The following is a 230,686-nucleotide window of genomic DNA, read 5'->3' as shown; positions in this document are numbered from 1 at the left end:
CATATCCATAGAGCTTACGCCCGGTAATGCCGCCCGGTTACCCGCACCGGCTCCGTCCTTCTGAGTCACTTTCTCCGAGGCTGATTTGAAATCATTCCATGTCCAGTGACCGTCATCAATTTTTATTGCTTCCTGGTCAAGTATCTCCTGGTTTGCCATCATAACATTGAAGGTAAAGCTCGTGGGTAGAACATACAGGCTGCCGTTGGTTTTCATTGCATCGAAGACATTGGTGTAATATTTACTCATATCAAAGCTGCTGTCTTTAGCTATCAGCTCACCTATATCAGCCAGTATATTCCTATCAATATAGTTCTCAAAGGGCAACCCGGCAACGGATATGATGTCGGGCCCATTGCCTGACAGTATCTGCGTATTCAGGTTTTTCACATAGGTTTCATAATCACTGTTTGGATATGTCTGAATATCTAATTTATACTCAGGGTGCTCCTTCTGGAACTTGCTTGCTGCCATTTCAAGCTGTCTATTGGCCGCAGGAACTGATACAGTAATTACTTTTTGATCTTGAACTGTATCGTCTCCGTTCTCCTGAGAAACCTTTTCAGTTGCCCTCCCACAAGCAGATAAGCCCATTGCAAAAATTATTACCAATAACAAACTTATAATTTTTTTATACATTTTTAACACCACTTTCCTTTCTTGTTATTATAAAATTTACATATATAAATGCCCATGCTACTAAGACACCCTTTACATCCGTTCCATACGGCAAGCCTGACAAGAAAGCTGCCGCAGTCAGAATTCCCATTGAAAGAATGAACAACAAACCTAATACAGGTATAAGCTTGCTGGAATTCATATTCAATTCCTTAAGCTCCCGGAGCCCTTCATAAAAAAGCAGGAATCCCAGAATGAAGGAAATGCAGAAAAACAGGTTCAGGAGCATATCGGAGGCATTAACAATCAGCTCGGCCTGGGGTGCTACATAGCCCCTGTTTTGTATGCCTTCTTGAATAGCAGCTTTGATCAGATCCGAATAGTAAGAAATATTTATCAACTCATCCGGAATATTCTGCGGTGGAATATAAAGTGTGAATCTGATCCCTATCCAGATGAGCACAATTCCCGTTAGTGAAAGTGCCATTTCAAGGATGCGGAACCCTATTCCCTTCAGATTGTGTTTAATTACATTTGAAAAATAATCCGTCTTACACCTATCTCTGATTAGAAAATATATCTCTTTGATTAAGTTTTTTACATGTGACAGCAATATGAGCATCGATGCAATTCCCAGAATAAATACCAGCAAAAGCGGTTTCTGCTTCATTAATGCAAGCTTAAGGTTATAGTCACTGATATTGTAGCTTGAAGGATCCTTGCCTATTTGCCTGATTGCAGCCGAAACATCGGTGGTATTCTGATCCAGGGTATTGGCATCGGCTGTTTTTATTTGAAGATCGGTAATACGTGCCGTAGTATCAAGCTCCAACATTACCGAAGCAGGTATGTATACCTCTGGCAGGCCGTCATCCGTCAATTTTCCTATGATTGAATCCTCCTTCTCCATAACTCCTATGATTCTGAAGGCTGCACCGAATATATCAATAATCTTGCCAGTAGCATTCTTTGTTCTAAAAACATCCCAGGCCAGCTCCTCATCGATTATAGCAACCATTGCCCCCTCTTCTTCCTGTTTTTGTGTAATAAAGCTTCCTTCTTCCAAAGACAGACCACTAAACATCGGATACATATAATCAGTACCGATCAGCCTGAAAGGAAAAACCATACTGCCACTGGATACCGAAGGGTCAACAAGACTGGATCGTGCAGTATAACTGATATACTTTGTTGAAAGCTCTTTCTTAAGTCTTTTTATATCATCAATGGAAAAAGAATTCTTTCCCTGTAGGTCTGCCTGGTTTTTACCAGATACCAGCACCTTTTGCATGGAATAAATGCCGTTTAACCGAGCACACTGCTCAACCAATGCTCCACCCAATATAATAAATGAAAGCATCAGCAAAATTCCGAAAAATGTCAGAACCCATACAGCTTTTCGTCTTTTCATCATACCAGCTCCTAATTGGCAATCATAACGGGCGAGCCGTCATCTAATGGCTTATCACTGTCTGAGACCACCTTGTCCATAGTATTTATACCGCTCAGAATTGCAGTCTTTGCATTGTCTGAGTCACCGATGCTGACAGACACCTTTTCTACATAAAACTCTTTTCCAAGGGGACCTTCCCTTTCCTTAAGTACATATACGAAGTATCCTTTATTGTCCTGCCCCACTGCGGAATTAGGTACAAGGACATTATAGGAACCGATGCTCTTTTTGATATCAGCGGTACCGACCTCTCCTCCTATTAACCCATCCGATGGAATATCTATTACTATATCCTTTTTTACTCCAATCTGCTGCTGATTATCGGTGATCTGACTCACTCTTCCTTGCATGGTTGTATCATTTAAAGAATTTATCGATATTTTGGCTTCATCACCCGGTTCAAGGTATTCTGCAGCGCTTATATTTACAGTGGCTACAAATTGGAATCCCCCACCGGTGTCCGCAATTCTGTATAGCGGTTGGGAAGCATTTGCCGTCATACCCGCTGAATAATGCAGCTCGGTGACCACCCCATCGCAGGGGGCCGTTACTGTGCTCATGTTCATTTCTTTGGTAAACTCGGTTATTTTCCGCTCCGCCATACTTATATCAAGCTTCGTGCTTTCTATATCTCTTTTATTACTGCTTATTGCTTTATCCTTATTATTTTTTGCTATCTCATAGTCCAGCTTGGCATTATCAAGGTTCGCTTCTGCATCAGTCAGATTCATTGCAGTTATAGCACCTGCTTCATAAAGAACTATGCTGCTGTCGTAGTTTTTCTGGGCCTTTTCTACATTCTGCCGTGCAATTTGAACCGCTTTATCCAGACTCATCATGCTTTCCGGCGAACCGGCTTCCATGAGTTCTTCAAGATGCAGCTTTTTCTGAGCATACTTATCCAGCTCATCCTCCAATTGATTTTCTATATCGCTTGTATCAAGGGTCAGAAGCGTCTGCCCCTGTTTTACAGAGTCTCCTACATCGACCATAACTCCTGTCACCTTCATGCTGTTGCTTACATACAGGTCCTGGGTAGTATTTGCCTTTACATTGCCGGTACCTGTAACCTCCTTGATCAGTGCCCCGCTTGCAGGTGTTTCATATGTTATCTTCGGCAGTGTGAAGTTGTTTATGGTTCTTGAGAAAAAGGTTAAGGTAAGCATTACTGCAATAAATATAACCGTTGCCCTTCCTGTTATCTTTCTTCTCTTGATATTCGCATCATCTACTGCGCTCATACTCAATGCCTACCTCCAATTCCAATTTCAATAATCTTTACTTTTATGCCATAAGTAGCTGCGTTATCAGCCTTTAAGTCCTGAAAGCTGGATCCCTTGAACCAGATAATTCTCCCCATATAGGAAAATCAACAGCATCGGCAGCATATATATGGCAGATGCAGCAAAGGCTATCCCCATTTCGCCGCTATTGATGCTTGACAAATAAGTTGACAGTGGATGCATATTCACATTCTGCAGGAAAATAAGCGGCTGCTCCACCATATTCCAGTTGTCTATGAAAACCAGTATTGCAAGTGCCGCGAGTCCCGTTTTCGACATTGGCAGAATTATACTGAAGAATATCCTTAATTGGCTGGCTCCATCTACTTTCGCCGATTCTACATATGCATCCGGAATGTACATCATAAACTGTCTCATTAAAAATACACCGAAGGTGCCGAATATTCCGGGAAGTATAATTGACCAATAACTTCCCAAAAGTCCGAGTTTATCAGCAACGATATAATTGGGGACCAAGGTCACCTGGAAGGGCATCATCAAAATAATGATATATGTAAAAAACAACTTGTCGCGAAAAATGAACTCCAGCTTCGCAAATGCATATGCAGCCATGGATGAAACCAATATCTGCCCTAATATTATAGGAACCACTATTATCAATGAGTTCCAGAACTTGATAAGGAACTGTGTCCTTTTAATGAGAGCCGTATAGTACTGTGACAAAGTTACAATGTCGGGTATCAGCTTTACATTGGCATACTTGCCGGATAAGATACTGTCCCGCTTATCCGGATTGCTTGAAGTTACCATACTGTAGCTGTTCTCTATCTCCTGCTCGCTCATAAAAGAATTGGTAACCGTCAGTACCAGAGGAAAAAGGAATACTACAGCTATAGCAAGCAATACAACTGATAGTACTGCCTTTCCAAGTTTTCTCTTTATTTGCTTAGTAGCCTGCATAACTTTATCAACCTCCTATCGTACTGCTGATTCTTTTCTGAATTCTGAATAAGAACAGTACAAGTATGTAAATGACAACAGCCATGATAAATGCAGCTGATGTCAGCATCTGGTAATCCAGGGATGCAAATTTGTTATTCATATAATGCTGCAACATGTAAATGCTGTCATGAGGATATGCCCCGGAAATCAGATATATCTCCCTGAACACCTTGAATGAATTGATTATAGACATTACGAATACGAAAAATGTAGTAGGTGTCAGATAAACCAGTGTGATATTTGTAAACTTGTGCCAATTGCTCGCTCCATCGATGTCAGCCGCTTCGTAATATTCCAGCGGTATATTTTGAAGGCCTGCGAGAAACAGTACCATATTATACCCGGTGTTCTTCCACAAATAGACTATTACGACTACAAGCCTTGCATATTCAGTCTTCATCCAGTCTATTGGCGATAAGCCCAAGGAAGAAATAAGGGCATTTATGGAGCCGTTAATATCAAACAATATCTGCCATACCAGAACTACCGATGCCACCGGAACCACCAGGGGTATGATAAAACCCATACGTATAATATTCCTGCCGTAAATCCTCCTGTTAAGCAGCAGAGCAAGCCCAAGAGAGAACAGAATATTGAGAGGAACTGCAATTGCTGTAAAAACCATGGTGTTATATCCGGCCTTTAAAAAAACAGCATTCCTCAAGAGATCGATATAGTTTGCCAGCCCAACGAAGCTGCCACCCACCGGACTGTCTACGAATGAATAATATAACCCGCCTACAAAGGGTACAAAGAAAAAGATCAAAAACCCGATAAGACTTGGTGCAAGAAAAAATAGTGCTGTTTTGTTATTATATTTTTTTCCTATCTTTAATAATGCTGACATCCTCCATCCTCCTGCGGTATAATTCACTTCTAAGTCATATGCCTTACTTTAATCAACCATATGAAGCTTTCTATTACGACTATTCAGATAGTCATTTTATGAGTTTATACTATCAGTTTACTTAATCAAGGCAGTCTTTGTTTAAATAATCACTTAAGGTTATCTTAAGATTTCCTTATGAACCCCTTATCTTTTTAGATACTTTGTATATACCGTGAATGCGTCCATAATGTGAAACTGTTCCGTATAAGGATTGCCTTCTGCACCTGCGGTAACCAGAATGTATTCAGTCCCATTTTTTTCAGTCAGGCTAGCTAAACAGAGTCCAGCTTTATCGGTATATCCCGTCTTGCCACCGAGCACTTTCCCCCCATCGAATTCATAGGTATCTATTTTTTTTGATAACGTGCTGGTAAAAGTAATGCCACTGGAGTGCAAATTTGTGCTGGCGGTAGAATAGCATGCAGAGGTAAAAATCTGACGGAATGTTTCATTTTTCAGCGCATACGCAAGTAGCACCGCCATATCTTTTACCGTCGTATAATGATTATCATCGTGAAGACCTGATACGTTCGTAAAATGAGTATCATCCAGCCTAAGTTTTTTTGCTTTCTTGTTCATCAGTTTTACAAATTCATTTTCTGATCCAGAGACTCGAAGGGCAAGTCCCATGGAAGCATCTGCGCCAGAAGGCAGTAGTGTTCCATATAGCAGATCAACTGCAGAGACTTCCTCACCAGGTAAAAATCCGGCCATAGAAGCATTCGCTTTGTATAAGTCGGGAAATATCTTTTCTTGAAGGATAATTGACTCTTGCAGATCAGCAATATTTTCAATGGCTACTATGGCAGTCATGATTTTCGTAAGGGAGGCCGGATAGATTCTTTCTTCACTTCTAGTTTCGAAAACCACTTTCTGATCCTTCAGGCGAATCAGCATTGCATATGGACTATGCAGTTCCTCCTTTGAATCGTATAGACTAATCTGTTCCTGATCTGGAGGTATGATGTTTTTGGATTCTGAGTTCGATAACGGACTTCTACTGTCTTCAGCCAGCTTGTCCTTGACAAAGGGTAAAAAATTAAAGACCATTTTATAGGCTGTAGTCATCAGAAACATTGTAATCAAAATCAAAATACATATCCTACCGTAATTAATTTTTCTTCTTCTTTTTCGACACATAAAAACAACTCCTTTTCATAGTCTATTTAACCACAAAAGAAGGAGTTGTTTTTTAATTTTACCTTATCGAAATCTTAAGATTTACTTATCGATCTCAACAATTTGATACTCCATTGTTCCCAATCCTATTTTTTCTGCATGTATCAGTGATGGTCTTCCTTCTTCAAAAAGTTTTTTCCCGCTGTTTTTCTGAACCAAGTCCAGGCATGCCGTATCCAAGGCAACGGGGTCTTTTCCTGCAAGAATACCGATATTACCTACAATTGGTTTCATAGGTATACCAGCACAGTCACACTCTTCGGTAATGTTGTGAACGAAGGTAATGTATATGATATCCTTATCTTTTGATGCTCCATAGGCATACTCAGAAAGTTTCTCAAGGAAATGGGAGCCTCCCCAGGTGTTTTCAATTGCACCTTTAGGACAAACCGCAATACATCCCGCACAGCCAATACATTTACTCTCATCAATTACTGCAGTATCTGGAGTTTGGATGGCACTATAGTTGCATTTATTCACACAAATACCACAGGATATACATTTTTCAGCATCTACTACAGGAGATATCCCAGAATGCTGCTCTAGCTTTCCACTTCTAGCAGCAAAACCCATAGCAAGCTGTTTTAGAGCCCCACCAAATCCAGCTGCTATGTGTCCTTTGAAATGGCTCATAACAATAAATTGTTTGAATGACCCATATCCCTTACCTATTTTACATTTGTTGATATAGTCTTTATTTATTTCTATTTCATCATACTCTGTTCCAATGTCTCCATCTGCTATTATAATCGGAATCCGTGTGAAGCCATGAGCCTTTGCCGTTTCAATATGAAGTTCTGTGGTAGTCCTTGAGCCCCTATACAGTACATTGGTCTCGATATAAGCTGGAGATACTCCCTTTTCTTTCAGATAATTTATGGTTTCATCATAGCAATTTGCAGGTATAAAGGTTTTATTTCCTTTTTCACCAAAATGAACCTTTATAGGTACTTCTTTTTCAAATCTATGCCCGGTTTCTGATACTATTTTTTTCAAAAGTTCCAAAGCATCTTTTCCAAGCATATTATAATCTGATTCTGAATTTTTAATAAAATATACTTTACTCAAGTTAAAACACCTTCTTTTATAAATTTTCTCTACCAAAATTGCAATATATAAACCAGGTCTACACTTTCTTATTTTAACTTACTATATTCTTCATCCGTTATCGGTTCACACCATTCATTACTTGCACCTTCCTTCGGAATGGATAATAACAGATGTGCAAATGCTTCATCACTCACTGCACCATGCCAATGTTTAATCTCCGGTGCGATGTATACTACATCACCACTTTTCAAAAGCTGTGCTTCTTTTCCAGCCTCTTGATACCAGCCATGCCCACCCACACAGATCAGAATCTGCCCACAGCCATGATGAATATGCCAATTATTACGGCAGCCTGGTTCAAAGGTAACATTAAAAATACCTACTTCCTTATCATTTAAGAGGCTCAAGTAACTCTTTCCAATAAAATATGATGCAAACGCTACATTTTCCTCACCTAATGCAAAGTCAGATACCTTTTCTAGTTCGTTTCTTTCCATATGATAGAGCTCCTTCCATTATTATTCTGTTAATTGCTCAGCGTATACTTCTTTCGCCATAGAAAACGCTGCCCATGCATTAGGCCATCCTGCATAGAACGCAAGATGGGTGATGATTTCTGCCATTTCTTCAGCGCTAACACCATTATTCTTTGCATTGGCAATATGATATTTTAGGGAATTATCAAATATCCCTTTTGCCATGAGAGCTGTTACAGTAATAATGCTCCGATCTCTTAATGGTAATTTGTCCTCTCGCGACCAAACCTCTCCAAAAAGTACATCATCATTTAGTTCGGCAAATTTTGTCGCAAACGATCCAAGAGCATCCCTTCCTGCCATCTGCTTTTTCATCGCTAATCTTTCCTCCAATTCCTAAATTGCTTTCCATTTCATAAATTTAATATTGTTCTATCAACGTAAGGGCAATATTCATTTACATATTTTCTGCAAAAAATGATTCTAATCTATCAAATGGAATTAAATCTGTTCTATCATAAAGATCTACATGTCCAGCATTAGGAACCACATACAGCTCTTTGGGTTCAGCAGTCATTTCGTATGCATCTTCACTAAAATATCTAGAATGTGCATGTTCGCCAATGATAAACAAAATCGGTCTAGGGGAGATTGATTTGATATAGTTCATTAAAGGGAAATTCATAAAGGACATAGCACTTGTTATCGTAAATGCACCTATTGAATTCGGATGAAACCCACGCTTCATTGCATAATATCCAAAAAACTCACTTGCAATAGGGTCTAATCCTTCAGGTATCTTATCAGCAGGCTCACTAGGAAAAGCTGGAGTTAATTCTGGATTTTCGTTTACAAAATCTTTCCAACGCTGCTCACCAAGGTGGTCCAGCATTTGGTTGCGCTCTTCGTCGGTCATGCTATCTTTCCATCCGTAGCGCATCACTCTACTCATATCGTACATGCTCACGGTAGCAACAGCTTTGATTCGCCTGTCAACCTGAGCAGCAGTACAAGCAAAACCTCCACTTCCACAAATACCAATAACCCCAATTTTACTTCTATCTACAAATGGACGAGTTCCTGCATAGTCCACCGCTGCACTGAAATCCTCAACAAAGATATCTGGCGATGAAACATGTCTTGGTCTCCCACCACTTTCTCCGTTATAGGATTCATCAAATGCAATACTTACAAAGCCTCGCTGTGCCATCTCTTGTGCGTAAATTCCAGCACCCTGTTCCTTAACTCCACCATAAGGCGTGCCAACAATAAGCGCAGGATATTTTTTAGATATATCCAACTCCTTAGACAGATACAAATCAGCCGAAACAGTTATTCCATATCTGTTCTTAAATGAAACCTTTTCGACTGTCACATTCTCACTGATGGCAAAAGTTTTTTGATTATTATTGATCATCTTAATCACTCCATTGAATTTTTACTTTGATCATGTTAAACTATAACCAACTTGTTCAACTTAATTCTACAACTTAAAGTTAACTTTAAGTCAAGAGCTTTTTACAAAAATATTTTTTAAAACCTGATCTTGGAGGAGAAATTATGATCTATACAGTCGGTGAAGTGGCAAAAAAGCTCAATATTGCTGCATCAACATTAAGGTACTATGATAAAGAAGGTTTGCTTCCATTTGTGGAACGCTCTAGCGGCGGCATTCGTATGTTTAAAGATGAAGATATGTCTGGATTGAGGACAATTGAATGTCTTAAAAAAACTGGAATGCCCATAAAAGACATTAAACATTTCATGGATTGCTGCATTGAGGGTGATTCCACAATCGAAGAGCGTCTTTCCATCATGAAATCACAAAGAGACTCAGTCATCGAGCAGATAAAAGAATTACAGGAAATGCTTGATATGCTAAATTATAAATGCTGGTATTATGAAACCGCAAAAGAAGCAGGAACCTGTGCAATTCACAATCCTAATAATGTACAGATAGAAAAAATCCCCAAAGAATACCATAAGTTTATAAATGAAAAATAGGACCATTGATAATAATTCTTATATAAAAAGTACTCTGTAAACTTCAAAGTCGAGAAATTACAGGGTGCTTTTTATCTCAAAATTATATCTCTACATCTATCTCAACACCCGACTTGAACTCAACTCTCGTAATAGATAACTTTGCCCTGTGGCATAGTTGACCACATATAATTCTAAATCGATCATATTTCCTTTTGGCAATCACCCATACTTTTACTGAGTATCGGGTCGTTCGGTAAACCGAGCACACCCAGCCCAACAGGAACCTTCAAAATCACAGAAAAAGCACCTAATCCTGGTGGCGTATTCGGCACCCGTTGGATGCGCTTCTATAAGGGCTATGGCATCCACGACACCAACAACCCCGCCTCCATTGGAAAAGCTGTTTCTAACGGCTGCATCCGTATGCACAATCAAGACGCAAATTATGTTTACAGCCTTGTACCCATCGGCACAGAGGTTAACGTTGTAAGTTCACAAACCACAGATCGCTACTATGTGGTTCAAGCTGGAGATACTTTGTTTAGCATTTCTCAAAAGTTAGGTGTAAATTATGATGCCCTTCTAAGGGAAAACAACATCACTGATCCAAATATGATTTATGTGTGTCAAAAACTTTTGATTCCTAGATCGAAATTTAAAAGAAGAAGGGCAAGCTTGTATTAACTTGCCCTTCTTCTTTTTATTAGATAAACAATACGTTATCTATCGTCATAGATCTGCCTCTTAATATTTAAGTTTCCATAAAATAGTCTCTGCTTTTCACTATTAACCATAGGGAGATCATTTCCAAAATATTATTAAATTATCATTGTTTATGGTAAGATTCACCATACCGCTGCAACTGCAGTTTTTATATAAATAATACGAGTTAATAAGAATCTTATCCTTTGACTCTAGAATAACTTAAGCCTAGCAGCACGGCAAACGAAACATCCCCATGTCTTCTTTGCTTAAAATCTTCACTATCCAATCCATAGATGTTAAATATATATCCGTCCCTATTTGTATATACATACATATCTTGTGCGATGGCGGTTTTTAATATCAACCTTCTATCAATTATTTGATTACTTAGGTTTCTGTCATAATGCCACCATTAACATGCAGCACCTGTCCAGTTACAAACGAGGAATCATCTGATGCCAAATAAATGTAAGTTGGTGCAAGCTCAAAGGGCTGCCCGGCACGTTTCATCGGAGTTTCCAGACCAAACGTTTTCACATATTCGGCAGAGTAACTGGATACAATAAGTGGAGTCCAAATCGGCCCTGGCGCCACGGCATTGACCCTGATACCTCTTCTTGCCAATTGCAGCGACAAAGAACGAGTGAATGATACAATCGCACCTTTTGTCGAGGAATAATCGACAAGCAAAGGGGCACCTGCATAGGCGGTTACGGATGCCGTTGATATAATGGAACTTCCCGGCTTAAGATGGGGAAGCGCAGCCTTCGTCATGTAGAAATGTGGGAAAATGTTAGTTGCGTACGTATCCTCTAACTGTTCATCAGATATGTTCAATATGCTTTCTTGTGGAAACTGAACACCTTGGTTTAAAACAAGTATATCAAGCGCCCCGTAACATTCCAGCGTTCTTCTTACAACTTCCTTAGAAAACTCAGGTTGTCTCAAATCTCCTTCTATCAGCAGAATGCGTTGTCCGTAAGACTCAACCATTTCCTTGGTCGCTTCAGCATCCAAGCGTTCGTGAGGCATGTACGTAATAGCCATATCAGCTCCTTCTTTAGCGAAGCCGATTGAAACTGCACGTCCGATGCCACTGTCACCCCCAGTGATGACAGAAATTTTTCCCTTCAATTTACCGCTTCCCTTGTACTCAGGATTATCTGATATCGGTATCGGGCACATTAAATACTCTAGCCCGGGTTGTATTGGCTGATGCTGTGGTGGAAAAGTAATTGGCACCTCCTTACAACGTACCTCTTTGTTAAAATAGGGATACATAGGAATCATCATGAACCCTCCTTTTTTCTATTCAACTACAGGATATTCACACAATTCCGATAAGTGCCTGTATCCCCTGGAAATACAAGAACTGGGACTCAAACATTTTCAACTGCATAATATATAACAATACAAAAATATATTGGGGGGATTCATTTGATTTATTCTTGCCCTATATATGATCAATGGTTTAAAGGCTCTGACATACGAACGAAAGCTGCAGTTACTTATGGTAAGGTTCTGCGTGACGGCAGCAAATGATAAGATCCCGTTTTGACTAATGTGTGTTGTCCTCTAACATTTGCCCCTCTGATAAACTGACTGGTTGACAGACTGGCAACTAACATACACTTTAGCCCCTCTCCTACAACGATTTGCCAGTAGTGAGGGGCTTCTGTTTTGCAAACAGCTGATTGTACTTTAACATAGGAAGTGCGTCAATTCTCCACAATAAGTCAAATCCAATCGATGCATAGCTCGGGTACAGGCAACATACAACATGCTTCTATCTAAATCCGTATGATAGATGTCAGAACAAACGGAGGGTACTATCACTTGGTCAAACTCCAGCCCCTTGGCCATATGGGCCGTTGTAATAGTTATTCCGTCCTTAAGCTCAGTGCTGCCAAAATCCAATAAATAAACATCGTTGTATTTATCTTTGACTTGTTGGTAGATCTCCACTGCCTGCTCCTGGGTTTTGCATAGAATCCCTAGCGAATTGTAACTTGATTTTACATAATCACTAATCAAATGCCTGATCTCTTCCGATTGACCCTCTGAAGTTGCACAATTCCTTATTGTAGGTTCCTCACCATATCGTTCAATTGGAACCAGCTTGCTGTTGCTCTTGATTTTTTGTGCGAAATTTGTGATTTCAATCGTTGAGCGGTAGCTTTTGCGTAGTTCCATGCATTCGGCATCCCCAAATACATTTTTTAGAACCTCAAGGGAGGACGCACTGTGAGGATTAACCGATTGGAAGCTGTCACCTAAAATCGTCATTTTGCAGTGAAATAGCTTCTTGATCACCGCGTATTGTATAGGCGTATAGTCTTGCATTTCATCCACCAGCAAATGCTTTACATGCTCAAAGCCTGTATCCATTCCTTCGAAAAACATCTTCGTATACATATAAGGGAATACATCTGCATACTCAAGCGTATCTTTCTGTATCAACTGGAATAATTCCGGCTTTCCAATATGATGATAGAAATTTTTGTATAACGAAAGTGTATCCTTGAATTTGTACATTTTTAAAACAGCGGTCTTAACTTTTTTTGCGATTGGCGACTTAATTTTTTTACCACTCTCTGTTTTTCTTTTTTCGATAATATCCTGGGCCATTTTCTCCAGCCGTTTTTTGACAGGCATTCTTTTTAGGGCTGTATAGCTTTGCATCAAGTACTCTTTTGATACGTTAATACCTTCAATGCAAATATCCGTGGGAGAAAAGTATTCAGTGTCTGCCTTCTCTAGATACAAATCAAGATCTCTTACAAAATCCAAAGCAGCTTTGTACCTTATTCGCTCAATAACTCTACTATCCTCTGAACGCATCAGGTCCGCGACTTGCTGACTGAAGGATTGAAAATCCAGCCTTCCTACCATCTCATTCGATGCAATTTCCTCCATGTCCATTTCTATGATTTCTTCTTCGCCAAGCTCTGGCAGGACGTTTGAAATATAATCAGAGAAGACTTTATTGGGCGAAATGATCAAGATATCTTTAGAGGTCAGCTGCTCTTTGAAACGGTATAACAAAAATGCAACCCTGTGCAGCGCGATGGACGTCTTTCCGGAACCAGCCACCCCCTGAATAATTAAGATCTCCGATCTTTCATTTCGGATAATACTGTTTTGTTCTCTTTGTATCGTAGCCACAATGTTCTTCATCTTCTCATCAGAAGTACGGCTAAGCTCCTTTTGTAAAACATCGTCTCCTATATTCAGTGCGCTTTCCAGCATGTATTCCATGTGACTATCTTTAATCTTGTATTGTCTTTTCAAACAAATATCGCCGCAAATCCTTCCGATGGGTGCCGTATAATAGGCATTGCCCATTTCAAAATCGTAAAACATGCTGGAAATCGGTGCACGCCAGTCATAGATCAGCACCTCTTTATCACTTTCATCTTCGAAGGAATGCATTCCAATATAAAAAGGCGTTTCTTGTATTTCACCATTCTCACGAAAATCAATTCTTCCAAAATATGGAGAATTTATCAATTTAGCGATTTTTTGTTTTTGCACAATGGCTTTTTCTCCGAAATCAATGAGTTCATGGACAGCAATGCGATTCGCCGCTTTTTCAGCAAGATCCAGCTGCGCATTGTTTTCCCAGATATATTTCTTCGTTTCTTGAATCTCATTGGCATAACCGGATATCTTTTGGTCAATGGACTGGTATGCTGCTTTCAATTTTTTCAATATCTCATGGAGATACTGTCTTTCGTCTTTCTCTGTCCTATTCAACGTTGATTTACACCTCCCTTGTCAAATCAAAGATAATTATAATGCTTTCTTTAAAAAAGTACTAGACTTTTTCTTTGCTTTATTATATTCTATTGATATAGTACGCCCCTATACATAGTGTTAATTTTTACCATTATGTATAGGGGCTTTCCTTCTTCGGTAAAGGTTGCGTGGAGCTTATTTGCATGTATTGTATAGATACCACCCTCCCATTATGAAATTGGATTTTTACATTCACAGGGTACCTTGGTTTGACATAAACCACATCCTGATGCCACCTTTGCACTTCCGCCATATGATTCTGCTAATCTTCTTGATTCCTCACCATAAACATATTTATAGCATTTTATCTTATCGTGTCCATCCTTAGATATTGCACCTACTGGGCATCTTTTCATGCAAGCTCCACAAATCCCTTTACTGTAAAGTAAGCAATTTTCTGTATGATTTTTAGCTTCTCTAATATCTACACTTAGTTTTAAATCAGTTACGAATGAGACTAATCTTATTGCTATTCCTTTTTCAGTAATAAAACCATCATTTATTCCGAAAGTTCCAAGTCCAGCTGCATACGCTATATGACGCTCGGACCAATTTGAAGCTGGACCTAAACTTGTGCTATAAAGCTTAAACCATTCAGCATCTGATGGCGCTAAAGTTCGGTGCCCCTTTTGATTTAAAAAATTCTCTATATATTTAATGAATCCCTTTTTAAATACCTCATCTCCAAAGACACGAAGCAACGCCCATTCTTTTGATGCCCATTCCGTTTGTGCAGCATTGCTTTTTCTAATCTTCTCGTTTATAGGTAGTACAACACTTATAACTGTTCCTCCATGATAGCTATCTTTTCCAAAAGCCATTTCGAAGGCTTCTCCAGGAGTTAAATGATCACTGCCAATTATTTTTTTATACTCCTCAAACAGCGGATCATCTGCGGATGCAAATTTTATAATTGGTTCATCGTAGTAACGATCATTGATTTCTTCTAGCCAGTTTTCTTTGCTTTCCAGCACATATCTTATCATTTCATTTTTTATCAAATCTTTCATTTTACTACCTCCATTAATCATTTTATATTTTAAAATAGTGTATATACACTATTTCTAGAAAAATATTAAGGCACGAGTGCCTCAATTTTAGAATGTAATATAGTCAATGTACTCATATCATCCTTGACTAAATATTTTTCTATATAGTTTTGCGCCTCTGACCAAAGCTGTCCTGCCTTTTCAAAAGTTTCTACCCCTTTATTAGTCAGTGTTAGTTGACGATTTCGGGTCCCCTTTGCCGCAATATCTGTGATGAACCCCTGTTCCTTTATCAATTTGAGGAATTCATCGTACCCCTCTGTAATTGCTTGGGAGGCGCGGCGCAGGTTAAGACAATTGCACACCGCAGGTTGTTTATTATAGATCTTTTTGTCCATGCTATCATCTTCCTCACTTATAGTGTATATACACTATATAGATAATACTATACTATTCTACTTCTGTCAATTACCTAATCATAAGCGATCTAAGTGGCTATGTTTACGTCCATTACTTGTACGTTACTCATGGTACTGTTTACCGTTTCTTTGTATCGGTGATTTTCTAAAATAGGATTCGTACCAGGTGCAAAGATTATTACGTTACGTATTTGAATTTCTTTAATGATCTAATAGCTTGCACACCTCGCACCACAATTAATCCGGTATGTCTGGTGTTTATTCTTCTAACATTAAAGGTCTTATATATAATTTGTTAGATAATCTCCGAAGTATATCCGCTTCTAGCATATGTATTAATTTGTTTTCACATTTCATAATTAATTCGGCTTGGGCAGCGTCTTTTCACTGCATTAATGCTTTCACGCCTCCCCTTAAATCCTTAAAGTTTAGCTTACTACCTATAATCTAGACATATTCAAAACTATCAAGATGGTTTTCAATGTATTATTATATGCCATCTTCCACGGGATATCTCCGTTAAAATAAAAAGGGTGAAAAGGATGTCAGACACATACAAATAACCATATAAACGTCATGTATTTCACCAATTTTTTCCAAATCATTCTGAATATGAGAGTATTTGACACCATAAAAGCAGTTAATTTGGTTAAACTATTAAAGCATCATATTCATAATAAAGCATGGAGGTAGCTTCCATGGTTTTACTATATATATTAATAATTGCATTCTTGCTTCTTGTAGTTCTTTTGTTCACCGTAGCTTCAAAAATTATTATTCATTTTAATTCTGCTTCTTCAGATTTGAATGTGACGTTATTATGGCTTTATCCTGTTCTAAAGTCAGTGGTTTCATCAGAAAATGACAGCTTTATTCTAAGTATATATCTCTTTAATAAAAGAATTCTTAAGAGGCAGTTGACAATCAGTAAAATAAACATGCAAAATAGGAATTTTTTTAGTAAGATTAATCCTACTGATATTCATATAAGTACCCAGTATGGTTTTAAAGATCCTTATTTCACAGGCTTAATCTTTGGAGGAATTAATATAATTTCAAGATTTTTCGCATTGGAATCCCTATATCAAAGGCCAAGTTTTTTAGCTAATGATGATTTTATAAATATAGATGCCACTGCAAAATTAAATCTTGGCCGTTCTTTATTGAAGCTCGTATAAAAAACAATACAGAATAAAATTTAAGGGAGGAATTAACTTGGATATAAATAATACAATGGAACAAAATGTTAGTACTTTGTTTTCAAATATTGAAAGCTTTGCTCAACAGGAAGGCACTCTTGGAAAACCTATATCAGTAGAAGATAAGACACTTATTCCAGTTATTTCAGTTTCTATTGGATACGGTGGCGGCAACTCATCAGGCAAGCTTACTCAAGGCAGTACCACTGCATCTCAGGGATCTGCAAATACCGGCATGGATGCTCTAGGATTGGGCGCAAGAATATCTACTGATGCTGTATTGATTGTAGACCAGGGTAATATATCCGCTATATCAATAAATACTACCTCTGGAGCAATGAACCAACTAATGAATAAACTCCCTCAAATGGTGGGTATGGGTCAAAATGCTCAGCAGCAAGGTCAACAACAAGGTCAACAGCAGCAGGGACAACAACAAAATCAATAATACCGTATTTTTTTAACAATAAGTGCTAGTTACTAAAGTTTTCCAGTAGTTAAACTGCATATAACTTTAGTATCTAGCACTAAAATTTATAAACTTGATGCTTACTTATGCTATAATTTTGCTTTGTATATAAAAAGAATTAAACATAACCGCACCGAATTTAAATAGACTAACTCTAAAAATATGAAGAATGCTCTATAATTGTAGATTTTTTATTTGCTTATTCATTCTCATAATCCATAAAAATATATCTAGAAATTTATTTATAACTTACTACCTCAACACCTTCATTTTCAACTATTTTGCATAATTCTTTTAAATATTCCAGCGATGGAGTTTTAAACTGCCTCGACGGCTTTACCAAACCTAGTGCTTCATATTTGCTATCACCAAATAAATGATAGGGTAATAGCTCCAATTTTGGTACATCTATATTCGCTTTCACAAATTCAGCAGTTTTTCTAATATTCTCTATATCAGAGTTCACGCCATCAATTACTGGTATTCGGACTACCACAGGTACTTGTAATTCATTAAGTCTTGATATGTTCTTTAATATCTTTTCATTGCCAATCCCCGTATAAAATCTATGTTTATTGTCATCCATATGTTTTATGTCTATAAATATTAAATTTAATTTTTCTAATATGTCTTTTATGTCATCAAAATTAAAGTAACCAGCTGTTTCAATGGCTAAATCTATAGCTTTATCATAAAGTTTATATACAAGATCCCTCAGCATATCTACTTGCAGGGTTGCTTCACCGCCAGAGAAGGTAACACCACCACCTGAATACCTATAAAATATTCTTTGCTTTTCTATTATTCTTAGTATTTCTTCACTATCATAGTGATAAATTAAATTTTTTCTACTACTCGTTGGGCATACCTTTACGCAAAATCCACATGACGTGCACCGGTTTCGTTCATAAGGATCATTTAAATTAATACCTACTCCATATGGACATATTTGAGCACACCTTCCACATTTTATGCATGTCTTTTCATAGTGTGCAACTTTCCTGGAATTTGTACAACCTTCCGGATTAGCGCACCATTGACAGCGAAGAGGACACCCGGCGAAAAAAATAATTGTCCTGATTCCATCCCCATCATTCACAGAAAAATTTTGAGGCTCCATAAAACATCCACTTACACCATTCATCTTAAGTCCTCCTATCTTAAAATCAGATGTTAGCGTGAAGGCACAGCTTCATGAAGCTATATCTCTGCGCTTATCTTAATAAGTTTCGTGGGCTGTTCTTGCAATAATTGCATCTTGCATGGACCTAGATAGGTTAACAAATTGTGTACTATATCCGGCAACTCTAACTAATAGATCTTTATAATCTTCAGGATTATCTTGCGCTTTACGTAATGTATCCGTAGATATTGTATTAAACTGAACATGGAATGCTCCCAAGGAAAAGAAGGATTGCAACATCGAGACTAGGTTGCTCTGTCCTCTTTTCGTATTTACTAAATCTTCATTTAATCTCAAGTTTAGTAGCGTTCCACCGGAATGTACATCTTGATTGAGCTTTGCTGCTGATCGCATGGCTGCCAATGGGGTAGAAGTGTCAGACCCAGCAAATGGTGATACTCCTTCTGATAATGGTTCTTTCGCTTTTCTTCCGCATGGCGTTGCCCCAACCACTTTGCCTGTTGGCAAATAGTTGGAAATGCCCATAAAGGCAGTGTTAAAAGGATTACCATGGATATCTTTATACATATGGCCTTCCTTGTAATAATGATTTGCCATTTTAATTGCAATGTCATCTACATAGTCTATATCATTCCCATACTTTGGAACAGCAAGAGCCAATTGTCTCAGTTCATCGTATCCCTCCCAATTTGCATCCAGTGCCTTGATCAGCATCTCCATTGTCGTAACCTTGTCTTCAAAGACAAGTTTCTTGATTGCAGCGAGAGAGTTGGATGTAACAGCAAGACCGATCCCCGTAAGTACCGGACCTAAGTTGTATTTTGCTCCTGCATCCACTAAGTCTTTGCCTTGGATCATACACGCATCTATGCAAGAGGATAAGAATGGCCTTGGAACCATTTCCTTATGGAGTTTTTGCGCCAATAAAGTGGCTATAATGGAGTGTTCTATTAAATTATCAAATTGTTTATAGAAAGCACTTTCAACATCTTCATAGGATTCAAAGTGAATTGGATTCTTTTCATCCAAGCCTATTTTCTCGCCCGTAATCCTGCTCTTACCTTGGTTTAGTGCAAATTCTAAAGCTGCGGTAAAGTTGATATTTACCGCTGAAGTCCATTCACCTGTTTTGCGGAAATGGGGTACTACACAGCCGCAGTTGTTCCAGTCCCTGGCATCTTCCGGCTCATAACCTGCATTTATAAGCATTTGGTAGCCTGCGGTATCATTATGAATTGCCGGAAATCCGGTACCTTTACTTACCAGATGGGTAACCGCATCTAAAAAACTACCGGGGCAATCTTGATGAATTCTAACACTTAGCCCTGGTTGGTGAGTTTTTATTCTTTCGGTGGCTTTTAAGCACATATAGGAAAGATCATTGGTGGCATCTTTTCCTTCCCTTGTTTTACCGCCAATCGTCAGATTTTGAAACTGATTGTATCCAGCAAAAAATTCAGCAGTATTTGCAGAAATTGTCCAAACCCACTCCGATAGCTTTATCCAAAGCGCTTCAATAAGCTCTTGAATTTGATCCTTTGTCATGATTCCCTTGTCTATATCAGATTTATAGTAGGGATGCATAAATTGATCAAATCTACCGATATTGAGGGCCAGGGGATTTTCCGATATGATTCCACCTACTTGTGTAAACCAAACAAATTGGATGGCTTCGTAAAATGTAGTTGGAGGATTTTCCGGTATCTTACTGCATATCTCAGCTATTTTTAAGAGCTCATTCTTTCTTGTTTCATCATTTTCCACAGTTGCCATTTCCCTAGCCTTTGCAGCATATCTATTGGCAAGGATAATAATTCCTTCAGAGGTAATGATCATTGAATGATAAAAATCTTTCTTTTTCATATCTTCTGCTGAAGTAAGAGAAAGCTTGGAAATATTCTCTTTAGCCTCTCGAATGATACCTCCAAAGCCTTTTTTGAACAGAACATCCTGATAATCCGGTGTTATCTCACCAACGGCTTGTCTCCATTTCGAATCATTATCAACAAAGCCGGTATCCACTACAACTTTTGCAGTTTCTTTGGGCAGTTGTGCTAAAAATGCCTCTTCTAAAGATTTTCCTTTCCAATATGGGAATATATTCTCCCTAACAAATGTCCTTTGTTCATCGGTCATAACATAGGGATCTTGAACCCTTTTATCAAAATGATCCATCTCCCTATCTACCCAGGTCCATGAGAACTCAGGGGTTAAGATACCACATTTTCTAAATTCGCCAATGGCACCAACAATAAGCTCCCCTTCAAAAATCGTAGCATCGATCTGTTCGCAAGTATCTCTAAATGCCTTGGCTCTCCTGATAGCAACTGCTTCACCTTCTGTTTTCTTGTGGGATTCTGTCCAAATTCTCGCTCTTCCGTAGGAAATTGCCGGTTTTGCATGGATATAATTCTGTCTTGAGGATTCAATCCTTTCCGTAACCATAAATATCTCCCCCTCCATTTTGGATTGTTTATGTTATAACATACTTCGTATGTTATAACGTCCATCCTAAGAAAATGAATCCATCGTGTATTTTCACAATACACTAGGTGTATTCTAATATTTGACGATATTTTGAAATATCACCTCGGTATCGTATGGATTGCTATAGGTGTGATTCTTATTTGATTTGAATTTTAACGCTGATGGTGCAGTAAGTTCAAAGGTTTGGTCTTCTACTGTCAGTACCAGCGTACCTTTGGTTACCACAATATATTCTTCCGTTGAGTTTTGATGTGGTGTAGAAACATGCTTGACTCCAGGAATTAATTTAATATAAAAATATTCAAATCCCGACATCGGGTTGAAAGGAAATACATTATATAATATCATTTTTCCATCTGATTCATATATCGGCTCTATATCATTTATTGATATAGCTTGGTAATCATTGGTTTCACTGCCTAATAACTCGGAAAATGAAATTCGTAAGCCTGTAGAAACCTTCCATAATATCGATATTGTAGGATTTGATTCACCTCTTTCGATTTGACCTAGCATAGCTTTACTTACTCCTGTTAAATTAGATGTATCTTCTAATGTTAATCCTCTTTCAAATCGAACTCTTTTCAATACAGAACCTATATTTGTTGTTGGGTCATTCAATTTATATCAGCCTTTCTAACATTTTTATTTATACTTGTTATATTGTACAATAACCGTTATAACATATCTTGATTTTAGAATATCACCCCAATAATTTCGTGTCAATGTTAATTAGATTTATGTCTAATTTTAACTGCAATTTCCGTTTTAAAATTTATTTCCATCAAACTATCCTACAGCATAATATATTAGTGAAACTAATTAGGAGGTGCTGGATTTGAATATAAGACATATAACCCTCGGGGGTTTTCTAGTTAGTATTAGTATTGTCTTTCAATTAATTCCAGTAATTTTAGGAGAAATATTTATTTTAGCTACTATATTGAGTGCATTACCAATCTTCATTCTTGCTAAAATTAACCCAAGGACTGGTTTTATCGGATTTATTGTTGCAGGCATCTTAATTCTATCCTTTAATAGCCACGAAGGTTTATTTTTTCTATTTACCAATGGGCCTGTAGGCCTTTCTTTAGGAACATTAAGTTGTTATTCCAAAGTCAGGCGATGCATTTCTATTAGAGCTGGATTTATCTTAGCTTCTACTCTCAGTATCATGAATTTTATCATAGGTATTCCAGTACTTTTAATCTCCATTCCAGGAACCCTTTTAATTCAAATTAGTATTCTGATCATATTCTCCATCTTCTATTGTTTTATATACCTCTATATTGCAGATTTAACGTTTAATTTCCTCAATAAACATTATCCATTTGTTTAAATAAATAAGAATAGACATAGTGTACATGTCCATTCTTGCTTATCATACTCTAATATAATATTTAGCACAATAATTACGAGGAAAATGGTGCAATGCCTCATCAGATTCTCAGACCCCAATTTGGTACTAATAGAACAGTTCTAATCATATTCTTATAAAAGAAAACAATGAGAAGGGAGGAGGAAGTTGTTGATAAAAGTTAAAGTTAGTTTACGCCCCATTGTGAGTAAGATAAATTTACCCACTGTTTTGAAAACAACTATACTTCCGGGTGATTCAATCGAAAGATTATTTATTGCAACCCAGGTAGGTGAGATCTTTTACATAGGAAATGGAGTTATAGAGACTTTCTTAGATATTCGCCCGCAAATCATAAAACTAGGTATTTCTGGTGGTGGATATGATGAACGGGGATTGCTCGGGCTAGCGTTTCATCCCGAATTTTATTACAACGGCCTGTTTTATCTCCATTATTCAGTAGCTGGAACACAAGGTCCAGGTGCTCTTCCTGAATCTTTTAAGCCTAACCCGTGTGACCCCCAAACCTTAAACCTAAAGTGGATAAATAGAGAAATTCAATATGATCATATTGATACAGTTGAAGAATGGATTTTACAATCGAATGGTCAACCTCAAAAACGGCGGACATTACTTAATTTAAGAAGACCATTCTTTAACCATAATGGTGTCAATAGCTTAAACTTTTCACCTGAAACAAGAAAACTTGTTTTAACAACCGGAGATGGTGGATCGGGCTATGATCCATTTAATTTAAGCCAGGATGATATGGAGATCGCTGGTAAAATAATTGAAATTGATGTAGTTAAGAACACCTTTATCAATAATCCACCCGTAATCACACGTTTCAATGAACTTCCCGCACCCATTCAGGAAACGCTTACGGTAATTGCCAAAGGGGTTCGCAATATACCTGGTATTTCATTTCAAAGGTTTTATGATCGGTATATCAAATATGTGGGAAATGTCGGACAGGATCTGGTAGAGTCGATTTTTTCATTCGTTCATTATAAACCAATACAGGTTACTCAGCTTATTCAAGCTTCTTTAATGAATTCTGAGCCTGAGCAAGAAGGATTTATTAATCTTGGCTGGCGAGGGTGGGAGGGTGCTTTTCCTGCTTCGAATATAAGGGACTGCTCTGCAAATCCGACTTTGGATGAGAAAACAATTGCTTATTACAATGAAGCAGTAAAAACTTCAGTGCGGCGTCTTCAGCCTCTAACTAGTTATTTTCATAAAGATCCCCGACCCGATAAGTTTGGAGGAACTGCACTTACAGGAGTCCAGCCATATATGGGGAATAGAATCCCCGATTTAAGGGGAAGTGTTGTGTTTATCGATCTTGCCCGGGATGAAGAATCTCAACCTCCAGTTAGAGGAGTTTTAGCTTATACCAAGGTAAGAACAGATTGTAAACTAAGTGATTTTAGTGTTATTGAAACCAACTATAATTTTGGATCTCAATCAGCTTTTTATGTTAGTTTGGGAACGAATCTGGATCAAACCAGACTATATTTAGGGGTTTATGGCTCTATGAATGTTACTGATTTTAACCAAGGTACTGTTTTTGAAATTGTTCCATGATTCATAACTATAAAATTCGACTTACGATCATATAAAACCTTAACATGAAATTTATTGAATAGAAATATAAAACAAACAAGAGAGAGCAATCATGCTCCCTCGTTTGTTTATTTTTCCGAGAATTTAGAAACCGAACACCTTGATTTCATCCCAAAGGATAATATGTTGCTTGTCCTCATGAGATAACTCGCCGTCTTTGAAGAAGTAATATTCCGTGACTTATTGTATCTACTTTATTAAATAATTGAAAACTATATTAATAATCATAACGCACACCATAATATTAATACTTTTACAAGCTATCCCTCACACGGTAAATTTCTGTAGGTAATAAACTGTTACTGGAATGCAAAGAAGCTGCCAGCCAAAATTTAATATACTGACTGACAGCCACCTTAATTTTTCTAATTACTTAAAATGTACTTATACTTATCTTATTAGATTTAATCTTCTATCTTTGACTTCATAAACTACATCAGCTACATTATCAATCAACTGTTTATCGTGGGTAATAAATAAAATTGTCCCTGCATACCCTTTCATCAGCTTTTCTAAAGCCTCTAAGCTCAGTAAGTCAAGGTAGTTGCTCGGTTCGTCCATTAGCAAAATATTATACTTGCCAAGTAACATTTTAGCTAACAGCAACTTAATAATTTCACCGCCGCTTAAAACAGATAACATTTTGTAGATATCATTCTGCATAAAGCCCATTGAGGCTAGCACAGAACGTATTTCAGAAACATTGTAATCACAATCTTCCTGCATGAATTTCATAACTTCCTGATTACGGTTATACTTATACCCATTTTGGGCAAAATAACCTATCTTTGCCTTAGGAGAAATAGAGATTCCATCTTCCTGGTTTAAGATCATTTGGATTAAAGTTGTTTTTCCTGCACCATTGCCACCAGTCAGTGCCACCTTTGCTCCTAGTGGAATGATAAAAGATGCCTTTTCAAACAACACCTTATCACCAAACCTTTTACTAATATCTGTTCCAATAATCGGATATGGGTTATGGAGTTCCAATGCTTTACTCTGGCGAAAACGAATCGTGTGGATATTTTCTGGAATTTCCACATTCCCCAAAGCCGCAATCCTATGTTCCATAGACTTAGCAGCATTATACATTTTTTTTTGCTTACTTCCTATTGTTTTCTGATGTGCCAGACGTCCACCGTTTTCAGAACTGTTTTTCTTAGCAGCACCTTTTGCTTTTTGATCTATTTTACGTGCTTGTTTTCGCTTTTCCTCAGCAGCCTGTTCCAGTCGGTCACGTTCTGCAACAAATTGTTCATATTTTGCAGCCTGACTTTTACGTTCTTCCTCTTTCTGGCGAAGATAATCAGAATAGTTTCCCCAATACTCCGTGATTTTTCCGTCTTTCAGTTCCCATATTTTATCTACCACCTCATCAAGAAAATAGCGATCATGGCTAATAACTAACAATGCACCAGAAAAATATTTTAACTGTCCGATCAAAAAGTCGATCCCTTCACGATCTAAATAACTGGTGGGTTCATCTGCCAAAACACCATGCACCTGTTCTGAAAGGGCTTGTGCTATTTTAAGCCTTGTTTCTTCACCACCACTCATGGTCTTTACCTCTAGCTGCTCAACGCCAAGTTTGCCCATAAGTGCAAAATCTCTTACCTCCTGCAAAGTTGCTTCATCTAGCTGAGGGATATAAGCAAATCCTCCAAGACGATTGATTTTACATCCTGGTGGAGTTAATTCACCCAAAAGTACCTTGAGTAAGGTGCTTTTTCCTGCACCATTTGCTCCTACCAGACCGATGCGGTCATAATCATATAACTCTAATTCATCTATATCTAAAACGTCACGCCCTGTGTATTCCACATGAACGTCTTTTGCTTTTATTATTAATTCCATTTTCCTTCCTCCTGTCCAAAATCGCATGTTTTCATTTACCTGTTCGCAGGGAAAACCCTGCGATTTAAGCAGGAAGGATTATATGAATATATAATACATAAATGTTCCTCCTTTACATTTCCTTACTTTATTTCTGATCTAGCCTTCTGACCGACGGAACCAATGGACAAAGTATCGCAACGCCAATAATTAAAATGCCGGACAGCAAAAACCAACGGTGCACACCGATTTTGTCAGCAAATGCCCCTGAAAAGATTAGACCAACAGGCATAGCCAGAGATATGATGCTCCCTGTTAGAGAGAACACACGCCCCAAATATTCTGGTTTTATATTCTCCTGAAAAAGAGCCGTTTGAACGCCGCTGTAAAATGGAACTGAAAGCCCCATGATTACACAACACACAACAAAAACGACAAATCCATTTGAGGGAAGCACCCCCGAAATGATCAAACTAATTCCCATCAAAAATATAGATGCTGTTATTAATGTGGTTCGCTTTTTAAAACTACCAAACAGTCCTAATAACAAACCGCCTGCCAACATACCTGAGGCATAGGCAATTTCTGTAATAGAGACATGCATTGGTGTTCCAGCAAAGTATTCCATGGTGATTAAGGGGTACAGTGCATTGATTGGCATATAAACGAACATGTATAGGGTACCTACCAACAACAAGGCAAATAGTCCTTTGTTTTCTTTCAAAACAAAAAGTCCTTCTCTCATCTCTTCCATGAAATTTCGCTTCAAGCTTTGTTGCTCTACATTGAGCTTGGGAATACGTACAAACGCCACCGTGATACAAGCAATCACTGCACCTAGCACATCAATGGCTATAATGGCATTTAATTCCCAAACAGAATATAAAAACGCCGCAGCAGCCGGGCTAAGAATATAGCTTATCGACTGTAAGGACTGGCTATAGCCAGCACACTTGGTTAACTGTTCTTCTGGCACTAAAAGAGGTGTTGCCGCGCTTAGTGCGGGAGAGTGAAAAGCTGTTCCAATACTGCGAATAAACAGTACCGCCATAACCATCCATACTGGCAGTTCCATATACATGGCAATAAGAGCCAACACCGCACCAGCTACTGCAATAATTAAATCAGCACCAATCATAATCATCTTTCTGTCATAGCGATCAACCAATACACCAATGGCAGGTCCAAAAACCGCATACGGCAAAAATCCAACTAATGAAGCCATTGATAACACCATTGCTGATTGGGTTTTTTCAGTAAGGTAAAAAATAATCGCCATTTGCAGGATGGCACTAGTGATAAGTGAAACTGCCTGCCCTGCCCATATCGTAAAAAAATCTTGTTTCCATTTAGAAATTTCTTTTGTCATATTTGTTCTCTCCTTGCATTTTTATTGTTGGTTTCATTCTGGCTTTAGGCAATAAAAAATGCAGGCTAAAATCCGCAATGCGGGCTTTAGTCTGCATACCAACGTTAAAAAGACGTGGAGAAAGACATATAGCCTCAAATGACTATACTTCACCCGTATCCATGTCTCTATTCGCAAAATAAGCACAACAAAAAAGCCCACTATCGTGGATGTTTTTACCACTTTTTTATTGCCAGCTTATCTTAAACGTACAGAATACATAGATAGAATGTCCTCCTTTAATTCACTAGATTTCAAATTATTTTATCATAAATAACGTATTTCTGTCAATTTTCAACTAATATTAAGCCAATGTATTGTTTTCTATACCTCTACAAATATGGATAAATAGACCGAGTGTTCTTTCTTTATTTTTGAGTTAAAATCAATGACCCATCTTTGATTATCGCCACTGTATTCTCGTACTATGCTGATAACTTATCGTCACAGTTCTTACTGTCCATCCATTTGACAAAATCATGTCCCTCATTTATCATCGATTCTATACTAGCTTTGGTATGTGTCCATCAAATCGGGTAAAGGTCAGGTTAATATTACAGCTTGCAAATGACCACTCTAAGAAATTATCCGTTAGCCTCAGCAATACCTAACTTCATAGTCCTTTCTCAATTATTATAGGCATTGCAATTTTATTAGTGATTATACTCAGCATTTTCCACACTGCTTTACGAAATAATGGCAGCTGCTTGATATATACAGCGCTGTATTCAACTACAGGGACTCCACCTCTACATTTTTTAAACTCTCCTGCCCCAGAGCTCTGATGCAATATCAGATTCCTGCTTCGAGCTTCTTCCATCAGCTTCAATGATAATATCCTATATAAACCCGCTTCCTTGGAAACCTTCAAGTCATATCCGAAGAAAGGAGTAGTCATCACACCATTTCTATGAAAAAAACCAATAGTACCCTTTATTTCTTCGCTATCCTTCAATGCAAAAAGTTCCAATATCTTGGAGTTAAGGGCTAATTTTATGAATTCCCTGCTGAACTGTGGATTCAAATACGAATATTTATCCAAGTACAGCTGATTATATAGGCTTAGTAATCGATCTATATCATCCGAACTTATCCCACCTGCATCAACCCAAACATAATCGCTGTCCTCCAGCACTTTTCTATCTTTTTTTAAAATATGCCGTGCTTTGGAGTTAAGTTCTTTATGTGGATCAAAAATATATGCTCTCCTGCTGGCTATCATTTCAAAGCCCAAATCACCAAAGGAATCAAAAATACTACTGTTCGTAAATTGGTTCAAAGACCTGAACACAATCGTATATCCTGGAAAACGACGAGATAAAAATCCTGTAACTTCCTGCACTTGTTCCTTGGTCATTGTTGCATATAAATTCGTTGACACAAGCCAATTATTCACATGTATGGTCTTATTAACCTTTCCAGCTTTTAGAAGACTGCCCAGGATATTCAGTACAAACCTGAAACCGCTTTCAAGCTTTGGCTCTTTAAGCTCTTTTAACTCCTCTATTGAATATGAAACATAATGCGTATATGGCGAACATACATAGGAGTTATCATATTCTGACTCGTTGATTGTGATAGGTAGTAAAATATTATCAATGCTCAATATCATTAGCTTTGTCTTTATATTATTTATATACCTGTCTGTCCCTTCTTTTATAAGCGGTATCAGATAGTTCCTAGCATATTCACCATCATAGCCTCTTGGCCATTTGATCTGATCTATATTGCTTTCATCAAATAATTCAACTTTAAGGTCCAATGTCAAATTTCCTTTCTATCCTTCTCAGCTTATTTCCTTTTACAGGCTCGTACCTGTCAATAAATTTTATCTGCGGGACACAACAATTATAGTCATCAAATAGCTTTTTCAGATTCTTGGACAGCATGCTTTTTATGATATCTGTATCAACTCCGTCTTCAAGCTTCAGATAAACTTCAAGCTGTACTGTACTCACCTGGTTGACCTTGTACTCTGATATTTGTGGAGAGGTCATAATTACTTCTCTTCTGATGAAATCCGGAAAAATTCCAACCATCTTATCGGAGTCTTTCGCCTTTGCGTAAAATATATCATCCGTCCTGCCTTCGATAGCCTCAATAGCAGTAAAACATGAACCACATGAACACTTTTCCCTTTTCTCGATGAGAATATCATTCAGCCTGTATCGGAGGATCGGCTGTGTTGTCCTTGAAAAATCCGTTATGATTGGGATGAACCTTCCTGATGCTTTATCTATATATTCTTTCTGAACGCAGACTATATCCTCATTGAGATGCAGCGTACCATTCCTGCATGTAGTTGCCAAAAAACCTTCTGTAGCTTGATACACCTGATGAACAGTCTGATTAAATGTTTCTCTTATGAATTCATTGTCAATTTTCTCCAAAACCTCTGCGACAGATATCACTTTTTTGCAGCTTATTATAAGCGACTTGTCCTCGACCCGCTCAGCCAGTATTCTCAGCATAGAGGGAGGAGCAACTAGGATGGATGGCTGGTATTTGTTCAATTCATCCACTTGCTCATCAATAGGCTTCAATAAGTCAAAGAACTTGAAGCTTATCCTGCTTGAATCAACCGCTTCATATAGATTACTGTTTGCCCTCAGAAAAAATGCAATTCTCTCCTTAACAAATATTCCGTCCGGCAAAGCCTTTGCCAAAATCGCACCAGCCCAGGTAGCCCTCTCTGATGGGCTTGCCAGGAACAGCCCCCTGTTGCCGGAGGTCCCTGAAGAAAGACCCACTGTGACATCCCTTATTTGAGGAGAAAAATCCCTGCTTTTCTCTGCCTCAAAAGCAACTTTCATTGCCTCTTCCTTCTCAATGCCGTAGGTATTCAGATCAGAAAAATTATCCATCATACTCTGCTTATTGATCATAGGAAACTCCTGCCAATTACCGATATCCAAGCCGGCATACAGCTTACTGTAATACCTGGACTTTGGAACTATCCTCTCCATAAAGCTTCTTATTTTCCTGTTTTGCCACTGCTCCAGCTGCTTCCTCGATTTAAAACGATACAGGTGCTTATATTTATAATAACTCCATAACAGTAATCCCAAATTATCCATGAAATTCTCCCTCCAATTCTTCCATGCAATGAGAAGGAATTATTTTTATCTCAGGCCTTTGTTTATAAACTTCGTGTATGCGTCCAAGCGTTTTCATATATTCATCGCAATTATCCATAATGATATTTGCGATTCTGCTAGGCCGGATAAGCTCTTTATAGGCTTTGCTCTGCCATACTGCATCCGCAACAAAAAAAACACGTCTACCCTCCTTGTCCCTCACAAGGGCTCCAAGCTGACCTTTCGTATGCCCCGGCAGATCAACCAGAATAATACTTCCGTCACCAAATAAATCGTATCCGCAAGAGAAAGGGCTAAGCTGACCTGAAATATCTACTTTCATTTTTTCTTCTGGTACTAACGACCTTTCTTCAAAGTCTTCAGGCACTAACCCTCTCAGAAAGCCTTTCCGCAAAGCTGTGAACTTAGTTTTGCCCATTAAGCCCGCATAGGCTATAGGATTATAAATAAATCTGGCCTTTTTAAAATCCTTCAAGCCACCAATATGGTCTGCATGAAAATGTGAAAGAATAATGTAGTCTATGTTCCCGGGCCTTATGCCATGGGATTCCAGAACGCCTGCTGCACACTCACCCTTCTTTAGGTACACCGGGGTAAGCTTTGCGTATATTTTGAATGGGAGCCTGGAGGTCTCAGCATAAAAGCTCTCAGAGTATCCTGTATCGAAGAGAATATTGCCATAAAACTCATGCTCAAAAAAAGCAAATATTGCAGGGAACTTTATACTTTTCCATCTCCCGCCTTGGGCTACTATCCTTTCAGGGTGGGTGCAATAGCCTGCATGCATTATTATTATTCTATTTATCACTACTTATCTCACTCCACCACTTTGCAAATTCATCCACCCCTTCAACGATGCTAATCCTGGGTCTGTATCCCAAGTCCTTTTTAGCAGCATCTATATTCAAAGTCTGGCTTTTTGAAAGCACTCCTACCGTATATCTTGTGAGTACAGGCTCTTTGCCAAGCAAAACGGTCCTGTATATAAGCTCCATAGCCCCTGAGATTCTATAAGCCTGCTTAAACGAAAGTACTTTTGGATGAAACGGATAGCCTAGTTTGTCAAACACTAGCTTCAATATATCTGCAAAATACATCGGTTCTCCATTAGTGATATTATATTTCTTCCCTAGGGTATTGCTGTCTGAGTCCTTGCATAGCAACAGGGCGTCTACAACATTCTCTATATACGTAACGTCCACAAAGGCTCTCCCCCCATCTATCAGAGGCACTCCGAACTTGTCGTTGGCTCTTATCAGCCTTGGTATGATGCTTGTGTCTCCAGGTCCGAATAGTGCTCTCGGTCTGATTGTAATCACCGCCAGTCCTTCTTCATGTGCTTTATCTATTTCATATTCAGCCTGCAGTTTTGTTTTTGCATAATCATTTACCGGCTTTTCAGGCAATTTATCACTTTCGGAAATATTCCGCCTGTCTGTCATATCAAAATAAATACTAGGTGTGGAAACATGTATCAACCTTCTGACACTATGTTTTTTACAGCCCTCGATAACATTTTTTGTGCCACCGACATTGATATTATAGAAATCCTTATACCTTCCCCACGGCGATGATAATGCCCCGCAGTGGAAGACATAATCCTTGCCCTCGCATACACTTATCAGTTTCTGCTCATCCCTGAGGTCGCAGGAAACAAATCTTATATCATTTTTCTCAAGTTCGGCTCCAGCTGCTTCATTTCTTCCGATCACAGTTACTTCGTAGTCCAATTTACATAGCCTCAAGGCCAGCCTTTTCCCCAGAAAACCAGTTCCGCCTGTAATTAACACTTTCATAAATCACCATTCCATTCTATATCACATGTGGAAGCTTCCGTTATAGAAATGCCTTTTCTTATTGAAATATAAACCAAATTGATAAACGAATTAACCTGATTTAAAAAAGGCTTCATATCTCCGAAACTAAATACAACCTCTTTTGAGTCTCTGATTACCGCAAACCACTTCCTGATATCTGACAGTTTTCTGATATTAAACCCACCAAAAAGAAACATTGGCAAAAGAAGCATTGCTTTCTCATTTTCCCTTGCCAGGGCAGTCTCTGATTTTATATTCAAAAATGCATCTTGCAATGCATATCTTCGAGATACCAAATGTAAACCGCTTGTAGTCCTAGGGTTACACTCAATCGGATAAATCCCTCCATCCTGGGTCTTTATAAGATCAAAAGAAATCTGGCCTGTAAAATCAAGCTTCCTCACAATATCGGATACCCAATCAAAAATATCCCTGTCCATAACCGACTCAAAGTTTATGCTTGCACCTATCCCAGTCCTGAAGCTGGACTTATAAGCAGAATATGCCCGTATTTCTCCACCAATACAAATAGAATAGGTGCATATTTGCTCACCTTCAATATACCTTTGAATAACCCAAGGATTGCTTTCACTTATAATTATTTTAAAAGCAGTATCCTTTGTATTCTCAAATATCTTTACCTTTGAGCCGAAACGAGAATATACAGGTTTCAATACCAGCTTTGTTTTATACGCAAAGCTGCTGCCGAGCACATTAAGAAGACCTTCCTGGGAATCTACCATAAAAGTTGCGGGAGTGCTTAATCCGCATTCCTTTACTTTTTGAATGAAAGTATACTTATTGTGTAGCACTTTCAATTTCTCAAGCTCATCGACAAACAATTTGGCATTGGTAGCTTGCTCTATCTTCTCCTTATATTTGGAGATATAGAACGTTTCTTCACAAGTTGGGATCAATAAGCTGATTCCATAGTCATTTATCAATTGTATAATCTCAGATATAAAGCTTCTCTCATCCGTGTTGGGTTTTGAAACCAAAAAACTTTTTGTCACAGACTTTGAATGCCTGCACAAATTTGTCTTGAGACTCTCTGCAATATAGATGCTGTGTTCCGATGCATGAAGGTTCCTCGCCAAATCCAATGCGACAGGAGCTCGCCCCCCTGTAATTAAAATGTTTAATGTATTAGTACTCAAAGATCATCCCACCTATTGAAAGCCCTGCAGATGTTCCCAATAACATAACAGTATCCCCTCTTTGTATCCTGTTCTGTTTTATCGCTTCATGAAGTGCCAAAGGGATTGAGGCAGCAATGACATTCCCATGGTTCTCGATAATAGTCATAAATCTGCCCTCATCTATGCCCAGGCGTTTCCTGACCAGGTTCATAGCCACTTTGCTGGCTTGATGGGGAATCACCATTCTCATATCCTTCATTCGCAAGTTACAGGTTTCAAATAACCTGTGGATAAAACCTTCAATCAGCTTGCTTGTCATCTTGAAAATAGCTTGTCCATCCATATCAAAAAGGAATTCACCTTTCGTCTGCTCAGAATGCTCCCTGGGGTGATACTTGCTTCCCCCTCCACGAATTTCGGACAGATGTGCACCTTTGCTGTAGGTTTCCAATCTTGAAGTTATGATTCTGCTGCTCTCCTCCGGCTTGCTTTTTCCAATGATGAAAGCAGCAGCTCCATCACCGAACAATGCACTACTTTCATTTTGTTCCCAGTTAAGCCCTATGGAGGATATTTCACTGGAAACCAAAACAATATTTCTATACCTGCCTCCTTCAATCAGATATGCAGCCATATCTAGGCCCACAACAAAGCTTAGACAGGTAGAGTTCACATCGAAACAAGGTATACCCGAGTCCTCCAAGCCCAGCTCTTCCTGTATCAGAGCAGCATTGCACGGGATTGGCTGCTCCATCGACCCGCTGGCCCCGATGATGCAGTCAATATCATTACAATTCAGCCCTGCATCTTCCAGGGCATCCAGTATTGCCATTTTACCCATATAGGAAGCAGTTTCATTTTCCACAAAGCGACGATGTTTAACTCCTGACTTTTTCTCCGACCAACCCTCTGCAACACCTATTTTCCTGTCAATTTCAGCAGAGGTTACGATTCGAGCGGGAAGATATTTTCCGGAGCCTAATATTTTTATTTGCTGCATGGACTTCTCCCTCCTAGCTTTATGCCTTTAAATACTACGAATATGCATAGAATTTATTTGTGTGGTACTTCTACTTTTTACAAATATATTATAGGTTAAGGTTCCTATAAACACAATAAAAACCCTATGCAGATGAAGTGTGCGTAGGGCAAATGATTCGCAAGTCCCTATAATTTTTACTTCTCGAGAATTAGAACATTTCTCATACAAATTATATATGGATGCTTCTTCGAAAATATTGGTATATCTTTCTTCTGGATTGTTTTCGCATTTACTTGTAATACGGTTTACCATATCGCTCTAACTGCGGTTTTTCTGTTCATGCTAATAAGTGGATAACTTTAGCGCCTAGCACACAATATTACCTTTAAAAATAGAATAAGGACAGTGCACCTGTCCCTTGTCGCATTTATACATACAAATAACTAGATAACTCTGATGCATAGCACCATACTATATCTTTACGAAACATTTATTTAAAACTGCCCAATATTTCAATAAGCTCCTTAAGCCGCGTCTTATCAATATCACCAAAAACAGATTTGTTATATCGCACCGCAGTCCCAAAGTGATATTCCAAAGCTCCAGTTTCTTGGATTACTTGTTTAGCATTTTCAACGTTCAGTCCTCCTCCGAGCATGACATTTATGTTCTCTGAGCTTTTTATCATCTCTTTTATGATAGAGGAATTTCCTATTATACTTCCTTTTCCTCCAGAGGTCAGCACTGTTTTTATCTGAGGATATTTAGAAAGTAACTTTATCCCATATACAATATCAGACAGTTCATCAATTGCCTTATGGAAGGTTATGTCTAACCCGCTGCAAAGCTCTATCAATTCCTTAATACTTTCTTCACATATTTCCCTTCTTTCATTCAGAACCCCGAATACCACTCCGTTTGCACCTAACTCTTTTACTACAGTTATATCCTTTTTCATTACATCTATTTCTTCTTTTGTATATACGAAGGATTTAGCATGGGGTCTTATCATAACATTTACAGGAATTTTGACAGCCTGCACAACCTTCTCGATCATTCCATAGCTTGGAGTCAGGCCGCCCTCAGAAAAAGCGCTGATAAGTTCTATCCTGTCTGCCCCACAAGCTTCAATACATATTGCCTCATCAGGTGTTGTAGCAATAATTTCAATCATATGTTCACTCCCCATTCCTACAAACTTATAATGTTTATCGACAAACTGACTAGAAAAAACAAGTGCCTGGCACCATACTTTAACATCTTACATTTTTATGTTTAAAACCTGGTTTTACTTTATCAACTGCATTTTGAATGTATTCTGTTGCAACATTTGTTTGACAGAGGTTTTTGCCCATAAAAACATTTACCTTTCCTACTTCTTGAGCAACTTTCTTTGCTTCTTCATGGAGCGGCAAATATGAAATGCCAACCGACATTGTTAATTCTTTTTCGCTATCATGCCAGCTAAATACATGGCATCATAATTTCCTGTTGCATAAAGCTGCTCTGCCAAAGGCTGGTTGTATTTTATTTTCTTAAAAATCGGCTTCATAGCGCTTATGGTTACGCCAAAAACAGGCTCTTTCGCACCATTGCTAATGTAAATTTTTTTCGTACGCTCTGTACCAAGGGACTTTAGTTCGTTCATGATTTCGTTTAATTCCATTTGTAACATCTCCTTAAAATTTATCGTAAATTCGTTACTTGATCATACCAACGACATCGCTTCTTAATAACTATTATAATACTTTTGTAAATTTTCAACCATTAACAAACTAAAAAGAGTCAGTGAGAAATTGAGTCCCTAATGACTCTAAAATTTCCTATGCTAAATTTTAGACATCAAACTCAACCTCTTTAAGCACTTTTTAAATTTCTACAAAAGAAAAAGACGCTGATTTCTCAGCCCCTTAACTAACTTCTTTTTATGCTGATTCTATTCTTCAATAAACTGTACTAATTCTTTGTTGAATCTTTCTCTCTGGTCATAGAACAGAAAATGACCACATGCTTCAAATGGTACAAGCTTAGAATTTTTAATACTATACTTTTGTGAAATAGCTAAAGGGAATAGGCATACTTGGTCATTGATACCGTGGAGGATCAGCGTTGGAACTTTAATTGTTTTCAGGTCGTTAAATAACCGTTCTTCACCCAGCCATGTGTTTGCAATAGCTGCAGTAGACCAACTGGCCGCCTGCAGACCCAATTGGAAAATCCAATCCGACAGTGGTTGACTAACATAATTATGGAAGATCATACTTCCAAACTCTCTCAACGTATTGGGTCGATCTTTATATACACCTTGGATAATATTAATCACAGCTTGTTTTTGCAGACCATATGGGAAATATGGACGTTGGATCAGACTCGGTGCCGCTGCAGCAAAAAGAGCAAGTTTTGATACTCCGTAACCATTATGTCTGGCCATGTATCGTACACAAATGGCTCCCCCTGTTGAATGTCCCCCAAGGGTGAAATTCTGTAATTTAAGTGCGTCAACCACACACCGAATATCGTCGGATAATCGGTTATAATCATAGCCGCTCCAGGGTTTGTCTGATAAGCCGAACCCCCTACAGTCTATACCTATGCATCTGTATCCCATTTTGGGCAATTGGTTAAACTGATATTCAAACAAATTATGGTCTCCTGGCCATCCGTGAATTAACAGGATTGTCTTGTTCCCCGTCGGGTTAACATCTTCTACATAAATATTAACGCCAGGTTCTACACCAATATAGTATCCCATATAGATTCCTCCCAAAATAAAATATATGATAGTATATTATTCGATTGGAATTATATTGGTGATTTGTGCTTTACTCCAGTAAGATTAAGATTCTACACTCTAAAAAGAACTACTTAAGAATTATGATGTGCCAAAGTGGGCTTTCAATCTTGTTTATCATTCTGTATTGATGTTGAGCATAATTTTCTTTTGCTGACTAATAATTCTTCTTATACTTTTATCAGAAAGATAGTATTCCTGAGCTAAATCTAAAATCACAGCACCTTTTAAATATTTTTGATAAATTTCTTCATTTCTTCTTTTTAAAGCATCTCTTGAGCCGCTGTTTTCTCCCCATTTCTTTTGTTGTTCCTCTTTTCTAGGTATATATAAATATTCACCATTCACATATTCTTGAATCATTCTTACTATATCAACCGGTAAAACATTGTACGCATTACTATATTTCATATCTTTACTCCTCGAAAAATTTATTTTTTCTTGAAGCAAAGACCAAAAAAACTGTTGCAAAGCTATGTTTGCAACAGTTTCCATTCTTGTACAAAGGGACAAATGTATGAAATCATTTATTAAATCGTCTAATGCTGAATAATTGTACACTAACTAAAGTCCCTTCATGCAAATCTCAAAGAACTTAGCAGGAACATATAATTCAACATCAGCTATTTTAACAAAATAATCTCCAAGCAAAGCATAGCCGATTTAGTTCTTATGGCCTTCGCAAGGAGTATCTTTTAATCCTAATTCACTTTTGTAAATCATACTGTTCATACCCTTCATAAATACTAACTTCTAATTATATTAAGAAATAATACTTATATTATACAAACTTTTTATAAAGATATCAATTAAAATCATAAGGCCTGTGGAGAAAAGAAGCTATCTGTCAGAAAAGAGTATAACAAAAATAATAGATCAACAAAAACTTCTATGCTCATAATCATTACAGAATCATTCATTAGATTGAATGCTTATTTTTAGCTATGTTATGATTTTATTGCGGCTATCCAATGGAAGTTATCATTTCTAGTTTATACAAGCTTCAAAAGAAAATGATCTCAAATATGTATTACGTTTTAAATCAGGATGATTATTGTTACTTTCAGTTGGCGTAATAATAATCATTTTTTGTTAGCGGGCTGATGACAAAACAAAATTGTAAGTAATGTCATATTTACTTCCATAAATAATAAAAATAACACACGTTAGAAAAGAGGTGCTAGATTTTATGAGAGTTTTTATAAAAAAACATGAATATAATTATATAAGAGCGCGTTTGAATGATTTAAATAATGCTTTCAAGGGTTGTGTAGATATTAATATTATTGAAGCGACTAAAGCACATATGCACGAGAAAATATTAAATATTTTCACTGATTTATCCCAGGAAGAAAAAGAGTTACTTGATATTAGTAAAATAAACGACCCTTTACACATCGATAAATATTTAGCTGAGTTGAATGAATATGTATATGGAATGCCAAATGTTACAAATGCACAAATTAGTAGATTGTTTAAAAAGGAAAAGAAACTCAAATTGCCAAACTTAAATTCACAGGATTCAAAGAATGTATATTTAGGTTGGGTTGATGACTCCGTTAGAAAATTATTTGTAGCTTATAATATGGATGGCAAACTTGTAGGTATGGCATGTAGAATTTCAAGTTATGGTTCCAATAACACTCATAGGTGTGTACTTTGCAATCATGTAGGCAGCGAAAATGAGGTGGCCTTTGTTTCACCGATCTGCAAAACAACTAATACCGGCGAAGGAGCCTATCGGTCAATAGGCTTTGATATATGTTTAGATAGCGTGAAGTGTAATGAAAGAATTGCATCCATTGAAAAGCTTGAGAAAATTTTAAAGGATGTTAACAATATAAAGCTATAATCACATGCATATCCAGCCCATCTCCGCAAGTTAAAAATCAAGAATAAATTATAATAAAGATAACAGCCTAAAGGATCTTATATCATCTTTTAGGCTGTTATCTATTATACAATCTTCCATTATACTTGTTAGCATCATCAAACTATTCTATGAACTCCTTGAGACTCACAAAGGGATTCGTATAGCGTTCACGTTCTTGAGTTTTCTTACCGTACTGGATAGCTTGCTTGGGGCACCATTGAATACAAGCAAGACATTGCTCACATTTATGGTTCCAAACTGGCTTCCCTTCCTTGATCTCTATATTATTAGCGGGGCAAACTTTATTGCATACCCCACAGTGATCACATCTACTATCCACCCAAAAAGCCTTATCCATTTTGGGAAATTGGGGCATAGATACACTATAAAGAGCCTTACTTAAGAAAAAGTTGGCTAAGATTGACCCAGATTCTATACCATGCTCTTCTTGTTTTTTAATAGTGTTTGCTATATGGTCCATTCTATTAACCCAATTCTCAAACATTCTCTTTTGTCGTTCCTCAGATATCGCTCCTCCCCATACAATATAGTTTGTAGGCATTTGTACTTCAAAACCCGATGAAAGCTTTATATCTTGCAGGGCAAGCTTTTTCTGGGTCTGCAGTAAAGTTCCTGCGGCGGACCCTCCACAGGTAGCTATGGCAAAAAAGTATTTTGCATGCTCCTTCCTAAGCTTTTTAATGAACTCAGTAACCATCAAAGGCATCCCCCAGCAGTAAACAGGAAATACTATTCCTATGTTGTCCACCGATGTATCAAGCCCCGATTTTATTGCTTTGGGAATAGAGATTACGGTTGTTTCTCCTAGTTTTTCTGATAGGTCTTTTGCCACTTTTAAAGAATTGCCCGTTCCAGAGAAATAGTAAATGTTTGTTTTCATAAAAACGCATCTCCCGTTCTAATATTATTTTTGAATACTATATTTCATCCTATAATACGTTAATATTCTATCAATTGTTTCCATTGTACTTCAATTCTCCTATGATCTTCAACTATAATCCTACTATGCCTTGGGCCCAACATAATGGTGTACAAGACATTAGATATCTATATTATTTTTTCTGTCATCCTATTGATAGTAGGGAGGTTTGATACTTAAAAGGGATATACTAGATTTTACTGCTAAAAGTTACTATCTGGATTTTAATAATAGTGAAGTTTTACCTGATCCGCTAAATCCGGTGAGAACAGCCAGTTTATTCTTGGGTATATCTACATCAATGTTTTTCAGATTACGCTCACAGGCTCCCCTGATGCGTATGTATTTTTTTCTTCCATCGATATCAATCCTAGCTATCATTTAGAATGGAATCTCTTCTTTTGTTAAATTTATACAATAACCATAATGAATTTCACAATTTCCTCTTTTTTGACTTCACTCCTGGTTTCTTTTTGGCAGCCACCGAAAAAAACGATCGAGGTGATTCTTCACTCCGATCGGCATATTCATTTACTTGACTTTTTATAAAAAATACGATATAGTATATCAACAATCAAATAGTGAACTCAAAGAAACGACACATGTGGTGCTTTGCACGTAAATCTGATTACGGTACAAAGGGCTAAATGTGTCTTTTTTGTTGTCTAAAATAGGACAACAGTTATTTTAACAAAAGAAAGGGTGGGTATTTTTCATGCCAACAACAAATTTTCAGAGAGTGGTTTTTGCTTTTCTGTCCGTAATAATTACGGTACATTTATTCGTGTTTTATAATCTTGCTATTGAGATGGGAGGTATGTCAAATCAGGTATTTATAGCATCTCGCAAGGTAATTGCAATTGAGTTTGTATTTGCATTTTTACTACAAATATTTGCTGCAGGTCCGCTTTCATTAAAAATGGCTTTCAGTGTTGTAAATCCGAGAGAGGACAAACCATATGTGGTCACAACAGCAATCATATGTGCAACAGTCAGTTTAATGTGTCCAATGATGAGCTTTATGGCAACGATTCTTTATAACGGTATTACCGTAGAGTTCCTTGCACAGTGGGCGCAGAAGATAGTTTTTAATTTTCCATTCGCATTTTTTTCACAATTATTTTTTATACAGCCCCTTGTAAGGTTCCTTTTCGGTGTCATTTTTAAGAAGCAGTTAAGAAAAGTAAGGTTATCAAAAACGTGTTTATTATAATTTACGTAGATTCGAGGTGATAAATGATAAAATTTGAAAGAAATACTGTAGTTTTATATTATTTTGAGTATCGCTTACAATATTATATGATAGTTGTTTTAAAAAATCAGCTATTGACTACCAAAGAAGAAAATAGTATTATGAATAGAAACAGTTCTTATATCCGAACTGTTTGTTTGCCCAAACTGTTCTCTATCGTTAACATTCTATCAATAAATAAGAGTAAAATATGAGTTAATAACAAATAAATATATGCAGTGTGACAATTTAAAAGGAGTTGTTTAGATTGAATGAAAATTCAGTAGATTATACTGAGAAAATAATAGAACTTTATAAATTACTTTGGGAAGATTTTCATGAGATTGCATCTGTACAATTTAGAAAATATAAATTTACAGCGCCTCAATCTATGACGATACGTCAACTTTACAGTACTCCTTATATAACTTTAAAGGAATTAAGTGAAAGACTAAGTTTATCAAAAGGTACCGTCTCGGGGATTGTTGATCGACTTGAAAACCAAGGTATAGTAATCAGAGAAATACCTAAGGATAATCGCCGCACAGTTAGGCTATCACTTTCTCCTGAATTTATTGAGGATGTTGATTTTATTTATATAAAAAAAGGCTATCTTTCTAATATATTTAAAGACACCAATCTTAAAGATATAGAAAAAATAATTTATGGTTTAGAAAAATTCCATTCGATATTAGCTTCAAATATTAAGTCTTATCATTCTAATGAAAATGAAAAACAAGAATAAATGAGTACCACATACTCCTGTAAGTCCGTTTAAGCGTCAACTATAATTGACTAAAGGCACCGTTGTAGAATATGGCAAACCAGTAGTTAAACAACCAGCGTAAGCATTGCCAAATTTTTCAGTTATTAGTTACCAGTGTATAATTTCGGCAATGCAAAACGTTAGCCACAGGCAGGACAGTATTCTATTCAAATAAAACATAAAGGAGATAGAGATATGACAGAATTCTGGGAATCAAGTTTTATTGAAAAACAAATGATGTGGGGATTTGAACCTTCAGACTCTGCAATCTTGACAAAGGACTTTTTCCTTGAGAAGAAAGTTAAGGACATATTGATCCCAGGTATTGGATACGGCAGAAATGCAAAGATTTTTTATGACAACGGAATTAATGTAACAGGTATTGAAATATCAAAAACAGCGATTGATTTGGCAAGACAAAACGGACTTGATTTTAAAATCTATCATGGTTCAGTAACTGACATGCCTTTTGATAACAAACTATATGACGGTATATTTTGCTATGCACTGATTCATTTATTGAATAATCATGAAAGAAAAAAATTAATTAAAGATTGCTATAGTCAGCTAAAACCAAACGGATATATGATTTTTACAGCTATTTCAAAAGAAGCTCCCATGTTTGGAAAAGGCAGACAATTGAGTAAAGATCGATTCGAGATAATGAAAGGCGTAAAAATGTTCTTTTATGATTCTGATTCAGTAAAACGAGAATTTGGAAAATACGGGTTGATAGAATTTTCAGAAATAGATGAGCCGAGTAAGAATATGGAAAATAAACCTCCATTGAAATTTACAGTTATAAAATGTAAGAAAGAACGATAAAGATAGTTGAATAAAAAAATCAAGAATTAATGAATTACCAATGGCTGTATCCGTATGTATAATCAAGATGCAAACTATGTGCATAGTGTTGCACCCATTGGTACGGAAGTAACCATCGTAAGTTCTCAAGCCACTGATCTCTACTATGTGGTTCAGCCAGGAGATACCTTGTACGGCATTGCGCAAAAGTTAGGTGTTAGTTATGATGCCCTCTTAATAGAAAACAGCATCACAGATCCCAATATGATCTATGTAAGCCAAAAGCTTCACATTCTTAGATAAAACTATAAAAGCAGCAGGGTACATTCAAAACAAAATATATCCTGCTGCTTTTATTAAATAAACATTACCAATCATAACGCGGAACCATCTCTTGACACACTAAATTCATTTCTGTAATCAGTTCCTGCGGTAATCAGAAACAATACGCAGCGCTTCTTTAAATCGCTTTGTTTGCATATTTTTTAGAACTTGATCCATGTGGACCCAAGCATACTGTAGCTTGACTTCATCGTCAGCCAAACTGATTTCACCTGCCCATATGCGATCATGAAATCAGAATGCTGCTTCCTTCAGCAATGGTGTACACTCGCCGGAATAATATATGCATAAAATATGAAGGGCTCTGGTACAAGCTGTATAAAGCAGAAGCCTTTCCTCCTCACAGCAGTAATTTTCATTTCCTGCATTATAGATAAGCACCACATCAAATTCTAGTCCTTTCGCAAGATAAGCCGGAATCACCAAGGTATCGCATACATATTCATCATCATCCTTCATTATTGCTTTAACATGAACCTTGTCTTTTAAGAAACTATATACCTCATCTGCTTCCTTCACAGTCCTTGTTATGATTCCAATAGATTTATATCCTTTCCCCTTATATATTTTTATATCCTCAAGAAGTCTTTCTTTTATAGCCTCCTCATTTGTAAATCCGAGGAGTAAAGGCTTATCTCCACTTCTTTCTACGCATTCATCAGTAATCGCCTTATGAAGCAGCTTTCTTGAAAACTTAGTTATTTCCATTGTGGATCTGTAGCTTTTGGTTAAATTTATTATGCAGGTATTATTTCGAGGGAATATATGGGAGATATTCTTATAATCTCCTAGGTTCATGAATGGATTGATGGATTGATTGAGATCACCCAGCATAGTTATATTAGAATCCTTGAAAAGTTGATAGAAGATTTCATACTGCAGCGGTGTATAGTCCTGAGCCTCATCAATAATAACATATTTGATTTCTGAAGTTTTTGGAATGTCTCCAAGTGCGCCTTTTAGATATAGGAGAGGGGGCTGATCCTCATAATTAAGCTTTTGTGCCTTTAGGTTTTCCAAAGTATAGCTTTTGATTTCCTCAATATCTTTCTCACCGTATTCAGTATTTGAATTTCTGGAAAAAAGCTCAAGTTTCTCAAAAAGCTGCCTATAAATATCCACTAAATCAAACTCTGTCATTTTATTGATTTCGTAATATATGTCTTTCATTTCCTTCTTTACAATAACTTCACTGCGTTCCATAATTTCTGCTTTATTTATATAGGCGCCTGAATCCTCAAGCTCACCAGCCACTTCTTCTATCCGCTGTTTTTCATAAGGTTCCATCAAAAACAAAATTCTTTCTCTTATCTTTTGAAGTCTCCTTTTCAGTGGAAGCTGTACATAGTCTGTAAAGAACAGCTCTTTTAAATCCTTTGATGAGATTATTAAATTGTCTCTGAAAATGATGTCTGTAAAGTTTCTATCCATTTTTTCAAGGTAGGTTACATACTGTTTTAATATATCTATAAATTCCATGGAAGACTTAAATTTTATATTGCTGATTCTCTTTTGATAGGGTAATTCGTTCTTTGAGACGAGGATATATTCCATCATTTCACAGTAGCCTTCCTTCATAAACTCACCGCCTAAGGCCCGATGCATATATTCCTGAAATGTTGTCTGACTCATATTGTCTTCTCCAAGCTGAGGTAATACACTAGAAATATAATCATTAAAAATATCATTTGGGGAGAATATTACTATATTTTGAGCTGTTATTTTATCCCGATGCTTGTATAAGAGATAGGCAATCCTATGAAGTGCAACAGAAGTTTTCCCGCTTCCAGCAGGCCCTTGAACAACCAGGTTTTTGTACTCCTCATTACGAATTACTTTATTCTGTTCTCTTTGAATGGTTGTTACGATGGCCTTCATCTTATTGTCTGTACTTTTACTTAAAATATCTTGAAGTATTTCATCGTCTATCTTAAGATTGCTGTTAAACATATACTCAATTTCACCATTATTAATTTTGTACTGTCTTTTTAGCGTAAGTTTCCCATCAATAATTCCCTCAGGGCATTTATAATTGGCTTCTCCAATTTCGTAATCATAAAACATACTGGAAATGGGCGCTCTCCAGTCATATACGAGGAAATCAAAATTATCATTAATAAGATTGGAGATTCCTATATAACACTTCTGAGCCTTCTCCTCCCCCCTTTCAACAAAATCCATTCTTGCAAAATAGGGCGACAACAGCATTCTCTCATATTTTTCCTCAAGTTTTCTGGTTAGCTCATGGCTTCTCTTCTGTATCTTCATGGTACCTATGAAGCTCATAAAATCTGCAATCTGCTCCAGTCCATTGGTTATGGAAACAGCTCCTATGTCTTGCCATAGTTCCTTTTGTGTTTCAATGGCATCCTTTTTAAATCTTTCTTTAAAATCACGATTTTCATCAAACTGTTTTCGAGCCTCTTTAAGCACTTCCTGAAGCCATTCATTTTCTAGCTTCCATTCATAGTCATTCCTGTTCATCCTATCTCCTCCTTATGATGTATAATCATTAAAATTATTTCCAAACCCTATTGACATTGTTTTTCTAAAGATGTATAATAAAATTAGGGATATTATATCTTGATCCTATTAAAACGGTATCGAATTTATTTTATCACTTTTATTTTCTTATGTCAATATTAAAGACATTTGTCATTGGACAAATGTCTTTTTGTAATACTGTTCATTCTAAATAATCCTGAATACATTCTTTTCCTATTAAAATGATACGTCTCCTTTACTGGGTATCGGTTGTTCGGTAAACCGAGCACACCCAGCCCAACAAGTATCTTTAAAATCACAGAAAAGGCACCGAATCCTGGTGGTGTTTTTGGTACTCGGCGGATGCGTTTCTATAAAGATTACCGCATCCACGGCACCAATAATCCAGCTTCTATCGGCAAAGCTGTCTCTAATGGCTGCATCTGCATGTATAATCAAGATATTAACTACGCCTACAGTCTAGTTCCTATTGGTACAGAAGTAACCAACCTAAGTTCTCAAACTACAGATCACTGTTATGTGGTTCAGTCAAGAGATACATTATTCAGTATTTCTCAAAATCTTGGAATTAACTATAATGCCATTCTAAGAAATAATAGCGTTATAGATCCAAATACGATTTACGTAAGTCAAAAGATACTCTTTCCTAGATAGAAGATAGAAAAGTAGAATAACAAGATTATTTAATCTTGTTATTCTACTTTTTAAAATGGGGAAATACTGGATTAATAGCTATGTTAAGAAACTAGCCATTTGATATATTAAATTTAATTCTATGTTCCTGTAGGTAGCTATCTACTATTATTACATTCTCAATCGAAGGTACAGCGTTTTCAGCTGATACGCCTAAATAATAAGTCGATCAAAATTTGCTTATTATTTCACTACAGTTTATATTGTCTTAAAAGGTTCAATAATAGTTTCAATTTCTCTTAATTCTTCCTCAGTCAAATTCCATGTTGTTGAATTTATATTTCTCTCTAATTGACTGATACTTGAAACCCCAGCAATAATAGAAGTAACCTCTTCTTTCTGTCTTAGCCAATTGAATGCAACCTCGTTTAATGGTCTTCCAATTTTATCTGCAAAATCACCAATAGCAAGAGCCCCTTCATAATACTTTTCAAATAGATCTCCCTTTAGCTTGGGATTGGCATTTCTAATATCATTTTCTGAAAAATTGCCGCCTCGTTTAAACGCTCCCGTCAATAGACCTTGGAATAGCGGACTATAGGGTAAAAATGCCTGCTGATGCTTTTTAACCATAGGTAAAACTTCATCTTCTGTCTTGTAAACCAGTGGTATTTCATGATAACTATTTGTATTTCTTTCTAGCATGTTATACAAAGATTGTTGCGCATGGATGTCAATCATAGACATAAACTTATCCACGTCCCTCTGGGCAAAATTAGATAAACCTATATACCGAATTTTCCCAGCATTTTTGATCTCTTCTAATGCACAAACAGTTTCTTCGATTGGTGTACTCGGATCAGGCCAATGTAACTGATATATATCGATATAATCGGTTTGAAGCCTTCGTAAGCTTTGATCTATCTCATTTAAAATACTTTTTTTCGTTAAGTTGTTGCTAATTTCCTGTTGATCGTTCCATACCAAGCCACATTTGCTTGCAATTAATATTTTAGAGCGTTTACCCTCTTTCAAAGTTCTACCCAATATTTCCTCCGCTTTGCCAAATCCATAAACCGGTGCCACGTCAAATAAGTTTATTCCACTATCAATCGCTGCGTGTACAATTTTAATCGTGTTATCACCAACTGCATTATCCCATTGACCACCAAAGTTCCAACAACCCATTCCTATAGCCGAAATGTTTTCTTCAATCTTAGCTACTTTTTTATATAACATATTTAGTCCCCCTTGTAAAATATTAACGTCTTAACTTATCTAATAAAACTGCTATTACAATCAACGACCCAATGATTATCTCCAAAATAAAGGAATTAACACCAAGTAGTACGCCACCTTGCCGAAGGGTGGCCATGATCATGGAACCAAGGACTGTACCAATCACACTACCTACTCCTCCGTCTAAGCTTGCGCCACCTACCACTGCTGCAGCTATAGCATCTAGTTCATAGCCAGCCCCTGCAGTAGGAACACCATTTCCTAGCCTTGAAGTAAGTAAAATACCGGCTATGCTGCAGGCTAAGGCAGAAAAAATATAAACGCCATATGTAGTTTTTCTAATGTTAATTCCACTTAGTCTTGCTGCCTCTCTATTACTACCCAAAGCATATACATTTCTACCAAACACAGTTTTATTCGTGATAAACCATGCAATGATGATCATAATCACCCATACTACGAATAAAAATGGAACATTCAACACTTCTATTTGCGCAATTTGCTTAAATCCACCAGGCAGTTTCGAGATCATACTTGCATTGGTTAGCAGCATGATAATTGCCCGAACCACAGTCATCGTTCCCATTGTTGCAATAAATGGTGGCACTTTCCCATCGTGAACCAAAATCCCATTTACCAATCCAATAGCCACACCTGATATCACAGCGATAGCTATAGAGATAGGAATGGATATTCCATTTACCATGCACAAAGCTGCAACAATACCAGTTAAGCCAGTAACGGATCCAACGGATAAATCAATACCAGATGATGTAATCACTACCACCATGCCTATGGCAATCATTCCATAGATCGATGCCTGTCTAGTAAGGGTTTTTAGATTTCCTGCTGTGAAAAACACATCTGATGTAATGGTGAAAAACATAGCTAATAGCATCAACAATATAATTAAAAAAAGTTCGGTTTTCATTCCCTTGCTAAATAACCTTACTTTATTTTTTTCCTTTTTTTCTTTAACTAAAGTATCCATAGAAACCTCCTTTAACTTATGCCAGAAGCTAATCTTAATATTTCTTCATCATCAAACGCTGACTTCTCCAATATACCCATCTGTTTTCCTTCATACATCACTAGGATACGATTTGATAAGCCCATTACTTCAGGTAAATATGAAGAAATGACAATGATTGATTTTCCTTGACTTAGCAGTTCCTCAAATATTTTATATATTTCCTGTTTTGCCCCTACATCAATTCCTACAGTTGGCTCATCGAAGATAAAAATATCACTTTCCTGAGCTAACCATTTTGAAATCACAACCTTTTGCTGATTGCCTCCCGATAGATTCTTAACCAATTGATGTATGGAAGGCGTTTTGGTTCTCAGTCTCTCTGTCAATTCTGTTGTTCTCATATTAATTTTCTTGCTATTCATTACTCCATAGGAAGATACCTTATTAATTGCTACCATATTCGTATTTACTGCAATAGATAAACCTAAAGCCAGTCCCTCATCTTTTCTATTTTCTGGTATAAGTGCTATCCCTTTCTTGATCGCTTCTTCCGGGTTATTTATTTCAGCTTTCTCTCCATTTATATAAATATCACCTGACTCTTTTTTATCAGCTCCAAAAATGCATCTAACAATTTCAGTACGTCCTGAACCTACTAATCCAAACATTCCGAATATCTCACCTTTTTTTAACTCAAAACTAATATTTCGAAATGCTTTACCTCGACAAAGATTTTCAACCTTTAGTACAGACTCTCCGTGTTTTACATGCTTGATCTCGTACATATCTTTTGTATTACGTCCTACCATCATTGTAATCAGATCATTTTCATTGGTTTCACTCGTATTTACTGTTCCCACCTTCGTACCGTCCTTCATAACTGTTACACGGTCGCTGATTCTAAATATCTCATCCATTCTATGGGTAATATAAATAATGCCAACATTCTGGTCCTTTAACATTTGAATAATCTTAAATAATTCCTCAATCTCTTCATTCGTTAATAGTGCAGTTGGCTCATCAAATATAACCAGCTTAGCTTTAAGATGAAGAATCTTCCCAATCGCCACCATCTCTTGTTGGGCTACAGATAGCTCATTAATAACTGCTTTCGGATCAACATGTACATTTATAGACTCTAAAATCTTTCTTGTTTCCCCATACATCGCCTTATAATCTACAAAGCCTAGTTTTGTTTTCGGTAACTGTCCCATATAAAAGTTTTCAGCTATTGTTAAGTCCTTTGCTAAATTCACATCCTGATAGACGGCTCCTAAGCCATGTCTCTCAGCCTGTAATGGAGATTTGAAATCTACAGACTTATTTTCCACAAATATTTCGCCTGACGTTCTACTGTAAACTCCCATCAATATTTTAATAATCGTAGACTTTCCAGCTCCATTTTCTCCAACCAGCGCATGTACTTCACCTTTACGTACATCAAAACTAACATTATCCAGTGCTTTTACTCCAGGAAATTCTTTTACGATATTTTTGACTTCTATGATATTTTCATGTTCTAAAGGCATAACTACCCTCCTTGCTTGCTGCGTGCTATCAAAATATGTTTCTAAAAATATCACAGACACGAAACATTTCATGTCTGTGATATTTTTACATCCCCAAACTGTTATTCCAAAGGATAAAGCAACTTGTGTATTTCAGGCTGCTTCATATTTTCTTTTGTTACGATCGTTGCATTAATGATGATGTCCTTTTGAACGCTTTTGCCCTCGATAGCTTCAATTGCATGCATAACACCGTCATAGCCCATTCCAAATGGGTTTTGTACGACCAATCCATTTAATGTTCCATCTTCAAGGGCTTTAATTTCATCTTCATTTGTATCAAAGGCATATGTAACGATTTCATTGTGCTTTCCTGATTCTTCAAGAGCTTTAGCTATACCAACACCCATGTGATTGTTATCCCCGAAGATACCAATTAAATCTGGATTTGCAGCGATTGTACTTTCTGCTATGCTTAAAGCTTTTGTAATATCATTATCCCCGTACTGAGTTTCGAGAACTACGATATTGGGAACTAATTCTTTTATTTTTCCAATAAATCCTTCTGTTCTATCGGTATTAACCTTTGATCCAGCCACAGAACTAATTACAATTACTTTCTTTCCAGCAGGATTGACCCCCATTTTTTCCCAGTCTTTTACCATAGCTTCTGCTGCCATACCTGCTGCCAATCGGTGGTCTGTTGCTAAGTAAGATGTATATTTATCTGTATTGAGTTTGTTGTCTATGGTGATAACAGGAATTCCATTTGATACAGCGTTTTCAACTGCAGGAACTGTTGCATCTGAACTTGAGGAGGCAATCACAACAGCATCAGGTTGTGTAGCAATAACGTTTTCCAGAATTGAAACCTGCTTGTCAATATCCGTTTCTGATGGAGGTCCATCTGTAGTTACTACAACTTTTCCATCGCTATCTGCTTCTGCTGCTTTTGCACCTGCTAATAATGTTTGCCAATAGTCAGAGTCAGTTGCTTTTACAATAACAGAAATTTTATAAGGTTTGTCTTCTGCATTAGCATCTGAATTTGCAGGTGTATCTCCCTGATTCACTCCTGTGTTGTTAGTGCTTGAGCTACAGCCTGCAAATAGTGCAACCGCCATGATAAGTACTAACAATAATGCAAAAATCCTTTTTTTCATAACATCTTGTCTCCCCTTTATAAATTTATTTACTTTATTTTTGGCGTCCTTATTACAACGTCAGGACACCAAAATTAAAATCTGGAATTTATGGAACCGTTCCCACATTTCTTTAAAAAAAATTACTAAGGATTCATTTTTTCAGAACCCTTTAAATATATTTTATAAGGCATAATACACTCTACTCTTTGTTTGTTTGGATCTTCAAACCTTTCTAGTAACCTATGCATTGCTACTCTGCCCATCTCGACTGCATCTCTCGCCACATAACTAAAATTATATCCCAGTATATCCAACACTTTATTGCTATCAATTCCTATGGCAGCTATATCTTTCCCTAACGTTAAGTTATATTCCTTTAATGCTTTAATGAAGCCCAATGTAGTTCTATTGTTACATGTAATGATGGCGTCGGGTAGGTCTTTACTTTCTATAAATTGCTTTGACAATTCATAGGCCTTTTCCACGCTGAAATTTCCCTCATATATATACTCGTTTATAATCTCCATTCCATAGTCTTCCATTGCACCCAGATAGCCCTTATATCGATCTTGACCAATCTTTAATTTTAAATCACCTGTAATAATACCGATCTTCTTATGGCCTTCTTTAATTAGTATCTCTGTGGCACTATAAGCACTTTTGTAGTTTTCAAAGTAGACGCCGTCCCACTCAGAATTTTTCACACCTCTATCTAGGAGTACGATTGGAATTTTCAAATCCTTTAATTTCTGTTTTAACTTTTTCTCAGCTTCGCCATAATTATGGTCATTTACAGGGGTTAAGATCAAACCTTTTACCCGCTGCATGTTGAGCATAGCCAAGGCTCTCTCTTCCTTTAAAAAATTATTGCTAGTGTCACAAAAAATCAAGGTCATATTATGCTCATCTACAATTTCGCTAATACCTGTCAGAACCTCTCCAAAAAATTCATTGTCAGCTTCAGGAATAATGACACCAATGGTACTACTCTCTTTTTTGCTTAAACTCCTTGCAGTTGCAGATGGATAATAGATATTCTCTTTTATAACATTTTCAATCTTTTCTCTTGTCTCCTTACGTACATAACCAGAATTATTTAATACCCGAGAAACAGTAGATTTAGATACCTTTGCTTTTTTTGCTATATCATTAATTGTTAGTGTCATATTTAATACCTCATTTATGGAACCGTTTTCATATTTTGATTATATACTTCTCTTTTCTATGAGTCAATATATTTAATTAGATTTAGCGTATAATTTTTACTTTTTTATTAATTTTCAGTAAATTCCCTTTAAAGTCTCCTTAAGATTCCTTCTTTAAAGGACTTTTGAATAGAAAAAATAGAAGGGGTAAGTTCATACGAACTTGCTCTTCTACTTTCTTTAAAAAGGCATATCCAATAGCATGTCATAGAACCATCTTTTGACATGCCATTCAGGATTAGGGACACTCCCCTCGCCTCAATTATGCTTATATTGAGAGACTCAGAGTTAAGCATTGCTCAATTTTTCAATTGCTTGTTTTTCGTTCGACACAAAGAATATATCCTTTCCTTGGTTACTCTCATAGATGAAATCTTTTAAACTCTTACTTGAATATACAGAGTAATCACCGACTATTGCTATTTTAATGTGATAATTAATGAATTTTTGCATTATCTCCCCTGCAAGTCTTGTTTTCAAGTGAAAAAACTCCTCACATATTGCTGATTTATTCAAAATTATACGATTGCAGCCGGTTTCATAGCTTACTGTTCCAATGAAATCTAATGATGACTGAACATCAGTTATCAGTATTTCGTTGCTACTTACAATGGCAATTTTTATATCATTCTCTTTTATCACAGTTATTTCCATAATTAGCCTCCAACAAATGAATAATTTTTGCCACACTTTAAAATAAGACTTAGTGGCATTGACTTCAGCCTCCCATTAAAAAGATTTGGCAAGGCGAAATCCAAGATCTTCAATAGCGAACGTGGGATGGCTACGACGACGATTCGTAGCCAGTTTAAAACAATAGCTACCCCTTCTGATGCGACAATTCTGCTAAATTTCTTCAAACTACTCTCCTATCATTATTTCAGTTTTCTCAACAAGCATAGAGATTGAACTTAACATGCTTTCTATAAATTTTATGCTCCCCCAAAGAATAACTCTTAATCTTTTATCTTTCTCATCATATTTTACTTGAATTGTGGATTTTCCGATTTCAGGGTCCTTACAATTCGCTATAGCTATAAGTGTATTTGAAATTCTTATATAATCATCCTTTTCGGTTTCGTTAATATCTACTACAGCTGACACATTTATCCGCTGCTCTGTAGTCTCTATCTCGTCTCCTATCGTAGAGTAATCAATGTTTAGCTCTTCATCTTCTTTTTCATTACCTATTCTAACATTGTCTTTTTCTATAAAAACACTTATATCATGTCCTGAAATTCTCCATTGCTTACCAACCTTACTTGCTTCAAGTTTACCCTCCTTTATAAACTTTCTGATCGTCTTATGATGCATACCTAGCAGTTCTGCAACTTGATCTATTGTATAAAATTTATTCTCCATAGAATCGAATCCTTTCTTAATTGCATTATTGTAAAATTATAAAAGATTTTTTCACTATAGTCAATTCTTTTTTGCGCTTTGTTAAACTTTGTTGTATTTTATTGATATTTATTACCTTTCATACCTTCTTATATATACAAAAAATAAACCTACAAAAATATTATTCGTAGGTTTATTGGATAAAATATCTATATAATTCTCTAGTTATATCATCTAAATTTACAGTGAAAACCGCCGTTACTTGTGGTATGTTCCACTATATCTATTTAATCGGATAGTTCTTTCATAATAACTTATAACTAATAAGGAAGCCCCTTATTTCGTGATCATTTGGTATTTCGCTTTGCGCTTTTATTGAATAAGAAAAGTTTAATAACAGATGGTTTTGAAAATTCATTTTTCATTAAAGTTGCATATAAAAAAGAAGTGAAATAAACATGAATTGATGATAAAATCATATTGGGAATACCAAAAAAATAATGGTATACTAGAATCGATAAAGTAATGTGACACGAAAGTTAAAAATACTTTTAGAAAGGAAGATTTATTAATGAGCAAACCCATTCTATCAGCTCACTTTGAATCAAGGAAACCATCAGCTGTACGACTTGCACAAATGAAATACGAGGAACGTAAAGTCAAACCCCAAGCTGTAATTAATGTAGGTATTGGAAACGTTTCCCTCCCAACAAATCCAGCTATGCAAAAAAGGATGTTTGAACTTAATGCGCCTGAAAGCCCATTTGCTAAGGGTGTTGTGAGATATTCAACAACCGCTGGTTTTACAGAGTGTCAAGATGCATTTAAAAATATCCTAAAGTGTGAAGGTTTTGATACGAGTAAATTGTTCGTTCAGGTAACTGACGGCGGATCTGCTGCTATGGAATTGCTTTTAATTGGTGTTTGTGGTGCTGCCGGTACTGGTGAAAAACCACTTATGATGATCGATCCAGCCTACACCAACTATATTTCTTTTGCAGAAAGAACCGGACGTAAAACAGTTACAGTAAAACGTAATTTAGGCGAGGACGGCAAGTACAACCTTCCAGAACTGAGTAAAATCGAAGAGGCAATTAAAACACATAATCCTGGAGCACTTCTTGTCATACCTTATGACAATCCTACAGGACAGTACTACGATTACGAAACACTTAAAGAATTAGCTAAATTGTGCGTAAAATATAACATGTGGATGATCAGTGATGAAGCTTATCGTGAACTCTATTATGTAGAAGATAGTAAACTTGTAAGTATCTGGGGTGTCACTGACGCAGATGTACCTGGTATCGAAGGTAGAAGAATTAGTATTGAAACTGCATCAAAGGTATGGAATGCTTGTGGTTTAAGAATCGGCGCTTTGATCACAGATAATGCTGAATTCAACAATCGTTCCGTAGCTGAATATACTGCAAACCTTTGCGCCAATGTTATCGGCCAGTATATATTTGGTGCACTAGCACATGAAAGCAAGGAACAAATTGCTGAATGGTGCAAGAATATTCGAGAATACTACAGAGAACAAATAGTCAATGTGTATAACGGTCTGAAGGCGCAGGAACCTAGTTTGATTGTGTCCAGCCCTGATGCATCCATATACACAGTAATTGACGTTAGAAATGTAGTAAAACCTGGATTTGATGCAATTGACTTCGTTTTATATTGTGCAGGAGAAGGATCTGTTAACATCGGAGGTGTTGAAACAACACTTCTGATCGCACCTATGAAAGGATTCTATGATATTCAGGCAGGCGAGCATAATCCAGGAAGCACACAATTCAGAATTTCATTCGTAGAAACTCCTGAAAATATGGCAAAGATTCCTGAATTGTTTGTTAAACTTCTAAGACAGTTTGAAGCACAAAGATAGAGAATAGAACACATAGCCCCAGTTTGAATCATGACCGCCGGCTTTGCCGGCGGTCTACTCATATACTTCAGGTTTGCATATTGGTCAAGTATCATTAAACTACTTTTCATTTCAACTGCCCCTAAAACTTGAAGGTGTAAGCTATGAAGCTCTTCTCATAGAAAATAGTATTACTGACCCAAATATGATTTATGCAAGGCAAAAACTACTCATTCCTAGATAGAAATATAAAAAGTAGAAGGGCAATTAAACAATCTTGCCCTTCTACTTTTGCAAAAAGCTCAGAAACGCTGTCAATCAGCAAAAGTTGTTGAGTAAAATCAGAACCTCAAATTTTTTTAGAATCTACTCTGTTTATCCTATGCTTTAATCGATGGAAAGTATCATCTTTCCACGGGCTTTTTTATTTAATATTTGAGCATGTGCTTTTTCGGCTTCTTCTAAGGTTAATTCGTCCCCAACTTCCGGATGCAACATACCAGATTCCAAGAAAGCTTCGACAGCATGTAAACTTGCATTGTACTCATCAGGTGACGCATTCCAAAGAGCCATACCTAAGATATCTGCTTCTTTCATCATGGCCAATCTCGGATTGATTTCCAGACTGCCTCGATTGCCAACTACAACGATACGACCATATGGTGCAATCATCTTCAGATCAGTCTCTAAATTCATATTTGCTAAAAACTCGATGATAACCTCCGGTCCTTTACCATTTGTCAGAGAAATTATTTTATCGATGGAACCCTCTGTTATGTGCTCGAGTACATGTGTAGCGCCTGAAGCTTTCACCAAAGACTTTCCCTCTTCTATACTTGCAGTTCCAATCACTGTCGCTCCGATTCCTTTAGCCATTTGAACAACCAACAAACCAACGCCACCGCTTGCACCGTGAATCAAAACAGTCTCACCCGGTTTGATCTTTGCTCTGTGAAATAATGCGCGATAAGCAGTTAATGCTGGAATACCGAGAGATGCACCTTGCTGGTAAGATATTGACTCGGGCAATCTATGAACAGCATTGGCATCGCAGACTACCTTTTGTGCATATGTTCCGGTATTTCGCTTTGCAAGCAATGCAGCTACAAAAACGCGGTCTCCTATTTTGAGATGCTTTACCCCCTCACCTACAGCATCTACAACGCCCGCTCCATCAAACCCAGGTGTATACGGCAACTCAGGAGTATAAAAAGAATATGTACCAGTACGAATATATGCTTCATTCGGGTTAATACCCGCAGCAAACAGTCGAACGCGTACTTCGCTTGTAGCAGGGATAGGTTCATCGACTTCTGTGTATTCCAAGACTTCAGGTCCCCCAAATCTTGACATTTGAATAGCTTTCATCTATCTTCCACCTACCTTAATATTTAATACTTCCCATAAACACTGAAGAGAGCCCCAACATTTCTCTCACTTTTTCTTCTTTCATGTACAATAACGCATTTATTTGACTTCGACCATCCAGCCTTCGGGAGCTTTCACATCCCCGAACTGAATTCCACAAAGTATGTCATAGAGCTTTCTGGTGACTGGTCCTACTTCCTTTTCGCTATAGAATACATGGAGTTTACCATTGTATTCTATACCACCGATGGGAGTAATGACTGCCGCAGTCCCGCAAGCTCCAGCTTCTGTCAATTCATCCAGATTATCGATCCGTACATCTCTTTCTTCAACTTCCATGCCCATATATTCCTTCGCCACATGCATCAAGGAATACTTTGTGATGCTTGGGAGAATGGATTCGGATTTTGGTGTAACAAATTTATTATCCTTGGTAATTCCAAAGAAGTTTGCAGCACCAACCTCTTCTATCTTGCTATGCGTCAACGGGTCAAGATAAATGCAGTCTGCAAAGCCTTTCTTTACAGCCACTTCATGGGGCATCAAGCTTGCAGCATAGTTGCCTCCGACCTTGGCTGCACCTGTTCCGTAGGGTGCTGCTCTGTCATATTCGGAAATCATAAAGTTGACGGGATTCATGCCGCCCTTAAAATACGGCCCTACAGGAATGCAAAATACACCAAAAATGTACTCAGGGGCAGGCTTTACACCGATGTTATCTCCAACGCCAATCACGAAAGGCCGAAGATAGAGTGTAGCACCCATGCCGTACGGTGGTACATAGTGCTCATTGGCCTTTGCAACTTGTACGCAGGCATCAATGAATTTTTCTTCCGGTATTTCAGGCATCAGAAGCCGTCTGCAGCTGTCTTTCATACGCTTTGCATTTTGATCCGGCCTGAAGAGTTGTATCTTACCATCCTTTGTTCTATATGCCTTCAAGCCCTCGAAGCATTGCTGTCCGTAATGGAGGGCTGCTGAACCTTCGCTTATGGTCAAAGTATTGTCTTCGGTCAGCTTACCATCATCCCAGCTTCCAGACTTCCATACAGAGATATAACGATAGTCAGTTTTTATATAGTTAAAACCTAATTTACCCCAATCGATGTCCACAGCTTTCGCCATATAAATCACTCCTTTAATTTTTATGGTGTTTAATTTATTGTTCCATCACAATATGCATACCTTAGTAGCATTCCCCTCAAACACTTTCTTTGCAAATCAGTCTACTACATAGTACTTTCTAACAAACCTCCCTTGCATACAATTTATACCTTAAAAAAATTGTATCATTGCTACTGTACGGTTTCAATGGTACAAATGTATGCAACACAATATTAGGAGACACATTATGTCCCTTAAGACACATAGTACTTTGGAAACCGCTGTAGAAAATAGACAATATAAAAGGGTCTGCCTATGTTGCACTTTAAGATGCAGATAGTCCAGACCCTTTCATACAGTGGCGATTCAGTTCTTTTACTTAGGTGTTGCAAACAAAACATAGATCCCATAGTCAGTGCCTGAATCGGAGTCACTTCCAGATGTATAACTGATATTTTGGAAAATAATTTTCAACTTATATTCGTTATTTGTGACGTCGAAGCTCATCTCTTTTGGCGGTAATGCCTCCTTCGTCACGTTGGTCTCACCAATGAGTCCTTGGGCAAATTCATTGAGACCTGTTCCAACAAGCTCAATACCCGATGAATCTAAGATCGAAACACGCACTTCATCATTGGTAATCCTATTCACTTTCAATCGATAGTTCTTACCATTGAATTCAAAATCACGATCATTCATTTCCTTTTCATTCATATATCTTCCTACAAAGGCATTGAGCAGCACATCATATCCCGAAACCGGCAAAGGTTGCTGGGCATCCAGTGAAACATAAACATATCGTCGGCCTCCATCTGTATAGTTAGTATATGTGGCTTCAAATCCAAAGGTTTGTTTCATATCGTGATAGATTGTAAAATTCTCTGGCAGCCAACGAATGTACTCCAACGAACTGTTTCTTTCAAGATAATGCAAAATATTAGTCGTCTCGATTCTCGTATATTCTGATGCATCTTCTTTCTTGACAAGTTTACCATCCATCAGCATACCTTCCTTTTCAAGGATGGATTCAATTCTGTTAATTTGACTGCGACGAGAAACGGTAAAGGCATCTACGGGGGGAATGATTGAAATAATCGCAAAAGCAGCGGCAAGTACTGCAATTCGTCCATTTTTTGAAACCGAGCTAAAACTTAAAAGCACTCCTGCCAGAATGGAAAAGACACCAAAAATAGCCATGTAGTATCTTGACTCCGTCACACCATAGGTGTTCAAACGAATCCCAACAGAAATTAATTGCATGATAACAACAGGAATGAGAATTTTCGGGAATACCTTACGGTAGAATAAAGCAAATCGATTTTCCAGTAAACTTGATAGAATAAAAATCAAAAGACCGGCTATGGAATAAATCAATACCATTGGTCCAACCTGTCCAGAAGGCCATGTACGTGTGAAAAGGATCTTTAGAAAATAAGCGATCAATACCAAAGTATAGGCGCTGATCAAGGGAATTGCGATCTTCGAAATCAGAATATCAAGGAATTTCGGATAACTACTGGCACGTTCGATCATGCTTTGATCTTCTTCAGATTTCGAATTGAACTTTGGCAGGAGTGATAAATAATAAACAGGAGCAAATACCACCCAGATGACCGTCATGGTATAAGCATACGTATCATGGTTGACTTTAAAAAGCAAAATGTCAACAGCTCCAATAATAGCTGCAATTCCTGCTGAGAGAACACCTGAATAGAGCAAAGAAGTAAAAACTGATTTAAAGTGAACTAGAGCAACCAAGTTGAAGTTGACCTCCGATTTATAGGGCGGAATCCATAGTACCATGCAAACTAACGCAAAGACTGCAACCAAACTTCTTACTGTGATCTCAGCACTGATTTCGGGTGCAGGCAATAAAATCAGAAAGTAGCCTACGAGGAGTAGTAATGCTGCCCCATAGACCAAGACTCGCTTTCCGGAAAACTTCTGAAATCTTTCAACTGTGAACTGTGCAACCATACCCAAAACTGCGCCTACCGCAAATGTAAAAATCAGCTTTTCAAGCATCAGAGGCAGTGTCTCATCAATCGCGATCAACCTAAAAATAATCGAAGCGGCTGCTAATAAGCTAACCACCGTCATTGGAAAACGAAATCCCGCTAAAGAGATACCTTTGATACTGTTAATTAAAACTTCTTTCAAACGTCTCATTACATTTCACCCCTCTTGTACAATTTTCGATACAACTTAAACTACTTAAACTATATAATTCTCAAATTATTTTTTATCATATCTTTCTTGCGATCTACTGGCTGCATGCTCTATATCTAAAGACTTAGCGTTTTCTGTAATCTTTATCACATGAATATTTCAACGCTACTCTTTTTGAATATACCCATTTTGGGAATAGGCTACCAAAATGATTACTACTATCACCATTAGTCCTTATATATTCATTTTTTTTAAAACTCCTCTTTTAAATTATGCTTTTATATATAGACGATTCTGCTTTTAAAAAGTTTCAGGTACTTATGCAATATTTTTCTGCTACTGCTGTACCAAATACGCCACATGAAATTTAAATATTTATATTTGATTACGAATATGCTGTTAAAATTATTTGTAATCAAAAAACGCTTAAAAATGTGCTTTCATTTGTCCTGATAACTGGATAACATCAAGTATCACTGATTCAAGCAAGATCCATATTGACCAAGATGATTCCTTGATAGAAAATATAGAAGCAGAAGGGCAAGGTTATACACGCTTGCCCTTCTGCTTCTATATTTACCTTCATCTCACCAAAATTTTAGGCTTCATCTCTTCTTCTATGAATTCTTCCAGCTATAAAAACAACAGCGGCTAGGGTAAGAATGCCATATGTGATATTTGAATAACGATCCATCCACATTAACACATCTTTCCACGACTCATCGAAGATAGTGCCCATCCAAATAAGAAGTATATTCCAAACGAAGGTTCCTGTCACTGTTAATAACAAGAAAAGACCGCATTTCATGTTGGCTATGCCCGCAGGAATGGATATCAAACTTCGGATGAAAGGAATCATTCGAAAGAAGAAAATCGTCCAGTACCCGTAACGTTTGAACCATGCATCCGCTTTATAAATATCTTCTATCTTTATTCGAAGTATATATCCCCATCGACCTATTATTTTTTCTAAATCCTCCATTCCCAGCAACAACCCTATTCTGTAAAGGATCACCGCGCCTAAGACAGATCCACCTGTTGCTGATGCTGCTACACCCCAAATGCTCAATTCCGTGCGTGTAGTTATATATCCTCCAAATGTAAGGACGACTTCAGAAGGTATTGGCGGAAAGATATTTTCCAGTGTCATCATAAGAAAAACACCCAGGTAACCAAACTTTTCTAACATATGAACAATCCAGTTTTCCATGTAACCTCTCTTTCTCAATCTTTATTCAATAAAATACGCCTAAAAATCCTGCCAGCAACACTACTCCTGCAAATAGCATTCTATATATTGCAAATATCTTCATGGGTCTTTTCTTTAAATATGAAATGAATTTTTTTACAACAATCAAAGCTACCCCAAAGGACACAAGAAATCCGACGGCAAGGGAAATTATTTCTAGCGAAGTGAGGCTGGCGATTCCTCCGACCTTTACGATTTTTAAAAAGCTCATCCCTACCATCACAGGGATGGCTAAAAAGAACGAGAACTCTGCAGCTACAACAGTAGAAAGACCTGAAACCCAACCACCAATAATCGTTGATGCGGATCGAGACATACCAGGAATTATTGCTAGACATTGAAACAATCCAATGATTAGGGCTTGCTTGGCTGTAACATTTATCCCTTGATCTATTGCATCCTTATTCCTAAATTTCTTTTCAGCATATATCATCCATATGCCCCCTGCAAATAAAGTGATGGCTACAGATATGGGCGTAAATAAATATTTATCTGCTAGGTCATCAAATAACAGTTGACAAATACCTCCAGGAATACATGCGATGAATATCATAAACCAAAACTTAAAGCCCGATTTTTCATATCCTACACTTCCTGGAAAGAAATCTATAAGAGTTTCTTTTATTTTTCTCCAGTACAGTAGGATAACCGCTAAAATCGCACCTAGTTGTATTACATAGGTGTACATCCCCACATAGTGGAGATTTGTACCCTTAAATCCTATCAAGTTTTGAAAAATAATGATGTGCCCCGTTGAGGAAACGGGTAAAAACTCTGTTATGCCTTCTACAATCCCTAATAACATGGATTGAATAATAAACAATAAAGTATTCACCTAACCCACCTCTTCTTCATTTCATCCTTTGACCCAATGATCAATCTGCATAACATACATGGTCCTTGCAAATACAAAGTATGCCAACTGAAGTCCCAAATAAATGGATGCAATGACTAGGAAATATCCCGAGAGATTATCGCCCAAGATATTGCTTAAGGACTTTATTGCAAACACTGAATGGCTCAGTGCTACTACAAAAGGCAGCAAGAACATAATTCCACATTGGGTGCTTATGATTGTCTTCATCTCGTCATTGGCTACCCCCATCTTCTTTAGAGATATAAATTCATGCCTGTCTTTCTGTATCTCGTTGAAAATTTTAAAATATAATATACCGCTTGTAGATATAAAGAACAGTATCGATATAAATGTTCCTATGAATATTAAGAAAGTCATAAATCTTATAATGGGCAAGTACTGTGCTGTTTTTTCTGTAAAAGTATCTGTTGGAAATATCTTTTTAATCTCTGTAACTGCCTTTGAAGGGCGATCCCACCCCTTTATGCCATATCCATAGTAGACCAATTTATTTTCATCTGAAATGTTGCGAAGAAGACTGTTGAAGGTTTCATCACTTACTACGGCAGTATTGGTGTTCTTCCCGTCGTCATTCATAATCCCTCCACTGATTTCATCCCTTATGGCTAATGCCAGTCTTCCTCCTTCTGTCATCAGGTCTAAACCCTTTGTTTGATCAATAAAATATTTACTCCCCATGCTCCCAAAGATATTATAGGTGTGTATCAGCACCTCTCCCTTTTGAATATCTACCTGTTTCTTCCCTAGTTGAGAGGCCAATACATTGTAGTCAGAATTAGAGATGATATAAAAGTCTTTTTTGTTGTTGGTTGCATTCGCCAGGTCTGTATCTTCATTTGTAGCCTCTATCAGTATGATCCTATTTTTGTATTCTACTTCGTGGCCATGGACCTTTAATGCTTCATCAATCTTTTTAACATCTTTTGAATCCTGGCTGCTCAATCCCCTCTCTATAAAATCAAAATCATGGGGCAGATTCTGCTCTATATTGTGTAACATAACTTGCTGTGTGGAATATACACTGATCGTAGCTGTTAATGTTACAGCACTCAGTATAGATGCTATAAAGAGGATCTTGGCATTGTCCTTAAGTTTATACACGATCTGAGATATTGTAATCATATGAATCCCTTTATAGTAAATCCCTTTATTTTGCTTCAGTTTATCTGTAAAAAACACAGTAAATTGAGCATATAAAAGATAGGTCCCCAAAATTACCAGAAACAAGATGGGAAACATGGTGAATACGATAGCAAGGCCTGAGTATACGGCGATAATGTATCCCGAAGCAATAAGCAGTATAGAAGATATGGCTTTAACTTTAGAGAACTTCGGGATAGGTTTCGGAATCCTAGATCCTTTCAACAGTTCTATGATATTGCTATTTTTTATTTTATAGCTGATGAAGAGTGCAATCCCCTGAAACAATATTGTAAAGCTTATCAGTGTGATTAGTATCGCCTTATGGGAGATTGTAAAAGGAATCTCTGCATCTAAGGTAAGAATCACAGTTACTGTCATAAAGAACAATTTTGAAAACAATATCCCTCCTATCAGACCCGTGATGATCGCTACGGTAGAGACAATCATATTTTCAAAAAGGATATAGTTTCTGATTTGATTTTTGGTTAGACCAAACAAAGAAAGCAGTCCAAATTCCTTTTCTCTTGACCTTAAGAAGTTCGTAATCGAATAGTTTGTAAAAACGATGGATACCATTAGAATGATAAACTCGCACAGATATATGACTCTTTCTGCAGCTACACCCATATTCCCTAGGGTATCTATGCTTTTGATCTCCGGATTTGCAATGAAATTTGCAAAGATGAAAAACACCATTACCACCAAAGCATTACTCAGATAATACATCACATATTTATTAAAATTCTCTTTCACATTTTTATAGACAATACTATGGAAGGTCATTGTAATTTCCTCCTAGCATGGAAAGGGAATCTAGGATTTCTTTGAGAAACACATGTCGGTTTCCACCTCTAACAAGCTCCTGAAAATATCGTCCATCTCTAATCATGACAATTCGCTGGCAAAAACTTGCCGCAAAGGGATCATGGGTAACCATCATGATCGTTGCTGACTTTTGTTCATTCAAAGCCCTTAGAGCTTCCATCACATCCTGGGAGGCTTTAGAATCAAGGTTTCCTGTAGGTTCATCTGCCAAGATAATGGATGGGTTATGAATAAGGGCCCTGGCACAAGCTGCCCGCTGCTGCTGTCCTCCAGATACCTGATAAGGACGTTTGTCAAGAATCTCCCCTATATTTAGGATCTCACTCATAGCTGTCATTTTTTGCTCTATTTCTTCATGCTTCACCTTATCTAACACAAGGGGAAGTATTATATTTTCTTTAATGGATAGCGAATCTAAGAGATTAAAATCTTGAAATATAAATCCAAGCTCTTTTCTTCTAAACATTGCCATTTGCTTTTCACTGAGTCGTGTCAGATTTGTATCATTTATCATCAGTTCCCCCGAAGAGGGTGTATCTATGGTAGCCAAAATATTCAAAAGTGTAGTTTTGCCACTTCCCGAGGGCCCCATAACCCCTACAAACTCTCCTTTTGCGATGCTGATATCAAATTTTTCAAGGGCTTTCACGGAGGTCCCGCCTCTTTTGTCCCCATATATTTTAGTTATATTTTCAGCCTTCAGCACAATCATCTGTATCATCCCTTCTATCTAACTGCACATAATATTAAACCAGAATATATTCTTTCCCTCTATTGATCAATATCTATATTATAAAAAAAAGAGAGAAATCGATGTATCGATTTCCCTTGCATATTCTATTGTATTCTTACAATATTGAAAGATTATATTTTAAATATGCTCTTTCCCCTATGAAAGATGATTGTAAACCTCGTACCTTTTTCTTCTTCAGATTCAACAAGGAGATCATGTCCCAATTCATCACATATTCTTTTTGCTAAATACATTCCCATACCGGTAGATTCCGAAGTTCTTCTGCCATTCTTTCCTGTAAAGAAGGCCTGAAACACTCTTCCTATATCCTCTTTAGGTATACCAATCCCTTCATCCTCAATCCCCAAGATTACTTTTGATGCCTCATCTCTAATCTCAACAGTAATATACTTTTTTTCTCCTTTCGCAAGCCTGGAATACTTTATGGCATTAATCAATATCTGATTGATCGTAAAGTAGATCCATTTTTTATCCGTTTCGATAAACAGGCTCTCTTCTCCAACGACTTTAGGAAATATGGAATTTCGAATCAAAGCCTTCTTATTATCATTAATAACTTTCCTTATGAGACCAACGATATCTATACTTTCTACCTTGAAATCCAAATTGAATTCACTCATCCTTGCATTGTACAGCATCATTTCCAACCCATGAGATATCTTCTCATTCTCCTCTGCAATGCTGTTAAACACTTCTTTATACATTTCATCTTTTTGATCCTGCAATATCAGATTCATAACAGATACAGGTGTTTTCATTTGATGTACCCACTGGTTGATGAAATACATATACTGTTTATGGCCTTCTTCATATTTTACAAGCTTACTGCTATAGGTTTTATATAACTTTAATAAAAGGGCTTTATATATTCTGTGTTCATTCGTCCGTATGTCTTCAATATTAATCAACTTGTCCAAATCATCATTTTCATGAAGGATCATATTTAACTGCCTGTAAAAGGATTTGTTTCGATAATAATCATATGCTATAAACATGATAAGAACTACACTGGAGATCAATAAAGCGTACAAAACGTTCTCGCCAGGGAACTCCTTTTTATTTATCATCAACGTCAAATACATGATGAGAACTGCCATGGAGACACCTATAAAATACACCAGGATATAAGCTATCCTATCCATCAAGAACTCTCTAAATCTCATTCCAACCACCTGCTTATGCCATGATTATTTACTCCAATTGCTTATTAATCTATATCCCTGTCCCCTTTTCGTCTCAATGCAATCCACTATACCAACCTCTTCCAACCTTTTTCTAAGGCGCGTTATATTCACAGAAAGTGTATTGTCATCCACAAACTCGATATCACTCCATAATTCTTCCAGCAAAGTTTCTCTAGACACAATTTTGTTTACATTTTTAAGCAGCGAATGCAAAAGGATAAATTCATTTTTACTCAGTTCTATCTTTTTTCCCTGATATTCTACTATATTTTGCTTCATATAGATAAATAGATCGTTTACTTCATATACCTCATTATGACTACTCTCTGAATAACTTCCGTACACCCTTCTTATGACACCCTTTATTTTTGCGATGAGAACTTCATAAGAAAAGGGTTTCGTTATATAGTCATCCCCTCCATTTTCTATCGCCATTACTTGATCCATATCAGAATCCCTTGCAGAAATAAAAATAATGGGTACGTTTGATACACTTCTAATATCCCTGCACCAGTAAAAGCCATCATAAAAAGGAAGATTGATATCCATAAGCACAAGCTTTGGACTATTCTTCACAAACTCTCCCTTAATATTCGAAAAATCCTCAACCACATAGGTTTTATAGCCATAACGTTCAAGGGCATTTTTTATCAGTTCAGTTATTTTCTTATCATCTTCTATGATCATCACGCTATACATGTCAACATCCTCATCATCAAATAAATGATTGTTACTCGTTCTTATTATACCATATTTTTCTTTTTTAAATTTTCCATTTCCAACCAGAGAAATGTTTCATTCCTCTTTTATTCAAAGTGAATCATTCTCTCCCAAAAGTTATCTCATTTACAAGCATTATCTGCAATGATATAATATCGATGTTCAGTGACCCTGTTCATTTTGCATTTTTACTTCATTTTTAGTGCAAAATGTTCACATAAAGAAATATCGCCTGGATAATAAAAATGTCTACACTTGTTATTTTACTGGGGGGTGAAGCTTTACTATGAAAAAAACAATGCGTAAAATGAATAAAAGGCAGCTTCAGGCAATGGATACACACCAAAGAATCCATAAAACGGCTTTATCGTTGATGGAGAAATATGGTTATGACAATGTAACTATTCGTGATATTTGTGAGGCTGCGGGTGTTGCCACAGGAACATTTTATACCTATTTTAAGGCCAAAAGTGACATTTTTTCTTCAATGTATGTTGAGGCAGATCAATACTTTGCAACCCATGTTGCTGCTAACCTTTCGCAAGGGTCAGCTACTGACCAAATCATTGAATTTTTTATAGAATATGCGAAATATAATGAAGATAGTGGTCTGGATAGAATGAAGCTATTGTATAATCCTGAAAATAAGTGGTTTATCACGAAAGGTCGACAAATGCCAGAGGTGTTGAAAAACATCCTATTGTCTGGACAAAAAAAAGGGGAATTAGTTGATACAATATCTGCTGAACAAATGACCGAGTGGTTGTTCATAGCTGCGCGAGGCATAGTTTATGACTGGTGCCTTCATGACGCTTCCTATGATCAACAAGCGTTTATGAAAGAATATTTTGGCGTCTTTCTTAACGCATTGGTAAAGAAGGATTCATTGTGATGTAAACAAAGAGGTCTGCCTCATTTGTATCGTCAATAAGATTGATAAACCACCAGATAGATATCTATCTGGTGGTTTATCATTACCCTCTCTAAAAAAGATTCTTATATCTTCGCAGCATCCTATTGAAATTATTTGCCAAGTGCTGCACTCTCTCCTGCAATTTTACCGAATATAACTGTATCAGGAACAGCATTTCCTCCAAGACGGTTTCCGCCGTGGATACCTCCAGTCACTTCTCCAGCTGCATACAAGCCAGGAATGACCTTGCCATTCTTATCAAGGACCTGCGCACTTGTGGTGATTTCAACGCCACCCATAGTATGATGAACAGTTGGTTTACGGGCACCCGCATAGTACGGTGGAGTGTCAAGCTTATGCTTGAAGAGTGTTCTTCCGAATGGATCTACTATTGACTTATCTACTGCTTTGTTGAATGTATCTACTGCATTTTTTAAATTTTTCGGATCAACTCCGATCTGTTTCGCTAGGTCTTCAATCGTATCGGCTTTATAAGCCCTGCCTTCTGCCACAAGCTGATCGATAGATTCACTGAAGTTGTTCTTTACATCACCAGTAGGATAAGAATGCTTGTCAACAATAACCCACATGAATCCATCTTCCTGTTGGAAGAGGCCTTTTGTCATGACGTCTCTTCTGGCTCCTTCATCAACAAATCTATTTCCTGATTTATTGACGAAAATACGATTTTCCACACTTTGTTCGATGTTTCCGCTCAAGCTTCCTGTGATAGGATCTCCCATAGGAAGAAGCTGGATTTCTTGCATATCAATAAGGTTTGCTCCGATTTCTTCAGCCATGATCATGCCGTCACCTGTTGCACCAGGCTGGTTTGTTGTTCCAATGCTTGTAAGATCTGGCCAAATCTTGTTGTATTTGTTTCTCATTTCAACATTGGCACCAAAGCCACCAGCAGCATCGATGACACCCTTGACCGCATAAGCAGTAATCATACCATCTGCATTCTTAGCTTTAACACCGACAACTCTGCCGTTTTCTTTGATGATTTCTGTAACTTCTGTATTGAGGTATAGTTTAACGTCTTCACTGTGCTCATTTATGTAGTTCATATATGTATTGAAGTACCCTGTTCCTACCGGATCAGATGGCTGGTGAGATCTTGGCCAAAGTGCTCCAAGAACTGTAAATATGGTGTCATTGAACTTCATTCCAAGACTTTCAAGCCATTCTAATGCCGGATATGCATTTTCCACAAAAGTTCTCACAAGTTCAGGCTTAGCTTTTTTATCTCCGCCTTCATACATCTGAGTATAGAACTTGTCAATAGAATCTTCAACCCCAGCTGCCTTCTGTCTCTTTGGATCCACAGCATTATATGCTGCGCCTGAAATTACCGTATTTCCACCGATTCTAGGCATTTTTTCAAATACGATAACTTTTGCGCCATTCTGATTGGCAGATACTGCCGCAGCGAGACCAGCTCCACCTGCACCAATAACCACAACATCAGACTTCATCTCAATAGTTTTTGTTGAGGCTGCTTCCTTAGCAGGCTTCTTCTGATAATTTGCAGGATCTAACCCTTTCAGTTTAATGGCATTGGTCACTGCTTCAATTGCCGCCTTACTGGAAATAGTTGCCCCAGCCATTACATCAACATTTACACTCTGGTATTTGATGACATCATCAATCACTTGTTGGATAGCTGCCTGACCGACCCACTTTGTATCACTCATTTTAAGAATTTGAATCTCCGTGATCTTGTTTCCCTCGAAAGAAACACCTAACTTTAATGGTAGACCTGTGTAGGCCTTCGCCTCACCAACAATAGCACCTGGCTTTGGAGCAAGTTCTGGAGCATCAGTTCCTACGCCCTCCTTACTTGCCGATGAATCTGCGTCAGTTACTGTTGATGCTGTGGTTGCAGTTATACTAGCAGCTGGTGCGCAGCTTACCACCGTTGCTGCAACCATGATAAGTGCTAGAAATACGCCCAAAAATCTTTTCATGAAGTATGTCCTCCTTTTGAAAATATTTATAAAAACAGCTTTTTCAGCTGCAATTACTAGGTACACTTTATAAATGAGAATTTTTCACATTCAATGTATACGTTCACAGAACATGTTCATTGAATGTATTCATTTTAAATCATTGACATTTCTTTGTCAATATCTTTTGCGTATATGCACTGTTGTTTTATTTCCAATACCCACTGAAATATTTGTATAAAGACTATGGCATCTACGGCATCAATAATCCAGCTTACATTGGCAAAGCCGTATCCAATGCCTGCATCCGCATATACAACGAAGATGTTACTACGTCTACAGTCTTGCGCTCCTCGGTATAGAGGTAACTATTGTATGTTCTCAAGCCACTGATCGCTACTATGTGGTTCGGACAAGAGATACACTATTCAGCATTGCTAAACAGCTAGGAGTTAGCTATGATGCTCTGCTCAAGGAGAATAGTACCACAGATCCAAATATGACTTATGTAGACCAGAAGCTTCTAATTCCTAGATAGAAATATAAAAGAGGAAGTACAAGATTGAATAAACTTGTGCTTCCTCCTTTATTAGATTGACAAAATTAAAATATAGGTCATCTCCGAAATTAGCTTTAAAAATCGTTCTTCAAAATATATAAACCATAGATTTCTTCTGTCTTTGTATCATAATTTACCGATAAAAATATGTCTTTATATTTAAAATGTGCATCTCCATTTCTATCACTTATAGGGTTTCCGAATACTTCCTTAAACCTGCTGATCTTATCACCCACTTTTACACCATTCAGATCAATATCCTTTCTCATGATAAATATCTGATCTACCAATGTATAACTTTCCTGATCAAACCAAACTCTGATGCCGGCTTCTTTAAACTCTAATCCCCCTTCGCCAATAGAATTCGGTTTTTCATTCAATTTATTTATAAGTTCTTCCTTACTTAAACCTAATAATCCTAAATATTCAGTTAAGCTGCCGTTTTCGGTATCAGATTTTGATTCATTTATAGGCTTGTTGTTTTCTCCGGTTATTTCCTTTGGAGTCGTCACTTCTTTATTCACTTCGCCCTCTTTCATCGGCTCTTTAGAACTACAACCAGTTAATCCCCCCATACTTATGGTAATAATAAGTCCAGTGGCTACAATGAATGCAATCCTAGATTTCTTTTCAAATTTATTTATCATAATCATTCTCCTTTAGTAATATTTAGTCTCTATTAAAGAATAGCGTTGATTTTAAGATAAAAGTTACTTGTCTCAATTATTAATAGCAGTAATCATTAATTTAGGATTACCATTTGTCGATGTTACCTCATTAATCCAAATATTGTCTGAACCTGTACCAAACATTATTCCTTTCCAATTCGCAAACATATATTTGGTAAAAGCATTGCTCATTACTTGCTTATAATTGGGATAGAAAATTTTATCATAGTTCTTAATAAAGTCATCTTTATTTTGTATGGTTGTAGCTTTATCGTTAATTTTTACAGTGATAGGATATTGTATTTCTTCAGCTAATTGTTCCTTATTATCATTTATTACATAACCTTGAATTTTGCTAACAAAGTTTTCTACATCTTGGTCGCTCGTTGTGTCTGTTGCAACTCCGTACCTTTTTCCATATTCAACTCCAGGGAGATTACTTTTAAGTGATAACATAAATGGATAGCTTTTTTTATTGTCTGTACTTGTCCACGTTCCTTCAATTTTATCAACGGCATTCATTGTTCCTTTAAATATCCCTGTTTTTTTTCCCGTTTCATCATATTCATATAATATGATCTCTTTCTCTCCTGCTTTTCCTTTCAGATTCATTTCTTTTCTCTGACTTTCATAAAAGTATGAACCAACCATATCTTTTCCTAAAGGATAGATACTCATTTGAATTGACATATCATTCCTTATGGTCCCTTGATAATCATAATATCCTTTTTCAAAAGGACTGTTCGTAGTATCTATGCTATCAAGCATGTTGGAGTCTGTGCTACTATTCGTGTCATTGGCACTTTGAGACGTACTTGTACTTTCTGACTGTGACTGGGATAATTGATTGTTGCTTAATGGAGCCGTTTCGGTATTATTACCAGAATTCTTTTTGTCTGAACACCCTGTCAATATGACGGTTAATGTAATGATAATTATGATTATTTTTTTCAATTTTAATCCTCCCATATGATATTGTTTTCGATTATCCTACACTTTGCATACAATACATCTTTCTTAAACAAAGCCAATACTTAACATGGTATGCTGACTTATGGAAAACTTCCTGATCACTTTAATGATATAACATAGGTGTTATCTATTACTTTCATATCTTTTACTTCGCCAATACTTGCAAGAATTTTTTTGCTTGACGGGCTCCATTTTAGGCCACCGTCAATGTTTATAAAATCACGGGAAACATAAAGACTTCTTTCACTTGCCAGATCCATCACATACAATCCGCTCTTACTCTCATCTTCAGACGTAATAAGATAGGCAAGCTTGCTTTGATCAGGTGACCAGCTGAGTCCAAAAATTAATTTAGCTTCCAAGAGTGTCGCTTTTTCATTTCCGTCAAGATCTATCAAAACTAATTCCGTTCGGTTTGCACTTACCTTTTTTTCAATTGCAAACGTATCTTTGTGGGGAGATAGTTCAAAGTTAAGCACGTTGTCTTTAATTACTTCCCGCTGTTTTGTGTTTGTATCATATGCTACAAGTTCTTTTTCAACAGATACATAGTATATTTTATCTCCTACTTTAACAGCATCATCTGTCTGCATTCTCCCGATACCTTCAATTTTTGATATATTTGAATCCACATCGATAAGGTATACCCCCTCATTCGAGGATGGGATGATGACTTCTTCATTATCTACCCACCTCCCACTATTGAGAGAGAATCCAAGCCCTGTTGCAGCATCTGATTCGATTGCTGTTTTCACATTGCCCTCTATATCCAAAATAAGACCAGTATATTTGTCAGGTTCAAATTTCTCAGAAAATATGTGTTTCCTATCCGGAGAAACAATAGGTCTCCATAAAAATTCGGTTTCTTTAAGAATATTTTTTTCTTCTTTTGATTTTAGATTATAAGAATATAGATTTCTAATATTGCTCATTTGATCCGACACGAAAATAGGATCCAATTCTGTGTTTTCCTTAGTGATTAGAATGACATCCTCAGTAAGCCAGTCTTCTCCTCTTATCCCTTCATATCTGTCAATTTTTTCAACCTCAAAATCATTGCCTAACGCTGCATTTTCTGTTTGCAAGGGAGTCTTTGTATTTAAAATTGTAATTTTTTTACCGTCACTATTTATCTCCTCTCGCTCCGCTGTCTTAGCACTGCAGCCGCTGGATACTATAAGGATTAATAATAATGCTATGCAACCTATATGCTTTAATAATTTGTTCATGTTTTCACCTCCATTTTATTTTATAAGATGATTCTATAAAATAAAATTTTCCATAGTATTAACACTTATTTCAAAGTTGTAAACAATTTTATTAAATTGGAAACTTAATTTCAAAAGCGGCTCCCTCTTCTTCTATATCCAGGAGCATGATGGTTCCTCCCTGCCTTTGGACAAGGTTGTTAACAAGGGCCAACCCCAATCCAGTACTTCCTGATTGGCGTGAGCGGTCTTTGTTTACCGTATAGAAAGGTTCGAATATTTTATCTCTTGCATCTATCGGAATTCCAATCCCTGTGTTTCTTACATAAATACATAAACTGTCTTCCTTCTCGCTACAATCAATCCATATTTCTCCATTGGGGCGGTTATACTTAATGGCATTATCTATAAGGTTAATAAATATTTGCATAAGGCTTTCCTTATCTGCCATAATCCTGTGATGCTTAAGGTTGGTATGTAAACACAACCCATATTTTTGAATTTTTCCCTTCATGCGCTCACAAATATCGTTTAGTACCTCATAAATATCTATCTCTTCTTTTCGCAATTCAAAATCATATTTTTCCAAAGCCGATAATGCAAGCACCTTTTCTACCATATCAGATAAACGCTGGACTTCTTTATCTATATTTTCTTTCGCCTCTCTCATCAGTTTCGAATCATCAGGATACATGGCTATTAGATCGGCATAGGCTTTAATTACAGTAAGAGGCGTTTTAAATTCATGTGTAACATTCCCTATAAACTGTTTTTGTTGTTTTCCGAGAAATTCAAGTTTTTCTACTGCCAACTTGAGTTTATTTTCTTCTTTTTTCATTGCATCCACATTTCTTTTTATTTCAAACCCCATAAAATAGATAGCTTTACTTAATTCGCCTAGTTCGTCATTTCTATTTAACTGGACAATATCAGCATAGTTTCCTTCCTCAATTCTTCGGGCAGTATTCTTCAATTTTAAAATTCCTTGTGCCAAGGGATGAACATACAGATATCCACATATGAAACAAATGGCGAAAACCAAAATACCTACATATAAGAAAAGATATTTTATTCGGGTATAAAATATCTTTTCTCTCTCAGTCGGATAGCTAAATGCGATTACACCAATCTGTTTGCTTGTATGATGGAGGGGAGAAAGAAAAATGATATTATTTCCTTCTTCTAGGTAAGTGATTTTATCTTGTAAGGCATATTCAAGTAATTTGCTTACATCCGTTGTTCTGGCAGCAGGTCTGGAATTAGCTATTTCTTTACCTGACATATTATAAAGTACAACATGCATTCCGCTCATCATCTCAAACCGTTTTACAAGCTCTTGAGACCGTTCATCGAGAAAACTTCCAGAATCTTTTATAGATTCCATTAGATAAGTTTGTTTTATATAATTGCTCGCAATTTCGCCCTGCTGTATAAGATAATTTTCATACTGGCTTTTCTGGTTATTTCGTATCCCCTGCAGCACGAAAATACTAAGGATACTTACCGTAGAGAGTAAAAGTAATACAAGGAATGCACTGAATTTTATTTTAATACTTATTTTCATATATATCTCCTATTGCTTTATATCCTATGCCGTATACCGTTTGTATTAAGTCTTGATACGGCTCTCCAAGCTTGCTTCTTAACCTCTGGACATGAATATCGACAGTCCTTGTCCCTCCCGCATATTCCACTCCCCATACTAGGTTAAGCAGATCGTCCCTTGCATATACTCTTTCAGGACTTGAAAGCAAAAGAAGCAGCAAATCAAATTCTTTGGGAGTCATTTCAATCTCTTCCCCATAAAGTATTACTTTCCGCTGTTGAGCAGTTATAATCAAATCGCGTATTTCAATTTTTTGAACCTGCTGTTTCTCGGAATTTTTCTGCAATCTTCTCAGTATAGATTTAGTCCTGGCTACCAACTCTCTTATATCGAAAGGTTTCGTAATATAATCATCTGCACCAAGCTCCAAACCTAAAACTTTATCAACAATATCATTCTTTGCTGTAAGTAGAATGATTCCCATATCATTTCCATGATCCAGTCTTTTGCAAACTTCAAGACCACTCATCTTAGGCATCATCACATCGAGGATTATGACATTGGGGCAAAATATGGAAAGCTTATTAAGCGCCTCCTGTCCGTCATAAGCAGTCTCCACAATATAGCCTTCCCTCCGGAACGCATAGGATATGGCATCAACGATGCCCTTCTCATCATCAACTACTAATATCTTTTCTTCCATAGCAATCTCCTTACTAGGTATCTGCGAACATTCTTTGGCATTTATTTTTTTATTATAGTCTGAAATGACCTGATTGTAAACTTCATGCAGATATAAGTTTATATAGACTTGCTCTTCTACTCGTATTGATGAATAGCGGTGTATCCTAAATGATAGATTAATACTGTAGTACTTTTACTAATTTTGAATCCGTGTTCATATTCTAGTTATTGTTCCACAATGATGTCGGTATGGTTTTGTGGCTCATCTGCTTCTTTCGTTGAGATCTCCAGTAAGCTCTTTTTCCTGATTCCTAACCATAGGAAGAGTCCTACTATACAAGCGAACGCTTCTGAAATTGTCATCGCCCAAATAATGCCATTAACTGCAAACAGCATATTTCCTAATATCAAGATGGGGATAAAGGCAATCCCCCTCATAACAGACATAACAGTGGATTGGATCCCTTTCCCAAACGCTTGAAAGATACCTGTAAAGAGCGCAGATAGTCCTGCAAAGATGGTGGAGCAAAGCTGGGCCATAAGAATTATTTGACCGATGGCAATGACGTCAGAATCAATACTAAAGGCACTAATGATCTGCGCTCTGAACACAAATAGAATTGCCGACAGCCCCATTGTAATGCCCACCATATAGAGTGTGGTTTTCTTGATAATTTTCATTAGCCGTTCATGATTCTTCGCCGAATAGGCAAAAGCAATAAGGGGTACGACTCCCATTGAAAAGCTCATACTGATAAAGTCAACAATTTGAACAACTCTTTGAGAAATACCAACTCCTGCAACAATACTGTCACCGTAAAGAACGGCAAAATTATTGAACAATAGGCTTGTAATTGCCAAAAAACCATCAAGCAAAAAAGCTGAAATTCCAACTTTAAAGATATTCTTGCAAATCTCTTTGTTTGGTTTAAAATCCTTAATTGACACACTCTGAACAGTGCTTTTCTTTTGTAGATAATAGATGAACCATACAACAGAGATCACATTGCCAATGACCGATGCCAGTGCTGCTCCCATGATATCCATGTGCAGTAAAAAAATGAATATCGGGTCGAGCACCATATTAATGATGACACCCGCTAACATACCCATCATGGATGCCGTTGATGCACCCTCTGCACGAACAGTTTGTTCCAGCGAAAAATTAGCAATAATAAGCGGAGCACCAATGACAAACATCAGTATATAATCTCTTGTATGCACCAACGACTCACCTCTTGCTCCCAAAAGTTGTAAAATGGGAGTTAACAGCGGCAGACATATTGCCATGAAGATGGCGCCAGTGAATATTGATAACCAGAAGTTCACGGACGAAACTTGTTTTGCTCTGTCAGCATTATCCTCACCTAAAAGTCTCGACACATAGGTTCCCGCCCCCGCTCCAAATAGGTTTCCAAGGGCCATCAAAATAGCTGAAAACGGTAATGCCAGTGTAACCGCTGCCATCATGGCTGTGTTATCAAGTTTACCAATATAAAAGGCATCGGTGATATTATAAATAAGCGTAGCAATAAAGCTCAGCATCATGGGAATAACCATATGCATAATTGCTTTAGGAACAGGCGCTTTTTCAAGATAATATAGAGATTTCTGATCCATATTTTCCATTTTTTATCCTCCTTGTTCATATAAATCCCAAATTAAATAAATAGAAGGTACCTTCATATTATATAATAAAGGTACCTTCATATATTGTCAATTACTTTTTTAACTTATTTTTTAAGGATAAAAACTAGAAAATCTCTACTGCTAAAATGAACATCCCTCCATTTTCAGAAGAACTGCTCTATCTAAAGATAAACAAAAGTTCATAAAAAAAAGAATGCGCCAGTTCCAAACTCGGTAGGAACAGCGCATATATGTCTTTCCTGCTATAAATATGAATTCATTCTTTATCGGAATCTTTAGGCTTTCTTCTCCTATCGGGATGCTCACCATAGCCTCCATCTCCGAAATCAGGCCAACCACCTCTCCTATCGGGTCCCTGACCATAGCTTTTGCCTCCAAAAGGAGGGCGCCCACCGTACATATTTACACGCGGGTCAAACCCGCCACCGCCGAACGGTGAAAGATCATGGGGTCCTCTTCTTCGAAAATCTAATTCATCATCTCCAAATTGCTGCTCCAATTCGTCGATAATGCGCCTCAAATATTCGCTTAATGTGGTCTGTTCTTCTTCATTTAAGCATCCAAACAATTTTTCGTTATCAGGCTGCTGTTCATTTTGATTCGCTGCTTCCATTCCTGCATCAGTCAAGCGAATATTCATAACTCGACGATCCGCTTCAGAAGGTGTGCGCGTGATGTATCCACTTCGCTCCAGCTTGGTCAGTAGTTCCCCTAAAGACTGGGAACGTATATCCAGAATGGCGGAGAGTTCTTTCTGACTGATCTCTGGTTTCAGCTTCAACAGAGCCAAAACTCGCCCCTGTCCTCGGTGTGGATCAGCCATAGGGCCATATGCCCTATAGTTTTGTAGTTGATATCGGCGGAGCAACCATTCCAGACGAACAAATTGCTCATACAAATCAGGTTGGTTATCACTCATATTTTTCTCCTTTGCTATATTCAAATTTCAATGTAGAAATAATCTCAAACGAAAAGGTACCTTTATAGTCCCAGTATATGAATGCCTTCTCCCTTTGTCAAGAGGTTCTAGTCAAACATTGTCTAGGGCAATGTACCTGCCCCCTTGTCCCTCTTAGATTTCCAAAAATGATAGACTAAACACTTTTTTTAAGCGCCTAGTCTATCGTTTTCAGATTGTTACTCATCGTTCTTTTTTAGTTATGGTCTCCAAATATGCCAGAGATGATTATTCTGACCTTTTGCAAAGACATCTAGTCTATTACCTCCCCAAGATACTGCTGCAGGTTGTGAGGTCAATTCTCCACCAAGGGACTGCCAGCCACTCCATCTGGTTCCATCCCAAGTTCTAAAGAGCAATTGGTTATTTCCCCCACGTGCAAAAACTTCCAGTCGATTGGGTGCAGTTGATGCAGCCGCTGGTGCTGAGCTTATCGCTCCCCCACCTAAGTCTTCCCATTGACTCCAACTTGAACCGTTCCACCATTTATGCCATAGACTATTGTTTTGTCCTCTTCCAAATACGTCAATTCTATTTGGTCCCCAGGATACTGCTGCAGGAGCCGACGTTAGTACGCCACCTAAGTCTTCCCAATCGCTCCACCTTGAACCATCCCACCACTTATGCCATAAGGCATTATTTTGTCCTCTTCCAAATACATCCAAGCGATTTGCTTGCCATGATGCTACAGCCGGGTCTGAGGTCAATACGCCACCTAAGTCTTCCCATTGACTCCAACTTGAACCGTTCCACCATTTGTGCCATAGGGCATTGTTTTGTCCTCTTCCAAATACGTCAATTCTATTTGGTCCCCAGGATACTGCTGCAGGAGCTGAGGTCAGTACGCCACCTAAGTCTTCCCAATCGCTCCACCTTGAACCATCCCACCACTTATGCCATAAGGCATTATTTTGTCCTCTTCCAAATACATCCAAGCGATTAGCCTGCCAAGAAGCTACTGCTGGACCGGATGTTAATACCCCACCAAGATCTTCCCATTGGCTCCAGCCTGATATTGGTTGTTCCCCTATATTTTCCAAGGTAAAACGTATAATCGCTCTTATGATTTGGTTTATACGATCGCTTGGTACTCCAAATCCTCTTAAAATTGCCAAAGTCGGTGCATTATCACGTTGATAGGCGTTAAATATTGCATTTGTTCTCTGCTCAATATTTCCCGTGTACTTATTTTCATTTCTCAGCACATAGGTTACAACATTTCTGAAAATATTACGTGTTACAACTCTCTGTATTCTATACCTTTGAAGTTCAGTATAGTAGTTGTTAAATTGTTGATTAATAAGTGCCATGATTCTATTGACATCCTGTGGTCTCTGCCGCATCATGTCTCCATCTTCTAGTTCACCATTATCTTCTTCATATAGACTATTTAAATAATCTGTTGCCATATTATCATAAAACGGACAAACATATCCTGGGCTCATGGGGTAAACATAAGGCTGACCATATATTGGCACTTGTAGATATGGCCAATTCCTATAATATGAAATCATTTATCAACCACTCCTTTAAATGAAACTACTACATCATATGAATTTGCTCTACGGATGGTTAATAAAATGTATATTCGTTATATGTAAAATCCCACAAACCGTTTTAGTCATCATTCTAATGAAAATTTCCCAAAAACATTATCTATCCACAATACTGCATCCTTTGTGATAAACTTTAATATACAATACTCAGGGTCTGTTGCACCTCCAGGGAAATGAGCTGTAAACCAGTCAACCCATAAAGCATTTTTTATATTCATGTCTTCAATAATTTCAATATTTCCAGTTAAAGTAATTCCATCGTTTCCGTTATTATAGCAAACACTTGCTTTGTTATTTTCTTTATAATGCTTTACCTTTGCAGAACTTGTTCCTGTTGCAAACCAAATTGTTTCCAATCCTTCTGCTTTAATATTTGACATCGTAACAGCCCTTGGTCTCCCACCTTCATCAATTGAACTTAATACCGTTGTTTCTGCTTTTGAAACAATGTCTATTGCCTTTTTCCTGATACTGTTTTCCATAAATCCTTCCTCCTCTTCTCATAAATTGGAATAAGCCTCTCGAAAATTGTGCTTCGTTTTTATCAGAATAACATAATGAACATGCCAACAGTATGGCATGTTCATTTATACATATTCAAAATATTTTTTGAATTCGTTTTCAGTTCATCGATTATTGAATCTGGAGATAAAATATATACTTTATCACCAAGACTAAGTATAAATTCCATTGCATATTGGTGATTCCTATAAACTAAGTTGAATTTAATGCGGTTATCTTCTGTAATTTCATAGGAATCTACTCCATATTGATCAACAATTTTATATTCGTAACAGCGATCTATAAGCATTGTTACTACTTTTTCTTCGTTATTAAAGTAGTTATCCAAATTAAGTCTTTCTTCAGGCACATTCCGGAGTTTAAATTTTATATCAGTTATTTTAAGACTGCTGATTCTATTCAGCTTAAAAAGGCGAAAATCATTCCTTAATTTACAGTATCCAAACACATACCATGCCGACCATTTGAAAGTGATAAAGTAGGGCTCTATGTGCCTTTGTGATAGCCCTTTGTCAGAAAAATAATCAAAGTAAACCTCGAAGCTATTGTGAATTGCTTCCTTCAATTGGCTTATTTTTTGAGGCAGATTGATTTTATAAAAAGAAGTCAAATCGATATACATATTATTACTAACCGATATAATATCCCCTTGTTTTGGAGATAGCTTTTCTAAAAGGAGTTTGATGTTGGCATTGTATGATATACTTTCAATACTTTTCAGGCCGATTATAATATTATCCAGTTCATCATTGGTTAATATGTTTTTGTCCAATTTATAGCCCTCAGCAATGCCAATCCCTCCACCGCCTCCTTGATAGGTGACTATTGGTATACCGGCTATACAAATATTTTCAATGTCCCGATGAATGGTGCGAATAGATACCTCAAATTTTTCAGCTAAATCCTTTGCTTTTATTCTCTCATTATTTAAAAGTATCGTTATTATTCCAAGAAGCCTGTCTATTTTCATACAATACACCATCCTTAGTAAGCCAAGTCCATATTTCTTTTGAAAGTTTCTAAATAACCTTCATTGAACGCTTTCTATATTTCACTCAGACAATTCCTCTTCTTCCATCTCTCATTTAAGTTTTCTTATAAAATTCTACCATAAATTTACTGTTTTTGTAACAGGCAAGACGGAATGGGTCTGCTTGAGTTGTTAGTTGTTCCTTGTTTATATAGGAGGAACCTGTATCGTCAGTTATTTTTAGCCAATCTTCTATAGCTAGTGTATTTATAAACGATTTATGGTAAAATAAAAGAGCATATTTTCTAAAGGGGTGAAATTAATGGACATTACGAGCGTATTTACGATTGGGGCAATAGCTAGTTTGGGAGTGGGCGCAAGTGTTGCATTTTATTATTATAAAAAGCGAAATATAGAGAAGTTATTCAATCAAGTTTATGACATGACAAAACAAGTCCCAAAACAAAAGAAAAATAGTTTTCTGCTGCTGATGTTTAAGGAGTCTCTTTCAGCATCAAAAAACAAATCCAATACGGCTTCTTCTGCTGGTAAACTTAACAATCCTAAGTATTTAGACATTCAATTAATGCATATGGCAAATATTCTTAAGGATACCTCAAAGGTACAGGATAAAACGATTAAAAGATCGCTGGGTTTACTTAACAGCTATCAGGAATGGGAAAAAGCAAAGGTCGCTAAAGAAAAAAAAGTAATTCAAGACAAAGCATCATAAGTGGTCATGAAGACCCTTTAAAACACATCTATCTATTCTATGAGCGCATGATGTACAAAGCTCCTTTCTGGCAAGGATTAGGAAATGATACCAAACCAGAAAGGAGCTTTTCTATTTATTTTTTCTTTTCTTGTTTTCAGGCCCTTTTTCAGGATCTATGATCTCCTGTCTTTCCCTTGCTCGATTCACATCTGTAAGCGTAGGGTTATATAGATCAGCACTTGCCATTTTATCTTTTTTCTTTTTCATATTCTATCACCTCTAGAATATTATGTGTACTTCGTATAACATTATTCAGTACATGATTTCATTTCAAAATATCAAAGAATATCTTTATATCCGAGTACCTATGCGAATCTCCACCATCATCTATAAAGTAACGGTAGCGTCAATAATCATTCCCTATCCTCATTAATGATTAAAAAACCTCTTATGTAATTACCATATTCAGAGAATACTATGTTTAGGAAACAAAAGAAAGAAGGGTCATGATGCCAGAAAAGAATCCTTATATTGTTTTTACGAAGCACACCCCATATATTGTTATGGATGTGGATACCATCATAGATGAAAATCATCAAAAACTAAAGGCTTCTTCTGTTGTAGCCCTATGTAGATGCGGTAAAAGTAGCGCACAGCCTTATTGTGATGATATCCATGCTGTAGACGGGCTAAGAGAAGAAAAAAGCAAGGATCGTGCACCTGATCATCTAAAGGATTATATCGGTGATGATATCACAGTGCATTTTAATTTAGGTGTATGCTGCCATGATGGTTGCTGTGTTGAGAAACTACCTCAAGTTTTTGATATTAATAAAAAGCCTTGGATTCAACCAAACAATGGGAAAATTAAGGATATCATCAATATAGTTGAAGGCTGTCCATCAGGTGCCCTAAGTTATAGTATTGGTAGTAGAAGATATCAAGATTTGGATCGTCCGCCGTCCATTCATATTCAAAAAGATGGTCCCATTGAAATAAAAGGATTTATCAAGCTCAAGGATGATGAGAACACAGTTCCTGCTTGTAAAGAACACTATACATTATGTCGATGCAGTTCATCTAAAAATAAACCCTTCTGCGATGGCGCACATCTTGATGGCAATTTTGAATAAGATAGAAAATATATTTTGTTACTTATTGAAATATTCCATATAGAATAGGAAGTATAAATGGAACAGCAAATGTTAAAATGGTTCCAGTTATCAATGTTACTAATCCTAATTCTGGGCCGACAAACTTTGTAATAGGCATCAGCATGGTGTCCATATTACCTGCAGCACCCCCAGCAATAGGGCTTCCTTTACTGATTTTAATCAATAGCGGAAGCGTCAAAACTGTGAAAAACTCGCGCATAACATTAACAACAAATCCATATGTTCCTGTCTCAATCCCATACATTTTTGTCATGTAGGCTCCTGTTAAGCTATAATAACTCATCCCACTAGAGGACATTACTGAAATCTCTACTGGTAAATTCAACACAATCCCTGCTATAAATCCTCCTGCTACACTTCCTAAAAAAATGGCCAATGAAAGAAAAATAATTCTTGCTCCTAAGACTCTAATATATCGAAATACTTTACGGTTATTTCCCAAGTTTATACCAACTCCTGTATAAAGCAAAACCAGTGATATAGTCAAAATATATCCAAGCAGATAAACTTTGTCTTTCGGCATCGCAAAATATCCTAATATCACACCTGTAACTATACTGAGAGGCATAATTAAAACTAATGGAGACATCTTTTTCTTCTCCTCTTCTAAAACGTTTACTTCATTGTCTAAGCTCATATTTTCAGCGTTTAAATTTTCTTTCATTTTATCCAAAGGCAGTATTGTCTTTTCTACGACTAATGTGAAGATAACACTGAATATAATTGCAAACAAAGCAATAACAAAGCAATTTATCCCAATCATATTAAGCTTTGACATAATCGAATTATTTACGCCTATATTCATCCCGATTGTTAACATAAGAACTATCAGCGTTATATTAATGATAAAATCTATTGCTTTTAAAAATCTGTTCGTTATTTCTTGTAATCCTACAATTATCCCAATCCCTAAGCAACTAAATGGTAAAATAGTCATATAATCCTCCCATATATGGTGAAATATAGTGTATAAAGTCCTCTGTTTTTATTATAAATTATCGATTAGCACATTCAATACTGAATTTGGTATAATTATTTGGAATCGATACGAATTATAGGAGGAGATAGTGATGGAAGCATTGGTTGTTGAAAAAGAAGGACTGCAAAAAAATGCATATCGAAATGATATGCTCAAACTACTGGCATTAGTAACAATGCTTGTTGATCATATTGGGTATATGTATTTTCCAAATGAGATGCTTCTTAGGATTATAGGGAGATTGGCTTTTCCTATCTTCACCTATCAGATTGCCATAGGCTATTCCCGGACATCTAATCTCAAAAAATATGTTTTAAGACTTTCTCTATTTGCACTAATAACGCAACTACCCTATTCTTTTTTTAGCCCCGATATTAAATTTAATCCTATTCATTTTAATGTACTGTTTACGTTTATAACAGCCATAGGGTTGCTCTATGTTTATGATATGGGCGTCTTAAAGATTAGGAATTTTATTAAAGACAAGAATTATAAACACCTTTTATATGGTATATTTTTACTAGCCTTGGCTGTTATAATAATCATTCTTCCCGAAGTAGTAAGCTTCATTGTAAAAGATTTTTATTTAGAATACGGCTTGCTGGCATTAGCCTTAGTTTTATTGTTTCACATCTTTCAAGAAAAGACGGCAGCTGCCATAATAAGCATTATACTATTATATCTACTTCATGGTTATTACAGGGTTGCCCTGTTCAACTCCGCCTATTCAGCAGCACTATTTTGGAGCAATCTTTTCAATTTTAAATTTGTATGGAACCAGCTTAACTTTCAGAATGGATTATCTCAACTACAAAGATACTATTTTAATGCTTGGGGAGTTTTTGCATTAATTCCCATTTTTGTGTCAAAAAGCATAAATCCAAGCAGTATTAGACTTAATAAATATGTAGGTTATATCTTTTATCCTGCACACATGATATTTCTAATTGTTATTGCGGTTATACTGAAGGCTTATTAATTCGAATTTATATTTGATAATAATATTAAAATCTCGATAGTAAAGAGAAAACAAATCAAATTGTCAACATATATGTAAAATTTCATAAGTACATAACTGTATAATACACTCTGTTTATTCACAGAAATACATTCTAGCAGACCAAAATCAGTATGGCATCATCATGAACTGGTATCTTTTCTATCAATTAAAAATACAACTCTACATCAAAACTGTTAAATAGATTAGATAGCTTGAATTGTACTTATAAAGTGTTTGGCGCTAATTCTTCTCTGAGCACCCTCACTGTCAATTTGCACTTCCACTTTATTCTTAAAGTAACCTTTCCCTACTCAAACCACCTTCTGATGTCCTATGTACAGCTTTCACTAATCCACCCATTCTCATCCTGAATAGTATTTGGAAACAGACCTCCAAAACCACAGTTATTTATGGCATGATTCATCCTAACAACACGATCGGGGTTTTTTCATTATACTGCTATCTATCTATTTTACTTGCTGTTTCTACTCTTGAGAATGATTAACCGAAAGGTTGGTCCTCTTCGTGTTTAATGTTTTAATACATGATCATTTTTGATTTAATGGTGTGTACTGTTTGCTAAAATTATCCTTTAGATTACCTATATAACTATGAAATATTCTTTTGGATCGGGTAAAAAAATCTTGACAATAGCAAAATATGGATATATAATCCAACTGTATTAAGTGTATCATTCGTCGTAATACAGTTGGGAGGTGCCTATGTTTCAGTTAGATTTTAAAGACCGAAGACCTTTATATGAACAAATCAAAGAAAAAATGAAACTGTTGATTATCAACGGGGTTTTAAAAGCAAATGAGAAAATCCCCTCGGTCCGTGAACTAGCTCAATCTCTTACCATTAATCCAAATACGATTCAAAAATCCTATAAGGATCTTGAAACAGAGGGGTTTATTTATTCCATCCGCGGGAAGGGAAGCTTTGTCACGCCATTAGATAATACAGTAAATCAAAGCAGATGTAATGAACTCATAGTAGAGTTAGAGAAAATCGCTGCAGAGCTTATGTATTTGAATGTACAAAAAGAACAGCTTATTACCTGCATCGATACTATTTTTCAAAAGGGGGAGGCAGGGCCGAATGATTGAAGTAAAAGACCTAACCAAACACTTCGGTAATTTCAAAGCATTAGACAATCTGAATTTGCATGTCAAAGAGGGATCTGTTTATGGATTGCTAGGTCCAAATGGTGCAGGAAAAACTACACTGATTAAACATCTTATTGGCATATATCATCAGGATTCTGGTAGTGTTCAGGTTCAAGGGGAACCGGTTTACGAAAATCCTAGCATTAAGTCTTCTATCGGATACATATCAGATGATCTATATTTCTTTTCTCAATACACTATCGATGAGATGGCAAAGTTTTACGCCAGCATCTACCCAAGGTGGTGTTGGGAAAGATATGAACTTTTGAAACAGGTATTTCCTATCGATAGCAAAAGAAGGGTGACCCGTTTGTCCAAAGGTATGCAAAAACAAGTAGCGTTTTGGTTAAGCATATGCACTATCCCACGACTAATGATTCTTGATGAACCCGTAGATGGCTTAGATCCTGTAATGCGTAAAAAAGTATGGAACCTGCTGCTTCAGGATGTGGCAGAGCACCAAACTACTGTACTGGTCTCTTCTCACAACCTTAGGGAATTAGAAGATGTATGTGATCATGTGGGAATCCTGTATAACGGCAAAATCGTAGTTGAACGAGAGCTAGACAATATCAAGTCTGATATCCACAAGCTTCAGCTTGCTTTCTCAGGAGAGATTCCTAGCGAACTCCTGTCAGATGAAGAAGTTCTTCATACTTCACAAAATGGTAGTGTGCTGCTTATGATTGTAAAGGGAGATCGAAACAGATTACTATCTAAAGTACAACAAACCAATCCGGTTATACTCGATCTATTGCCTCTAACGCTGGAGGAAATTTTTATTTATGAGTTAGGGGGTATGGGCTATGACATCCAAAACATCACTATTTAGCAAAGGTTTGTTCACCGCTAATATGAAGCGGTTTTGGTGGATTGGCGCTATATATGCATGCATTTTGTTTTTCACAGTGCCTTTTCGATATATCATGTTTGGAGCCAATGTTCAAGATGAATGGAAACGATCTCTGCTAGAAGCCACGCTTAGTTTTTTCTCTGTCCACAACGAATTCCAACTGTGGATGATTGCTGCCCTGCCTACAGCCTTAGCTGTACTGCTCTATAGATACTTAATGACCAGCAAGGCAACTGCGATGATCCATAGTCTTCCTTATAGCCGAAGGACTTTGTATCTCAATCAGCTGATAGCAGGCTTGGTATTACTCACAACTCCAGTTCTTTTAATAGGAATGATCCTAACCTTACTAAAAGTCGTCACTTCTTTAGGTATGTACTATTCCATGCAGAACCTATTCCAATGGATGGGATTAACGACACTTTTTAATATTTTATTTTTCTCTATGGCTGTCTTTGTAGGAATGTTTACAGGCAACTCTGTTGCCCATATTGCCTTTACCTATATTCTACATCTGCTGCCAGTAGGAATTTATATGCTTCTTAAAGAGAATATTGCCGCCTGGTTATACGGATTTAGCAGCAGCAGCGGTTATGATCCTTTTTTCGATAAACTTCCCTGGTTTGTTCTATTTGATAATCGCGCAGCCATACCCTTTCTTTCCGTAGAAGATGTCCTTGGGTATTTGATCATTGCCTTATTGTTCTTTGCAGCCGCTGGCTATGCCTATGAAAAAAGAAAACTGGAAGCGGCCAGTGATATTATTGCTTTTACCTCCTTCCGCCCTATTTTTAAATATGGCGTAACCACTTGCGGTATGCTGCTGGGTGGACTATATTTTAGAAGTATCTCAGAAGGTTCCCTATCTGTATCCTTAGTAGGGTACCTATTGAGTTCTTTGTTCGCCTATGGGGTTGCGGAGATATTAATGCAGAAATCCTTCAGGGTTTGGCATACTTATAAAGGATATCTTACATATGTAGCAGTAGTTTCCCTTCTGTTGGTAAGCATTCAAGTAGATGTCTTCGGTTATGTTCAACATATACCGGAATTAGATGAGGTAGAGAAGGTTTACTTCGGCTATTACACAGACATTTGGACCAGTGAGGATCCTGCTACCGATCCAAAATATAAAGATATGCACCATGAAGCGAATTCCTTCTTTAGCAATCCTGAAAACATAAAAAATATTATGGCGCTTCATACTCAACTCATTCAGCAGCCTAGACAAAAAGTCAGCGGCCCTACACCTTATATCGTATATATACTTAAAAACGGAAAATACCAGGTGCGTCAATATACCATCAACGAGAAACAGTACGGGCCTTTGCTAAAACCAATCTACGAATCCATGGAGTATAAAAAAATAAAATATCCAATTGTAGCACAAAAGCCAGAAGATATTAAGTGGATTCAAATCAGTGATAACCGTACATCTAAAAAACCGCTGGTTTTAGCAGACAGCCCTGGAATGCGGGAGTTTATCGCTCTTTTCCAAGAGGAAGTTCGCTCTATGACCTTTGAAGAGATGAGTGCACAAAGCAGTGATTATGTTTATATACAAATTGCAGACAGCAACGATAAATATTACCATTATGGTTTCCGTAAGGGTTTTGAATCTATGATCTCATGGCTTGACGAGAACGGCCATTATGAAAACTTAGTACTGCTGCCCAAAGATATTGAATATGCTGTCTTAAGAAAAGAAGTCACAAGAGTACAGCTAGCTAAAAACGGGAAGGCTGTTAATGACTCAAACACTGTAGAAATAAGGGACCCAGAAATTCTTAAGGAGTTGTTATCCATAAGTGAAACTTCCCAATACAGCTATGAAAGAATGCCGATCTATGTAGACTTTTACATTAGAGGCCCCTATGGTAACCAATCCTATCAAACACCTTTATATATCAATGTACCTGTTTCTGATGCATTAAAAGGATATATGGAAATCTTGAACCAATCTTAGATCAAACATTAAACCCCAGCATGGATCATATCCTCCATGCTGGGGTTGTATCATCTATAGACAAAGGGGCGTTTCTTTTGTCTTGTCCCCACATCTTTCCTTTATCTTCTTACTTTCCTCAACGAAAGCTATAAATAATGATAGAAATTTAGGATGTTTCACCACCAAATCCTCAGGATGCCACTGCACACCTACAATGAAACTGTGTTCTTGTGACTCAATAGCTTCCACTATCCCTTCTGTAGAAAAAGCAGATGCTTTTAATCCCTTACCTAAGCTTTTCACTGCCTGATGATGAAATGAATTTACATGGATTTCATCTTCTCTAAAAATACAATATAGTTTGCTATCTTTATCAATTTTTACAGAATGATATAATTGATCCCGTGAAGTTGCTGATGGAGAATGTCCTAATGTTCCCTCTATCTGTTTATGGATATCTTGATATAATGTTCCTCCAAAGGCAACATTGATAACTTGTAATCCTCTGCAAATCCCAAATATGGGAATACCCATTTCAGAAGCAAAGTTGCATAAAGCAATCTCCTGCCTATCCCTTTCCCAGGAAATAGAATCCACCTGTCCTGTTGGATTTTCTCCATAGAGTAAAGGAGCTACATCTCCTCCTCCAGTAAGAAGCAAACCATCGATCATTTCTAAATAAATTTTCAACGCTTCTTCATCGTGAATAATAGGAATGACAACAGGTATTCCTCCTGAAAGAATAATGGAATTGATATAGCTATATCCCACCTCACAGAAAGTTTTTTCAGATTTTATATCATTAAAGCTTGTTATCCCAATGATTGGTTTCATAAAATTCCCTCCTTATCATGTAACGATAGATACATTGTTTTTTTATCAATTTCCTACAAATATTCTACACTTTATACTCCATAATTAATTTTTCTCCTGATCTGACAAAACTCCTTCCCGCTAAATATATTTATGAACTTATAGAATGATACTTCCTTCATTGAATGGTTCAATTCTATTTCAATCCAATTTGCAATATAGATTTAAATCTATTTTACTGATGTATCAATTCATGCTAATATTAAGCTATGTGAGTTTGCAGCCTCTTCTTTTAAAAATCTTATTGATCTTCAAAATAAAAAATTTCTCAGTAAAAGAGGTTTTATTATGGATCTATTTATCGGTCTTTTTATTACATTTTGTGCATTGATTTTTTCTATTTACAAGGGATTATTTGTGGGATACCCCCTTTTACTAGGTTTTCTTATTACTGCTTATATTGTATGGAGGAGGGGATTCCTACTAAAAGATATCATCGCAATGTCTTATCAAGGAGGTAAAAAAGCATTTGTTGTTTTAGAAATATTTGTTTTGATAGGGGCTATTACCAGTATATGGATGGCGTCTGGAACAGTCCCAGGTATCGTATATTATGGAATGAAATACATGAATCCAAACTATTTTATCCTATATGCTTTCTTAATCAGTTCCGGTGTATCATTTCTCCTTGGTACATCCTTTGGAGTAGTAAGTACCGTGGGTGTAGCCTTTATTCTTATGGCAAAGAGCGGAAGTGTAAATCTAAATATTACTGCAGGAGCTATTATCGCAGGTGCCTATTTTGGCGATCGATGCTCTCCCATGTCTTCTAGCGCCAATCTCGTTGCAAATATAACGGGCACAAATCTTTACAAAAATATCTCCCTTATGTTTAAGACTTCTATCATTCCCTTTATTTTATCTGTTGTCTTATATTTTGTTTTTTCATTACAGGAGCCTTTGCATTTTATCGAAAGTGGAATAGATACAGAAATCATACATATCTTCAAAATTAACTGGGTGGTTTTATTGCCAGCCATCATCATTTTGGCTTTTTCTATTTTAAAGATCAATGTCAAATTCTCTATGTTGATGAGCATTATTTTCGCTTCCATCATTTCTATTGGACTTCAACAGCATGAATTAATGGACGTCTTGAAGTACATATTCGTAGGCTTCCGGTTAGATGCAAATAGTCCATTGCAGGAGATCATCCAGGGTGGAGGTATTCTTTCAATGTGGAAGGCATCCTTGGTTGTCTTTATATCCTGTGCCTTAGCTGGTATATTTGATAGAACCAATATGTTGAAAAGCGTCGAGCGTATTTTGATGAAGGGAAAAACCCGTTACCAACTCCTTATTTATACAACGATTGTTAGTATTGTTACTGCGGCTGTAGGATGCAGCCAATCGATTTCGGTTGTTCTAACCAATCAGCTTATGCAAAAGAGCTATGAAGACAAAGGCATCGACCATTATCATTTGGCGATAGACTTAGAGAATACAGGGATTGTTTTGGCTGCATTGATTCCATGGAATATTGCAGCTTTCGTTCCTACAACAACCATGGCTGTTAGCACTATAGGATTCGTACCCTATGCTTTTTATTTATATCTGATTCCAATATGTAACATTATATTTTTAAAGATTTCAAAAGTAAAATCGGTTTCTAGATAAATAAAAGGAACACCTAGTTTTTAATGATTTATTCTATATCTTGCTATAATAAATTTAATTTTTATAAAAACAAAAAGCATGTGAACAACTGCCAGCTGTTCATATGCTTTTTGCTTCCCACTATAATAGGAATAGGACCTGTACGCTCCGATGAGGCGTCATACAAGTCCATTATCTTTATTACTATTCTGCTAAAAACATCATGGCATACTGGGCATATAGTGCCGTACCGATCTCTAATCCATCCTCATCCATATTAAATCGTTCATGATGGTGTGGATAACAAGCTTCTTTTTCTTCATTTCTTACACCCACAAAGGCGATTGCTCCCGGCGCTTTCTCCAAGAATAAAGAAAAATCTTCTCCCCCCGTTACCTTTTCCATGTGTATCAATGCTTCTTCGCTAAGAATATTCTCTACGGCTTTTTGTGCTCTCCTCGAGCTAACAGCTTCATTGATCGTGGCAGGTGTACCACAAATATGTTCAAAGCTTACTTCCGCTCGATAACTATTCCCCGTATTTTTAGCAATTCGCTCAATGATTGTTGGGAATGCATTTCTGATCTCTGGATTAAATGATCGTGTGGTTCCTTCTAGAACTGCTTTACTGGCAATCACATTTGCTCTTGTTCCCGAATGAAGCATTCCTACACTTACCACTGCAGATTCCAAAGGGCTTATCTCCCTACTTACAATGGATTGTAAGTCCATGACAATAGCAGAAGCAGCTACCACCGCATCTACCCCTTGATGGGGCAAAGATCCATGCCCTCCCTTACCTTGCACAAAAATCTTGAAAAAATCTGCCGATGCCATTCTAGGTCCTTCCTCTACGCATACTGTACCATAGGGGATATCTGCCCATAGGTGAATGGCAAATACACCATCTACACCGTCCATGACACCTTCTTCAATCATTTTTTTCGCGCCTTGTGCCACTTCTTCAGCAGGTTGGAAGAACAGTTTCACGGTCCCCTTGATTTCATCTTTCATTTCATTTAATATCTTTGCCGCGCCTAATAGCATTGCCGTATGCCCATCGTGGCCACAGGCATGCATGATCCCTTCATTTTGAGATCGATAGGACACTGCACTGGTTTCTTGCACCTGGAGTGCATCCATATCGGCCCTTAAAGCAACTGTCTTTCCTGCTTGATTTCCTTGAATCGTTGCTACCACCCCTGTATTGGCTACAGAAATATAGGGTACCCCTATCTTTTCCAATTCTTCCTTCACCCGCTGTGAAGTTCTTATTTCACCCCAACTAGGCTCTGGATACATATGAAATTCTCTTCTCATATCAATGACATATTGCTTACATTGATTGGCTAGTTCTTTAATTTTCATTGTTACTCACCTCCGCTAGATCCCATATGGTCCTATATACCACTTCAATTCCTTCTCAATATGTAATTCAAGAAAGGCCTCTATAGTTCCAGGTTTTCTCACAGCTTCCTGAATTCTATCTGGATCTAATCCAAAATCCTTCATAGCCTGGGCCGTTGAAATACCCTCTTGATCTTTAAAGTTATCCAGCTGACCCCTCGTGACTTTTCCAACCATAGCACGACTGGCAAGCAACCCTCCTCCAAATCGGCCTCCTTCTTCTTCAATCATCGCAACAAATTCGATGGAAAAATTGGGCTCGTGCATGTTCCTTCTCTTATTCCGTGGAACTTTTAGATTCCATGATTTTAATTTCATGGGTAATATCAGCTCCCTTTGAAAGCAAGGCACTTACATTGCAATACTTTTCTTTTGATAAATAAACGGCCTTTTCCACTTGATCTATAGGTAACTCCTCACCCTCAAATTCATAAACTAGATGAATTTTATGATAATATCTGGGCTGCGCATCATTCATTTCTCCAATAGCTCGGATATTAAAATCTGTTAGCGTTATTTCCATTTTATCTAATAAACAAATCACATCAATTCCCATGCAGCCTGCCAAAGACACCAATAGCAAAGGTTTTGGCAAAAAACCTCTGTTTTTTCCGCCAAACTTTCTTCCTGCCTCAATTATTATCTTATGACCCGAATCATCTTCTGCCTGAAAAGCTACTGTATCTAACCACTTACAATGAATCTCATGCTTCATAGCTATTCTCCTTTAATATTCTTGTTGGACAGTACTTTCTCCTGCACCCCCTTATTCTTGTTCTATCCCTTCAGATAAACTCTGTTATTTCTTCAGCATTCTTTCGAAATAACAGGGTTATCTACATGTTCATTTATAGGAATTTTACAAAGATGCCTGCTATAATTACGGAGACAATCGTAACTGTTGTAAATCCTCCTACTAGCATCTTGGGCAGCATCTCATCCATGAGATATTTTTGTTCTTCTTCTGTTTCAGCTAGGGCCTTTGCTGCTTCCTCCGTTAAAATATAATTTGGTGGAAATCCATATAGTGCCGTTAAAGCAACTGCAAAGGACATTTCTTTAGAGTAACCTAGGGTTTTACCAATAAATATTGAGAAAATCGCCATACCGAATACTCCTAGAAGAATAATTCCTACCAAAGGTCCTACTAGCTGCATCAACATTTCAGGGGTTGCTTTGGCCAAACCTGCAAATACATAGGCCATTAGCCCTGTAATTAAGAATCCAAAGGAACTGGATAGATTGAGGGGTTTCCTTTCAACAAATCCTATTTCAGCAGCAATAACTCCAAAGATTAGGCAAATAACATATTTGGATATTTTGTCTTGAATTACCCCTGCAAAAGCAACGGAGGCCCAAGCCACCACACCTAGTTTAAGCAGCAATACATAGGTAGTTTGATATTTCTTAGGGGTTTCTGGAAAAATCCTAAATCTGCTTTTTTCTTCCAAAATAGTTACAGGAGCTTGCTCTAATGCTTGATCTACTAAGGAAACCTTTCCATCTCTGTATAGGCTCAATAATCTTGTTCCCTCTTTTCTTAGCATCGTAGCCGTCAGAGGATATCCTACAAATCCCTGCATAACATACATGACAATGGCAAGTACTGCTAGCTCTGTCATCCCTTTTGCCGATGCTGCTTCTGACATCATGATGGCTGCCACAATCCCACCAGTTAGTGGCGGTGTAGCGGTTACAACCATTTCCCAACCGAATAGCATCCTACCAATAGTTAAGGTTCCTAAGCAAATACCTATGATCCCGGCCAGAGCTATTACGATGGTTCTCCATTGGGCTGCCAATTCTTTTACGCTTAGCATGGTTCCCATATGAGATATCAATAAGTACATTGACAATAGGATTACTGGCATTGAGAATCCTGCTAATTCCACGATATTTGCCGGAAAGAAAGTCCAAAATCCTAGTAAAAATAATAGTGCAGCAACAAATACTGATGGAATAAATGCTTTTGTTTTGGTAGAAACCACATCTCCAATGGCTAACACCCCTAGGACAACACAAAATGCCATCATCAGACTCATAATCATACCCCCTTTTTTATGAATATACTATGCTCCTGGATAATAACTTATGCTGCAGGCAGTTTGATATTTTGAATTTTAAGGATAGTACAGCACCTCTGATAATTGATGGGAATGGCGGCAGTTATGGAGAAATTAGAAATAAAAAAATAAAGTGTAATTACGTAAAAAAATACTCCCTTCTAATTTCTAGGGAGTAACACTTTTCTTTCTCCAAGGTTTCAATATAGATATGCATATTAAAAAAGTGGATAATACAATCTGCACAATTACAACATATTGTCTTGTGGTATGATTCTGTAAAAAAACAGGATTACTTAAAGCCTTGACTTTTTCTGCCTCAAGAATAGCCATATTTGCAACCATCAATCTATCAACAACAAATATTCCAATAAACGTTTGTGCAATCCAAAACAACCACTTTACAGCTATCCATCTATGTTTTAAAAAACCCCAGTTTGTAAACACACCATATACGATACCTATTATTAAAGTTCCTTGCGCTCCATATTTTACTACATAATCACTTATAATGATTGAGCTTTTATAGGTCGCATAGGCCTCATCAAATGTAGATATTTTAAGATGAGAATTAATAGCCAAAGTACTTATTATTCCACCCAGAAATAAGATTATCAAAAGAATATGTACTATTTTCAACCACTTCAACCCTTGTGATCCTAATTTTTTCATGCATAGCCTCCTTGAAATTCTTAATCAATTCCCCTTATCTCCGAAGCTTAAAACATCTTTTCCAAGATGCTTTGCCTTTATTATTGCCACTAATACTTATCTCATTCACTTTCTATATAGATTTACCCTGCCTGCTTCTTTAAATTCAAGCCAATGCTTGCTGACTATAATAATCGCATCGCAAATTTATGTGGATCAAAAGCTTTTCATTCCTAGGTAAAAGTAAAAAAGAAGAAGGTTTAGTTCTAACGAACCTTAGCCTTCTTCTTTTCTTAAGAATGTTAATTCTTTTCTTTGTTTCACCTATTGATTAGTACCCCATCTCCTTTAATATTCTAGATAAAGTACGTAAACGCTCCCCAATAAGTTCATCATCGGCACTGAGAGCTTGGCTGAATAATTTAATATCTTCATTAATTTTTTCATTATCCGTACATATAGCTACTGTCATGGCGTCACCCTGTAAACCCACTCTATCTATAACAGGATTTTCTGTATTATATAATTTCTCATATCGATAGGCCTCTCTAAAATGAAGTTTTGTTCTGCAAACAAGAATTGCAAGGTCAAGCACACGATGAAGCGGCAACTCTTCAGATTGTCTAGACCATTTTTCTCCTGTATATCTCCATACTTTAGCAGATATATCTACCTTACCTCGATCATTCCATTGCGCTAATCCTAATGAAAGACCTTTCGCATCTGAATTGTAAGCGTATCTGCCATCAATATTCTCATAGTTATCAGATACAATAACTGGTTTATGTTTTAAAGTAGTTGGTATTTTCATAATTTATCCTCCTGACACTTTTCTCGATTCACTAAACTACTAATCTACTAAATAAGTAATTTAATTGTAGTTTATCTTATGCAATTTGTCAACATATGATACAAGACTATCTAAAGTTTTTCTCTTTATCATTCAAAAAACCGGTTAAGGTGAATGTACACCCTAACCGGCTTATTTGTGTTTTATTCAACTTGTCATTCTATTGTTATCCTGCCAAGTTTTACTAAGCAATCTTCATAGATCCGTCATTATGTCCAGCTTTGTATTCTTCAATTATTTGGCAGCTATCTACTGCCTTTTGCACAATTGTCTCTATACTTCGATTGTATTCTTCTATTCTGCTGTGGATATCCCCCCAATTAAAAACTCTTGTCACTCCTGGAATCAATGGGTTCCGATTATAGTAACAGTCGATCAATAATACTTCGAAGCCAGCCAGTGCCAGTTGAATAGCATTTTCATATCGATCCTCTATAAAAACATGACATTTCAATTCTTTGGCTTTATCTACTTTATAATGCGTTCCTAAAAAATGAAATTCTCCTTTAGGCAGATTATGCTTACGGAACCACGCTTCAGTTACTTCTTTCATTCTCGCTTCTCTAGCAGTGACATAAGTAATTTTATGCTGTTGATCTAATGCCCAAAGAATTTCCTTTGCATTGTCTCGCAAGTCTGCCTTTGTATGTATTTCTTCACCATATACTTCATAAAACTTCAGATAGTCTTCCTTCGGTATCTCTAACACTTCATGGATTTCATATTTTGTAACTTGGAAAGGTTTTATATCTATTCCAAAATGTTCATTCGCCATTTCCAACCAATAATAAGCATCTGTTATGGTCCCATCAATATCAATACATAGATTCAACTTCATCAAAATCACCTCTCCTTTTCAGTTTCTTTTTCATTGTACATTTTTATTTTTAAATGGCGATTAAGGTTATATTAATTTATAGTAAAAAACCGTCAGTATAAATGAAGGCTTAAGGAACATACCTTAGTATTTCTTAAAATCTAGGGGTAAGCCATACGTCCCTTTTCAGGGAAAATAACATCAGCAATTCAAATATGATTTATAACTTCTCATTTCTAGATCAAAAATTAAAATTATACTTTTATTAAATAAGTGGCATACTACATTTACAATCATGATTAGTAATAGAATACAGCAGCGCTTGTTTCCTTTATAGAATAAACATATTTTTACAAAATTGACATAACTTTATTTACATAATTTAATTTTTTACTTTTCATGAGCTAGAATTTATGGTAAACTAGTCTTTGTCGTATAGCTATGAGGGACAACCCATCAGATAGCAGCACATCTAAAATAGCTATGGGCAATCGCAATATTATTTATATCTTATCTATAGGAGGAGAAAAGACTATGAGAAACCTATTGAACAAGTGGAATCAGTTGAGCTTGGTAAAACGAATCTTTGTTGGTTTGATTATCGGTATTATCTTGGCTGTAACGATTCCAGATGTAGCAAGTCCTATCGTCATTTTTGGTTCTTTATTTGTAGGTGCTTTGAAAGCGATTGCACCTATGTTGGTTTTCTTCTTGGTAATGTCAGCCATCTCTCAACATAAGAGTGGTCAACAAACCAATATGAAATCCATTATCGTCCTTTATCTTTTAGGAACATTCCTAGCTGGATTTGTGGCGGTTATTGCAAGCTTTATTTTCCCAGTAACATTGACACTTGCAGCGGGCGTTGAAAGCGTTTCAGCTCCTGGCGGTGTAACAGAAGTTCTAAAAGCGTTACTGCTAAACCTTGTTGACAACCCAATAAAAGCACTATTTAATGCCAACTATATTGGTATTTTATCTTGGGCAGTTCTTCTTGGCTTAGCTTTAAAAGGTGCGCCTGATACTACAAAAACGATGATTTCTAATTTTTCAGATGCGATTTCCCAAATGGTTAGATGGGTTATCAGCTTTGCGCCATTAGGAATCATGGGTCTTGTATTTGACTCTATTGCTACAAGCGGACTTGAGTCTCTACTAAGCTATGGACAATTACTTGCAGTTCTGATTGGTTGTATGCTATTCGTTGCTCTTGTTGTTAACCCAATCGTTGCATTCGTAATGATTCGTAAAAACCCATTCCCACTTGTTCTTAAGTGCATCCGGGAAAGCGGTATCACGGCATTCTTTACTCGTAGCTCAGCTGCAAACATTCCTGTAAATATGAGCTTGTGTGAAAGACTAGGTTTAGATAAAGATACCTATTCAGTATCTATTCCATTAGGTGCAACAATCAACATGGCTGGTGCAGCTGTTACGATTTCTGTACTAACACTTGCAGCGGTTCACACACTTGGTATTCAAGTAGATATCCCTACAGCAATCATCCTAAGCGTATTGTCTGCTGTAAGTGCTTGTGGTGCTTCAGGAGTAGCTGGTGGTTCCTTATTACTGATTCCTCTAGCGTGCAGCTTGTTTGGAATTCCAAATGAGATGGCTATGCAAGTAGTCGGTGTAGGCTTTATCGTAGGTGTTTTACAAGACTCCTTTGAAACAGCTCTTAACTCATCTACAGACGTACTGTTCACAGCAGTAGCTGAATTTGCAGAGTGGCGTAAAGCAGGTAAGGAAATCGTTATCAATAAATAGAAGCGAAATATAAAAGTAGAAGGGCAATACACTCTTGCCCTTCTACTTTTTTTCTCTTCTCATGATCATTATTCCAGTATTTCTACGTATCCTTCCGTTCCATTCACTCGGATTCGCTGTCCGTCTTTTATCAGCTTTGTAGCGTTTTCTACCCCTACTACGCCAGGAAGACCATATTCCCGTGTGATCACTGCACCATGAGTAGTGAATCCACCCACTTCAGTGACTAGACCTTTTATGGTCACGAAAAGTGGAGTCCAACTGGGATCTGTAAACTGAGTTACCAGAATATCGCCCTCTTCAAGCTTTGCCTCATCTACGGATAAAACCACTCGGGCACGGCCTTCAACCACACCACTAGAAACCGGAATACCTGAAATTGCCCCTTTGGGCATATTATCCGAGGATAACCCGACAGTTGGAACAAAACCATCAGAAGTAATCACACGAGGAGGAGTTAGTTTCTCATAGTGAACATAATCATCTCTCCTTCTTTTGATGATCGAGTAATCCAGCTCATTTGTTTTTACCACCTGGCATAACTCATCGAAATACAAGTAGAAGATATCCTCGCGGTTCTTAATAACGCCTTTATTTACCAGCCTATCTGCTTCTTTCATCAAGGCCTTCTTATAAACCTGATAACGCCGGACAATGTAGTATTTCGGATATTCACGACATCCTATGAAGTTACGCAGCAGACGGATGCTCTTCCTGATCTTTTTCGCCTTCTTATCCCCGCCCGCCATATTCTTCAAACGGCAGATGATCTCCTCTTCCTTCACCTTCGCTTCCTGCTTTCCCTTTTGGAATCTGGTTACATGTTCACCAGACTCAAGGACACGGATATTGTTAAGCAACATAGGGATAAGCTGGGTCGGTTTTTCTTCAAAACGAGCCTTCGTGATGTCTATCTCACCGGGACAACGCATGCCATATTTATCTAGAAATTCTTTAAATGCTTGTCTGGTTTCTTTTCCTCCTGGAAGTTTTATCATTTCTTCAAAAAAGCTCTCGTCAGCAGGGTCGTTGGAAATGTATGCCAAGACCTTTGGAAATCTACGGATAGTGTCCGCCACATCGCATAAGGCCAAACCCATCTCCGTGGTAACATTATGATCCAGAGACTTGGTAAGAGCGTCAGCTATATTCTTCTCTCCCAACCATTTCTCCACATTCTTATTGAGAGAATCATTAACCAGTATTGCTGCGATGATAGTCCCGAGCATCCTTGGATCATAGGACATGGCTAATAATTTATCTCGATCATTACGTATGAATTCAAGTGCTTGGTCTCCTGACAGCTTTGAGAGCTGCTCATCTACTTCCCTAACCTCTTTTTCAAATCCAGTGAGTATTTCCTCGATAATGGAGGGATCATTTTTTCTATGGATTTTTATTGTCTCTACAATAGAGGATATTGTGAATATTCCTCCCTTTACATTTCTTTTCCCGTGGGGAAGGGCATCCATAAAATCTTTATCTTCTAGCAGTTTTTTAAGGGCACTCTGAATGAGGGGGTCCTGTTTACCAGTTGCCATTACTAATCGATTCCTTCCTATCCCTGAAGATAAGTCATGGGTAATATCAGTAAAAATTCGACCACCTGCCTTATCCATAGTAGATTCAGAAAGCATTTCGAAGAAAGACATGCCTAAAGGCTTAATGACGTCGATCATCATCTGAGTATGGCCGATTGACATATATACACGAGGCTTTCTGGAATCTGTTGATTCTGGAATAGGAAACAGTGTCGTGATGGGACGACTTTGAACAATGTAAAATGCGTTATTCACAAGGCACCATTCTATATCCTGTGGTGAACCGAAATGGGCCTCGATTTTCTTGCCTATAGCAGCTAGGTGCAGTATCTGCGCATCTGTCAATGCCTCGTTTCGCTGCCTGTTGTTCTCAATCTTTAATTCTTGGGTTCCACCACCCTGCACAGGCCGGATTTCTAATTTTTGTGTGCCTATGCTTTTTCCAACAATCATACCGTTTTGCACCTTGTAGATATCTGGATTTACAAGGCCAGACACCAATGCCTCTCCAAGCCCGAATCCAGCGTCAATGGACAGTGTCTTCCTATCCGAAGTCATCGGATCAGCTGTAAACATGATACCTGAAACTTCTGACATAACCATTTTCTGAACGACTACTGATAGCAATACCTTTCGATGATCAAAACCATTTTGAATACGATAGGTTACAGCACGATCCGTAAACAATGATGCCCAGCACTTGATAACATGCCCTAGGACTTCACCTTTCCCCTTGATATTCAAATAGGTATCTTGCTGGCCAGCAAAGGAGGCGTGGGGTAAATCCTCTGCTGTAGCGCTTGACCGCACAGCATAGGCTTCCTGTTCGCCAAATAAGGCCAGTGCTTTCATAATTTCATTCTCAATATCCTTCGCCATTTTAAGGTTTTCAATAGAAGAACGTATTTTTTTACTTATTTCTGAGATTTGGTCTCTATCATCCGATTTTAATTCTGTTAGCTTCTCAAGCAATGCTTCCAGTTCTACATTGTTTTCGATGGATTTTCTATAGGCCTCGGTTGTAACACAAAAGCCATCTGGTACTTGTATTCCATCAATTTTTGATAGTTCCCCTAGGTTTAAGCCTTTGCCTCCGACGACCATGAGCCTTGTTTTGTCTATTTCTTGAAAACTTAACACATAAGGTTTCATAGTATCCCTCCATAGAAGTTTTGAAATTTCATTCTCTTGATTTCATATTATACCCCAAAAGTTATGTTGTCAATACGTTTTGAAATTAACATTGATATATTTCAAAACTATGTTATAATAAAAATTGGGTGATGAACATGAATGGCTATGAAAAAAGAACGAAAGCAAAGAAAGAGTCCATTATCAATGCTGCGCGGGAGCTCTTCACCGAGCGTGGTATAACGGATGTTGGTATCAGCGAAATCGCTGCAAAAGCTGGTGTTTCCCAAGTATCAATTTATAATTACTTTGGTGACAAGAATTCTCTCGCAAAGGAAGTGCTGATTTCTTATCTAGATCAGTCAATCCAAGAATATGAGGAAATTCTGAAGGGAGATATTCCTTTTTCCGAAAAGCTAAAGATTATTATGGATAAAAAACACGATGCTGTGATTGAGGTAAGCCGTTCCAATTTTAGCAAGTATGCATGGGAAGACAAAACTTTGCAGCAAGTGTATAAGGAAGCTGCAACCATAAAGGCAACCTCCATATATACCAAATTTATCGAATTGGGAAAAAAAGAGGGGGCTATTGACGAAAGCATTCCAAACGATGCGATTCTTTCATTCCTTTTTTCGTCAGTATCTATCATGCAGCAGTCTGATTATCTTAAAACCAGCCTCGAATACAAAATGGGGATTTTACGGTTATTTCTATATGGCCTGTTGGGAAAAGAAGAATAATTCCTAAATAAGCTCATTGTGCTTCATATGTTTTCTGTTTAGAGAGTATGGTGCATAGGCAAACAAGTGAAGTTTATGGTCCTTCTCAATCGAAAACAAATAATTGAAAATAGTACTATGAAAATATAAAAGCCCTTGAGTCCAATAAATCCTCAAGAGCTTTTATATTTTTCGTTAGCATTAGAGGGATTTTATATATAAATTTTTAGATAATTGTCGAAGTCTATTCTCATCTAATATATATATTGTTTTATTCTCAGATTTTATAATGGATTCTGATTCTAGTTCTTTAAAGGTTCGATTTAAGTGCCTATAGGTTGTTCCTAAAAATTGAGCGATTTCTTCAAATGAAGAATTTAAAATTATGTAGTTTTTATCGGTTATGTGCTCAACTAAATAACTGGATAATCTATTGATAAGCGGATATACAAAGTTGTAAGAGCTGTTATTTATGGTTGCATAAAGTTTTTCGCTTAAAGAGTCTATCAAATGATGTAAAAACTTTATATTATCCAAATATTTTTTTCTGAGTATATCTGAAGGAATTGCTATCAAATAAGTATCTTTTATCGCTTCAACATTGCAACGTATCGGAATGTTTTTTAGGAACTCTAAATCTCCTAATGTATTAAATTCTTGATAAAACTTAAGAAACATTGATTTACCGTTTTCAAAAAGATAAGATATCTTTATTTTTCCATCTACAAGCAAATAGTAGTATTCAAGATCAGACTCTGCTTCTAATACGAATTCCTCTTTTTGATAAAAATGAAGTTGTGCATATTTTAATATATCTTTATCAAATATGCTTTCTATATTATGTTTAACGATATAATGGTTTAAGAGGTTGTTGTCAGAAATTCTTCTCATAAATCCTCCTTAATACGACATATGTCATATTGAAATTCATATCAATATGGTAATTTATTTATTAAGTATTGTAAAGCATGGGAGGAATTCATACATGTATAAAAACTTGGCTCTCATAAATGGTGTTCTGCTTGCCATCATGGTTTTTTTAAATGGAATGCTGTCGAGCATCACAGGACCCTATATGAGCACATTCATATTTCATGTACTAGGATTTATATTGATTTTAATGATATCCATAGCAAAGAAAAATACGCTTTCAAATTTAAAAGAACTACCGCTTATGTTTTTTCTGCCAGGTGTACTAAGTGTAATAACTATTCTTTTAAACAACATATGCATACCTCAAATAGGAATAACCCTTACTATAGGGGTGAGTCTATATGGGCAGCTTGTAATGTCTAGCCTAGTAGAGCATTTTGGATTGTTTGGAATGCCCGTTAATAGGTTCAGGAAAGAAAAAATATTAGGATTTTCAATCATTTCACTTGGAATAATCGTTATGATTACTATGTAAGGAGGGTTGCAATGATATATATTATCTTATCATTTCTCGTTGGGATAACAATCGTTATCAATATGATGATAAATGGAAAGCTATCTCAAAGAGAAGGTATGATCAATGGCGTTATTATCAATTATTTGATGGCAACAATATCTTCTATTATACTGTGTATTATTATGATAAAATCTATACCATCTTATACGGCTATACGGGTTGTTCCCCTACCGTACTTTATAGCAGGCCTTATTGGCGTTATGACAACGTATTTATTTAATGTCATCATTCCGAATGTGCCTGCAGTATATGTAGTGATACTTCGATTTATTGGTCAAATATTTACAAGTGCGATGATAGACTATATATACTTAGATATTTTTTCTAAGGGCAAGATAATCGGAGGTGCATTATTTCTTATAGGACTTATCATGAATGCAAGAGCTGATAACAAGTATGCACAAAAAAATCTTAAATTGAGTGAGCATATTAAAGTATGTTGAATAATTCAACACTTAAAGACTTGTTTATAAATAAATTGATAGGATATCCAAAGAATTCAATCATTTGAGGAGGTTTATTATGAAATACGAAATTATCATATTTGATGCAGATGAGACTTTATTTGATTTTAAAAAATCCGAAAGAGATGCTCTTAAAAATACAATGCTTGAATTTGATATTGAATATGATGAAAATCATCATTTGAAAATCTACCAGGGCATAAATACAGCTATATGGAAAGAGTTTGAGGATGGCCTTATTACTCAGGGAAAATTAAAGGTTGAGAGATTTAAAAGATTGTCCGATAGTCTAAATGCTGGGTTTGATGAGGTGGCATTTGCAAAATCATACATGAAGCATTTATCTTATGCATCGTTTCTATATGATGATACGATAGACCTTGTAGAAAGTCTGCATAAAGATTATAGACTTACGATCATTACAAATGGGCTTACGGATGTGCAGGATCATAGAATAAGGAAATCTATTATAGCAAAATACTTTGAGGATATAGTAATATCCGAGGAGGTTGAGGTATCAAAGCCGGATTCTAGAATATTTGAACTTGCTCTAAACAATATAAAGCATACTGACAAAAACAAGGTATTGATCGTAGGAGATAGCTTAACATCTGATATACAGGGTGGCATAAATTTTGGAATAGATACTTGTTGGTTTAATCCGAATAAAATTGTAAATAAAACTGGAATAAAACCAACTTATGAGATTTCTAATTTGATGGAACTTAAGGATATACTTGAAAAATAGAAATAGATATTGAAATTTATATATTTTATATTTCCTTGCCCTAGCTTTGATACCCTATAAAATATCTCATAATAAAAAAATAAGACATCTCGTTGAATTTAACGAACCGTCTTTTTCCCTTACTTTTAGACTGTCACGATGTTATAGGGACAGGATTATTGAAAACGCCTGTTTTCATTGAACTGAATGAGATCTATAGGCCCTCCATTACTTCCATCAGCCAACTAGGTTAGCTCGAGTATAGTTTTAGGCTTTGTTTCAGCATCATGTTGATACGATAACATGATGAAAGGAAACCCTTGTTTGAAGAGTCCCTTAGTTCTTAAAAAATAAAGAATGTGACACAACCGTAGGGACGTGCATTGCACGTCCGTTCCAGATTATTATCCCCCTATAAACGGAACGCAACAGGAGGCGCTCCCTACTCAGGATGATAGTCAGATTAATATCTGTGGTCTGCGGGCGAACACTGTTCGCCCCTACCAATGGGCACATTATCTCGTAGGGATCGACAGCCCTCGCCGTTCCGTGGTTTTTATCTGTATCCTACAGAACGACAGAGTCATTGTTCCCTACACAAACACATGATGAATTAATCTATCGTAGGGTTGGACGACCCTGTCCAACCGTTATTGTTGCGACATATTTTTCTACGATTATGAATGAATTCCCTTATACAGAATATGGGTATTCTATGCCTAATTTATTGAAACTATTGCCCAAACTTATACTGATAAGAAATCAAGCCATTGAATTTTTATATTCGCAAGGCACCTTCGTTTGACACAAACCACATCCTGATGCAAAGGTAGCACAACACTTATAACGGTTCCTCCATGATAGCTATCTTGTCCAAAAACCATTTCGAAGGCTTCTCGGAGAGTTAGATGATCACTGCCAATTATTTTTTTATACTCCTCAAACAGCAGATCATCTGCGGATGCAAATTTTATAATAGGCTCATCGTAATAACTTCTTCTAGCCAGTTCTCTTTGTTTTCCAGTACGTATCTCATCATTTCACTTTTTATTAAATCTTTCATTCTACTATCTCCATTGATTATTATGCATTTTAAATAATTTTGTATATACACTATTTCTAGAAAAATATTAAGGCACAAGTGCCTCAATTTTAGAAAGTAATACTGTCAAAGTATTTATATCATCCTTGCCCAAATATTGTTCTATAAAACTTTGAGCCTCCGACCAAAGTCGTTCTGCCTTCTCAAAAGTTTCAAGTCCTTTATCAGTCAATTTTAGTTGACGATTGCGGGTCCCCTTCTCTGCAATATCTGTGATCAACCCCCGCACCTCTATGGGTTTAAGATTCCTTACAAGAGTGGTTCTATCCAATCTGATTTTCAATGCTAAGGCACTCACACTTACAGGTCCCATATGCTTTATATGCTTAAGCAATGAAAATTGGCTTATCTTAAGCTCACTCGGTGCGAGGAATTCATCGTACACCTCAGTAATTGCCTGTGAAGCTCGGCGCAGGTTAAGACAATTACATACGGCCGATTGTTTATTATAGACTTTTTTATCCATATTATCACCTTTCTTAGCTTTCGTGTACGTACACCATTTAAATAATACAGTATTATTATACTTCTGTCAATCATCTAGCGAAGGAGGGCTACAATCAACATAGAATATAAACTGCTCAAATTTTCTCCTTATTCCCCAAGTTGAGTCCTCACTTATTGAACAACTCTCATCTTAAGTGGTATATGGGAGCATGTCCCGCATTGTCTTCTCCAGAGAATCTCAATCTATGACTATATTTTAAATTTACTAATTTCTGACTGAAGCTCCGAGGACATATTAGCTAATTCTTCTGTTGCACCTCGAACTTGTTCAATAATAGCAGTTTGCTGTTGCGTTGCAGCGGAAACACTTTGGGTACTTTCATCGTTAGAAACAGCAATTTCATTAAGCGCTTCTACCATTTCTTTCATTTGTTTTACTTCTTTTAAAATATCCATAACAGATCCATATACATCTTCTATCCCTATAGTCACATCTTCAATGGATGCTGTGATATTTTTGAAGGCTTGTCCAGTTTGTTCTACAACTTCGATCCCTGATTGCGTAGAACGTGTGCTAGCATTCATAACCTCTACGGATTGACTGATTCCTTGCTGAATTTCGCCAATTAATAAGCTGATATCTCCAGAAGATTTACTTGATGCCTCTGCAAGCTTTCTTACTTCATCTGCTACAACGGCAAATCCCTTTCCATGTTCCCCAGCTCTTGCAGCTTCAATGGCTGCATTTAATGCTAGTAGATTTGTCTGTTCAGCAATACTTGTAATGATAGAAATGATTTCTTCTATCTTTCTTGACTTCTCGTTGAGCTGATAAATAGTACTTGCGGATTCCGTTACTTGGGCATTAATTTCTTTTATTTGATGGATAACGTCATTGACATATTTGTTTCCTTCCTTTGCAAGGTCTGAAGAATAAATCGTTGAATTTTTCGCTTCTTCAATGTTTAGAGAAATAGTACGCATCTGATCATGAATGTCTCTCGTTGATTGACTCATTTTCTCTACATGATTACTTTGTTCGTAGCTATTTGTAGCAACCATCTGAATAGAGTTTGCCACTTCTGTAATAGACTTACTGGTTTCTTCAGTACTAGCAGCCAATTCTTCTGCGGTAGCCGCTACACTTTCTGCACTACTATAGATGGTTGTGATCATGCTTCGTAATTTTTCAAGCACCTCGTTGTAGTATCTACCCATTCGTCCAATTTCATCATTGGACTTAATGGTAACGGATTGTGTAAAATCACCTTTAGCTAAAAATTCAATTTTATCAACAAATTGTCTGATACCTTTTGCCAACTGTGAGCTAAATATGTAAATAAACAATGCTGAAAGAAGAATGATAATCCCTGTAACAAAAATGGACTTATAGACCAATGTCTGAAGGGCACTATATAATTCATCCACTGGTGCCATGGTGACGAGCTTCCAGCCTGTACTTGGCAAGGTGATATAATACGCCTCAAATTCCACACCACCAACAGTAACCATCGTAGAACCCCTATCATTTTTTATCAAGTCTTCGCCCAAAGCTTTTAATTCAGCGTCTTCCGTAATCTTCTGTTTCATAACTTTTTCTTGATCCTTATGAGCAATAAACTGTCCTTTGCTATCAAGCAAAAATGCGTAACCGCTTTTCTCAAAAATAACATCTAAAATAATCTTTTGGATAGTTGTCAGATCATAATCTGCTGATACAATCCCCGAAAATTTTTCATCTACATAAAAAGGAACGGCAGCAGTAATCATGGTAATACCAGATGCTTCATCATAATAGGGGTCTGTCCAACCTACTCCGTTTTTAGTATTTTTCCCTATTTGATACCAATCTGTATTTGGGTAGCTATAATCCGGGCTTTCATAGTCTTCCGTATATACTAATTGGTCTCCATCTTTGTATATGTAAGGACCAAAATACTGAGTTTCTTCACTATATGTATAAGGTTCTAGCCAAATACCTGATCCTAAGGTGTTTTTATTCAGAGGAAGTATTTTCTCAATTATTGTTCTGTAGTCTTCTTTGTTTAAGGTATTTCCCTTTGCCATATAAAAGGAACTTACTGCTTCAGCAATCCGCTTATGTGCCGTAAACTCATGTTCCATTTTCTCAACCAATTCATTTAAACCGTTTTCTACCTGTTTTTCAATTAAATGCGTTACTTCTTTTTTGGTATCTAAAAAACTCATGGTCGTTATAGATACCGTTGCAACAAGAACAATCGGCAGAAAAATAGCCATCATCTTAAAATGAATACTAGAAAAACGTTGTAAAAATCTCATAATTCCATCCTCCCATTAGATATAGAATTACACGAACTGTTCAATCACTAGAAAAGTTGTTATTGATAATATACCATCGAAATACGACAAAATTCTACATCATTTCTGTTAAATTACGGTTAATGAAAATATTTCCATTCTTATGGTCTTTCATATTTTCACAAATATAACAAAGATTTTACCATCCTATGAATTTTCTTCTCCGAGATGCTTTTATAATGTAATTAATGCATTCTTTATGAATGACACCCTTTGTTTCATGTTTTTTTCATTCAAATATTTTAAGAGAAGGTCGGTGAGTGCTTTATGCAAGGATGGATCATATACAGAAAAAATGAGTCAGAACTAAAGCCAGAGTCCTATGAAATCAATCGTTTTTTAGACACTGCTCCATCAGAAAATATTCAGTTCAAGGTTTTGAAACCCGAACAGATTGATCTTATCGTTACAAAGGAAGATCGAAAGAGTATTCTAGTAGACGGAAACCCTGTTGCTTTGCCAGATTTTGTTCTACCAAGAATGGGCGCTGGTACCACCTACTTCACATTGGCCGTAATCCGCCATCTCGAAAGATTAGGAGTTCCCTGCCTTAATTCCTCTACCCATATTGATATGGTAAAGGATAAACTGTTTACCCATCAAATCTTAGCTCAGAAGAACTTTCCTGTTCCTAAAACTATGCTTGTGAAGTTTCCTGTAGATATTGCACTGATTGAAAAGTATATCGGTTTTCCAGTTGTCGTAAAAACCTTATCTGGATCCCAAGGGAAAGGAGTCTATCTCTCCGAGAATAAGAAATCCTTTAACGACTTAATGCAGCTTATTGAAAGCACCAATCCAAATCTCAATATTATCTTGCAAGAGTTCATCAAGGACAGTTTTGGCAGAGATTTGCGGGTGTTCACCATTGGTGGTAGAGCAGTTGCATGTATGGAGAGAAAGTCCGCAGAAGGAGGCTTTAAAGCAAATTTTTCTGCAGGTGGTGAAGTACAAGAGTACCCATTAACCCCTGAAATCGAGTGGTTAGCCACAGAGGTTGCCAGAACCCTAGGTCTTGAAATTGCTGGTGTAGACCTGCTGTTCCATGGCGATCACTTCAAGATCTGTGAGGTGAACTCTTCTCCAGGTTTCGAAGGCTTAGAAAGGTGCTGTAAAGTAGATATTCCTAAAGAGATTTATCATTATTTAAAAATTCGTCTGGGTGCGTTTTAGTCTCCTATATTAGCCTTCTTGTATAAAAGCAAGAAGGCTATCTATATCCTATAGATAGCCCCCATGATCAACCTACCCTACTTCCCCGTTTCGATAGCTTATCTGCAATCCCTGTGGATGCATAGGATTCTGGTTTAATGCAGCATTTAAAGCCTAGTGCACCCACCCAACCAGCAATTTCTTTCACTAAATATTTCGTATCTCCACCTTCTCCAATATCCACATGAACCTCTAAAGTAGCGTGTATTTCGTTCTTTTCGACAAACTCCATAACCTTTGCTGCCAATTCTAGACTATACTGCGTCTCTGCAAATATTTTTTGACGCAGATCTTTTATCATTTTTAACTTTTTTATATCATAAAAAAAGATGCCGCCCTTCGATTTACGTACTAAGGTAATAACAGAAACCATTTTTGTAAGCCCATTATAGCTCTGGGAATCCGTTCCAATAGAGATCACATAGGTTCCTTGTAAATCCTTGCTCGTGTATTCTTTTATTTTTTTGCATACTTCTTGAAAGCTAAGTTCCCCATACGTTATACTTTTCATCCTATACACCTCCAAGAACTTTTGTTAACCATCATATTTATATGATACCCCTTTTGTTCTTGCTTTCCAGGTGTTTATATTAAAATCATTTGAATTTTATGTTAATTATTAATCAAAACCACTTCCCGCTACAATCTTTTATTCACGCTATTCCAGTAAATCTTTTTATATTATAATAAAAACAGATATATATACCATAGCAAAACGAAAATGTTCTTGATTATAGATTTGTCAGAGCTTTTTGTATTTTTTCAAGAACTAAGTCTAACTCCTGTTACTGTTTAGGAGTTAGACTTAGTTTTATCCGCTTTTCATTATGAGGCATCAGCAGACTCGAACTGACTCAAATAAAGTGATGCATAGAACCCCTTGGCAGCCAATAATTCTTCATGGTTACCCTGCTCTATGATGTCACCATCTTTCATTACTAATATGAAATCAGCATCTCTTATGGTTGATAATCTGTGAGCGATGATAAAGCTTGTTCTGCCTTTCATCAGATTTTCCATAGCTTTTTGTATTAAAGCCTCTGTGCGGGTATCTACTGAACTGGTCGCTTCATCAAGTATTAATATTTTAGGGTCAGCTAAAATTGCACGGGCAATGGTTAACAATTGTTTTTGCCCTTGAGATATATTGGTAGCCTCTTCATTTAATTCCATATTATATCCATTTGGTAAAGTCTTCACGAAACTATGGGCATGGGCTAACTTCGCAGCTTTAATCACTTCCTCGTCAGTGGCAGGAAGTCTGCCATATCGAATATTCTCCATAATTGAACCGTTGAATAACCAGGTCTCTTGAAGGACCATACCAAATATGTTCCGTAAATCTTCCCGTTTAAAATCTCTTATATCATGACCATCTATTTGAATCGCGCCACTATTGATATCATAGAAACGCATTAACAGCTTCACGATTGTAGTCTTGCCTGCGCCCGTCGGCCCTACGATAGCCACCTTTTGACCGGGCTTAATATGGGCTGAGAAATCATTGATAATAATCTTATCGGGATTATATCCAAAGTGGACATGTTTAAAAGTAACCTCTCCCCTAACCTCATCGAGTTGAACTGGATTTGCTGTTTCCGAAACCTCTTCCTCTTCATCCAGAAATACAAAAACTCTTTCGGCTGCAGCTGCTGTTGATTGGAGCACATTAGATACTTGTGCTACCTGGGATATGGGCTGGGTAAAATTTCTAACGTATTGTATAAAAGAAAGAATATCTCCAACTTCAATCGTTTTCTTTATGGCAAGCCACCCACCAAGGATAGATACTACAACATACCCCAGGTTTCCAACAAACATCATGATGGGCATCATGATGCCAGACAGAAATTGAGACTTCCATGCCGAATCATACAAATTATCATTAAGCTTTTCAAATTCCTCTATAGCAGCTTTTTCTCCATTAAAAGCTTTCATTACAAGGTGACCGCCGTAAACCTCTTCTACGTGACCATTCACATGTCCCAAATATTCCTGCTGATGTTTGAAGTATTTTTGTGATTTCTTTACCACTCCTGCTATCAATACTCCAGATACTGGTAAGATTAGGAGTGCCGCCAACGTCATTTGCCAGCTTATGGATAACATCATAAAGAACACACCAATGATCGTTGTCACAGCTGTTATCATTTGTGACATACTTTGGTTTAATGTCTGGCTCACAGTGTCCACATCATTGGTAACCCTCGATAAAACCTCTCCATGGGTCGTCTTATCAAAATAGCTGAGTGGCATGCGATTAATCTTTTCAGAGATTTCTTTCCTTAAATGAAATGACACCTTTTGTGCTACGCCTGACATAATATAACCCTGTATAAATGTAAATACAGCGCTCGTTAAGTATAATCCTATCAATAAAATAATAACTTTGCCAATATAATCAAAATCAATGACCGCACCCGGAACTCCCATAACCTTATCCACAAGGCCTTCAAAAAGTCTGGTTGTAGCCTTACCTAGGATCTTGGGGCCCGCAATAGAAAAACCTGCACTGCCCAATGCAAAAACGATCACAAGCAGGATAGAAAGATTATAAGGTTTTATATATTCCATTAATTTCTTCATGGTACCTTTGAAGTTTTTCGCTTTTTCCATTTGTCCCATGGAACCGCCCATACGTCCGCCGCCAAACCCACCAGGCCCGCTGGATTTTTTACTTTCTTCTCTTCTGTCACTCATGATGTAAGCTCCTCCTTTGAAAGCTGTGATAAAGCAATTTGCTGATAGACCTCGCAAGTTTTCATAAGTTCTTGATGGCTGCCATATCCTGCAATCTTTCCTTCATCAAGGACAATAATCTTATTGGCATTCATAATAGTACTAATTCTTTGTCCAACAATCAGGACGGTACTTCCCACAGTTTCTGCACTCAAAGCTTTACGTAATGCTGCATCCGTCTTAAAATCAAGTGCTGAAAAGCTATCATCAAAAATATATATTTCAGGCTTTTTAATAAGGGCACGGGCAATAGATAATCTTTGTTTTTGTCCTCCAGATACGTTGGTACCACCCTGGGAAATCTCTGTACTGAAGCCTTCTGGCGTAGATCTTATAAATTCCGCCACTTGAGCTATTTCTACAGCCTTCTCTAATTCCTCTTTACTTGCATTCTTGTCAGCATATTTGATATTGCTCTCTATGGTACCGGAAAATAAAACGCCTTTTTGCGGTACATAACCAATCTTATTTCTCAGCTCATGCTGTGATACATCTCTTATATCCATACCATCTATTAAAATCTCACCCTCTGTAACATCATAAAAACGGGGAATCAGGTTTACAAGTGTTGTTTTTCCACTGCCGGTACTTCCTATAAAGGCAGTAATTTCTCCAGGTTTTGCGGTAAAGCTAATGTTTGACAGCACATCTTCTTCTGCCCCAGGATACCTGAATGAAACATTCTTAAATTCAATGAGCCCTTTAATATCTGCAGCAAATTTTTTTGGCTCTTGAAGATCGCTGATGGTGATTTCTGTATCTAGTACTTCAGCTAAACGCTGCGCAGAAACGGATGCACGGGGAAACATGATAGATACCATGGAAATCATTAAAAAGGCCATAATGATTTGCATCGTATATTGTATAAAAGCCATCATGTCTCCTACCTGCATTCTGCCCGAATCAATCTGATGTGCTCCCACCCATACAATTAAAAGGGTTATACCATTCATGATCAACATCATCATGGGCATCATCATGCTCATTAAACGGTTAACAAACAATGATGTCTGGGTTAAATCTTGATTTGCCTGATCAAACTTCTTCTCTTCATATTCTTCATTGTTAAATGCACGGATGACCAACATACCGATTAAAGACTCCCGTGTTACAAGATTTAATCTATCTATCAGCTTTTGTATACTCTTAAACTTTGGTATGGCAACACCAAATAGTACAACTACCAATGCCAGAATAGCGCCTACTGCTACTGCTATGATCCATCCCATGGAAGTATTCGTATTGAGTACCTTGATCATTCCACCTATGCCTAGAATTGGTGCATAGAATACAATTCTAAGAAGCATTACCATCAGCATTTGTATCTGCTGTATATCATTTGTACTTCTGGTAATTAATGAAGCAGTTGAAAATTTATCAAATTCTGAATTGGAAAAGTCAGTTACTCTTTTGAATACAACATTTCTGAGATTTTTACTATGTCCTGCTGCGACCCTTGCAGCAAGTAAGCCGACAATTACCGATGCCACTGCACTCACTAAGGCAATTAAAAGCATTTTAAAGCCTATCATCATAATATAATTTGTTTGAAGTTCATTCGTATCAACACCTATGATTTGATATTCTTTATGAATGAAGACAACTGCCGATTGCGTAATCATGCTTTCAGGCATATTTTGAAACTTCTCATTGATTTTCTCTGTCATGGCTTTCATTTGCTCTTCGGGCATTTTTGAGATGGCTGCAAATGGATCTGAATTATTTCCTACCATTCCCTCCTTTTCAATGCCACTTATGATCAAAATTGGCTTACCCAGTATCTTATTTAACATATCCATAGCTTGTTTATCCTTTGTATTGAGCATGTAAAGAGGCTCTTGGTCAAGCAGTGGATAATCTTCAAGATAACGTTCCAGCTCACTTTGAGAAAGACTTGCCTTGTCTAGAAGAACATAATTTTCTTCCACCTGCTTCTGATCATCTTCATTGATAAAGAAATTTAACTTATCTAACTCGCTTTTACGAATAATCTTTGGAACTGCATTTTCTATACCTCCTTGTTGAATCCCCACATTAACAATATTAGACGTGTAATCGGGAAGGGATAGGTCACTTATGGCTTGTATGAATAAAAGTCCTAGCACTAGAACAATTGAAATAGTAAATGGTTTCAAATACTTTATAATCTTTAACATTTGCGTATCTCCTTTAATGCTTATTTATCAATAAATGTAGCGCTATTAGGCTTTGAATCCGGGAGCATATCGTCTAAAGTTTCATCTATATCTTTTTGCCCCATAAGACTTCTTCCTTTATAGGATTTTTTAGTTTATTTTAATATAACCAGAAAGTTAATCATTATTAATGTTATACAAATTGACTATTAACTATGGTAAACTCATTTTAGAGTATTATTATTTAGATGCATTCTATAAGGAGTGATTATATGGCTTATAAAAATCTATAGAATTTTCAGATATTCAGCAGAAAAAAGGCTTGATTAAAAGAATATTTCATGCAATAACTCTAATTCTATTAGCCATTGTAGAATCTAGATAATCTTTTAATTTGAAAACACACTATTTAAAAAATGGGAGGACTAGAAAATGTTAAAAGTACAAAAAATATTTGCCATACTGATTGCTTCCTTATTCCTCGTATCATTATCTGCTTGTTCATCTCCAAAGGAAACCTTAACTAGCCAACCGCCGGCACAAACCTTAAACATAGGTGCCATCTCTTCTGTTGATGTAATCCCCATTATTATCGCCGCTGAAAAGGGTTATTTTGAAAAAGAAGGTGTAACGGTTAATTTTCAGTCATTTAAAAGCGCCAAAGATCGAGATGCAGCTTTTCAAGGTGGAAATCTGGATGGAATCATTTGTGATATCGTGGCAGTCAGCCTTTATCAAAATGCCGATTTTGATGTAAAGATCACAGGCGTTACCGATGGAGATTTTATGCTGATCGCAAATCCCAACGCCAATATAAACGCTATAAATGATCTCGTTGGCAAAAGTATTGCAATTTCGGAAAAAACCTGTATTGAATACACGCTAGATAAGATATTAGAAAAGAATACTGTGGAACCTAAGGATGTACAAAAGGCTATTGTGCCGCCCGTACCTACCAGACTTGAAATGCTAAGAAATGACAAAGTAGATGCAGCACTACTTCCAGAGCCATTCTCTACCCTTGCACTCAAGGATGGAGGCGTACTTCTGGGAAGTGCAAACGACGAGGGCTTCTATCCCTCAGTGACAGCTTTTACGCAAAAGGCCATAGATACAAAGGCTAACGAAATCAAAGCATTTTACAAAGCCTATAATGAGGCTGTAGATTATATCAACAATACAGCTATTGACACATACGAAGATACAATAATAAAAACGGTGGGATATCCTGAGGATATGAAAGGTAAGATTAGCTTACCTACCTTTAGAAAAAATGAGCTTCCATCGGAGGAGGAAATTCAATCTGTTATTGATTGGACTACCAAAAATGGCCTTGTTAAGAAAACATTAAGTCCAAAAGATTTACTGAATGATATAGGCATTCAATAATATGGTGGAGGTGTCATATGCTTGAAATAGATGAACTCTCCGTCAGTTATCGCACTGGGAAAAAAATGATCCCTGCCGTAGGGCCTATAAGCATAAAAATTGCATCAGGCGATATTTATGCACTTATAGGTCCCTCGGGTTGTGGTAAATCTACCTTTCTCCACGTACTGAGTGGAATCATCAAGGATTATTCGGGACTCGTAACCCTTAAAGACGAGGGCCTTAACCCCCAAAAACATGATATTGGGTTTATCCCCCAAAACTTTGGCCTGCTACCCTGGAAGAATGTTCAAAAAAATTGTCTCCTTTCTCTGACGATCAAAGAACAAAAGATCGATTCTTCTCTGACAGAAAGAGTTGATTATATCATGAATAAATTGAACATCAAATCATTAAGAGACAGGTATCCTAGTGAATTGAGTGGAGGTCAAAAACAAAGGGTAGCTATCGCCAGAGCATTCATCATGAATCCAGATTTGTTGTTGATGGATGAGCCATTTTCTGCTTTAGATGCCCTTACAAGGGAAGAGGCTCAAGAACTTTTCATTGACATATGGAATCAGTACAGACCAACTACAATATTTGTAACCCACAGCATTGATGAAGCTATTTACATGGGAAAGAAGATTGTCATCATGTCCCATTGTCCTGGTACTGTCGTTGAAATCATCGATAATCCCCTTTTTAATACTGAAAACTTAAGAGAAAATAAAGAATACCTTAAATTATCTGCACATCTAAGAAATGTTGTAAAAAAGGGATGGAAAATATGAAGGCAAGAAAAAAAATAAAGATATTCCTACAGGGCTTTGTCCTATTTAATGTTTTATGGTATCTCCTTGCAATCGTCGTCAATATGCGGGTACTGCCAAAGCCTACAGATGTATATCTAAATATGAATCACCTGTATGGCGAAAAGCTTCATATCCACGTTTTTGTAAGTCTATACAGGGTACTTGGCGGATTAGCCGTATCCTTGGTATTAGGAATTTCTATAGGTTTACTTATGGCTTATTCTAGAATTGGAAATAAGCTATTGAATCCTTTAGTTTATTTTACATACCCTATCCCCAAAACCGCCTTGCTGCCGGTAGTTATGCTGTTATTTGGATTGGGAGACAGCTCCAAATTTATTGTGATCGTATTAATCTTAGTATTTCAGGTTATTGTAGCCGTGAAAGATGCAGTGCTTAATATTTCACCGGAAACCTACCACCCCATAAGAAGTCTTGGCGCTTCCAGGCTTCAAATATTTACACACATAACGCTGCCTGCTATTTTACCGGAATTACTTACAAATCTAAGATTATCCATAGGAACTGCCCTTTCCATATTATTCTTTGCCGAAGGTTACGGAACACAGTATGGTATCGGTTATTATATTCTAGATGCGTGGATGAGAATAGATTATATCGGAATGTATGCAGGTATTGTCGTCATAAGTCTTTTGGGTTTTACCCTATTTATTTTAATAGATCTTCTTGAAGAAGCAATGTGCAAATGGAAGATTAAATTACCCTATTCTTTATAATTTTTCGAGGTGAAAATATGTCAAGATTGTTTAATGGTAAGAAGATAGAGTTATTAGCCCCCGCAGGAACAATGGAAACTTTTAAAAGTATGGTAAAGGCAAACTGTGACGCCATCTATTTTGGCGGTAAAACTTTAAATATGAGAATGATAAGAAAAGGATTTAACTTCTCTAATGAAGAAATCCATGAAGCTCTAAATATGGCCCATGGGGTTGATAAAAAAGTTTATGTCACAGTTAATAATTTGTTGAATGATTATGAAATAAATGAAGCCACTGAATATCTAGATTTTTTACAGAGCATTCATGTGGACGGCATTATCGTTCAAGACTTAGGAATTTTACAAATTTGTAAAGATCATCATTTTAATAAATTTGAAATTCATTCTTCCGTTATGATGAATGTCCATAACATTGAATTTGTAAAAGCACTGAAAGAATTCGGCGTATCAAGAGTCGTATTATCAAGGGAAATGGATCTAAAAACTGCAAGAAACCTCCAAAACCAGACAGATATTGAAACCGAGTACTTCGTACACGGCGATATGTGTACAGTCAATGGTGCAAACTGCTATTACAGTTCTTTTATTTGGGGCAACAGTTCTAATCGCGGAAGATGCTTTAAACCATGCAGATGGGCTTACCGTATAAAAAAGGAAGGTTCTGTCTTTCCGACAGAATATCCCCTTGCTGCAAAAGATATGTATATGTATGAACATATCCCTGAATTGATTGAAGCATGTGTTACTTCATTTAAGATAGAAGGCCGTATGCGGGATACCGATTTTATTGTGGATTTGGTGAACACCTATGGTGAGGCAATCGATAGATATATAGAAGATCCTATCGGCTTTGATCGGAAAAAACATGCCGACAAACTGTTCGAGAGCAGAAAACGTGATTTTACTACCGCCTATGCTTTCTCGAAGCCCGGTTTGGACTTCATCAATACCCGTTATGAAGGTACAGGTAAGTTTTATTCCACAGGTAAGGTTTTTTCTACACCCACGGAAGAACCTGAACTGACCGATCACGTCATCAACATGATTCAGACCGAACTGAGTGAGCATTCCAGCCAATCTATTTCACAGCACAAACTGTCGGTAAAAGTGAATAATTATAACCAGGCTAAACTTTGTATAGAATTGGGAGTAGACCGAGTTTATTTACCTTGTGAAGTTTTACTACCCGATCAATTCCTAACATTGGAACAACTCCAGCATTTGGCGAATACAAAGAATACCACTGAACTTTACCTTGCCTTGCCCCAAATGATGGATGAGCTGCAATTTGATAGGCTTGATCATTATTTAGCTAAGCATGGTCACCTGTTTGATGGGTTATTGGTTTCCAATTTGGGTGCTGTCAAAAGGTATGGCCCTAAATATAGGATTGTAAGCGACTATAATGTAAATATTTATAACCATAAAGCAGCGGAATTCTATCAAGGTCTGGGAGTCAGCGAATACACCGTATCCATAGAGACAAAAGTCAATGAATTGGCCAAATTCACCACACTGTCAGAAAATCCTGTGGAACTCATTGTTCATGGGCCATTAAAGGTTATGTACTTGGATCATAATCTTTATGAGAATACAAAAGCATTCAACCCCATTGAACAAGGTGATAATAAATATGTAGATAACAGTATCCTGGTATTGATGACAGATAGAGGTGAAAATCCGGTGTATATAGATCAAAACCTGAAAAATCACTTATTTACCTCGAAAGAGTTCTGCTTACTTCCCCTTCTTGACAGTTTGAGTTTTGATAAACTGGTAAGTCTTCGTATTGAAGGTCAAACCTATACACCAGATGAACTAAGAACTATCGTTGAAATTTATCAAATGGCCATAGCCCATCCATCCAAATGTAAAGACTTGTTTTTAGGTATGAAATCCTCAAGAGCTGGTTTTACAGCGGGCTCCCTGTCATATAAATTCAATATGGAATAGGAGTGCTATTATGAATTATATAGGTCCTGATAACATCATTACAAAAAGACAAGAATATTTTTTCCCGGCTACTGCTCATTTTTACAAGGATCCTCCCCAGATCGTCGGAGGATCCATGCAATATCTTTTTGATCACAACGATAAAAAATACGTTGATTTCTTTGCAGGCGTATCAGTCATGAACTGCGGGCACTCAAACCCAGAGATCCTTGAAGATACTATTAAACAATTAAATAACATCCAACACACAACTACGGTATATCTTACGCAGCCAATGGTTGAACTTGCTCAAAAACTTGCCGAAGTACTTCCAGGAGATATAAAAAGAACGTTTTTTTGTGTAACTGGATCAGAAGCAAATGAAGGCGCTATGGCCTTAGCAAGGTTATATACGAAAAAAAATGGATTTATCGCTTTAACTGGCGGCCTACACGGCAGGACCCATTTAACCCTAAGCGTTACAGGAATACCCATGTGGAGATTAGATGATCATTTAGTGAAAGAAAATATTTTCTTCATAGAACGCCCCTATTCTGCTGACCTCAGCTATGAAGAAGCGATGGAAAAATCTTTACAGCAGTTGGATGCAGTTCTGAAAACCCATGGAAATAATATATGTGCTATGTTGGTAGAACCAATCCAAGGTAACGGAGGAATCATCATGTATCCCCGCGATTATTTGAAAAAGGTAAAAACCCTGTTGGAGGCACATGACGTATTGTTGATTGTAGACGAGGTTCAGACTGGCTATGGAAGAACAGGCAAAATGTTTTGCATAGAACATTATGATGTGGTTCCTGATATTATTGTTACAGCAAAAGCTCTAGGTAATGGCATTCCAATCTCCACCTTTTCAACAACCGATGAAATTGCAAAAGCCTATAGCAGACCTTCTGCCTCTACCTTTGGAGGAAACCCTGTCGCTGCGCAAACAGCACTAAGCGTTCTTCATTATATCGAGAAAAATAATTTGGTTGAAAAATCGAATGAGCTGGGAAAATACTTAAAACAGAAATTAGAACAGATATCCTCTCCATTTATTCACGAAATAAGAGGGTGTGGCCTTATGTTAGGTATGCAGATTCAATCACAAAATCAGTCTGTAACATCAGCCGAGATTACAGACATGATTTTAGAAGAAATGAAAAATAGAGGTTTTATTATCGGAAAAAATGGCTTAAACAGAGATGTCGTCGCTTTCCAACCGCCTCTTGTCATTTCTAAAGGCGACATTGATACTATGACAGCCAACTTGCAAGAAGTTCTGAAGCAAATAGTATAAACGATTCAAATATGATTTATCTCATCGCAGTCATTTATGGTAGAGTTCACCATAAATGACTGCGGTTTTTATTTATAAAATATTTCACTATCTTTTCATCAAAGTGAAGCTCTATGTTTTCTGTATGTTTCTTTTTATTATTATCCTGCATTTAATTAGCCATAGTATTTTTTTTATCTTCTGGAGTAATTATATAAGCTAAAACATCTGGTTAAAATTTACTTCCCATTTTTTACCCCAGTTATACATTTCTTCAAGAACTCTTATGAAGTCCTTCCCCTTCTCTGTTAGAGAGTATTCTACTGTTGTTGGAACAGTGGGAAACACCTTACGCAAGACCATTCCATTTTGCTCTAAATTACGCAGATTAACTGTTAAAGACTGGGTGCTAATAGCACTAATATTTCTCTTGAGCTGATTAAAACGTAACGGACCATCATTGAGATGAGCAATGACTAAAAACGCCCATTTCCCTCCGATAATATTTATGACATTTTCAACAATCATACTGCATACTTCGCCTGAAGTTGTTGACATATCTTATCTCTCCTTTTAATTAGTTTAAAAAATAGATCTAGTCTAATATTTTTGATTATATCATAATAATTTGCCTACTTTAAATATTATTCCTATTGCACTATAATTTCAATAAACAATAGTGCAATATTAAGATGAAATTAATTAGCGATCGATTTTTAAAATTAGTGAAATACTCTAATTATTACAGGAGGATATTTTATGAAAATAATTGCATTTAACGGAAGCCCGAGGAAAAACGGTAATACAGCAATTCTGCTGAACAAGGTACTAGAAGGAGCCGCTTCACAAGGAGCAGAAACCGAAGTCATACACCTTTATGACCTCAATTATAAGGGATGTATCAGCTGTTTTTCTTGCAGACTAAAAAATAGGCAAAGTTATGGCAAGTGTGCTGTAAATGATGATTTGACCGCAATCTTTAAAGCGGTTGAGAAAAGTGATTCTATTATCCTTGGATCTCCAATATATATGGGATCTCTTACCGGTGAAATGAAATCGTTTTTGGAACGTTTGCTGTATCCATTGTTTGATGCTGAAAATCTTTCTACTCTTTTTAAAAAGAAAATAGTGACAGGTTTCATTTATACCATGGGTGTAAATGAAATACAGATAAAAGAATTCGGATACGAACAGCGTTTAAGTGATATTGAAATAACAATGCAGCTAATTTTTGGAACATTTGAATCGCTTATTGTTACCGATACCTATCAGTATGACGATTATTCCAAATATGTAATTCCGGCATCAGTGAATCCAGCAGAAAAATCTAAAAGGCGAAAGGAAGTATTCCCTAAGGATTGTCAAAAAGCCTTTGAAATGGGTGAAAGGTTTGCTAAACAAACAAATATTATTTAATGAAAATAAATGAATCTTTAAATATATAATATTAGATGGAGGGGAACCAATGAAAGCAATATTTGAAAGAAGAAGTATACGAAAGTATTTAGATATACAAATTTCAAAAGAAAATATAGAATTGATTTTAAAAGCAGGTATGTCTGCCCCCTCTGCCGGGAATGGTCAGCCGTGGCAGTTTATTGTATTAAACGATAAAAAAATGTTATATCGAATTCCTGAAATACATCCGAACTCCCACATGCTTATGAAAGCCAGCCATGCCATCGTGGTTTGTGGAGATATGAATCGAAAAAATAAGTTTGTTGAAGAACTTTGGATACAGGACTGTTCTGCCGCTACTGAAAACATGCTCATTATGGCACAGGATTTGGGATTGGGAGCTGTATGGCTTGGAGTATATCCGATGATAGAAATAGTGGAGAAAATAAAGGAATTATTGAGCTTACCTGAATACATCATCCCATTTTCTATTATTTCTCTAGGCTATCCGGGAGAGACCAAAGATGTTTTGGATAGATACGATGAATCTAGAATTCACTGGAATCAGTGGTAATATTTTGAATCTATCACTGATTATGCAGCAGAAAATACGCCTTAATAATATTTTGCAAGCTGACAGTAATTACTGTCAGCTTGCTTCGTTCATACCCTTGATAGATTTCAGTGATGCATAGATTAAAATACATTTCTACAATTAACTGCTAAGACTATCTCATTACAATCTGGAAATTTCTGATTGACGAAATACTTCAATTTCTTCATTCCTATTTCATGGTTTTCTCTTTCGATTATAGTCTATGGATTACTGTCATATAAAAATTACATGCATCAACAATTTTACCTACTTCACAGTTTTCATTACGGCAGTGGGCTAATTTATATGCACCTGGTCCAAATCCAATTGTAGGGATGCCCATACTTACTGTTGTTACTGCATTGGTACTAAAATCCCAATAATCATACACTGGGATACTCCCAAAGCTCTCCATATAGGCCTCAATACATACCCTTGAAAATTCATGGTTTAAATCAATTTTCCATGCTAAGTGAAACGGCTCATACTTAATATCCATTCCAGTCCAACTTTTTCTATAGATTGTTCCTATTTCCCATGAAGCATTCTTTCCCGCTACGATCTGATCCATTTCCTCTTTGATCGTATCTTCAGTTTCTCCTACTACCATTCTTCGATCTAAGTATACCTCACATTCAGATGGTACGGCATTTAAAGATACACTTACCGATGAAATTTGAGACATTACAAGGGTTCTCCTTGGACCGTCTTTTCTCATGAGTTCTTCATTCGTCTTTTCAACACGTTGAATGATTTCAGCCATTTCATAAATTGCATTTTTACCCTTCTCAGGTGCTGAACCATAGGCAGAAATGCCTCTTGTTTTGATGGAAATCTGAGCTTTACCTTTGTGACCAGTAACAATTTTATTGTCAGATGGCTCACAGGTAATAAAGTAGTCCGGCTTGATATTACGCTCCTTGAATAAATGCTTTAAGTTTTCACCATCACAATCTTCTTCAAATACAGTACAAGAAACGTAGATTGTCTTTCCAGCATCCAGTCCTAGCTGTTTGGCGATAGCACCCGCATATATTGAAGCAGCAGCTCCAGATTTCATATCCACAGAGCCCCTCCCATAGAGTTTTCCATCTACGATTTCTCCGCTAAAAGGGGGAACATCCCATTTTTCTTCATCCTTTATCTCAACGGTGTCAACATGGGAGTCGAACATAATTACCTTCTTCCCATTTCCAATTCTACCTACAACATTACCCATAGCATCTATGATTACTTCATCATATCCAAGATCACTCATCTTTTTCGCTATAAACCGAACAATCTCTTCTTCATGACCTGAATAGCTTTTTATTCTGACCAAATCCTGCGTAAATTTCACCAATTCCTCTTCAGAAACAGCCAGAGCATCCATAATTTGTTTTATCATAATCATTCACTCCCCTTTATGTCATTATTTTAAAAAGATGGATACATGCCATCCCACACAATTTCCCTATAACTTTCGGGGTCCGTATCTCCTTCCGTACTTATAAGAAGGATTTTTGAATCTTTGTTTATATTTAATTTCTCAGCTATTTCTTCGAAATGATCGCCTTGTAAGATTAAGCTTGCAATTCCCAATCCTACTGCACCGGACTCACCGGATATCACTTTAGGATCGTCTCCCAATGGATTCCCCAGTATTCTCATCCCCCTTGCAGCTAAGGAATCTGGACAGGATATATACATATCTGCATAATCCTTTAGTATTTCCCAGGCTACGGTGCTAGGTTCTCCACAAGCCAGCCCTGCCATAATCGTTGGCATATACCCTGTTACTCCATGGGGTTTTCCATCATTTTCTTTAACTGACTTAAATATGCATGCGGCTTCATTTGGTTCAACGATAGTCGTAATGGGTCTATCTGGTCCAAATATAGCTTCTAAATATCCTAGTACACTTCCAGCAAAAGAACCAACACCGGCTTGAAGAAATACATGGGTGGGCTTACCTTTCCCTTCAGCCTTTATCTGCCCTATCGCTTCGTCAATAAGCGTAGTATAGCCTTGCATAATCCAAGTTGGAATCTCTTCATAGCCTTTCCAAGCGCTATCCTGTATCAATATGCCATTGTGTTCATCTGCGTATTTGCTAGATAATCTTACGGCATCGTCATAATTCAAATCTGTTATGGTAGCTTCTGCGCCCTCGTTTTTGATATTATTTAACCTTATAATAGAAGATCCTTTCGGCATAAACACCACTGCTTTTTGTCCTAACTGTCTTGCTGCCCAAGCAATTCCTTTTCCATGATTCCCGTCTGTTGCAGTCACGAAAGTAATCTCTCCAAGACGTTCCCTAATTTCTTTAGCTTTCAATGTTTCAAAGGAAAGTTCTGAAATGTCCATATTCAGCTTTTCAGCCAAATATCTACCTACAGCATAGGACCCTCCCAATACTTTGAAAGCATTGAGTCCAAATCTATAAGATTCATCTTTTACCCATATATCCCTAACACCTAATCGCTTAGCTAATTCACTTAAACTTTGAAGTGGTGTCATCTCATATTCTGGGAAACTTTTATGGAAATTCCTGACCTTATCCACTACGTTCTTATCAAGAAAATCCGTAGATACTCCCATATTCCTTACTCTTTTCACATTTTCATTTACAATATATTGGATTCCATGCACATCTCCCATATCCATCACCTCTTAATCAATACTTTATTTTAAAATTGTAATAATCTCTATTCCCACCCCTACCTCCTTAGACAATCTTGACACTCCCACCCAGCATCTGGCAGGATAATTTTTTAGAAAAGGCCCATTTATAAATTATGTTATTCGAATAACTTTCTAACAAATATTTGTCGCGACATATAATTATGTTATTATTATAGAGTGATTTAGATTCGTTTTCTATCAATTTATTAGCAAATAATATCGTGATATTGCTTTGAAGGAGGAGAATCCATTGCAGGTATTTGATATTCAGATTACAAATGATTTACAAGAAATAACAATGCATGGAAATCCATCATTTCCCATAGGCGTATATAAAACCTTGTTAAGTAAAAATGTATATGGATATGTTCCTTTGCATTGGCATGATGAAATACAATTTGTTCTTGTATTAAGAGGCTGTGTAAGTTTTAGCGTGAATCAATCCATATATTATGTTGAAGAAAACAATGGCATTTTTATTAATTCCAGTTGTCTTCATTCCGCAAGAACTTACAACGCTGAAGATAGTGAGTATATATGCTTTGATATAAACCCTAGTTTCCTTGCTGGTTCTCATGGAAGCATTATCTGCCAAAAATATTTGGAACCTTTTCTAAAATCAAGATCAAATGCAGCAATTACGCTGAACACTTTCATTCCCTGGCAAAAAGAAATTTTAAATGATTTAAGTAACCTATTTGAAATTTATACAAGACACGAGTTTGGATTTGAACTGAATATGTATTCCATATTATTAAGGGTGTGGCACTCAGTAATTACCAATACTCCTGATTATATCAATGAGGTCCATGGAAATACGTTTACCGAAGATCAACGAATAAAGAACATGTTATCTTTTATTCATCAGAATTATAAACAAAAGATTACATTAGAAGATGTGGCAAAAGCTGCAAATGTCAGTCGATCAGAATGCTGTAGGTTCTTCAAACAAATGACCAAATTAACACCATTTGAATATATTATTTCTTATCGTATCAATCAGAGCATACTGCTATTGAGAAAGAGTGATCTAACGATTAGTGAAATTGCTGATGAAGTTGGCTTTGGCAGTGTAAGCTACTATATTGAGAAGTTTAGAAAACATACAAATTATACGCCAAAAGAATTCCAAAATTACTGCATCACATTGACTAAATGTATCGATTAATTTCATTGTACCGCTATGCCAACTTTTGCTTATAGACATCTCACTTTAACAGAGTCTATAAAAAAAGAGTCAAAAGAGCTATCCCTTCTGACCCCAAAAATCTCCATCTATTACTTATAGTTTTTAACAATTTCAATAAATAGTCGGATTGCTTCTTGTAGGACGTCTTCATCAATATCAAATTTAGGATGATGATGGGGATACGTGCTTGCCTCTCCCTTCATACCTACATAGATAAACGCCCCAGGTTTCTCTTGTAAATAATATGAAAAATCTTCTGATCCCATTATAGGATTGACTAGTTCAAATACTTCATTGCCAAACGTTCTTCGAATAATGCATTCAATAAATTGGGATTCTCTAGGGTCATTGACTAGCGGAGGCGTTCCTATGATAAAATCCACTTTACCTTTGGCTCCGAATGCATTGCAAATTCCTTCTGTTAGTTGAACCATTTGGCTTTGAATCGTATGAACTGCTTCTGGTGATAATGTCCTGATCGTACCAATTATCCTTGCCGAGTCAGGAATAATATTATAAGTTGTACCTGATTCAATTTTTCCAACTGAAATAACACTAGGGTCCATTGGATTCAATTTCCGGCTGATTATACTCTGTAAAGATTGGATAACATGTGTAGCCACATAGATTGGATCGACTGTTTCATGTGGCATTGATCCATGTCCTCCATACCCTTGAATTGTTATTTCAAAATCATCCACCGATGCCATCATTGGCCCTGGCCTTAAACCAATTTTTCCCTTGTCCATTCCTTGCCATAAGTGGATGCCAAAAATTGCATCAACATTCTCTAAAACACCTTGTTTCACAAGTATATCTGCTCCGCTCGGTGAAATTTCTTCAGCTGATTGAAAGATAAGGACAATATTAGGCTCAATATCCTGCGCATTTTTCGATATCCATTCCGATACAGCTAACAAAATCGCTATATGACCATCATGTCCACACAGGTGTGCCACACCAAGATTTTTCGAAATATAAGGCTTATCCCCTTCTTCAGTAATTGGCAATGCATCGATATCCGCTCGCAAAGCAATGGTCTTGCTTCCTTTTGTTCCTTTGACAAAACCAACTACACTAGGTGGCTGATAGTCTAGGACTTCAATATTTAACGCTTCGAGTCGATTACGAATAAATCTACTCGTTTCATATTCTTCCCCTGATAGTTCTGGATGTTGGTGAAGATAACGACGATCTTTAATGGCTTGCCTAATTAAATGCTCATTTTCCATTTCGAAGTCCCCTCATCTTTAAAATATTTTATATTGAACCGTCAATTGAAACCAATTTATAGCTTATCTCCATTTTTTCATTCCTGCCCATTGCTGCGTATATATTATAATTACTCATTTCAAAGAAAACAGCAGTCACTTACGGTACAGGTCACCTTAACGGTTATAACGTAGACCATCTCAACTTATTATATAACAAAAATCAATCAGTATATTACTTTATTATGCTGATTGTTTTTTGTTGACGCTTATGCAATTAACAATTACCGGATGTATCCTGAATATAGTACTAGATGTCTTCTTTATAAATGTATTGGTAGATTATTTCAACATAGTTAATGCCATGGTATGGATTTCTTGTAACATTTTATTCCTCTACGTCACCAGTTAACGTTATACTTTGTTGTCAGCCCCTTTTCTCAGCTTATTGGTCAAGAACAATGCCGGGATAATGCCAATCACCATAAAAGTTACACTCATAATGATGGTAAAAAACACAAGTTATTTTTCTTATTTCCATAAGAAAGGAGCTGCCTTTTTCAATGATTTATTTAATCATTTTGAGACAGCCCCTTTCATATACTAATTGGTCAGATCGCGTCGCTTTAGTCCATAGAATCCTAAAATTACTAGAGCAGCTGCCAATAGGGTGAGCCCTACAAAAGTCATGGCACTTGGCCGAAAGTAGGGATTTACATGGGCGAATGGTGATAACACTAAGAACATCCATTCTGGCAGTAACTTCATCTTTACAATGATCTCAGTTATGATGCCCACAGCAAGGGCGGTCCACCCAATAATGTTGCTGCCGCGTCCTAATAGTCCAAAGGCTGCCATGGTAATTCCCACGATCACCCATACGGCAGGTACCAAAGAGGTTGTAAGCTTTAACATCCGTGCAATATCCCCACTGAGATCGCCGCTTTGGACGCCGTTGCCTAGCCCGAATCCGAAGCCCAAGATTACTAGAAGAATCACTGGTGCTCCAATTCCAAATGCCAAGTGACTGGCAGCCCATTGACCACGGTTCGCTGATGTTGTCAGAATCATCTCCGCTGTACCCTCTGCCTCATCTGATCGCATACGCAGGGTGGCCATGATCGCATACATGGCGATAGGAAAAACCATGACAAAGACCAAATAAGTGAAAAAGGCATCCGCTGGATTCGCAACATTTATGGCAGCAGCATACTCCTGCAGCCACTGGCTTTGGGCGTACTCCTTCATAGCACTTGGACCGACAAAGCCGGAGGGAAGGGCAATAATTGTAATTAACCCAATCCAGAAAAACAGCATCCGTCGCTGCAACCTCCATGCCAACCCAATGGGATTTCGTAACCCTGCTGGGGCAGTGGCGGGGCCATTTCTGGCAGGTATCAATCCTGCACCTAAGTCCCGTCTCCCTGCCAGCCTAAAGGCAAGCCTTAGCAGCAGAATTACCAAAACTGCAATTAATCCAAATATCCACCAACGCTCACCGGCGAAGGGGCGCACACGCTCAAGCCATCCATTGGGAACAAGCCATCCCAACCAAGCAAGAGACTCTCCTCCCATGTCACTGATACCACGTACGAAGTGAAAACCATAAAAAAGTACAATAACACTCACACTCGCCACGCCAGAGTTCTCTGTCAGCTGGGCAGCCACAGCAGCCATTGCAGCTGCAATCCAGACCGCTGACCCTACTACTAACCCAAGCGCTAGGGACCCAGCCATGGGGAAACCAATACCTATCAATCCAATGCTTGAAACTACGGCAAGGATGGCTCCAGCCCCCAGTACAACAGTTAGGGCAGCAGCAAGGGGGGCATGTCGCCCTACCACGGTGGAACCAATCAACTCGCGGCGTCCCGTCTGCTCTTCCTTACGGGTATTACGTACCAAAAACAAAGCACCGCCCAAAGCTGCTAAAATTGTAGTACCCCCAAAAGCTTGCTGGGTAGCTAAAGCACCTGGACTTATATCAAAAGCTTTACTTTGGAAAAGCATAAACATTGGGATATTCATGATCTGATCAAAGCGCTCTTGCCTTGCCTCCACAGTAGGATAGACATTTTCAATAGTGGCAGCCCCTCCCAGTATGATGCTTAAGGCAACCAGCATCCATAACAATAGCAAAATTCGATCACGACGCAGAATAAGACGAATCAGCCCACCCGTTCCGATCAGATCTTTCTTCATCGCTTTCCACCTCCAGCTTTATTTGCTTTTCCATTGGCCGAATCATTACTGTAATGACTCATGAACAGTTCTTCTAGGGTCGGGGGTGTGCTAGTCAAAGAACGCAGTCCAAATGAAGTTACATGCTGCATAATACGGTCCAGCTCCCCAGCATCCACCTGAAAATTTGCCTTCGTCCCCTCTACACTCAAGTTGTGAATACCTGTCATTCCCTCAAGACCTGCAATTGGCTTGCTAGTTTCCACCGCTACCAATGTTCGTGTAAAGTGGCGTAATTCTGTAAGGGTTCCAGACTCAATAATCTCACCATTCCGAATGATACTCACTTTGTCACACACTGCCTCTACCTCGGCTAAAATATGGCTAGACAGCAGGACGGTCTTTCCAGCTTTCTTTAGTTCTCCTACACATTGTTGGAAAACTGCCGCCATCAAAGGGTCTAATCCTGTGGTTGGTTCGTCAAAAATAAACAAATCAGCATTGGATGAAAAAGCCGAAACCAGGGCCACCTTCTGACGGTTTCCCTTGGAATAGGCACGACATTTTTTTCTAGGATCTAGCTCAAAACGTTGCAGTAGCTTATTGCGATTTTCCATATCAAATCCGCCTCGCATTCTGCCTAGCAGATCAATAACTTCTCCCCCCGTCAGATTTGGCCATAATGTCACATCCCCAGGGACATAGGCTATTCGGCGGTGAATCTCAGCTGCGTCATTCCAGGGGTCCCCCCCAAAAACACGGACTCCTCCTCCACTCTTTCGTATTAATCCGAGTAGAATCCGTATCGTTGTAGATTTTCCTGCCCCATTTGGTCCTAAAAATCCCATCACCTCTCCTTCTTTTACGATAAGATCCACACCTCGAAGAGCTTGATGTTTACCATAGGCCTTGGTAAGTTTATTGATTTCAATAATATTCACAGGAAACACCTCCATATATTATATATTTTAAAGTTAGATGATATTGATCAATGTGCACTATAAAGTTACCTTGAATGAAAACAAGCTTAGGATTCTTGCTAATTATAGGCCCATACTTTGAGAATGTCCAAATAAGCATCGAATTCCTCTAGTATTTTATCGTAGTCAGGCTCTTCTAGCTCTGATACCTTTGCTTCCTCTATGATCTTATTCGCATATCCTCCAATTGCCCAGAAGATAATATTTTTCGCCTTTTCAACATCAACTCCCTCCTTGAATTTCGATTCATCAATGTCTTCAAACATCTTCCCATACCCTATAGATTCCATTTCCAGTTTTCTACTTTCCAATTCCTTTTTCACTTCTTTTGAATCTGTAGAAACCGCACTAAACTGGAATAACCATGGGTGTTTGTGAATTAGCTCTATCTTAAGGAGATATACTTGGCGCAGTCTCACAAAAATATCCTTATCCTTTGTGTTGACCATATCAAAATACTCTGTTTTGATAATCTTCATGCTGTAGTCATAGAGAAATAGGAAAAGATCTTTCTTCGTATTGAAATAGTGAAACAAAAGACCTTTAGAGATGCCTGCTTCTTTGGCGATTTCAATGGTAGAAGCATCATCGTAACCCTTACGGGCAAATTCCTTTAGAGCAGCATTTAAAACACGCTGTTGTTTTTCTTTGTCTAGATTTAAGAATTTTGAAAATATTGGGTCCACCTTCTTTCTATTTCATCAACATTATGATAGTATTGTTATCCAAGCCAGTTAACAATATCACAGAAAAATTAATTCATATGGTCAATCATAATTAAATAAATTGACCACGATGGTTAATAACATAATATCATCATTAACCATCATGGTCAATAACATTGTTATTATATTTTTTATTTGAATGCCATATTAAAAAAAAGACTTGGATCCCTCCAAGTCTTTATATAAACGTAGGGAACAGACATGCCTGTTCCCCAAGAAAAAAGAAAAGATTGATATATTTAGTAATACTTTCATATTTACACATCGTTGGTTCGTTTATTTTAGTATTCTAATCTATCATTCTAAAATACAGCTCTTTTCCATTGTTATTTTATCAAAGTTCATGAATAGCTTTGTTACACTTAAACCGCAGCCACTTATGATATGGTGAACCGTATCATAAGTGGCTGCAGTTTTTTACTCAAAAAAAAGTCATCCATTTCCTGTATCTTTTAAATTATATTATCCTAAAATATCAGGCTCAACTCCCTTTACTACCTTTATCCACTTTCTGCTTTTAAGCCTGTAAACACACCATATGGACTTTATTATAAAATCTATTCTCAGAAAAAAGTAAACCCAAAACGGCTGTAATCCCCAGACAAGACCTGCCATGTAGCCCAGGGGAATTGAAGCTATCCACAGAAATAATACATCCGCAGCCATTAAAAACTTTGTATCTCCCCCTCCTCGAAGTACACCTTTTGTCATGATAGACTGAATTGATTGAAATACTACAATAAATGCCACCATTAACATAAGCTGATCCGCAATTTCCTTTGTTTGTGGTGTAATGTTGTAGAAGTTTATGACAATAGGCCTCATCACAGCGATAATTATTCCTCCCGCTAATCCTATGATTGCACTTATCGTGAGGAAGGTAACTCCCTGAGCCTGGGCTTTGTCATACTCACCTCGGCCTACCGTATTGGCAGACATTACGGAGCTGGCACTTGAAACACCCATTATAAACACTGTACTTATCTGCACAGTAACGGTTGTAATCGCATTTGCAGCTACCATTTCTGCTCCCATTCTTCCCATGATCATAGCCAATGCATTGTTTCCCAAGGTTAAAAGTGCATCACTTATAATAACCGGCACAGCTATATGTACAAATTGTTTCACAAAAGCTATATCTATTTTGTCTAGCAGATTTTTGAGGCTAAACCTTATTTGTTTATCAAAAAACAGCAAATATCCGAAGGTGATACAAAACTCACAGATTCTTGCTAGCAAAGTTCCGATTGCAGCACCAGCAATCTCCAGTCTTGGTGCACCTAATTTTCCAAATATGAACACCCAGTTAAAGAACACATTTATAAAAAAAGAGGCGCATGAAGAATAAAGCGCTAGACGAACAACTCCTACAGTCCGGAGTACGATCACTGTTGTGAGACTTAATCCATGAAATAAAAATACAAAAGCCATTATTTTAAGGTACTTTGCCCCACTCTCAATTACTGCTTGATCCTTGGAGTAAAATGACATTATTTCTCTTGGAAATAAAAAAGTAATGATTGAAAAAATAACCGCAATGATTGTACATATTTTCAGTATAAGCGACAGGGTCTTATTTATAGAGTCCGTATCCTTTGCTCCCCAATACTGACCGGTTATAACCGCAGCTCCGCCTCCCATTCCGAGACACAATACGCCAAAAATAAAATAATATTGATTTGCAAGGGATGAACCGGAAAGCTGAATCTCTCCAAAAGAACCGAGCATAACCGTGTCCATAAGATTTACTCCAATATTTATTATTTGCTGCGCTACGATAGGCAAAGCGATAAGAAGTGCGGCTTTATAAAACTTTCTATCCTTAACGAGTAGTTGCATAGTTATTTACTCCATTCCTAGATAAATCAATTTATTTCATTATACATAATTTAATTGTACCCATCCATAATTAATTTCCATTATTTTCTATGCCTTGTTATTTCGAAAACAAAATTTAGCCTTATTCCAGTCTATATAACCGTGTCAGAGGCATTGGACCTATCCTCAAATCTTGATTTCTCCAGACTTTTGATACCATTATAAAACCATGCACCAGTTAATAAGGCTGAAAAGAAATCTGCAAAGGGTGCCGCATGCAGCAGACCATTAATACCCCAGAATTTTGGAAATATGATTAATGCCGGGATAAGAAGTATTATCTGTCTTGAAAGAATTAAAAACATAGAGGATTTAGGTCTGCCAATAGCTTGAAAAAAGTTCGCGGAGATAATCTGAAAACCGATAACAGGCAAGCATAAAAACCAGTGTATCAGCGCATAACTCCCAAATTCCAATAAATCTGTTTCTTGATTGAACATTGCTATCATCTGTTCTGGGAACAGCCTTGTAATGATATAACCACACAACACAATCCCAGTAGCCACCATAATCGCAAGCTTTATTGCCGCTTTTACTCTATTATATTTTCTAGCACCATAATTAAAACTAATAATTGGTTGAACTCCCTGGTTTAAACCCGTTATAGGCATTAGCAGCATCGTCTGAATACTGTTTATTACGCCCATTCCTGATACAGCTATATCTCCACCATAAATAAGTAAACTCTTATTCAGTATCATGTTTAAGAGGCTGTTGGCAAGCTGCATCGAAAATCCCGGAAGTCCCAAAGAAGTTATTTTAGTTACAATATCAAATTTTAGTTTCATATGTTTAAGTCTGAGCTTATTTCTGCTGCGTTTTCCTATGAAGTATGTTACCACCCATGTAGCTGAAATCGCCTGAGCCAGAATAGTAGCAAGTGCTGCGCCAGCCATGCCCATTTTGAAAACATAAATAAACAGTGGGTCCAATAAGGTATTTATACCTGCACCTAAAAACATGGTCATCATTGCTATTTTAGGATTGCCATCGGCACGTATGAAATTATTCATACCCATACTCACTACCTGAAAAATCGCTCCAAAAAAAATCACTCTCATGTATTCCATGGAATAAGGCAGCACAGCTTCACTGGCTCCAAACAAGGATAATATAGGTTTTAAAAAAATCTGACCTAGAAGCATGAATATAAAGCCCGCTATAATCAATAGGACAAAAGCATTACCCATGACGTTTTCTGCGCGTTCCTGCTGTTTTTCACCTAACCGTATGGAGAATAAAGTTGCTCCCCCTACACCAAACAAAATACCAATTGCCAAAAGTATAATCATAATTGGAAAAGCTATGGTGATTCCTGCTAACCCATATGAACCTAAATCGCTGCTATTTCCAATAAAAATTCTATCAACAATATTATATAAAGCATTGACCATCATACCTACAATCGCAGGCACTGAAAATTTCACCAACAGTTTTGATATTTTTTCTTCTCCCAATGGATTTACATATTCCATATCTCCATTACTCCATTCTCTTTTTAAAATTGCTACAGGCTACTTTATTCACCATTTTTTCAAGCACAGATAAAACCATATCAACACTTTCTTCATCCAACCCCTCTGTCAAGAATTCACTCCAAGACCAAATTCTTTTCCTTATTTCATCCTCGAAAATCTTTGCCTTATCCGAAAGATAGACTCTATTAAATCTTTTATCCGCATCATCCTTATCCCGGATCACATAACCTTTCTGCTCCAGCGATTTTACCGCACGCGCTATTGCTGACTTATCTATATATAAATAGGCAGACAAATCGTCTTGGGTAATTCCATCTTTTCTATATAGATAAAGTAGTAAAGAATATTCTGCCGAAGTGATGTCAAATTCCTTTAAAATGTAGTTAAAATACACCTGTGATTGTCTATATAGGATTGATACAAACCGTCCGATTGGTTTTTCCAAAATTCTTCCCTCCTTAGTTGACTTATCAACTATTATAATTCTTTATAGTTGATAAGTCAACTATAAAGATGCTACTACGCACACAAGTTGAACTAATAAAATCCTCCTTAAAAGCAAGCGGGAACGGTCCGAGGCCACTGAAAAAATCTAGAATGTTGTCATTCTGAATGAAACGTAGTGAAATGAAGAATCTCTAAAGCCTTTAAATACTAGTTTTGATAGAAAACCACAGTCATTCGTAGTATGGTTCATCGTATCTTTGTATTGGCGATTTTCTTATAAAAATGAGTAAAAAGAAACTTCTCTTCTGGATTTAGTTTGTATAAGTCTTCTCTAAAAGAGACCTTCTAATCAAGAATATACTCTATTATTAAGGAGCAAACTATAATAATTAATATTAAGGAAGTGTGTTGCTTTGTCACAAGAACATTTTATTTTATTTGCAACTTCCATTTTTTCAATAATATCCTTTTTGTATATACCAAAAGATAAGTATCGTCTAGCACTCATAAGCTTTCTTATTTTTCAAGCTTATACCTGGGCCGCGACAATCATTCTTGTACAAATAGGTTCCATAAAATATCCAGTAAGACAATTCCCACATGCAACACAGGGGAGTTTTATCTTGAATTTTTTAATTTATCCTACGGTATTCACCTGGTTCATTCTTATCTTCCCCCATAATACTCTACTAATACGAAAGATATTGCATTATATCGCCTTTATATCAGCAATAGTATGGTTTATTTATTTCATCGCCACATATACAGACTTGCAAGAATTCAAAAAAGGAACCTTTACTTCTCAAATTCTACGCCTATATATAAACTTCTCTATTGATTTCATACTTGGTCATCTTTATATTCGCTGGTTTTCCAAAAAAGTAGCACTTTAGTCAGGAGGATAGGTCTATGTATTTACTCGAAAAGAATATTCTCATTATATCATTTATCATTTGTGTTATTTCAATATTCTTTATACCAAGAACAAGTGCAGATAAAGCATCATTAATATTCTTAGCAACTCAATTCTTTTCATGGATTTTAGGGTTAATTGCTGTGGAATTTGCATTTCTTGAGTATCCTGTACGGGAACTTTCTAAAGCTAATCAAACCAGTTTCTTATTTGAATACTTTGTACTGCCTTTACTGACTATTTTTTTCATCCTGCACTATCCAAATGAAAAGCCCATTAAGCTGAAATTATTATACTTTGCTACCTTTAGTTCTATATTTACACTGATGGAATACATTTTAGAAAAACACACAATGGTAATTGACTATCATTCGTGGAAATGGTATTGGACATGGGCTAGTATGTCACTCATATTTTATATAGTAATGGTGATATATAGATGGTTCTATAAGATTAAAAATATTTTCTCTTTATAGTTTCCATCTAGCGCCACTATTTGAACATCAAGCCCACTGCATCACAGCATTGACTGGAATCATGGATTATTACTGAAATATGAATTATTATAAAATATTTTTTAGAATTTGTATTGGACAATATTGCTCAATTTGAATCATCCCCAGAGAATTTAGGAAATTATTATCGAAAGCTAATATGAAGGTTTTAAATCTTTTATCCTCATAGGTTATTGGTGAATTAATTTACTATCGCTAGAGGGTGGTATTGGGCATGTTTGATACTTTTATAAAATTAATCCCATTGTCCTGGAAATCTTAATTTTTGTAGTTGTGGAAATTTCTTATTATATTCTTCCACTTCTTCCTCTGGAAGATTTTTAAAAACTTCCGATTCGTAGAATTTTCCTTTTATGCCTTTCATACTATCTTCTGCTAATTCAATTCCCATAAATGCATCAAAATTTTTACCATCAGCAGTTGTAATATTAAAATTATCACATGTTTTAAATCCTATTCGAGGATAATAATCTGGTTCTCCAAAAATTACAATGCCTTTATAACCCTTATTTGCAGCTAAGTTCATTGTTTCCCTCAATAACAGCTCACCAACTCCACAACCTTGCCATTTAGGCTCCACACAAAGAGGCCCAAAGGTTATAATTTCATGTGTATCTGTACCATCGACAACTCGTGCCTTTGAATACATTATACATCCTATTACATCTCCATCCTTTACTGCTATTCTGCTTAGTTCTGGAAGATAGTCTTGATCTTGCCGTAATTTATGTACAAGGTAATGTTCGTCACAACCAAGATGATGTTTATTCCAAAATGCATGCTGTGTCATTAACTCTACATTGTACCAATCATCCTTTGTTTCCATTCTGATTTCTATTTCTTCATGATTTAATCTTTTCTGCTCTTTTAGAAACCATCCAAATTCTAACCTTACTTCTTTTCTTTGTAAATCGTTGTTCTTGTAGCAACAAGTATCCAAACCAATCAAGCTAAAGCCTTCATGCTGGTAAAAATCTATTGCATTAACATTACAAGATTGTGTCTCTAGTATAATAGCCCGACGACGTTCTCTCCTTGCTTGTTCCTTTACTATTTCAATTAACCCATGACCTATTCCTTGCTTTTGATATTTTTCTGCTACCCAAAGCTCTGTAATTCTTAGACGATTAGACCATAATTCTTGATTCGTTTCAATTGCGGCAACTAATTCATCATTCATTAACACGCCCCAAGCATAAGCATTCTCCCAGTGTTCTTCATATAACTTATCTGGGAAATCATATTCTTCTGGTGTATGAGTTACTGGCTCTGTAAAGTCTTTCTTTTCTATCTCAATAACAAACCCTTTATCTATTTTATTTACTATAACATCATAATACTTATCTGTTTTGTACTTTATTGGAATTATAGTTCCCTTCCATTTCTTCTTTGGTAAATGTATAATTTCATATTCCATAGTCTTTATCCCCTCTTTTTTATACTGATTATTGACTTAGCAGATTCTAGTTCTTCTCACTTTATAGTATCCATACTCCCCCTCAACAAGTTTCTATTTGTCTTATGCCTAAAGAGTAATTATATTACTATAATAACATATTTTGTAAGAATAACCTTACCTGTGATACAGCTTTTTATAATAAAAATAGCCTTAACCAAGTAAAATCAATGGTTAAAGCTATAAACCTCATTTATTCGTGGTACGGTTCACCATAGCGCTCTAACTATGGTTTTATTTTTGTTAACAAATTATGAAAAACTCCACCTTTTTTAACTATTGGTCTATATAAAGAGACTTAAGATTTCGGTTCATCATTTTATATATCAAGAAAAGTCCATACCCACAAAATACAATCAATACACATGTACCAAAGGCAGTCTGTACAGAAATATCCGCAGCCTTTCCAATGAGTGGATTTATTATAGCAGCTACAATGTTTCCTGCCATAGCATATATAGATAACATCGTTGCTCTATCTCCTGTAATAATAGCTTTATTTTGTATCTCTAAAACTATAGGATTGATTAAAGACATACTGCCTGAAATAAGCATTATCAATATTACAGAAAATATTTGGCTTTGAGTAAATATTAGTAAGAAACAACAAATCATTATACAAATTATCAACATTTCAATACTTTTATTTTTTTCAAGCTTATTGCTCAAGATATGAGATTTAGCTGAACTTAAATTTGCGATCTGTATCATTACAGCTAATATGCCAAAGTATCGTATATCAATTCCACTTCTAATGTATTGAAGTTGATTTAAGAACACGCTTGTTGCTTGAAATACTTCACGAACAAATGCAATAGAAATAACTAAAATCATAATTGGTTTATTGTGCATAATATTTTTAAAACTATCTTTTATACCCATCTTTTCTTTTATCTTTTCGTTTGTCTGTACATCCTTTATTAATATGGTCAGTATTATCGCAATTCCATAGGGAAAAACAGTATAAAATCCCGTCTTATCGATAGAATACTCCACAATGAGCGTAGACATTAAAGAAGCTATTAAATATCCAGCAGTCGCTAATGCATTGTATATTCCAAATACTTTTTGTGACTCACCATCCTCAGACGAAGCATATAACAAAGCTATGTCACAGCCAGATAAACCCGATATTGCTATTGCCAATAGTATTCTCTCAAAAACAAACATGTAAAATGAAAAGGCTTTGTAGAAAACAATCTTTGATATAAAGAATATTACATTTGATATTACTAATGTTTTTTTATATCCAAATCTATCAGCAAAATAGCCCCAAGGTATTTCTAACACAATCATGAGTATCCAAAATACTGATTCGATTAAGAATATCTGATACATTGAAATTCCTCTACTCTGTCTATATATGGTCGCAATAGGCCCATAAAAAACAAAACCTTGAAAAAATACAATTAAATACATCAAGTAGATATTTAATCTTTTTGATCTTATTAAAGTATCCAATTTAAACACCTCCATAATTTACATCACAAAAAGACCTTTTAAAAAAGGTCTTATAGAAATATGGAGTGTATTTTAAATTGGATTACCCATAGCCGTATCTCCCTACTAATAATTATTTTTTGAAAGGCCAATCAATACTTACTGCTACTATAATTATACAATATTTACCACATGATTGAATAGTATAAAAAACATAGGCAATCGAGATACTCCTCATTCTATATAATACCTGGAATTCTAACAACTAATTCTGCTATGAAGTCACTTATGGTACGGTTCTGCGTTTCGGTGGCAAATGATAAAGACATAATCACATCTCATTACCAACAATTGGGCGGTGCAACCAGTCTAGCAAGTTGACTAAACTGTCACTTATTTTTATTTACAAAATTTTGAAAGTAGAGTATAATACAATCAATTTAATAAAAAGCAGACGATGATAGAGACAGTAAACACTTTTGAAAAATCACAGCGAGCTGGGAATAGTGGAAGCCTGGTATTGATTAGATTATGTTGAATATCCCTCTGGAGTTTCAGACCGAATTTTAAGTAGGTACTGACGGTTTTCTACCGTTATTAGGAACGCATATGTTGGTATGCAGTATCAGGTGGTATAACGAAATTTAGGCTTTCGTCCTGTTATAGGGATGAGAGCTTTTGTTTTTTTTACCACAAAAATCAGAAATTAACTTTGGGAGGTGGTAGCTATGATTGATGATGGCATTAGCGATATTTTCTACATAGAGACTGCAAGTATTAATAATTTTAGGAGTGATGAATATGAAGTATAACCCAGAAATTCCAAGAGCCCGCTATGACGAATATGGAAACAGAGAGTGGGAACGACTAGAAAAGGATAGATTAGGAGAACTATTATATCATGTACATCTTGATATACTAAAACGATATATCTCTGATTCAGATAATGTTATTGAATTAGGAGCAGGTGCAGGAAGATTCACAAAAGATATTGTAAATATGTCAAAGTCCTTAACTACATCTGATTTATCCCCAGTTCAAATTGAAATTAACAAAAGAAAAATGGAGGAGCTGGGATTAGTTGATAAAGTACAAGATTTTATGATTTTGGATATAACCAATTTGGAAGATATCGCAGATAATACTTATGATGTTGCTGTATGTATTGGAGGACCGATTAACTATTTATTCGATAAAGAAGAAAATGCGATAAATGAAATGCTGAGAATACTTAAACCGCATGGCAAATTGATTCTTGGGTCAATGTCATTAATAGGTGCATTGATGTACTATCTTGATGGGACAATATATGAAAAAGGAATGTTCGGAATTGATGCAACAGAATGGTTATTTACCACTGGGATACAAGATGAAGAACATTATCCAGTAGAGAATAAGCATTATGTGCACATGATGACAAGTAAAGAACTTGATGCTTTGTTCCAAGGAAAACCGGTAAAAATACTGGAAAAGAGTTCTGCGGGTTTGTTTATGCATTCACAAGAAGAAACTCTATCCAAAGCAAAACAAGATAGTGCATTATGGGAACTCCTTATAAGAAAAGAGATTGAGTTTACTAAATTACCAGGGACATTAGACTGCGGAATAAACATTATTTATGTAATCGAAAAATTATAGGTATTTTATAATATCTACACTGGAATCTTTTGGTGCCAGTCTGTCAACTTAATAAACTTTAATTAAAAAACAACCCAAAAGCATTGATATTAAACACTTTTGGGCTGTTTTCGCCTTTACTTGTGATACGGTTCACCCTATCATAAATGACTGCGGTTTTAAATATATCTAAAAGTTTTCCTTTTCAGATAACCTCCACCGGATGCCCATCTCTACTTTTATCCCATTAAGCTTTGATAGCGCTTCCATTCCATCAAAAGTTTCATATACATTAACCCCCTCATTCCTTAAAAGTAATCTTATTAGCCCGTAATATGTGAATCATCGTCTACAACCTAAATTTCTAATCAAATTTTAATTTTTGCCTAAAGGATCTCTAATTCTTCTGCCTTATACTTTCATTATGAAGTAAAGCGCATTGGAGAAAAGAAAATAACCATATTTACCTATTTGTTCATAATATCTTCTATAAAAAAATTTAATCTACATGCTATACTAATAAAGTTCTACGTATCAAGCAATATAAGCAACATCATAGGCTACTAGCCCCTCTGCATTTACAAGAATAAGGAGTTGAATATACCTGTGAAACATAAATATATTTACTTAATTTTTACAAAAACAGGCACTTGGCTTTCAAGCTTAATTTATACATTTTCTCAAACAAAATATGTGCATGCATCTATCAGTTTTGATAACAAATTTACCAAAATGTACTCTTTTGGAAGGACAAATCCTGAAAATCCTTTCTCAGGGGGGTTCGTGGAAGAAAATCTATATGAAGGAGTTTACAGGAAGTTTTCCAAATGTGAGTGCCTGATATATCAAGTCAGGGTAACTGAAGATCAGTACTTTTCTCTACAGGAACAGGTTGAAAACTTTAAAAAAGAAAAGGACAAGTACAAATATAATTTTATAGGTTTATTCGGTGTTTTACTTAACATGCCTATAAAAAGAAAAAATCATTACTTTTGCTCTCAATTTGTTTCCGAACTCTTAATGAATAGCAATATTTTTAATTATGAAAAAGTGCCTGAACTAATCAGCTCTAACGAACTGCTCGCTATAGAAAACAAAGAAATTATCTATGAAGGATTTATAAATCAATGTTACAGAGTCCCCGGTTTGAAAGGCATGGCCAATGTCGTAATGGAGTTTTAGGTGAATCAACGTTTCAAAGCTTTGAGGAAATGGTGTTTTTAAACATGCCATTCCCCTTCCCTTGGTCTAAGAACATTAAAAACTTCGGTAGGGAAAGGATATGGAAAAAACTGTGCTCATATCCTCTATCACCGAAGTTTTCTTAACAAAATATCATCACCTTGACTCAAACTCAACAGCAAATTTACTGATCTATCTAGCTTCTTCGTTTGAGACACCTAGTTTTCTTTTTCCCATGCATCTAATCTCTCCATGACCTCATGATAGGTCTTTTCGCAGATATCTGGAAGGTTCCCCCCAAAAACTTTTTTCGCTGCTTCAAAGCCTTCCTTTATCGCATTTTTCAATACAGGTATTTGGTCCTTATCGCCTCCAGAAATGGCCTTTGCAAAATCTATGATTCTTGTAGCTACTGCATCTACGCTATACTCTCCACCCTCTTCAATTGCTTCTATAGCTTTTTGTTGGGTTTCTTCATCTATTTCTATAGACTCCAACTTTAGAGCACCTTTAAACGTCATCCCTTGTTTTCTTAGGAGCTCTTCTACCATTCTTCTTAGGTCAGAATATCTTCTGTCTGCTTCTGCCTTCAATCTTTCTACAGTCGTCTTGTCATAAGTTATATACTTTTTCTTATGATTTTCTGTTTTTTCATATTTTACTGCGTCTCCAAGCTTAACTCCCTGGCTGTTATCTTTTATTTTTTCCTCTCTTTCATTCTCTGTTTCTTTTCTCTGTCCGTATTTCACTGTTTGATTTCCGCTCGAAATAGATTTTATATCCATCTAAAGTCACCTCTTTCATTTTTAATTTAGCTTATTATGATACTACATATATCGGTAAATCTAATGAATTTATATAATTTTTTTGACTCTTGGTTTGATACTGCATGAAGCTCCATAGATTTTGATCTACGGTAAGAAGAAACTAGCAAATAGCTATCGTTCTATAGATGTATCTTCTTCAGAGATCATTGAAAATATAAACGAAAATGAATATGTACCGAAGACGCTCCCTCCAAAACTCCGAGGTGCACTATTGAAAGCAGCGCTGAGCAACTTAGGTACAGGAATGAATGTTCTCAAGGCACTGAGAAAGGTGGAACCTTCTTAATCCTTTCCCTTCCAGTGCCGTCGGTTTCTATGATTGCCCATCCTTTGAGATATTCAAAGAAAAACAGGAAGCAAGGGTTCTTTCCAAGGATTTTATGACAGCATGGGAGCATTTTATGGAGAAATATGGCTTCAGATCTCCTAAGGAACTTGATATCGCAACGCCCCGATACGATGAGGAACCTGCCCTATTCTACAAATAACTGAAAGCAATGGCTGAAAATGTTGATTCAACACATAATCCCCTGACAATATTTGATCTCACCTTAGATGATCTCGAAAAGGCAATGAAGGATCCCTCTATTAACCTTAAATCTCTAATTTCTAAGAATACTACTTTCATTAAAAAAATAGAGCATATACGAGAATTTCCCAAGGTCATTGACTCTAGGGGTAAGATACTCCGACCTCCCAAGAAGAAAGCACGTGAAGGTGAACTAGTTGGAGAGCCTATTTCACCAGGAACAGTAAGGGGAAAAGTTAAAATTCTCAGAACTCCCGATGAAAAACCCATACTACCAGGGGATATATTAGTAGCGAGGGCTACAGATCCAGGTTGGCCCCCTTTATTCATCAATGCAGCAGGCATAATTCTCGAAGTAGGAGGTATCGGAGCCCTTGTAGCAAGGGAGTATGGCAAGCCATGTGTTTCAGGAATAGAAGATGCTGTTTCCATTTTGAAGGATGGTCAAATGGTAGAACTGGATGGACTGAATGGTACCATTAAACTGCTATAACCTAAATCAAAGGCAGGGAACCAATCCCTGCCTTTGATTTAATATTTATGCGTTCTCTCTATTTGCTTTTAATCTTTTACGAATAGATTTTTTTCGAAAGGATTCTATTTTACCCTCAATCAAGCTGTACAGCACAGGTACGATCACTAGCGTTAACAGAGTGGATACCATAAGCCCTCCCATAAACGCCACTGCCATGGGCCGAAATAAGTCATTCCCAAAGAATGCTAATGGCAGCAGACCAAACACCGTCGTCGTAGTACTTAGTACTACCGGCCTGAATCTGGCATTTACAGCTTTGGCGCATGCCTCATCAATTGGAATCCCCTCTTTCCTTTGAGAATTTATATAATCGATTAAGATAATCGCATTATTAATAGCTACCCCTATTAAACTAACGACTCCCAACATGCTAAATAGAGATAGGGGCTGCATAAACATCACTAGAGCAAGCATCGATCCTATAAGGGATAATGGTACTGCAGCCAGAATAATACCTGGCTGCATGACTGAGTTGAACTGTATCATAAGAATGATGAACAGCATAAATACGGCAAATAGTGCTGCTATGCCTATATTTCCCATGTCACCTTCCAGGTCCGCCTTTTCTCCTTCTGGAACAATCGTAACGCCAGTTAAATCCATATCTTTTATTCTTTCTTCTAAAATCGTCTGCACATCGATAGCATTATATCCGGGCAGTACATCTCCTTGTACAGCTACAGCTCTTTCTCCTTCATAACGATTCACCTGTACAATAACTGGAATAAACGTAATATCTGCCACATCTTTCAACAAGATTTGCAAGCCTGTAAGAGAAGATTTTATTTTCATGTTTTTTAGTTCTTCCAGCTTTGATATATTCCCTTTCACGCGAATATCATATTCTTTATTGTTTTCTCTGAATACAGATGCACTTCTCCCCATCAAAGCGATATTCACTTCATTTTGTATGTCGTACTTTGTAAGACCATAGGTCAAAGCCCTATTGCTATCTATTTTAATATTGAACTGATAGTCTAGTTGGGGTAGATCATCCCTTACATTGATGGTCCCATCTATATTTTTAAGTACTTCTTTGATTTCTTCTTTGGCAGCAAATATATCTTCCATTTCATTTCCCTTAATCCTTATCTGTATGGGTGCACCTAGCCCACCTTGCACTTCCAGTTCTTTTACGATCACATCAGCGCCTACGATCCTTTCATCATATATTTGTTGAAGATGCCTTACCAGATCTCCATTGGTTTTAAATCGCTCTCCTTTTTTTAAATCTACTCTTATGACAACCTGTGCTGCGTCAGGAGAATTTGATTGGGGCCTTATGGATAAATCAAACTTTGGAAGGCCTCCCCCTATAGCTGATGTATAGGTGGTGATCTCTGGTTGTTCTTTCAATACAGCTTCCACTTCTTTTACCAAGCTATCCGTTTTATCTATGTTGCTAAGGTATTCTGTTTTGATATCAATATATATCATATCTTTATCAGAGGGAGGAAAAATCTCTTGAGGCAAAATACTGCCTAATGCTATAGATAGAACCAAAATTACCATAGAAAACAAAATCGTTCTCCCTTTGTATCTCAAACCTAAAGTTAACAGTCTTTCAAATACATCTTTTATTTTTCCAGCTTTCTTTTTATTTTTACTTTTTCTGAAAAATAAAAAGGCTAACAGAGGCGTTACGAAAATTGCAATCCCATAGGAAGCTGTCAGAGATATGATGATCATCTGGGGTATGCCTCCTATGAAGCTTCCAGTTGTTGCAGGCAAAAACAACAGGGGAGAAAAAGCTGCGATCGTTGTAAGGGTGGATGAGAGTACCGGTATGGCAACCTCTTTTGTTCCCTCTATGCAGGCAGTCAGCTGATCCATATCTTCATCTATTTTGTTTTGAATTGAATCACTTACTACGATGGCATTATCTACCAACATTCCCAATGCCATGATAAGTCCCGTGATCGTTATCATATGAATTTTAATCCCCATAAGGCCCATTGTAATAAAGGTAATAAGCATGGATAAAGGTATGGCAAAGGAAACCGTCGTAGCATTCCTTATCCCCATCCCAATCATAATTACCGCGATAACGATGATGATTCCTTCTATAAGGTTTGAGGTAAAGTTATTTACAGACTTGGCTACTTCATCGGGTTGGTAAACAATTTCATCTATTCTTATATCTTCGGGAAGCTCTTTCTTGAAGTTTTCTAAGACTTCCCTTACTTCTTTCCCTGCTGTAACTACATTTAAATCTCCTTTGAAATACCCTACCAATATGATCCCGTTTTCTCCGTTGTTCCTTATTCTGTAGTTGGTATCTTTTAGTCCCATGTATACTTTTGCCACATCTTTCAATCTGACGATGGTTTTATCTTCCCTTATATCGATGATCGTATCCCCGATCTCATCCAATGACCTATATAAGCCTTCTTGATTTACATAGAATTTCATATTCTCATCTTGTATATTTCCTGAGGGCATTTGAATATTTTGTGCAGAAAGTATGTTGGTTATATGACCGACGGACAAATTATATAAATCAAGTTTCTTTAAGTCCACTTCTATTTTTACCTCTTTCTTTTGCTCGCCGATGATGTCAAATTTTTTCATTCCCCCCAGCTTCATAAGATTATCTCTTAATCTTTCTCCATAGGATACCAACTGTTCATAGCTATACTGACCTCCTGATAACCCAATTAGTATCCCAGAGGTTTCCACAAGATTGGTATTGATATCTATTTCTGCTACACCTGCTGGAAGTTCTTCCTTTATGTCTTCAACCATTCGATAGAGATCATTCCAGGTTTGGTTGACTTCGCTTTCAGAGAGGTCCATGTCTAGAATAAGCATAATTGCCGCTGCACTGTTTAGAGAAGAAGAACTTGAATAATCATAGTTTCTTAATTCAGTAAGCTTTTCTTCTAATTTTTGTGTTACCAAGATTTCAACTTCCTCTGCAGAAGCTCCTGGATAAATCACCGTTATCATTGCTGCGGGAGCAGGGAATTCAGGATATTCTTGCTTGGGAATCGTATAATAGCTGTATGCACCAAATATAATAATCATAATCATGAAGACTATCGTGACTGTTTTATTTTTTATTGGTAATTGAAGCATATCTTTAAACAAGTTGATCCCCCCTTTACTCTTTTATATCCACCCGATCGCCATTTTTTATGCTTTTCACTCCTTCTACGATTACTTTGTCTCCGGGAGTGATACCTTCTTTAATTTCTATCTCACTGCCAAGCACTTCTCCCAAAACGACTTCTTTCATAACAGCTTTTTCATTCTCCACGATATATACAAAATCAAAGGATTCATTCAAAAGGCTGTTCATAGGAACAAATAAACCTTGTATTTCTCCAAGATTAAAAGATACATCTACCAATGTTCCTATAGGAATGTTATTGGGTTCAAGGCTTATTTTGACTTCATAGAGGCTGCTTTGGTCACCAGGAATGGAAGATACGGTTTCTACACTTCCTTTTATTTCATCCTTTTGATACTTAACGGCAACACCCATTCCTAGATATATCTTACTAACATCTTCATTTGTAACCCCTACCTTCACAGAACTGTCTTTCCCTTTTACAGCAACGACAGGCATTCCTTGTGCTATATAATCTCCTTCTTTTGCCGATATTTGTACAACGGTGCCATCTACCTCACTCCTAAGCACACTGTTTTCAAGCAAGTCTTGACTTTGCAGATAGGAAGCATAAGCAATATCTATTTGATTTTTTAATATTTCAATCTCTTCTTTTTTTGCTTCGTTTATAATCAACTCCTGCCGAATATCCTCTAACTGTTGAGAAGAAATAGCACCTGCTTCCAGAAGTTTCTCATTTTTTTCATAGATATCCTTCGTATATAGATAGTTCCTTTCAGCTATCTCAGCGCTCGTCTTATATTGTGACTTTGCAATTTCATACTGGGCTTTCGTCACTTCTACGTTATTCTTTAAGTCCTCTTCATTTAACCGAACCAGTTTCTCACCCTTGCTTACGCGTTGGCCTGATTTGACAAATATCTCTTCTATTTTTCCTCCTGTTTTAAAGCCAGGTGTTCTTACATCTTGAGAATCCACCATTCCTATATAGTCTAAAACCAATGGGTATTTTCTTGTTTCTGCCTGAATGACTTTAACGTTTTTCTTTGGCACTTCCATTTCTTTTTGAGGCTGACATCCAGTTGTAAGAAATATCCCCATCAGTATAAATGCAATTAACTTTTTCATATTTACCTCCTTTTTAATTAACTAGTTAGTTAATATATTATAAAAATTTATACGTTTTATGGTTGTTCTTTCTTTAAAAATTGAATAAAATTCTCAATAAAGAAGTCATTTAAAAATCCAGTAAATTTATCTTCTAGATAAGACTTGTCAAAACCATAACAATCTGCCCACTTTTCTCCGATTGTAATGTACGTAATTACAGGCATCATTCCGAAAAAAAATCCGGCTATAATCCCCTCATCAACTCTCGCCTGATCTACTCCTATCGCACGCATTCTCTCTATACTATCTTCCATTATAGGAAAGAAAAATTCAAATCCTTTGCTAATCTTTTCATTATTGGAATTTTTTAATATCTCTCCCAATAGAATACTGAGTATCTTTTTTTTATGCTTTAGCATATCTATCATTTTGTTCGAAGCTTCTTTATATGCGCTTATATTAAAAGTATCATTGCTCTCCAATACTTGACTTTTCATGAGAAGCATCTCATCTATATTTATATTGATCAGCTCCGTTAATAGTTCTTCTTTGCTTTTGAAGTAATAATAGATCAATGCTTTGTTTACTTGAGCCCTTTTCGCAATATCATCAACTCGGGCACCCTCAAATCCAACTTCATAGAATACATCCAGAGCAGCATCAAGTATTCTTTGCTTACTATCTTGGTTGTTTGGTTTCATAGACATCTGCAGTACACCTCTTTAATTAACTATTTAGTTAATACCATTATATGGTTTTATAAAAAAATAATCAATTGCTTTTGGGAAATTATTTCTATTCTGTATCTGCTGCCTGTCAAGGTGAATCGATTTAAGATATTACCAATACCCATGAGATCAGTATAGCTTATGGAAAAGGCTGTGTGAAAACTATTTTCACACAGCCTTTTTTTATATAACAAATAAAATCAATGCAAACACTTTCATTTTTAAATATTTTTCTTTTAAAAAATTGTCATACAAGATCTACTATTCGTCTATCCACATATTGTTTAGCTTATAGAACCCTAGAGGATGTATCTTAACACCTTTCACATGGGGTTTAAAAACGTAATCATTTGTATTGTGAAATAAAAATATCCATGGTGCATCCTCTACAATCTTTTGTTGAATTTCATAATATTGTTCTTGTCTTTTTATAGGATTTTTAATACTAATCGCTGACTCCATTAAACTTTCTACCTCTGGACTATGATATCTTGTAAAATCTGTAGCATTCTTAATATTGAACATTGGCTGCAAGAAGTTATCAGGATCACCAGTATCTCCAATCCATCGATATACAAATATGTCTACTGTGTTATAGACTTCTGGCGTTAAATACTCCGTTCGTGGTCTTGATGTAATCTTTGTTTCAATTCCTATTTCCTTTAAGTATTTTTGAGTAGCCTTTGCTATCAATGGATATGTTTGATCACCGATCATCTCCATAAAAACTAAATTCAATGTTCCCTTTTGATTTCCTTTAAATCCAGCCTGCTCTAAAAGAGATTTTGCTTTAGATACATTATAGCTATATCCAGTCAAATGAGGATCATGCAATATACTCGGAGGCAGCGGTCCTTTGGCAGCCGTAGCTAAGCCATTGGTTGCTAACTGTATCAGTTCTTCCTTATTGATACAGTAATTCATTGCCTGTCTGGCCAGTAGTCAAAAATTCAATAAAATTATAAAAATCTTATCAATTCTACTACAGTAGAGTTTATCGCATCGTTCTGACTATGACTTTTATAAAATCATGACCACCCGTCAAAAGGGTGGTCATGATTTCTTTACATTCTCATTGGCCTCTATTACGTATAATTTTTATTTCAATTGCTTTAGCACTTCACATAAGAAATGATAGACTCTTTCCGTTGATGATATGCTCAAGTGCTCATTTGGTGTATGCACGTCGTATAGATTAGGCCCTAGAGATATCATATCTATGTCCCCGATCTTTTCCTTTAGAAAACCACACTCAAGCCCTGCATGAATAGCGTCTACTTTTAGTTCTTTACCAAACATCTCTCGATAAACATCAATCATGAGATCTCTAATTTTTGATTCTACTTTATATTCCCATTCAGGATAATCTGCGACCAGACTCATTTCTGCTCCTGTCAACTCGCAAATCGCTTTTATTCGATCATTGATTTCGTGTTTTAATGTTCTTACAGAGCTTCTGACAGAACTTGTAAATTTCACCTTATCTTCTACAATTTCGAGAACCCCAATATTCGTTGAGCTTTCAACCAACCCCTTGATGCTGCTGCTCATCGTTTGAACGCCATAGGGCATCAATCTTAAGATTCTTATCAGATCTTTTTTTGTTTTTTTATCGTATACTACTTGTGATACATCCCCTTGTTTTATCACAATTTCAATAGAAGGATCAGATAGGATGAATTCATTTTTAAATATCTCGTTTAGTTCTTCTATGATATTTTGAAATTGTTCCGCATCAGCTTTATCTATTCGTATCCAAGCCTCAGCTCGCTTTGCAATGGCATTCATCTTCTCGCCACCGCTTATAAAAGCCAGCTCATAATCCAATTTCTCGTCCATTTCCCTTAGTACTCTTCCCAAAATCTTTATTGCATTTCCTCTGTTTTTGTTTATTTCCATGCCAGAGTGACCGCCTAACAAGCCTTGAACAATCACTTGCATGCCATGATTCTTTTTACTTTCACAGTTGCCGATTGTATAGGTAACGATATTATTCACCCCACCCGCACAGGATGAAAGCAATGTTCCTTCTTCTTCTGAATCAATATTTATTAAAATATCACCTGAGATATTTTCTGATTTTAAGCCGACAACGCCATCCATACCAGTTTCTTCAGCAGAAGTAAATAGCGCGACTAATGGCGGATGCTCTAATGTCTGATCTTCAAGAATACTCATGGCCATAGCCACTGCAATGCCATTATCTGCTCCTAAAGTCGTTCCTTTTGTTCGAATAAAATCTCCTTCAACCACCAATGGAATAGGATCCTTTTCAAAATCAAACGCTAAATCATCCCTTTTCACGCATACCATATCCATGTGGCCCTGAAGTATGACAACAGGAGACTTTTCATATCCACTACTACCAGACTTTTTTATAATCACATTCATTGCCTCGTCTTGAATAACATCTAAATGATTATCTTTCGCAAACTTAGCCAAATAATCACTAACAGCTTTCTCATTCCCTGATTCACGTGGGATTCTCGTCAAAGCCTCAAAATGTTCAAACACTCTTTGTGGTTTTAGATTTCTTAGTACTTTTTCCACAGTAATCAACTCCCCTTTTTTAGCCTATATGTGTTTCTCTTACTTGACTTTTCTTCAAGGATCAGCTCTTTTTTCTTCATTCGCTCTATAATTGTATCAATGACAAGGTTTGCGTCTTGAACAATCACCTTATTCTTACTCCAAAACAGCGATGCCTTTGTCCCTTCAATCACATTTTTGATCTCTTTTTCTGATAAAGCTTCCTTATGCTCAAACTCTCTTAGTATTTTATCTTCGCAGTTTTCATATAACTTATCTATCAAGGCTTCTGCTTTTCTTTGCTTTTTTACGTAACCCCATGCCAATAGAAAAGTAATCGTAATGGCAAAAAATAATACTTCAAAAATAAACTTGGTCATGCAATCACTTGCCTTTCCTATCATCTCATATAAAACATACCACTACGGTCTTATTTTTCAAGAGTAATAAAATGATTATTTCTTAAAATATTAATATAAGTCCCAAATCTTTGATAAAAAGGTTCTATCTCATCTCCAAATTCTCTTTTTAGAATTTGACCAACAGCTTCAATATTTTTTTTGTCATCTATTGCCTTCCAAATACAGCTTCCATACTTATCCAAATCTATTCTCATCACTTCTGGCGTCTTAAAAAATGCTCTTACGATTTTATCTAGTATACCGTCTCTAGGAATAATGATTTGTACATTTCCATTTTCCAGCTCAATCCATTGAATCTTTTTCGACTTTTTAGGCACTAATTCCAAAAAATTGTCATCTTTTTTTATCTTTCTTTTCATGGCTACACCTCAATAATATTTGGGAGAAGATATTATAAAAATATCTTCTCCTATATTGGATATTGCTATTTAAAAATATTTCTTTTCATTATTTTGAGACCTTTTTAAATATAGAGTAGTTTACTAGCGTATATGTTAGCAGCCCGAAGAATGCTAAAGCACCGATCTGTCCCAAATTGATTCCTAATGCTACATTCAATCCACCTACTGCAAATACAGCAAGTAAAATTCCTACCAAACCTTCTCCAGCAATCAAACCAGAAGCATAAAGAATACCTGAATCAATCTTCTCTTTGATTTCTGACTGATTATTTGATTTCTCAAGTCTCTTGTCTAATATACCTCTAATCACACCACCAACCATGATCGGTGTACTTAGGTGAATCGGCAAGTATAATCCAATGGCAATCGGTAGCACTGGTAATCCTAGCAATTCAACAGTTATACCAATACCCACACCTGTGAATACTAATGCCCAAGGAAGGTTTCCACCCATTACACCCTCAATTACCAATCTCATCAACGTAGCCTGTGGTGCAGGTAGTTCTGATGAACCAAATCCCCAAGCACTATTTAATAAAGTAAGCACGCCTCCAATCGCAAAAGCAGCTACAAGTGCACCAATCAACTCACCAATTTGCTGTTTCTTAGGCGTAGCACCCACTAGAAAACCAGTTTTTAAGTCTTGGGATGTATCACCAGCCATTGCTGCAATGATACATATGATTGCACCGACAGTTAATGTTGCGATCATACCTTCTGGACCGTCATTACCTGTTGCTTTAAATATGATGGCAGTAATAATTAATGTGGCAATTGTCATACCAGATACTGGGTTTGATGAACTTCCTACCAAACCAACGATTCTTGATGAAACCGTTGCGAAGAAGAAACCAAATACAGCAATCATCAACGCACCAGCAAATCCAACTGGGATAATCGGCAACATCATCATAGCAAGAATTACTACTAAAACACCTATTAAAATGACCTTCATAGAAAGATCTGAATCCGTTCTTAAGCTGCTCGTTCCTTTCGTACTGCCTGAATAATCCTTCATAGCATCTCTAAATGTTTGTACAATTAGAGGTAAAGATTTTATAAGGCTGAAAATTCCTCCAAATGCAACGGCACCAGCACCAACGTATCTTATATAATAGTTCCAAATTCCCCAGTGATCTAATTCGCTGATAGGAACGGAAGCTGGATACATGATTACTTCACCCATACTACCGATATTAGAAATCAAAGGAATGAGACCAAACCAACCTAATACAGCACCAGCTAACATGTAAGCAGAGATTGTAGGTCCAATAATAAAGCCAACACCTAATAACGCTGGCAGAACATCTGCTCCGATGGCTGCTCCCTTATATCCAGGAATAGTCGTTTCAATTTCACTTGGGAATAACTTAAGACCATCAGCAATAAATTTATAAAGTGCACCCAATCCTAGACCAGTGAATGTTACTTTGGCTTTGTCTCCACCTTCTTCTCCAGCTAGAAGAACCTCTGCACAAGCAGTTCCCTCTGGATAAGGTAATACGCCATGCTCTTTTACAATTAAAGCTTTTCTCAAAGGTACCATGAATAATACCCCTAAAATACCGCCGCAAAGGGCAATTGCTGTGATTGTAAATAGATTTGGTGAACCCATATTCCATTCTTTTGTCCATATATATAATGCTGGCAATGTAAAAATTGCTCCTGCTGCCAATGATTCTCCGGCAGAACCTATGGTTTGTACCATGTTGTTTTCAAGGATGGATTCTTTTTTCAATACTCCCCTGATTAGACCCATTGAAATTACAGCAGCTGGTATAGATGCACTAATGGTCATACCAACCTTTAAACCTAAATATGCATTAGCAGCACCGAATACGATAGATAAGATAATACCTAGTATAATTGATGTTGCAGTGAATTCTGGTAAAATTTTGTCAGCAGAAATAAAAGGCTTAAATTCCTTTGCTGAACTGCCGTTAGACATATGATAACCCTCCTTATTGTGTAATCGTTCTAACTGCCGTTTGATAAGTACCTAGGATTCATATCAATATCAGAATTTATAAATATTCTATTTTTCCTATCTTTTAAAATCTTCAGAATTTTATAAAGATAGCTGTGCATATACACAATTTGCTAAGGACGCGCGACCTTGATAGTAATTATAGATAGGTTTTTTTAGAAAGTCAAACTAGCATTTCCCCTTGTTTCCGAATGGATATTCAATAGATCCAATCGCTTATTTTCACATCTTCCACCCGTTAGGTAAAGAGGTTTCTCCCTTGCCTAACGGGCGGTATACTGTTGTAAACAGGATGTTCCACACAATTTTATACAACCCAGTAATCATTTATTTATTTGATCCCATCTTACCTACCAGCGTTCTATAGAAATTTAATGACAATATCTAATAAATATACATATAAATAAATATTTATTAATAGTATTAAATTGTTGTAATATTTATCTTTTGCTAAATAATCTATGTACTTAGATCATTCAGATTAAATATTTTCATATTCCTTTCCCGTTCTTCTAGTAAATTTCTGAAAGCATATAAAAAGAGTAGTCTACTAGCTCCATTCAGCTTAGACCACTCTCTTTTTAAATCAATCACTAATATTCCTCTATTTTTTTAAGCACAGACCATTTGATTAACATATACACTAGGAATGAAAATAGAATAATCGTCCCTATACCACCTACGCTCAAGCCTATGGTAGTGTCGATATTTAGTACCGACAGTAATGCCAGTATAACACCAACGATTCCTTCTCCAGCAATAAGGCCAGATGCGTATAAAATACCCGATCCGATTTTTTCTTGTCTTTCAAAATCATTAAAATTGATAAAGTCTATATCCAAAATTCCTCGGACAAGTCCACCAATAAAGATAGTGGTTGTAAGATGTATTGGCAGATACAATCCGATTGCAATTGGAAGAATAGGGAGCTCAAGAAGTTCTATGACCATACCAATCCCTATCCCTATGAATATTAAAGACCATGGTAGATTTCCTTGCATAACACCTTCTACCACTAACTTTACCAGCGTTGCTTGGGGCGTGGGAAGATCTGATGAACCAAATCCCCATGCTTTATTCAATAAAATTAATACACCACCCAGCACGAGAGCAGTTGTAATAACGCCAATGATCTCTCCGATTTGCTGTTTATAAGGGGTGGCACCTACTAAAAATCCTGTTTTAAGATCCTGAGATGTATCCCCGGCCACAGCTATTACAATACATATGATGGAACCAACCGTCAATATGGTGAATATTGTCTCCGTTCCTGCACCCCTTATCATTTTAAAAACCAAAGATGCAATAATCAGTGTAGCGATTGTCATACCTGAAATGGGGTTGGAAGAGCTTCCAATCAGTCCAACGATTCTTGATGATACGGTTGAGAAAAAAAATCCAAAAATCACAATGATGAATGCGCCTGCTATTCCGATCTTGATAGATGGTAAGATGGCTACGATAAGCACAATAAATGCTATGGTTATGCCCACTATATACATTGGGATATCTTTTTCTGTACGAAGGGCGCTTTTACTGCCTCTGATTTCTTTATAATCTCTTATAATCTCGACAAAAGTTTCAAAGATGATGGGGATGGATTTTATAAGACTAAGCATACCGCCTAAAGCTACTGCTCCTGCACCTATATACCTTATGTAATAATTCCATATGTCCCAATTTGTAAGCTGACTTACAGGAACTGAAGCTGGAAATATGACGGCATTGCTATTCGCCCCAAAAACAAATATGATAGGAATGATAACGAACCATCCCAAGAATGACCCCGCCAGCATAAACCCTGCAATTCTTTTTCCTACAATAAAACCAACACCTAAAAGTGCCGGCAATGCCTCTCCACCTATTAGTAAATTCTTTATATGAAACTCCAGCTTTGATGGAAAGAGATTCAGTCCATCTGCCAAAAACTTATATATTGCACCCAGACCCATTCCTGCAAATGTTGCCTTAGCCTTGTCTCCACCTTCTTCACCTGCCAAGAGCACATCCGCACAGGCGGCCCCCTCAGGATATGGCAGATGTCCATGTTCCTTTACAATAATTGCTTTTCTCAAGGGAATCATAAACATAACACCTAATATTCCACCTAACAAAGCAATCAATGTAATAAATCCGGCACTTGGACTAATCCCCTCCGCTGAGTTTGTCCATAAAAACATGGCAGGAATGGTAAATATAACTCCTGCAGCTAAGGATTCTCCTGCGGAACCGATGGTCTGAACGATATTATTCTCTAATATGGAATTCCGCTTCATAATGATCCTGGTCAAGCTCATTGAAACAACGGCTGCAGGTATTGAAGCACTTATGGTCATGCCCACTTTTAATCCTAAATATGCATTTACGACACCAAATATGATTGCCAACAGGATTCCCGAAATAACAGATGTAAGCGTCAGTTCTGGGAGCATTTTTTCTGCTGCTATAAAGGGTTTAAAAGAATCATGATTCTCCGCCTTCATTTCTTCTCCCCCTGCACGAAAGTATTTGAAATACTTGTATATTCTTAATATCACCCATTTTATTATATAGTACTTACCTTTCAGTGACAAATCAATTTTTTGTACATTTAAGGAATTTGAGATATAATATTATTTAACAGAGAGTAGGTGATCATATGACTACAAAGGATAAAATATTGATGGTCTCATTAAAGCTTTTTTTAACGCAAGGATATGACAATACCACCTTGAGCATGATTGCAGATGAAGTAAATATAAAGAAGCCATCGATTTATTATCATTTCAAATCTAAGGAAGATTTGTTATTTGACTGTATTTACTTAATCCTAAACAATTTAGAGGAACAGATCGCTCATTCCATCACAAATTCTGTCCACCCAAAAGATAGGCTAGCGTCATTTTTTGAATGCATTTTAGACTTCAACGCTAATCTTTCAACGATACTGGAATATGACTTCGATGCTCCTGTGAATTTAATTTTATTTTTCCAAATGTCAGCAAATAGATTCAGTGAACTTTCTGATAGAATCGATGAATATTATAAAAAGATTAGCTGCTTCTTAAAAGAAATTATTGTTGAAGGTCAACAAAAATGCTTAATAAAGGATACGATCCATACCGATCTCACAATCATTGACATTATTTCACGAATTGAAGGACTTATTGCTATTTCATTTGTCTATAAGTCCATAGATATGAACAGCATAAGAAAACAGCTTTATGAAAACCTCTGGAGCAGCCTTTCAAATGAAAATAATCTATCAGCCAAAAAAAAGCTCATAGATTATAGTAAAATTGGTTTAGGTCGAAAGTGGTAACACATTCATAAATAACTTGCATGTCCGAGTACAATGCAAATTATTAAAAAACTCCCTATGGTTATCCTTGCTGCTCAGTTGCAGCGCCGCTTTTCTTTTGGGATATATAGGAAAAAGCGGCCTGCAAGATTTGAAACTCGAAAAGACCATAGGGGGTTTATGAAATTTCGCTTCTCTCTTTTCATGAAGCTAACCTAGTATTTCTACATACCCTTCTGTTCCATTTACACGAATTCGCTGTCCATCTTTTATCAACTTCGTGGCGTTCTCCACTCCCACTACGCCTGGAAGGCCATATTCCCGAGTAATGACAGCACCATGGGTCATCAACCCGCCTACCTCAGTTACCAAGCCTTTAACTGACACAAACAGGGGTGTCCAGCTAGGATCTGTAAATGATGTTATCAGTATATCGCCTTCCTCTATATTAGCGTCTTCCAGCTTCAAAACAACCCTTGCCCGGCCCTCGATAATACCTGATGAAACGGGTATGCCTACCAAAGCATCCTGAGGAATATTGCCGGTGTGATATTCAGCAGATATGATCTCACCTTCCGATGTCATCACTCGAGGTGGTGTCAGTTTTTCATAGACTTCATACGCTTCTTTTCTCGTCGTTATGATGCTGTAGTCTAACCGATTTGTGCGAATGGCTTCCCTAAACTCTTCAAAAGATAGATAATAAATGTCCTCCTTCTCTCGTATGATGCCTTTTTCCACGAGCTTGACACCTTCATTCATTAAAGCACTTTTATAAATTTGAAAGCGCTTTATAAAAGAATACTTGGGATATTCCCTGAAACCAAGAAAATTACGTAAAACGCTAATCATCTTCTTGGCCTTTTTCGCTTTTTGCTTGCCGCCGGGTAATTCCTCTAAACGACTTATAAGCTCTCGTTCCTTCTGCTCTGCTTCCAGCCGTCCCTGTTCAAATTTGACATGGCTTGCATTCGGCTCAAAACCTTTGATGTTGCTAAGAATCATTGGAATGAGGGCCGTGGGCTTTTCACTCCATCGTGCTTTGGTAATATCGATCTCGCCAGAACAACGCATACCATACTTTTCAAGATACGTCCTTATAGAAGCACTTACAGCATTGCCCCCTTCCAGTTTAGCTAGATCCTCAAAAAAGGTCTCGTCCATGGCATGATGAAAATATTCAATCACCGCCGGATACTGTCGAACAACATCCGACACATCTAAAAGAGCAAGGCCCATTTCTGAAGTAACATTGTTAGGAACTGATTTGGAAAGGATATCTACTACATTCTTTTCACCCAGCCACTTTTCCATTTTTTTATTGATCCAGCTCGATACAAAGCCACCGACTACCATCACACTCATATTTTCTGGTCCTGTCAAAACTGCCTTTAATTCCTTTGTATCCTTCAAAATGAATTCAAACAGCGCATCACCTGATACTTTTTCGATCCTTTGCTTCATATCCTGTATCAGTTCTTCATTGTGGGCAATCAAGTCTTCAATGATCCTTATGTCATTTTTTCGGTAGATTTTTATCGCCTGTGTCACCCAAGTGAAGGCCCCTGTGCCCATATTGATGGATCCTTTGCCTCGAGGCAGCGATTTAACAAAATCCTGACGCTTCATTAAATTTGTGAGGGCATTCTTCATCAAAACATCGGCTTTTCCTGTACTCACAAGCAAAATCTTCCTTCCTATTGGGGAGGACAGGTCATAGGTTCCATCAATAAAAAGCCTTCCTCCGGCCGCCTTTAAATTCTCTCCAAACCAAAATGATAAAAACTGAATGAAAGACATGCCTAATGGTTTGATATCTTCTGTCATCATCTGCAGATGACCCATCGATGCATAGACACGGCTCTTTCCGTCATTTGCTGGTGTGGGATATAGCGTAGTGATAGGTCTGCTTTGAACGATATAGAATGTATTTTTAACAAGACACCATTCTATATCTTGGGGACGACCAAAATGTGCCTCAATCTTTCTACCCATAGCCTCAAGCTGTAAAATCTGCTCATCCGTCAATGTCTGCACATTCTGCCGATCGCTCTCGATCTCCCTTTCCTCCGTACCCCCTGCTTGTAATGCATAAATAGCCAATTTCTTAGTAGCTATCTTCCTGTCAAGAATTCGCCCTTCCCGAACCTTATAAATATCTGCATTCACCAATCCAGAAACCAGTGCTTCCCCAAGTCCAAAGCTTGCATCGATGGACAGTACTTTTCGGTTGAACGTGACGGGGTCTGCCGTAAACATAATTCCCGATGCCTGAGGAAAAACCATCCGTTGGATCACAACAGATAGATAAACCTTCCGATGATCAAAACCATTTTGTATTCGATAGGTCACAGCGCGGTCGGTGAATAACGATGCCCAACACTTTCTTATATGCTGAAAGATAACAGCCTTACCCATGATGTTCAAATACGTATCCTGCTGGCCCGCAAAGGAAGCCAAGGGTAAATCTTCAGCTGTAGCGCTGGAACGTACAGCATAGGCATATCTTTCGTCAAGCTTTGAGAGATAACGAGTGATCTCTCCCTCAATGTCTTTTGCAATCTCTGCCTCTTCGATGATTGTACGAATCTTCTTACTGATTTCGCTGATTTTAACCCTGTCATCCACCTTGAGAAGTGATAATTGATCCAATAATGCATTAAACACACTGTTATGCACTACAGTTCTTTTGTAGGCCTCTGTGGTAACACAAAACCCCTCTGGCACCACTATCCCTTCAATCCTTGACAGTTCTCCCAGATTAGCACCTTTCCCCCCTACTTCAGGCAAATTAGTACCGCTGATCGCATTGAAAGATAATACATATTTGCTCATAGGAATCACCTCTCTGTATATTATGAAATAATATCGTTTATATATTTCATAATATAATAATTTTGTTTTTATTGCAATAGGTTATGAAATTTTTTTATTAATATATTTCATAACCTATTGATATGTTTCATCATTTATTGTATCCTATTAAAGAGGTGATATTCTAATGGACGGCTTTCAACGACGTAAGGAAACAAAAAAAGAAAATATCCGTCAAGCTGCTTTTGAACTGTTCTCCACTTATGGCGTGCAAAAAGTCAGTATTGCCGAAATAGCCGCAAGGGCAAAGGTGTCCCAGGTAACCATTTATAACTACTTTGGCAGTAAGGACGAACTACTGCGAAATGTGATGTCCGTACTTCTGGAGAAAAGGCTGCGGGAAGATACGGAGGCCATCGAAAGCAATATACCTTTTCCGGAAAAAATCGAAAGATTTATCTCCGAAAAAACTGGGGAACTATCCGCTTTACATTCAGATTTTCTTAAATCAGTGATGTCGGAAGATCCTGCGATCAGACAGATGGCCGAAGATTTTACGAAGAATAAGTTTATACCCTTGATGTTAAAGTTGATTGAAAAGGGTAAAGATGAGGGTTATATTCATCATACGATTTCCAACGAAGCGATTTTACTATATATTCATATGTTTAGAGAAGGCAAACACTCCGGTACATTCCTTGATCTAGAGCAAAACAAACAGTTGCTCAAAGAGTTGGTGACACTTTTCTTTTATGGTATTTTGGGCAAACCCTTTGACAGATCATAATACAATGTGAAATATGAAACAAGTTTAAAACCTCCTATAGCAATTGTATGAGCCATAGGAGGTTTCTATTTGGAATCACCATTGTTGAAGATATAGGAGACAGTTCCCAGGAACCATCACTCTGTCAGTTATCCTTACCAGTCTTTAGGTGTACAATACCCTGCCCGCCCTCAACGATTACTCGGTCTCCTGTCTTGAGTCTTGTGGTGGCATTTCCGCATCCTACAACAGCTGGAATACCCAGTTCTCGCGCTACGATAGCAGCGTGAGATAGCGGTGCTCCAATGTCGGTAATAATCGCTGCTGCTTTAGGAAAAATAGGTGTCCACCCTATATTGGTAGTTGCTGCGACAAGTATTTCACCTGGCTGAAGCTTTTCTCCTTCTTCTGGATTTGCCAAAATACGCACAATTCCTTCTATCCTTCCGGCTGCTCCAGCACAACCTTTGAGCGTTTCAGAATCCGGTTCACTAACCATAGGCATCGTAGCATCATAATAGTCCAGTCTTCTATTGGGATCCTTCACCCACTCCATCGGATTAAATCGTCCCCTTATAATGGATGGTAGCGGTGGTAGTGCTTTATATTTCTCAAAATTCTCTTTTCTTGCAGGAATATACATTACTTTCGTAGTTCCTCCAGAAAGAAGATCCTCTACTTCATCAATATAGAGGAAAAATATATCGTTACCCATCCCCGTAAACTCTCCTGCTTTAAGGGCGAAAGCACGAACCAATCGAAATGCCCTTACAAACTCTGAACGCCCTTCTTCTCTGAGTTGGGCTCCTTTAGCTGCTTTTTCTGTTTGTTTCTCAAGCCACTTTGCCTTATTAGGAAAACGCTCCTCAAATCTCTTCTTGGCAGCTTCATATTGAGTATGCTGCTTCTTTAAAAGGCCCTCCACATCTATATCTGACTTTTTATATTCCTCTATCTGTTTTTCTAACCAATCTGCTTCTTCCAAAGGGTCAGGCATGGACAATTCATACTCATGGGGTCCCCGATGACCATATTTCATCAGATATTCTTCCCGGCTCATTTCTCCATTGATGACCTTAGAAATACCTATCACAGGCCCGAGACTTGCCAGCCCGGACCCTCCCCTAAGGTTGGAAAGAAGTGTGTTGGCATCTTCCGCTCCCACTAATTCTGTAAGCTTCTTATCCAATGTCGTAACATTTGTAAGTTTAATAGCTGCCATGGCAGCCCCACTCAACGCCTCTAAGAAATAAGGTTTCAGTTCATCCTTCCACAAGGCCAGTAATTCTTCTTTTGTCTTTACATTTTTAATACGTTCTCTCATACCTATACACCACTCGGGTGTCTCCTTCAGAAATTGAGATAAATTTCTAGAAGCTTTTAGTGATTTTTTTGTCATACGCATTACGATAGGCAACATCACCTTTAACACCTCTAAGCGTGTAAAGGGATGAATAGGCATGCGCATTTCCTCTGGCATCTGTCCATATAAATCCCCGAGAAGCTTAAGTGCACCTTTGGCATCTTTTCCAAGTACAGTCGATATCACAGATACCCTTCTGCTGATATTCATATATGGCCTTCCGCAGATATTGCCGGAAAATACATAATATCCAGGGATAAAGTTTATGGATTCATCCAACTGTTTTGCAATACTCCAGCTAAATGGAGGATAAACATCAGGTATTGCCTCTGCCACATTGGTATTGACCCAAAGTTGATCTCCCATAAGTGAATAATTGATTTCATAGGTGTCCAAGTTACCTACGCTTAAGGTAGTAATTGGTCTAGCTTGTAAGAGATACAGCTGCCCCTTTGCCACAGCCCATTCAATATCTTGAGGGCTATTTAGCTCCTTTTCAAGCCTTGCAGCATACTCATACAGCTTTGAGGCATATTTCTCAAATTCATTGGGACCGTCATATTTTCCTTTCGGTCTTATCAGTTTAAAATCATAGGCATTCGCTTCCCCCGATACAAGCTGTTCCCCCAATCCATGGACATAGTTACCTATCATACTTGTGTAGCTGCCTGTAATCGGATCAGCCGTAAATAGTACACCTGAAATTTCAGAGGCTACCATCAATTGAACTACCACAGCAATCTGATGAGACTGTTCCATTCCTTGAACTGAACTGTATGTCTTTACTCGTTCTGACTCCCTTGATCTGAAAACCGTATAGACTGCTTCTTGTATCTCTTGATCCGTGTTCATATTAAGAACTGATTCAAACTCACCGGCGAAGGAGGCTTGGGCTGAGTCTTCGCTAAGGGCAGAGGACCTTACGGCAAACGTCGCCCCTTCATATTTCTTTCGAATGTCATTCAACAAGGCAAGAATCTCATACCAAGCTTCAACACTTAGTTTTTCTCCTTGGAAAGCCTCAGGCAGAATAACAAATCCTTCTGGTACAGGATAGCCTGCCTGATACATTCTAGCCAACATACCACCCTTTCCACCTGCAAGGAACTGTAGTTCAGGGGTTAACTCGCTAAAGCTCTTAACGTTCTCTCCCATGTCAGACACTCCTTCCTTTTCAAAAATACTCTTTCATGTTTTTATTTTCAAATTCATTACCAAATAATTGTATCTCCTTGTTTTCTATTCCCAGAGTTCTGGCAACTAATGCCTCCAGAGAAGCTTTATACTTTAATGATTTTGCTTTATCCTCTACATATTCTTGAAAAAACAAGCTTTGAGGGACAGAAGTTACAGCCCTTAACAATATATCTGCTGTTTCCCGAGGAAATTCTACATTGAAAATTCCTTCTTTCACACCCTGCTCGATAATTTGCACAAATGGATCCACATACTTTTGAGCGATAGTGATACAGTATTTATAGAGGGTAAAGTCTGACTTTACTAACATAACCAGATACTTTATGATTTCTTTTTTTTGTTTTTGGGAAGCTACCTTCTTTTCCATAAACCGATTTAGTTTTTCCAAAGCATTAAGTTCTGGATCCTGCATGATGGGTTCAAATTCTTTAAGCAAACTTTCTGCTAAATTATTAATGCTCTCCGCCAGCACTTCCTCCTTCGATTTAAAGTAATGATAAAAACCACCTTTTGAAAGCCCTGAAGCTTTTAAAATATCCTCAACACTTGTTTCTTCATATCCTTTTTCAAGAAATAATTTTTCAGCAATCTCTACTAGCTCATTTTTCTTACTGTTATGCTTTTTCGCTGCTTTATCCATATTCATACCTCCAAACAAAACAGACCGACGTCGGTATGTTTTTAGTGTATGCCATTCTTTCTAGTTTGTCAAGTATGCTTGAAAGAACTTATCACTTTATATGAACAAAGAAAACAGAGGAAGACAGGGGATATTATGGTATATGAATATACCATAATATCCCCTGTCTTCCTCTGTTCGATACCGCCTTTCGAAGGATTTTCATTACTTTGCTGCATTTCCACCTGCTGCTCTCAGATAAGCCCGATCCATTTCTTTATCCTTTTGCCGCTTCCAAGAGTGTAATACTAGCGATAGGGTAACAACACCATAGGATACAAACATTCTGAAATATTCACCTAACATAGCAGAGCCTGTAAGATTTTTGCCCGCCATAGGCATCACTACGAACATCAGATGGAACAAAGCTGTACCTATTATGGCATTGGGTATGGAAGCTTTACTTACAGTAGCACCACCCACAAGTAATGCTGCCGCTGCAAATAATGCTGCCTGGTCTGATCCATTATATGTGTTTAAGGTGCCGATTTCTTGTAGATATATAATTTGTCCGTAGCAAGCAAGAACAGTAGAAATAATGATTGATTGTGTACGGGTCTTCTCTACGTTTATACCGGCTGTATCGGATACTATCATATCTTGACCAACAGCTCTCATATCCTGCCCAAGCTTTGTTTTTCTGAACCATACGATAAACAAACATATTACCCCGATGATTAAGAATGTACCTACAGGTATAGGTACCCCTCCTATTTTAAACAAAAGTAGTTTGTCAAAGCCGCCCGCAACCTCAAGGTTTATTGCGTTTCTAATACCATAGCCTCTCGAAAGCAGCATCGTAGGGCTTTTTATAGGTATTATGGAACCACAAAGATATAATAGGAAAAATTGATATATACCCAATATAAAAAGTCCCAGTATCATGGAGGTAATCATTTCGCGCCCTTTTGCCCTATTTAAAACAGCGCCACCGAAATAACCTAAAAGTATGGCAATAGGTGTTCCTACCAGCATTGCAAGTATAAGTCCAGGTGCACCGTATACTCCCCAGTCTGTAATAAATATCAAGCCTATCTGCCCCGCCATAGCACCTAAAATCATTCCAAAATTGATGCCCATACCTGCCATTACAGGTAACAAAAGTGCTAGAACAAGAAATGAGTCTCTGGCAAGACGCGTTACGATCTCTCTAACGAGATATACTCCAGAAAATCTTGATAGAGGTATTGCAATTATGCTTATCACTAAAAATAAAATCGGCACCGCGCTACTCGTTAAAAACTTTTTGATAGATCGATTATCAAGCCTCATGTTTCTACCTCCCTTTCCTGGTAAGGGCATATAAAATCATCCCGTTTGATACAATAATTCTTATTATTTCAGAAACGTCTATACTAATTGCACTATTGATTACGGAAGGTGTCATAGTAAGTATACCCTGAAATAATATGGTTCCTATAACTACGTTGGCAATTGTCGCCTTGTTTACAGAAGCACCCCCAAGAAGTATAGCAGCAACAGAAGGAAATACAAACGACAGCGGCGCATTGAACATTTGTACAAAACCAAAGCTCTGCTGGTAAACGATTATTCCTATAGACGCCAATACGGTCGAGAGAATAACAGATACGATTCTCATCTTATTTACATCTACTCCTGCAGCCCTCGCGTACTCTGGGTTGGAGCCAACTGCAGTAATGGCCGTTCCGATTTTCGTTCTAAAGAATGCCCATACCAATAAGGCCATGAGAGCAAAGAACAGTAGCATCCCAGTCGGAATAATAAAGTTATCTGTCACCTTGATTTTTAGGAAATCACTAATCTGATGATACCAGTATTCCTGAACGCTTATCGTTACACGAAGCCCCTCTCCTTTAAAGCCCTGTACACTTGCAGGATTTCTAAAAGGAAGCACGATCCACATCATATTCATAAAGAACACAAAGGAATAGCCTACATATGTAGCAATGATCATTTCATCGCCCTTAACCCTGTTTAAAAGCAGGCCATAGCCATATCCCAAAATCGCAGCTACAGCCATAGCTATTCCGAAAGCCACCAGTATTCCCAGCATTCCTGTAAGATGAAACTCCAAACTCATTACAGCACCCAAAAGTCCTGCAACCAATCCTACAGGTATACCAAAATTCAATCCACATCCAGACTGTATCATAGGTACCATAGAGAGAACAAGGACAGCATTCATTCCAAAACGTACTACAACATCATTGAATGACATGTCCGAGGCCACGTCGAAAAACGGGCCCATAACAAATAATGATACCAAGAACAAGCCAATAATAATCCGTGGCCATCCAAAATCCTTTACAAAACCTTTAACTGCCATCATCGCGTTTCACCTTCTTCGCTCAAATGATATTCACCAGACATAAGCAATCCGAACTCAGCTGCCTCAGCACCAGGCGGTAAGATTCCCGATACCCTACCCTCACTGATAATGGCGATTCTATTACATATAGATCTCAGTTCCTCAAGCTCCGATGAGACCATTACAATTGTGGTATTATTCTCCTCATTGTAGCGTCTCAATGCATCTAACACTAGCTTTTTCGCACCCACATCTATTCCTCTTGTGGGTTCAGATACAAACAAAAGACTCGGTTCCAGTGCGAAAGCTTTGGCAAGACACACCTTCTGCTGATTGCCGCCTGAAAGCTGTCGGGTACGCTGCTTCTCACTTGTACATTTTATCTCTAGTGCCTTGATATATCCTTGGGCACAATCTTTCATGGCTTTATCATCCCGCCATTTAATCAGCCCGCCTAATAATCTTTTAATAAATTTATCCTGAACCTGCATTGCATTAAAGGCAATATTCCAATCGATAGGTTCATCCAATAAAAGGCCTACACCCCTTCGGTCTTCAGATACAAATGCTAAACCGCTCTTTAGTGCGTTTAAGGTTGCATTTAGCGGCAATGGCTTTTCATTAAATAAAACTTCCCCGTCTGATGGAAACAAGCCCATTATGCCATTTGGTATTCCAAGCTTGCCTTGACCTGCAAGCCCACCTATACCAAAAATCTCACCTCTTTTGACCTTAAAAGATACATCCTTTACCGTCTCACCGGGCATATCCACCCAAAGGTTCTTTACCTCCAGTATAATGTCTTTATTGCTATCCGTGACATCAACTACTTTTTCATATTCAGCTTTTTTGCCCTCAACATCTCTCCCTACCATCCATTCAGCAATCTGCCGTACATGAACCCCTTCAACAGGCCTTTCAACCACGATCACCCCATCCCGCAGGACTACAATTGTATCGCATACAGATGTAATCTCATGCAGTCTATGAGAAATAAAGATAATTGAAACACCCATATCCGCAAGTCTTCTCATGGATTTCAAAAGTATTTCCGCCTCGGATTCAGTCAAAACAGCTGTAGGCTCATCCAAAACAAGCAGCTTCACTTTTTCTCTATCGATTTCCCGTGCAATTTCGATAAACTGCTTATGTCCAACGGGCATTTCTGAAACAAGTGTGTCGGGATCAAGCTGTACGCCTAATGTTTCAATTGCATTCTGAGCACTCTTTTTCATAGCGCCCATATCAATCATTTCAAGCCTTTTTCCCAGTATCCTTGAGATTACATTCGGCTTGGTTTTTTCCATGTTCAATAAGATATTCTCCGTTGTAGTAAAACCAGGTATTAAGGAAAACTCCTGGTGTACCATTCCGATTCCTGCTTTTAAAGCATCAAGGGGACTCTTGAAGTTTATTTTCTCGTTGTCTAGATATATCTCGCCTTCATAGCCTCCTGTTTCTGCAATAACATTCATTCCAAAAAGTATTCTCATCAAGGTGGATTTCCCTGCACCGTTTTCACCAACTAGCCCCAGTATCTTTCCCTTTGCAAGTGAAAAGTTAATATCTTTTAGTACTCTGTTCCCCTCAAACTGTTTACCTACACCCTCGACTTTTAATAATACATTCTCGTTTGACAATGACTTCACCTCTCAATCGCACAGGGCAAAGTACTCGCTTTTTGCCATGTACATAGATATAATTTATAAAATAGCGATAAAAATTGCCATAAAAAAATATTCTCCCGATAAATGGATGGCTTTTATTTGACTAGGTAAAATGGGTCTGCTCTAGTTATAATTTCTTTCACGTTCCTCTGACTGCACTGGTTTCATTTCATTATAATATGATTTACATTAGAAACGGCCTTTTATTGGCCGTTCCTAATGTATCATTGATTATTTTATATTGTTGTATTTATCAGGAATGACTTCCTTTGTTTGTCCTAAGTAGCCCTGGCCGAATACATATGTATCCTGGTACACCATAACGTGGTTAGTCTTCTCTGTTCCCGTTGCAACGTCAACAAAATATGAACCGTTCCATTCTGCTCCAGGCGTATATTTTCCAAAACATGCCATTAAATCTTCAAAAGAATCCTTCTTTGCTGTTCCTTCAACGACTCTTTTACCAAACTCAGCAAGTGCAAGTGTAGTAGTGTAGTTAAATGAATAAGCCCATGTTCCCATTCTCTTAGCTCCGCCTTTAGCAATTACAGTCTCTTCAACTTTCTTGAGTATTGCAGGCCAGTCTCCGGCTTCATTCTTAAGATCAATACCGAATGCTCCTGGATATCCCATAATTGGTGATGGAAGGTCTGGCTCTACGAATATTGCACCGAGCTCAGCAACTTTCTTTAAAAGAGGCTCTGTCTGTGCATCATTTGTGCAGAAGAAAGCAGTATCTTTTCCATATTTTTGTACCCATGAAGGCATTTTTTCAAGTATGAACTGCTGTGCACCTGGTATTCCAACGTCACTCATTGGGTCTGGTGCTGTTTCAAAAGCAAATTTAAGTCCTAAATCTTTTGCAGCTTCTTCCATGATTGTTCTTCTTCTGGATAAAAGTTCAATACTCATGTGTCTTGGGAAAGAAATGTGAACAAATGTCTGGGCTCCCATTTTCTTGGCAGCAAGCATCATTAAGTATCCACGTTTTACGTTATCAGCATCAACAACCAAATCCGATGCTGCTTCGATCATGTTTGTATCTTCCTGAGGGATACCGGCCAAAAGAAGTATGTCAGGTCTTAATTCTCTGATTTTTTTGAAAGCCGCTACTGTACCAGGAACTGACTGGTTTACGATGATAGCTTTCATCTGCGGATCATCTGAGAGTCCAACAATCTGAGCAATCGTGGTTTCTTGTTCCTGCATGAAGTTATCAGGGTAAGTAACGTGTTTAACGATTCCACCATTATCTACGTCACCATACTCTTTGATGAATGCTTCAGCACCCCTAAGTTCATCCTCTGACTGTGCTACAGTTCCAGTCACGATACCAATGTGAAATTTTTCCGCATCAGCGTTTGTATCCGTTGGCTGTACATTTGCTGGCTCAGTGCTCTGTTTGGCACATGCAGCCATACTGAACACCATTACTACCACAAGAATTAATGCTAGTACCTTTTTCAAATAATTCCCCTCCATTTGTCATATTTTATATTAGTCTGGAAAGCACAGCTTTCCAGCTGCTAATCAAAATAGATGTTCATTTCCGGACTTATGTACAATTTTCTATTACGTTTAAACATGTCTATAAAAGTATATTCCTAAACATGTACGAAAAGAACAACCTCCATAATATCCATATTTTCTGATCAGGCCATTGATAAATGGTCTTTTCAGAGATATTTATTCGTTATTTTTCAGAATCTTCCTATTTTTATCACATTTTTCTCTCAATATTTTTTAGAGCAATTTTTGAGGCTATTATCATTATGCAGGCAAGTTTTCATATCCTAGTTTTGGAACATATTAAAAATCGAAAGCTCGTCAAGGCTAAAATATACGGAAAATCCGACCTTGACGAGCTCTTAATTTAAAAGAATCTAGTAGTTATGATATTGTTAGTAAGTATGATCACTAAAACTCAAAGTTTTTATAGCCTCGAATATTTATATTTATTTTTCGGCCTACCCAACTGCCCATATATGGGAAGGATTTCTATTCTGCTTTCTTCGATCAGATATTGTATATATCTGTGTACGGTCTGATATGCCAGACCCAGTCCACTTGTAATTTCATCTATGGTAAGTCCTTCCCGCTGCTCGTTGAGGTAGTCACAAATAATGCTCAACGTGGCAGGGCTTATGCCTTTTTCAATAAAGACTTGCTGTTTTTCTTTTACATACTTTTGTTGAACCTCATTAATTTTCAGATTTATTTTTATTCTGGATATAAGATCCGGTGATTTGATAGGTTTTATTGCAAAATCAGTAGCACCTGCTGCAATGAATTTTTCTGCAATCTCTTGTCTTTCATCAACAGTAAGTACTAGGATAGATGCTACGACGTCAAATTGGCGGATTTTTTTCACCGTAGTCAAACCATCCCAGTCGGGCATGTGATAGTCAATGATCACCAGGTTTGGGCTATGGACTTTGCACAATTCATATCCCTGTATGCCACTTTGTGCTATGATAGGACTCCATCCTCCATACAGGCAGATTTCCTTTATCGTATATTGAATATCCGGCTCATCATCGATAATGACGATTTTCTTTGTGGGCTTTGTTTTATTCATTTCTATCACCTCTGACTTCAGAATACAGCAATACTAACAGCTGCTGCTAGAAAAGCTATCAACGGAAGGTAGGAATATGGACACAACGGTTCCGCAATCTGGCTCGCTTACGATATCTATGGCACCTTCATTTTCTTCAATAATCTGTTTTGCAAATGGAAGCCCTAATCCTGATGTGTTATTTGTAGAATAACCGACGTCCCAGATACGTGGAAGTTCCGAACGCTTAATACCGATGCCATTATCTTGAATCATTATATACAGTCCGTTGCAAGCAGGTTTTGCCTCAAAAATAATGTTCTTATATGCATGTTTACAAGGCACAATCATCGCATTTTCCAGTACATTTATAACTGCTCTTGCTACAATAATCTTGTTGACACGTATATCTGGAAGTTTATCTGCTATCTTTATTTCGATTTTAATCGACTCATCTTCCAATGGCAGTTGTGCCCTTATATAGTTTATTAGCTCTGTTGCCTGCAGCTTTTGTCGGGATGTCTCGTAAAGAAAATTTGAAATCATCTCACTCATTTTATCTACAGAATTATCTATTCGTCCGCTATATTCTTCGAGTTTTCCTGTATCCTTCGATAAAGCAAGCAAGGAATTCAAACCACGTATCGTAACCAGGGGTGTTTTTAAATCATGGACCAAGGATTTAACTTCCTTATATATCCTGTTTTCCAAAACTTTTGCCTTCATATCCTGTATTTCTCTTTCTTTCTCATAATTTTCTTTCATCATATTCATGTTTTGTGAATAGCTGATAAACAATATCGTCGTTGTAAAAGCTGAAAACATGAAAGGGAAAAAAAACGCAAAACCTGTAAAATTCAAAACGGATGAGGCTTGTAAGTATAAGGCAGCTATTTTAATACTAAAAGAAATATCGCTTTGACCAATCCGATACGGTGAAAATACAGGCATTATATTCAACCAGTAAAATGCAAAAAACACTTGGATCAATACGATAGAAACATGGAGAAGGCTGTTTGTTTTCCAAAATAGCTTTTCAAAAATAAAGAGAGCAATGATTAATGCCAATATTGTTGATACTGGCTCCCACGACAAACCAGAAATCGTAAAATTCATAATATGAAGGAAAATAATAAGGAAAAAAATAATGGATGTTGTAAATCTACTAAAGATTCGTTCTAGTTCCGAATAATGTATGATGAGTATTGTTCCTAGAAATAAGAAGGTACTTTGCATTGCATACAAAAAACTCATGGAAGCTGCAGCAAGTATTAAGTGACCGCTATCGCCAGCATTGATGGCTTTTCTAATCTTAAAGATGATATTGAACCAGGCTGCTTCAGTAATAAGTGGAAACAGAGAGCCAAGGCCTATTAATAAAATCCCTCCCACCATAAATATCTTATTGCGTCTCATCTCATTTTCTCCCATAGAAAGACCTCTCCATAATATACCAACCTTTCATAAGACAATGACCCTAACGAAATGCAGATGAAAAGGGTTCAGATAAATCATTGATTTCATTTACCAGTGTTATAGGGATTCTACTATTTTTGGTCAATTCCGATAAAAAATTGTCTTTGTTTGCTTCCTTCGTTCCTATTAGGTAATCCGTCTTAGGGATAATAAGACTTAACAAGTCCTCCGTCCTTTTTTCATGCCGTTGCTTTCCACCAATGTATATGGTTATCACAACCATATTTTTCTTTTCTGCCTTTTTAAGAAGTCCGATAATGCGCTGTTTTTCATCATCATGACTTATACCGTGAAGCTTTTCACCGATGGCGCTGTATCCAACGACAAATACGAGGGTTTGGGCACCCTCCAAATCTTCTTCTTTCGCTTGGGGCATAAAATAGTTATGAATCATTAATTTATTTGCTATATCGGTGATTATATACGCATCTGTACCTTGTCCAGCAGAGGTTATCAATACATATTCCTTGGCTATAGGTTTTGGAAGGCTGGGAAGTAATAAAATATTCATTTCTCTCTTCTTATCAATGATTGCAGCATCTAGTATAAATGTCATCACCAGAGCAATCAGCGGTATTGTCATAAAATATCTTATTTTCATATTTCATTTCCTCTTACACACATTATTCAAGATCAACATTTTCCAAAGATTCCACCCCTGTGATGTAAGGTGAGTAACCCTTAACCGACAGACGTGCAGCTAATACCGGCATTGTATGTACTAGTGGCACTGAGGGCATGTCTGAATTAACAATTTGCAGCAGCCTTCTATAGAGGTGTTTTCTGAAAACCATATCCGTAGCTTGTCGAGCTTGCGTAAGCAATAAATCTACTTCATCATTCTTATAAAAGGAATAATTGCCTGCATACCCTGTTTTTGCATTCTCAGAAGATAGCAGTGTATTTAGAAAATTATCTGGATCTATATTATCTCCCGTCCAACCAATCAAGGCCATCTCATGTTCTCCCCTCTGTATTCTGTTCAAGTATTCATCCCAGTCAAAAGTCTGAATTATGACTTCAATATTTACTTTTCTTAGGCTTTCTTTAATATACTCAGCTGTCTGAAAAGGTTTAGGAAAGTAATTTCTAGGAGAGTTCATAACCCATAAAGTAATTTTGAAACCTCGAGGATATCCAACTTTTGCTAAAAGCTGCATAGATTTTTCAGGATTATACTCACTCGGTTCTATGCTTTCGTTATATCCCCAAAGAAGAGGAGGAATCAGGGTTTTTGCGGGCTTTGCAAGATTTGCAAAAACTTCTTTGATCATTTCTTCTTTGTTGATTGCAAGACTGATCGCCGTTCTGACATCCTTATTGTCAAAAGGTGATTTTCCATTATTTATTGCTATATATCCTACATTAAAGCCTGGCCTCAATAATAACTGTAGATTCTGATCATCTTCTATCGCAACAACATCATCCGGTCCTAAATTATCAGCAATATGTATTGTCCCCTCCTTTAATTGCTCAAATCTATCTTCATTTGAAGGGATCACTTTGAATTCTACTTCATCAACTTTTGCAGGTGTGCCCCAGTATATATCATTACGTATTAGGAAAATGCTTTTATTGGGTTCCCAGCTTTTAAAGCTGAATGGTCCTGTTCCTACAGGATGTTTGTATACTTCATTGCCATATTTTCTGATGGCTTCAGGGCTTCCAATCCCAAATACAGGCATTGCCAAGGTATTTAGAAATGGAGCATAGGGTTTATTGAGCCTTATTTCAACACTATAATCAGACAAGGCGTTTACGCTTTTAGCGAATCCTGGAAAACCACCAAATACATAATTCCAATAATTGAATGATCCATCGTGATATGGATTGTTGTTATCCATCCATCGCTGAAAGTTAAACACCACTGCGTGGGCATCAAAAACCGTTCCGTCCTGAAATCTGACACCTTGACGCAGGCGAAATACCCAGGTCAGCCCGTCCTCACTGGACTGCCAGCTTGTAGCGAGCCCTGGTACGATTTCTTTTCCTTCCTTTTCATACTTAACAAGGGTTTCAAATATATTAACCGTTACTTTGACAGAATCCATATCTGTCGTATTCCCGGGATCCAGGCTTATAGAATCACTGGCACGACCTACGATGAGTCTTTTCTCCGTATTGGAATGATGAAAGACGCTAATAAAATTATTATATATACTGCTTATTTCCCGATGATATTCTAATGCAACAGTGAAAAGAAATATAAATATAAAAAGCAGAATGGCTATTTTATATCGCTCTTTCACCTTTTTCCCCCCAATAATTCATTTGTTTCACCGATAACATTTGTCTCAAAATATACTAATTTCATTGTAACTTATATTGTTAGAAATATCAAAATTTTTGAAAAATATTTCAACTATAATAATGAATTTTTTGAAACAAGCGAAAGATTTTTAAAAGCAAAGATATTGGTTGTTGCATCGTCAAAACCTTTTTTCTCTATAAAAACAAAAAGAAGAAGGCTTCAGTTCAAACGAACTTATCCTTCTTCTTTTTTCATATATGCATTCATACAGCACAATCATGTCACATAACAATCTCTCATCAGCATCATTCCAGGATATGCACGATTCCTTGGCCACCATCAACCAAAACCCGGTCTCCTGTCTTAAGTCTTATGGTGGCATTGCCGCATCCCACAACAGCTGGAATACCAAGCTCTCTAGCCACGATCGCCGCATGGGACAGCGGTGCTCCTACGTCAGTGATAACTGCTCCAGCTCTTGGGAAAAGAGGTGTCCATCCTACATTAGTAGTTGTGGCAACCAAAATTTCTCCAGGTTGAAGCTTTTCCCCATCTTCTGGATTTGTTAAAATACGTACCATTCCTTCTACCCTGCCCGCTGCCCCGGCAAAGCCCTTTAGTATTTCAGAATCAGATGCCATCGCAATCGGCATCCTAGAATCATAGTAGTCCATTCTTCTATTGGGATCTTTTACCCATTCAAAAGGATTGAATCGTCCCCGGATAACAGCTGGAAACGGAGGGAGCGCCTTGTATTTTTCATAGTTCTCTTTTCTAGCAGGAATATGCTTTACTGCTGCGTCTCTTCCAGAAAGCAGTCCCTCCACTTCATCTATATAGAGGAAGAACACATCCTCTCCTATGCCCGTAAGCTCTCCCGTCTTCCGTGCAAAGGCCCGGATAACCCTAAATACCCTTACGAACTCTGAACGGGCTGCTTCTCTAACACGAGCGCCTTCTGAGGCTTTCGCTATTTTCTTTTCAAACCATTTTACTTTATTTGGGAAACGCTCCTGAAATCTCTTCCAAGCAGCCTCATATTGGGTATGCTGCTTCTGCAGAAGTTCTTCTACATCGGTATCCGATTCTTTAAATTCCTTAATCTGTCTTTCCAACCAAGTATCATCCTCCGAAGGATCCGGTATGGATAACTCAAACTCATGGGGACCCCGATGACCATTCTGCTTAAGGTACTCTTCACGGCTCATTTCTCCTTTGAGAACCTTAGAGATGCCTACGACCGGTCCAAGACTTGCCAGCTCTGAATCTCCCCTTAGATTGGATAAAAGAGTATTCGCATTTTCTGTTCCCACCAGCTTTGTAAGCTTCTTACTCAATGTTAAAGCAACAACAGCATTGGTGCCACCAGCTAACAGCCCCCACCATGCCTTGGTATTATAGGGCTCAAGCTCATTCTTCCATAAGGTCAGCAGTTCTTCCTTGGTATTTATTTTTTTAATTGCTTCCCTCATCCTTCTGCACCAATCCGGTGTCTTTTGAATATGCTGCGGCATGATTTTTGAAATTTCTCGATACTTCTTAAAGTAATATTTGGCTCTCGGTACTATCGCTTTTAATACATCCATTCTTGAAAGTGGATAGACTGGAATCGTCAACCCCTCTGGCATCTGACCAAATATTTCACTGAGAATTTTTAAACCTATTTTAGCATTTCCATACATTGCGATAATGGCAGATAATCTTTGGCCGATATTTGAATATATTCTTCCACAAATATTACCGGACCATAAATAATACCCTGGTATAGTACTAGATTCAATATCCAGGTCCCTTACGATACTCCAGGTAAGGGGTGTAACCACATCGGGGATTGCCTCTCCCACGTTCGTATTTACCCAGATGGTATCACTAACTAAGCTTTCGTTTATTTCATAGGTATCCAAATTTCCTGATATCAATGTGGTGATCGGTCTTGCCTGTAAAAGATACAATTTTCCCCTTGCCACAGCCCATTCGATGTCCTGAGGACTTCCCAGCTCCTTCTCAAGCTTTGCTGCATATTGATACAGTTTATGTGCATATTTTTTAAACGCATCAGGACCATCATATTTTCCCTTCGGTCTATTTAATTTAAAGTCATATGCATTGGCTTCTCCAGAAACAAGCTGTTCTCCCAATCCATGGACATAATTGCCTATCATGCTTGCATAGCTGCCTGTGATCGGATCAGCCGTAAACAATACCCCTGAAATTTCAGAAGGCACCATCAACTGGACAACTACAGCAATTTGATGAGATTGATCGATACCTTGAACAGCGCTGTATACTTTGACTCTCTCCGACTGTCTTGATCTAAAAACCGCATAGATAGCATCCTGTATCTCTTTGTCCGTTCCTACATTGAGAACCGTTTCAAATTCTCCTGCAAAGGAAGCTTGGGCTGAATCTTCGCTTAAAGCAGAAGACCTTACTGCAAACAGTGCGTTTTCATTGTTTTTTCTTATTGTATTCAAATGGACCAGTATCTCGTTCCAGGCCTCATTATTTAGCTTCTCCCCCTGAAAAGCAGATGGTAAAACAACAAAGCCTTCCGGTACAGGATACCCATTTTGATACATTCTGGCTAACATGCCGCCCTTTCCACCTGCAGAGGACAGAAGCTCAGGTGTCAACTGACTAAAATCTTTGACCATATTTGCCATATCCGTTCCCCTCCTTTACTTTTCTATTCCATATCGAATCATATTCAGAAAACTGTTCCGCTCATCAAGAAAGCTTTGGAGATACGTTTCATCCAAATCGTTATTATCAGCTAATTCTGATATATACCTGTCATCGAAATGATTCAATGTCAGCATAACCAGTTTAAATGCCTGGCTGCGGTCCACACCCTCTCTAAGGGAAACTTTTTCAAACAATTGCTCTAACTGCTTATCCTTATGGGCAATCAGTGCTCCATATTTTTCTTCAATCTCCGCCTTCAAATCATCCGGTGTAGAAAAAAAAGCTTCTCTCACAAACTTGTGCACATCTGGATTTTTTCTGTAATAATCGAACTTAATAATACTGAATTTTTCTTTTGCCTCAAAAAAGTCCTGATATTCTAACAAATTATCAAAACCCATTTCAATTCCTCCTTTTTCAAAGCATCGATCCAGTACACAGAGATAAAGTTCTTTCTTACTCTTGAAATGATGGAAGATCAGTGCCTTGGATATGCCAGCAGCCTCTGCCAGCATTGCCGTGGAAGTACTTACATATCCATGGCGGGCAAACACAGATAGACAAACATCCAATATTTGTTCTTTTTCATAAAGTTGAAGTGGCAAATCCACCACCTCCTCTCAATTTGCTGACCTATTGGTTAGTAAAAATATAACACATACTAACCAATAGGTCAATATATTTTAATCAATTTTATACAAAGTAATACCTTTTTTCTTAAGTTAACAAAAAAAACCGCATCAAATGCGGTTTCAACAAAGTTATTTTTTAGCATGACGCCGTATCAGCACGAGCATCATCAAACCATCTTTATTCATCATCAGGTTCTCTATATCTTTTAATCATTTATCCTCAATACATTTCATATAGGCCTCTCCCCATTCAATCTTTTGCATGACGATACTACTCATCCGCCATTCTATATCCAACGCCAACTTCGGTTAGAATATATCTGGGTTGGGCCGGTTCTTTTTCAATCTTTCTTCGCAGACTTGCCATGAATACTCTTAGGGACTGGGTTTCATTTCCAATCATAGAACCCCATACCTCTTTGAGTATAAAGTTATGGGTTAATACTTTTCCGGCATGTCGGGATAAAAGTGTTAAAAGTTTATATTCAATTGGAGTTAAATGAATTTCTTCATTGTTTAAACTTACAATTCTTTTTTCAAAGTTAATCTTCAGATCTCCGAGTATGAACTCACTCATACAAGCTTTTGGTTCACTTTCAGGTCTATAAATATGCCTCAAAGATACTCTTAATCTAGCTAATAGCTCGGATATTCCAAAAGGTTTTGTAATATAGTCATCTGCACCTGAATCCAATGCTTCCACTTTCTCTCTCTCTTGTCCTCTGGCAGATACTACAATAATCGGTGTATTGGACCACAATCTCACTTTTGAAATAATTTCTAATCCATCCATATCCGGTAATCCAAGATCAAGAATAATGATATCTGGATTATAGGACATAATCATCGCAAGCCCTTTCTCACCATTTTCTGTTTCTATATATTTATAACCTTGTGTTTTCAGCGTAGCTAAAATAAAATTTCGAATAGCTTTATCATCTTCAATGACCAATATCAAAGGTTTAATATCCATAAAATTCTCCCTCTCAAAACAGAACAACTTAATTCAAAGGTAGTGAAAATCTAAAGAGTGCACCCCCTTCTTTTTTGTTCTGGGCTTCAATCTCTCCACCATGGGCTTCAACGATAGATTTACATATGGCCAGTCCTAGGCCTATACCCCTTCTGGAATCCTTTGATCCATTCTCTAATGTATAGAATCTATCAAATATGTGTTTAATTGAATCCTGCGGTAGCCCCTCGCCATTGTCAGATACTTCCATATAAGCTGATTCTTCTGCTGTAAAAGCTTTAATTTCTATCGTTGTACCCTTTGGCGTATATTTTATGGCATTGTCAATTAAATTAATTAAGACCTGCTCAATCAGCTTTCCATCCATTGGCACGATAAATATGTCTTCAGGTATTTTTACTTTAATCACATGCTCTTTTGCACGTTTTTTTACATGCTGAATCGCTTCAGATATGATTTCTTCAACCATTTCAGGAGTTTTTCTCAATTGCAATTTTCCTTCATCAATCCTTGTCATACTAAGGAGGTTCTCAACCAATCTCGTTAACCACTCTGAATCTTCATATATTCCATTCAGCAGCTCATTCATTGTTTCCTGATCCAATGTTTCCTTATTTTCTATTATCGTTGTCGTTGCCCCTGCAATACCAGCTAAAGGACTGCGCAGATCGTGGGATATAGCTCTTAATAAATTGCTCCTTAATTTCTCTCTTTCAATTTCTATTTTTGTTTCTTCCTGCTGTTCAGTAAGTCTCTCTCTTTCCAAAGCAATTGCCATTTGAGCTGTTACTGATTCTAAAAAATGACGTTGATCAATATCAAGCATCTCATCACAACATTTAACACCTATTACCCCCATTATATTTTGATGGGTTTTTATTGGTACATAATAAGCAACGGAGCCTGGCAAAGTATCAGTTCCAACACCCGCATTTTTCCCATTTTTAAAAACCCAATTCACCACCGCTTCTTCATTTTTATCCAATAAATCCTGGGTCCTTTTACCCTGTGTATTCAGAATCGGTTCCATTAAGTTGTCGTCTTCATCACTTAAATATACGATGATATCTCTCTTTAAAATGCTGGTAAGATACTCAATTCCCTTGACTACAATGGATTTTCTGCTGGATACATTTAAAAAGCTGCGCGTGATGTCATAAAGCATTTGCGTATATTCTTCTCTTTTTAAGGACGTTACCATTTGATGTTGGATTCTTGAAGTTAAAGTGCTGGTAAATAAAGCTACCGAAAGCATAATGGGAAAAGTAACCAGATAACCAGCATCATATGCTGAAAAAGTAAATATAGGTTCAGTAAAAAAATAATTAAATGCCAATACGCTTAAAACAGATCCGATCATGCCCATTAAATACCCCTTTGTTATAAGCGTCATAACAAGCACACCAACGATATACGCCATGATAATATTTGCTTCAGCGAATCCTACGGCATAAAAAGCATAGGCTAAAGCTGTAGCCAAACATAGCACACCTATAATTTTCAAAAAATCAATTTTGGAAAATGTAAATTTTAAAAGTAGATCAGCATTTTTATTTGTGGTTCTTTTTCTATTCTGATAATCCTGTGGCGTACCTGGAATAACATGAACATCGATATATAAGGTGAGATCCAGAAGTCTATTTACAATATCTTTTTTAAAAATATTGAATAAAGCATTTTTCGGTTTTTGGTTTCGTCCAATTACGATTTTCGTTACATTTCTTAGATTCCCATAGTTTACCAATTGTTCCACAATGTCATCACCATGTAATTTTACGACTTCTGCCCCTAATTGTTCTGCAAGGGCCATATTCTTTTGCAGTTGTTCTTGAATCTTTTTATCCATGTATTTATCTTCTGATGTTTGAACATAGGCGGCAATCCATTTTGCTTGTAAGGAATCTGCCATCCGAGCAGCCGTCCGAACCACTTTTGCAGAAGCAGGCGATGGACTGATACACCCTAACAATAACTCTTTCGTGGGTAATATTTTTACATTTTTTTTAGATAATCGGGCAATTTCAACTTCTTTATTGACACGATCAGCCGTTCTTCGCAATGCAATTTCTCTTAAAGCAACTAAATTTTCCTTCTGAAAAAAGTTGTTTTGTGCCCTCTTTGCTTGATCTTTTCTATAGACTTTTCCCGCTTCGAATCGCTTTAGAAGATCTTCTGGCTCAATATCTATTATCTCAACTTGCCCGGCTTCATCGAAAACCTTATCTGGTATTGTTTCTTTTACAAACACATTTGTTATACTTGCAACGATATCATTTAAACTCTCAATATGTTGGACATTGACAGTTGTGTAGACATCTATACCCGCATCCAATAATTCATATATGTCCTGCCATCTTTTTTTATATTTAGAACCTGGCGCATTGGTATGGGCCAGCTCATCAACTAGCATAGCCTCTGGTCTTCTCTTTAGTGCTGCCTCCAAATCAAATTCCTTAATATAAATACCCCTATAAAATATATCCTTTGTTTCTAATACTTCTAATCCATCCAGGAGAGCTAAAGTTTCTGGACGAGTATGGGGCTCTATATAACCGACAACTACATCTATACCAGATTTCTTGATTACATGGGCAGCATCCAGCATTGCATAGGTTTTTCCAACGCCGGCAGCATAGCCAAAAAAAATTTTCAACATACCTTTAGACTTAAGGTCGTTTTCGGACTTTATTTTCGCTAGCAATTGCTCTGGATCCGGCCTCGTTTCCAAGTTGATATTTTTCATACCACTTCTATCCATTATTCATCACCCTACTTTTAATGAACTTGGGCATTTTATGAAACGCCTATAAAAATTTATGAATAGTAACTGTATCTATTTCAAATTTTTCATAGAGTTTGCTATTGTTAGTCTCACAAGTATATACGACCACATTTTTAACATTATACACCCGTTTCGCCGTTACTGCCAGTAAAGCATTGATATCTTCATCCATTGTCCATATGAAAACTGTATCTGCACTTGATATATTTGCTTTTTCTAAGGTACTTTCCTCCTTTAAATCTCCTATGACCAAGTTTCCTCGGAAATCTGCTGGCAAACTTTGAGCATATTGAGTTTCAGGAAAAATTACTGTGAGATGATCGATAGCGCCTGCAACGATATGGATAAAGTCCCTGCAGGCCTTACTATCTCCTCCTATTATAACATGGTTCATATGATCCCCCTCCATGCTGTAATAAAACTATTACAGATTATCAATGTCTATATTCAGTTTGACAACATTGACCCTTGGCTCACCTAAAATACCTAATTGTCTTTTTTCTGTATTTTTATCAATCAAACGAATTAGTGTATCTTTGTCAATATTTCTAACTTTGGAAATCCTATCTACTTGATAAAGGGCAGCTGCTGGTGAAATATGAGGATCCAGCCCACTTCCAGATGCAGTAATGAAATCAACAGGTATTTTTTGATTGTTATCCGGGTCCAGCTCTCTAATCAGCTTGATTCTTTGTTGCACCATATCTTCTAGTTCCTTTCCTGCCGGGGTTTTATTTGACCCAGAAGAAGAACCTCCGTTATAGGGAGTGGGTGATGTAGTTGAAGGTCTTGACCAAAAATATCTATCAGATGTAAATTCTTGCCCAATCAATTCTGATGCTACAGGTTTATCATTTTTATAGATAATGCTTCCGTTCGCTTTATTTGGAAAAATTATTTGTGCTATCGCAGTACAGGCAAGGGGGTATATGAAGCCTGTTATGATCGTCATCACCAAGACAAATTTTAAAGACTGTTTCACCACATTATTTTTCATGTAAAACCCTCCTTATACGATACCTATGGCTGTAATAAGCATATCGATTAACTTTATAGCAACAAATGGTGCAATGATACCACCGACGCCATATACAAGTAAATTCTTTCTTAACAGCTGATCTGCTGGCACTTCTTGATACTTAACACCTTTCAATGCTAAAGGAATCAATCCTATAATGATAAAGGCATTATAGATCACTGCTGAGAAAATTGCACTTTCCGGACTTGATAAACCCATAATATTTAACTTATTCAACACTGGATACATGCCTACAAACAATGGTGGTATGATGGCAAAATATTTTGCGATATCATTTGCAATACTAAAAGTCGTTAACGCACCTCTTGTCATTAATAACTGCTTTCCTATCCTCACGATATCTATAAGTTTTGTTGGACTTGAATCTAAATCCACCATATTTCCCGCTTCCTTAGCCGCTTGGGTTCCTGTATTCATGGCAACAGCTACATCTGCTTGAGCCAGTGCCGGTGCATCATTTGTACCATCACCGGTCATGGCGACTAAATGACCTTTTTGTTGGTATTCTCGAATTAACTCAAGTTTTGCTTCCGGCGTTGCTTCAGCTAAGAAATCATCTACACCTGCTTCAGCTGCAATCGCTGCTGCAGTTAATGGATTATCACCTGTTATCATAATCGTTTTAATACCCATTTTTCTCAGGTCTTCAAACTTTTCTTTTACGCCAGATTTTACGATGTCTTTTAAATAAATAACGCCAAGTACCCTGTCATTTTTAGCAACAACCAGGGGAGTTCCACCTGCTTTTGAAATAGACTCTACAATTTCTTTGCAGTCCTTTGGGAAATTTCCACCTTTACTTTCAATATAATTTTTTACTGTATCAGCAGCCCCTTTGCGAATTTCATCCTTTCCAATATCAACACCACTCATTCTCGTTTTAGCTGAGAAAGGAATAAACTTAGCTCTTAATTCATTCAAATTTCTTCCCCTTAAACCATATTTCTCTTTTGCCAAAACTACAATACTTCTACCTTCTGGTGTTTCATCTGCTAATGAACTTAACTGTGCCGCATCTGCCAATTCTTTTTCACTTACACCTTGTACTGGTTTAAATTCACTGGCCCTTCTATTTCCTAATGTGATCGTTCCTGTTTTATCCAATAGCAATGTATCCACATCCCCAGCAGCCTCTATTGCTCTACCTGATGTTGCCAATACATTGGCTTGATTTAACCGACTCATCCCTGCAATACCTATTGCTGATAAAAGCGCACCAATCGTAGTAGGCGCCAGGCATACCAACAATGCAATCAAGGCAGTGATGGATGTAACTTCTCCTCTACCACTCTGTTCTACCCCAAAAATACTATAGGGATAAAGCGTTGCTGTTACTACCAAGAAAATAATTGTAAGGGTTGTCAGTAATATTTGTAATGCAATCTCATTTGGTGTCTTCTGTCTTGTAGCGCCTTCCACCATGGCGATCATTTTATCGAGAAAACTCTCTCCAGCTTCTGCAGTCACCCTTATTATCAGCCAATCAGACAACACCGTCGTTCCTCCTGTTACGGCGCTTCTGTCTCCACCAGACTCCCTTATAACAGGAGCACTTTCCCCAGTGATTGCACTCTCATCAACGGATGCTGCACCTTCAATTACTTCTCCATCAGCGGGTATTTGCTCACCTGCTTCTACAAATACAATGTCTCCTTTTTTCAGTTCTGAGGATTTGACCATTTCAAAAGAAGCATTTCTATTTGGATTTTCTAATTTTTTAGCTGCCACATCTTTCTTTGCTTTTCTTAAACTTTCAGCTTGAGCCTTTCCTCTACCCTCTGCAATGGCTTCCGCAAAATTTGCGAAAATGACAGTAAACCATAGTAGGATTGAAATCCCAAATATAAAGCCTGCATCAGCATCTGCATAGCCGAATAATGCCCCGAAGAATAACCCCGTTGTCAATAGTGCCCCTATATACACCACAAACATGACCGGATTTTTAATTTGTGTTTTTGGTGATAGCTTATATATGGAATCTTTTATAGCATTGATAAAGATATCTTTTGTGACAAATCTATGATCTTCTTTTTTCATCTTCTACAGCTCCCTTCATAAATCACACTATCTAAATATCATCTGAAGATGTTCTACCAAAGGTCCCAATGCTAACGCTGGGAAGAAACTTAATGCACCAACCATTAATACGACGGCAATGAGCAGGCCTATAAATAGTGTATTATGGGTAACAAGCGTACCTGAAGTTACAGGTATGGTTTTCTTCTTTGCCAGGGAACCAGCTATGGCAATCATCGGCAGCATTGGTCCGAATCTAGCCAGCATCATTGCGATTCCCAGTGTAATATTTAAAAATACCGTGTTTGCGTTAAATCCTGCAAAGGCACTACCATTGTTATTTCCTGCCGATGAATATGCATAAAGTATTTCTGAGAATCCATGGGGCCCAGGATTATTTAACGAATCCATAACACCAGGATTTACAGCTGCCATAGCAGTTCCTATTAATACTACCGCCGGTGGGATTAATACGGCCAGGGATGCCATTTTCATCTCAAAAGGCTCAATCTTTTTACCCAAATATTCCGGTGTTCTTCCCACCATCAGTCCAGCAACAAAGACGGCTACGATCACAAAGGAAAGCATACCGTATAGTCCTGAACCAACGCCGCCAAATATAACTTCTCCAAGCTGCATAAGAAGCATTAAAGGTAATCCTCCCAATGGCGTATAAGAGTCATGCATTGAATTTACAGAACCATTGGAAGCTGCAGTGGTAGCTGTAGCCCATATAGAAGAATTCACGATTCCAAATCTTACTTCTTTTCCTTCCATATTTCCGCCGGATTGATCCATGGAATAAGCTAAATCAACTTGATTATTTTGACTCAATTGTGGTGTTCCAATTTGTTCCAAGGTCACTACTGAAGCAAGGCATAGGACGAATACAATCATCATGGCAATGAATATTGCTCTACCCTGGCGCATGTCTTTTACAAGATACCCAAAGGAGAAGCATAAGGCTAGGGGTATCAGTAAAAGGGCCAGCATTTCCAATAAATTTGACAATGGTGTTGGATTTTCTAAAGGATGGGCTGAATTGACACTAAAAAATCCTCCTCCATTTGTCCCCAATTGTTTAATGGCAATCTGACTTGCCGCAGGTCCCACTGCAATCGTTTGGGTAGTAATTACGGATCCATCCTCCAGCACGACTGGTTCCATAAGAGATACCTGTTGATAAGGTTTAAGGTTTTGTACCACACCTTGGGAAACAAGCATAAGTGTTAATATAATAGACAGTGGTAACAATACATACAATGTTCCCCTAACCATATCGGTCCAAAAGTTACCGATTTTTGTGGTCTCTTTTCTGCTGAATCCTCGTATCAAAGCAAATAATACAGACATTCCACCCGCTGCAGATATGAAGTTTTGCACTGTAAGTCCGGCCATCTGTGCAAAATAACTTAAAGTAGTTTCTCCACCATATGCCTGCCAGTTTGTGTTCGTTGTAAAGCTCATGGCAGTGTTAAAAGCAAGATCCGATGGTACAGATCCTAATTTTTCAGGATTGAAAGGCAATATTCCTTGCAATTTTTGTATGAAGAAAACAAACAAAAACCCAAAAACACTATACATTACAACTGCTTTCAAGTACTCCTTCCAGTTCATTTCGTGGTCTTTTTCTGTTCCTATCAACCTATATATAAAATTTTCTATTGGCGTTAATACAGGGCTTAAGATCACTTTTTCTCCTTCATATACCTTTGCCATGTACTTGCCTAATGGTTTTCCAAGCAAAACCAATATAACTAGGTACAATACGATCTGAGTAATAATATTCATCATAATTCTTCCCCCTTCATCAATACAAAGAACAAGTATACTAGTAAAGCTGCTGCAGTTATTAAAAAAATAACTTGAATAAAATTCATATACACCACCCTTTCAAGTTTATCTATATTTCTATTTTATCTATGTCGCTGTAAATATTGGGTTAAGAGTAGAATAGATGGTATAAAGATTTTGTTAAGATGAAGACAGGACAGTTGATCAACTGTCCTGTCTTCATGAATCTTCTATGGATTTTATGGATTGATTGAAAAGGCAGATCAATCACACTGATCCCTTCTCATTTTTGATTCATCTCACTTTTTCTTTCTGCCAATGATTATTGCGAGATTTACAGTGATAGAAGATATATTTTTTTCAAATATACCATTTAATCTTTCTGGACTTTTGCCCCATGTCAATGGCGTCATTTCAATCAAATATGGTAAGAGCTTTTCATCGACAGCAAATTTATAGCTGATATTTTGAATATCCATCACATCTAATCTTTGGCTAAAATAGTTGATTACTTTATTATTGGAATAATGCATATCCTTCCTGTCATTATAAATCGTTTCTCGTAGTTCTTTCAGATACTGCGGCTCTGGGACTACTTTTATGATGATCGCAGAATTGCTTAATACTCGTTCGAACTCTTCATAATTAGCAGGGGAAAGTATATTTAGCAGAACATCAAAGCTACTGTTTTGAAAAGGCAATCTCGCTAAGTCAGCTATACTCCAAATAATATCACTGCTGTTATTTGCAGCGATATGAATGCTGTCTTTTGATATATCTACGCCCATAAAAGTATATCTTGCATCTTTTTCAATTCGTTGAGAAAGCCTATAAAGGTGTGATCCTTCGCCACATCCCGCATCCAAAATATTCAGCTCTTTTCCTTTTTGATATTCTCCAATTATTTGAGCTAATGCATTTATAAATGGATCATAGAAACCAGCTTCACAGACTTTATGTCTGGCCTCAAATAATTCTTTGGAATATACGGGCTTATATCTGGATGTCAATAAATTCAAATAGCCTTTCTTAGATAAATCAAAGCAGTGTTTTGAGTTACAAATCATACTATAGGCATGATTCATACCCATCGCTTCACCGCATATTGGACATCTAAATAACCTTTGATTTTTCCTGATTGATTCTTTCGCTCTATCTTTTTTCTTATTACTTTTCGTATACATATCCTCAAATTCACCTCATTTAGTAATCTGATGTGAATTCTTGAAAATGAACAGTCTGAGTTTAATATAAAAAAGGTTGCAAATGAACATGCTTCATCTGCAACCTTTATATAGTATTTATTGAATATAGACACACAAAAACTGCATTGAGGCAATATTGTGCTGAATGTCCATAATAAATGATAAATCTAAGGTGTTCGAATGTTCATTGCAAGAATCCGTAAATAAGGTACAACAAAAAAGCCTACAGCATTAGGCATTTGAAACCTTATTTTTATTTAGTTATTTGTATTAAACTAAACAACGGAGTCTCATCTTAGCAATATACACGCTTACACCTCTTTTCTAAATGTGCTATTAGCTTAACATATTTCCAACGAATCTTCAAGATGTGCTGAGCATACTTCATAAATCAATTCTATCAAATCAAAGAAATATTTCAATCTTCCTCGTCACTACAATAGATTGCAAGCTCTGCTAGTCTCATTATTCCCTCAAAGCTTTCTGCAATTGCAATGAACCTTCCAGTGTGGCAAAATACAGAATCTTCAACCCCTGTTATAGCTGCAAGCTTCCCATTTTCCAGGCCGGCCCAAGACTTCGGCAGATGCTTTTTCGTTCTACCATCCTGACCTCTTATGGTCTGTACTGCATATTTATCTTTATCTGGATGGATGACAAGAACAACTTCACCCTCTTCATCAATTTCTTGAACAGTTTCTTCCCATGGGCAATATGTATCAAGAACTAAAATTTCTGGTCTCTCTCTGTTTCCATATGCTCGTACAACGATATCCCTTGCCTTTATTACAGCCAATCTACGCTTGATTGTATTTTCTAAAATAGGTATGGCTGCCTCTACGGCTTTATGAAAGGCTTTGTCTTCCATTTTTTCTGAATACCATGGCGGGTTATATCCCGATATGATCGTTGATATATTCATGGAAGGAATCATTTCATCTGCTATCCTTACACCATTATCTTGAGCATCAATACCCTCAATTAGGAACCTATCCACATAATAGAAAACAGATTCAATTTCCTCCTTGGTTAAGGATGGATCCTCCATGATTATCACTTCTCTACCGAATCTATTCCATATTAGACCACAGGCGGCGAAAGGTATCCCATCATCTCGATAGACTTTTTCGATGCCATGGTGGTCGAAATCCCCTCCACCCACATCATATACGATATCTAGTTCCCCTAGCTTCTGAGGATCTCTTGTTCTAATGATTTCAATTTCAAAAACCTTTTTCAAAATTGCAGTTGCCATTACCTCATCGGCGTGGAATCTACCATCATGGGTACCCACCCTTTTAAAATTTTTTTTAGTGTCTATTGCCATCAACTCCTTAAGTATTCTGTTTCTCTTTTTATTGTGTCCATATCATCAGCTTGCATAACCAGTTCAATATTGTAACACGAAAACCAAAAATACCACCCTCTACATTGTTCTGTAAATTGGTGGTATTTCTATTAATGAATTGCCATCGCATCAGGCATTTCACCATCCATTGCCTTTTTGTCATTCGGCCCCTTTAGCTTTTTCTTGCTGCGCATCAATAGTACCATGATGGCAGCACAGACAACTGCAATCACCGATATTTCTACGGCATGCTTCATGGCATTGATGTAAGCATCCTTCTGAATCATACCATTTAACATCGACAGGGCGGCTCCCTGAGCTTCATTTTGGGATAGACCACTTGCCATGAAATAGTTCTGCAGCTGCTTTATATAATCCAGTGAAGTCTGATTAAATGCATTAACCTGCTCTGACATACGGGCATAGTTTGTATTCAGATTCCCTTGAATCAGCGTCGTCATGATGGTCACACTGAGGGCACCAGCAATCTGACGAATGGTATTTGACAAGGCCGATGCTTTTGCCACCAGTTGTGGCGGTACAGCATTCATCCCCGCAGTACTGATGGGCATCATCGCCAGACCAAGACCAAGCCCTCTGACGAGCAATATCCAAGAAATAGCTTCCTTGCTGGTGTTCATATCGATTAGATGGGCCAATTTCAAGGATGTTATTCCTAGGATGAACAATCCAGGTAACACCACAGGCTTTGCTCCGATTCGGTCAAACAGACCACCGCTAATGGGCATCATAATGCCTACGGCGATGGCAGACGGAAACAAAATCATTCCTGTCTGCATGGCTGTATATCCCCTCAAGTTCTGCAGAAATAGGGGTAATACATAGGTTCCTCCCATCAAGGCAAAGGTCAAAATGCAAGTGATGCATTGACTAAGGGTAAAGTCGAAAATTTTAAAAATCCGTAATTCCAAGAGAGGATTTGGATGAGTCAATTCATTCACAACAAATAGCACAAGGCTTAATCCTCCAAGGGTCAACAACATTGGGTTTTTAATATCGCTCCAGTCGATGGAGGAGCCTTCTCCTAAAACATACAGGATGCTGACAATTCCAATCGTAGAGGACAAAAAACCGATATAATCAAAGTTCTTGGCAGGTTTGGTAGGCGTATCTTTTAGGAGAATTCCTGCTAAGATAACGCCTACCACTCCGATGGGTACATTGACATTAAAGATTAATCGCCAATCCATATGTTCTATGATATACCCGCCTAATGTTGGTCCAATGGCAGGGGCAGCCATGGCTGAAATGCCCCAGAATCCTAAAGCCAGTCCTCGCTCTTCCGGTGGAATGATCTGATAAATAATGGACATCCCCACAGGCATAATCATTCCTCCGCCTAGTGCTTGAACAATTCTAAATACAATCATTGACGTATTGCTCCAGGCAAATCCACATAGCAGGGAGCCCAATGTAAACATCCCCAAGGCAAACATATATACCTTCTTGGAGCCATATACTTCGCCTAGAAATCCAGTCAACGGAATAATAGCACCCAAAGCCAAGGTATATGACGTCAGTATCCATTTTACTTCATCCAGTGACACCCCAAAAACTGCCATCATTTTCGGTACCGCAATGTTTACAATACTACTGTCCAGAATCGCCATAAAAGTTCCTACGATGACTACAAACAATGCCAACCAATGATCTAATCTGCCGTTCTTTTTTTCATGCATTCTGTGTCACCCCGTTATTTTATGTGAATTTTAACAATTGCATTGGTTCCTGGCAATAGCTGATATTTGTTCTTATCAATTTCAATACTTACAGGTATTCTTTGTACTGTTTTCGTAAATGTCCCTCCTGTAGAGCTTGGGAGAAGAGAAAAAGTTGAATTTGCTGCCAAACCGATAAAATCTACCTTTCCTGAAAATTTTATACCGGGATACTGATCAATAGAAATATCTACAATTTGTCCTGGCTTTACCTTGTTCAGTTTTGTCTCTTCAATATTTGCACTGATATATAGCTGATCAGGATCAATAATCACTGCCAGGGTCTGTCCTGGAGATGCCATCTCTCCAATGTTTCCTTGTTTTTTTGTCACAATACCATTGCTAGGTGCTCTAAGCAAAGATAAGTCTATGCTCGTATCCGCAAGGTTCACCATCTCCTGTCGACCTAAGATCTGATCTTCTATGACCCTATCGCCTTCCTCCACATCAAATTCCAACAGTTTACCTGATATCTGAGGGCTTACCTTCACAAGATCTCCAGTGACTCTGGCATCCTCTGTAGATACATAATAAGTATTATTAAACCAATAATAAACACCGATCCCTGCCAAAGAAATCACAATAATTCCTAGTATTGAAAATAGTAGTACTTTTCTTTTTCCATTCATGATCCATTACACCTGCCTTTACTTTTTCAGTCCTATTTCAGCAAACATTCCTGGCTGCAAAGCTGAGTCCTTATCCTTTATGGATACCTTCACAAGGATGCTTCTTGACTTTGCATCAATAACAGGGTCGATTACCGTGATTTCTCCTAGATACATCTTTTCTGGCACCTCAGACACCTTCACTATAACTTCCTGCCCAACCTTCACTTCATCCTTCAGACGGGGAGGAAGATATGCATTCACTGTCACAGTTGCTTCATTTACAACGCTTACCAATACCGTTCCCATGGAAGCCATTTCACCCACGTTAATATTTTTCGCACTGACAGTTCCAGTTATCGGTGATAGAATCATACCATTACTGAGCTGTGCCTGCGCTATTTCTAAAGCGGCCTGGGCTTGATCTACCTGGGCTTCTACGACGCGAATCGTTTCTTTGGTCTCTCCATTGTTAAGCATGTTCAACTGCTCTTTTGCAGCTTTGTATTGAGTTTCTGCTGCAATTCGTTGCGTTTCAGCAGTTTCAATCTGCTGTTTTGAAGCAACACCCGACTGAAACAATTGATTTAAACGATCATAATTATTCTGTGCATTTTCGTAGGCTTTCTGAGCACTTTCAAGGGTAGCTTCAGCTTGGGATTTTTGCTCAGGGCGTGCTCCCTTTTTTAATTTATCTAAATTCGCCTGGGCAACACTCACTCCCGCTTCCGCTTGCTTCACCTGTGCTTCCAAATCTCTTGTATCCAGCTTTATTAAGGGGTCTCCCTTGCTTACCTGAGATCCAATATCCACCATAATTTCTGAAACCTTTGCTGAAACCTTCGAAGTGATATCCGCTTTCTCAGTGGTATCTATTTTTCCAGCCATAAGAAAAACAGGTTTATCTACTTTTGTCATATTCAAGTCTGCCGAGACTTCCTTCACTGCATTTGCGCTGCAGCCGCTTAATACTAAAGTTATCGCTAAAACAATTGGTACAATTTTTCTCACATACATCCCCCTAACTTTTTTATATATCATGGATCATTGTCATAATTATCTAGCATCCTAAGGAAGTACCCATTCCTATATTGAAGTAGATTCTTCATCCAGCATTTTTATGATTTTTTCCACTTCATTCAGTTTCTGTTTTAGGTCTTCCCACCATACATCTGGAAGATCATGCCCAGTCGCTGCTGCCAAACTCTGTATTTTTTCATTCACCTGCTCAATTTTCTCTTTTGTCCTTGTACCTACGCCAACAATCACAGCTCTACGGTCCTCTGTACTTCTATACCTTTCTACATAACCCTTGTTGATCAAACGATCAATTACCCCAGTCAGCGTACTGGCGGGAATACCGATTTCCTTCGCCAAACTGGTTACCCTATATTCTTTTTTCTTAAGTAACATGAGGATCATAATTTCTGTTCTTGAAATTTCGTCGTCTGCAAACACTGTCAACACCGTATTCATAAACTTTTTATGTAGCACAAATAATTGTTTCATAACAGATATACGCAGATCCATTTTGTTTTCATCTAGCACCATTGATTTCTCACCTCTTTTATTTCGATTCAAAATATTTCGATGTCGAATATTTTTATTACGTATAATATACTATCCGATTTGATTATTATTGTCAATTCATCAAGTTATTGCTGAGCCATTGTTTCTGCCACAATTTATAATAAAAAATCATAAACACCTCCAGCATAGCACTGTATGGCATTCATGATTTTTTGTCGTAAATGGTTATACTAACAGCGATGAATCACAATCCAACTCCTGACGGTGATGGAATAATTTGCTCATATGGTGGTGGAGGTAACTCAGCATGTTTATCCGCTATAATAGGTATGTCAATCATACTTTGATTTAAATCATGCTGCATTCTTAACTGATCGACGATGATACTTCCTATTTGTCTCCCAAGCCTTAACCCTTCAGTAATATCAGCAATAAAATGAACGCCTCCATATAGGCGAGATATGCCATCTTCTTCTGCTAATTCTTTTAATCTTTCTGCCTCGGTTGGAAAGAAATAACTCAAAATTATCTCTGCAGCGCCTGATATGACTGAATGCCCCGATGGGTAGCCAGGAAACTTTGGAGTAGCTATTGCAGTAACAAGCCCTTGATCCAACTGATTAGGACGGGGTATATCCCAGAGATACTTGAAATACCAGGTAATTACAAATGCATCATTGATACCTGCTTGTACTGCTGCAAGGACTCGCGCTGCGCGGACTGGTGAAAATCCGTAGGTGTCCATCAATCGCTCAATGATGGGCGTCCATTGCTTTGTCGCTGGTCCTTTCCCCCAATATTCTGCTATTTGTTTCTGCTTGGGCGTTAGATTGTCAAGTACTTCCTTTACCTCAATGAGCATATCATCAAAATTAAAGTTATCTGGATGTTGAATTTCAAAACTTGCTTCTTGCCCACTAGATGTTATAAAACGACCATCTTTGTCTCTTTTGAAAAAATACATCGACCACGAGCCTGCGCTTGGATCCACCCCCTGAGGTACTCTACTTTCTCCTGGATAAGACAGTTCTGACCATTTTCTCGGTAAATTAACAGGTCTTATCAGCTTATCTAGCATTTTTTTACAGATTAGTACTCCGTTCTCCGATGGCACGCAAGTTACTGGACCATTCTCCCACTTGACAATTTGCTTCATTTTAGTTTGTCCCCCTTACACAATGTTCAAAGCAGTAGCGATTAGATCGATTCCCTGTTTCTTTGTATGGCAAGCCATTCAAACAAAGCAAAAGTATCTATCTTCAGTAGTACAATATGTTTTTATTTAAAATTTGTGCAAGCTATAAATTCTCATTATAGATATGACATATTTTCTATCAGACTAAACCAGCCTATTCAACCTTAACTTTAATTGTATAAACTGCATTATATCCATATCCCTTTCTGTTCCATTCTGCTTCTAAAGGTTGTACTCCGCCGGTCGAATCTTTCGCTCTACACATAATTGTATATTCTCCCTCTTCCTCTACATTCCACTGATACTCCCAAAATGTCCAAGCGTATTGCTGATTTGTATCCTTCCTTAGTTTTGCTCTTTTCCAAGTCGTGCCTTCATCAAAGCTAAGTTCTACGTCTGTAATCGTTCCATACCCTGTCCAAGCTATGCCATTAATGTTATGAACACCAGTATCTAGCGTAGTATAGCTCAGGGGTTGCTGAATAATAGAATCGGTTTTTATATTTGTAACAGGCTTTTTCCCTATGTCGTCTTCTTTATGCGGATAGTATATATAATCCACCGTTTGAAAGGGTCCATCAAAGTTATGGTCAATCACTGTAATTTGCTTTAACCACTTCACTGAAGCCATTGCATACCATTGGGGTATTATTAATCTAAAGGGACCTCCTTGTGCGTATGGTATAGACTTACCATTCAATTCGTATGCAATAATAGTATCTTGATGCATTGCTTTTTCCATAGGAAGGCTCCTTGCGTAGTGAAAAATACCTTCCATATCAGTCCTTTTTCCATAGTCATATCCTTCAAATACCACTTCTACTGCTGCACTGTTTAGTCCTGACATATTTAATAAATCCCTTAGTGCTACGCCCTTCCATACGCCTTGGCTAATCGCGCCATCTTCCCATTGTTCACCATACACCCTTGGGCTGAATCTACTCCTCTTATTCCCAGAACATTCTAATACCATTGTTACAGATTTTGATGAAAGAGATTTTAAATAGCAGTAAGGGAAAATAAGTGTTTGTTTTACTTCCCCTGTAATCGGAAGAAAGAAGGCATGGGGTGAGAGCATGGGATATGAAAAATGATTTCTTCTATAAAAATATTTCTCTGGTGTAATCCATGTTTTTAGAAAGTGAATGGGTGTCTCTTGATTCTCGGGCATAAGACTAAGGGTTCTGAGGTAAGGACGAGATAATTCTCCCACATAATATTCCATTGATTTCCCTCCCTATTTTTAAATGAAAACCAATACTATGCATAATGAGAACTACAGCCATCAGCCTACTGCAGCTTTTTATTATCATTAATTTTATATGTTTACATGAAAGGGAAAATGCTCTTTATATATTCTTCTTAAGGTGGGCTTAGATTGTTCGACAAATAGAGAATGCCTAGTTCTACAAACACTTTTAGAATTAAAAAAGCATTTAATCCCGGCAGGGGTAACGATAATCTGAATATAGAGCATAATAAAAAGTAATAATAATGTGAAAGTGAGAAATCTAGTACTACTACGGCTGGGAGAACTGATAGCAAATGCTTAGAAATATATTTAAAAAACTGAAAAAGTTAGCTGATGGGAAACGATCGAATAAAAAAGGCGAACATTTGGTAGAGGATATCCCCATTTCTACCAATTTGACCCGAAACATACAACAGCTCAAAGAAATTTTTGATAACTGCAGTGATATCGTGTTTCGCGAATATACAATCGGTGGCACTAATCCTGTCAAGGCTGCAATCATTTACGTGGATGGATTAGTGAATACCAGTTTGATATCTGATGGTGCATTGAACCCATTGATGGTGGACAGCCTATGGATTGACGAGGTCGGAAAGGTAAATTCGCGCAATGCTTATAAACTTGTTAAGGATAGGCTTTTAACCATTGGTGGGATCATTGAGACAAATCAAATCCATGCGTTGGCAGACCATATCATGACCGGAACTGCCGCTCTGCTTTTGGATGGTTCTAGACAAGCTTTGATCCTCAATGCTAAGAGCTGGGAGTCCCGAGCAGTGGCAGAGCCGGAAACCGAAGCCGTGGTCCGAGGTCCTCGCGATGGATTTACGGAAAATATCAGGGTGAATACTGCCCATATTCGCCGACGTATTAGAACATCCCGGCTGAAGTCAGAAGCCATGAAAATCGGTGCATTAACGAAAACCGATGTACTCATCCTATACATCAAAGACATTGCCGATGATAAGGTCGTCGAGGAAGTCAGAACAAGACTTTCAAGAATTGATACCGATTCTATTCTGGAAAGCGGCTATATTGAAGAATTCATTGAGGACGAACCTTTTACTCCATTTGCTCAGATGAACGTTACGGAGCGCCCAGATAAAGTGGCTGCCAGTTTGCTGGAAGGTCAGGTCGCCATCATGGTGGATAATACGCCCTTTGTCTTATTGGTTCCTTACACCTTCCCTCAGTTTCTTGGTTCCCCCGAGGACCACTATAACCGTTATCCCTGGTCCACCTTTGTCCGCCTACTGCGGATTATCGCATTGATTATTGCTATGCTCGGACCCTCAGTATATGTTGCGATTACTTCTTTCCATCAGGAAATGATTCCCACATCTCTATTAATCTCTATTGCCAGATCTAGAGAAGGCATACCTTTTCCAGCTTTCGTGGAAGCCGTTCTCATGGAGGCCACCTTTGAGATTCTTCGAGAGGCGGGAGTCCGCTTGCCTCGCCCAGTAGGCACTGCCATTAGTTTTGTAGGAGCCTTAGTTATCGGTGAGGCTGCGGTAACGGCTAAACTGGTATCCCCAATTATGGTCGTTATCGTGGCACTAACTGCCATTGCTTCCTTTACGATTCCCTCCATGGAAGGTTCTATTGCTGTTCGCCTCGTTAGGTTCCCCATCATCTTTCTGGCAGGTGCTTTAGGCCTGTTTGGTATCATGGTGGCACTGCTAGCCATCTTAATTCATCTCTGTGCCCTTCGTTCCTTTGGGGTACCGTTCCTTTCACCCTTAGCACCCTTGAGTTCGAGGGACCTGAAAGACTCCTTTGTCCGCTTCCCCTGGTGGGCCATGTTTACGAGACCGCGCATGATAGGGTCTAAAGACCCTGTGAGGCAGGGCTTTTTCCAAAAACCTCAAACTCCTTCACCAGGGAAAAAAGGGAGTGGGAAAGATGGTGGAAAAGATGCTTGATCAAGGTAAAATAAGCGCTAGTCAGTTTAGTCTGTTATTATTTACCCTCGTATCTTCTACTGCAATGCTGTTTGTTCCAGCAGTAACAGCAGAATCGGCTGGCCGGGATGGATGGATATCCATCCTATTTTTAGCCACTATCTTCGGGCTGATGGTGGCCTGGGTCTGTACCTCATTAGGGCAGCGTTTTCCCCACGAAAACATTATTGAATACAGCCCCAAAGTATTTGGGCCTGTCTTAGGGCATCTGATCAATTTGACTTACATCTTCTTTTTTATCTGGACAAATGCCATTATCGTCGGTGAGTTTGCGGACTTTATGATTGCCACCTTTCTGCCTAAAACACCGAGAGTGGTCTTCGCATTTATCATCGTATGGCTGGCTGCCTATGCAGTCCGAAACGGTTTGGAAGTCATCAGTAGACTGAATCAGTTCCTTTTCCCTCTTCTTATGATTTCCTATCTGGGTCTAGTTGTGTTTGTACTCAGTGATATAGAATTAACCAATTTAGTCCCCATTCTGGAGAATGGGGTTAAACCTATAATTAGAGGTTCACTTCCCCCTTCAGCCTGGCGGGGGGAAATTGTTTTGATGTTAATGATGCTCCCTAATTTGTCCCAGCTGACAAAAGGCAGAAAAGCCAGCATATATGCGGTTATATTGATTGGCATTGTTTTAACGCTAAATACGATTGCCACCGTGGGTGCCTTTGGTGCAGAATTGAGCAGCCACTTAACCTTCCCTTATTTCACCCTGGCCGATTATGGCCAGATAGCCAAGGTGCTGGAGCGGATGGAAGCGCTGGTCATGTTGGTCTGGGTGGCTGGATTAATGCTTAAAATCGCCATTTTTTACTATTGTGGTGTTCTGGCCCTTGCTCAATGGTTCAATCTTCAGAATTACAAACCCCTGGTAACCCCTGTCGGTATCATTCTGATTGCATGGTCATCGATAATTTATGAGAATTCTCGAGAATTGGTAGAGTTAATCAGCAAGACCTTTCCTGTTTATGCCTTCACCTTTGAACTGCTAATTCCTGTTTTGCTGTTAGCAGTAGCTGTGATTCGTAAGAAAAAAGGGGGGAACTGTTCGTGAGAAAGGTAATTTTTCTGCCTTTAATTTTTCTCATACTACTTACCTCGGGGTGCTGGGATCGTAAGGAAATTGATGAACTGGCCATTGTTGGTGCTACTGGCTTTGACAAGGTTACCATAAATGGCCGGGACATGTACCGGGCCATTTCCTACGTATATAAGCCTGCTGAGATGGGTGGAGGCACAGAAGGAGGCGGTGGGAAGACCCTCGCTCCTTTTTGGATAGTTTCAGAGTTAGGAGAAACCTTGTCTGATGCTGAAAAAAATATATCCGCTAGGTCATCCCGCTTTGTGTTTCTCGCCCATTCTGAAATCGTCATTATCGGAGAACGGTTGGCTAAAGAGGATGGCGTCGATAAAGTAATGGATTTGCTCCTGCGCCACAAGGATCTTCGCATGCGTAACTTGCTCTATATTGCTAAAGGGGATGCCCTAAAGGTCTTTGAAAAAGGTCTGCCGCAGTTCGAATCAACACTATCCCAGGAGCTCTCTGGAATATCGGAGAAATCGTTACCGATTGTTTCCAAGACCTATGTGCCTGATGTAAAAGAATTTGCCTATTCTCTTTTATCCACTGGCCGTGATCCAGTGGCAGGAAAATTAGAAGTCTTTCCTACACCTGAAGAGCTGCCTTCTCCAGTCGGTAATGAACAGCCACAGAGTTTTGTTAGGCCTACAGGTGCTGCCATCTTCCGTAAAAGCAAGCTGGTTGGTTGGCTTACTGACACCGAAACCCGTGGATTTCTCTATGTTATGAATAAGTCCAAAGTAGGTATAATGCCCTTGAAGCTGCCCCGCAGCCAACAGGAGAATTTTTCCTTTGAAATGACGAAGGCCAAGACAAAAATTATTCCCTCCGTCACAGAGAATAATATCTCCATTACCTTGGAAGTCAAGGCTGAGGGAAATGTGGGTACCATGGAGGATTCGGAATCTTTGGCCAAGCCGGAAGATATCAAAAAACTAGAAGCGTTGGCTTCTGATGAAATCAAACAACTTATTAAAAACACGGTACACAAAACCCAGAACATGGGAACCGATGTTTTTGGATTTGGTGAAGCCGTCCATCGGAAATACCCCAAAGCATGGAAGAACATCGAAGAAAATTGGCAGGATATTTATTCCAACCTTCAAGTGAACGTGAAGGTTAAAACCAAAATTCGTGGAACCGGAATGATTTCCAATCCCATCACAGTAGAAAGCAGGTGAAGTAAATGGCATTTGCTTTGATCTTGGTTTTTGGGGTATTGATGGCACTGGAAGTACCCGATTTCGTAAGAAATAAGATGTGGAGGGAATTAGGTGTGTATTTTATGCTGATGGTTATTGCGATCGTTTACAGTTTTGGCCAGGTTTTTGACTGGGCCTTGCCCAATCCGACCAAAGGCGTTGAAGCCATTTTTAAGCCAGTGGCAGAGGCTGTGGAAAAACTGCTAAAATAATTTCAACGGAGATGAGCTAGATGGAACAACCTCAAATCACTGGACATCAACTGCGTCTTATTATTGTCAGTTCAATTACAGTAACAGGCCACCTGCTATTTGTACCAGTAGTTTTAAATATGGCGGGACGGGATGGATGGCTTTCTTTACTGATGGCAATAATTCCTGGGCTCATATCCGCTTCAATACTCACCGCGCTAGGGCTAAGTGCATCAGGACAGTCGCTGATAGAACTATCTTGTACCCTTATGGGAAAAGTCCTCGGTAAGATAGCTGGTTTAATATATGTAGGATATTTCTTTCTAATTCCGGCCATAACGCTCCGTGCCTTGATGAACTTTATGACAGAAGTTTTTATGTTGCGAACTCCTTCATTAATTTTCGGAGTTATTTTCCTATTGGTTTGTGGTTATGCCACATTTATGGGATTAGAAATATTCCTAAGGGCTAACGAAGTTCTCCTCCCACTCCTCATCATCGCAGGCATCCTGGCATCAAGCATGTCTTTTCCTGATAAGGACTATAAACATCTATTACCAATCATGGAAGAGGGTATCTCTCCAGTTTTGCTAGGGAGTATTCCATTGATAGCACTGATGGCAGAGATCGTGGTTATCGGAATGATACAGCCAGCATTAAGTTCGCCAACTGTACTTAGAAAAGCTAATATTGGAGCCGTATTAATTATCAGCGCGTTGTTCGTAGGCCCGTTAACTGGACCCATTGCCGTATTTGGAGTAGATTTGGCAGCAAAACATATCTACCCTACTTATGAGCAAATCAAATACATAAAGCTGGCTTTTATAGAAAACCTGCAACCATTGGCCGTATTACTGTGGTTAGCCGGAAGTTTTGGCAAAATATCTCTTTTCTATTATGCCTCATCCCTAGGCGCCGCTCAAATCTTTGGATTAGCCAATTATCGAAGATTGGTTATACCCGTTGGAGTTATCATTTTAATGCTGGCTGTAGTCGCTTTTCCCAATATCGTGGTAATTAGGAAATTCATATCAAGCAGTTATGCGATCATTAGTATCGGTTTAGGTATCATCTTTCCCATGGTATTACTAGGGATAGCGCGCTTGAAAAACTACGGTACATTTTGTCGGAAGAATAACCCATCTCCATAAAAACAAAAGCGGTGTGCCAGATACTCATCCTAGCACACCAATATATACAATATAATTATAAATCATCGTGGAACAAATCATCCTGTTTAAAGGGTCTTACTTTCAACCGCATCTTTCCTAAATTTTTCTGCTTCATCTGATAATTTATAATTGGTTTTACTCAATATATCCATATATTCTCCTAACTTCTGCATCAATGCACTGTCTCCCCCGCTTTTCAAAGCATTTAAATAGGCAGCTTTTGCATCTGGAACCATCACTTTTGAATCATAACTGAAAAGCGGTGTGTTGTTTGCGCCGTAAAGCATAAAGGTAAGGTATCTTTTTTGAAGCTCTCCTATCTCACTGGCTTTTACCGAGTTTTTATGGTTCTCAGCAAACTTCTCCTGAGCTAAAGCTCTCGTTATCATTTCATCCCATCCAATTATAAGGGCTGCATCTTTTACAGGAACATGATTGGATTCCACGGACATAATATCGATATAATCCTTCATATCTTCAGATACATAGGAACTGTATTTTTTATAGAATTCGTAGTTAATAACAGGGAAAAAGCTACCTTCTGCCGTTTCAACCTTATAGCCTGAATCACTTGTTTCCACTAAAAGTTTCTTAAGTTCTTCATCCTGTGTCTCCTCAATCTTATCTAAATCGAATTCGGACCTATAGATCTCGCCCATCTTACTTTGGATTGTCTCCCCATTGAAATACTTCTCTTCCAATGCTGACAAGCCAGATTTTTGAACTTCCTCAAGCTTAGTAACCATTACAGATGCATTCTCTTTTGAAACATTGGAAATATTCTTATCCATAAATGCAATCACAGCATCAGCCTTGGGATCGCTTTCTAAAAGGGCATTAAAATCAGCCATGATTATTTCCTGACTATCTTCTTGCACAGTCGGTTTATTCTCTCCCGTGCCATCGATATTGCTATCCTTTGTGGTACACCCTGACAGTAAAGTAACTCCAACGATTGCTAGAATAGTCGCAGATCGTAGGAATGATTTTCTATGAAACATGGTCATCATAACAATTTCCTCCTAAATTTTTCACAGATAGGGCAACGCCCCTATTTTGTATGTCTTTTATTTCATTACATACCATTAGACGAACTTAATTTAAAAAAGTTTCATATCCTGCCTCATTTTTTAGAAAGGTCCTATCTTTCATCCACAGGATCATACCCCACCACAGTCCATATTCCTGTTGCGTCTTGTCTTATCAAACGTTTCAGATATACCCTCCTTATAGGTGTGTTATCTCCACTGATCTCTACAATTGTCTCTTTGCCTGTGTTTTGAATAACTTTTAATGCCTCTTCTTTGATTGGATATTCGCCTTGAATGCCTTCAGGTGAAATTTTCAAGCTCACAAAGACTTGAGCGACAAAAGCAGGATCAAGTTTCCAAGGCGAGTGACCGCCATCAACACTTTTTTGTTCATTCTCTTCAATTTCGAAATCCATGGGAACTTCTATTTGTGGCTTCATAGATGCCTTCTCCCCATCTGAAGGTATCTCAACTGTACCATCTGTTAAGCCCTTGATAAATACAACCATTTCTTCTAATGATACATTTCCTGCCACTGCATATTCAAAACCGTCCTGTTGCCAGCGGATAGCACTTATATCCGTTACACCAGCATAAGGTCCACCACCACCAAGTATCCCAATCCCTTCTTGTATCGGTGATTGTATTTCAGCAGTACTATTCCCAATCTTTCCTATCATAGCAGTTGAGGCAGGTTTAAACCCATTGATAGATTTATTTTGCAGAAGTACAACCCTTTTTGATTGATCCTTTGTCACATAATTTAATTTCACTGTTTTCGTATTTGTCTCTACGGTGATGCTATCTTCGTGATATTCTGGTGGTATATTTTCTGGTACTCGAGGTACAAATTCCACAATTTCCTGAGCTTCTACCAGATTGGTTACAATCTGTTCTGGCTTTGTGTTGATTTCTTTAAAACCACTGGGAAGATTATACGCAATCAGTTCTGCAGGTATATCCTCTCGAAGATCCATCTTCGTATAAGTAACTCTATACTGCAGTCCATTTTGCATTGCGCTTTCCTTTTGTAACGGCAGGTTGGTTTCTTTATCTACCCATATCCGATAAGCTGCACCTCCCTTAGGTACTACCTCTAGGATAGAAGCTTTTCTTCCTGCAATGATTTCTTCTCCAACAACTTTCGCTTCCAAGGCATTCTTTACGTCCTCTACTTCTTTTCCCAACTCAAAAGTGAATCGGTATGGATCAGGAAAAGCAGAGAAAACATATACTTCCTTTTCCTCGGGTCGGAGCTGCCATTTTTTCTGACTGTTATTTACTGTGATTAAACCTTTTTGAGCACCTTCCAACGCTTTCACATAATAGCTGCCTTCTTTGTCTGCCCATACTTCCACTTTGACTTGGGTAAATTCACTCCCCTCCCCATTGATCTCTACAATTTCCATGAATCCATGATATGCTTGTATTTCCTGAAAGGCCTGTTCCATGGCATAGACAATATTCGTCCTTCCAAAGGGAAGCATGGCATTCAGCATCACAACTATGATAAACACTGCAGCAACAGCTGCTGCACCCATAAACCATGGCCGCCTCGGTTTTACTATTAAAGTCTTATGAGATAATCGACGCTTCACTGCACTAGGAAGTTTATTGGCATAATCGCTATTGGGAAAGGCAGGTTCCTTTAAACTGCGTATCAATCTCACCGTGTCAAAAAGTTCCTCTAATTCTGGTGAGCCCACTATATTCTCATGTTCTTTCGGCTTCCTCTCTGCATTCAACTGATCAATATAATCAGATAAAATCTTCTCTTTATCTTCCATCTATTTGGCCTCCTTTCACTGGTCATTATCATTTAGTATTTTGGCAAGAGCTTGTAAGGCCCTATATTGTAATACACGAATGGTTCCTTCTTTTTTGTTCATTATTCTTGCAGCCTCATCTACGGAATAGCCTTTGATAATCCTCAGCTCAACAACAACACGCTGTTCTTCATTTAACCTGTTTAATGCGTTTTCTATCAGCATACGTTGTGCAAAATTCTCTGTAGGATCTTTTAATGCGGTTGCCTCTGGATTTACATTTTCAAAATTGACATCTATCCCTTCACGTTTCTTTTTCCGCCACTTATCCCTTAAAACATTCAACGAAACCGTTCTTAAAAAGCCAATATATTTATCCAGCCGAATATTATTTTTTTGCAGATGGGAGAGGGCTTTCACATAAGTCTCCTGTGTAATATCCTCTGCTTCTTCACGGTTTTGCACTTTGAAATAGACAAAGCGGTATAGGGCTCCCCAGGTAGTGGAACATATTTCTTCAATAGACTTTAAATCACCCTCCTGTGCTTTCTCCAGTTTTTCTTTCTCAAACATATCGGTTAACACCTTCTTTCCTGGCCAGAATGTTTTCAATAATAATAACGATGAAATAATAGTAAACGTTACATGAAAATATTCCCTTCTACAAAATAATCGATGCTCATAGTTTACCCAATGTGTCATCATTAAGCATTGATGAACTCCCATAGTATGCCTTAAACATATATTCTAAAGCTTCCAATAGATAAACTCCTATAAAATATCAATAGCATCTACCCTATGGATAGATGCTATGAAATACTAAACCCGTTTAAAAAATATCATATTAGCCAAAATATATGGTTGCCATAGAATTTATTTTCTCTAGAAGTTCAACTATAGAGTGATTCTGTTCCCTACGGCAGATATGGACATTTTTGCTGCAAAGCAGGCATGTTCTTTCACTATAGCCAACGTCTATTCGACTAATCTGCTTACATTGATCGTTAAAGACATCAAAATCAAAAAGCCTTCCCAATGCATGGGTAGCTTCTAAGTTGACGGTGAGATGCTTTAGCCCAATAGCATCCGCATTGACGCATATGTAGCCCTCCGGACCTGTTTCTGTGAATTTGACTTCATGATACAATATAGCCGCTCGGTCCTTTATGGTATTTAGAAGTTCGATCATACCTGCATGATGGATTTCACGAAACAGTTCGCTGTCTTTTTGTGAACCAGGTATATTCAGCGTAAAGGAAACAAGACTAGAATGATATCTCTTGATTAATCTGCTTTGATAAATCGCTCTTTGCTCTCTGCTTTCAAGTATTTTTAATAACGCATCATTATTTGTTATCATTTATATTCATCCTTTTTAAGTCCTTTTCCCAATATTTAACCTCATTTGATGAAAACTGTTGTTCTGATAGAAATAACATAATGGTCACCGCCAGCAGATCTGCTGAGCCCCCAGGGCTTATATTTCTACTTATAAATTCTCTATCTAACGATGTAATATAATCCATGCCTTCCTTTGTAAATGCACCACCTAATTGTAAGGCTATCTCTGCATTTTGCTTCACATATTCAAGGGTTCCGTGATCATGCCTTCCCAGCACATTGCTATCCTCAGTCTTACTCATGAGATGGATCAAAACATGTACGAAAGCATTGTTAAGATCTTCATTTTGGGTTGCGTATTTCCTCATCACAGGCAATCCATACTTCATAACTGTTTGAAATCCTGACGCTACCTCGCCACGAATGCCTTTTATGTTATATTTTTCAAATAGTCTCTCTCCATAAGTTTGTTCACTTTTCTTCGATGCTGCATCCAATTCCTTACATAAGCCGACAGCTATCTGCTGGACGCGTTTACAAATCTCAGGGGCATCGGATTTGTATTCTTTTTCTTCTGTGTATAAAGAGCCCATAGCCGCTGCAATAATCCCCAGAGAAAACACTAATCCTTTATGGGTATTCACCCCATTGGTCGCTGCGAACATTTTTTTCTCTCCTTCTATTCCGAAGGGTCGAATGCGTTCCAGCAAAACTCGATAATTTTCCGAAGTAAAGTTTATTCCTTCTAAAGTACAATGATAAAATGTATCGAATAAGACAGCACTGCTAGACATAAATGTCAAAAAATCCATATCTCGATGAGCGCCGGAATTCGCCCTGTCTACAAGCCCTGGTTTCGGTGTAGCTGACACTTCATAGAGCATGGATTTTATAGCTGTCTCAGCAATTTTTAGGCAAAAATCATTTTTTCCCATACCCACATCCTCTTTCATAAAACTTTTATCCATCTTGAAGAAATTATTATTCATCAGACATGAAAATTTACGCATCTTCGCAATAGCCCACACCACCTATAATACTGCGGATGACTGGCACAGCTGCATCTGAAAGTAAATATTCAAAAGTAACATCTGGCACCAATTTTCTTATCTCATCCAGTTTATTTGCAGCCAGAAGTCTCCTAACATAAGAGGCACTAATCACCTGATCACCATAGGTAATACGTTCGACCTCAATGACCTGAATACCTCCTGGAGTAAGACGTTCTTTCATCGTTTGATTATATATTGCTGTAACAGGTGAAAATGGCTCTGTTCCTACATAACGTTTCGTCACCCCAAGGGCTGGTGCAATATGTTCTAGAAATATCTCCACATCTATAGCGCAATGGGCTGCCGCAAGGTCCCTATCCCTGGTAAAATAGGATGGAAATGTCATCGATGAAACGATGTAGCGGTTGCCAGGTATAACCACAACATTTGACAAATGGGCAGTGCCTTTCTTAATCATTTCAAATCTAGCTTGAAATGGAAAAGCGGACAAGTCCTCTTCAACGACAAGTACATACACCTTTCTATCTCTGGCTGCCGCCGTTTCAATGAGTGATAAGTGGCCTAGCGTGAAGGGATTGCAGTTCATCACGATTGCCGAGGATTCCCCTGGATCATCATCTGTGATACTCGCAAGTTTTTGTATGTAATCTTTAATGCCAGGTGCTCCCCATTCGAGAAGGGCAGTGTAAGGTTTGGCTATCGCAACAATATTGAATCCCATCGAAACAAACTTGTCTGTATTGGTTGGCTTGGTGAAGAGATACAAAGCTGTTATTCCATGAATCACTGCGTAGTTCATCAAATGTGTAAGCACTTTTGCAGATAAATCCTCCCCTTGATACCTCGGTGAAACTGCCAGGCCCTGTATCATATCACCTGACAAGGAACCTGTGGCGATAATCTGGTTACCATAAAACAAACCCATACTATAGGTTACGTTGTGTGGTATCGTTAAGCCGCACTCCAGGAACAACGCTGTTGCCTCCTCAATACAGCGTAGCCTACGCTCTGTTATCACTTTTTCTCACCTGCCTTAATTATTATTTTACTGTTACTTTACCCAACAATTTTCACGATCATATGAACAATCTGAGGAAAAATAGATACGACCACGATCATTCGAATGACTTGTAAAACAATAACATCTGCACTTTCCACACCGATGTCAGAAGCAATCAAAGCCATATCTGATGCACCAGCGGGTGTGGCTATTAACATGGCTTCCTTCATTGGCATATTAAACTTCTTGTGCAAAAATAATCCAATGATAATGCACGCCAATGAATATCCTGAAATAAGTATGATTGCAGGTATAACAAGAAATTTCATTTCCAAAATATCAGCATATTGTACGTTGCAGCCGATATAGGCGCCAGCGAGGACCTGGGCAAAACGTCTCACCCATCTTGGCATCCATGCTTTACCCGTCAAAAGTTTTAGCGTAATAACGCTAATCATTGATAAGATCAATGTGCCTGCCGTAATCCCTATACTTTTTCCAAGGAATCCAAAAGCGGATGCCACAATAATGGTCATACCAAATGATTGCATATCCTTTGTGCTGGATGCAACTCTTTCATAGGCTTCCTCTTTGTCTGCTTTGCCATCACCCTGGTCCCTAGCAATCCTAGCAATTGCTGCTGGGAAAACACCTATTCCTGTCACCAATCTAAGAAACTGCATCACCGCTACCTTAGATGCATCTGCCCCCATATCTCCACTAATGATCGGAATGTCGCTCATCCCACCAGGAACTGCACACATCAATGCGGTTACCGAATCTAGGGGACTGAATTGATATATCAGAAGTCCTGAAACAATGTTGAGTATCATCATGCCTGAAATCAGAACAATAGCTGGCTTAAAGATAAATTTAAGCCGCATCAAATCACTCTTTTCTACCCCAATACCAATAAAAGCTCCAGCAATTACTTGTGCTGCTATTCTGCCCATCGTTGGCATATAAGCTATTCCCGTTGTAATATTGAATGTAGAGACTGCCACAATACTACCTACCATCATTCCTCCTGGAATTTTTAACCTTGTAAAGAGATAGCCAAAAAAAGCACCAATCATGATTGTCATCAGAAAACTATACATTAAATACCACCCTCTTGCGAATTGATCCTTGCATGGCAGCATCTTTGCTTGAATTGACAAGTAGAGATGACACATTATATAATGAATTAACACGTTAAAGACCCTTAATTTCAGCGAAGCAAGCGCATTAAGACACTAAGGGAGGTCGAACTCATTTGATACCTAAAGAGCTGGTTTATATTACCACAGTGGCTGCATACGGTAACATTTCGAAAGCGGCAGAGCGTTTATTCATTGCCCAATCTTCATTAAGCAGGTGTATTCTTAAATTAGAAAGCGATCTCGGTATAGAACTATTTAAGCGTACTTCCGAAGGTTTGAAACCAACATTTGCAGGTGAATACTATATTAAAAATGCAAATAAGATCATTCAGCTCTATAAAGAGCTTGAAATCGAATTTTCAAATATTAATGATATGAATATAGGAAAACTTGTAGTGGGAACGACCACTCACCTGGGCTCCTTTGTTCTTCCCAAACTATTAGCTACTTTCACCAATCGATTTCCTAAAATCGAACTATCCATTGTGGAAAGCGTGTCCACTGAAATAGAAGACGAAATTCTTAAGGGAAGAATTGATGTCGGTATTCTACACTCTCCGATTAATAACCCGGGAATAAAATTTAACGTTGTTCATGAAGAGAAATTTCTCCTGGCTGTTCCTCCTAATGACCCTATTAATGAACATGCTTATTATAAAAATGACAAGCAGGGACCCTATATCGATATACAGCTTACGGCTAACCGTCCCTATATCTTGACCCATACAAGTCAACGGACGAGACAGGTTACTACCAAAATCCTAGAGAATGCAAATATCAATGTAAAAACCCAGTATCTAACCAAAAGTATCCAAACCGCATCTCGCCTCGTTAGAGATAATCTGGGCTTTACCCTCGTTCCCCACAGCTATTGCGAACTTTTTGGCTCTACATATTCCCCAAATTACTATTTTATTGAAGAGAAGTATGCGCCTTCATGGGAGTTAATCATCGCGTATTCAAAGGATATTCCCTTATCTAGAGCTTCAAAAGAGTTCTATAAAATTTCCCTTGAAATCATTCCTCAATTATACAATTTCTCAAATGATTGATTGATAAGATGTAACTGAAAGGGTTACATCTTTTTTGGTATGTTTATAGAAAAACCGCGGCGTATCTTCCGCCAGCGGCCTCTATAAACGATCTGCATACTGAAAGGGATCATACTGCCTATGCAGTTGCTTTCTGTTTCGCTTTAATCATGCCGCTGATGGTCGGATAGATCAGCATGACAGCACAGGCCAACAATAAAGTTGCCGTGATAGGTTTTGAAATAACTGTCATTATATCTCCATTTTCAAGGGAGATCGCTCTTCTTAAATTAGATTCCGTCATGCCCCCTAGAACAAGTCCAAGAACTAAGGCAGCAGAGGAAAATTTAAATTTAGAGAATGCAAATCCTAGTATGCCCGCGATTGCCATAAGCATAACATCTCCAGTGCTGTTTTGAAGGGCAAAGCTGCCGATAGTTGCAAACAACACAATAGCAGGTCCTAAGATACTATAGGGCACCTTGAGGATTTTACTAAATATTTTTGCAATACCCATGGCGATGATAACCATGATGATATTTGTGACAATCATAGAAGAGAATACGCTGGATAGAAAATCTGGCTGTGTTTTAACAAGCAGCGGTCCAACCTGAACTCCTTTTAACACAAGGGCTGACATCATGATAGCTGCTGCATTTCCTCCTGGAATACCAAGGGCTAACAGTGGAACCATGGATCCACCTGTCGCTGCATTATTTGCTGTCTCTGAGGCTGCAATCCCTTCAATAGCTCCATGCCCAAACTTCTCAGGCGTTTTGGATACTTTTACTTCTGTTGTATAGCTTAAGAAAGAGGCGATAGTAGCACCAGCCCCTGGCAAAATACCAACAAGGGTACCAATGATAGAAGAACGAATAATCGTCCACTTAATTGTCCATGCTTCTTTAAAAGTCAAAAGATCTGTTTTAACCTTAGAACCTGAACCTGTATCAACAAGCTTCGAAGGTTTATCTGTCTGCTTTAATACCTCTGTGATCGCAAACATGCCAATCATCACCGGGATCATTTCTATACCGCTTAGTAAAGTAGAATTACCCCATGTGAATCGAGGGATTGCTAATAATGGATCCATGCCGATCGTCGCAAGGAAAAGTCCTATCAGTCCAGAAATAAGGGTTTTAATGATATTATCACTATCTAGAGCTGTCAATACGCTAAGTCCTAAAAAAGATACGGCAAAAAGCTCTGCAGGTCCAAATTTCAGTGCTACATTTGCCAGCTGTGGCGCTAATAAAAACATGGCAATAGACGCCACAACACCACCTATTGCAGAACAAACAAGGGATGTTCCAAGGGCTTTACCTGCCTTGCCTTGCAACGCCATGGGATAGCCGTCAAAGGTGGTTGGTGCACTGGAGGGTGTTCCTGGAATCTTAAAAAGAATAGCTGTGATACCACCTCCCGTGATGGATGCACAGTAAACAGCCACGAGGAAAGCAATGGCAATAATGGGACTCATAGCATAGGCGAAGGGCATCGCCAAGGCTACTGCCATAGACGCACTTACGCCTGGCATTGCACCAAATATAACACCTAAGACAGTACCGGCACAGATAAGAAAAAAGGTCGAAGGCGTAAACACAATCTGAAAACCTGAAATTAACATGTCGGCCATAATTCACACTCCTTATCTGTTAGAATGATTCTAGCATTAGCGCAAAGTCTCTAAGAATACCATAACCTCTAGGGAGCATAATGCTAAGTCCCCTAGCGAACAAAAAGTATATTCCAAAAGTTGTCACAAATGCGCTGCTTGCAAGCACTTTCATTCGTTTTTCGCCAATTAATCGGGCATAAAGCATGAAGAAAATATAGGTACTAAGGATAAAACCTGCTGCTTCAAGAGAAAAAGCATAAGCGAGAATGATTGCCATTCCTATGAATAGCTTGTTTTTTAAAACAGACTGAAGCTTTATGTTCTTAAGCTGATCTGCGCCACGCTTCTCAGCGGGAGTTGATCGATAGATTTTATACATATTCACTATAATTAAAACAATAAGTGCACCCAGAATAAGCTGCGGCCACTGCTCTGCACCTAACTCAGTAGGAGCAGAAACCGGCATAGTTGCTCCAATATAATAATAGCAGTAACCAAACAGGATCAATAAGGCAGCATTAAATAATAGTTCCAGTATCAAGGATAATCAACCCTCTTTCCTTATAATCTAAGGTTTCAGGGCAGCCCATACTGCCCTGAATCTATGCACACTTTTTTTATACTGTACTACTTGTTGTATTTGTTAAATAGTTCTGTGAGTGTTTCGTTTTGCTCTGTCCAGATTGCTTGGAAGTCAGCGGCATTTGCATAACCTGCTCTTTGATCAAGGGCAACAGTTTTCATCCATTCTTGGAACTCAGCGCTTGCATGTGCTTTTGCAGCAGCTGCTTCAAATGCTTTGATTGCTGCCTCTGGCGTTCCTTGTTTTGCAAAAATACCTCTCATCGGCCCAAGATAGGATTCAATACCTTTTTCTCCTGTAGCTTCAACATCTGGAATCATAGGAAGTCTTTTTTCAGAAGCAACAATAATTGGTCTCATATCTCCTGAATCTACCAACCCTTTCACCTCAGCAGGTCCAACCGTTGCAAGGTCTACGTGTCCACCAATAATTGCGGCATTGAGTTCCGCACCATTGTTGAAAGCTACAAGTGGGACATCTACCCCTGCTTTCTCAAAGGTTTCTCTTACTGTAAAGGCATCTACTCCCGTAATCGTCATAACACCACACTTAACTTTTCCAGGATTTGCTTTGATGTATTCAACTAGCTCATCAAAGTTTGTATAAGGCGCTTTAGAAGAAGCAACAATAACATTTGTATCATGCACTAATTTTGTTACAGGTATAAACTCTTTATAAATATCAACGGATGAAAGCTTTTGCATGTTAACCAAAAGTAACGACTGGGTTCCAAGCATATACGTATATCCATCGGCTGGCTGCTTTGCTGAATATTCGACACCCTTAACGCCACCGCCACCTTCTACGTTATTGACAACAACTGGAACGCCAATTTCCTTTTCAAGTGCGGAGGCAAAGGCTCTAAGGGTAGAATCCGCACCGCCACCTGCGCCCCATGGACAAACAAGCTCAATTTTTCTTTCAAATTTAAATTCATCTTCTGCGGAACCCTCAGTCTTGCTAGCTGCTGGTGCTTTTGGCGCACATCCCATTAACGCAAGTGAGAGCACTAAGAACAAACTCATGAACAGTACAAATCTTTTTTTCATTTTTCTTTCCTCCCTTTTTTTATTTATTCAGAATGTGATTTGGTCCTGGCTTTCATTGTCAGTGAAGCCATTGCAAAACAGCATTCAATAAATACACCCTCAATACTTACAATTAGCATTATGCGTGATCCTCACGATAATAGTTAATCAGACATCCCTTTAAAAGGATTTGTCTTTCATCCGCCGTCAAGTCTCCAAGGATTAATTCCATTGCTTGAATTGTATCCCCAATCACATATGCCTTGATCGTTGCTTTCTCTGATTCAATAGCTTCTCGAATATTGGGAATATAGATATAATCTCCATTCTTAAAGTTTAGGGCACTCTCAAGGATAAAGGGCAGCATACCCCAGTTGATAAGATTAGATCTGTAGCGCTTCGTCGCATATTCCCTTGCAATGTTGGCCCAACCGCCCAGTACCTTTTGTGAAGATGCTGCTTGCTCTCGTGCTGAACCATCCCCTGGTTTATTTGCATAAATGGTGCTACCGATCCCAATCTCCTGGGGAGTAATCGATGACTTACCCTCTATTTGGGCAATGCTCCGATAAATCTCTCTTAAGTCTTCACATGCATCAGCAGGATTGTTTGCCTCCCGTCTCATTTTTTCATAGTGATATACCACTTTTGCCTTACCTACATAGGAAGGATCTTTTCTTGAAAGAGTAAATTCTGCCAGTCTAAGAGGATTAGAGCGATAGGATGAGGTCTCTCCCGAAGGAATAAGTTCATCTGTCGTTGTAACCGGATCTGTTAGAAAAGAAACTACCTTTAAAAGAAGATGCTCTGTTAAAGCAGGGAATGTCGGCCAATCAGCAATATTGGGACCTAAGCTTAGCTCTATGCTGCGATCTGCCTTGCCAAAACCATTGTAAACCCGCTTCCTATATACTTCGCTGCTAAACTGATACGCCGGTTTCGTATATTCCACATCAATCTCTGTGGCTGAAGTAAGCCTTCCCCCATTGATAGCCGTTGCCGCTATGGATCTGGCATCCATCAGTGCCACAGATGCGATTTGACCATTTGATGGCACTGAACCCTCACGATTTGGAAAGTTACGGGTCGTATGACGAATAGATAGTCCTTTATTGGCTGGAACATCCCCAGCACCAAAACAAGGGCCACAAAATGCGGATCGTATGATAACGCCTGCATTCATCAATTTTTCAATGGCGCCATTTCTTACTAGATTGATATATGTAGGCTGGCTTGACGGATACACACTCATAGAGAAGGTGTCATTACCTGTTGAATATCCTGACATAATATCCGCCACATCGACGATGTTGTCATAGGTTCCACCAGCACAACCAGCTACAATACCTTGCTCCACATAAATGCTGCCATTTCTGACTTTACTCGTCAGATCGAGCTTAATATGGGGATTATCAAGCAGCTGAATTGCCTCCTGCTCCACGTGTTTAAGAATGTCCATAGGATTGGCGTTGAGTTCTTCAATCGTATACGTATTGCTAGGATGAAAGGGCAACGCAATCATCGGCTTTATTTTAGAGAGATCGACATAAATCAGACCATCATAGTAGGCAACCTCAGCCGGATCAAGCTTTTCATAGGCCTCTGGCCTTCCATGGGCTGAAAAATAATCCTTGACCTTTTCATCGGTACACCAAATTGAAGAAAGACAGGTGGTTTCGGTGGTCATTACATCGATTCCGTTTCGATATTCTACAGATAAACCCTCAATACCATCTCCTACAAATTCCATGATTTTGTTATTCACATAACCGTTTTTAAAGACTGTACCGATAATACTAAGGGCAATATCCTGGGGCCCGACACCCTTTTTCGGTGTACCGGTCAGATATACTGCAACCACCTCTGGACGCTTGAGGTCATAAGTCCTGTTCAGGATTTGCTTTGCCAGTTCACCACCGCCCTCGCCAATGGCTATGGTACCCAGAGCGCCGTAGCGTGTATGACTATCGGAACCTAAGATCATACTGCCACATCTGCTCATCATTTCCCTCATATACTGATGAATAACAGCTAGATGGGCAGGCACATAAATACCACCATATTTCTTCGCAGCAGAAAGGGCAAACATATGGTCATCTTCATTGATGGTTCCCCCTACAGCACATAAGCTGTTATGACAATTTGTGAGAACATAAGGAACTGGAAACTTCTCAAGTCCACTTGCTCTCGCAGTCTGAATAATGCCAACATAGGTGATGTCATGGGATGCTAACGCGTCAAACTTAATTCTCAATTTATCCATGCTGCCGGAGATATTGTGTTGTTCTAAGATAGAATAGGCCATTGTACCTTGGCGTGCCTGCTCTTTCGTCATTTCCCTGCCTACCTTGCTCAGTAGTGCAACGTGGGCATCGCCGCTGTCCTCAATGATTTCTCTACCGTTAACCAAATACACGCCTGTATCATAAAGCTTAATCATTTTTCCTACCTCCTTTATCGCCCGTTTATCTTGATACTTTCCGAATCAAATCGATAACACTACCATCGCGGTAACTGACAACACCGACAATTTTATCGTCGTATCGAATAGGCTTGGGTTTACCTACAATCTTCTCAGCTTTTTCCTTCAATGCTTCAATGGTAAAAACCTGAATGCCTGCGCTTTTTAGATTCTCGATCAAGTCAGTCCGTAAGGGATTGACTGCAACCCCATGGTCCGTTACAATCACATCTACAGTACTTCCCGGGGTGACAATCGTATTCACACGATCCAAGATCGTTGGAATTCTTCCTCTGATCAGTGGTGCCACGATAATACTTAAACGGGCCCCTGCTGCTGTATCTGGATGACCTCCGATTGCGCCTCGAATCACCCCATCAGACCCTGTTAGAACGTTCACGTTATAGTTAACATCTACTTCTAGTGCGCTGAGTACAACAATATCCAGTTGATCCACCGCGGCCCCTTCAACGCCAGGTCCTGCATAATAATGGGCATCGATCTGCTGATGGAACGCATTCCTCTGGATACTCTCAATCGCGCCAAGATCAAAACTTTGTACATCAAGAAGTTTATGAATCAACCCTTCTTCATGAAGCTTGACAATCTGTCCCGTAATGCCGCCTAAAGCAAAACTCGCTTTAATATTCTTTTTCAGCATTTTATCCCTAAGAAACCGAGTCACTGCCAGAGATGCCCCACCGGTTCCCGTTTGAAATGAAAATCCATCTTCAAAATAACCCGACGCTTCGATGACATCTGCAGCATTCTGGGCAATCAGCAGTTCTCGAGGATTGGTACTATATCGTGTGGCGCCCGATGCAATTCCTTTTGGATCACCAATGGCCTCGACTTCTACAATATAGTCAACGTTGGTTTGCGGTATGGCACAAGGCGTATTTGGAAATGGTACGATGTTGTTCGTCAGCAGAATAACTTTTTTTGCATACTGGGCATCCACCATGGCGTATCCAAGGGCACCACAGGCGGCATCATTATTGCCTTCTCTGCTAAAGCCATTGGCATTTCCGAAAATATCACTGGATGCCACCCCTAGAAAGGCCACATCAATGGTAAGTTCTCCCGAGGCAATGGAATAAGCGCGTCCGCCATGGGATCGGAACAATACAGGTACCTCCATTAATCCGTTTGAAATAGCGTTAGCCAGCTCACCGCGAATACCACTTGTCTCAATTCTATAAATGGTATCGTTTTCAATATGCTCAATCATAGGCACATGTATATCTGTAAGGGAGCTGGCCGCCACTGTCAGATTCTTCAGTCCCATTTTTGCGATTACTTCGAGTACCATATTGACGATATAATCCCCATTCCTGAAGTGATGGTGAAATGAAATGGTCATCCCATCTGTCAATCCCGATTGACGGATAGCCTCTTCAAGATCCTTCATCACCTTGCTCTTTTTTATCCCATAGTCCTTTAACCCTTCTTTTTCATAGGGCGTTCCACTATGACGCTTTCCGTCGAAGGCTTTCAATGTCCCTACACCTTCTATGTATTTTGGTATATCAACATCTAATATGTTCATCATCTCCATGTCCCTCCTAAGACCTTCTGTAGCCGCCTGCGACCCCAGCGAGTTTAAGCGTACGAAGGGCTCTATCTACCACTGGTTTATCCACCATTTTGCCATTAAGACTGATGACGCCAAGACCTTTTTCTTCTGCCTCCTTGATTGCTTCAAGGACCCTTTCCGCAAAATCAATTTCTGCAGAAGTTGGGGTAAAAATCTCAATAACCGGTGCTATTTGCCTTGGATTAATAACGGATTTTCCATCAAAGCCCAACTGCTTTATCAATTCGACCTCCTTGCGAAAGCCTTCTTCATTGTTAACATCAGAATAAACCGTATCTAGAGCGGCGATGCCTGCTGCCCTAGCTGCAAACAACAGCATGCTACGTGCTGTAAAAAGTTCTGTGCCTTCCGGTGATCTACTTGTCTTTAGATCCGTTACAAAATCCTCAGCGCCAATAGCCATTCCCACCAATCGAGGGCTTGCTGTAGCGATTGCATATGCGTTGATAATTCCCAGACCACTTTCGATGGCTGCCATTATTCCAACACTGCCTTTTTCTATCCCATATTTCTCTTCAAATTCAGTAATCACCCTATCAACAGCCATAACATCCTGTGCCGTTTCCGCTTTAGGTAGTCTAATAATGTCAGCTCCAGCTTTGACCATCGCTTCAATATCCGCTCTACCAAATGGCGTATCCAACGGATTGACTCTGACAACCTTTTCCACCTCTCCAAAGTCAATGGTCCTTAAGGCATGATAAACGAGAAATCGTGCTGCATCCTTCTCAGCAAGCTTAACCGAATCTTCCAAATCAAACATGATGGAATCTGGACCATAGATATGAGGATCACACATCATGCTGGGATTATTACCTGGAATAAACATCATTGTTCTTCTAAGCCTATCCTTCTTCACTGCCACGATCACTCACTCCAATCATATTCTACAGACTCTGCTGCGCGATATGCCGCCGCCAATACCCTTGCTCGAATGGTACAATCAAGGGCGCCTCTATCATTGGCTGCAACTTTCACATTTATTAACCCAATAGATTCTAATGTTTGTTTTATCACACTGAGAATCTGGTCTCCATACTGGTGGATTACTGAACTTTTAAGATCTATCTCAATCCCATGATCTCCCTTTTCAATCAACACAAAGATATCGCTTGATTCCATTGTGCCTGCACTGGAAATTTTTTTGATTTCCACGTCAGTCCCTCCTTTCTATATGAAAACAAGCTTTATTAGGCTCTCACCAATGGCAAATACTTACAACCCCACTTTGATTTCTAGTATATTTCTTTTTTTAGCAAATAGCCAATGCCTATTCGTCATAGGATCTATACCAAAAAAGCATATGAAAATTCTGAAAAAAAACAGGAAAAGAGAGACGAACATAAAAGTTCGTCTCTCCTTTTTACATTATATCCATAGATTATTCTTCGTAGCCGATTACAGCCGCACCAATTGCACCCAAAAATTGTGATACATCCGATGAAATGATTTCTGTTCCTATCCTTTTACTTAAAAGTTCCTTCAATAAAGGACTTTTCGACACTCCACCCGAAAAGAAAACCTTGTCTGCTGTGCCTACCTTGCCAATAAGGGAATAGGTCTTTTTACATACAGATTCTAACAAACCAGCGGCAATACTCTCCTTTGATGCCCCATTGGCCATAAGGCTGATTACCTCAGATTCTGCAAACACTGTGCACATGCTATTTACATTTTGTGGAGAAGCATCTTTGCCAATATAAGATAGTTCACTGACATCCATCTCTAATGCGTGGGCCATTACCTGCAAAAATCTTCCGGTCCCTGCTGCACATTTATCATTCATAATAAAATCTACTACATTTCCCTTTGCATCTAGCTTAATCACCTTGCTGTCCTGCCCGCCGATATCAATCACCGTTCGAATGCCAGAATCAATAAAATGAGCCCCTCTGCCATGACAAGTTATCTCCGTTACCTTTTTATCGATAAAGGGTAAGGCTATTCTCCCATATCCTGTGCCGACAATTTTTTTGATTTGATGTTTCTCGATTTGAGCAATTTTTAAAAGCTGATCAAAAAGGGTGGCTCCAGATTCCCTAGGACTCCATCCTGTAGGAATTATTTCCTTGGCAATAATATTTTGTCCGTCGAATACCGCGGCCTTGGCTGCCACAGACCCCACATCGATTCCAATACTAAACATCTCTTTTCTCCCTCTGTAAGTTTCACTTATTCCTGGGTTACAGCCACCGCATCCTGTACACCTTTTCCTTGTTCGATTGTTTCTAAGAATGCTTCTACCCTTACCTTGATTTGTCCTTCATCAGAGTCCGAATAATCCGTTTCTATTTGAAGGAATGAAAGATTCAATACATCCTTCACAAAATTCTTTACGGTAAAGGATTCGATATTATATGTATGACAAGCCTGCCATGTTAAATCTACGACACCATCTACTTGGTATTCCTTTGCTAATCTTTCAATCAAGTCAAGTCTGCCGCTGTTTGGTGTCATACAGGAGCATGGTGTAGATAAGTATTTTTCGGCCAGAGCCACAATCGGCTCCTTCTCTTCGTCAACCAGTACATCTAAACCTTTGTATCCTGTACAATTTTCTAACGCTACGACACTGGCACCGGATTCTTCTAGGATTTTCAACACTTTTTCCGAGCCACTGCCGATAGGACATCCTGTCAATAAGATCCGTGGTGCTTTTTCATCAAAGGCATAAATTCCTTTTTCCATTTGTCCCTCTACTTCTTCAATTAGCTTCTCAATAAGCTCAATACCTGCTTCTCTATCCACATTAAAGCCTTTCAGCCATTGGGCCAGCATCATATCCATACCAGTCATAGGGGCTGGCTTATGGGCATTCAGTTGATGCAGTCTTCTCATGGCTTTTCTCTCTCTATTCACCAATTGAATGGCATCTCTTAATTTTTCATCCGTGATTTCTACTCCAAATTGTTTTTCCAAGAAGTTTTTGAAATGAACCATTTCCTTTTTCCAGAATTCTAAAGCTTCTTCTCCCTGGGAAGTTTGAGGTAAATTCATGACATGCATTGGCTTTATTTTTCCCATCAACTCATACATCTTCTTTTTCCCGTCGCAGGTTGTTTCTGCCAGCAGTACATCGGAAAAATAGAAGTATGGACATTTGTCGGTGATGGCAAAGCCATAGCTTGACTTGATCAATGGGCATAGATTCCTAGGCAACTCTTTTTCCGCAAATTCAATGGGTTCCTGTTTCGTCCCGCAAAGAGTAACTGAGATGGCATCAGCCGCCAAAGCAATTTCTTGAGGTGAGAATACACAATACATACCCACTACTTTTTTTCCTGCCTCACTGGCTTCCTTGATTTTAACTGAGTTAATTCCCCTTAAAGCTTCTACCTGTTCCATAATTGCTGGTCTCATTTACAATTCCCCCTTAGCATACTGAATTACATTCTCTTCCAGTTTATCAGCCATTGACGACGGAGACAATCATTCTCAACCATTTCATTCATTGAAAATATTAATAGATCAGTGGCTTTATATAGACCATTCTTTAGTTTCTGTTAAAATGTAATGAAGACTATGAAATCTGACAAAATAAAGGGATGTCGTAGCATACCAATAAAGGTGCCACGATATCCCTTCGCATTTTGCTTAAAATTTTTTATCAGCAGATAACTCTATTCATTTACCTTCTCAAAATGAAAATTCACATCCATTGTATTGCTTGCTGAAGCATTCGACTTCTTCTGCTACCTTCTCAGGCTCCTCTTTGTCGATCAGAATCCTTTTGATAAAGCTTGCAATTTCTCTCATTTCTTCTTCTTTCATCCCTCTTCGCGTAACCTCAGGTGTACCGATTCTTATTTCAGGGCTGTTTCCTGAGAAGTCATCAGAACATAATATTTTTGCTTTTTCCAAATGCTTTGCTGGCGCCATGTCAATATGAGCCCCTACATCAACCAATAGTAAATGGCTTTCTGTATAACCTCTTCTTTTCCCTAAGACATTAAAGCCATGGTCATCTAGGGCTTTCGCCAATGCCTTTGAATTTTTTACAATCTGTTCCCCATATGCTTCACCAAATTCTTTCATTTCCAATATGGATGTTGCCAAAGCAGGAAGACGATTTAAATGGTGACTTGTCACCAAAGAAGGTGAAAGGGTGTTCCCTACTTTTTCTATTAGGGCTGCATTGTTGGATACAACAAATCCACCTTGGGGTCCCGGAAAGGATTTATGGGTACTACCGAACATAATATCCACCCCTTCCTCCAATGGATTTGGAAACACACCTGAAGCAATTAACCCTGTGACATGGGACGCATCGTAGGCCAATAGAATACCTTCACGATCAGCAATCTCCTTTATCTGGCGAATAGGTTCAGGAAATAATGTACCAGAGCCTCCAAATATAATTAATTTCGGTTTCTTTGCCAGGACTTGCTTTTTTAATTTTTCAACATCTACAGCCCTGTCTTCATCAAATTCCATATATGCTACATTGATGGTTTCATCAAACTGCCTTACCTGGCACATGGGACCAACCAAGCCATGTCCCCAATCTTTTAGACTTACTTCGATCACAAGATCTCCAGGTTCCAATAGTGCAAGCACAACAGACATTCCAGCCATATGCCCACCGATGGGCCGCAAATCCACATGCTTTGCTTTGAATATTTCTTTTACGAGCTCATGGGTAGCCATTTCAAATTCATGAATATACTGATTCCCCGTATATTCTCGTTCTTCAGGATTTTCTGTAGCATAACAACCATATCGGTTGCCGAAATCACAGCCTAAATAACTACGCACCTTTTCACTGGCATAGTTTTCAGAAGCGATTAAATTCAAGCATCCTTCTCTGTAATGCATATGTTTTTCTAATAAATGGTCGATATCTTTTGGGGTCTTAAACATTATAATGTCCTCCTCTAGCTCGATAATCAATTTAGCCGCCACCTAGAAGTCTTATGATTTTAATTTTATCTCCCTCATTTAATGGGTAATGGTCATATTCTCTCATTAATAACTGCCTGCCATTAATAAATATCGCTACAGATTTAGAAAATTGAATATGTTGTAAAAGCATGCTGATTGTATAGCCATCGGGAATAGAGAGCATCTTGTTATTCACATTTACTTCCAAGACCTTCCCCCCTATTTAGTAAGCAAGACTTTCAACTTGATCTTTCTCCAGCAACCAGCCTAATGATAGCTTTCTTAACGTAGACTCCGTAGGATTTCCAGTTTCTTTGTCCCATCCTGCCAATTCATAATACAGTTCTTTAGCTTTTTCAAAGTCTTCCTTATCAACACATATGCCTTTCGATGGCCCATCCTTAAATGGTTCAAATATCCTTTGAGGGAGTCGGTCATCTTCTTTTGTGAATCCTTCTCTAGCATTAAAATATCTCATCATATTGATCCGTCTTTCTCCTACCAGCATGAGTTCATAGATAGATGTATCCCATCCCAGTCCATATTTGCATAAGTCCACCATATCATCTGGTCCGTATAATTCCCATGCAGGTCCCCATACAAACTGGCATAAACAAAGGGTATCCAAAATTGAAAAGAACTTTTGACTATCGAATGCAAATCTAACTTTCTCGTCATCTATTACAGATGGGTTATCATATCCCTTCCAAACCCCAATTTGAGCCAATCGTCTTCTTTCTCTGCTATCAGGTGGCATCATCAAGAATACATCATGCTCACTGGATTGGTGATCCGCTCCAAAAGGATTCACGGCATAGATTAGACCTACAGCAGGTTTAAACTGAGGCATATGGGCTGGCAGCTCCTGTCCTTTTACGGACATGCTCAATGGAATTGCTTCTTTTCCAATTCTTTGTGCAGCCCTATAGCTGCCCTCCGCCAATAGATCTCCAACCCCTTCCCTTTTCGCAATTTTTTCAACCAAAGCAGTCATTGCCTCATGATTGCCAAAGTTTAAAATCAAACCATCGGTATCTTTATCGTTAATGAGCCCCTTTTCATAGCATTCCATGGCAAAGGATATGGTTGCGCCACAGGATATGGTATCGAGACCATACATATTACAAAGCTGGTTTGCGAAAGCTACAGCCTCCAAGCTTGTTACTCCACAGTATGATCCCAAAGTTGCACAAGTCTCATACTCTGGCCCACCGTAAAGGGGATCTACTACCCCTGGTATTTCCACAACTCTTTTACATCTAACAGCACATGCATAGCAAGTATCCCGTTCTTTCAAGATGCTTTCATACATGGTCATCCCTGTAATATTATTTGCCCCTTCAGGAAAATAGCCTGTGGTCCAGTTTTTCGTAGGTAAAAATCCCTCTTGATGGAAACCTTCCAAGTCTCCATCCGTTCCATATTTCCCTAATCCAGCCACCGTTTCGTTTTCCCTCAATCTTTCCGCTACACTCTTCGCTAATCCTTGGAACCTTTCACGGTCAAAGGCCTGAGCAGCCTTACCTTTCTTTACAACCACTGCCTTTAAATTTTTAGATCCCATGACAGCGCCCATCCCATTTCTTCCATTGGCTCTATTGCACATATTGATAATACATGCATATTTCACAAGATTTTCTCCAGCAGGGCCTATTTGAGCAATCTCAACCTCTTTGTCTCCAATTTCTCCTCGAATGATTTCTTCTGCTTCACCGGTCACTTTCCCCCAAAGATTTTTTGCATCCTTAAGTTCAGCCTTGTCTCCTTCTATGTACAGATATAGGGGTTTTTCTGCTTTTCCTCGGAATACAATGGCATCCCATCCATTCGCCTTTAAATGTGCTGGAAAAAAACCCCCTGCTTGGCTGTCTCCCATGGTCCCCGTCAAAGGACTTTTGGCAGTGACATTCAATCTGCTGATGCCGCTAATGGGTAAGCCTGTCATGGCAGATACGGAAAATATCAGCATGTTTTCAGGTGATAGGGGATCAATACCTGGTTCCATTTCCTGTATCGCAAGATAGAGCCCCAATGTTGAACCACCTGGATAAAGCCTATATATCTCCCCGGCCAAAACTCTTGTTGTGATTTCCTTATTGGATAGGTCTACATCCAAAATTTTCGCATCTGGAAATAGATTCATATCTTATCCTCCTTTTACACTCTCCCGCACTTGAAAATATCACAAGGGAAATTTCTTTCCCTTGTACCAAGCTGTTTTTCAATGTTATTTTGACTCTATGGCCTTTACCTCTGCGATCAACGTATCTAAAATTTCTTTACTATGGGGTCCTACCATCTTCACATATTTATCATATGCTGTCTTGCTCGCTTCTCTAAAGGCTTCTCTTTCTTCAGCAGTTAGCTCAACGATACTGATTTCACTTTTTTCCTTAATCTTATCTAAAGCTTTTCCGTTAAGATCTGCTTGAATTTCAAAGGAATAATCTCTAATTTCATCTACAGTCTCAAGGATCATATCTTGTATGTCCTTCGGTAGAGAATTGAAAAAGTCTGGATTTACAGCTGTTGTTGTTACATATAGATTTGAGTTGGCCAGTGTTAAATTTTTCTGCACTTCATAGAATTTCATTTCTTCTATTGCAAACAATGGATTCTCCTGACCTTCAATCATGTTTAATTGCAAGCCGCTGTAAACTTCCATATATGGAACAGGCGTCGGATTTGCTCCATAGGCCTCGTAGGCTGCAACGATCATCGGAGAAGGCATTGTTCTCATTTTGAAGCCTTTCCATTGGGCTGGCGTATTGACAGGCTTGCCGGATGTCCATTGCATAGCTCCTTCTGTCCAGTACGCTAACACTTTGATATTCTTTTCTAAATACTTATTGGATAGCATTTCGTTGAGGGCTTTACTTGTCTTAAAAATCTCTGCATTTTTATCCATATCGTCTGTGAATAGGAAGTGAAGTGAGAACAATTGATTTTCTGGAACAATCGTACCCGTATTGCCTGGGGATACGATACCAAATTCTATCCCACCATTTTGCAACAATTCACACTGCTGCGTAGCATCACCAATTTGTCCTACAGGGTAAATTTCGATATTAATTCTTCCATCTGATTTCTTTTCAATGATTTCTTTGAATTTTTTTACATATAAGTCTTGCACGCTCCCATCAATTTCTTCATGGGCAAATCTCCATGTATAGGTTTCTTGCGGTTTCGTATCTGCTCCATTTTCCTGGCCCCCTGGATTTTCAACAGCAGTCGGTTTAGGTCCACATCCTACAGCTAATGACATCATTAAAACCATAATCAGCATCATTGAAACGATCTTTCTCATTGTAATCCCCCTCATTTTTTATTTCTTTCGTCGACAAATTAAGTGTAGATTGTCGACAACGACAAACTTTTTTAATCATTCAAGAAGTTCAAAACTGATCTTACATGCATTTCTACGCCATACTTCATCGTATCCTCATCAATATTAAACATCGGATGATGATGGGGATAATGGGTGCTCTTCTCCACATTGCCAGTACCAACAAAATAGAAGGCGCTGGGTACTCTGTGGGTAAACTCCGCAAAATCTTCTCCTGCTAAACACCTATACGCCACCACATTGTCTACTTCATCAAAGGTTTCTTTGGACGCCCTTCTCACATGTTCAACCATCTTTCCATCATTCATCAAGGATGGATTGCTGGGTATGAATTTTAATTCATATTGTACGCCCATGGCATCACAGGTACCCTTTATGACCCTCTCAAACTTCTCTAAAAGAATCTGTTTCTCTGTTTCTTCATTTTTGAATAGGAATCTTATGGTTCCTCCAATCTCTACTCGATCAGCAATAATATTACGACCACTTCCCCCATGAACTTTTCCTACCATGATGGCAATCGGCAATAGGGGGTCGATTTCCCTCGTTTGGATGGATTGCAGATTTTGTATCACATTGGAAGCTGCTAAAATAGGATCTAATGCCGTATGGGGTGCTGATGTATGTCCAGCCTTTCCCACAATGCTGATTTCAAATTCTTCAGTAGCAGCCATAACCGGCCCATTTGCCAATCCTATTTTTCCACTCTCAATAGGTGTCCACAGGTGAATGCCAAAAGCAGCATCCACCTTGGGATTTTCCAAAACACCTTCATGGATCATATCAAGAGCCCCAGCTTCTTCTTCATTGGGCTGGAATATAAATTTCGCATTCCCCTTGATCTCGTCCCTGTGGCCTGCTAGGATCTTAGCAGCTACCAGCAACATGGCCGTATGACCATCATGACCACAGGCATGCATGACACCTTTATGTATAGACTGATAATCTAAACCGGTCTTCTCTTCTTGCGGGAGAGCGTCTATATCTGCCCTTAACATCACAGTTCTTCCTTCCTTTGTGCCTTTCAGCAATCCAACAACACCTGTTTTTGTAACCTTTTTTACTTCTAATCCCAGTCCCTCTAAATAGTCGCAGACAATTTGTGATGTTCTATGTTCTTCATACCCTAATTCGGGATGCATATGAAAATCTCTTCGTAATCTGATTAACTCATCATACAATAATGCAACCTCTTTCTTCACATCAAACATATTCTTTTCACCCTCAGTCGAATTTTTGATTTTCTATGGCACAAGCATTAAGGAAAGTTGTGGGAACGTAATGACCAATACTGAAATAATGATCAGCATAATCATATAGGGGGGTATTCCTTTGACAACCTTCAGATACGGCCGATCAAATATAGCACAGGCTGTAAATATGTTACATCCAAAGGGCGGTGAGATGGACCCGATGGCTGCTTGCAATGTAACAATGATCCCTAGATGGATAGGGTGAATCCCTGCCTTTAAAGCCAAAGGATAGAAGATTGGCGTCAATATAATGATGACAACGATGGAATCAACAAACATACATCCTACGAAATAGAATATGGTAACCATCGTTAAAATCTTTAGTGCAGATGGTGTTGGCCCTAATAGTGTTGCTGTAATAATTTGAGGGATTTTTGCATAGGAGATAGCCCAGGAGAACAACGATCCTGCAGCCACGAGAACAAATACGGCAGATGTTACGACGGCAGTAGATAATGCGATTTGAGGAAAGTCTTTGGGTTTAATGGTTCTAAACACAAATAGTTCTAAAATGGTTGCATAGAGTACGGATACTGCTGCAGCCTCTGTAGGGCTAAAAAATCCGGAATAAATACCAGCAAAAATAATCACTGGGAAACCCAGGGGAGCTGCTGCATCTTTAATGGCGCTTACTCTTTCAGACCAAGTAAGTTTAACCGTTCTCGGAATGTTTTTGCGTTTTGCATGAAAGTAGTTGTATACCGCAAAGAATGCCAATATCAGCAAACCAGGTATAACGCCTGCAATAAATAAATCTCCTACAGAAGCACCTGTTACAACACAGTACATAATCATAGAAATGCTTGGTGGTATCAGCAGGGCAATGATGGCAGAACTAATAATCAATCCGATGGTATCTTCATCTTCGTAGCCAATGGCAAGGAGTCTATTCCGCATAGGTTTACCGATCGCTACTACCGTTGCCTGAGTCGAACCTGAAATCGCACCAAACAAAGTGCAGGTGGCAGCCGTTGTGATGCTCATACCACCATGTATATGTCCAACAAAGGTTTCAACAAAATCCAAGAGTCGTCGTGCTGTTTGTCCAGCACACATGATGTCAGCGGCAAAAATGAACATCGGTACTGCTAAAAGAACGAAAGGTTGCACGCCTGCAATAATCTGCTGGGTCGCGAGCAAAGGATTGATATTCGGAAAATATACAACCAATACGGCAAGGGGTGCAACAATCATGGGTATAAGCATCGGAAAGTTTAACAAAAGCAAAACAACCATGATACTCATTAATAGTAAAACCATCATTACACCCCCTTGCCCGTTTCATTCTCATGAGAATGTTCTATATCATCGGGTTCAGAAAAACTTATTTCTTCATGATCTTGACCAAGTATTTTTTCACTAGATAAATATATTTCTTTCTCCTTTATATTGATTATAAAAGTTCTGGCATACTCAATCCCACCTAATAGGAACCCTATAGGCACAACCGTTATAATCAAATACATGGGTATTCTTAGGGCTGGTGTAACCCTGCCCAGCTGTTGCACCTTTTGTACATATTGAAATCCTAGATAGGTTAAATAGAACATAGAAATCGAAGTTACACTGGAAATCACATATATGAACATTTTTTTGTATTTATCCTTTACGAGGTCAAAGATAGCAGACATACTGATATGTTTCGCTTTCTTGGCTGCATAGCCAATTCCCATGAAGGTAACAATGATTACCAACGACTGCCCCACCTCTTCGGCAAAGGTCCAACTTCTATTGAATAAGGACCTGCTTATGACACTTCCAATCAATACGACAGCCATTAAAATGACTGAATAGCTTAATATAATTTCCTCAAACTTGGATAAGGTTTTATTGAAAAGTTTATTCATTTTCCCCCTCCTTCACTGTAACACTAGAACATAGGGAATATTTTGATGGAAGGCATATGTTCCATTTTTGATGAAAACATTTTCCTGTTCTATAGAACCTATGCCTTCCTTTCAAGGGCCTATAGGTTTCAAAGTATTGCCAGCTTGTTATTTCACCAATAGTTTCCTTGGATAATTTGTAAAGGTCTCACATCCGCTCTCTGTAACTCTAAAGGATTCACTAATATCAACGCCGCAATCCTCAAGCCAAATCCCTGGGATCATGTGGAATGTCATATTGGGCTGTAAAATCGTTTTGTCTCCAGGTCTAAAGCTTGCTGTGTGCTCACCCCAATCTGGAGGGAAGTTAAGCCCCATGGAGTAGCCAATGCGAGAATCTTTAATAAATCCACTCTTTGCAATACTCCTAGCCCATACACGTTCTACCTCTTCACAAGTAATTCCTGGCTTGACGGCTTCCAATGCATTGCTAATACCTTCCACTACGACAGATGCTAAATCCCTGACTTTTTGTGGTGCATCTCCAATAATCATTGTTCTTGCCAACGGACAGTGATATCTTCTGTAGCATCCTGACAATTCAAGAATGACTGTGTCTCCATTTCTATACGGCTCATCCGTCCAACTTAAGTGGGGTGTTGAGGTCCTTATACCACTAGGCATCAATGGCACAATGGCAGAATAATCTCCGCCGAATTCTTTTGTTCCGCTTATTTGTGCATGATATACATTGGCAGCAGCATCACATTGCCTAACACCTGCATCAATTGACCCATAGGCTGCTTCCATTGCTTTTTCAGCAATTCGTGCTGCCCTCCTTATGTAGTCTACTTCTGCATCGGATTTAATAATTCTCACCCAGTTGATTAGATTTGTTCCATCTATAAACTTTGCTTTTGGCAGTCCAAGGGCCAATCTTTCCTGGCATTTTGCAGTATAGTAATAGGTATCCATTTCAGTGGCAATAACCCTATCCTGATATCCTTTTTCTTTGATGATATCCGATACAAAATCCATTGGATGCTTAATAAGAGATTGCACATAGTCATCCGTATAAGGTCGAATGCTTTCTTCCTGCAACCATGTGGTGAGTCTTGCTGCATTGGAATCTTGTCCTCTGCCTACCCAGATCGGTTCATCTCGATCTGCCATAATCACCAAGCATTGATGGACATAGAAAGACCATCCATCAAATCCAGTAATGTAGTTCATGTTTGCAGGATCTGTAGCGATCAGAATATCAATACCTTTTTCTTGCATGGCCTCCTTTGTTTTCCGAAGCCTTTCCTTATACTCTTGGACCTCAAAATATAAGGTTTTATTCATTGTCCCTCTCCCCTTTCAACGTTCCTTTTCTTATATCTCGCATTGTAGACTGTCTATTGTCGACAATCTATACTGCGATAATAATCCTTAAAACTTGCCTTCCTTATAGGATATGATATGTTCTTTTAGTGCCTTCTTACATTTCTCTAAATCCTTGCTTCGTAAATGCTTGATGATTTCATAGTGGTCTGTTGCCGTAACCAGTAAGTTACCTGTCTTATTTGTGTCGTATAGCATCGCCATCCTCAACTGAAAAAATATGCTCTCCAGTATTTCCACCCGCCTGTGGCTTCCTGATTTTTGCCAGATAAATCGATGGAATTCCATATCTTTTCTATTGATATGAATCGCTTTCTTAACAACATCTTCTGTTCCATTTACGATGTTGACCATTTCTCCAATAATATTTTCCAATGTATTAAAATCTTCTTCTGTTAGCTTGTTTTCTTTTATTAAAATCTCTAGAATATTATTTTCTAGCAAAAGCCTAATGTCAAAAACTTCCTTGATATCTTCAATGGCAAATTGAGTAACGTAAGTTCCCTTTCGCGGAACAACGGTGACGATCCCT

Annotated in this window: 203 protein-coding genes and 1 other annotated feature (2 of these 204 cut by a window edge); of the genes, 49 read left to right on the top strand and 154 right to left on the bottom strand. The window is 37.8% G+C overall.

From position 1 onward, the window contains the following. The 10 genes from HNQ80_RS02055 to HNQ80_RS02010 all read right to left on the bottom strand — a co-directional run. Positions 1 to 618, bottom strand: partial view of an ABC transporter substrate-binding protein gene (locus tag HNQ80_RS02055; protein ID WP_243182896.1) — the 5' end (the start) only. The gene continues 792 nt to the left of window position 1, outside the view; 618 of the gene's 1,410 nt are visible here — the first part of the coding sequence; it begins with the start codon at positions 616 to 618; its stop codon lies beyond the left edge, outside the window. Between the two features lie 13 nt (positions 619 to 631). Next, a complete protein-coding gene (locus HNQ80_RS02050) occupies positions 632 to 2,029 on the bottom strand; it encodes an ABC transporter permease (RefSeq protein WP_184307628.1) in 1,398 nt (465 codons plus the stop codon). Positions 2,030 to 2,040: 11 nt separating this feature from the next. Further along, the gene (locus HNQ80_RS02045; protein ID WP_184307687.1) at positions 2,041 to 3,312 is read right to left on the bottom strand and encodes an efflux RND transporter periplasmic adaptor subunit; all 1,272 of its coding nucleotides are present in this window, start codon (positions 3,310 to 3,312) and stop codon (positions 2,041 to 2,043) included. Between the two features lie 66 nt (positions 3,313 to 3,378). Further along, a complete protein-coding gene (locus HNQ80_RS02040; protein ID WP_184307626.1) occupies positions 3,379 to 4,275 on the bottom strand; it encodes a carbohydrate ABC transporter permease in 897 nt (298 codons plus the stop codon). Positions 4,276 to 4,282: 7 nt separating this feature from the next. Beyond that, a complete protein-coding gene (locus HNQ80_RS02035) occupies positions 4,283 to 5,164 on the bottom strand; it encodes a carbohydrate ABC transporter permease (RefSeq protein WP_184307624.1) in 882 nt (293 codons plus the stop codon). 186 nt (positions 5,165 to 5,350) lie between these two features. Next, positions 5,351 to 6,346, bottom strand: a complete 996-nt coding sequence (locus HNQ80_RS02030) for a D-alanyl-D-alanine carboxypeptidase family protein (RefSeq protein WP_184307622.1) — start codon at positions 6,344 to 6,346, stop codon at positions 5,351 to 5,353. Positions 6,347 to 6,427: 81 nt separating this feature from the next. Then, complete coding sequence (locus HNQ80_RS02025; protein WP_184307620.1) at positions 6,428 to 7,453, bottom strand: DUF362 domain-containing protein; 1,026 nt, start codon at positions 7,451 to 7,453, stop codon at positions 6,428 to 6,430. A gap of 68 nt (positions 7,454 to 7,521) precedes the next feature. Continuing rightward, positions 7,522 to 7,932, bottom strand: a complete 411-nt coding sequence (locus HNQ80_RS02020; protein ID WP_184307618.1) for a cupin domain-containing protein — start codon at positions 7,930 to 7,932, stop codon at positions 7,522 to 7,524. 21 nt (positions 7,933 to 7,953) lie between these two features. After that, a complete protein-coding gene (locus tag HNQ80_RS02015) occupies positions 7,954 to 8,286 on the bottom strand; it encodes a carboxymuconolactone decarboxylase family protein (protein ID WP_184307616.1) in 333 nt (110 codons plus the stop codon). Between the two features lie 82 nt (positions 8,287 to 8,368). Beyond that, positions 8,369 to 9,328 (bottom strand): alpha/beta hydrolase, encoded by a 960-nt coding sequence (locus HNQ80_RS02010; protein ID WP_184307614.1) that lies wholly within the window; start codon positions 9,326 to 9,328, stop codon positions 8,369 to 8,371. 143 nt (positions 9,329 to 9,471) lie between these two features. Here HNQ80_RS02010 and HNQ80_RS02005 point away from each other — a divergent pair, with 143 nt between their 5' ends. Then, positions 9,472 to 9,915 (top strand): MerR family transcriptional regulator, encoded by a 444-nt coding sequence (locus tag HNQ80_RS02005; protein WP_184307612.1) that lies wholly within the window; start codon positions 9,472 to 9,474, stop codon positions 9,913 to 9,915. A 177-nt stretch (positions 9,916 to 10,092) separates the two neighbouring features. Next, positions 10,093 to 10,581 carry a L,D-transpeptidase family protein gene (locus HNQ80_RS25795; RefSeq protein ID WP_330602721.1) on the top strand — a complete coding sequence of 163 codons (489 nt, stop codon included), beginning with the start codon at positions 10,093 to 10,095 and terminating at the stop codon, positions 10,579 to 10,581. Between the two features lie 217 nt (positions 10,582 to 10,798). Here the strand turns inward: HNQ80_RS25795 and HNQ80_RS25545 are convergent, their stop codons facing one another. The 5 genes from HNQ80_RS25545 to HNQ80_RS01980 form a co-directional block, all read right to left on the bottom strand. Continuing rightward, a complete protein-coding gene (locus tag HNQ80_RS25545; protein ID WP_207726812.1) occupies positions 10,799 to 10,936 on the bottom strand; it encodes a hypothetical protein in 138 nt (45 codons plus the stop codon). A 53-nt stretch (positions 10,937 to 10,989) separates the two neighbouring features. Beyond that, positions 10,990 to 11,892, bottom strand: coding sequence for an SDR family oxidoreductase (locus HNQ80_RS01995; RefSeq protein ID WP_184307608.1), 903 nt, complete (start codon positions 11,890 to 11,892; stop codon positions 10,990 to 10,992). 411 nt (positions 11,893 to 12,303) lie between these two features. After that, positions 12,304 to 14,358: a HelD family protein gene (locus tag HNQ80_RS01990; RefSeq protein ID WP_184307606.1), complete on the bottom strand. Its 2,055-nt coding sequence runs from the start codon at positions 14,356 to 14,358 to the stop codon at positions 12,304 to 12,306. Positions 14,359 to 14,570: 212 nt separating this feature from the next. Further along, positions 14,571 to 15,410 carry a (Fe-S)-binding protein gene (locus HNQ80_RS01985; RefSeq protein ID WP_184307604.1) on the bottom strand — a complete coding sequence of 280 codons (840 nt, stop codon included), beginning with the start codon at positions 15,408 to 15,410 and terminating at the stop codon, positions 14,571 to 14,573. Between the two features lie 65 nt (positions 15,411 to 15,475). Continuing rightward, complete coding sequence (locus HNQ80_RS01980; protein ID WP_184307602.1) at positions 15,476 to 15,787, bottom strand: MarR family transcriptional regulator; 312 nt, start codon at positions 15,785 to 15,787, stop codon at positions 15,476 to 15,478. 719 nt (positions 15,788 to 16,506) lie between these two features. Here HNQ80_RS01980 and HNQ80_RS01975 point away from each other — a divergent pair. Together HNQ80_RS01975 and HNQ80_RS01970 are read left to right on the top strand one after the other, a co-directional pair. Beyond that, complete coding sequence (locus HNQ80_RS01975; RefSeq protein ID WP_184307600.1) at positions 16,507 to 16,986, top strand: hypothetical protein; 480 nt, start codon at positions 16,507 to 16,509, stop codon at positions 16,984 to 16,986. A 37-nt stretch (positions 16,987 to 17,023) separates the two neighbouring features. Further along, positions 17,024 to 17,455, top strand: a complete 432-nt coding sequence (locus HNQ80_RS01970; protein WP_243182894.1) for a GerW family sporulation protein — start codon at positions 17,024 to 17,026, stop codon at positions 17,453 to 17,455. A 259-nt stretch (positions 17,456 to 17,714) separates the two neighbouring features. Here HNQ80_RS01970 and HNQ80_RS01965 read toward each other — a convergent pair whose 3' ends face one another. The 3 genes from HNQ80_RS01965 to HNQ80_RS01955 form a co-directional block, all read right to left on the bottom strand. After that, on the bottom strand, positions 17,715 to 18,620 hold the full coding sequence (locus tag HNQ80_RS01965) for a glycyl-radical enzyme activating protein (protein WP_184307598.1): 906 nt from the start codon (positions 18,618 to 18,620) through the stop codon (positions 17,715 to 17,717). Positions 18,621 to 18,695: 75 nt separating this feature from the next. After that, positions 18,696 to 21,065, bottom strand: a complete 2,370-nt coding sequence (locus tag HNQ80_RS01960; RefSeq protein ID WP_184307596.1) for a glycyl radical protein — start codon at positions 21,063 to 21,065, stop codon at positions 18,696 to 18,698. 114 nt (positions 21,066 to 21,179) lie between these two features. Continuing rightward, on the bottom strand, positions 21,180 to 21,728 hold the full coding sequence (locus HNQ80_RS01955) for a helix-turn-helix domain-containing protein (RefSeq protein WP_184307594.1): 549 nt from the start codon (positions 21,726 to 21,728) through the stop codon (positions 21,180 to 21,182). 217 nt (positions 21,729 to 21,945) lie between these two features. Here HNQ80_RS01955 and HNQ80_RS01950 point away from each other — a divergent pair, with 217 nt between their 5' ends. After that, a complete protein-coding gene (locus HNQ80_RS01950; RefSeq protein WP_184307592.1) occupies positions 21,946 to 22,446 on the top strand; it encodes a hypothetical protein in 501 nt (166 codons plus the stop codon). A gap of 189 nt (positions 22,447 to 22,635) precedes the next feature. After that, on the top strand, positions 22,636 to 24,051 hold the full coding sequence (locus tag HNQ80_RS01945; RefSeq protein ID WP_184307590.1) for a PQQ-dependent sugar dehydrogenase: 1,416 nt from the start codon (positions 22,636 to 22,638) through the stop codon (positions 24,049 to 24,051). 429 nt (positions 24,052 to 24,480) lie between these two features. Here the strand turns inward: HNQ80_RS01945 and HNQ80_RS01940 are convergent, their stop codons facing one another. From HNQ80_RS01940 to HNQ80_RS01885, 13 genes are all read right to left on the bottom strand, one after another. Next, positions 24,481 to 25,944 carry an Msr family ABC-F type ribosomal protection protein gene (locus HNQ80_RS01940; RefSeq protein ID WP_184307587.1) on the bottom strand — a complete coding sequence of 488 codons (1,464 nt, stop codon included), beginning with the start codon at positions 25,942 to 25,944 and terminating at the stop codon, positions 24,481 to 24,483. Between the two features lie 127 nt (positions 25,945 to 26,071). Continuing rightward, entirely contained in the window at positions 26,072 to 27,292 is a 1,221-nt protein-coding gene (gene mef(A) / locus HNQ80_RS01935; protein WP_184307585.1) for a macrolide efflux MFS transporter Mef(A), read from the bottom strand. Positions 27,293 to 27,944: 652 nt separating this feature from the next. Then, on the bottom strand, positions 27,945 to 29,093 hold the full coding sequence (locus tag HNQ80_RS01930) for a GNAT family N-acetyltransferase (RefSeq protein WP_184307583.1): 1,149 nt from the start codon (positions 29,091 to 29,093) through the stop codon (positions 27,945 to 27,947). Further along, the gene (locus tag HNQ80_RS01925) at positions 29,083 to 30,408 is read right to left on the bottom strand and encodes a F390 synthetase-related protein (RefSeq protein ID WP_184307581.1); all 1,326 of its coding nucleotides are present in this window, start codon (positions 30,406 to 30,408) and stop codon (positions 29,083 to 29,085) included. Before HNQ80_RS01925 ends, HNQ80_RS01930 begins: the two co-directional genes overlap by 11 nt. Beyond that, positions 30,401 to 31,237 (bottom strand): MBL fold metallo-hydrolase, encoded by an 837-nt coding sequence (locus HNQ80_RS01920; RefSeq protein WP_184307579.1) that lies wholly within the window; start codon positions 31,235 to 31,237, stop codon positions 30,401 to 30,403. The genes HNQ80_RS01925 and HNQ80_RS01920 overlap by 8 nt, the downstream gene beginning before the upstream one ends. Further along, the gene (locus HNQ80_RS01915; RefSeq protein ID WP_184307577.1) at positions 31,227 to 32,225 is read right to left on the bottom strand and encodes an NAD-dependent epimerase/dehydratase family protein; all 999 of its coding nucleotides are present in this window, start codon (positions 32,223 to 32,225) and stop codon (positions 31,227 to 31,229) included. The genes HNQ80_RS01920 and HNQ80_RS01915 overlap by 11 nt, the downstream gene beginning before the upstream one ends. After that, positions 32,222 to 33,403: an ATP-grasp domain-containing protein gene (locus HNQ80_RS01910; RefSeq protein ID WP_184307575.1), complete on the bottom strand. Its 1,182-nt coding sequence runs from the start codon at positions 33,401 to 33,403 to the stop codon at positions 32,222 to 32,224. The genes HNQ80_RS01915 and HNQ80_RS01910 overlap by 4 nt, the downstream gene beginning before the upstream one ends. Further along, on the bottom strand, positions 33,393 to 34,385 hold the full coding sequence (locus HNQ80_RS01905; RefSeq protein WP_184307573.1) for a beta-ketoacyl-ACP synthase III: 993 nt from the start codon (positions 34,383 to 34,385) through the stop codon (positions 33,393 to 33,395). The genes HNQ80_RS01910 and HNQ80_RS01905 overlap by 11 nt, the downstream gene beginning before the upstream one ends. A 472-nt stretch (positions 34,386 to 34,857) precedes the next feature. Continuing rightward, positions 34,858 to 35,541: a copper homeostasis protein CutC gene (locus tag HNQ80_RS01900; protein WP_184307571.1), complete on the bottom strand. Its 684-nt coding sequence runs from the start codon at positions 35,539 to 35,541 to the stop codon at positions 34,858 to 34,860. A gap of 79 nt (positions 35,542 to 35,620) precedes the next feature. Then, entirely contained in the window at positions 35,621 to 35,803 is a 183-nt protein-coding gene (locus HNQ80_RS25790) for a hypothetical protein (RefSeq protein ID WP_243182891.1), read from the bottom strand. Between the two features lie 2 nt (positions 35,804 to 35,805). Next, positions 35,806 to 36,033, bottom strand: coding sequence for a DNA alkylation repair protein (locus HNQ80_RS25785; protein WP_243182890.1), 228 nt, complete (start codon positions 36,031 to 36,033; stop codon positions 35,806 to 35,808). A gap of 270 nt (positions 36,034 to 36,303) precedes the next feature. After that, a complete protein-coding gene (locus HNQ80_RS01890) occupies positions 36,304 to 37,119 on the bottom strand; it encodes an alpha/beta fold hydrolase (RefSeq protein WP_184307569.1) in 816 nt (271 codons plus the stop codon). A gap of 156 nt (positions 37,120 to 37,275) precedes the next feature. Next, on the bottom strand, positions 37,276 to 37,653 hold the full coding sequence (locus HNQ80_RS01885) for a CD3324 family protein (protein WP_330602719.1): 378 nt from the start codon (positions 37,651 to 37,653) through the stop codon (positions 37,276 to 37,278). A 694-nt stretch (positions 37,654 to 38,347) separates the two neighbouring features. Here HNQ80_RS01885 and HNQ80_RS01880 point away from each other — a divergent pair. Then, the gene (locus HNQ80_RS01880) at positions 38,348 to 39,010 is read left to right on the top strand and encodes a FusB/FusC family EF-G-binding protein (RefSeq protein WP_184307565.1); all 663 of its coding nucleotides are present in this window, start codon (positions 38,348 to 38,350) and stop codon (positions 39,008 to 39,010) included. 142 nt (positions 39,011 to 39,152) lie between these two features. Here the strand turns inward: HNQ80_RS01880 and HNQ80_RS01875 are convergent, their stop codons facing one another. Both HNQ80_RS01875 and HNQ80_RS01870 read right to left on the bottom strand, forming a co-directional pair. Continuing rightward, on the bottom strand, positions 39,153 to 39,932 hold the full coding sequence (locus HNQ80_RS01875; RefSeq protein WP_184307564.1) for an EFR1 family ferrodoxin: 780 nt from the start codon (positions 39,930 to 39,932) through the stop codon (positions 39,153 to 39,155). A gap of 252 nt (positions 39,933 to 40,184) precedes the next feature. Continuing rightward, positions 40,185 to 40,352, bottom strand: a complete 168-nt coding sequence (locus tag HNQ80_RS01870) for a hypothetical protein (protein ID WP_184307562.1) — start codon at positions 40,350 to 40,352, stop codon at positions 40,185 to 40,187. Positions 40,353 to 40,686: 334 nt separating this feature from the next. On the opposite strand from HNQ80_RS01870, the gene HNQ80_RS01865 reads away from it, so the two are divergent. From HNQ80_RS01865 to HNQ80_RS01850, 4 genes are all read left to right on the top strand, one after another. Further along, complete coding sequence (locus tag HNQ80_RS01865; protein WP_184307560.1) at positions 40,687 to 41,184, top strand: DUF2798 domain-containing protein; 498 nt, start codon at positions 40,687 to 40,689, stop codon at positions 41,182 to 41,184. A gap of 286 nt (positions 41,185 to 41,470) precedes the next feature. Next, positions 41,471 to 41,947 (top strand): MarR family winged helix-turn-helix transcriptional regulator, encoded by a 477-nt coding sequence (locus HNQ80_RS01860; protein WP_243182887.1) that lies wholly within the window; start codon positions 41,471 to 41,473, stop codon positions 41,945 to 41,947. Positions 41,948 to 42,163: 216 nt separating this feature from the next. Further along, entirely contained in the window at positions 42,164 to 42,793 is a 630-nt protein-coding gene (locus HNQ80_RS01855; RefSeq protein ID WP_184307556.1) for a class I SAM-dependent methyltransferase, read from the top strand. A 54-nt stretch (positions 42,794 to 42,847) separates the two neighbouring features. After that, positions 42,848 to 43,075: a LysM peptidoglycan-binding domain-containing protein gene (locus HNQ80_RS01850; RefSeq protein ID WP_184307554.1), complete on the top strand. Its 228-nt coding sequence runs from the start codon at positions 42,848 to 42,850 to the stop codon at positions 43,073 to 43,075. Positions 43,076 to 43,348: 273 nt separating this feature from the next. Here HNQ80_RS01850 and helD read toward each other — a convergent pair whose 3' ends face one another. Then, positions 43,349 to 45,598: an RNA polymerase recycling motor HelD gene (helD, locus tag HNQ80_RS01845; protein WP_184307552.1), complete on the bottom strand. Its 2,250-nt coding sequence runs from the start codon at positions 45,596 to 45,598 to the stop codon at positions 43,349 to 43,351. Positions 45,599 to 45,868: 270 nt separating this feature from the next. Here helD and HNQ80_RS01840 point away from each other — a divergent pair, with 270 nt between their 5' ends. Then, positions 45,869 to 46,273, top strand: a complete 405-nt coding sequence (locus HNQ80_RS01840) for a L,D-transpeptidase family protein (protein ID WP_184307550.1) — start codon at positions 45,869 to 45,871, stop codon at positions 46,271 to 46,273. Between the two features lie 237 nt (positions 46,274 to 46,510). Here the strand turns inward: HNQ80_RS01840 and HNQ80_RS01835 are convergent, their stop codons facing one another. The 8 genes from HNQ80_RS01835 to HNQ80_RS01800 form a co-directional block, all read right to left on the bottom strand. Further along, complete coding sequence (locus HNQ80_RS01835; protein WP_184307548.1) at positions 46,511 to 47,491, bottom strand: aldo/keto reductase; 981 nt, start codon at positions 47,489 to 47,491, stop codon at positions 46,511 to 46,513. Positions 47,492 to 47,513: 22 nt separating this feature from the next. After that, on the bottom strand, positions 47,514 to 48,482 hold the full coding sequence (locus HNQ80_RS01830) for an ABC transporter permease (RefSeq protein WP_184307546.1): 969 nt from the start codon (positions 48,480 to 48,482) through the stop codon (positions 47,514 to 47,516). Positions 48,483 to 48,493: 11 nt separating this feature from the next. After that, on the bottom strand, positions 48,494 to 49,993 hold the full coding sequence (locus HNQ80_RS01825; protein ID WP_184307544.1) for a sugar ABC transporter ATP-binding protein: 1,500 nt from the start codon (positions 49,991 to 49,993) through the stop codon (positions 48,494 to 48,496). A gap of 101 nt (positions 49,994 to 50,094) precedes the next feature. Next, positions 50,095 to 51,135, bottom strand: coding sequence for an ABC transporter substrate-binding protein (locus tag HNQ80_RS01820; protein ID WP_184307542.1), 1,041 nt, complete (start codon positions 51,133 to 51,135; stop codon positions 50,095 to 50,097). Between the two features lie 125 nt (positions 51,136 to 51,260). Continuing rightward, positions 51,261 to 52,283 (bottom strand): LacI family DNA-binding transcriptional regulator, encoded by a 1,023-nt coding sequence (locus HNQ80_RS01815; protein WP_184307540.1) that lies wholly within the window; start codon positions 52,281 to 52,283, stop codon positions 51,261 to 51,263. 327 nt (positions 52,284 to 52,610) lie between these two features. Next, positions 52,611 to 52,976, bottom strand: coding sequence for a DUF4180 domain-containing protein (locus tag HNQ80_RS01810; RefSeq protein WP_184307538.1), 366 nt, complete (start codon positions 52,974 to 52,976; stop codon positions 52,611 to 52,613). 2 nt (positions 52,977 to 52,978) lie between these two features. Further along, entirely contained in the window at positions 52,979 to 53,182 is a 204-nt protein-coding gene (locus tag HNQ80_RS01805) for a hypothetical protein (RefSeq protein WP_184307536.1), read from the bottom strand. Position 53,183: 1 nt separating this feature from the next. Continuing rightward, entirely contained in the window at positions 53,184 to 53,684 is a 501-nt protein-coding gene (locus HNQ80_RS01800; RefSeq protein ID WP_184307534.1) for a helix-turn-helix domain-containing protein, read from the bottom strand. 550 nt (positions 53,685 to 54,234) lie between these two features. On the opposite strand from HNQ80_RS01800, the gene HNQ80_RS01795 reads away from it, so the two are divergent. Continuing rightward, positions 54,235 to 55,551: a pyridoxal phosphate-dependent aminotransferase gene (locus HNQ80_RS01795; protein WP_184307532.1), complete on the top strand. Its 1,317-nt coding sequence runs from the start codon at positions 54,235 to 54,237 to the stop codon at positions 55,549 to 55,551. Positions 55,552 to 55,917: 366 nt separating this feature from the next. On the opposite strand, the gene HNQ80_RS01790 is transcribed toward HNQ80_RS01795, so the two are convergent. The 9 genes from HNQ80_RS01790 to HNQ80_RS01750 form a co-directional block, all read right to left on the bottom strand. Further along, complete coding sequence (locus HNQ80_RS01790; protein ID WP_243182931.1) at positions 55,918 to 56,883, bottom strand: NADPH:quinone reductase; 966 nt, start codon at positions 56,881 to 56,883, stop codon at positions 55,918 to 55,920. A gap of 114 nt (positions 56,884 to 56,997) precedes the next feature. Then, on the bottom strand, positions 56,998 to 58,023 hold the full coding sequence (locus tag HNQ80_RS01785; RefSeq protein ID WP_184307528.1) for a branched-chain amino acid aminotransferase: 1,026 nt from the start codon (positions 58,021 to 58,023) through the stop codon (positions 56,998 to 57,000). Between the two features lie 354 nt (positions 58,024 to 58,377). Beyond that, positions 58,378 to 60,171 carry a DUF4153 domain-containing protein gene (locus HNQ80_RS01780; protein WP_184307526.1) on the bottom strand — a complete coding sequence of 598 codons (1,794 nt, stop codon included), beginning with the start codon at positions 60,169 to 60,171 and terminating at the stop codon, positions 58,378 to 58,380. Between the two features lie 598 nt (positions 60,172 to 60,769). After that, positions 60,770 to 61,381, bottom strand: a complete 612-nt coding sequence (locus HNQ80_RS01775) for a DedA family protein (RefSeq protein ID WP_184307524.1) — start codon at positions 61,379 to 61,381, stop codon at positions 60,770 to 60,772. A gap of 25 nt (positions 61,382 to 61,406) precedes the next feature. Continuing rightward, complete coding sequence (locus HNQ80_RS01770) at positions 61,407 to 62,255, bottom strand: undecaprenyl-diphosphate phosphatase (protein WP_184307522.1); 849 nt, start codon at positions 62,253 to 62,255, stop codon at positions 61,407 to 61,409. Positions 62,256 to 62,276: 21 nt separating this feature from the next. Further along, complete coding sequence (locus HNQ80_RS01765; protein ID WP_184307520.1) at positions 62,277 to 64,223, bottom strand: FtsX-like permease family protein; 1,947 nt, start codon at positions 64,221 to 64,223, stop codon at positions 62,277 to 62,279. Continuing rightward, complete coding sequence (locus HNQ80_RS01760) at positions 64,210 to 64,977, bottom strand: ABC transporter ATP-binding protein (RefSeq protein WP_184307518.1); 768 nt, start codon at positions 64,975 to 64,977, stop codon at positions 64,210 to 64,212. The genes HNQ80_RS01765 and HNQ80_RS01760 overlap by 14 nt, the downstream gene beginning before the upstream one ends. Before the next feature lie 152 nt (positions 64,978 to 65,129). After that, positions 65,130 to 66,182: a sensor histidine kinase gene (locus HNQ80_RS01755; RefSeq protein ID WP_184307516.1), complete on the bottom strand. Its 1,053-nt coding sequence runs from the start codon at positions 66,180 to 66,182 to the stop codon at positions 65,130 to 65,132. Between the two features lie 24 nt (positions 66,183 to 66,206). Next, entirely contained in the window at positions 66,207 to 66,902 is a 696-nt protein-coding gene (locus HNQ80_RS01750) for a response regulator transcription factor (protein WP_184307514.1), read from the bottom strand. Positions 66,903 to 67,209: 307 nt separating this feature from the next. On the opposite strand from HNQ80_RS01750, the gene HNQ80_RS01745 reads away from it, so the two are divergent. Beyond that, on the top strand, positions 67,210 to 67,815 hold the full coding sequence (locus HNQ80_RS01745; protein ID WP_243182883.1) for a TetR/AcrR family transcriptional regulator: 606 nt from the start codon (positions 67,210 to 67,212) through the stop codon (positions 67,813 to 67,815). Positions 67,816 to 67,946: 131 nt separating this feature from the next. Here HNQ80_RS01745 and HNQ80_RS01740 read toward each other — a convergent pair whose 3' ends face one another. The 11 genes from HNQ80_RS01740 to HNQ80_RS01685 form a co-directional block, all read right to left on the bottom strand. Next, positions 67,947 to 69,806 carry a flavocytochrome c gene (locus tag HNQ80_RS01740; protein ID WP_243182881.1) on the bottom strand — a complete coding sequence of 620 codons (1,860 nt, stop codon included), beginning with the start codon at positions 69,804 to 69,806 and terminating at the stop codon, positions 67,947 to 67,949. A 612-nt stretch (positions 69,807 to 70,418) separates the two neighbouring features. Next, the gene (locus HNQ80_RS01730; RefSeq protein ID WP_184307510.1) at positions 70,419 to 70,991 is read right to left on the bottom strand and encodes a hypothetical protein; all 573 of its coding nucleotides are present in this window, start codon (positions 70,989 to 70,991) and stop codon (positions 70,419 to 70,421) included. Positions 70,992 to 71,063: 72 nt separating this feature from the next. Then, positions 71,064 to 71,966 carry a lipoprotein gene (locus HNQ80_RS01725; protein WP_184307508.1) on the bottom strand — a complete coding sequence of 301 codons (903 nt, stop codon included), beginning with the start codon at positions 71,964 to 71,966 and terminating at the stop codon, positions 71,064 to 71,066. Between the two features lie 116 nt (positions 71,967 to 72,082). Further along, on the bottom strand, positions 72,083 to 73,213 hold the full coding sequence (locus HNQ80_RS01720; RefSeq protein WP_184307506.1) for a TolB-like translocation protein: 1,131 nt from the start codon (positions 73,211 to 73,213) through the stop codon (positions 72,083 to 72,085). Between the two features lie 91 nt (positions 73,214 to 73,304). Continuing rightward, complete coding sequence (locus HNQ80_RS01715; RefSeq protein WP_184307504.1) at positions 73,305 to 74,756, bottom strand: HAMP domain-containing sensor histidine kinase; 1,452 nt, start codon at positions 74,754 to 74,756, stop codon at positions 73,305 to 73,307. After that, the gene (locus HNQ80_RS01710) at positions 74,740 to 75,441 is read right to left on the bottom strand and encodes a response regulator transcription factor (RefSeq protein WP_184307502.1); all 702 of its coding nucleotides are present in this window, start codon (positions 75,439 to 75,441) and stop codon (positions 74,740 to 74,742) included. The genes HNQ80_RS01715 and HNQ80_RS01710 overlap by 17 nt, the downstream gene beginning before the upstream one ends. Positions 75,442 to 75,647: 206 nt before the next feature. Then, positions 75,648 to 77,051: an MATE family efflux transporter gene (locus HNQ80_RS01705; RefSeq protein ID WP_184307500.1), complete on the bottom strand. Its 1,404-nt coding sequence runs from the start codon at positions 77,049 to 77,051 to the stop codon at positions 75,648 to 75,650. Between the two features lie 277 nt (positions 77,052 to 77,328). Beyond that, entirely contained in the window at positions 77,329 to 77,991 is a 663-nt protein-coding gene (locus HNQ80_RS01700) for a MarR family winged helix-turn-helix transcriptional regulator (protein WP_184307499.1), read from the bottom strand. Between the two features lie 239 nt (positions 77,992 to 78,230). Beyond that, on the bottom strand, positions 78,231 to 79,544 hold the full coding sequence (locus HNQ80_RS01695; RefSeq protein WP_330602717.1) for a hypothetical protein: 1,314 nt from the start codon (positions 79,542 to 79,544) through the stop codon (positions 78,231 to 78,233). A 110-nt stretch (positions 79,545 to 79,654) separates the two neighbouring features. Beyond that, complete coding sequence (locus HNQ80_RS01690) at positions 79,655 to 80,068, bottom strand: pyridoxamine 5'-phosphate oxidase family protein (protein ID WP_184307496.1); 414 nt, start codon at positions 80,066 to 80,068, stop codon at positions 79,655 to 79,657. Between the two features lie 101 nt (positions 80,069 to 80,169). After that, positions 80,170 to 81,078, bottom strand: a complete 909-nt coding sequence (locus HNQ80_RS01685; protein ID WP_184307494.1) for a helix-turn-helix transcriptional regulator — start codon at positions 81,076 to 81,078, stop codon at positions 80,170 to 80,172. Positions 81,079 to 81,400: 322 nt separating this feature from the next. Between HNQ80_RS01685 and HNQ80_RS01680 the strand changes: the two genes are divergently transcribed. Beyond that, positions 81,401 to 81,811 carry a hypothetical protein gene (locus HNQ80_RS01680; RefSeq protein ID WP_184307492.1) on the top strand — a complete coding sequence of 137 codons (411 nt, stop codon included), beginning with the start codon at positions 81,401 to 81,403 and terminating at the stop codon, positions 81,809 to 81,811. Between the two features lie 111 nt (positions 81,812 to 81,922). Here HNQ80_RS01680 and HNQ80_RS01675 read toward each other — a convergent pair whose 3' ends face one another. After that, positions 81,923 to 82,060 carry a hypothetical protein gene (locus HNQ80_RS01675; RefSeq protein WP_184307691.1) on the bottom strand — a complete coding sequence of 46 codons (138 nt, stop codon included), beginning with the start codon at positions 82,058 to 82,060 and terminating at the stop codon, positions 81,923 to 81,925. A gap of 242 nt (positions 82,061 to 82,302) precedes the next feature. Here HNQ80_RS01675 and HNQ80_RS01670 point away from each other — a divergent pair, with 242 nt between their 5' ends. After that, on the top strand, positions 82,303 to 82,926 hold the full coding sequence (locus tag HNQ80_RS01670; protein WP_184307490.1) for a CDGSH iron-sulfur domain-containing protein: 624 nt from the start codon (positions 82,303 to 82,305) through the stop codon (positions 82,924 to 82,926). Between the two features lie 22 nt (positions 82,927 to 82,948). Here HNQ80_RS01670 and HNQ80_RS01665 read toward each other — a convergent pair whose 3' ends face one another. Continuing rightward, positions 82,949 to 83,905, bottom strand: a complete 957-nt coding sequence (locus HNQ80_RS01665) for a lysine exporter LysO family protein (RefSeq protein ID WP_184307488.1) — start codon at positions 83,903 to 83,905, stop codon at positions 82,949 to 82,951. Between the two features lie 133 nt (positions 83,906 to 84,038). Here HNQ80_RS01665 and HNQ80_RS01660 point away from each other — a divergent pair, with 133 nt between their 5' ends. The 4 genes from HNQ80_RS01660 to HNQ80_RS01645 all read left to right on the top strand — a co-directional run bounded on the left by HNQ80_RS01660 (position 84,039) and on the right by HNQ80_RS01645 (position 88,935). Beyond that, positions 84,039 to 84,926: a TraX family protein gene (locus HNQ80_RS01660; protein ID WP_184307485.1), complete on the top strand. Its 888-nt coding sequence runs from the start codon at positions 84,039 to 84,041 to the stop codon at positions 84,924 to 84,926. Positions 84,927 to 85,669: 743 nt separating this feature from the next. Continuing rightward, complete coding sequence (locus tag HNQ80_RS01655) at positions 85,670 to 86,056, top strand: GntR family transcriptional regulator (RefSeq protein ID WP_184307483.1); 387 nt, start codon at positions 85,670 to 85,672, stop codon at positions 86,054 to 86,056. Then, positions 86,049 to 86,948: an ABC transporter ATP-binding protein gene (locus tag HNQ80_RS01650; RefSeq protein WP_184307481.1), complete on the top strand. Its 900-nt coding sequence runs from the start codon at positions 86,049 to 86,051 to the stop codon at positions 86,946 to 86,948. Before HNQ80_RS01655 ends, HNQ80_RS01650 begins: the two co-directional genes overlap by 8 nt. Continuing rightward, a complete protein-coding gene (locus HNQ80_RS01645) occupies positions 86,923 to 88,935 on the top strand; it encodes a DUF6449 domain-containing protein (RefSeq protein ID WP_184307479.1) in 2,013 nt (670 codons plus the stop codon). Before HNQ80_RS01650 ends, HNQ80_RS01645 begins: the two co-directional genes overlap by 26 nt. A 54-nt stretch (positions 88,936 to 88,989) precedes the next feature. Here HNQ80_RS01645 and HNQ80_RS01640 read toward each other — a convergent pair whose 3' ends face one another. Beyond that, positions 88,990 to 89,751, bottom strand: a complete 762-nt coding sequence (locus HNQ80_RS01640; RefSeq protein ID WP_184307478.1) for a gamma-glutamyl-gamma-aminobutyrate hydrolase family protein — start codon at positions 89,749 to 89,751, stop codon at positions 88,990 to 88,992. 327 nt (positions 89,752 to 90,078) lie between these two features. Here HNQ80_RS01640 and HNQ80_RS01635 point away from each other — a divergent pair, with 327 nt between their 5' ends. Continuing rightward, the gene (locus HNQ80_RS01635) at positions 90,079 to 91,407 is read left to right on the top strand and encodes a Na+/H+ antiporter NhaC family protein (protein WP_184307476.1); all 1,329 of its coding nucleotides are present in this window, start codon (positions 90,079 to 90,081) and stop codon (positions 91,405 to 91,407) included. Between the two features lie 183 nt (positions 91,408 to 91,590). On the opposite strand, the gene HNQ80_RS01630 is transcribed toward HNQ80_RS01635, so the two are convergent. The 7 genes from HNQ80_RS01630 to HNQ80_RS01600 form a co-directional block, all read right to left on the bottom strand. Then, a complete protein-coding gene (locus HNQ80_RS01630) occupies positions 91,591 to 92,754 on the bottom strand; it encodes a M20 family metallopeptidase (protein WP_184307474.1) in 1,164 nt (387 codons plus the stop codon). Positions 92,755 to 92,769: 15 nt separating this feature from the next. After that, positions 92,770 to 93,060: a hypothetical protein gene (locus HNQ80_RS01625; protein ID WP_184307472.1), complete on the bottom strand. Its 291-nt coding sequence runs from the start codon at positions 93,058 to 93,060 to the stop codon at positions 92,770 to 92,772. Positions 93,061 to 93,070: 10 nt separating this feature from the next. Then, the gene (locus tag HNQ80_RS01620; protein ID WP_184307470.1) at positions 93,071 to 93,508 is read right to left on the bottom strand and encodes an OsmC family protein; all 438 of its coding nucleotides are present in this window, start codon (positions 93,506 to 93,508) and stop codon (positions 93,071 to 93,073) included. Positions 93,509 to 93,641: 133 nt separating this feature from the next. After that, positions 93,642 to 94,835: a hypothetical protein gene (locus tag HNQ80_RS01615; RefSeq protein ID WP_184307468.1), complete on the bottom strand. Its 1,194-nt coding sequence runs from the start codon at positions 94,833 to 94,835 to the stop codon at positions 93,642 to 93,644. A gap of 189 nt (positions 94,836 to 95,024) precedes the next feature. Next, positions 95,025 to 95,528: a DUF2269 domain-containing protein gene (locus HNQ80_RS01610; protein WP_184307466.1), complete on the bottom strand. Its 504-nt coding sequence runs from the start codon at positions 95,526 to 95,528 to the stop codon at positions 95,025 to 95,027. Between the two features lie 310 nt (positions 95,529 to 95,838). Beyond that, positions 95,839 to 96,318: a DUF6530 family protein gene (locus HNQ80_RS01605; RefSeq protein ID WP_184307464.1), complete on the bottom strand. Its 480-nt coding sequence runs from the start codon at positions 96,316 to 96,318 to the stop codon at positions 95,839 to 95,841. 223 nt (positions 96,319 to 96,541) lie between these two features. Next, positions 96,542 to 97,195, bottom strand: a complete 654-nt coding sequence (locus HNQ80_RS01600; RefSeq protein WP_243182927.1) for a 5' nucleotidase, NT5C type — start codon at positions 97,193 to 97,195, stop codon at positions 96,542 to 96,544. Positions 97,196 to 97,708: 513 nt separating this feature from the next. Between HNQ80_RS01600 and sstT the strand changes: the two genes are divergently transcribed. Continuing rightward, entirely contained in the window at positions 97,709 to 98,941 is a 1,233-nt protein-coding gene (gene sstT, locus HNQ80_RS01595; RefSeq protein WP_184307462.1) for a serine/threonine transporter SstT, read from the top strand. 68 nt (positions 98,942 to 99,009) lie between these two features. Here sstT and ppsA (HNQ80_RS01590) read toward each other — a convergent pair whose 3' ends face one another. After that, positions 99,010 to 101,634 carry a phosphoenolpyruvate synthase gene (gene ppsA, locus HNQ80_RS01590; protein ID WP_184307460.1) on the bottom strand — a complete coding sequence of 875 codons (2,625 nt, stop codon included), beginning with the start codon at positions 101,632 to 101,634 and terminating at the stop codon, positions 99,010 to 99,012. 131 nt (positions 101,635 to 101,765) lie between these two features. On the opposite strand from ppsA (HNQ80_RS01590), the gene HNQ80_RS01585 reads away from it, so the two are divergent. Beyond that, entirely contained in the window at positions 101,766 to 102,356 is a 591-nt protein-coding gene (locus HNQ80_RS01585) for a TetR/AcrR family transcriptional regulator (RefSeq protein ID WP_243182925.1), read from the top strand. Between the two features lie 180 nt (positions 102,357 to 102,536). Here HNQ80_RS01585 and HNQ80_RS01580 read toward each other — a convergent pair whose 3' ends face one another. Continuing rightward, on the bottom strand, positions 102,537 to 103,226 hold the full coding sequence (locus HNQ80_RS01580; RefSeq protein ID WP_184307456.1) for a Crp/Fnr family transcriptional regulator: 690 nt from the start codon (positions 103,224 to 103,226) through the stop codon (positions 102,537 to 102,539). 94 nt (positions 103,227 to 103,320) lie between these two features. On the opposite strand from HNQ80_RS01580, the gene HNQ80_RS01575 reads away from it, so the two are divergent. From HNQ80_RS01575 to HNQ80_RS01565, 3 genes are all read left to right on the top strand, one after another. Continuing rightward, positions 103,321 to 103,743, top strand: a complete 423-nt coding sequence (locus HNQ80_RS01575; protein WP_184307454.1) for a DMT family transporter — start codon at positions 103,321 to 103,323, stop codon at positions 103,741 to 103,743. An 11-nt stretch (positions 103,744 to 103,754) separates the two neighbouring features. After that, positions 103,755 to 104,228 carry a DMT family transporter gene (locus HNQ80_RS01570; protein ID WP_184307453.1) on the top strand — a complete coding sequence of 158 codons (474 nt, stop codon included), beginning with the start codon at positions 103,755 to 103,757 and terminating at the stop codon, positions 104,226 to 104,228. A gap of 79 nt (positions 104,229 to 104,307) precedes the next feature. Continuing rightward, entirely contained in the window at positions 104,308 to 104,997 is a 690-nt protein-coding gene (locus tag HNQ80_RS01565; protein WP_184307451.1) for a YjjG family noncanonical pyrimidine nucleotidase, read from the top strand. Between the two features lie 1,109 nt (positions 104,998 to 106,106). Here the strand turns inward: HNQ80_RS01565 and HNQ80_RS01560 are convergent. Next, complete coding sequence (locus HNQ80_RS01560; RefSeq protein ID WP_184307449.1) at positions 106,107 to 106,544, bottom strand: MarR family winged helix-turn-helix transcriptional regulator; 438 nt, start codon at positions 106,542 to 106,544, stop codon at positions 106,107 to 106,109. 230 nt (positions 106,545 to 106,774) lie between these two features. Next, positions 106,775 to 108,826: a methyl-accepting chemotaxis protein gene (locus HNQ80_RS01555; RefSeq protein ID WP_184307447.1), complete on the bottom strand. Its 2,052-nt coding sequence runs from the start codon at positions 108,824 to 108,826 to the stop codon at positions 106,775 to 106,777. A gap of 306 nt (positions 108,827 to 109,132) precedes the next feature. Here HNQ80_RS01555 and HNQ80_RS01550 point away from each other — a divergent pair, with 306 nt between their 5' ends. Further along, a complete protein-coding gene (locus tag HNQ80_RS01550; protein WP_184307445.1) occupies positions 109,133 to 110,038 on the top strand; it encodes an ATP-grasp domain-containing protein in 906 nt (301 codons plus the stop codon). Positions 110,039 to 110,105: 67 nt separating this feature from the next. On the opposite strand, the gene HNQ80_RS01545 is transcribed toward HNQ80_RS01550, so the two are convergent. The 3 genes from HNQ80_RS01545 to HNQ80_RS01535 form a co-directional block, all read right to left on the bottom strand. Next, positions 110,106 to 110,588, bottom strand: a complete 483-nt coding sequence (locus HNQ80_RS01545) for a ribonuclease H-like YkuK family protein (RefSeq protein WP_184307443.1) — start codon at positions 110,586 to 110,588, stop codon at positions 110,106 to 110,108. A gap of 314 nt (positions 110,589 to 110,902) precedes the next feature. After that, positions 110,903 to 112,777 (bottom strand): ABC transporter ATP-binding protein, encoded by a 1,875-nt coding sequence (locus HNQ80_RS01540; RefSeq protein WP_184307441.1) that lies wholly within the window; start codon positions 112,775 to 112,777, stop codon positions 110,903 to 110,905. Then, positions 112,774 to 114,972: an ABC transporter ATP-binding protein gene (locus HNQ80_RS01535; protein ID WP_184307439.1), complete on the bottom strand. Its 2,199-nt coding sequence runs from the start codon at positions 114,970 to 114,972 to the stop codon at positions 112,774 to 112,776. The genes HNQ80_RS01540 and HNQ80_RS01535 overlap by 4 nt, the downstream gene beginning before the upstream one ends. Before the next feature lie 411 nt (positions 114,973 to 115,383). Here HNQ80_RS01535 and HNQ80_RS01530 point away from each other — a divergent pair, with 411 nt between their 5' ends. The 5 genes from HNQ80_RS01530 to HNQ80_RS01510 are packed head-to-tail and all read left to right on the top strand — an operon-like array spanning position 115,384 to position 121,108. Further along, complete coding sequence (locus HNQ80_RS01530) at positions 115,384 to 116,340, top strand: ABC transporter substrate-binding protein (protein ID WP_184307437.1); 957 nt, start codon at positions 115,384 to 115,386, stop codon at positions 116,338 to 116,340. A gap of 17 nt (positions 116,341 to 116,357) precedes the next feature. Further along, complete coding sequence (locus tag HNQ80_RS01525; protein ID WP_184307435.1) at positions 116,358 to 117,113, top strand: ABC transporter ATP-binding protein; 756 nt, start codon at positions 116,358 to 116,360, stop codon at positions 117,111 to 117,113. Continuing rightward, positions 117,110 to 117,871, top strand: coding sequence for an ABC transporter permease (locus HNQ80_RS01520; RefSeq protein WP_184307433.1), 762 nt, complete (start codon positions 117,110 to 117,112; stop codon positions 117,869 to 117,871). The genes HNQ80_RS01525 and HNQ80_RS01520 overlap by 4 nt, the downstream gene beginning before the upstream one ends. Positions 117,872 to 117,888: 17 nt before the next feature. Further along, entirely contained in the window at positions 117,889 to 119,826 is a 1,938-nt protein-coding gene (locus HNQ80_RS01515; protein ID WP_184307431.1) for a peptidase U32 family protein, read from the top strand. A gap of 10 nt (positions 119,827 to 119,836) precedes the next feature. Further along, entirely contained in the window at positions 119,837 to 121,108 is a 1,272-nt protein-coding gene (locus HNQ80_RS01510; RefSeq protein WP_184307429.1) for an aspartate aminotransferase family protein, read from the top strand. Positions 121,109 to 121,306: 198 nt separating this feature from the next. Here HNQ80_RS01510 and HNQ80_RS01505 read toward each other — a convergent pair whose 3' ends face one another. Continuing rightward, positions 121,307 to 121,645: a winged helix-turn-helix transcriptional regulator gene (locus HNQ80_RS01505; protein WP_184307427.1), complete on the bottom strand. Its 339-nt coding sequence runs from the start codon at positions 121,643 to 121,645 to the stop codon at positions 121,307 to 121,309. A 201-nt stretch (positions 121,646 to 121,846) separates the two neighbouring features. Here HNQ80_RS01505 and HNQ80_RS01500 point away from each other — a divergent pair, with 201 nt between their 5' ends. Both HNQ80_RS01500 and HNQ80_RS01495 read left to right on the top strand, forming a co-directional pair. Further along, positions 121,847 to 122,503 carry a flavodoxin family protein gene (locus tag HNQ80_RS01500; RefSeq protein WP_184307425.1) on the top strand — a complete coding sequence of 219 codons (657 nt, stop codon included), beginning with the start codon at positions 121,847 to 121,849 and terminating at the stop codon, positions 122,501 to 122,503. 49 nt (positions 122,504 to 122,552) lie between these two features. Then, complete coding sequence (locus HNQ80_RS01495) at positions 122,553 to 123,059, top strand: nitroreductase family protein (RefSeq protein ID WP_184307423.1); 507 nt, start codon at positions 122,553 to 122,555, stop codon at positions 123,057 to 123,059. Positions 123,060 to 123,294: 235 nt separating this feature from the next. Here the strand turns inward: HNQ80_RS01495 and HNQ80_RS01490 are convergent, their stop codons facing one another. Both HNQ80_RS01490 and dpaL read right to left on the bottom strand, forming a co-directional pair. Then, positions 123,295 to 124,467: a YgeY family selenium metabolism-linked hydrolase gene (locus HNQ80_RS01490; protein WP_243182878.1), complete on the bottom strand. Its 1,173-nt coding sequence runs from the start codon at positions 124,465 to 124,467 to the stop codon at positions 123,295 to 123,297. Positions 124,468 to 124,496: 29 nt separating this feature from the next. Continuing rightward, positions 124,497 to 125,723, bottom strand: a complete 1,227-nt coding sequence (gene dpaL / locus HNQ80_RS01485) for a diaminopropionate ammonia-lyase (protein ID WP_184307421.1) — start codon at positions 125,721 to 125,723, stop codon at positions 124,497 to 124,499. A 274-nt stretch (positions 125,724 to 125,997) separates the two neighbouring features. Between dpaL and HNQ80_RS01480 the strand changes: the two genes are divergently transcribed. Beyond that, positions 125,998 to 126,915, top strand: a complete 918-nt coding sequence (locus tag HNQ80_RS01480) for an AraC family transcriptional regulator (protein ID WP_184307419.1) — start codon at positions 125,998 to 126,000, stop codon at positions 126,913 to 126,915. 110 nt (positions 126,916 to 127,025) lie between these two features. Here HNQ80_RS01480 and HNQ80_RS01475 read toward each other — a convergent pair whose 3' ends face one another. The 7 genes from HNQ80_RS01475 to HNQ80_RS01445 all read right to left on the bottom strand — a co-directional run bounded on the left by HNQ80_RS01475 (position 127,026) and on the right by HNQ80_RS01445 (position 135,834). After that, a complete protein-coding gene (locus HNQ80_RS01475; RefSeq protein ID WP_184307417.1) occupies positions 127,026 to 128,168 on the bottom strand; it encodes a M20 metallopeptidase family protein in 1,143 nt (380 codons plus the stop codon). A gap of 582 nt (positions 128,169 to 128,750) precedes the next feature. Next, on the bottom strand, positions 128,751 to 130,349 hold the full coding sequence (locus HNQ80_RS01470; protein ID WP_184307415.1) for an ABC transporter permease: 1,599 nt from the start codon (positions 130,347 to 130,349) through the stop codon (positions 128,751 to 128,753). Further along, positions 130,346 to 131,269 (bottom strand): ABC transporter ATP-binding protein, encoded by a 924-nt coding sequence (locus HNQ80_RS01465; protein WP_330602714.1) that lies wholly within the window; start codon positions 131,267 to 131,269, stop codon positions 130,346 to 130,348. The genes HNQ80_RS01470 and HNQ80_RS01465 overlap by 4 nt, the downstream gene beginning before the upstream one ends. A 98-nt stretch (positions 131,270 to 131,367) precedes the next feature. After that, a complete protein-coding gene (locus HNQ80_RS01460) occupies positions 131,368 to 131,994 on the bottom strand; it encodes a TetR/AcrR family transcriptional regulator (protein ID WP_184307411.1) in 627 nt (208 codons plus the stop codon). Positions 131,995 to 132,495: 501 nt separating this feature from the next. Further along, on the bottom strand, positions 132,496 to 133,872 hold the full coding sequence (locus HNQ80_RS01455; protein WP_184307409.1) for an MATE family efflux transporter: 1,377 nt from the start codon (positions 133,870 to 133,872) through the stop codon (positions 132,496 to 132,498). A 131-nt stretch (positions 133,873 to 134,003) separates the two neighbouring features. Continuing rightward, positions 134,004 to 135,386, bottom strand: a complete 1,383-nt coding sequence (locus tag HNQ80_RS01450; RefSeq protein WP_184307407.1) for an MATE family efflux transporter — start codon at positions 135,384 to 135,386, stop codon at positions 134,004 to 134,006. A gap of 7 nt (positions 135,387 to 135,393) precedes the next feature. Beyond that, positions 135,394 to 135,834: a MarR family winged helix-turn-helix transcriptional regulator gene (locus HNQ80_RS01445; protein WP_184307405.1), complete on the bottom strand. Its 441-nt coding sequence runs from the start codon at positions 135,832 to 135,834 to the stop codon at positions 135,394 to 135,396. A 415-nt stretch (positions 135,835 to 136,249) separates the two neighbouring features. Here HNQ80_RS01445 and HNQ80_RS26610 point away from each other — a divergent pair, with 415 nt between their 5' ends. Both HNQ80_RS26610 and HNQ80_RS01440 read left to right on the top strand, forming a co-directional pair. After that, complete coding sequence (locus HNQ80_RS26610) at positions 136,250 to 136,729, top strand: CBO0543 family protein (protein WP_408626295.1); 480 nt, start codon at positions 136,250 to 136,252, stop codon at positions 136,727 to 136,729. 16 nt (positions 136,730 to 136,745) lie between these two features. After that, a complete protein-coding gene (locus HNQ80_RS01440) occupies positions 136,746 to 137,225 on the top strand; it encodes a CBO0543 family protein (RefSeq protein WP_184307403.1) in 480 nt (159 codons plus the stop codon). Positions 137,226 to 137,499: 274 nt separating this feature from the next. Here HNQ80_RS01440 and HNQ80_RS25780 read toward each other — a convergent pair whose 3' ends face one another. After that, complete coding sequence (locus tag HNQ80_RS25780) at positions 137,500 to 138,681, bottom strand: GNAT family N-acetyltransferase (protein WP_243182877.1); 1,182 nt, start codon at positions 138,679 to 138,681, stop codon at positions 137,500 to 137,502. 315 nt (positions 138,682 to 138,996) lie between these two features. Further along, positions 138,997 to 140,181 carry an MFS transporter gene (locus tag HNQ80_RS01425; RefSeq protein ID WP_184307401.1) on the bottom strand — a complete coding sequence of 395 codons (1,185 nt, stop codon included), beginning with the start codon at positions 140,179 to 140,181 and terminating at the stop codon, positions 138,997 to 138,999. Positions 140,182 to 140,608: 427 nt separating this feature from the next. Continuing rightward, positions 140,609 to 140,823: a binding site (T-box leader), on the top strand. Between the two features lie 138 nt (positions 140,824 to 140,961). Between HNQ80_RS01425 and HNQ80_RS01420 the strand changes: the two genes are divergently transcribed. Both HNQ80_RS01420 and HNQ80_RS01415 read left to right on the top strand, forming a co-directional pair. After that, positions 140,962 to 141,798: a class I SAM-dependent methyltransferase gene (locus HNQ80_RS01420; RefSeq protein ID WP_184307399.1), complete on the top strand. Its 837-nt coding sequence runs from the start codon at positions 140,962 to 140,964 to the stop codon at positions 141,796 to 141,798. 585 nt (positions 141,799 to 142,383) lie between these two features. Continuing rightward, positions 142,384 to 142,959 carry a hypothetical protein gene (locus HNQ80_RS01415; protein WP_184307397.1) on the top strand — a complete coding sequence of 192 codons (576 nt, stop codon included), beginning with the start codon at positions 142,384 to 142,386 and terminating at the stop codon, positions 142,957 to 142,959. A 218-nt stretch (positions 142,960 to 143,177) separates the two neighbouring features. Here the strand turns inward: HNQ80_RS01415 and HNQ80_RS01410 are convergent, their stop codons facing one another. Continuing rightward, positions 143,178 to 143,744 carry a hypothetical protein gene (locus HNQ80_RS01410; RefSeq protein ID WP_184307395.1) on the bottom strand — a complete coding sequence of 189 codons (567 nt, stop codon included), beginning with the start codon at positions 143,742 to 143,744 and terminating at the stop codon, positions 143,178 to 143,180. A 121-nt stretch (positions 143,745 to 143,865) separates the two neighbouring features. Between HNQ80_RS01410 and HNQ80_RS01405 the strand changes: the two genes are divergently transcribed. Then, positions 143,866 to 144,072, top strand: coding sequence for a hypothetical protein (locus HNQ80_RS01405; RefSeq protein WP_184307393.1), 207 nt, complete (start codon positions 143,866 to 143,868; stop codon positions 144,070 to 144,072). A gap of 211 nt (positions 144,073 to 144,283) precedes the next feature. Next, a complete protein-coding gene (locus tag HNQ80_RS01400; protein ID WP_184307391.1) occupies positions 144,284 to 144,808 on the top strand; it encodes a PEP-utilizing enzyme in 525 nt (174 codons plus the stop codon). Between the two features lie 45 nt (positions 144,809 to 144,853). Here HNQ80_RS01400 and HNQ80_RS01395 read toward each other — a convergent pair whose 3' ends face one another. The 9 genes from HNQ80_RS01395 to HNQ80_RS01355 all read right to left on the bottom strand — a co-directional run bounded on the left by HNQ80_RS01395 (position 144,854) and on the right by HNQ80_RS01355 (position 157,583). Beyond that, a complete protein-coding gene (locus HNQ80_RS01395; protein ID WP_184307388.1) occupies positions 144,854 to 147,940 on the bottom strand; it encodes an efflux RND transporter permease subunit in 3,087 nt (1,028 codons plus the stop codon). Positions 147,941 to 147,953: 13 nt separating this feature from the next. Continuing rightward, the gene (locus HNQ80_RS01390) at positions 147,954 to 149,051 is read right to left on the bottom strand and encodes an efflux RND transporter periplasmic adaptor subunit (protein WP_184307386.1); all 1,098 of its coding nucleotides are present in this window, start codon (positions 149,049 to 149,051) and stop codon (positions 147,954 to 147,956) included. 56 nt (positions 149,052 to 149,107) lie between these two features. Then, complete coding sequence (locus tag HNQ80_RS01385) at positions 149,108 to 149,740, bottom strand: TetR/AcrR family transcriptional regulator (RefSeq protein ID WP_184307384.1); 633 nt, start codon at positions 149,738 to 149,740, stop codon at positions 149,108 to 149,110. Positions 149,741 to 150,022: 282 nt separating this feature from the next. Continuing rightward, complete coding sequence (locus HNQ80_RS01380) at positions 150,023 to 150,685, bottom strand: ABC transporter substrate-binding protein (RefSeq protein ID WP_184307382.1); 663 nt, start codon at positions 150,683 to 150,685, stop codon at positions 150,023 to 150,025. Positions 150,686 to 150,859: 174 nt separating this feature from the next. After that, positions 150,860 to 152,311, bottom strand: coding sequence for an aminoacyl-histidine dipeptidase (locus HNQ80_RS01375; protein ID WP_184307380.1), 1,452 nt, complete (start codon positions 152,309 to 152,311; stop codon positions 150,860 to 150,862). A gap of 5 nt (positions 152,312 to 152,316) precedes the next feature. After that, positions 152,317 to 152,670: a hypothetical protein gene (locus HNQ80_RS01370; RefSeq protein ID WP_184307378.1), complete on the bottom strand. Its 354-nt coding sequence runs from the start codon at positions 152,668 to 152,670 to the stop codon at positions 152,317 to 152,319. A 50-nt stretch (positions 152,671 to 152,720) separates the two neighbouring features. Continuing rightward, entirely contained in the window at positions 152,721 to 153,071 is a 351-nt protein-coding gene (locus tag HNQ80_RS01365; RefSeq protein ID WP_184307376.1) for a PqqD family protein, read from the bottom strand. An 88-nt stretch (positions 153,072 to 153,159) separates the two neighbouring features. Next, positions 153,160 to 155,061: an OPT family oligopeptide transporter gene (locus HNQ80_RS01360; protein WP_184307374.1), complete on the bottom strand. Its 1,902-nt coding sequence runs from the start codon at positions 155,059 to 155,061 to the stop codon at positions 153,160 to 153,162. Between the two features lie 632 nt (positions 155,062 to 155,693). Beyond that, entirely contained in the window at positions 155,694 to 157,583 is a 1,890-nt protein-coding gene (locus tag HNQ80_RS01355) for an OPT family oligopeptide transporter (RefSeq protein ID WP_184307372.1), read from the bottom strand. 155 nt (positions 157,584 to 157,738) lie between these two features. Between HNQ80_RS01355 and HNQ80_RS01350 the strand changes: the two genes are divergently transcribed. After that, positions 157,739 to 158,401 (top strand): TetR/AcrR family transcriptional regulator, encoded by a 663-nt coding sequence (locus HNQ80_RS01350; RefSeq protein ID WP_184307370.1) that lies wholly within the window; start codon positions 157,739 to 157,741, stop codon positions 158,399 to 158,401. Positions 158,402 to 158,590: 189 nt separating this feature from the next. On the opposite strand, the gene ppsA (HNQ80_RS01345) is transcribed toward HNQ80_RS01350, so the two are convergent. Beyond that, positions 158,591 to 161,215 (bottom strand): phosphoenolpyruvate synthase, encoded by a 2,625-nt coding sequence (gene ppsA / locus HNQ80_RS01345; RefSeq protein WP_184307367.1) that lies wholly within the window; start codon positions 161,213 to 161,215, stop codon positions 158,591 to 158,593. A 166-nt stretch (positions 161,216 to 161,381) separates the two neighbouring features. Between ppsA (HNQ80_RS01345) and HNQ80_RS01340 the strand changes: the two genes are divergently transcribed. After that, positions 161,382 to 161,981: a TetR/AcrR family transcriptional regulator gene (locus HNQ80_RS01340; protein ID WP_184307365.1), complete on the top strand. Its 600-nt coding sequence runs from the start codon at positions 161,382 to 161,384 to the stop codon at positions 161,979 to 161,981. Positions 161,982 to 162,105: 124 nt separating this feature from the next. On the opposite strand, the gene HNQ80_RS01335 is transcribed toward HNQ80_RS01340, so the two are convergent. The 27 genes from HNQ80_RS01335 to HNQ80_RS01210 form a co-directional block, all read right to left on the bottom strand. Further along, positions 162,106 to 164,478 carry a PEP/pyruvate-binding domain-containing protein gene (locus HNQ80_RS01335; protein ID WP_184307363.1) on the bottom strand — a complete coding sequence of 791 codons (2,373 nt, stop codon included), beginning with the start codon at positions 164,476 to 164,478 and terminating at the stop codon, positions 162,106 to 162,108. Between the two features lie 19 nt (positions 164,479 to 164,497). Continuing rightward, a complete protein-coding gene (locus HNQ80_RS01330; RefSeq protein WP_184307361.1) occupies positions 164,498 to 165,160 on the bottom strand; it encodes a TetR/AcrR family transcriptional regulator in 663 nt (220 codons plus the stop codon). Positions 165,161 to 165,364: 204 nt separating this feature from the next. Further along, on the bottom strand, positions 165,365 to 166,471 hold the full coding sequence (locus tag HNQ80_RS01325) for an ABC transporter permease subunit (RefSeq protein WP_184307359.1): 1,107 nt from the start codon (positions 166,469 to 166,471) through the stop codon (positions 165,365 to 165,367). A 4-nt stretch (positions 166,472 to 166,475) separates the two neighbouring features. Then, positions 166,476 to 167,510, bottom strand: coding sequence for an ABC transporter permease subunit (locus HNQ80_RS01320; RefSeq protein ID WP_184307357.1), 1,035 nt, complete (start codon positions 167,508 to 167,510; stop codon positions 166,476 to 166,478). Next, positions 167,507 to 169,129, bottom strand: a complete 1,623-nt coding sequence (locus HNQ80_RS01315) for a sugar ABC transporter ATP-binding protein (protein ID WP_184307355.1) — start codon at positions 169,127 to 169,129, stop codon at positions 167,507 to 167,509. Before HNQ80_RS01315 ends, HNQ80_RS01320 begins: the two co-directional genes overlap by 4 nt. A 258-nt stretch (positions 169,130 to 169,387) precedes the next feature. After that, positions 169,388 to 170,623 carry a DUF3798 domain-containing protein gene (locus HNQ80_RS01310; RefSeq protein ID WP_243182875.1) on the bottom strand — a complete coding sequence of 412 codons (1,236 nt, stop codon included), beginning with the start codon at positions 170,621 to 170,623 and terminating at the stop codon, positions 169,388 to 169,390. Between the two features lie 466 nt (positions 170,624 to 171,089). Beyond that, positions 171,090 to 171,734, bottom strand: a complete 645-nt coding sequence (locus tag HNQ80_RS01305) for a response regulator (RefSeq protein WP_184307353.1) — start codon at positions 171,732 to 171,734, stop codon at positions 171,090 to 171,092. A gap of 33 nt (positions 171,735 to 171,767) precedes the next feature. After that, positions 171,768 to 173,129, bottom strand: coding sequence for a sensor histidine kinase (locus HNQ80_RS01300; protein WP_184307351.1), 1,362 nt, complete (start codon positions 173,127 to 173,129; stop codon positions 171,768 to 171,770). Positions 173,130 to 173,190: 61 nt separating this feature from the next. Beyond that, on the bottom strand, positions 173,191 to 173,790 hold the full coding sequence (locus HNQ80_RS01295) for a DUF6305 family protein (RefSeq protein WP_184307349.1): 600 nt from the start codon (positions 173,788 to 173,790) through the stop codon (positions 173,191 to 173,193). A gap of 22 nt (positions 173,791 to 173,812) precedes the next feature. Beyond that, complete coding sequence (locus HNQ80_RS01290; RefSeq protein WP_184307347.1) at positions 173,813 to 175,438, bottom strand: ABC transporter substrate-binding protein; 1,626 nt, start codon at positions 175,436 to 175,438, stop codon at positions 173,813 to 173,815. A 307-nt stretch (positions 175,439 to 175,745) separates the two neighbouring features. Next, positions 175,746 to 178,103, bottom strand: coding sequence for a PEP/pyruvate-binding domain-containing protein (locus tag HNQ80_RS01285; RefSeq protein ID WP_184307345.1), 2,358 nt, complete (start codon positions 178,101 to 178,103; stop codon positions 175,746 to 175,748). Positions 178,104 to 178,118: 15 nt separating this feature from the next. Beyond that, a complete protein-coding gene (locus HNQ80_RS01280) occupies positions 178,119 to 178,730 on the bottom strand; it encodes a TetR/AcrR family transcriptional regulator (RefSeq protein WP_184307343.1) in 612 nt (203 codons plus the stop codon). Positions 178,731 to 179,028: 298 nt separating this feature from the next. Further along, a complete protein-coding gene (locus tag HNQ80_RS01275) occupies positions 179,029 to 179,730 on the bottom strand; it encodes a response regulator (RefSeq protein ID WP_184307341.1) in 702 nt (233 codons plus the stop codon). A 28-nt stretch (positions 179,731 to 179,758) separates the two neighbouring features. Then, positions 179,759 to 182,488, bottom strand: coding sequence for a sensor histidine kinase (locus HNQ80_RS01270; protein ID WP_243182873.1), 2,730 nt, complete (start codon positions 182,486 to 182,488; stop codon positions 179,759 to 179,761). A gap of 46 nt (positions 182,489 to 182,534) precedes the next feature. Continuing rightward, entirely contained in the window at positions 182,535 to 182,906 is a 372-nt protein-coding gene (locus tag HNQ80_RS01265; protein WP_184307339.1) for an NAD-binding protein, read from the bottom strand. A gap of 30 nt (positions 182,907 to 182,936) precedes the next feature. Then, a complete protein-coding gene (kdpC, locus tag HNQ80_RS01260) occupies positions 182,937 to 183,509 on the bottom strand; it encodes a potassium-transporting ATPase subunit KdpC (RefSeq protein WP_184307337.1) in 573 nt (190 codons plus the stop codon). A 12-nt stretch (positions 183,510 to 183,521) separates the two neighbouring features. Further along, on the bottom strand, positions 183,522 to 185,588 hold the full coding sequence (kdpB, locus tag HNQ80_RS01255; RefSeq protein WP_184307335.1) for a potassium-transporting ATPase subunit KdpB: 2,067 nt from the start codon (positions 185,586 to 185,588) through the stop codon (positions 183,522 to 183,524). A 27-nt stretch (positions 185,589 to 185,615) separates the two neighbouring features. After that, positions 185,616 to 187,361, bottom strand: a complete 1,746-nt coding sequence (gene kdpA / locus HNQ80_RS01250) for a potassium-transporting ATPase subunit KdpA (RefSeq protein WP_184307333.1) — start codon at positions 187,359 to 187,361, stop codon at positions 185,616 to 185,618. Beyond that, a complete protein-coding gene (locus tag HNQ80_RS26605; protein WP_408626294.1) occupies positions 187,358 to 187,447 on the bottom strand; it encodes a potassium-transporting ATPase subunit F in 90 nt (29 codons plus the stop codon). Before HNQ80_RS26605 ends, kdpA begins: the two co-directional genes overlap by 4 nt. Before the next feature lie 213 nt (positions 187,448 to 187,660). Further along, on the bottom strand, positions 187,661 to 188,545 hold the full coding sequence (locus HNQ80_RS01245; protein WP_184307331.1) for a methyltransferase domain-containing protein: 885 nt from the start codon (positions 188,543 to 188,545) through the stop codon (positions 187,661 to 187,663). Positions 188,546 to 188,984: 439 nt separating this feature from the next. Beyond that, complete coding sequence (locus HNQ80_RS01240) at positions 188,985 to 189,893, bottom strand: MYG1 family protein (RefSeq protein ID WP_184307329.1); 909 nt, start codon at positions 189,891 to 189,893, stop codon at positions 188,985 to 188,987. Between the two features lie 131 nt (positions 189,894 to 190,024). Continuing rightward, the gene (locus tag HNQ80_RS01235; protein ID WP_184307327.1) at positions 190,025 to 191,614 is read right to left on the bottom strand and encodes a DHA2 family efflux MFS transporter permease subunit; all 1,590 of its coding nucleotides are present in this window, start codon (positions 191,612 to 191,614) and stop codon (positions 190,025 to 190,027) included. A 14-nt stretch (positions 191,615 to 191,628) separates the two neighbouring features. Continuing rightward, a complete protein-coding gene (locus HNQ80_RS01230) occupies positions 191,629 to 192,282 on the bottom strand; it encodes an HlyD family secretion protein (RefSeq protein ID WP_184307326.1) in 654 nt (217 codons plus the stop codon). A gap of 18 nt (positions 192,283 to 192,300) precedes the next feature. Further along, entirely contained in the window at positions 192,301 to 193,272 is a 972-nt protein-coding gene (locus HNQ80_RS01225; protein ID WP_184307323.1) for an HlyD family secretion protein, read from the bottom strand. Positions 193,273 to 193,347: 75 nt separating this feature from the next. Beyond that, a complete protein-coding gene (locus HNQ80_RS01220; protein ID WP_184307322.1) occupies positions 193,348 to 193,812 on the bottom strand; it encodes a MarR family transcriptional regulator in 465 nt (154 codons plus the stop codon). Positions 193,813 to 194,035: 223 nt separating this feature from the next. Beyond that, a complete protein-coding gene (locus tag HNQ80_RS01215) occupies positions 194,036 to 194,947 on the bottom strand; it encodes a vanadium-dependent haloperoxidase (RefSeq protein WP_243182872.1) in 912 nt (303 codons plus the stop codon). A gap of 193 nt (positions 194,948 to 195,140) precedes the next feature. Then, positions 195,141 to 196,211, bottom strand: coding sequence for a sulfite oxidase (locus tag HNQ80_RS01210; RefSeq protein ID WP_184307320.1), 1,071 nt, complete (start codon positions 196,209 to 196,211; stop codon positions 195,141 to 195,143). Positions 196,212 to 196,531: 320 nt separating this feature from the next. Here HNQ80_RS01210 and HNQ80_RS01205 point away from each other — a divergent pair, with 320 nt between their 5' ends. The 5 genes from HNQ80_RS01205 to HNQ80_RS01185 are packed head-to-tail and all read left to right on the top strand — an operon-like array spanning position 196,532 to position 201,830. Continuing rightward, on the top strand, positions 196,532 to 198,163 hold the full coding sequence (locus HNQ80_RS01205; protein ID WP_207726807.1) for a spore germination protein: 1,632 nt from the start codon (positions 196,532 to 196,534) through the stop codon (positions 198,161 to 198,163). After that, on the top strand, positions 198,144 to 199,259 hold the full coding sequence (locus HNQ80_RS01200) for a GerAB/ArcD/ProY family transporter (RefSeq protein WP_184307318.1): 1,116 nt from the start codon (positions 198,144 to 198,146) through the stop codon (positions 199,257 to 199,259). Before HNQ80_RS01205 ends, HNQ80_RS01200 begins: the two co-directional genes overlap by 20 nt. Next, the gene (locus HNQ80_RS01195; RefSeq protein ID WP_184307316.1) at positions 199,256 to 200,467 is read left to right on the top strand and encodes a Ger(x)C family spore germination protein; all 1,212 of its coding nucleotides are present in this window, start codon (positions 199,256 to 199,258) and stop codon (positions 200,465 to 200,467) included. Before HNQ80_RS01200 ends, HNQ80_RS01195 begins: the two co-directional genes overlap by 4 nt. A gap of 5 nt (positions 200,468 to 200,472) precedes the next feature. Then, on the top strand, positions 200,473 to 200,700 hold the full coding sequence (locus tag HNQ80_RS01190) for a hypothetical protein (protein WP_184307314.1): 228 nt from the start codon (positions 200,473 to 200,475) through the stop codon (positions 200,698 to 200,700). A 20-nt stretch (positions 200,701 to 200,720) separates the two neighbouring features. Beyond that, entirely contained in the window at positions 200,721 to 201,830 is a 1,110-nt protein-coding gene (locus HNQ80_RS01185) for a GerAB/ArcD/ProY family transporter (RefSeq protein WP_184307311.1), read from the top strand. Between the two features lie 86 nt (positions 201,831 to 201,916). Here the strand turns inward: HNQ80_RS01185 and HNQ80_RS01180 are convergent, their stop codons facing one another. The 7 genes from HNQ80_RS01180 to HNQ80_RS01150 form a co-directional block, all read right to left on the bottom strand. Then, the gene (locus HNQ80_RS01180; RefSeq protein WP_184307309.1) at positions 201,917 to 202,861 is read right to left on the bottom strand and encodes a hypothetical protein; all 945 of its coding nucleotides are present in this window, start codon (positions 202,859 to 202,861) and stop codon (positions 201,917 to 201,919) included. Positions 202,862 to 202,992: 131 nt separating this feature from the next. Then, positions 202,993 to 204,669, bottom strand: a complete 1,677-nt coding sequence (locus HNQ80_RS01175; RefSeq protein ID WP_184307307.1) for a LolA family protein — start codon at positions 204,667 to 204,669, stop codon at positions 202,993 to 202,995. 15 nt (positions 204,670 to 204,684) lie between these two features. Then, the gene (locus HNQ80_RS01170; RefSeq protein ID WP_184307305.1) at positions 204,685 to 205,221 is read right to left on the bottom strand and encodes an RNA polymerase sigma factor; all 537 of its coding nucleotides are present in this window, start codon (positions 205,219 to 205,221) and stop codon (positions 204,685 to 204,687) included. Positions 205,222 to 205,492: 271 nt separating this feature from the next. Continuing rightward, positions 205,493 to 206,008, bottom strand: a complete 516-nt coding sequence (gene citX, locus HNQ80_RS01165) for a citrate lyase holo-[acyl-carrier protein] synthase (protein ID WP_184307303.1) — start codon at positions 206,006 to 206,008, stop codon at positions 205,493 to 205,495. Further along, positions 205,995 to 206,978, bottom strand: coding sequence for a triphosphoribosyl-dephospho-CoA synthase CitG (citG, locus tag HNQ80_RS01160; RefSeq protein WP_243182870.1), 984 nt, complete (start codon positions 206,976 to 206,978; stop codon positions 205,995 to 205,997). Before citG ends, citX begins: the two co-directional genes overlap by 14 nt. Positions 206,979 to 206,991: 13 nt before the next feature. Beyond that, complete coding sequence (gene citC / locus HNQ80_RS01155) at positions 206,992 to 208,020, bottom strand: [citrate (pro-3S)-lyase] ligase (RefSeq protein WP_184307299.1); 1,029 nt, start codon at positions 208,018 to 208,020, stop codon at positions 206,992 to 206,994. A 38-nt stretch (positions 208,021 to 208,058) separates the two neighbouring features. Beyond that, positions 208,059 to 209,102, bottom strand: a complete 1,044-nt coding sequence (locus tag HNQ80_RS01150) for an AbrB family transcriptional regulator (RefSeq protein WP_207726806.1) — start codon at positions 209,100 to 209,102, stop codon at positions 208,059 to 208,061. 155 nt (positions 209,103 to 209,257) lie between these two features. Here HNQ80_RS01150 and HNQ80_RS01145 point away from each other — a divergent pair, with 155 nt between their 5' ends. Continuing rightward, the gene (locus HNQ80_RS01145; protein ID WP_184307297.1) at positions 209,258 to 210,196 is read left to right on the top strand and encodes a LysR family transcriptional regulator; all 939 of its coding nucleotides are present in this window, start codon (positions 209,258 to 209,260) and stop codon (positions 210,194 to 210,196) included. Positions 210,197 to 210,314: 118 nt separating this feature from the next. On the opposite strand, the gene HNQ80_RS01140 is transcribed toward HNQ80_RS01145, so the two are convergent. The 18 genes from HNQ80_RS01140 to HNQ80_RS01055 form a co-directional block, all read right to left on the bottom strand. Next, positions 210,315 to 211,811: a tripartite tricarboxylate transporter permease gene (locus HNQ80_RS01140; protein ID WP_184307295.1), complete on the bottom strand. Its 1,497-nt coding sequence runs from the start codon at positions 211,809 to 211,811 to the stop codon at positions 210,315 to 210,317. A 19-nt stretch (positions 211,812 to 211,830) separates the two neighbouring features. Beyond that, positions 211,831 to 212,334 (bottom strand): tripartite tricarboxylate transporter TctB family protein, encoded by a 504-nt coding sequence (locus HNQ80_RS01135; protein WP_184307293.1) that lies wholly within the window; start codon positions 212,332 to 212,334, stop codon positions 211,831 to 211,833. A gap of 86 nt (positions 212,335 to 212,420) precedes the next feature. Beyond that, the gene (locus tag HNQ80_RS01130; protein WP_184307291.1) at positions 212,421 to 213,425 is read right to left on the bottom strand and encodes a Bug family tripartite tricarboxylate transporter substrate binding protein; all 1,005 of its coding nucleotides are present in this window, start codon (positions 213,423 to 213,425) and stop codon (positions 212,421 to 212,423) included. A gap of 118 nt (positions 213,426 to 213,543) precedes the next feature. Continuing rightward, positions 213,544 to 215,844 (bottom strand): hydratase, encoded by a 2,301-nt coding sequence (locus HNQ80_RS01125; protein ID WP_184307289.1) that lies wholly within the window; start codon positions 215,842 to 215,844, stop codon positions 213,544 to 213,546. Between the two features lie 25 nt (positions 215,845 to 215,869). Further along, positions 215,870 to 217,417, bottom strand: a complete 1,548-nt coding sequence (gene citF, locus HNQ80_RS01120) for a citrate lyase subunit alpha (RefSeq protein ID WP_184307287.1) — start codon at positions 217,415 to 217,417, stop codon at positions 215,870 to 215,872. A 13-nt stretch (positions 217,418 to 217,430) separates the two neighbouring features. Then, entirely contained in the window at positions 217,431 to 218,327 is an 897-nt protein-coding gene (citE, locus tag HNQ80_RS01115) for a citrate (pro-3S)-lyase subunit beta (RefSeq protein WP_330602708.1), read from the bottom strand. 2 nt (positions 218,328 to 218,329) lie between these two features. Then, positions 218,330 to 218,617 (bottom strand): citrate lyase acyl carrier protein, encoded by a 288-nt coding sequence (gene citD / locus HNQ80_RS01110; protein WP_184307285.1) that lies wholly within the window; start codon positions 218,615 to 218,617, stop codon positions 218,330 to 218,332. A gap of 226 nt (positions 218,618 to 218,843) precedes the next feature. Further along, positions 218,844 to 219,608 carry an acyl-CoA dehydratase activase gene (locus HNQ80_RS01105; protein ID WP_184307283.1) on the bottom strand — a complete coding sequence of 255 codons (765 nt, stop codon included), beginning with the start codon at positions 219,606 to 219,608 and terminating at the stop codon, positions 218,844 to 218,846. A 26-nt stretch (positions 219,609 to 219,634) separates the two neighbouring features. Continuing rightward, entirely contained in the window at positions 219,635 to 220,822 is a 1,188-nt protein-coding gene (locus HNQ80_RS01100) for a double-cubane-cluster-containing anaerobic reductase (protein WP_184307281.1), read from the bottom strand. 276 nt (positions 220,823 to 221,098) lie between these two features. Further along, entirely contained in the window at positions 221,099 to 222,322 is a 1,224-nt protein-coding gene (locus HNQ80_RS01095; protein ID WP_184307279.1) for a serine hydroxymethyltransferase, read from the bottom strand. A 31-nt stretch (positions 222,323 to 222,353) separates the two neighbouring features. Beyond that, positions 222,354 to 222,551, bottom strand: coding sequence for a sulfur carrier protein ThiS (gene thiS, locus HNQ80_RS01090; protein ID WP_184307277.1), 198 nt, complete (start codon positions 222,549 to 222,551; stop codon positions 222,354 to 222,356). Between the two features lie 15 nt (positions 222,552 to 222,566). Then, entirely contained in the window at positions 222,567 to 224,486 is a 1,920-nt protein-coding gene (locus HNQ80_RS01085; protein ID WP_184307275.1) for an aldehyde ferredoxin oxidoreductase family protein, read from the bottom strand. An 84-nt stretch (positions 224,487 to 224,570) separates the two neighbouring features. Next, entirely contained in the window at positions 224,571 to 225,650 is a 1,080-nt protein-coding gene (locus HNQ80_RS01080; protein ID WP_184307273.1) for a TRAP transporter substrate-binding protein, read from the bottom strand. A 71-nt stretch (positions 225,651 to 225,721) separates the two neighbouring features. Next, complete coding sequence (locus tag HNQ80_RS01075; RefSeq protein WP_184307271.1) at positions 225,722 to 226,900, bottom strand: M20 metallopeptidase family protein; 1,179 nt, start codon at positions 226,898 to 226,900, stop codon at positions 225,722 to 225,724. A 33-nt stretch (positions 226,901 to 226,933) separates the two neighbouring features. Then, positions 226,934 to 228,202 (bottom strand): TRAP transporter large permease, encoded by a 1,269-nt coding sequence (locus tag HNQ80_RS01070; protein ID WP_184307269.1) that lies wholly within the window; start codon positions 228,200 to 228,202, stop codon positions 226,934 to 226,936. A gap of 2 nt (positions 228,203 to 228,204) precedes the next feature. Further along, positions 228,205 to 228,789, bottom strand: a complete 585-nt coding sequence (locus tag HNQ80_RS01065) for a TRAP transporter small permease (protein WP_184307268.1) — start codon at positions 228,787 to 228,789, stop codon at positions 228,205 to 228,207. A gap of 147 nt (positions 228,790 to 228,936) precedes the next feature. Next, on the bottom strand, positions 228,937 to 230,115 hold the full coding sequence (locus HNQ80_RS01060) for a M24 family metallopeptidase (protein ID WP_184307266.1): 1,179 nt from the start codon (positions 230,113 to 230,115) through the stop codon (positions 228,937 to 228,939). Between the two features lie 87 nt (positions 230,116 to 230,202). Continuing rightward, positions 230,203 to 230,686, bottom strand: partial view of a GntR family transcriptional regulator gene (locus HNQ80_RS01055; RefSeq protein WP_184307264.1) — the 3' portion only. It continues 185 nt past the right edge of the window; the window shows 484 of its 669 coding nt (coding positions 186-669); its start codon lies beyond the right edge, outside the window; its stop codon occupies positions 230,203 to 230,205.

The sequence above is a fragment of the Anaerosolibacter carboniphilus genome (assembly GCF_014205875.1).
GTDB classification, from domain to species: Bacteria; Bacillota; Clostridia; order Peptostreptococcales; family Thermotaleaceae; genus Anaerosolibacter; species Anaerosolibacter carboniphilus.
The sequence above is the reverse complement of the archived record's forward strand: the minus strand, read 5'-3'. Positions and strand labels throughout refer to the sequence as shown.

Excerpts from the sequence above, each read along its gene's own strand:
- HNQ80_RS01550 (WP_184307445.1), top strand. The coding sequence starts at position 109,133 with ATGCAAGGATGGATCATATACAGAAAAAATGAGTCAGAACTAAAGCCA.
- HNQ80_RS01525 (WP_184307435.1), top strand. The coding sequence starts at position 116,358 with ATGCTTGAAATAGATGAACTCTCCGTCAGTTATCGCACTGGGAAAAAA.
- HNQ80_RS01230 (WP_184307326.1), bottom strand. The coding sequence starts at position 192,282 with ATGAATGGAAAAAGAAAAGTACTACTATTTTCAATACTAGGAATTATT.
- HNQ80_RS01915 (WP_184307577.1), bottom strand. The coding sequence starts at position 32,225 with ATGAAAGTGTTAATTACAGGCGGAACTGGTTTTCTGGGGAAAAGGCTG.
- HNQ80_RS01470 (WP_184307415.1), bottom strand. The coding sequence starts at position 130,349 with ATGAAGAAAGATCTGATCGGAACGGGTGGGCTGATTCGTCTTATTCTG.
- HNQ80_RS02020 (WP_184307618.1), bottom strand. The coding sequence starts at position 7,932 with ATGGAAAGAAACGAACTAGAAAAGGTATCTGACTTTGCATTAGGTGAG.
- HNQ80_RS01960 (WP_184307596.1), bottom strand. The coding sequence starts at position 21,065 with ATGGTTACGGAAAGGATTGAATCCTCAAGACAGAATTATATCCATGCA.
- HNQ80_RS01810 (WP_184307538.1), bottom strand. The coding sequence starts at position 52,976 with ATGGAAATAACTGTGATAAAAGAGAATGATATAAAAATTGCCATTGTA.
- HNQ80_RS01850 (WP_184307554.1), top strand. The coding sequence starts at position 42,848 with ATGTATAATCAAGATGCAAACTATGTGCATAGTGTTGCACCCATTGGT.
- HNQ80_RS01755 (WP_184307516.1), bottom strand. The coding sequence starts at position 66,182 with ATGAGATTTAGAGAGTTCTTGATGGATAGGATAGCTTATATCCTGGTG.
- HNQ80_RS01885 (WP_330602719.1), bottom strand. The coding sequence starts at position 37,653 with ATGGAAACTGTTGCAAACATAGCTTTGCAACAGTTTTTTTGGTCTTTG.
- HNQ80_RS01545 (WP_184307443.1), bottom strand. The coding sequence starts at position 110,588 with ATGAAAAGTATAACGTATGGGGAACTTAGCTTTCAAGAAGTATGCAAA.
- HNQ80_RS01685 (WP_184307494.1), bottom strand. The coding sequence starts at position 81,078 with ATGAAAATAGACAGGCTTCTTGGAATAATAACGATACTTTTAAATAAT.
- HNQ80_RS01940 (WP_184307587.1), bottom strand. The coding sequence starts at position 25,944 with ATGGAATTAATAATAAAAGCAAAAGACGTTCATGTGGAATACACAGGG.
- HNQ80_RS01320 (WP_184307357.1), bottom strand. The coding sequence starts at position 167,510 with ATGATGGCAGTTAAAGGTTTTGTAAAGGATTTTGGATGGCCACGGATT.
- HNQ80_RS01140 (WP_184307295.1), bottom strand. The coding sequence starts at position 211,811 with ATGGCCGACATGTTAATTTCAGGTTTTCAGATTGTGTTTACGCCTTCG.
- HNQ80_RS01780 (WP_184307526.1), bottom strand. The coding sequence starts at position 60,171 with ATGAGACGTTTGAAAGAAGTTTTAATTAACAGTATCAAAGGTATCTCT.
- HNQ80_RS01490 (WP_243182878.1), bottom strand. The coding sequence starts at position 124,467 with ATGATAAAACAAATTATGGATGCTCTGGCTGTTTCTGAAGAGGAATTG.
- HNQ80_RS01390 (WP_184307386.1), bottom strand. The coding sequence starts at position 149,051 with ATGAAAAAGTTAATTGCATTTATACTGATGGGGATATTTCTTACAACT.
- HNQ80_RS01555 (WP_184307447.1), bottom strand. The coding sequence starts at position 108,826 with ATGAGATTTTTACAACGTTTTTCTAGTATTCATTTTAAGATGATGGCT.
- ppsA (WP_184307460.1), bottom strand. The coding sequence starts at position 101,634 with ATGAAACCTTATGTGTTAAGTTTTCAAGAAATAGACAAAACAAGGCTC.
- HNQ80_RS01975 (WP_184307600.1), top strand. The coding sequence starts at position 16,507 with ATGGTTTTACTATATATATTAATAATTGCATTCTTGCTTCTTGTAGTT.
- HNQ80_RS01815 (WP_184307540.1), bottom strand. The coding sequence starts at position 52,283 with ATGACACTAACAATTAATGATATAGCAAAAAAAGCAAAGGTATCTAAA.
- HNQ80_RS01335 (WP_184307363.1), bottom strand. The coding sequence starts at position 164,478 with ATGGGAGAGAACGTTAAGAGCTTTAGCGAGTTAACCCCTGAACTACAG.
- HNQ80_RS01830 (WP_184307546.1), bottom strand. The coding sequence starts at position 48,482 with ATGGATACTTTAGTTAAAGAAAAAAAGGAAAAAAATAAAGTAAGGTTA.
- HNQ80_RS01190 (WP_184307314.1), top strand. The coding sequence starts at position 200,473 with ATGGCATTTGCTTTGATCTTGGTTTTTGGGGTATTGATGGCACTGGAA.
- HNQ80_RS01360 (WP_184307374.1), bottom strand. The coding sequence starts at position 155,061 with ATGTCTAACGGCAGTTCAGCAAAGGAATTTAAGCCTTTTATTTCTGCT.
- HNQ80_RS01785 (WP_184307528.1), bottom strand. The coding sequence starts at position 58,023 with ATGGCGAAAGCTGTGGACATCGATTGGGGTAAATTAGGTTTTAACTAT.
- HNQ80_RS25545 (WP_207726812.1), bottom strand. The coding sequence starts at position 10,936 with ATGTATGTATATACAAATAGGGACGGATATATATTTAACATCTATGGA.
- HNQ80_RS01865 (WP_184307560.1), top strand. The coding sequence starts at position 40,687 with ATGCCAACAACAAATTTTCAGAGAGTGGTTTTTGCTTTTCTGTCCGTA.
- HNQ80_RS01170 (WP_184307305.1), bottom strand. The coding sequence starts at position 205,221 with ATGTTTGAGAAAGAAAAACTGGAGAAAGCACAGGAGGGTGATTTAAAG.
- HNQ80_RS01605 (WP_184307464.1), bottom strand. The coding sequence starts at position 96,318 with ATGAAAATACCAACTACTTTAAAACATAAACCAGTTATTGTATCTGAT.
- HNQ80_RS01475 (WP_184307417.1), bottom strand. The coding sequence starts at position 128,168 with ATGGAAAATGAGCATTTAATTAGGCAAGCCATTAAAGATCGTCGTTAT.
- HNQ80_RS02040 (WP_184307626.1), bottom strand. The coding sequence starts at position 4,275 with ATGCAGGCTACTAAGCAAATAAAGAGAAAACTTGGAAAGGCAGTACTA.
- HNQ80_RS01070 (WP_184307269.1), bottom strand. The coding sequence starts at position 228,202 with ATGGTTTTACTATTAATGAGTATCATGGTTGTTTTGCTTTTGTTAAAC.
- HNQ80_RS01440 (WP_184307403.1), top strand. The coding sequence starts at position 136,746 with ATGTATTTACTCGAAAAGAATATTCTCATTATATCATTTATCATTTGT.
- HNQ80_RS01365 (WP_184307376.1), bottom strand. The coding sequence starts at position 153,071 with ATGAAAAGAAAGATAAAAAAAGATGACAATTTTTTGGAATTAGTGCCT.
- HNQ80_RS01670 (WP_184307490.1), top strand. The coding sequence starts at position 82,303 with ATGCCAGAAAAGAATCCTTATATTGTTTTTACGAAGCACACCCCATAT.
- HNQ80_RS01265 (WP_184307339.1), bottom strand. The coding sequence starts at position 182,906 with ATGAACCATGTTATAATAGGAGGAGATAGTAAGGCCTGCAGGGACTTT.
- HNQ80_RS01085 (WP_184307275.1), bottom strand. The coding sequence starts at position 224,486 with ATGAATCTATTTCCAGATGCGAAAATTTTGGATGTAGACCTATCCAAT.
- HNQ80_RS25785 (WP_243182890.1), bottom strand. The coding sequence starts at position 36,033 with ATGGAATTAAACGAAATCATGAACGAACTAAAGTCCCTTGGTACAGAG.
- HNQ80_RS01580 (WP_184307456.1), bottom strand. The coding sequence starts at position 103,226 with ATGAGAAGAATTTCTGACAACAACCTCTTAAACCATTATATCGTTAAA.
- HNQ80_RS01765 (WP_184307520.1), bottom strand. The coding sequence starts at position 64,223 with ATGACCTTCCATAGTATTGTCTATAAAAATGTGAAAGAGAATTTTAAT.
- HNQ80_RS01245 (WP_184307331.1), bottom strand. The coding sequence starts at position 188,545 with ATGTATACGAAAAGTAATAAGAAAAAAGATAGAGCGAAAGAATCAATC.
- HNQ80_RS01220 (WP_184307322.1), bottom strand. The coding sequence starts at position 193,812 with ATGGTGCTAGATGAAAACAAAATGGATCTGCGTATATCTGTTATGAAA.
- HNQ80_RS01060 (WP_184307266.1), bottom strand. The coding sequence starts at position 230,115 with ATGAATAAAACCTTATATTTTGAGGTCCAAGAGTATAAGGAAAGGCTT.
- HNQ80_RS01270 (WP_243182873.1), bottom strand. The coding sequence starts at position 182,488 with ATGGATAGAAGTGGTATGAAAAATATCAACTTGGAAACGAGGCCGGAT.
- HNQ80_RS01575 (WP_184307454.1), top strand. The coding sequence starts at position 103,321 with ATGTATAAAAACTTGGCTCTCATAAATGGTGTTCTGCTTGCCATCATG.
- HNQ80_RS01275 (WP_184307341.1), bottom strand. The coding sequence starts at position 179,730 with ATGGATATTAAACCTTTGATATTGGTCATTGAAGATGATAAAGCTATT.
- HNQ80_RS01615 (WP_184307468.1), bottom strand. The coding sequence starts at position 94,835 with ATGAGTCTGATGATGGCATTTTGTGTTGTCCTAGGGGTGTTAGCCATT.
- HNQ80_RS01570 (WP_184307453.1), top strand. The coding sequence starts at position 103,755 with ATGATATATATTATCTTATCATTTCTCGTTGGGATAACAATCGTTATC.
- HNQ80_RS01630 (WP_184307474.1), bottom strand. The coding sequence starts at position 92,754 with ATGAAAATTAAAGAACTAGCCAATCAATGTAAGCAATATGTCATTGAT.
- HNQ80_RS01340 (WP_184307365.1), top strand. The coding sequence starts at position 161,382 with ATGGACGGCTTTCAACGACGTAAGGAAACAAAAAAAGAAAATATCCGT.
- HNQ80_RS02010 (WP_184307614.1), bottom strand. The coding sequence starts at position 9,328 with ATGATCAATAATAATCAAAAAACTTTTGCCATCAGTGAGAATGTGACA.
- HNQ80_RS01560 (WP_184307449.1), bottom strand. The coding sequence starts at position 106,544 with ATGGATAAAAAAGTCTATAATAAACAATCGGCCGTATGTAATTGTCTT.
- HNQ80_RS01700 (WP_184307499.1), bottom strand. The coding sequence starts at position 77,991 with ATGAGTGATAACCAACCTGATTTGTATGAGCAATTTGTTCGTCTGGAA.
- HNQ80_RS01635 (WP_184307476.1), top strand. The coding sequence starts at position 90,079 with ATGGATCTATTTATCGGTCTTTTTATTACATTTTGTGCATTGATTTTT.
- HNQ80_RS01565 (WP_184307451.1), top strand. The coding sequence starts at position 104,308 with ATGAAATACGAAATTATCATATTTGATGCAGATGAGACTTTATTTGAT.
- HNQ80_RS01870 (WP_184307562.1), bottom strand. The coding sequence starts at position 40,352 with ATGATAGCTAGGATTGATATCGATGGAAGAAAAAAATACATACGCATC.
- HNQ80_RS01820 (WP_184307542.1), bottom strand. The coding sequence starts at position 51,135 with ATGAAAAAAAGGATTTTTGCATTATTGTTAGTACTTATCATGGCGGTT.
- HNQ80_RS01065 (WP_184307268.1), bottom strand. The coding sequence starts at position 228,789 with ATGAATAAACTTTTCAATAAAACCTTATCCAAGTTTGAGGAAATTATA.
- HNQ80_RS01600 (WP_243182927.1), bottom strand. The coding sequence starts at position 97,195 with ATGAAGTTGAATCTATGTATTGATATTGATGGGACCATAACAGATGCT.
- sstT (WP_184307462.1), top strand. The coding sequence starts at position 97,709 with ATGAGAAACCTATTGAACAAGTGGAATCAGTTGAGCTTGGTAAAACGA.
- citX (WP_184307303.1), bottom strand. The coding sequence starts at position 206,008 with ATGATAACAAATAATGATGCGTTATTAAAAATACTTGAAAGCAGAGAG.
- HNQ80_RS01075 (WP_184307271.1), bottom strand. The coding sequence starts at position 226,900 with ATGTTTGATGTGAAGAAAGAGGTTGCATTATTGTATGATGAGTTAATC.
- HNQ80_RS01730 (WP_184307510.1), bottom strand. The coding sequence starts at position 70,991 with ATGATAAATAAATTTGAAAAGAAATCTAGGATTGCATTCATTGTAGCC.
- HNQ80_RS01995 (WP_184307608.1), bottom strand. The coding sequence starts at position 11,892 with ATGATTCCTATGTATCCCTATTTTAACAAAGAGGTACGTTGTAAGGAG.
- HNQ80_RS01180 (WP_184307309.1), bottom strand. The coding sequence starts at position 202,861 with ATGATGACCATGTTTCATAGAAAATCATTCCTACGATCTGCGACTATT.
- HNQ80_RS01295 (WP_184307349.1), bottom strand. The coding sequence starts at position 173,790 with ATGAAAATAAGATATTTTATGACAATACCGCTGATTGCTCTGGTGATG.
- HNQ80_RS01515 (WP_184307431.1), top strand. The coding sequence starts at position 117,889 with ATGTCAAGATTGTTTAATGGTAAGAAGATAGAGTTATTAGCCCCCGCA.
- citF (WP_184307287.1), bottom strand. The coding sequence starts at position 217,417 with ATGATGAACATATTAGATGTTGATATACCAAAATACATAGAAGGTGTA.
- ppsA (WP_184307367.1), bottom strand. The coding sequence starts at position 161,215 with ATGAGCAAATATGTATTATCTTTCAATGCGATCAGCGGTACTAATTTG.
- HNQ80_RS01655 (WP_184307483.1), top strand. The coding sequence starts at position 85,670 with ATGTTTCAGTTAGATTTTAAAGACCGAAGACCTTTATATGAACAAATC.
- HNQ80_RS01300 (WP_184307351.1), bottom strand. The coding sequence starts at position 173,129 with ATGAGACGCAATAAGATATTTATGGTGGGAGGGATTTTATTAATAGGC.
- HNQ80_RS01890 (WP_184307569.1), bottom strand. The coding sequence starts at position 37,119 with ATGGGATACTATATTGGTGTAGAACCTGGCGTTAATATTTATGTAGAA.
- HNQ80_RS02015 (WP_184307616.1), bottom strand. The coding sequence starts at position 8,286 with ATGAAAAAGCAGATGGCAGGAAGGGATGCTCTTGGATCGTTTGCGACA.
- HNQ80_RS01715 (WP_184307504.1), bottom strand. The coding sequence starts at position 74,756 with ATGAAAATAAGTATTAAAATAAAATTCAGTGCATTCCTTGTATTACTT.
- HNQ80_RS01330 (WP_184307361.1), bottom strand. The coding sequence starts at position 165,160 with ATGGATAAAGCAGCGAAAAAGCATAACAGTAAGAAAAATGAGCTAGTA.
- HNQ80_RS01925 (WP_184307581.1), bottom strand. The coding sequence starts at position 30,408 with ATGGATAATTTGGGATTACTGTTATGGAGTTATTATAAATATAAGCAC.
- HNQ80_RS01535 (WP_184307439.1), bottom strand. The coding sequence starts at position 114,972 with ATGTTAAAGATTATAAAGTATTTGAAACCATTTACTATTTCAATTGTT.
- HNQ80_RS01240 (WP_184307329.1), bottom strand. The coding sequence starts at position 189,893 with ATGGCAATAGACACTAAAAAAAATTTTAAAAGGGTGGGTACCCATGAT.
- HNQ80_RS02035 (WP_184307624.1), bottom strand. The coding sequence starts at position 5,164 with ATGTCAGCATTATTAAAGATAGGAAAAAAATATAATAACAAAACAGCA.
- HNQ80_RS01875 (WP_184307564.1), bottom strand. The coding sequence starts at position 39,932 with ATGAAAACAAACATTTACTATTTCTCTGGAACGGGCAATTCTTTAAAA.
- HNQ80_RS01520 (WP_184307433.1), top strand. The coding sequence starts at position 117,110 with ATGAAGGCAAGAAAAAAAATAAAGATATTCCTACAGGGCTTTGTCCTA.
- HNQ80_RS01410 (WP_184307395.1), bottom strand. The coding sequence starts at position 143,744 with ATGGATATAAAATCTATTTCGAGCGGAAATCAAACAGTGAAATACGGA.
- citG (WP_243182870.1), bottom strand. The coding sequence starts at position 206,978 with ATGAATAATAATTTCTTCAAGATGGATAAAAGTTTTATGAAAGAGGAT.
- HNQ80_RS01185 (WP_184307311.1), top strand. The coding sequence starts at position 200,721 with ATGGAACAACCTCAAATCACTGGACATCAACTGCGTCTTATTATTGTC.
- HNQ80_RS01130 (WP_184307291.1), bottom strand. The coding sequence starts at position 213,425 with ATGAAAAAAAGATTTGTACTGTTCATGAGTTTGTTCTTAGTGCTCTCA.
- HNQ80_RS25790 (WP_243182891.1), bottom strand. The coding sequence starts at position 35,803 with ATGTCGGTTGGCATTTCATATTTGCCGCTCCATGAAGAAGCAAAGAAA.
- HNQ80_RS02005 (WP_184307612.1), top strand. The coding sequence starts at position 9,472 with ATGATCTATACAGTCGGTGAAGTGGCAAAAAAGCTCAATATTGCTGCA.
- HNQ80_RS01640 (WP_184307478.1), bottom strand. The coding sequence starts at position 89,751 with ATGAAACCAATCATTGGGATAACAAGCTTTAATGATATAAAATCTGAA.
- HNQ80_RS01795 (WP_184307532.1), top strand. The coding sequence starts at position 54,235 with ATGAGCAAACCCATTCTATCAGCTCACTTTGAATCAAGGAAACCATCA.
- HNQ80_RS01625 (WP_184307472.1), bottom strand. The coding sequence starts at position 93,060 with ATGCACGAGCCCAATTTTTCCATCGAATTTGTTGCGATGATTGAAGAA.
- HNQ80_RS01800 (WP_184307534.1), bottom strand. The coding sequence starts at position 53,684 with ATGGAGAATAAATTTTATACAATAGATCAAGTTGCAGAACTGCTAGGT.
- HNQ80_RS01905 (WP_184307573.1), bottom strand. The coding sequence starts at position 34,385 with ATGCAGCAAATAAAAATATTAGGCTCCGGAAAATATCTTCCCGCTCGA.
- HNQ80_RS01495 (WP_184307423.1), top strand. The coding sequence starts at position 122,553 with ATGAAAGCAATATTTGAAAGAAGAAGTATACGAAAGTATTTAGATATA.
- HNQ80_RS01760 (WP_184307518.1), bottom strand. The coding sequence starts at position 64,977 with ATGATTGTGCTGAAGGCTGAAAATATAACTAAAATATATGGGGACAAA.
- HNQ80_RS01720 (WP_184307506.1), bottom strand. The coding sequence starts at position 73,213 with ATGAACAAATTATTAAAGCATATAGGTTGCATAGCATTATTATTAATC.
- HNQ80_RS01650 (WP_184307481.1), top strand. The coding sequence starts at position 86,049 with ATGATTGAAGTAAAAGACCTAACCAAACACTTCGGTAATTTCAAAGCA.
- HNQ80_RS02030 (WP_184307622.1), bottom strand. The coding sequence starts at position 6,346 with ATGTGTCGAAAAAGAAGAAGAAAAATTAATTACGGTAGGATATGTATT.
- HNQ80_RS01175 (WP_184307307.1), bottom strand. The coding sequence starts at position 204,669 with ATGGAAGATAAAGAGAAGATTTTATCTGATTATATTGATCAGTTGAAT.
- HNQ80_RS01695 (WP_330602717.1), bottom strand. The coding sequence starts at position 79,544 with ATGATTTCATATTATAGGAATTGGCCATATCTACAAGTGCCAATATAT.
- HNQ80_RS01500 (WP_184307425.1), top strand. The coding sequence starts at position 121,847 with ATGAAAATAATTGCATTTAACGGAAGCCCGAGGAAAAACGGTAATACA.
- HNQ80_RS01325 (WP_184307359.1), bottom strand. The coding sequence starts at position 166,471 with ATGAGGCTTGATAATCGATCTATCAAAAAGTTTTTAACGAGTAGCGCG.
- HNQ80_RS01775 (WP_184307524.1), bottom strand. The coding sequence starts at position 61,381 with ATGGAAAACTGGATTGTTCATATGTTAGAAAAGTTTGGTTACCTGGGT.
- HNQ80_RS01205 (WP_207726807.1), top strand. The coding sequence starts at position 196,532 with ATGCTTAGAAATATATTTAAAAAACTGAAAAAGTTAGCTGATGGGAAA.
- HNQ80_RS01510 (WP_184307429.1), top strand. The coding sequence starts at position 119,837 with ATGAATTATATAGGTCCTGATAACATCATTACAAAAAGACAAGAATAT.
- HNQ80_RS01750 (WP_184307514.1), bottom strand. The coding sequence starts at position 66,902 with ATGTATAGCGTGATGATCATAGAAGATGATAAGAAAATAACTGAACTG.
- HNQ80_RS01985 (WP_184307604.1), bottom strand. The coding sequence starts at position 15,410 with ATGAAAGATTTGATAAAAAATGAAATGATAAGATATGTGCTGGAAAGC.
- HNQ80_RS01380 (WP_184307382.1), bottom strand. The coding sequence starts at position 150,685 with ATGAATTACTGTATCAATAAGGAAGAACTGATACAGTTAGCAACCAAT.
- HNQ80_RS01690 (WP_184307496.1), bottom strand. The coding sequence starts at position 80,068 with ATGGAAAACAGTATCAGGAAAAAGGCAATAGACATTGTTTCAAAAGCA.
- HNQ80_RS01710 (WP_184307502.1), bottom strand. The coding sequence starts at position 75,441 with ATGGAAGAAAAGATATTAGTAGTTGATGATGAGAAGGGCATCGTTGAT.
- HNQ80_RS01530 (WP_184307437.1), top strand. The coding sequence starts at position 115,384 with ATGTTAAAAGTACAAAAAATATTTGCCATACTGATTGCTTCCTTATTC.
- HNQ80_RS01540 (WP_184307441.1), bottom strand. The coding sequence starts at position 112,777 with ATGAGTGACAGAAGAGAAGAAAGTAAAAAATCCAGCGGGCCTGGTGGG.
- HNQ80_RS01880 (WP_184307565.1), top strand. The coding sequence starts at position 38,348 with ATGAGAGTTTTTATAAAAAAACATGAATATAATTATATAAGAGCGCGT.
- HNQ80_RS25780 (WP_243182877.1), bottom strand. The coding sequence starts at position 138,681 with ATGGAATATGAAATTATACATTTACCAAAGAAGAAATGGAAGGGAACT.
- HNQ80_RS02045 (WP_184307687.1), bottom strand. The coding sequence starts at position 3,312 with ATGAGCGCAGTAGATGATGCGAATATCAAGAGAAGAAAGATAACAGGA.
- HNQ80_RS01790 (WP_243182931.1), bottom strand. The coding sequence starts at position 56,883 with ATGTCAAGATTTGGGGGACCTGAAGTCTTGGAATACACAGAAGTCGAT.
- HNQ80_RS01965 (WP_184307598.1), bottom strand. The coding sequence starts at position 18,620 with ATGAATGGTGTAAGTGGATGTTTTATGGAGCCTCAAAATTTTTCTGTG.
- HNQ80_RS01125 (WP_184307289.1), bottom strand. The coding sequence starts at position 215,844 with ATGATTAAGCTTTATGATACAGGCGTGTATTTGGTTAACGGTAGAGAA.
- HNQ80_RS01215 (WP_243182872.1), bottom strand. The coding sequence starts at position 194,947 with ATGAAGCAAATTGTCAAGTGGGAGAATGGTCCAGTAACTTGCGTGCCA.
- HNQ80_RS01285 (WP_184307345.1), bottom strand. The coding sequence starts at position 178,103 with ATGGCAAATATGGTCAAAGATTTTAGTCAGTTGACACCTGAGCTTCTG.
- HNQ80_RS01400 (WP_184307391.1), top strand. The coding sequence starts at position 144,284 with ATGGCTGAAAATGTTGATTCAACACATAATCCCCTGACAATATTTGAT.
- HNQ80_RS01660 (WP_184307485.1), top strand. The coding sequence starts at position 84,039 with ATGGAAGCATTGGTTGTTGAAAAAGAAGGACTGCAAAAAAATGCATAT.
- HNQ80_RS01080 (WP_184307273.1), bottom strand. The coding sequence starts at position 225,650 with ATGAGAAAGATCGTTTCAATGATGCTGATTATGGTTTTAATGATGTCA.
- HNQ80_RS01210 (WP_184307320.1), bottom strand. The coding sequence starts at position 196,211 with ATGGAATATTATGTGGGAGAATTATCTCGTCCTTACCTCAGAACCCTT.
- dpaL (WP_184307421.1), bottom strand. The coding sequence starts at position 125,723 with ATGGGAGATGTGCATGGAATCCAATATATTGTAAATGAAAATGTGAAA.
- HNQ80_RS01745 (WP_243182883.1), top strand. The coding sequence starts at position 67,210 with ATGAAAAAAACAATGCGTAAAATGAATAAAAGGCAGCTTCAGGCAATG.
- HNQ80_RS01100 (WP_184307281.1), bottom strand. The coding sequence starts at position 220,822 with ATGAGACCAGCAATTATGGAACAGGTAGAAGCTTTAAGGGGAATTAAC.
- HNQ80_RS01855 (WP_184307556.1), top strand. The coding sequence starts at position 42,164 with ATGACAGAATTCTGGGAATCAAGTTTTATTGAAAAACAAATGATGTGG.
- HNQ80_RS01420 (WP_184307399.1), top strand. The coding sequence starts at position 140,962 with ATGAAGTATAACCCAGAAATTCCAAGAGCCCGCTATGACGAATATGGA.
- kdpC (WP_184307337.1), bottom strand. The coding sequence starts at position 183,509 with ATGAAAAATAATGTGGTGAAACAGTCTTTAAAATTTGTCTTGGTGATG.
- HNQ80_RS01370 (WP_184307378.1), bottom strand. The coding sequence starts at position 152,670 with ATGACCAAGTTTATTTTTGAAGTATTATTTTTTGCCATTACGATTACT.
- HNQ80_RS26605 (WP_408626294.1), bottom strand. The coding sequence starts at position 187,447 with ATGAATTTTATTCAAGTTATTTTTTTAATAACTGCAGCAGCTTTACTA.
- HNQ80_RS01095 (WP_184307279.1), bottom strand. The coding sequence starts at position 222,322 with ATGTTTAAGACCCCAAAAGATATCGACCATTTATTAGAAAAACATATG.
- HNQ80_RS01150 (WP_207726806.1), bottom strand. The coding sequence starts at position 209,102 with ATGTATAGTTTTCTGATGACAATCATGATTGGTGCTTTTTTTGGCTAT.
- HNQ80_RS01105 (WP_184307283.1), bottom strand. The coding sequence starts at position 219,608 with ATGTTTAGTATTGGAATCGATGTGGGGTCTGTGGCAGCCAAGGCCGCG.
- HNQ80_RS02050 (WP_184307628.1), bottom strand. The coding sequence starts at position 2,029 with ATGAAAAGACGAAAAGCTGTATGGGTTCTGACATTTTTCGGAATTTTG.
- HNQ80_RS01585 (WP_243182925.1), top strand. The coding sequence starts at position 101,766 with ATGAACATGAATGGCTATGAAAAAAGAACGAAAGCAAAGAAAGAGTCC.
- HNQ80_RS01980 (WP_184307602.1), bottom strand. The coding sequence starts at position 15,787 with ATGGACAAAAAGATCTATAATAAACAACCTGCGGTGTGCAATTGTCTT.
- HNQ80_RS01505 (WP_184307427.1), bottom strand. The coding sequence starts at position 121,645 with ATGTCAACAACTTCAGGCGAAGTATGCAGTATGATTGTTGAAAATGTC.
- HNQ80_RS01705 (WP_184307500.1), bottom strand. The coding sequence starts at position 77,051 with ATGGAAAATATGGATCAGAAATCTCTATATTATCTTGAAAAAGCGCCT.
- HNQ80_RS01235 (WP_184307327.1), bottom strand. The coding sequence starts at position 191,614 with ATGCATGAAAAAAAGAACGGCAGATTAGATCATTGGTTGGCATTGTTT.
- HNQ80_RS01835 (WP_184307548.1), bottom strand. The coding sequence starts at position 47,491 with ATGTTATATAAAAAAGTAGCTAAGATTGAAGAAAACATTTCGGCTATA.
- HNQ80_RS01455 (WP_184307409.1), bottom strand. The coding sequence starts at position 133,872 with ATGCAACTACTCGTTAAGGATAGAAAGTTTTATAAAGCCGCACTTCTT.
- kdpB (WP_184307335.1), bottom strand. The coding sequence starts at position 185,588 with ATGAAAAAAGAAGATCATAGATTTGTCACAAAAGATATCTTTATCAAT.
- HNQ80_RS01680 (WP_184307492.1), top strand. The coding sequence starts at position 81,401 with ATGGACATTACGAGCGTATTTACGATTGGGGCAATAGCTAGTTTGGGA.
- HNQ80_RS01740 (WP_243182881.1), bottom strand. The coding sequence starts at position 69,806 with ATGAAAAGATTTTTGGGCGTATTTCTAGCACTTATCATGGTTGCAGCA.
- HNQ80_RS01610 (WP_184307466.1), bottom strand. The coding sequence starts at position 95,528 with ATGAAAAAATTAGGATCACAAGGGTTGAAGTGGTTGAAAATAGTACAT.
- HNQ80_RS01200 (WP_184307318.1), top strand. The coding sequence starts at position 198,144 with ATGGTGGAAAAGATGCTTGATCAAGGTAAAATAAGCGCTAGTCAGTTT.
- HNQ80_RS01620 (WP_184307470.1), bottom strand. The coding sequence starts at position 93,508 with ATGAAGCATGAGATTCATTGTAAGTGGTTAGATACAGTAGCTTTTCAG.
- HNQ80_RS01305 (WP_184307353.1), bottom strand. The coding sequence starts at position 171,734 with ATGAATAAAACAAAGCCCACAAAGAAAATCGTCATTATCGATGATGAG.
- HNQ80_RS01675 (WP_184307691.1), bottom strand. The coding sequence starts at position 82,060 with ATGAAAAAGAAAAAAGATAAAATGGCAAGTGCTGATCTATATAACCCT.
- HNQ80_RS01900 (WP_184307571.1), bottom strand. The coding sequence starts at position 35,541 with ATGATTGAAATTATTGCTACAACACCTGATGAGGCAATATGTATTGAA.
- HNQ80_RS01645 (WP_184307479.1), top strand. The coding sequence starts at position 86,923 with ATGACATCCAAAACATCACTATTTAGCAAAGGTTTGTTCACCGCTAAT.
- HNQ80_RS01450 (WP_184307407.1), bottom strand. The coding sequence starts at position 135,386 with ATGGAATATGTAAATCCATTGGGAGAAGAAAAAATATCAAAACTGTTG.
- HNQ80_RS01355 (WP_184307372.1), bottom strand. The coding sequence starts at position 157,583 with ATGAAGGCGGAGAATCATGATTCTTTTAAACCCTTTATAGCAGCAGAA.
- HNQ80_RS01385 (WP_184307384.1), bottom strand. The coding sequence starts at position 149,740 with ATGTCTATGAAACCAAACAACCAAGATAGTAAGCAAAGAATACTTGAT.
- HNQ80_RS01825 (WP_184307544.1), bottom strand. The coding sequence starts at position 49,993 with ATGCCTTTAGAACATGAAAATATCATAGAAGTCAAAAATATCGTAAAA.
- helD (WP_184307552.1), bottom strand. The coding sequence starts at position 45,598 with ATGAACAGGAATGACTATGAATGGAAGCTAGAAAATGAATGGCTTCAG.
- kdpA (WP_184307333.1), bottom strand. The coding sequence starts at position 187,361 with ATGATGAATATTATTACTCAGATCGTATTGTACCTAGTTATATTGGTT.
- HNQ80_RS01665 (WP_184307488.1), bottom strand. The coding sequence starts at position 83,905 with ATGACTATTTTACCATTTAGTTGCTTAGGGATTGGGATAATTGTAGGA.
- HNQ80_RS01350 (WP_184307370.1), top strand. The coding sequence starts at position 157,739 with ATGACTACAAAGGATAAAATATTGATGGTCTCATTAAAGCTTTTTTTA.